Here is a 230,686-nt window from a genome sequence, read left to right on the forward strand (position 1 = left end):
TCTCCACGACCTCGGTGAGCGTGGATGGATCCCGTACGCGGACCGGGCTGGGGTGACGGCGTCGAACCGCGGTGTCGCCGCCAGGACGAGGGGCTGGGTGAGCGTGGAGGCCTGCGCGCCCATCAGGCGGGCGCCGAGGATGCACCCGTTGCCAGGATCGGCGCGCCGCGCCGGAGGGACGTTCTCGCCCGCCGAGTGGCGGACGTACCTGCTTGGCATCCCCTTACGGAAGGTGTGCTGAGCGGCGCCCGCGAGACCGGCCGGCGCGCCCGGCAGCGCGTCGAGCAGGCCGACGTCCGCGCCGGCGGGGAGGAGGACCGGCGCAGAACTCTTCGCGCCGGGGGACGAGGGTGTAATTCGTGTTCATGCCTGGCGTCCTTGGGGCCGCCGGTGTCTTGCGAGTCGCTCGGCGTCGGCCTGCTCGGTCCGGACGTAGGTCAGGGGCGGGGCGATGCCTTCGATCTCGCCGGGCCGCTGCTCGTTTCCGGTGGTGTGGCGGTGGCCCCGCTGGGATCCGCCGCGTTCTCCGCCGATGAGATGCGGACGCCGTCCCCTCCGGGCAGAGTGGGAAGGACCTGTTCGTACCGAGGTGGTCCCGTGTGGTCCCGCGTGCTGGAGACGGGACGGAGTGATGCGAGGATTGTCGTGACGTCGGAGTGATCGATGTTCCGCAGACGGCCGGCCGACAGCAGCGAGGACCTTCTGGTCCGGCTCGGGTCGCTGACCGCCAGGGCGCGGGAGTTGGCCGAGACGCAGCGTTCCCGTGTCGAGCTCGCCGTGGCCCTGCAGCGCGGCATGCTGCCCTCGCACCTGCCCAGTTTTCCGGGCGCCCGGCTGGCCGTCCGCTATGAGCCCGCCAACCACGGGCTCAACGTCGGCGGTGACTGGTACGACGCCTTCTCCCTGCCCGGCGGGCAGATCGGCATGTCCATCGGTGACGTGCAGGGACACAACATCGAGGCCGCCGCCTTCATGGGGCAGGTCCGTGTGGCACTGCGCGCGCTGGCCTCCGTCACCGGAGACCCTGGAGAGCTGCTCGGTCGCACCAACGACCTGCTCATCTCTCTGGACGCCGACCTCTTCGCCACCTGCACCTTCCTGCGGCTCGACCCCGCTGCCGGCACCCTGGAGTGCGCCCGGGCCGGCCACATCCCCCACATCTGGGCCACCACCGACGGCCGGTCCGGCATCGACGACAGCGAGGGCGGGCCTCCGCTCGGTGTGCTGCGCGGCGTCGACTACCCGGCCACGCGCCACCGGCTCACCGCCGACGGTGTCTTCGTCCTCCTGACCGACGGGGTGGTGGAGGGGCCCTCGCTCCACGTCGACGAGGGTCTGGACCGGGTGACGAGGCTCGCCGGGATCACCGCCGTCGCCGGGCTGGACGTCGACGCGCTCGCCACCGCCGTCATGAAGCTGGCGGCCACGGTGGGGCACGAGGACGACGCGGCCGTCCTGGTCGTCGGCCATGACGGCGGTCCGGCCCGCCCGGCGGCCGAGGAGTGAGGGGAGGGGGCTCGCCTCGGGCCGGGTCGGTCCTCGGACCCGCCCGGGCCCGTGCCCGACGGCGGCGCCCGACACGCAGGGGCCTTGCCCGGTCGTGGCGGCCCGGTCGGTGTCTGATGGCTGACGTGTTGGATACTCGGCAGTTCCGGTCCGCTACGGAGGCGGCTCTGATGTCGCTGGCCGTGGCGGTTTGCTACTTCGCGGCCGGACGACTCGGCCTGATGGGCCGCCTCGTCGTCGAAGGCGTGGTGGTCACCCCCATCTGGCCGCCCACCGGCGTCGCCGTCGCCGCCTTGCTGCTGCTCGGCGCGCGGGTCTGGCCTGGGATCGCCCTCGGCTCCTTCCTCGTCATCGCCTCCCTCACCACTCCGGGGCCCACCACAGCGGTCACCGTGGCCAGCAACACCGTCGCACCACTGTGCGCCTTCCTGCTGCTGCGACGGGCCGGCTTCCGGCTCGACATGGCGCGGCTGCGGGACGGACTCTCCCTGGTCTTCCTCGGCGGGTTCGGCGCCATGCTGATCAGCGCGACCGCGGGGGTCGGACTGCAGGTGGCGAAGAGCTCCCTGGACAAGAGCGAGTTCTGGCCCGTCTGGCTGGCCTGGTGGGTGGGCGACACCATGGGGGTACTGCTCGTCGCCCCGCTCCTCCTCGTCCTCGCGGGGCCGGCCGGACGGTTCCGGGTACGGCGCTGGAAAGAGGCGGCCCTTCTGGGGCTGACGACCCTGATCCTCATGCCCATGGCCGTGCTCAGCCCGACGAGCATGCTCTTCCTCGTCTTCCCCCTGCTGATCTGGGCAGCGCTCCGCTTCCAGCTCGCCGGAAGCATGCTGTGCGCGCTCTTCGCCTCCGTGCTCGCCACCTTCGAGGCGACCTCCGGACGGGGCGCGTTCCTCCACCTCACGGACGTCGAGATCATGGCCAAGCTCCAGGCGTTCAACGGTTGCGCCGCACTGACCGCCCTGCTTCTCGCCTCCGTCATCACCGAGCAGCGTGCGACCCGCCGGTCGGTGCGCCGCGCCTGCCAGGAACTCGCGGAGGTCCTGGAGCACCTCGCGGCGGGCGAGCCCTCACCGGGTCCACCTGACACCGCCGAGCGCCGGGCAGCCCCACCCGGCGGACACCGGAATCCGTGATCCCTGCGCCGGAGCCGGCGCAGGGATCAGGAGCCGCTGTGCCGGGCCTCTTCTCTGCCAGCGTGGACCTGCGGCAAAGCGATCCTGCGGAACCCGGCCCGGGGAGACCTGTAGGCCGCCCCTTCATCTGTGTCCCGACTCGCCGCCGCCACGGACCATCCGGTCAGGGGCCCACTCCAGGCCGACCAAGATCCGGGCCATACAAGGACCAGCCGCCAAGGGCGTGGTCGAATCATGGCCGTTTCCGCTGATCATCGACCGTGCGAGGCGTGTACCACCAGAAGACGAAAGACCTTCCTTGCACAGGGCAAGCGCCTCCAGGCCGGTCCATTCGTGAACGGTCGCCACGTGCCACTCCTTCCGATGCCATCGAAGCACGTGACGACCGCGCCGGGGGCGGTTGTGGCACAGAAGTGGGACGGACGTGGATCGTTGGCCTTGATATGGGGCGGGGTACGTGGAGTTGGATTGTTCCGGACGGGCTGTGGGAGATCGCGAGGCCGCTGATCCCGCCGTCCAGGGTGCGACCGCAGGGCGGCGGGACGCAGGACCTGCGGCCCCCTTTGACCCCGGGGCCGGGGCAGATCTGTGCGGGCCCCGGCGGCGTGCTGATGGGCGCGGACGCTGGTGGAGTCGACCGAGATGTCCCAGTCGATCTCGCCTGCGGCGTCGGCCGCGGCCTGGACCGCAGCCGTTCCCACTCGGCATCACTCAGATCGCCCCGCCGCATGCCCACAGGAACCTTGGGCACGGAATAGTCACATGATCGGCCGGACAAGTCCTAGCTGCCGGTGCTCGTGACGTTGCCGGGGTGGGTGCAGGGCCCTGCTTCTCACCAAGGCGCGATGTGAGGGCAGGGCATCGGGAGCCGGGCCGCCGGGGGGGGGACGGTGGTCTTCACCAGCTCCTGGTCCGTGTCGGCCTCCGCGTCCGTCTGGAGGCCTGCGTCGCGCTTCTTCACGAAGCCCGAGGAAGCTGTTCAGCTCGCGCTTGACGACGGGGGCGTGGAGGTAGAGGCCGATGATGTTGATGACGGCGAGCAAGAAGTGCACGGCGTCGGCCTTCGCGGTCATACTGCCGGTACGTTCGCGGCAACCCGCAGGGAGGGGACCGGCACCGGCGGCATCAGGGGCCGACTACCCGTCCTCCGGCCCCCGCGGCACCTGACGGCCACCGGTGAAGGGAAGCGTGTCGGCATCGGCTTCAGCCGCGTCGGCAAGCGCCTCGGCGGCGGCTTCCGCGGCCTTCGCCGCATCCTCGGCCGCCTGGGCGGCGGCCGTGTCCTCCGCGGACGTCTCCCGGGTGGCCGGAGACTGGGGCAGCACCTCGTTGAAAGCGCGGGACACCCCTTGAAGCGCGGAGGTGACCTCGCTGGGAATCACCCAGAAGGTGCTGCCGGCGCCTTGGGCGAGCTGGGGCAGCATCTGCATGTACTGGTAGGCGAGGAGCTTGGGGTCGGGGTCGTTGCGGTGCACGGCCTGGAACACCTCGTCGATGGCCCGGGACTGGCCCTCGGCCTTGAGGATCTCTGCGGTGCGGTTGCCCTCCGCTCGGAGCACGGCGGCCTGCTTGTCCCCCTCGGCGGTCAGGATCTGCGACTGCCGCTGTCCCTCGGCCCCGAGAATCGCCGCCCGCTTGTCGCGCTCGGCACGCATCTGCTTCTCCATCGCGTCCTTGATGGACTGCGGCGGGTCGATGGCCTTGATCTCCACGCGGTTGACCCTCAGCCCCCACTTGCCCGTCGCCTCGTCGAGCACACCACGGAGCTGGTTGTTGATGGTGTCACGGGAGGTCAGGGTCTTCTCCAGGTCCATCGAGCCCACAACGTTGCGCAGAGTGGTCACGGTGAGCTGTTCGACGCCCTGCAGGAAGTCGGCGATCTCGTAGGCGGCCGCTCGTGGATCGGTGACCTGGAAGTACAGCACGGTGTCGATCTCGACGACCAGGTTGTCCTCGGTGATGACCGGCTGTGGCCTGAACGAGACCACCTGTTCCCGCAGGTCGATCTCCGGATAGACGCGGTCGACATACGGGATGACGAGATTGAGCCCCGGCCGCAGCGTGCGCCGGTAGCGGCCGAGGCGCTCGACGTTGCGGGCGCGGGCCTGCGGCACGATGCGTACCGCCCGTACCACCGTGAACACCGCGAGCGCCGCGAGGATCAGACCGGCTATGAGCAATCCCGGCACGTCCATGACCTACTCCCGGGGGTAGACGACGGCGGTGGCGCCGTCGATCTCCATGACGTCGACGGTCGCCCCCGGAGGTATCACCAGCGTGTCGTCGTAGGCGCGGGCCGTCCATTCCTCGCCACCGATGCGGACCCTGCCGCCCAGTCCCGTCACTTCCGCTACGACGTATGCGGAGCGGCCCACCAGAGCGTCCACGCCGAACCTCTCGGCCTGAGGCTTGAGCAGATGACGCACGGCGACGGGGCGCACGAACAGCAGACTCACCACGGCCAGTACAGTGAAGACCACGAGCTGCAAGGGCGGCGGGAGCCCCAGGGCGGCGGTTCCCGCCGTGACCGCCGCGGCGACACCGAGGATCCCGAGCGCGGCCGTGAGAGTGAAGATCTCCGCCACCACCAGCACCCCTGCGGCGATCGACCAGACCAGCCAAAGGTCCATGGCACTCTCCCGGCAGGTGCGACTGTGCGAAGGCCCGAACAAGAAGTGCACCCTTTTGCCGTATCTACCCCGTTTCGCGAGCGAGCACGCTCAGGCGTCGGGAACGGCCACGTCGGCGGGATGTGCCGCGTGCCGCCCAACGGGGCGGGCGAAGAGATGGCGAGGGTCCGTCGCCCGGGTGATCACGGCTTCGACGGCGGGCTCCATGCCTGTCTGGAGGGCGGATCAAGACGTCTGCCGAGAATCCGTACGACGCCGTCGGCGCGTACGTCCTGCACTCCCTCCCCCCGCCGAGGGAGGCGGCTCACGAGAACCAGCTCGCGAGCTGCGCTGCATGCCGCCGCGAAGTCGACGAGGCGGACGGCAGCGCGGCTGGCCGGCGCCGTGAGTACCACCGCGTCCCCCGAACTACCGCGGCGGCGTCGCCCGCGGCGGCGTCGCCCTGTGGCAGCACCGCTGGGCCGAGGACGCCCGCACCAGGGCCGTCCAGGCAGAGGAGCGTCCAAGCCCTGGCGACTTTCTCTGTCGTGGCGCCATGGATCGCGGAGGGCCGTGGCGACCTGTCGGCCCACCCTTGGATTGTGTTCCAGCTTGCCGCCGCCACGGGCCATCGGTCAGGGGGCCCACTCCGCTCCGATCAAGATCCGGGCCATACGCGGACCAGCCGCCTGCACCCTGGCGGGATCTCGGCCATTTCCGCTGGTCAGCGGCCACGGGTGGGCGGGTACCACCCGCACTCGAAGCATCTGCTTCAAACACTGACATCCGCCAGCGTCGCCCCGATGTCGAAGAAGAGCACGGTCATCTCGGCGTCTCCGATGGTTGAACGGCACACATGGGATGACGCCCGGCCTGATGGCGCCCTGAGACGGTCCTCCCTGCGCGGTGACCCGCAGCCGTGCACGCTGCTCCGATCGCCCCACTGCATCCTCCGTCCGCGGTGGCCTTCCCTCATCACGGAATCAGAAGTGGTTCGGCAACTCTCCAGGCGATCAGGCCGATTTCGCCGTCCGCCGCGATGGCGGGCTCTGCCTGGACGGTTGGCCTGGTCCCCGCGTGCACCGGGGTGTCCCCATGCCCAGGGGTCGTGTGGGCGGGGCCGGCCGAGTCGTCCCCACCTATGCGGGAGGGATGACCTGCCGGGCTTCCGCGTGTGCGGCCCCGCCCAGGATCCGGTCCCGAGGTCGGTGTGGTGGTGGGCGAGGTGCGGGCCGGTCCACCGCCTCCCACACCTCCTGCGCGTCGAGTCAGCCTCATCTCCACTGTGCAGTACGCCGGTTGTTAGAGCTGATGCTCCAGCTGATGGGCCGTCCGAGGCCATCAGCGATGACCGACATACGAACTCGAAGATCGCCATCCAGGCCGGGCCACCGCGACGATCAGGAGTACCCCTTGATCACGCCGAGGACAGCGGCCCGGTACTGCTCGTTGGCACTGGCGAGCCGGAACTGAACTGGTTTCACGACGAGTTGTGGGCTGCCGGGAGGGCGGGAACGGTCACGGCCTGGGTGAGGGCGCCCCGGTCCTGGACCGATTCGCCGTACCCGATCGTCTTCCCGCCAGGTACTCGGCTGCTTCGCGGCGACCGGCCACCCGTACCACCCGCCCGGCCGCACCCCGCACTCGTCGGTGACCCCGCTGTTCGTAGGCGAGGGGAAGGTCAGATCGTGTTCTGTACAGGCGTGGTGCCCGTGCCGTTGTCCGTGATCGCGGGGGTACTGGAGCCGCGGGCGGTGAGGTCGTTGCCGACCAGCCAGGTACCGCTGGAGCCCGCCATCACGCCGATCGCGGCCCCCGAGGCGCCGCCGGTGACCGCACCTACGGTGGTGGCCTGGACGAAGGTGCCCACCGCGTTGCCGCCGACCCGGACGGCGTAGCCGGTGGCTCCTGTGATCCGGTTGCCTCGCAGGGTGGCGCCGTTCACGCCCGTGTTGATGCCGGGGCCGGTCGTGGCCAGGACCGTGTTGTCGGCGACGAGGGTACCGATGGAGCCGCTGTCGATGCCGATGCCGTCGCCCTGGATGTCCGTGAGGCTGTTCTGGGCGACGACGGCTTGAGGGGAGCTCTGGACGTGGATGCCCTGGCAGTTGCCGGTGGGGGTGAGGCGCAGGGTGGCGGTGACGGTGTTGCGGATGACGGTGAGGCCGTCGGTCTGCGCGACGTAGATACCTGCCTCGCCCTTCACCGACTCGACGGTGTTGTCGGAGACGGTGATGTCACGGTGGCGGGCGCCGCCTGCGGCGACGCTGGCGGAGATGCCGCCGCTGCCGTCGACGCCGCGGACCGTGTTGCCGCTGATGGTGATGCCGCTGATGCCATTGCCCTGGGGCGAGTTGAGGTAGATACCGTGGAGCGCGACATCGGTGACCGTGTTGTCGGCGATGACGGAGTCCTGCCAGTCGGCGGCACGGATGCCGAACGCGCCGCTCTTCTGGACCGTGTTGCCGATGACCCTGATTCGCCGGTGGAACACGCCCTTGGCGCCCCAGTGGTCCCCGCACAGGGCGCCGAACGGCCCGGTTGTGGTGCCGGCGCGCAGGGTGCAGCCGGTGATGAGGATGTCCTCGCAGCCAGTGGCGTCGTAGGCGGGGGCGGGAAGGTTCCCCTCGGTGGCGCAGGTGATCTGGACGGCTTCCTTGGTGGTGAGGCTCGCGCCGTCCCCGGGGTGGTGGCCGTCGAAGACGCAGTTCACGACAGCCGCGTTCCGGACCGCGTTCAACTCGACGGCATGCGCCGAGGGGGTATCGACGAAGGTGCAGTCCTTGACCAGGACGCCTTCGCAGTGGGCGAAGCCGACGGCGTCGCTCTGCTTGCTGAACTGTGCGCCTCGCATGTCCCAGGTGCCGCCGAGGACGGCGATGTTCCCCGCGCCCGCGTAGCCGTACACGGGGGTGACCGAGTCGAAGTTCTTGAGCAACGCGCCGCTGTCCTTGGTACGGACGATGCGGGCTCCGTACGCGGACACGGTGGTGTCGGCGGCGAGGACGAGGCTCGCGCCGACGGGGTAGGTGCCGGGTGGCACCAGCAGGGTGGCCGCGCCCGGTACGGCCTTCACCGCGGCGAGGGCGCTCTGGAAAGCGGCGGTGTCGTCGGTGACGCCGTCGCCCTTCGCTCCGTGGGCCGTGACGTCCACGACGACCCCGCCTGCGGCCGCGGCGGCCGGCGCGCCCAGCACGGACGCGCCGCCCCAGGCCCCTACGAATCCACCCATGGCCAGCATCAACGCGCGACGTTCCATGCGCCCTTCCCCGTTCTCTCGACGCTTGGCAGGAGCGTACGTCAGAGGCGTCAGGGCCTGTCACGGGAGGGGCACGCGGACGAAGGCAGGCGGACCCGGCGCCCTCGCGCCTGGAACACGGTGCCACCTCGGGGATCGACGTCACCAAGGCCCGTCGCGGCCAACTTCCTCCCGCTGTGGACCAGTTACTTCGAAGGCTCGCAGCATGAAGATCCGGGAAGAGCTATCGTCTGCGCTCGGGCCGGGGGGACACCGGGGAGGGGAGTGGCCACATGTGGGACCTGAGCAAGGACGACCCGAGGACGATCGGTTCGTTCCGGATCGTCGCGCGGCTCGGTAGCGGGGGGATGGGAACGGTCTACCTCGCCACGCAGGAGGACCGGGACAAGCATGTCGCCCTCAAGACGATCAAGAGTGAGTACGCGCAGGAGGAGGGTTTCCGGAGGCGGTTCACCCGGGAGGCGACGGCGGCGAGTTCGGTCCGGAGCCCGTACACGGTTCGCGTCGTCGGCTTCGACACCCAGGCGCGCGAGCCCTGGCTCGCCACGGAGTACGTCGAGGGCCTGTCGCTGCGCGAGCATGTACAGCAGCACGGCGCCCTGGACCTGCCCGCAGCAGTGGAACTCGCCCTCGGTCTCTCCTTCGGTCTGGCGTCCATCCACAAGGCGGGTCTGGTACACCGCGACCTCAAGCCCGGGAACGTGCTCCTCACGGACAACGGACCCAAGATCATCGACTTCGGCCTCGCCTACGCCACGGACTTCAGTCACGCCACCCGTACCGAGTCTGTTCTGGGCACCCCCGGCTACTTCTCCCCCGAACAGGTACAGGGACGGCAGGTCAGCGCAGCATCGGACGTTTTCGCTCTCGGCGCCGTCCTGACCTTCGCCTCGTCTGGAGATCACGCCTTCCCGGGCATCACCCCCCTCACCGCCCAGTACCACATCGTCCACGAGGAGCCACGCCTATCGGACGTACACGAAGAGCTGAGGGACCTCATCGCCGCGTGCATGCACAAGGACCCTCACGAGCGGCCACCCCTCAGTGACACACTCGCCCACCTGACCTCCTTGCGTTCCTACGGACACAAGAAGACCGCGGCGGCCTTTCGCCGGTCACGTCCCGCGGGCCCGAGGCCGACGGCGCCTCCTGACGAGTCTTCCACGGTCGTCCCCGCCCACGCTTCCCGGAGCCGTACGGGAAGATGGGCCGTTCTCGCCGTGTCCGGCGCGCTCCTGCTGGCCACCGGAGCGGCCGCCGGGCGACTGGTCTCTCCGCCGACCTCCTCGGCCATCGCGCTCAACGATGCACCAACCGTGGAACCGACGGTGGAGGAGCCGACGGAAGAGCCGACGGAAGAGCCGACGACGGAGGCAGACGTGTACAGGAGCCTGCCGGGCTCGCTCTCGTTCAGTCCTGCGGCGAAGAAGTGCGTCATCAGCGAGGGCCTGGGCCTGGACACGGCCAGCCAGGGCTTCAGTATCTCGGTGACTCCCGTGGCCTACCGCCGCGGCTGGCTCACCGAGGCCGTCATCAACATCACCAACGATCGTGCCCAGACAGTCGACGAACCGCCAGTGGTTCACGTGCAACTACCCAAGGGTGAGGACATCTCGCTCACGATGCCCCGGGGGAAGCGCACATGGTCCTTCCGATGGCCCGACATCTTGAAGACAGCGACAACGGACGAAATGCCACGCGCCTACGAGGTGATGGAACCGAGGGAACTGTTCGGCACATACACGATCATCATCGTCGACTACTCGATCATGGCGTGTAATGGCTTCGAAGGTGACCCCAGGGATGCCACTGCGGCCTTTTCCTGACGCGGGCGCACCTCCTACTGCCGGGCACGCTGAATGCAGACGAAGGCTCGGGCAGTCGCACCAGGGAAGGCCGCCGTCAGTCGGCACCACGCCGGAAGGTTGCGCGGTAGTCCCTTGGGCGTCGTCCGGTGTGCTTGGCGAAGAGAGCAGCGAAGGTTCCGGAGTCCTTGTACCCGACGGCGGTGGAGATGCTGGCGACGGTTCGGTCCGTGGTCTCAAGGAGGTGGCGGGCGCGACGGACGCGCGACGACTGTAGGTACTCGAGAGGACTCCGGCCGGTCGCGTCTGCGAAGCGCCGCAGCAGAGTCCGAGTGCTGACCTTGAGTGTGTCCGCCAACGCGGCGAGGTCGTATGGGGCGGCGAGGTTCTGGTCGAGGTGACGCATGACCTTGCGGGAGAACTCGTTTCCGGGCTGTGGAAGGAGTCGCGTGTCGACGTACGGGGTCTGGGACGACCGCGCATTGTCGAGGAGCGCCACCCGCGCGGTTGTGCGTGCCACGTCGGCACCGCTGTGCTGGCGGATGAGTTCCAGTGCGAAGTCGTACATGGCGCTGAAGGCCGCCGTCGTCGTCACCCCGTTGTCGGTGACGACGAGACGTTCCGGTCGGACATCAGTCTCCGGACAGCGTCGAGCCAATTCGTCGGCGAGGAACCATGCCGTCGTGGCCCGGCGTCGGTTGAGGAGCCCTGCCTCGGCGAGCAGGAACGCACCGACGCAGATCGAGACGACGACATCACCCGCAGCTGCGTGTGAGCGGATCGCCGCAATCTCAGGGGCGAGGGCTACGAGCTTCGCGTCCACGTCGAGGCCCGGCGCGAGGTCGAACCCTGGCACGACAAGAACGTCGACCTCGCGCAGCGGAGAGACGGCCAACGCCGCACCACCTGATGCGGCGACGCGACGACGAGGCGAAACAATCGACACCTCGTAGCCGGCGCGGTCCGGACCGGCAACGTGTGCGGCCATCGTCAACAGATCGGGTACACCGAACACCTCGGACGCGAAGCAGCCTGGATAGGCCAGGACACCAACCCGCAGCGCGCTCACGCTCGCCTCCTGAGCATCATGCCTATGGCGAGATCACCCCTTTACATGGCGATGCAGCCTATCGCCTTGGCGGGTAGATCAGTCCACGCTGTCGCCATGAGTGCTCCCAACGGACGTCTTGACGACGCGATCACGGACTTCTCCCGCCGACTGGTGGACGTGGACGGGGTGGTGAAGACGGTGTATGCCGCGGGTTCCGGGCCGGCCGTCGTGCTGATGCCAGAGATGCCCGGTATCAGTCCTGACGTCCTTCGGCTGGCGCGGTGGGTGCGTGATGCGGGCTTCACCGTCTACGTCCCCTCGCTCTTCGGGGTCGACGGCGCCTATCCCACGGTCGAGGGTAGTGAGGAGGTAGTCCGTCGCGCGTGCGTCAGTGCCGAGTTCCGTGCGTTCGCGGGAGGCGGCACCAGCCCCGTCGCGGCGTGGCTGCGCGGGCTGGCGCGCCAAGCCCACGCAGAGTGCGGCGGTCCGGGAGTCGGTGCGATCGGGCTGTGCTTCACCGGCAACTTCGCCCTCACCATGGCGATGGAGCTGGCCGTCATCGCGCCAGTGGTCAACCACCCGTCACTGCCGCTGGACGATCCCGGCGGACTCGAGATGAGCGAAGAGGACGCCCGCGCGGTCCAAGACCGCGTCGCGCGCGACGGACTGAAGATCCTCGCCTACCGCTTCGACGACGACCGCTGGTGCACCGGGCAGCGCTTCGCCGCGTACCAAGCACTCCTCGGCGACGCCTTCGACGGCCGCGTCCTTCCGGGCAGTTCTGCGAACACGAACCCGCCCCCGTTCTTCCGCAAGGTGGTCGGGTCCCCCCACAGCGTCGTCACCGCCCACCTCGTCGACGAGGACGGACATCCCACGCTGAAGGCCAGGGACGAGATCCTCGCCTTCCTGACCGAACGCTTGAGCCGGTCTGCACACTCGCTGGATCAGTGAACATCCACAGACGACCCTGTCGGATCTTCCGGACCGGTCGCGGCGGCCGAAACCCGATCCCGTTCCTCCATGGACTGCTCGACCAGACGGAGCGGCGGCCGCGGGGATGCGGAGTCTGCTTCATCTCGTTCGACACGGACCCACGGCCGTCCGACTCCCCGGGCCCTGGGGCAGCCCTCGGGCCCACGACCGACCGTCATCCCGCGTGCGCGTCTGGTCAGCCGCCGCCCAGCACACTGGGGAAGGGCCCCGCCCCCGGGGCGAACCGGGGTGGGGCCCTTCCTGTTCGTGCTGCTCGTTCGGGCTACTCCTGGACGGTGCGGCGGCGCCGCATCCACCACACCAGGGCCGCGCCGGTGGCGGCGATCGCCGCGGCGATGCCGGAGATCAGGCCGATCGGGGTGTCCGATCCGGTGTCGGCGAGGCCGCCGTCCGGGTCCGGCCGGTTCGCCGGAGGCGTCGCGCCCCCACTGCCGCCGGTGTCACCGTTGCCGGGCTTGGTCGGGTCCGGGCCCGGCGACGTGGGCGGATCGGTCGGGACGGTCGGCTTCGGCGTCGGCGTCGGCTTCGGGTCGGGCTTCCCGTCATCCGTCAGGGCGGCGCCGTTGCCACCCAGGAACGCGGTGTCGCTGTCGCGGGCGGAGGTCTCGGTGCGCACGGAGTCCTTCGTCGCGCGGGGCAGTTCACGGTGCTGGGCGGTGAACTCGGCGCCGGTGACGTTCCGCTTGGGGGCCTTGGCGAAGTCGATGCCGCCGACGAAGAACGTGTAGATCCGGCCGTCGCCGAGGGGCCATTCGTAGGTGAAGTCGCCCTCGGTGAAGGACTTCACCATCTCCTTCCACACGGTCCGCTTGTCCCAGTGGGCGTTCTCACCGCGCAGCGGCCACCGCTTCAGGTTGTTGCTGTTGATGAGGGGGCGGAAGTCGGTGGCCTTCTTCGCGTCCTGCTGGCGGATCCACTCGGCCGCGACGCGGGACTTGTAGACGCGGCGCAGGTCAGCGTACTTGGGGTCGGTGTTGATCTGCTTCTCGACGTGCGGGACGAGAAGCTGGGTGATCAGCCGGTGGCCGAGCTCCTTCTCCTCCTTGCTCAGCTTCTTCGAGCAGTCCTCTCCCGGTACGGGGGTGGAGAAGTCCATCGCCGCGTGGTTGACCTCCAGCGGGGCGTCGAGGATGTAGATCCCGCCGTCCTGCTCGCGGACCTTCGCCCGGCCGGGAACGATCCAGTTGCGTCCCGATCCCCAGCACGGCACCCCGTCGACCTTGGGGGCGGCGTCCATGAACTCCTTGCCCGGGGACTTCTTGGGGTCCATGGCACGGGAGAAGTCCCGCTTCATCTCCATGTCGGCCACGAGGAGGACACGGCCGGCGTCGGTTTCACCGAACGCCTTGTCCATGATGGTGTCGGGCTGGTCGGGGTTGAGGTTCACCCACTGCCGGTCCGGGGTGAGCGCCAGCCACGTGAAAAGGGCGTCGGAGGCCAGTTCGAGCTTCGCCTGTCCGCCCCAGCCCGGGTTGTTGTCCTCATCGGGCATGAGGTCGGCCTTCATGGAGTAGTCCAGAGCCTTGCCCTTGACCGGGTTCCCGACGTACTGGAGCTCCAGAGTGGAGAAGTCCACCCCGCCCGGGCCCCGGCCGAGCGCGGACCGGGCGTTGTCCGCCACGTACTGGTTCTGCAACTGCCGGGCCTGGGCCGGGTTCTGTCCCGACCCGTAGGCCATCGAGGCGCCCGGTCCCTGGGTGCCGCGGTTCGGCAGCGGGTTGAACACGTTGTACGTCTTCGTGTACTTCGTCTGCGGCCACTGGCCCTTCGCGGTCGCCCGGCGCTCCGCGATCCGAATCGGGTTGTTCCCCGTCCCCCGCTCCGCCCGCAGCTTGTCGTTCTCGGCCTTGTAGTCGCGGAGGGTGGCCCCGTTCGGCTTCTCCGACGTGAACATCGTCAGACGGTTCCGGGTGAAGTCGTACTTCGCGTCCTTGTGCCGCAGGATGATCCTGTCGGCCCGGAGCTGGGCCGGCTTGCGCTTCCCGTCGGACTTGAACTCTCCGAACTCACCGGTGCGCTGGTTGTAGGAGTCGTACCGCCGGGACGCGATCTTGTTGCCGTCCTTGTCGAAGATCTCGATCGTGACCTCGCACAGCCAGTCAGGGCCGACCATGTTGAAGTCCTGGACCGCCTTGACCTCGAACACGCCCCCCTTCTGCTTGCTGACCTGCGCGCTGATCAGGTTGACCTTCCACTTGCCGAACGGCTTGGGGTTGTTCGACTCGTTGCGATGCCGCTTGTAGCGGGAGTAGATCGCCTTGCGCATGTCCTCCGGGTCCTTGGAGGCCGCATACGCCTTGTCCCACTTGTCGATGTCCTCGCGGCTGCCGGTGACCTGCCCCAGCTCGGCCGCAGTGGGCGCCGGAACGTCCTCGAAACCCTTGAACGCGTTGTTGTAGTAGTACTCCTCGTCCGGCCCGGACTTCGTCCAGTGGTGCTGCCCCGTCGGCGCCCCCGAGTTGTTCGGCGTACGCGGGACGGTCCTCTTCAGGTGCATCTGATCGCACCGCTTGCCACCGGTGATCTTCGCGTAGTTCCCGGGCGCGGCCGAAGCCACGGACGGCAGGCCGACCAGCAGCACCGCCGCCGAGGAAACGACCGCCAGCGCGGCAGATAGGCGCCTTTTCAGGCGCTGTCGTATAGATGTGCTCACTTAGTGTCCCTGGTCGTGGGGGCCACGGGACTCAAGACTGCGAGGGCAGGCCGGACAAGGGCCCCCGTATCGTGCCCGCTCCTGCCTACCCACCACACTAGAGGCCGTCAACACCTCACGTACAAGCGGTTGTTGACGCGTCGTGTGATGACTCCGCGAAGATCCTGCGCGGGTGACAGCGCGGTTCGGTAGGTTCTGGCCATGACCACACCGCACGCCGACTACGACTCCACCCGCCACCCCGACCTCCTGGTCTGGCTCACCGAACGCCAGGCGGCCTTCGAGAGCTGGGCCCGGGAAGCCGGCGGCCTCGACCGGTTCGACTTCTCCGACGCCTCCCTCGATGCCCTGGAAGACCTGGTCAAGGAGACGTTCGCCGAGTCGGAGGAGATCACCGCACAGCGCCGCTCCCCCTTCGTCCAGGGTGCCGTGTGGTACATCGGCGAGACCCTGCGCCGACGGCGCGAGGGCTGGGTATGGAAGTTCGAGCCGGACGTGACCTTCGGTCTGCTCCCGGCGTTCTATCCGGCGGTCCCGGACCCTGCGTACCTGGACACCCCCTGCGTCGGCGCACCCGACGCCAAGCCCGGCGAACACTGGTACCCCCTGAACACGCTGCGCCGACTCCTCACCACCGAAGACGAGTTCGACAACCCGATCGACGAACGGCTCGTCGGCATGATCGAAGGCTGGTACGACGAGGACGAGGAAGACGACGAGGAGGACGACGAGTGACTGGTGCCCGCTGTGCGGGCGCCAGGCCGTGTCTGATGAAAGGTACGGCGACTGACTGGTGCTTCGGTGGCCTTCCCGAAGCCTCGCGATGCCTGCTGCGCGACGGCACGGGCCCACCAGGTGTAAGGGACTTTCAGTTGTCACTTCCCAGACCGCGATCGGGTGCGCTCATGTCTCCCGTGGCGGGCGTGCCGTCGATCAGCCCGTAGCGCAGGAACACGGTGCCCTTCGGGCTGGCTGCCGGAGGTGCGAGGAGTGTGAGGTTGCTGGGCACCGCGCCCGTGTCGAACACCGTCTTCCCGACTCCGAGCACGATGGGGTGCAGCCAGAGGTCGAGACGGTCGAACAACTTCTCGCGCAGGAGGGTCTGCACGAGGTTCAGGCTCCCGACGACCTTCACGTGCTCGTGCCGGTCGCGGATCTCGCGCACGGCGTCGGCGAGGTCCGGGCCGAGCTGCGAGGACCCGGCCCACGAGAGGTCGGGCCTGCCGCGCGAGGCCACGTACTTCGGCACCCTGTTGAAGAGCGTGGCGATCTCGTTGTCCTCGCCGCCCTCCTGGTGCGGCCAGTAGGCGGCGAAGATGTCGTACGTCCGCCGGCCGAGCAGGAGAGCGTCCGTGCCTTCGTACGCGGCCAGGATCTGCGCCCCGGCGACCTCGTCCAGCAGGGGCGCCTGCCAGCCTCCGAAGGGGAAGCCCGCTGGGTCCTCGTCCGGGCCTCCGGGCGCCTGCGCGACGAGGTCGAGGGTCGCGAACAGTTCCATGTGGATGAGGCCCATGGCTTACTCCCGATGAGTGACTTACTCCCGATGAGTCATTTGCGTCCGTCAAGAGATCGCCCCGTGGGCGGCCGCCTGGCGTCAGCCTCACGGAGACGTTGTCCAGATTCACCTCCGGCACGGTCATCAGTCGGGCAGAGGCTCGTCCGATCTCGCCCACCCCTGCCCAAGCCGGAACTGGTCGCCGGGTTCGCATCCCCATCGACAAGAGCCATGCGCGGGCGAACCCTCGCTCCAGGAACTGCGTGTCGCGCGGCCTCGGGCCGCCGCTGGGTCAGGACCGCTCGACGGCGGCCTTGATCCGGAGACCGAAGGCGGGAGCATCCTTGCGAGCCGCGCGAAGCGCCGGTCCCAGCAGGATGCGGCCAAGTCCGTGGCCTTCGAGGACGTTGAAGATCCGGACCCGGGTACGGCCGTCAGTCAGTGGTTCGAGGTCATAGCCGCCCTCGGCCGTGATGAGGTTCTTGCTCTGCTCACTCCAGCGGATCGTGCGTGGCACTACCAGGCTGGTGATGCGGAACTCGCGGGAGCTCTTCATCCCGGCGTCCTTCACGGTGCTGCGGAAGACCGTCCCGACGGCGGTCGGTCCGTCCGGAGTCTTCGTGATCTCCAGGACCCTGGGGCTGAACTCGGGATCGTTGCGGCCGTCGGCGAGGTAGGCGAAAACATCCTCCACCGGGCGGTCGACCTCGACGCTGGCCTCGAACTCTCCGGACATTGCGGCTCCTCGCTGTGTGCCCGGCGTACGCTTCACGGCCAGGATCCCAGAGACACCCGACTGCCGCCTCCTGGCCGCGGGGCAGCGGCGTGCCGCTCCCCCGTGCGCGACGCCAGTCTCCACGCTGCGCCGGTATCCGGCACCTCGTGACGAACCTGCGCGTCATTCGGCCCGACTGCCTCCGGTACCGGGTCACCGTCAGGGCGTCGCGGAGTCCCGCAGAGCACGGGCGCGCGCTCTCGCGCCAGCGGCTCAGTGACTCCCCGTACGCCGCCCGGAAGGCTTTGCTGGAGGCGGGGCCCGCTGGGCTTCCGGCAGTGTCAGGGCGAACGGGCGGCTCGCGTCGTGGAAGGCCAGGGTGCCCGGCGTCAGAGGCGCGGCCCGGCCGTCCCGGACGAGGAGCGCCGAGCCCTCCAGCTGCGTTCGCGCGAAGACGTACGTCCGACCGTCCGCCGTCACGCCCTCGGGCATGCGCCGGACCAGGGCCGGTCCTGACGCCTCGGCGGCGATCTGGCGGTGGGTTGGCCATCACCCTGGTGAACCCCCGTGGACTGCCGGAAGTCGACGCCTACCGGCAGGTGTCGATCGCAACCGGATCGAGGTCGGTCCACGTCGCCGGACAGGTCGCCTGGGACGTCAACGGCATCACGGTGGGCGAAGGCGACCTCGCCGCCCAGGTCGAACAGTGCTACCTGAACATCGACACCGCCCTGACCGAGGTCGGCGCGTCGTTCGACGACGTGGCGAGACTGACCATCCACGTCGTCGACCGGACGCCCGGCACGATGCCCCAGCTCATGGAAGGCATGCCCGGGCGGTCACGAAGCTCGGGGTCACAGCCGTACCGCCCGGAACACTGCTGGGCGTCGCCGCGCCGGACATCCCCGAGCACCTGGTCGAGAGCGAGGCCACCGCCGTCTTCGACTGAACAGGCGCACCCGTCCGTACCAGGTGGCCGGCGTCGGGCTGTCAGTACCGGGCCTCCACTCCGGCAGCTCACACGACGCCGGCCCGTCATTGACCACTGTGGAACGCGGGGTGGCCGATGTCGTCGAGGTCAGACGTGGGGCCTGCTGGCGCACCGAAGGCGGCCTCGACCTCGACACCGAGGCCCACCTCGGAGGCCTCGAGAAGGCCGCCCGCACCCATGCGGAGGTGGCGGGCAAGCACCTCCCCCGGGAGCACTGACAGGTCCCGCCGCCGTGCCGCAATCCGGCCCCGCGCAAGACGTCTACGTACCGCCAGGAGACAAAGAGCCGCACCCGACGGATCGTCTCACCCTCCGCTCGACCCGCCGCTGGTGGGCGGATTCCCGGGGCGGGCCGGGATCGGCGGGGCGGGCGGCGGGGGGAGGGAGGGCTCATGGAGCCAGGACGCGAGCAGGCCGTCCAGCGGCTCGGCCGCGTAGCGGGCCACATGGGCGGCGAAGCCCGCGGTGGTCACCACGCCGTGGCGGTTCACGCCGGCCCAGTCGCGCACCATGCGGAAGAACGCCCCGTCACCCAGCGCGCAGCGGATCGCGTGCAACGCCAGGCCCCCACGCTGGTACAGGCGGTCGTCGAACATCAGCTTGCGGCCGGGGTCGGCCAGCACCAGATCCTGCGGCTGCGCGGCCAGCAATCGGTGTGCGGCAAGGGCCAGTTCCTGCGCGGTGCGACCGCCGGAGCGCTCCGACCAGAGCCATTCGGCGTACTTGGCGAAGCCCTCGTTCAGCCAGATGTGCCGCCAGTCGGCAATGGTCACACTGTTGCCGAACCACTGGTGCGCGAGCTCGTGGGCGATGAGCCGCTCCGAACCCCGCACGCCATCCACGTGGTTGGCGCCGAACAGGGCCAGTCCCTGGGCCTCCACCGGCACGTCCAGGTCCTCGTCGGCGACGACGACCGAGTACTCGCCCAGGGGGTAGGGGCCGAACAGTTCCTCGAAGAGCCGCATCATCGCAGGCTGCCGGGCGAAGTCCCGGGAGAACTTCGGCAGCAGATGCGCCGGTACGTGGGCGCTCTGCGGAACACCGCCGAGTCCTGGGTCGCCGAGCAGCACCGTCTGGTACATGCCGATGGACAGGCCGACCAGGTAGCTGGAGGTCGGGGCGGTCTGCTCGTACACCCACGTGGTCGTCGAGGCCTTGGTCGTCCGCGTCAGGAGCCGGCCGCCGGCCACCACCGCGTACGGAGAAGGGGTGTTGACCGAGAGCAGGTAGGAGGCCTTGTCGGCGGGCCGGTCGTTGCACGGGTACCAGGAAGGCGCACCGACCGGCTGGCTCGCGACGAGCGCGCCGTCGGCCAGCTCCTCCCAGCCGAGGCCGCCCCAGGGGCTGCGTACCGGCTTGGGGTTTCCCGACCACTGCACCTCCACGGTGAAGGCGACGCCGGCGGAGAGGGGCTTGGCCGGCCGGATGCGCAGCTTGCCGCCCCGGTGGGTGTAGTGGGGCGCCCGGCCGTTCACCTGGATCCGGCCGACCTTGAACGCGGCCAGGTCGAGGGCGAACTCGGTGAGCTGCGCCCGGCCGACGATCGCGCTGAGCCGGGCCGTACCGGCCAGCCGGTTGGGGCCGGGACGGTAGTCCAGAGCGATTTCGTACCGGTGCACGCGGTACCGGGGATCGCCGCTGGCCGGAAAGTACGAGTCCGACGCCGTTGTCCTCTGGCCGCTCACTGCCGCTTCCGCTCCCTGCACTGTGCTCGTACGCCGTAGCCCCTTCAGGACCGCCACGCCTCGATCGGATTGCCCAGCCAGCGGGTGTCGGCGGGGACGGATTCCCCGGCCATCACGAGAGAGGCGGGTCCCAGTGTGCTGCGGGCCCCGACCGTGCTTCCGGGCAGGACGATTCCGTTCGGGCCCAGGGTGGCGCCCTCGCGGAGCACCACAGTATCCGTCCTCAAGATCCGGTCGTGGAAGAGATGCGTCTGCAACACACAGCCGCGGTTCACGGTGACTGCGTCGCCCAGCCGCACCAGGTCCGTCTCGGGCAGCCAGTAGCTCTCGCACCACACGCCCCGGCCGATCCTGGCCCCCAGACCACGGAGCCACAGGGTGAGGACCGGCGTCCCTGGCACCGAACCGGCGAGCCAGGGCACGGCCAGGACCTCGACGAACGTGTCGGACAGTTCGTTGCGCCACACGAAGCCGCTCCACAACGGGTGCTCCCCCGTTCGGTGTCGGCCCACCAGCAGCCATTTCCCGGCCACGGAGACCACCGCGGCGGTCGCCCCGGCGCCGAGCATGACCGCTCCGGACAGCGCCGCGGCCCCCACGGCCCCGACGCCACTCGTCGCGATCAGGGCGCACAAAGCGGCCGCGGTCAGGACGGAGAGCGCGGCCGAGCAGAAGACCGGGACGAGCCGGCACAGCTCCACCAGGCCCCGGGCCCACAGCAGGTGCGCGGGCGGGTCGTAGGTACGGCTCCGATCCGCGCCGGCCGCGGATCGCGGCAGCTTGACCGGCGGCAGGCCCAGGTAGGAACTGCCCTTCTTGGCCTTCTTCGGAGTGGCCGACAGGACGCCGACCAGCCCCTCGTCGGGCACGCTACGGCCCGGCGCCGTCATTCCGGAGTTGCCGAGAAACGCCCGGCGGCCGATCTCGGAATGTCCGATGCGGACCCAGCCTCCGCCCAGTTCGCAAGGAGCGGTCAGGGTGTCGTCGGCGAGGAACGCGCCGTCACCCACGGTCGTCAGGCTCGGGAGCGCGAGCACCGTGGACACCTCGGCGCCCCGGCCGATCTTCATGCCGAGCAGCCGTAGCCACACGGGTGTGATCAGCCCGGCGTACAACGGGAACAGGGTCTCCCGGGAGAGGTCCATCAACTGCATGACGGTCCAGGCCTGCCAGCCGACCCGGCTGTGCGTCGGATGGGTCCCGGTCCGCAGCCCGAGGCTGAGCAGACGCACCGAGACGAGCAGGAGCAGCGCGTACGCGAACCCGAAGGCGAGCGCTCCCGGCACCACGGCCGTCAGCGCGCTGCGCAGGGCCTCGGCGAGCCGGGCGTCCGCGGGTACGAACAGACTGACGACGAGCAGCGCCGGCAGGGCGGCGAGCACGGTCAGGAGGGGGAGACAGAAGCCGGTCGCTCCGTACACGGCGCGCCAGCGGAAGGCCCGCGGCGGGCGCTCCTCGGGCCAGTTCCGCTTGGACTTGCCGAGCTTGACGGCGGGTACTCCGGCCCAGCGCTGACCGGTCGGGATCTGCCCGGTCACGGCGGAACCCGGGGCCACCTCGGCCCGCTTGCCGACCCGCGCGCCCGGGAAGAGCACGCTGCGGGTGCCGACGACCGCGCCCGCGCCGACCTTGACCGGGCCGATCTCCAGCCGGTCCCCGTCCAGCCAGTGCCCGTTGAGATCCACCTCGGACTCCACGGCGCACCCGCGTCCGAGCTTGAGCATGCCGGTCACGGGAGGCAGGGAGTGCAGGTCGACCTCCGGGCCGACCTTGGCACCGAGGGCCCGTGCGTAGCGCTCCAGCCAGGCCCCGGTGAGGGAGGTCGCGCCGACGTGGTCGGCCAGTCGTTCGGCCGTCCAGAGCCGCAGGTGCACACTTCCGCCGCGCGGGTAGCTTCCCGGCTCGACCCCGCGCAGCAGGACGCGTGCGCCGCCGGCCGCGAGGGCCAGCCGGCCGGGCGGGCTGTAGAGCAGGGTGGCGCCGGCGGCGACGAGCCACCAGGAGGCGGTGGGCGCCCACGGGTAGGAACCGAACCGGTGCAGGACGTTGCCCAGGGCGAGGAGCGCCACCATCCAGCGCAGTCCGACCAGAGTGAACAGCGGGAGCAGGAGCAGCGACTGCGTCACCTGGAACCGGAGCGGGACGGGAGCGACGGTCCGGGCCGCGCTGTCGGCCTGTACGGACCGCTCGAGGTGGCGGGCGAGCTTGCGCAGGGTGGGTTGCTGGTAGATGTCGACCACGGCCGCGCTCGGGTAGCGGGCGCGCAGCCGGGTGGTGAGCTGGGCGGCGGCAAGGCTGCCGCCGCCGATCGCGAAGAAGTCGTCGTCGGCACGGGTGACCGTCACTCCGAGGGTCTCGCTCCACCGCTCGGCGAGCCAGGCCTCGGTGCCGTAGAGCTGCTCGTCGGAGCCGGTGGACTCCAGGTCGGGCACCGGCCAGGGCAGCGCGTTCCGGTCCACCTTCCCGGAGGTACGGGTCGGCAGGTCGTCGACCGGCGCGAGGAGCGGCACGAGGGCCGCCGGGAGTTCGGCGCGCAGCCGCTCGACCGCCGCGGCATGGTCCCATCCCTCCTTTGTGACGAGGTAGCCGACAAGGAGCTGGTTGCCGCTGCGCGCGGTGCGGACGGCGGCGGCCGCTCCGGCGACGCCGGGCAGGGCCTGGAGTGCCGCGTCCACCTCGCCCAGTTCGATGCGGCGTCCACCGAGTTTGATCTGCTCGTCGCCCCGGCCGAGGAAGACGAGCCCTTCCGGCTCCGCGCGGACGAGGTCGCCGCTGCGGTAGGCGCGGTGCCAGCCGAGGGAGGCGAGCGGGGCGTACTTCTCGGCGTCCTTCGCGGGGTCGAGGTAGCGGGCCAGGCCGACGCCGCCGATCACGAGCTGGCCGCTGCCGCCCATGGGCACCGGCTCGCCGGACTCGTCGACGACGGCCATGTCCCATCCGTTCAGCGGAAGACCGATGCGGATCGGTTCCTCACCGGTCAGGAGCGATGCGCAGGCGACGACGGTGGCCTCGGTGGGACCGTACGTGTTCCAGACCTCGCGCCCCTCGGTCACCAGGCGCTGGGTCAGTTCGGGCGGGCAGGCCTCCCCACCGAAGATCAGCAACCGGACCTCGCCCAGGTCCTCGGGCTCCCAGAGCGCGGCCAGGGTCGGCACGGTGGAGACCACCGTGATCTCCTGTTCCACCAGCCAGGGACCGAGGTCGGCGCCACTGCGTACCTGGGAGCGCGGGACGGGCACGAGGCAGGCCCCGTGGCGCCAGGCCAGCCACATCTCCTCGCAGGAGGCGTCGAACGCGACCGACAGTCCGGCCATGACCCGGTCGCCGGGTCCGATCGGTTCCTCGGTGAGGAAGAGCGCGGCCTCGGCGTCCACGAAGGCGGCGGCGCTGCGGTGGCCGACGGCGACGCCCTTGGGCATGCCGGTGGAGCCGGAGGTGAAGAAGATCCACGCGTCGTGCTCAGGCCCGGGGCGGGCCGCGGGGGCGTGGCCGGGTTCGGGGTCGCCGGTGACCTCGACGGACTGTCCGGCGCCGAGCACCGCGCGCACCCCGGCCTCGCCGAAGACCAGGTCGGCCCGCTCGTCCGGGTCCTCGGCGTCGACCGGCACGTAGGCGGCCCCCGCGGCGAGCACGGCGAGGATGGCCACGTACAGCTCGTTGGTCCCGGAGGGCACGCGTACGCCGACCCGGTCGCCGCGCCCGACCCCGGCCGCGGCGAGGGCGCGGCGCCGCCGCTCGACCTCGGCTGCCAGCTCGTGATAGGTCAGCTGGGCGGAGCCGTCGTCGAGGGCGAACTCGTCGGGGTACGCCAGGACGGTCGCGTCGAGGATGTCGACGAGCGTACGGGGCGGGGCGGCGGGTCCGGCGGAGAACCGGGCCGCTTTGCCGGGCTCTTCGCGCGTCTCCCCGTCGTCGAGCAGAGTGAGTTCACCGCGCTCAGGTGTGGCTGACATCGGCCCTCGCGTCTCGCTCCCGGAACGTCCGGGTCGCCGGTGGAGCCCGGGTCTGCCCGGGTTGTTCCGATCCGACGCCAAACAGCCCGCCAGTCTAGTGCGCCGACGGGGATTTCCTTGTCGAATCCCTTGCGCGTTGCCGAGGAAATCCGGTATTGCGACAGCTCTCCTTGGGTTCCGGCCAAAGCCCGGCAGCGTCGTGCCGTCGACGTCCGTGCCCGGTGACCCGGCGTCACCGCACGCGACGCTCGCGACGGGAGGCGACCTCGACCGCCGCCGTCAGCCCGGTCGCCGCAACGGACGGCGCGCCCACCCGGAGAAACCGGTCACGCCGGGAGGCCGGGGGCGTTCCCGGGGAACGGGCGCCGAAGTCGGTGCCGGTCGGCCGGTGGGCCTGTGCCATGGATGTGTCCTCCGTCTTCGTCCCACGGGCGCTTGTACCGCGGTTCATCCGACCACGGACGTCGCAGTCGGTGAGCCGGAACGCATCCGGACTCTCCCTCCGGATCTTGCGAGGCACCCCGACCGCGGCCGGCTTGCGAGGTGGCGGCGACGGTCGCATAGTCCGAGGTATGGACGCGCGCGAGGCAGCGCTCCGACAGGCGTACGACCATGCTGTCCGGTGGCTGGCGAGCCTGCCCGACCGCCGGATTCCCGCCCGCGCCTCGGTCGACGAGATCGTGGGTGCGCTCGGTGCCGAACTGCCTGCCGGCCCCAGCACGCCCGCGGACGTCGTCGACCTGCTGGCCACGGCCTGCGAGCCGGGGCTCACCGCGTTCCCCAGCGGCCGCTTCTACGGGTTCGTGGTGGGCGGCACCGAGCCGGCCGCGCTGGCTGCCGACTGGCTGGTCAGCGCCTGGGACCAGAACTGTGTGATGCGCACCGTCTCGCCCGCGTACGCGGCGGCGGAGGAGATCGCCGGTGCCTGGTTGCTCGATCTGCTCGGCCTGCCGAGGGACAGCTCCGTAGGCTTCACCACGGGTGCGACGATGGCGAACTTCACGTGCCTCGCCGCCGGGCGGGACACGGTGCTGCGGCGCACCGGATGGAACGTCGCCCGCGACGGCCTCACGGGTGGCCCGTCCGTGCGTGTCGTCGCCGGCGAGTCCCGGCACATGGCCATCGACCTGGCCTTGCGCTACCTCGGGCTCGGCCGGCCCGACCTGGTGGCGGCGGACGATCAAGGACGCATCGAGCCCGAGGCCCTGCGCAGGGCACTGACGGCCGGCGGACAGAGCCCCACGATCGTGATCCTCCAGGCCGGCGACATCCACTCCGGCGCCTTCGATCCCTTCGCCGCGAGCATCCGTGCGGCGCGCGAGGCGGACGCCTGGATCCACGTCGACGGCGCGTTCGGACTCTGGGCAGCCGCCTCGCCGCGCTGCGCCCACCTGACGGCGGGCTGCGCGGACGCGGACTCCTGGGCGACGGACGCCCACAAGACGTTGAACGTCCCCTACGACTGCGGACTCGCGATCGTGCGCGACGCGTCGGCGCTCCGGGCGGCCATGGGCCAGCGTGGCGACTACCTCATCCAGCACGAGCACGGCGACCCCATCGACAAGGTTCCCGAACTCTCGCGGCGCGGCAGAGCGTTCACCGTGTGGGCCGCCCTCAGGTCCCTCGGCCGATCAGGCGTCTCCGACCTCGTCGAGCGGCTGTGTCGCCACGCCTCCGCGTTCGCCGCCGGCATCGCCGAGATCGACGGCGCGACCGTTCTCAACGACGTCGCGTTCACACAGGTCTGCGCCGAGTTCGGCAGCGACGGGCGTACCGACCGGGTACTCGCCCGGCTCCTCGACGACGGCACGGCGTGGATCAGCGGCTCCACCTGGCACGGCAGGCGCGTCATGCGGATCTCGGTGAGCAACTGGTCGACCACCGACGACGATGTGGCGCGCACACTCGACGCGATCCGGCGCGCGTCCGCAGGGGCCTGACGACCCTCGGACCGCCCGTCGCGCGTTCCCGGCGGCGCCGCGATAGCCGTGGCCGGCGACACCGTCCGGCATTGCAGTGCCGGCCACGCGGTGGTCCGGATCGCGTCGGCGTAGCCGCCCGGGACGATCGAGCCACCGCCTGGCGTGAGTCCGATCATCGACCTTGCCCGCAAACTTTTTGAACGTGTACGTTCAACGAGCGGTCGCCGGGGTGGCTCTACTGGCCGCGATTCCACGGAAAGCGCCGTGTCCTAGGTCGAAGTCAGTCTCCAGAGGGGGTCGGGGGCATGTTCGTCCTCGCGTCGGCTCGTGCGCGCTTCAAGAGCATGCTGGTGGCTTTGGTCGTCACCTTGCCGGCGCTGGGGGTGGCGCCGCCCGGGTGGGTCACAGCGGGGCAACCGCAGGCGGGTGCCGAATCGGCGGTGAAGGGCCCCGAGCATCCCGAGGGCACGTCGTTCAACCCGAATCAGATCAAAGACATCAAGGCAGCCGACCCCGGCTCCGGGGTGAACCTGATCGGGGCGCCCTCGGCGAACAACAGCGGTGAAGCGCGGTTGTCGTACCCGCTGGAGGTACCGAAGGGCCGCGCGGGCCTGGAGCCGAAGCTGGCCGTCACGTACAACTCCTCGGGAACGAACGGGTGGCTCGGCGTCGGGTGGGACGTCACCACCCCGATGGTCACGGTCGACACCCGGTGGGGTGTGCCGCGCTACGACGCCGGGCTGGAAACAGAGACCTACCTGCTCAACGGCGAGCAGCTGACCCCGGTGGCGCACCGGAGCGAGTTGAAGGCGCGCACCGCGGAGAAGGTGTTCCACTCCCGCGTGGAGGGCCGCTTCGACCGGATCGTGCGCCACGGCGACAGCCCCACGAACTACTGGTGGGAGGTCACCGACAAGAAGGGCGTCCGCACGCTCTTCGGCGGCACGGCCGACAGCACGCTGGCCGACGGCAAGGGGCGCGTCGCCACCTGGGCGGCGCGGGAGGTCCGCGATGGCAACGACAACGTCCTGCGCTACCGGTACGCCGAGGTGGCCGACGGCGGCACGTCGGGCGCCGCGGTGCCGGGCAGCGACCTGTACCCGCAGAAGATCACCTACACCGGCCGCGGCGACACCGACGGCAGGTACTCGGTGACGTTCATCCGGGACCGTGAGCGCGGCGAGCCCCGCCGGGCGGATGTGCGGATCGATGCCAGGTACGGGTTCAAGAAGGTCACCGCCGACCTGCTGCGACGCGTCGAGGTCAGGCTGGACGACCAGCTGATCCGCGCCTACGAGCTGAACTACCGGACCGGCGCGTTCGCCAAGACGCTGCTCACCTCGGTGTCGCAGTTCGGCGAGAACAACAAGCTTTTCAACACCCACACGTTCGACTACTTCGACGACGTGCGCGACCCGTCGGGCACCTACAACGCCTTCGCCACCGCCGCGGGTTGGTCGGTCCCGGACGACGACCTGGGGGTGAACATCCGCGAGGGCGAAGCCAGTGCGATCTCGGCCAACACGTCGGCCGGCTTCGGCGCTCACCTGTTCGCGGGCTACAACGTGCAGGGGCTGCCGACCAAGGAGGGTTCCGTCGGGTTGAAGGTCGGGTTCAGCGCGGGCCAGTCCGACGGCCTGTCGACGCTGGTCGACGTGAACGGCGACAACCTGCCGGACAAGGTGTTCCGCAAGAACAAGGACGTGTTCTACCGGCCCAATCTGGCCACGCCAGGAGGTGAGCCGAAGTTCGGCGACACGCCGGTCAAGCTCACCGGCCTCCCGGGAATCTCCACCGAGCGCACGCTGTCCGGCACCATCGGCATCGAGTCGTACGTCCTCACCACCTCGGCCCAGCTGGACTTCGTGGGCACCACGACCACCTCGGACCGGTTCTTCAGCGACGTCAACGGCGACGGCATCACCGACCTGGTGAACAACGGCGGCGTGCTGTTCGGCTACCTGGACGCCGACGGGCAACCCGCCTACAGCGCGGACTCCACCCGCACCCCGGCACCGATCGGGGGCGGCGCGGTGACCGGCGAGATCGTCGGCGATCAGACCGCGCAGTTCAACCAGCAGGTGGACAACTCGCCGCTCCTTGACACGGTGCGCCGCTGGGTCGCGCCGTACGACGGCAACGTCCGCGTGGACGGCCGCGTGCAGCTGACCCAGGACCCCTCCCCGGCGCGGGCGGCCTACACCAAGGCCGACGGCGTGCGGGTCACCATCCAGCACAAGGACGCCGAACTCTGGGCACAGCGGATCGGGCCCGACGACCACACCGAGTTCACCCCGGGCAATGTGGCGTCGATCCCGGTGAAGAAGGGCGACGCGCTCTACTTCCGCACCCAGTCCATTCTCGACGGCAAGTACGACACCGTGGCGTGGGACCCGGCGATCACCTACACCGACCTGCCGGCCGGCACGGACGCGAACGGGCTGGCGAACACCGTGTTCCGCGCGTCGTCCGACTTCACCTACGGTGGCCGGCCGTCCCTGGTGACCGTGCCGGTGAACGGCACGCTGCGGCTGACCGGTGACGTGGTCAAGTCCAAGGCGACCTCGGACGACGTGACCGTCGTGATCGAGAAGGGCAACGGCGTCCACCCCGGCACGGAGGTGTTCCGCAAGGTCCTGCCCGCCGCGTCCACCGGCACCTCCGCGATCGACCTGAGCATTCCGGTCAGAACGTTCGAGAAGATGTCGTGGAAGCTGAAGACCGACTCCCCCATCGACGCCTCGGCGGTGAGCTGGGCGCCGAAGGCGCACTACACGGCCGCCCAGGGGGTCGAGTCGGTCGTCGACGCCAACGGCGACCCCACGCTGGTGATCAACCCGCCGTACGACCTGAACATGTTCCCTGCGGACACCCTCACCGCGCCGCAGCAGTCCTACAAGGCGACCAAGACGGGCCAGTTGAAGGTGCGGCCGAAGTTGTCCTTCGACTTCAACCTCCTCGGTGATGCCAAGATCGCGCTCACGGTGAAGAAGCGAGGCGGGCAGCTGCTCGGAAAGCGGGTCTTCCAAGCCAGGGACACCTCCCCCTTCGGTGGCCCGAACCTGGACCTGACCGTACCGGTCACCGCCGGCGACGAGCTCTACATCGACTACTCCACGACGGAGACCGGACTGCTCAGCCTGCTCGTCGATCAGTCCGCGTCGGTCACCTACGACGTGGCATCGAGCTGGCCGGCCTTCACTCCGGCGCCCAGCGCCATGCACGGTTCCGTCGGGCAGGGCGCCTTCGCCCAGCCCTACCGCGGCTGGGGTGTGATCGGCTACCAGGGCAACCGCGACCGCGCCACCCAACCGCTCAAGCAGGCCGAGCTCACGCTGGACCAGAGCTTCAAGGACGCGCTTCCCAAGGAGCCCAAGGAAGCGGACGTCGCGCCCTTCGCCGCGCATCCCAGGCTCAGCATGCCGCGCCTCGCGGTGTTCGCCCCCGTTCCCGCCCAGGGCGGCTGGGCCGCTCAGGACGAGTCCTCCTGGGTCACCGCCGCGATGGCGACCAGCTCCCGCCTCGGCGCGGACACCATCGACGTCGTCACCGACGCCGACGTGGCGGGCGACCGGGCGGTGATGCGCCGCGGTGTCACCGGCCAGGTGTCGGCCACCCTCGCGGCCGGCCCGTTCGGCGGCACCGTGGTCGGCGGGATCACCGCGGGTTCGGTCGACTACCTCGACCTCAACGGCGACGGCTACCCCGACGTCGTCGGCGCCAAGGAGATCCAGTTCTCCGACATGACCGGCGCGCTCGGCGCCACGCGCGGCACCCTCGGCGGCAACGTCCGCGAGGCGGACAACGTCTCCGGCAACGTGGCGCTCTCCGCGGGCAGTGAGACCGCCACCATCGCCAGCGCCCTGGGCATGGCCGCGCCCGACGCGGGCACCAGCGCCAACACCGCCAGCACCGGCGCGGTCCAGCCGTCGCTCGGCATCGGCGGCAGCATCGGCGGCGGCGAGTCCGACGCCCGCGTCGACCTGATCGACATCAACGGGGACGGGCTGCCGGACAAGGTGTTCGGCAACGGCGACGCCCAGCTGAACCTCGGCTACTCCTTCGCCGCCCGCGAACCCTGGTCGGCCGGACCGATCAACGACGCGTCCACCCGCAACGTCGGCGTCAACCTCGGGTTCAACATCGACCGCTACGGCTTCGCGGGAGGCGTCTCCGCCGAGCTGGGAACCTCGTTCACCAACGCGAGCATGATGGACGTCAACGGCGACGGCCTCACCGACCGGGTGTTCACCGACGGGGCCAACCCGATCAAGGTCGCGGTCAACACCGGCACCGGCTTCACCACACCCACCCCGTTCCGCGGCAGCTTCCCCGAGATCGCCGTCGACAAGAACGCCAGCCTCGGCGCGGGCGTCTACTTCACCGTCGGCCTGCCCACTCCCGTCGGCGTCTTCGTCTTCAACCCCGGCGCCAGCGCGTCCACCGGCATCAGCCGGGCCGAGACCATCCTGCGCGACGTCAACGGCGACGGCCTCGCCGACCACGTCAAGTCGACCCGCGACAACGAGATGCTGGTCGCCACCAACAAGACCGGGCGCACCAATCTCCTGCGCACGGTGTCGCGCCCGATGGGCGCGCGGATCGACCTGGACTACACCCGTACCGGCAACACCCAGGCGATGCCCGAGAGCCGCTGGGTCCTGTCCCGTACCGCGGTGTTCGACGGTCAGGCCGGCGACGGAGCCGACAGCCGACTCACGACCTACCGCTACGAGAACGGCACGTACGACCGGCTGGAGCGCGAGTTCCGCGGCTTCGGCAAGGTCGTCTCGGAGGTCCGCGATCCCGGTGCGGGCGATGCCCTCTACCGGTCGGTGACCGACGAGTACCGGACCGACAGCGTGTACACCAGGGGCCTGCTCGCCCGCACGCTCACCGCCGACGGCGCGGGCCGCCCGTTCACCGAGACCGTCCACACGTATCGGCTCCACGACGTCGCCACCGGCACGGCGGCCGATCCGGCGGGCACCACCGCGTCGGTGTTCCCCCAACTGACCCGTGTGGACAGGAAGTTCCACGAGGGCGCGCAGGAAGCCGCGAAGACCACGCACACCGCGATGACCTATGACGAGTACGGCAACCTGACGGGAGCGTTCGACGCCGGGGACGAGGGCGTCGAGGACGACGTCCAGACCGACTTCGGGTACTCCGCGTCGGACCAGGCGTGCCGGGATCGCCACCTGGTCGGGCTGGCCAGGTCCGTGTCCCAGCGCGCGGTCGCGACGGACGCCTCGCTCCGGCGTCGCGAGGCCACGGTGGACTGTGCGACGGGGGCGCTGCGGCAGATCCGGGAGTACGCGACCCCCACCGACATCGCGGTCACGGACCTGGAGTACCACCCGGACGGGAACCTGCGGTCGGTGACCCGTCCGGCGAACACGTCCGGTCAGCGGTTCAAGCTGGAGTACGGCTACGACACGGTCGTCGGCGTGCACGTCGAGTCCGTCGTGGACAGCTTCGGGTACCGGTCGGCCACGACGCACAACCTGAAGTACGGCCTGCCGGAGCGGAGCACCGACCAGAACGGCCAGCCCCTGACGATGGCGTACGACAGCGTCGGCCGGCTGGACTCGGTGACCGGCCCGTACGAGGCGGGCGGTGACCGGGTCACGGTCGACCTCGACTACCACCCCGAGGCGGCGGTCCCGTACGCCACGACGAAGAACCTGGACCGGGACGCCGGCGGCCTGCGCGCGGACACCATCGACACCGTCACCTTCAGCGACGGCCTGAAGCGGGTGCTGCAGACGAAGAAGGACGCGTCGGTGGCCGCGTCGCCGGGAGCGGCGCCGCAGCCGGTGATGACGGTGTCCGGGCGGCTGACGTTCGACTTCCTCGGCCGCACGACGGAGACGTACTACCCGGTGACCGAGCCCAAGGGCGCGGCGAACACGACGTTCAACGCCGCGTTCGACCCGGTGGCCCCGACGAAGGCGTCGTTCGACGTGCTGGACCGGTCGGTCCGGACGGTGCGGCCGGACGGGACCAGCACGTCCAACGGGTACGGATTCGGGCCGGACCGGGCGGGCGTGACGCGGTTCGAGAACACGGTGACCGACGCCAAGGGCAGGCAGCGCCGCGTCTACACCGGCGTCCGCGACACGACGGCGGCGGTGAAGGAGTTCAGCGGTTCGACGCCTGTCTGGACCAGCTACGCGTACGACCCGCTCGACCGGATCACGAGGGTCACCGACGACGAGGACAACGTCACCCGCGCCGAGTACGACGGCCTCGGGCGGCGCACGGTGTTCGACAGCCCGGACGCGGGCCGGACCGAGACGCGCTACGACCTCGCCGGCAACATCACGGCGAAGACCACCGCGAACCTGCGGGCCACGGACCAGGCCATCGAGTACGACTACGACTACTCCCGGCTGAAGGCCGTCCGGTACCCGAGGTTCCCGGCCAACGACGTCACGTACTCCTACGGCGCCCCGGGCGCGGCGGACAACGCCGCGTCGCGGATCACCGAGGTCCGGGACGCGGCCGGGACGGTCACCCGCGGCTACGGGCCGCTGGGCGAGCTGACCAGGGAGACGCGCGTGATCAGCGCCGTCGCCGGCTCACCCCGCACCTACACGACCGCGTGGCGCTACGACAGCTTCAACCGCGTGCTCCAGCTGACGTACCCCGACGGCGAGGTGCTCACCTACGGCTACGACTCCGGTGGCCAGGTCACGCGGGCGACCGGGGTCAAGAGCGGCACCGACTACACCTACCTGGAACGGCTGGACTACGACAAGTTCGGCCAGAAGACCCTCCAGGAGACAGGCAACGGGGTGCGCACGACCTACACGTACGACGCCGAGGACCGCAGGCCGGCCACGCTGAAGTCCACGGCGCCCGACGGGTCGGCGTTCCAGGACCTGGGCTACACCTACGACGACGCGGGCAACGTCACGGCGCTGGCGAACTCCGCGCCGCGGAACGGGGTGATCGGCGGTCCGAGCTCCCAGACCTACGGCTATGACGACCTGAACCGGCTGACGTCGGCGTCCGGGCAGTACACGGACAAGAACAACCAGGTCGACACGTACACCCTGACGCTGGGCTACGACTCCCTCCACAACATGACGAGCAAGTCCCAGCGCCACGAGATCACCGGCGGCGTCCCCGCCTTCCCGCCCGGCCCCGGGTCCCCCGGACCGATCGAACCGGTCGACGACCCGTCGAACCCGGCCGACGTGCAGGACCGGACGAGCTACGCCTACGCCTACACCTACGACGGTGGCAAGCCGCACGCGCCGAGCCGGGTCGGCCCGATCACCCAGGCCTACGACGCCGACGGCAACCTCACCGCCACGGTGAACACCGCCGCGGCGGGCAAGCGCCGGCAGTACGTGTGGGACGAGGAGAACCGCCTCGCCTGCAATCAGGACACCACGACCACGACGGTCGCACAGAGCCCCGCGGGCTGCGCGGACGCCACCGTGTCCTATGTGTACGACGCGGCGGGCGAGCGCGTGGTGAAGAAGGGCGAAAGCCTCTCGCTGTACCCGAACCGGAACTACAGCGAGCGGGACGGCACCGGCTACAAGCACGTCTTCATCGGCGAGAGCCGCCTGACGACCAAGACCGTCGCGGACGGAGTCGAGAACGCCCGGTCGTTCTTCCACACCGACCACCTCGGCTCGTCCGGATACGTCACGGACGGCACGGGCGCGGTGACCGAGCACCTGGAGTACTTCGCGTCCGGGGAGACCTGGGTGGAGGAACGGGCCGGGCAGGCGGACACGCCGTACCGGTTCACCGGCAAGGAACTCGACAGCGAGACGGGCCTCAGCTACCACGGCGCCCGCTACTACAACCCGCGCACCCAGCTGTGGGCGAGCGCCGATCCGGCCCTGCCGGAGTACCTCGACACCAAGCTGGCGGGCGGGATCTCCGAGCCCCGCAACCTCGCCGCCTACACGTACGCGCACAACAACCCCGTCAAGCTGGTCGATCCGACGGGGCGGGCACCCCAAACGCCCTACGAGGACATCAAGAACTACATGGCCCAGGAGATGTGGACCAACTCCCGGTCCGAGCAGGTACAGGAGATCAGGTCCCTCAACATGGACCCCAGCCGGGCACGCTGGCTCAAGCCGGGCTACTGGGGCAACAAGAAGGAAGCCGGCGACAAGTGGAAGGAACTCGTCAAGACCGGCGGCCCGTGGGACCACAAGGGCACGGTCAAGGAGAAGAACGGGGGCAACGAGTTCGCCTGGACCGACATCACCGGGAGCAAGGAGGCCACCGGGCTCGACCTCCAGATCCGGGACGACTTCTGGTCCAACGCCCACTACGGCTACGTGGGCACGGCGGCGGGGTTCGGCCGCCTGATCCTGCAAGGGGGCGCCGGCTACATCGATCTGCGGGAGAACGGGTCGCTTTCCAAGGAGGACATCGAGTCCATCGCGTTCGGTATCGACCTGTACAACCGATACGGGGCCGATGTGACCCCCGAGATCCTCCACGCCGCGATCTTGGCCAGGTGGGAGGGCATGAAACTCATGGGAGTGATCCGGGAGCGGCCGCAGTAGCTGTCACCGGGCGCGAGCCACGCCCAGGGGCGGCCGGCACTTCCCGGCCGCCCCTTCGCGCACCGCACCGGTGACGATCGACGCTTCGACATGCGCTTCACCACACGCGGGTGAACCATGGAGAGAGGTCGTGCGTGCGGCAGCCGCAGACGAGGGGGCGGTCAAGGCAGCTGTTCCGGCTCCGACTTTCCAGAGGTGGCGAGCGTGGACGTCTTCGATGCCGTCGTCGTCGGGTCAGGTTTCGGTGGATCCGTGACGGCGTATCGTCTGGCCGACGCCGGCCTCCGCGTATGTGTCCTCGAAAGAGGGAAGCCGTTCCCGCCCGGATCCTTTCCCCGCAGCCCCCATGAGGCGGCCAAGAACTTCTGGGACCCGGATTCCCGGTTGTACGGGATGTACGACATGTGGAGCTTCTCGAAGATGGACGCGCTCGTGTCCAGTGGGCTGGGCGGGGGGTCGTTGATCTACGCGAACGTGCTGATCCGCAAGCCGGAGAGCTGGTTCGTGCACGAGTCGTTCGACGGTGGCTACGAGAACTGGCCCGTCACCCGCGAGGACCTCGATCCGCACTACCGCACCGTCGAGGCCATGCTGGGCGCGCGGAAGTACCCCTTCGACGTGGAGCCCTACCGGAGCACGCCCAAGACCCTCGCGATGCGCCAGGCGGCCGAGCGACTGGGCCTGCCGTGGGAACTTCCGCTGCTGGCCGTCTCCTTCGGAGACCCTGCGGTGCCCGGCGCCCCCCTCGAAGGCGGCGAGGACAATCTGCACCACAGCCCGCGCTATGCGTGCAGGCTCGTCGGCGAATGCGACCTCGGCTGCAACTTCGGCAGCAAGAACAGTCTGGACTTCACCTACCTCAGCGCCGCGGACCGGCTCGGGGCGGACATCCGGCCCCTTTGCGAGGTCCGCTCGTTCGAACCGGTTCGCGAGGGATTCCAGGTCTCGTACATCGAGCACCGCGCCGCCGGGGACGAGGATCCGTCAGCTCCTCCCGTGCGGCGGACCATCAGGGCCAGGCGGCTGATCCTTTCCGCCGGCACGCTCGGCACGACGTATCTGCTGTTGCGGAACCGTAGTGCCTTCCCGGCGCTCAGCCCGGCGCTGGGTACACACTTCTCCGGGAACGGGGACTTCCTCGGGCTGGTGTTCAAGGCCCGGGAGAGGCGTCAGGACCGGCCCGGGGAAACCGTGCCGCGCCTGCTGGAGCCGAGTGTCGGGCCGGTCATCACGAGTGCGATGCGGGTGGACCGGAAGGGAAGCGGCGAGAGGGACCGGGGGTTCTACATCGAGGACGCCGGCTACCCCGAATTCCTCAACTGGCTGGTCGAGGACAACGTCCTCACCCTGTCCAGCAGGGTCGCGAGGTTCCTGCTGCGCCGAGGGTGGTCGCAGCTGACCGGGACCGCACGCAGCCGTGTGGGACGACAGCTCGGTGACGCCATGGGCAAGGGCCTGTTCACCGCGACGTCCCTGCCGCTGCTCGGCATGGGAAGGGACGTCCCCAACGGCCGGATGTTCCTCCGGGACGGTCATCTGGACCTCGACTGGAAACTGGCCGCCTCCGATCAGTACTTCGACCAGATGAACGAGACCATGGAGCGCGTGTCCCGCAGTCTCGGCGGACGCTACGCCGCGAACCCCCTGTGGTTGCTCAACCGCCTCATCACCGTCCATCCCGTGGGCGGCGCTCCGATGGGGCACACCCCGCGGGAAGGCGTGGTGGACTCCTTCGGCCGCGTGTACGGCTTTCCGGGACTGTCGATCGCCGACGGCTCGGTGCTGCCCGGCCCCGTCGGCCCGAACCCCTCGCTCACCATCGCGGCGCTGGCCGACCGGTCGGCCGACCGCATCATCGAGGACCACCGGCAGAACTCTGAGGGCCCCTCATGACGACCGGACAGGGCAGCGCGCCCCGCAGCGGATCTCCGCGCAGATCTCTCCTCCTCGCCGGCGGCGGGCTGAAGGTGGCCTACCAGGCAGGCGTCCTCCAGGTCCTGCTCGACGAGGCCGATCTGACGTTCGACCACGCCGATGGCGCCAGCGGGGGCGTGTTCAACCTCGCGATGTACTGCCAGGGGATGTCCGGGCGCGAGATCGCGGACAACTGGCGCAAGCTCTCGCCGCTGAAAGGCGTCACCCCGAACTGGCGCGAGCTGCCGAAGGGGCCCTACGCCCGTTCCCTCTTCACCCTGGACGGCTACCGGCGTCGCGTCTTCCCGGACTGGGGGCTGGACTGGGAGCGGATCCGGGCCACCGACCGTGAAGCCACCTTCAACCTCTACAACTTCAGCGCCAACGAACTGGAGCCGGTGACCGCCGACCGCATGGACGAGGACCGGTTCTGTGCCGGGGTGGCGCTGCCCATGTGGTTCCCTCCGGTCGTCATCGACGGCCAGACGTACATCGACCCGGTCTATCTGACCGACGCGAACGTCGAGGAGGCGATCCGTCGGGGCTGCGACGAACTGTGGATCATCTGGACGGTCAGCCGAAGGCACCGCTGGCGCAACGGCTTCGTGGCCAACTACTTCCACATCATCGAGACGACGGCGAACGGCCGGCTGCAGCACTGGCTGCGCCGGATAGAGACCAACAACGCCGCGATCGGCAGAGGAGAGGAGGGAGAGTTCGGGCGCCCGATCGAGGTCCGGCTGCTGAGCGGCGAGGTCCCCCTCAACTACCTCATCAACTTCGGCCGGGACCGATTCGCCCAGGCCGTGGAACTCGGAGTCCAGCATGCCCGCCGCTGGTGCACGGACCAGGGGATCCCCTGGAAGCCCGGTGAACCTCCTGGCCGCCCCGACGACCCGACCCGCATGCGCTTCACGGAACGCATGGTCGGCCGTGTCGCCTTCGGGGAGGACGACGCCCGGAAGGCGGCCTCGTCGGCGGGAGGAGCCACCGCTGACATCGCCCTGCACCTGACCGTCGACGTCCGGGGAATGGACCGCTTCCTCGCCGGCCCGGAGCACGAGGCCGAGCTGAGCGGAGAGGTCCTCTGCCAGGAGCTGGGCGGGCGCCTTCCGGTCGACCGCGGAACCTTCCAGCTGTTCGTGCAGCACTCCGACCCGCAGCACCTGCGGATGCGCTACCGCCTGTTCTTCACCGACCGGGCCGGTCACCCGCTCACCCTCAGCGGGTACAAGGACGTCAGCGAGGACTCCCGCCGGGGGATCTGGAAGGACACGTCCGTCCTCTACACGCACATCCTCCGCGGTCACGTCGATGCCGACGAGGAGTCCGGGGCCGAGTCGGTGGCCGCGGGAAGCGTTCACATCCGCCCCGCCGACTTCCTGAAGCAACTCACCACCTTCCGGGTCGAAGCGCCGACACTGACCGGCAGGGCGACCACCCTGGGACGGTTCGGACAGTTCTTCCTCGGCAAGCTGTGGGACGTGTACGCGCAGAACGTCCTGCCCTGGTCCCCGCTGTGACCGAGGAGGAGCCGACGTGGACTTCCAAGAACTGCGCAGACACGCGGATCGGCTCCGCTTCACACCCCAGGAGCCGGTGCGCTGGCTCGCGCCGAGGGAGCTGGCGCGTACGGCGGTCAAGGTCTGCCTGGCCGCCATGTTCGCCGACTACGCGGACAAGCGGGAGATCCAGGGCGCGCTGGAGGCCGGTGTCCTGCGGGCGCCGTTGGCGGATCCCGCCGCCGAGGAGATCTGGATCGACTTCGTCGCGGACCTCGGCGACGGATTCGAGGCGACGGCCTCCGTGGCATCCCTCGTGGGGAGGGACCGACTCACCGTCGAGGGGCCCGGCACGCTCCCCCGTGCCTCGCTGCTCGTCCTCGGCGGGGACCAGGTGTACCCGGTGGCATCGGCGACCGCGTACGAGGACCGGATGAAAGGGCCCTACCGCGCGGCGCTCCCGTCGGCGACGGACGAGCCGCTCATGGTCGCGCTGCCGGGCAACCACGACTGGTACGACGGGCTGACCGCGTTCCTGCGGATGTTCACCCAGGAAAGTGAGATCGGCGGCTGGCAGACCCGGCAGACCCGGAGCTACTTCGCCGTGGAGCTGCCGCAGCGCTGGTGGCTCGTCGGACTGGACAGCCAGCTCGGCACGTACTTCGACGATCCGCAGCGGCGCTACTTCGAGACCCACCTCTCGCCGCAGCTGCGCCCGGGTGACAGCGTGATCGTCTGCTCGGCCGAACCCACCTGGGTGAGGAGCGACGAGAGGCCCGACGCCTTCAACTCCCTGCACTGGTTCGACCGCAACATCGTGCGGTCCCGCTTCGACCGGACGACCCGGAGGCACGAGGAGACGGGCGCCTCGATCCGGTTGTGGCTGACCGGCGACAAGCACCACTACGCCCGCTACGCGGAGCGGCTGCCCGACGACGGGGCCGGGGCCGACGACGCCCTGCCCCCCGACCCCCGGCGGCGCCAGATGGTGACGTGCGGCCTGGGCGGGGCGTTCCTCTCGTCCACCCACAGGCTCCCCAAGACCCTGTCACTGCCGCCGGCCACCTCGCGCATGCAGAAGAAGGACCAGCCCCCGCCGGCGTTCGCCCTCGCCCAGCACACGTACCCGGACGCGGCGGAGTCCCGCTCGCTCGCCCGCGCGATCGCCAAGCCCTGGTCGCGGTACTGGCTCCCGCGGCGCAACCCCGGATTCGCCGTCCTGGCCGGAGCGGTGCAGATGGTGTTCGTCCTGTTCATGTGCGGCGCGTTCGCGCTGGCCGCGGGGCGGCACAATCCCGTCGAGGCCCTGCGGAACGCCCGTTTCGACGACCTGCTCGGCCTGCTCTGCACGAGCGCCGTCCTCTTCATCCTGCCCTTCGTGATCGGCTGGTGGAGCGGGCTGCTGCGCGAACGGCGGCCCAGGGCCCCGTCCGGTCCCGTCGTGGCCGTACTGTTCCAGGCGGCGGTCGCCGCCGCGGCCCTGACCGTCACCGTCGCCATCGCCCGGGCGGTCCCGCCCTCCTGGAACGGCTTCGCGTTCCTGGCGATCCTGCTGGTCGTCGCCGCCGTGACGGGCGCCTCCCTCGGCTCCCAGCTCTTCGCCCTGTGGGTGCTGTGGACGAACCGGGGCCTGGTCGCCGACTGGCAGATGTCCGGGCAGTCCATCGACGACCACAAGGGCTTCCTCCGGATGCACCTCGCCCAGGACGGCACGCTCACCCTCTACCCGCTTGCACTCGACAGGACCTGCCGGAACTGGGAGTTCGACGAGGTCACGGACAAGGAGGGCGTATGGAAGCGTCCGGTGCCCGAGCCGGCGCCGACCGTGCGCCTGATCGAGGATCCCGTCGTGATCGCGCGGCACGGTCAGGAATGACCGCCGACGGGCACTGGACCGGGCGGGGCGGAGCACGATCCCGGCGGTGACGAGCCCGTGCGGTCCTGACGGTGGACCATCGGATGCACCTCCGCGTCACAGGCGGAACCAGCGCTCCTGTCCTGGTGCGACAGTGAGGCGCCGGTCGCCAGGGAGCACGACGGCGAGCGGGCCCTCGGGCGAGGCCGGGACCCGGACGGCCAGCCGCCCGGGGAGTATCCGCAGGCGCACCCCTCGATGACGGCCGCAGCACAGGGTGAAGGTGAACCGCGGGATCTCCGCCAGTGCCACCGGGGCCACCCGCAGCCCTTCCGGTCCCGTCTCCAGACCGGTGATCCCCCGCTCGACGAGATCGATCGTGCCCGCCATCGCCCCGAGGTGGATGCCCTCGCCGGTCGTTCCCCCCTGTACGTCGGCCACGTCCGCGAGCAGGGCCTCCTCGCAGTACCGCCAGGCGTCTGCGCCCTTCTGGCGGGCCAGCACCCATCCGTGGACGAGACTGCTGAGCGTCGAGCCGTGGCAGGTACGCCGTAGGTAGTACGAGACGGTCGCACGCCACACCTCGTCGCTGAGCGCGTAGCCGAGCCGGCCGAAGAGGCCGTACAGCTCCTCGGGCCGGAAGAGGTAGCCGAGCATGAGGGTGTCGGCCTGCTTCGACGCCTGATAGCGGTTGGCCGTGTCGCCCTCGGCCTCAAGGATCCGATCGAGCCTGCGGATGTCGCCGTACCGGGTCCGGTAGGCCTCCCAGTCGAGCTCCGCCAGGTTTCCGTATCCCTCGAACTGGCTCACCACCCCCTGGTGGAACGGCACGTACAGACGTCGGGAGACGTCCTCCCACCGGGCGAGTTCGCCGTCGTCCAGCGACAGTCGCTCCGCCAGCTCCGAGCGGCGGGCCTCGGACAGTTCACCGAGAAGGTCGAGGCCACGGGCGAGCACCCATGCGGCGGTCGCGTTGGTGTAGGCGTTGTCGTCGATGCCCGGGGCCGCGGCGCCGGGGTAGGCGTCGTGGTACTCGTCCGGTCCCACGACCCCGCGGATGCGGTAGCGGCCGAGCTCCGGGTCGAACGTGGCGGCCCCGGCCCAGTAGCGGGCGACCTCAAGAACGATGTCGGCCCCGGCGGAGTGGAGGAATCCGCGGTCGCCGGTGGCCTGCGCGTACCGCCAGACGTTGTACGCGACGGCCGAGCCCACGTGGCGCTGGAGCCTGGAGTGGTCGGCCAGCCAGCGTCCCGACCGCGGGTTGAGGTGCAGGGCCTGGGTCTCCTCCCGGCCCGAACTCGCGCTCTGCCAGGGATACATGGCCCCTCGTCGACCGGTGAGGCGGGCAGCCGTGCGGGCAGCCGGCAGTCGACGGTGCCGGTACATGAGCAGCGCCCGGGCCACCTCGGGGAAGTGAAGGTCGAGGTAGGGAAGGACGAAGAGCTCGTCCCAGAAGACGTGCCCCCGGTACGCCTCACCGTGCAGTCCCCGCGCGGGCACGCCCACATCGAGGTCCACCGTGTGCGGGGAGAGCGTCTGCAGCAGGTGGAACACGTGCAGCCGCAGGATGCGCCCCGGCTCCCCCGGCACGTGCAACTCACCCTGCTCCCAGACACGCTGCCAGGCGGCCTTGTGCGTGGAGAGCAGCAGGGGGAACGCGGCAGCACGGGTGACCGCGTCGACGGCCGCGGAGAGGGGGTCGGCGGCGGGCCGGTCCTTCGAGGTGCGCAGCGCCAGAGTCTTCACGACCGTCACGGAGCGGCGGGGAACGACCGGGAGGCGGTACGTCTGTACGGTGCCGTCCGGCGTGGCCGTCTCCCGTGCGGCCCGTGCGGGGCGGGTGATCGTGCGCACGGCCAGGGCGATCCTGATGCCCGGATCGCGCGTACGGCAGGAGAGCCGGGCGACGCCGCCGGGCTCGAAGCCGGCACGGTGGTCCGTGAGGTGGCGTCCGTCCAGGTGCCGGTAGCGCTCGACTCCGGCGTTGGTGACGGCTCCGTCGAGAACGGACCGCACCTCGATCGAACCGCTCCAGCCGTAGGCGCGGAACACGGTGCGCTGGGCTGCCAGGCCGGGCTCTCCCATGTGCACGAGGCGGGTGTGGCTGACGCGCAGGCCCCGCCCGTGGGCGTCCTCGAAGAACAGGCGTCGGGTAAGCACGCCCGCGTGCAGGTCGAGCTGTACGTCGTAGTGGCGGAGGTCGGCGGCGTCCGGCGTCAGCCAGTCGCCGGGCGGCCCGTCGTCCGGCAGGCAGCGGTAGCGCAGCGGCGTCCAGTCCGGGAGGTTGACGAGATCCTCGTTCTCGACCGGCTCACCCCCGACGACCGAGGTGAGCCGGTCGTAGCAGCCGGCCAGATAGGTGCCCGGGTAGTGCGCCCCTCCGGCGGGGCACTCGGGAGTGGAGCCCCGGGTGGCGAACCGGCCGTTGCCGAGGGTGCAGAGGGCTTCGACCAGCGGCTCGCGTTCCGGCTCGTACCGGTCGTACCTCCACGTCCGGTCGGTGGTCATCCGGTCGCACCCCACGCGCTCCGTACCAGCGTCACGAGATCGGGAATCACCAGGTCGGCGCCCTCCTCCCGGAGAGGACCGGCCGCGCTCCCGAGCGGAGTGCGGTCGACACCGGCGACGAGCGCGAAGCCGCCGCGGCGCGCCGCCGCGACTCCGGCGAGCGCGTCCTCCGCGACCGCCGTCTCCTTCGGATGGCTGCCGAGGAGAGCGGCTGCCCGCAGGAAGAGCGCGGGATCCGGCTTGCCGGCCAGGCCGAGCCGGGCGGCGTCCTCGCCGTCCACGATCACCGCGAGGAGACCGGCGAGACCGGCGGCACGGATCAGTGCCCGGGCGTGCCGTGAGGCGGACACGGCGGCGCACGGCACGCCCACCGCGCCCAGGGCCGCGAGAGCGGGCCGTGCGTCGCCGAAGGCCCGGACGCCTTCGGTGCGCAGGAGATCCGTGAACGCCTGCTCCTTGCGGGCCGCGACCGCCCAGATCGTCGCGGAGCCGGCCGGGTCGTGGGGCGTTCCCGCCGGAAGCCCGAGGCCGCGGGCCGCCAGGAAGGTCGCCGCCCCGTCGTAGCGGGGTCTTCCGTCGACGAACCGGCGGTAGTCGGCGTCGGAGTCGAAGGGCGGCTGTTCCTCGCCCGCCACGGCCTTCAGGCAGGCGTCCAGCGCCGCCTTCCAGGCCGCCGCGTGCAGACCGGCCGAGTCGAGGAGCACGCCGTCCGTGTCCAGGACGAGCGCACGGAGCGGACGGGATCCGGGGCCTCGGAAGTCCACGGGAGCGCTCCGTTCCGGACGGTGGCGGGGGCCGGTCGTCGGCACGTCCTACGCTCCGCCGAGCACGACTTTGAGGGCGCCCGTCTCCTCCACCCGCCCGAAGACGTCGTAGGCCTCTTCCATCTGCCCCAGCTCGAAACGGTGGGTGATCAGGGACGAGGACGGCAGCCGTCCGGCGGCCATCATGCGCAGCAGCAAGGGTGTGGACGAGGTGTCCACCAGACCGGTGGTGATGGTGACGTCCTTGATCCACAGGTCTTCGAGATGCAGGGTCGCGGGCTTGCCGTGGACGCCGATGTTGGCGACCCGGCCACCGGGCCGGACCATCCGCGTGCACATCTCGAACGCCTCCGGAACACCCACGGCCTCCATGACGACGTCGGCGCCGAGGCCGTCGGTGAGATCGGCGACCAGCTGCTCCGGCTCCTCGCCGGCGTTCACGGTGGCGTCCGCGCCGAGGGAGCGGGCGGCAGCCAGCCGCGACTCGGCCAGATCGACGGCGATGACGCGGCCGGGACTGTAGAACCCGGCGGTGACGATCGCCGCCAGGCCGATGGGTCCCGCGCCCACGACCACGACCGTGTCGGCCGGGCGCACGGCGCCGTTCAGCACCCCCACCTCGTAGGCGGTGGGGAAGATGTCGGCGAGCAGGACGGCGTCGGCGCTGTCGATCGAGTCGGGCAGAGGGTGGACGGACAGGTCCGCGAAGGGCACCCGGACGTACTCGGCCTGGGTGCCGTCGACGGTGTGCCCGAGGATCCAGCCACCCCCGCCACGGCATTGTCCGTAGCGGCTCTCGCGGCAGAAGCGGCACCTGCCGCAGGCGGAGATGCAGGAGACCAGGACGCGGTCCCCCGGTCGCACCGTGCGGACGCCGCCAGCGGTCTCGACCACCGTGCCGACCGCCTCGTGTCCGAGGATCCGGCCGGCGGTCACATCCGGTACGTCCCCCTTCAGGATGTGCAGGTCCGTGCCGCAGATGGTCACGGCGTCGACCCGGACGATCGCGTCGGCAGGGTCCCCGACGACCGGGTCGGGTACCTCCTGCCAGGCGATCCGGCCCGGCTTCTGGAAGACGAGTGCCCTCATGGCGCCCACCCACTTCCTGTCGCGCGTCGGTGCGGTCCTCGTCCACCAGGTTCCGCGCGGCACCCCGGCGGCGCATGAGCCGGTCGGCCCCCGAAAGAGCCCTCTCGGACCCTCCGGACGGGAGCGGTCCGGATGCGAGGGTGGAGACCGGTACACGTTCCGAAGGAGGAACGGCCATGTCCGAGGCAGCACCGAACCCCGCTCCCCCGACCCCTCGACCGGCTCTGCTCAGCTTCCTGGGCGGGGTGGGTACGGTCACGGGCAGCAAGTTCCTGGTCGAGAGCGACCATGCGCGGATCCTCCTCGACTGCGGTCTCTTCCAGGGTTTCGCGCCCCTGCGGCGCCGCAACCGGGAGCGGTTCGCCCGCGACGCCGCGGACGTCGACGCCGTGGTCGTCACCCATGCCCATCTGGACCACTGCGGCTACCTGCCCCGCCTGGTCCACCAGGGCTTCCGGGGGCCGATCATCACCAGCGCCCACACGGCCCGGCTCGCCGGGATCGTGCTGCGCGACAGCGCACGCCTCCAGATGGAGGCCGCCCGGCACGCCAACGAGCACGGCTGGTCCAAGCACCGACCGGCCAAGCCGCCCTACGACGACTCGGACGTCGAGAAGACGCTGTCGTTCTTCGATCCTGTCCCGGTCGGCACCGAGGTGGAGATCATGGCCGGCACCGGGCTCAGGCTCCACCACGGCGGGCACATCCTCGGCTCGGCGTGGGCGCACCTGACCCTGGAGGACGGCCACACTCTGGCCGCCTCCGGAGACCTCGGCCGGCCCGGACACCCGCTGCTGCTGCCGCCGGAACCGTTCTCGGGCGCCGACGTGCTGCTCATGGAGTCCACGTACGGCGACCGTCGCCACGACCCGGAGTCCTCGCGGTCGGAGTTCGCCTCCGTCATCGCGCGGACCCTCGCCCGGGGCGGCACCGTCGTCATCCCCGCCTTCGCGATCGACCGCACCGAGGTCGTCCTGCACGAACTGGGCCGGCTGCGCGCGACGGACGCCCTGCCCCGATCGGTCCCGGTGTACGTGGACAGCCCGATGGCCCTGGCCGCTCTCGACGTGTACCGGGACGCGGTGCGGGAGCGGTCGGCCGAGCTGCGGCCGGAGATCCTCGCCCAGGGGGAGGAAGCGCTGAGCCCGGAGCCCTTCCTCGCCGCGCGTACCGTCCAGGAGTCCATCGAGATCAACGCGGTGAAGGGCCCCGCCGTCATCGTCTCCTCGGCCGGCATGGCCACCGGCGGCCGCGTCCTGCACCACCTGCGCCGCCTGCTCCCCGATCCGCGCAACGCCGTCGTGGTGGTCGGCTTCGCCGCGGCCGGCACGCGCGCGCGGGACCTGGTGGACGGGGTGCGCGCATTGAAGATGTTCGGCGAGTACGTTCCCGTACGGGCCGAAGTCGCAGACGTCCCTCACTTCTCGGCCCACGCCGACGCGGAACAGATCATCGGCTGGCTTCGCGACGCCCCTCCCCCTCACACCACCTACCTCGTCCACGGTGAACCGGCCGCATCAGCCGCTCTGCGCGACCGCATCGACCACGAGCTGGGCTGGACGGCCGTCGTCCCCCGCTCGGGCGAGGCCGTCCTGGTCCGCTGAGGCCGGGCCGTTCGCACCCCGCAATTCGACGCGCCCACGGACGCTGAGGAGATGGCCATGACCGCCCAGTCGTTCACCGTCGCCGACGTGATGACCAAGAAGGTCGTCGCCGTCCAGCCCGGTGCGGAGTTCAAGGAGATCGTCGCCGCCATGGAGCGGTGGAAGGTGACGGCCCTACCGGTCGTCGAGGGCGAGGGCCGCGTCGTGGGGGTGGTCTCCGAGGCCGACCTGCTCCTCAAGGAGGAGTTCCACGACCACCTTCTCGGTCTCGTCGAACAGATGCGACGGCTCGACGCCACGGCCAAGGCCGGTTCTCGGCGGGCCGAGGACCTGATGACCTCGCCCGCGGTCACCGTCGCTCCCGAGGCCTCCCTGCCCCAGGCCGCCCGCCTCATGGCCTCTCACCACGTCAAACGGCTGCCGGTCGTCGGCACGAGCGGAACGATCCAGGGCATCGTGAGCCGGTCCGACCTCCTCAAGGTCTTCCTCCGCCCGGACGAGGACCTCGCCGCCGAAGTGCGCCGCGACGTCGTCGAGCACCTCTTCCCGCTCTCTCGGCGCCAGGTCGACGTCCGTGTCGACGCCGGCGTGGTGACGCTGTCCGGCGAGGTCCGCGACAGGGCGCTCATCCCGCTCGCGGCCCGTCTGGCCCGCGCTGTCGAAGGCGTGGTGGACGTGCGGTGCGAGCTCACCGCCCAGGGCCGGACATAGGCCGTGTCCGGCCCTGGGCGGTGCAGGTCACGGTTCCGTCGCTCATGCTCGAAGTATGTCCCAGGTGACCAGCACCGACCTGTACGAGGTCACGATGGCGCTCTCGTACCTGCGGGAGGACATGCGGGCCCCGGCCACCTTCAGCCTCTTCGTCCGCGACCTCCCCCCGGGCCGCGGATTCCTCGTCTCGGCGGGGCTCGAACCGGCCCTCGACTTCCTTTCCCGGTTCCGGGTCGGCCGCTCCGACGTGCTGGAGTTCGCCGAGGCGCTGCGCCGGCCGGTCGAGGACCTGAAACCGCTGCACGGCCTGTCGTTCGACGGCCGGGTCCGCGCCGTGCCCGAGGGACGTCTGGTCCTCGCCGGTGAGCCGCTCCTGGAGGTCACCGCGCCCCTGCCGCAGGCCCAGCTCGTGGAGACCTACCTGCTGTCCCTCGTCTGCCACCAGACGGCGGTCGCCTCCAAAGCGGCGCGGTGTGTGCTGGCCGCCGCCGGGCGGCCGCTGGTGGACTTCTCCCTCCGCCGGACCCACGGACCGGAGGCCGGCCTGGAGGCGGCGCGCCTCTGCGCCCTGGTCGGGTTCAGCGGCACCAGCAACGTCGCCGCCGCGACCCGGTACGGCATTCCCGCATCCGGCACCATGGCGCACTCCTACGTCGAGACGTTCGCCTCGGAGGAGGACGCCTTCCGGGCCTTCGCGCGCACCCATCCGGGCCCGGTGACCTTCCTGGTCGACACGTACGACACCGACCGCGGGGTCGCGGCGGCCGCGCGGGTCCTCAGCGACCTGAGGCTCGGCCCGGGGTGCGGAATCCGCCTCGACAGCGGTGACCTGGGCGCGCTCGCCCGGCGCGCCCGTACCGCACTCGACGCGGCGGGGCTGAGAGACGTGCGGATCATCGCCGGCGGCGGCCTCGACGAGTACGCAGTGGCCGCTCTCGTTCGGGACGGGGTGCCCATCGACGTCTTCGCCGTGGGGACGAAGGTCGGCACGGCCGCCGACGCACCGTATCTGGACGCTGTGTACAAGCTGGTCGAGTACGACGGCCGGCCCGTCATGAAGCTCTCGTCGGCGAAGGTGACGACTCCCGCCCCGAAGCAGGTGTTCCGCGGCCCCGGCCTCGGCGACGTCATCGGCCTGGCGAACGAGGAGCCCCCCGAGGACTCGGAGCCACTGCTGCGGACCGTGATGCGCGGCGGGCTCCGCACGGAACCGCCCGACACCCTGGCAGCCGCCCGTGCCCGCTTCGAGGCCGACGTCGCCGTCCTGCCGGAGGCCGCGCGGCGCATCGAGGGCCCTGTGCCACCGGTACCGCTCGTGTCGACCCGGCTGTCGGCTCTGACGACCGTCGTACGACACCGGATCGAGGCGCGCACGCGAGCCGGACGGTAGCGCCGGGGACACGCGGCGGAGGCCATGCCCGACGGGGCGACGGGGGTCGGTGGATCCGCCGCACCGTCATGGTGTGGCGCTGAGTTCCGTTCCGATGTGGTGGGCCCATGCCCGGATGCGTTCCGGGTTGCGGAAGTCTCCGCCCTTGCCCCGGCTCGCCATGTGGCGGGCCACCGGGTCCGACGTCTCGGCGGTCATGGCGCCCCCGAAGGTCATGTGCTCGCGAGCGCCCAGCTTCTTCATCCGCCGGGCGACCCCTCGTACGGGCGGGATGTCGTGTTCGTCTGCGGAGGTGTCGACGGGACCGCTGCTGAAGAGCCACAGCGGCCGGTGTCTGAGCTGTTCGGCGTTGCGCCGGGCACAGCGTCGGGCCTTGCCGGTCCAGTGTCCGGCGTAGAGGGCTCCGCCGAGGACGACGCCGTCGTAGCCGCTCACGTCGGTGACGGTGTCGGCGGGCAGGACGACAGCGTCGTAGCCGTCGACCCGGAGCGCCTCACCGATCTCTTCGGCGATGCCGGCGGTCGCGCCGGCCTTGCTGCCGTAGGCCACGAGGACACGCTTGGCGTTCATGACGCCGCTCCCTCGGCCGTCTTGCCGGTCCGCTTCACCGGAATGGTCCGGACGGAGGCGATCCTCTCGTCAGGCATCGGGACGCGAATGGTGAGAATGCCGTCCGCGTACGACGCCTCGACGTCGTCGGTCGTGATCACGGCCGGGAGGCGCACGGTGCGGCGGAACGATCCGTAGCGGAACTCCGAGTGATCCTTGTCCTCCGTGCTCTCGCTGTGCTCCGCGCTCACGGTGATGAGGTCGTCGGCGGCGGTGATGGTGATGTCGTTGTCCGGGTCCATTCCCGGGAGCTCGGCCCGCAGCACGTACACGCCGTCTCCGCTGGTCACCTCCACGGGAATGGAGTGGGCGGCCGTCGCGGGTCGCCACCCGGGCAGCCCTGGGAACTCCCTGCTGAACCAGCTGTCGAAGTCGGGGAAGAGGCTGCGCCTGCGTTCCACCTTGCCTCCGGTCATGGTGCTGCTCCTCGAGTACGGGGCCCAGGCGGGTCGCCGTGGGCCCGAGCCGGTACGGACAGGCGGCGGATCGGGTTACGGATCCCGGTCCGGCTCCGTGACCCACTCTTCCTCGTGGAAGGTCGCGTGGAGCAGTGTCCGAGGGGGCTGTGCGGCGGGGCCGAACGGGGCGCTTCCAGAGGGGCCGACCAGACCCCGGCACCGTGACGCCGGTGCCGGCCCGCGGGGACGGCGGGGCTGATCCGGATACGCTTCCTGGCGCTCACGCCGACACTGCGGAGTCTCCGCGTGATGGGCCGTTCGGTCCCCGTCGCGACCTGCCCGGCCCTGCTGTCTGGAGCATCGGGGCATCAACCTGATGATCTGGACGTCCTCGTCGGTCCGGACTCCGGACGAAGCGGACTCGTGTGAGGAGGGGCGTGATGCCGGCACAGGTCACCGTCGGTGTGGACGGCTCGCAGGAAAGCCTCGCCGCAGCCGCATGGGCGGCAGGTGAAGCGGTACTGCGCGAAGTGCCCCTCCGGCTGGTGTACGTGGAGGAGTGGCCGAACACCCCGGAGCTGCCGCTTCCGTACGCCCGCACCCTCGACGAGCGAGTCGAGAGACTGCTGCGGGACCAGGCGGACCGCGCACGAAAGGACCATCCCGACCTCGAGGTGGTCATCGAACGCGCACGCGGCCTGGCGACCGAGGAACTGACGGCCGCCGCGAACGAAGCCGATCTGACGGTGCTCGGTTCGCGTGGGCTCGGGGGCGTCCTCGGCTTCGTGGTCGGCTCGGTGTCACTCGCCGTCGCCGGCTCGGCACGACAGCCGGTCGTCCTCGTGCGTGCGGAGGACGACCGAGTGGTTCCCGACGGCGGGATCGTGGTCGGTGTCGACATCTACCACCCGTGCGAAGCCCTGCTCGCGTTCTCGTTCAACGAAGCCGCCCGCCGGGGCCTGCCCCTGCGGTTCGTGCACAGCTGGACCCTTCTCGCCTCGTACGGCTACGCAGCTGTCGTGGACTCGGCGACCGACGAGGAGGAGGAACTGGGCAGCCGCCTTGTCGGGGGTCTCGAAGACCTGCTGGAACCGTGGCAGAAGACGTACCCGGGCGTGGACGTGACGGCCGGGGCGGTGCTGGGCTCGGCCGCGTACCAATTGGTCGAGGCGTCACGGACCGCGCAGCTCGTCGCCGTGGGACGCCGGTCCCGGAAGGTTCCCCTCGGCCCGCACCTCGGCCATGTCGCCCACGCGGTCATCCACCACAGCCCCGCGCCGGTCGCCGTCGTCCCCCTGGTGTGAGCGGCCCCCTGGTGTGAGCGGACGGCGGTGACGGACAAGGTCGCACAGCTCACCCTGGACGGCGGCCACTGAACTCGGGGGCGTCCCCGGTCGTCTCCTGCACCCGGGTCGGTCAGCCCATCGACCGGGTCCGGGCGGCCCTGGGCGATCCTTGCGACCGGAGAGAGGCTGGAGACGACCCACCCGTGTCCCCCGGTCGGGGCGGCCACGGCTGGAACGGTCCGGAACGAGGAGGTGGACGATCATGACACGGAGCATCGTGGTCGGCCTGGACGGCACGGAGCAGGCCGAAGCCGCCGCGGAATGGGCGGCGGAGGAGGCGCTGCTGCGCGGCACCGGAGTGCATCTGGTGCACGCGAAGGAACCGGTGTTCGGGGCCGTTCTGGCGTTGGTGGCCCGGGAGTCCGAGGAGGCATGGGCCGAGGAGATGGTGGCGCGCGTCGCCGCCGGCCTGTGCGAGCGCCATCCCGGACTGTCGGTGACCACTCGGATGCTGCCCGTGGGTCCCGTGCCGGGACTGGTCGCGGCGGCTCAGGAGAGCGATCTTCTGGTCCTCGGCTCACGTGCGCTCGGCAGCGTGGCCGGTTACCTGGTCGGCTCGGTCGGCCTGACGGTCGCCGGTACCGTCGAGCGGCCCGTCGTGCTGGTGCGGGCCGGCGGTGGGGCGACCGCGCCCCAGGGCCCCGTCCTGGTCGGCACCGATGTGCGGCAGCCCGTGGACTCCGTGCTGGGCTTCGCCTTCGAGGAAGCCGCGCGACGGCACTCCCGGCTCCACGTCGTGTACGTGGAGCAACTCCCGCTCTTCGCGGGACTGGGACCCGCCATGGTCCCGGACATCCGCGCTGCCGTGGCTCCGGAGATCAAGCGCTCGCTCGATGAACTGCTGGAACCCTGGCAGGCGAAGTACCCGGACATCGAGACCACCGCGAGTGTGGCGGTCGGATCGGCCGGACCAGAACTGGTGGTGACCGCGCGGGAGGCCTCCCTCGTGGTGGTGGGCCGGCGTACCCGCCGCTCGACGCTCGGCGCGCACATCGGCAGCGTGGCCCACGCCGTCCTGCACCACAGCCCGGCGCCCGTGGCACTCGTTCCCCACGACTGATCTATGCCGGTCAGCTCTCCGCCGCGCCGGGTCATGCTCCCGGAGTCGTCACGAGCCCATGGGCGCCCGGTGACGAGCACCACCGGATGGTCCAGGTCTCCTTCCGCATGGCCGTCGGCCTGGCACCGGGTCCGAGGGCCGTGGCGGCGAGACCGCTCATGCAGACTCCCCGGTGACCCGGGGATTGGGCCGTTCGGCCCGCTTTCCGGCCCTGGGTGGCCGTAGCCGACGAATCCTTCCGGAGGCTGGCATGGAAGACATGAACGCCGACCGCGCGCTCCTCGTCGCCACCGGGGTACGCAAGATCTACCGGACGGGATCCGTCGAGGTCACCGCCCTGCTCGACCTGGATCTCCTCGTGCACCACGGAGAGATGGTGGCGGTCATGGGACCGTCCGGTTCCGGAAAGACCACTCTGCTCAACTGTCTGTCGGGCCTCGACGACATCGACGGCGGCCGGGTGGAGGTCGACGGCCACGATCTGTTCGCGATGTCGGACGCGGCGCGCACGGAACATCGGGCGCACACCATGGGCTTCGTCTTCCAGGCGTTCAACCTCATCCCGGTCTTCTCCGCGGTGGAGAACGTCGAGCTGCCCCTGTTGCTCGTGGGCACCCGGCCACGAGAAGCGCGTGGCCGGGCATTGGACATGCTCGACCGGGTGGGCCTCGGCCACCGGGTCGAGCACCGGCCGAGCGAGATGTCCGGCGGTGAACAGCAGCGGGTGACCATCGCCCGCGCCCTGGCCGGACGCCCGGCCATCGTGTGGGCGGACGAACCCACCGGCAACCTCGACAGCGCGATGGCCGAGCAGGTCATGGACCTGCTGTGCGCGCTCAACCGGGACGAGGGCCAGACGATCGTCCTGGTCACCCATGACAGCGCCATCGGCGCCCGCGTCCCCCGACTGATCCGGATGCGCGACGGGCAGCTGGTCGACGACGTCCGCCAGGCCGTCACCGCCCCGGCCGCGATCCGCGACATCCCCACGGGCTGACCATGTACCCGAACCTCCTCGTCCCGCTGCTGACCGCCCTCGCGCTCGCCCTCGCGGCCCTGGTGCTGGTGGCCGTCCGGCAGCCGGTGTCACGGCGGCTGGCCTTCCGGCAGGTCGCCCGCCGGCGCACCGAGGCAGCACTGGTGATCGGCGGTTCGATGCTCGGAACGGCCATCGTCATCGGGGCCCTGGTCGTCGGCGACACACTGAACTTCTCCGTACGGCAGGAGGCCTACCGGACGCTGGGACCGGTGGACGAGCGCGTCGTCGCTCCCCCCGGGCCGACCGGGCAGGCCGTCACCGAGCGGCTGGCAGCCCTGGCGGGCGACCCCGACGTCGACGGCGTCCTGAACGCCCGGGCCACCCAGGCATCGGCCGTCAACACCACCGACGGCCGCACGGCCGCCGAGCCACGCGTCCTGGCCTGGCAGATGGACTTCGACAAGGCGGCGCGCTTCGGCGCACCCGGTGGCGACTCCGGTCTCGGCGGACCGAACCCGAAGCCCGGCCAGGTCGTGGTCAACGAGCCGCTGGCCCGGTCCCTGAGCGTGGGAGCCGGTGATCCCATCACGGTGTACCTGTTCGGGACACCGCAGGCGTACCGGGTCGAGCGCGTGGTCCCGGAACAGGGCCTTGCCGGTGTGGGCCTGGGCGGCCGGCTGAACCGCGACGTCTTCCTGTCACCGGGGACCCTGGACTCCGCCGCCCGGGCCGCCGGAGCGGAGCCGCGCTCGGTCACCTTCGTGTCCAATCGAGGCGGCGTCGAAGGCGGCGAAGCCCTGACCGACCGCGTGACCACCGACATCCGGCAGGCACTGGGCCCGCTCGCCGGTCAGACAGCGATCGACACGCCGAAGCACACGGTCCTGCGGGACGCCGAACAGGCCGGGGACTCCCTCGGCGCCCTCTTCCTCATGATCGGCAGCTTCAGCATCATCGCGGGCGCCCTGCTCCTGGTGAACATCTTCGTGATGCTCGGCGAGGAGCGGAAGTCCCAGATGGGCATGGTGCGGGCGGTGGGGATGAAGCGCTCACGCCTCGTCGGGTCCTTCACCCTCGAAGGCGCCACGTACGCGTTGCTGTCCGCGCTGCCGGGGGTGGCGCTCGGGGTCGCCGTCGGCTGGGGCGTCGCCGTGGTGGCGGCGCAGATCTTCCAGGGCTGGTCGGTCGGCGGAAGCAGCCTCCGCATCGCCTTCGCCATCACCCCCACCAGCGTCCTCAACGGACTGGCCATGGGCCTGCTCATCGCCTTCGCCGCCATCCTCGCGACCAGCGTGCGCATCAGCAGGTTCAACATCATCGCCGCGATCCGCGACCTCCCGACGACGCCGGGGCGGGGGCCGCGCCGCCGTCTGCTCGCGGTCTCCACCACTCTGGCGGTCCTCTGCGCGTTCGTGTCCGTGCCGGCCGTGGCACGCAGCCAACCGGACGCGACGTACCTCATGCCGGCGCTCGCCCTCGCCTTCGCCGCTCCGGCGCTGCTGCGAGTCCTCCCCCGTCACACCGTCACCACCCTGGTCGCGGGGGCGGTCCTCGCCTGGACGCTCCTGGCACCCGTCATACGTCCCCGGATCTTCGACACGCCGTCGATGTCCGTGTACGTCATCCAAGGCGCCCTGGCCGCCTTCTCCGCCGTGGTGCTCGTCAGCGACAACCAGAAGACGCTGCTCCGCCCCGTACGGGGGCTCCTCCAGCGCCCGACGGAGGGCGGCCTGGCGGCGCGGCTCGGCGTCGCGTACCCGCTGGCCAAGCGGTTCAGGACCGGCGCGACGCTGGTGATGTACACCCTGATCGTGTTCGTCCTCGTCCTCCTGACGGAGATCTCGGGCATCCTCCGCGCCGGAGTCGACGGAGTCGTCGCCGACGCCACCGCCGGATACTCCCTGCGGCTGGACTACAACCCTCAGGTCGCCGGCGACCGGCTCGTCGCCGATCTCCGCGGCGGCCCGTCGGCCGCCGGGATCGCCGCCGTGACACCGCTGCTCAACGCCACAGGCCGGGCCACCGACCCGGGGCACCGCAGCCCTCGACCGCTGGACACCGCCGTCGTCGGTGTCCCCGACGGAGCGATCACCGGCATCACGTTCCGGGAGCGGCTGCCCGGGCTGAACAACGACGCCGCCGTGTGGCAGGCCCTCGCCTCCGACCCCCGCTACGTCGTGCTCGACGCCTTCTTCGGCAGTACGGGCGGCCCGGCCGGCGACTACTACGACCCCGGGGACACCCTCTCCCTGACGGATCCGCGGACGGGACGCAGCGAGCAGAAGGTCATCGCCGGTGTGCTGAGCAACGGGCTGGTCTTCTACCCGGGCACCGGCGCCAGTTCGACCACCTACCCCGTCGTGCTGGGCGAGCGGGCGACGCGCGAGCTCTTCGGCGCCCAGGCACAGAACGCCTCCGCGCTGGTGCGCACCAGCCCCGGAACCTCCCCCGACGCCCTGGCGACCCGGCTGCAGGGCGAGCAGCTCTCGGCCAGCCTGGTCGCCACCCCCATCGAGTCGGACATCCGCCAACAGTTCGACTCCAGCACCGCCTTCTTCCGTCTCATGCAGGGCTTCCTCGCCCTGGGGCTCGGCGTGGGAATCACCGGCCTCGGCGTCGTCATGGTCCGAGCCGTACGCGAACGCCGCCGCACCATCGGCATCCTGCGGGCCCTCGGCTTCCGGGCACGGACCGTCCAACGGTCCTTCCTGTGGGAGAGCTCCTTCATCGCCGTGGAGGGAATCGTCCTCGGATCGCTGCTGGGCGTGCTCACCACCTGGCTCATGTACGCCAACAGTGCCGCGTTCGAGGGCCTCGAAGGAGGTTTCCCGGTCGAATGGACCAGCATCGTCGGCCTGGCCGCAGCCACCTTCGCCGCGTCGCTCCTGGCCACGATCGGACCGGCGCGCCGCGCGGCCGCCATCCGCCCCGCGCTCGCGGTCCGCGTCACCGAATGACGGGTCCTACTCAGGAGAGCCGTCGTCGCGGGCGTGGCGCCAGTCCCGGTACGCGGCCACCGCCGTGGGCAGTGTGGGGAAGATCAGATCGGCACCGACCGACTCGGTCAGCCCGTAGGCGTCGAGATCGTCGAGCAGGTCCTGCTTCACACGCGCCAGCGCGAACACGATGCCGCGCCCGGACAGTTCGCGGCGCAGCTCGTCGACGGAGTCCAGCGCGGTGATGTCCACCTCCACATTGGCCTCGGCATTGAGCACGAACCAGTGGACGGGCCCGGACTGCTCCGCGACGGCGGCGAGTGCACGGCTCCGGAAGTTCTCCGCGTTGGCGAAGAACAGCGGCGAGTCGTATCGGTAGACGAGCAGCCCAGGAATCGTACGGGCCTCCGGATAGTCGTCGATGTCGTGCATGCCGGCCACGCCGGGCACCAGCCCCTGGACGGCGTCGTGCGGGCGCGCCACCCGTGTCAGAAGCTCGGCCACCGACAGACCGACCGCCACCAGCACCCCGTACAGAATGTCCAGGGACAGCACGCCGCACAGGCAGCCGACGGCCAGCAGGAGCTCCCTGCGACGGAACGATGCCAGCCGCCGGAAGCCTGCCAGGTCGATCATCTTGACCGCGGCGTAGACGACGAGTGCGCCCAGCACGGCGACTGGGGTGAGGCTCAGCAGCGGGCTGAGGAACAGCAGGACAGCGAGAACGGCCGCCCCTGCGGTCAGCGAGTACACCTGACTTCGCGCACCGGTGGAGTCCGCCAGCGCGGTGCGGCTGGCACTGCTGCTCACCGGGAACCCGCTCAGGACGCCCGCGCCGAGGTTCGCGACGCCCAGGGCCAGCAACTCCTGGTTGGCGTCCAGGCGCCCGGCGTCGTCGCCGGAGGCGAAGGCACGCGCGGTGAGGATCACATCCGTGTAGCCCACGAGGAGGATGCCGAGCGCCGGAACCATCAGCCGGGACAGCTCGTCGACGTCCGGCAGAGCCGGACGGGGCAGCCCCGCCGGCACCGCTCCGATCACGGCGATGCCGTGCTCGTCCAGGCCGAACGCCGCCACTGCCACGGTTCCGAGTCCGACCACCACCAGCGGCCCGGGAACCGCACGCAGGAGGAGCGGAAGGGTGAAGAGCAGGACGAGGGCGGTGACAGCGACGGCGACGGTGGCGGGCTGGGCCTCGGGCAGGTTCTGTGCGAAGGACGACAGCTGCGGAAAGAACCCTGACCCGGTGGTGCTCACGCCCGTCATCTTCGGCAGCTGATCCACGATCATGATCAGCGCCACACCCGCGAGATAGCCGACCAGGACCGGCCGCGAGAGGAGATCGGCGACGAAGCCGAGTCTGGCCGCCCACGCCACCAGGCACAGCAGCCCGACCGCGACCGCCAGGGCGGCCGCCCATACGGCATACCGCCCAGGGTCCCCGGCTGCGAGCGGCGCGACGACGGTGGCGGTCATCAGCGCGGTCGTCGACTCCGGCCCGACCGACAACAGCCGCGACGAGCCGAGCAGCGCGTACACCACCAGTGCGGGCAGAATCGCCCACAGCCCGGCGACGGGCGGCAGCCCCGCCACGGTCGCGTATGCCATGACCTGCGGCACGAGATACGCCACGACGGTCACGCCCGCCAGCAGGTCGCCGCGCAGCCAGGAGCGCTCGTAGCGGGCGAGGACAGCGATTCCAGGCGCTCCGGGCACCAATCGGCGCCACCCCGGATCGCCGCGTCGGGCGTGCTGCGACATGAGGCTCCTCTCCCCCACCGCTTCAAGCTCTCACGGACTCTGCCACGGCCCCGAGAAGCGAAGGTCCCACCACGCCGCCACCCACTGCCTCCGGGCGTGACCGCTTGCCCGGGCCCGGTCCGGACGACTGAAGCGCTCCTCAGCCGCACCAAGATCCGGCCGAGGACCCTCACGCCTTGGTGGCCCGGTCATAGGCCTGCGTCGTCCTCTCCAGGAAGGCAGCCACGGTCTCCTGCTCCTCCGGCGTCATGGACGCGGTGATCTCGGCGATGCCGAGAACGAGGGGCTCGACGTGCTCGAAGGCGGCCGCCTCCCAGTGCTCGGCAGGGGTGACGATCACCTTGCGCCGGTCAGTCGGGTGCCGCTCCCTGGTGACGTGGCCGCCGTCCACGAGGCGGTCGATCACGAGGGTCATCGCCGCCGTCGACGTGCTGAGTTCACGTGCCAGCTCGCTCGGCGTCGCCGGACCGGCAGTGACCAGGTGGTCCATCACCGCGAGCCCGGCGGGATCGACGTGCAGCTGCCGGCCCAGATACCGCTCGAACCGCTGCTGCCGGCGCGTCAGCCGACGCAGGTGGTCGCGGATGGCGCTCTCGGGGGAAACCGCGGGCAGGGGCTTGGAGGGCTGGTTGGCGGTCATGAGCGCGAAGACACTCCCGGTATCGCTGAAGGCATGGGCAACCATGATGCCGTGAGGCCGGCGCGCAGGGGTGTCCGTCACCGCCCGGATGCGCGGGCCCCCTTCCGGGCGGCGGCGAAGGAGTGGCTTCCGTGTGTCGAGCACCAGGCGCGCTCGTCTCGGGTTTCACACGGTGAGGTCGTGCTTGGTGTCGGAGTCGACGGAAGCGGCCTCGGGGGTGATGCCGTGCTGCTCCTCGTCAGGGCGCCCCTTCTTGGGCAGCAGGAACGTGACAGCCAGGAAGGCCACCAGCAGACACGCCTGGACGATCAGGGCGCGGTGGAAGCCACCGGTGAAGTCACCGGTCTCGGCCCGGGCGAAGAACACCGACCCGAAGATCGCGACGCCGATCGAGCCACCGATGGCCTGCACGGCCGACAGGACGCCGGAGGCGGAACCGATCTCGTCGTCGTCGACCGCGGCCAGGATGAAGCTGAACAGGGCGGCGATCACCATGCCCGCTCCGACACCCGCCACCGCCACGCCGGGAACGATGTCCCAGATAGGGAACGAGGCGGCGTCGAGGCCGTCCAGCTCGAACCACAGCACAGCCGCACCGACCAGCTGCACCAGCGGTCCGATCTGCAGCACCTTGCGGCCGATCCTGTCCGCGAGGAACGCGCCGCTGACGGCTCCGCCGATCGCCGTGCCCACCGCGAGCGGCAGGTTGCCCAGGCCCGCTTCACCGGCGGTGAAGTGCCGGCCGATCTGCAGGAACAGGGTCAGCACGAGCTGGGTGCCGATCAGCCCGCCGAAGAACAGGGCGATGCCGCCGAGACCGACGGTGAAGGCGGGCTTGCGCAGCAATCCCGGGGTCACGAGCGGCTCACGGCCCGTGGCAGCCGTACGGCGCTGCTGCACGGCGAACAGGACGAAGCCGATGACCGAGGCCGTCATGCACAGCCACGTCCACAGCGGCCAGCCGTCATCCTGCCCCTGGTTCAGCGGCAGCACCAACAGGGCGCAGGACACCACGACCAGGGCGGCGCCGACCACGTCGACCCGCACCGTGCGGTCGCCCGCCTTCCTGGGCACGAACTTCGTCGCGACGATCGACGCCGCGATGCCGATGGGCAGGTTGATCACGAACACCGACCGCCAGCCCAGGCCGAAGAAGTCGCCCTCGATGAGGAACCCGCCCAGGACCGGGCCGATGATGCCACCCAGACCGAGGACGGGGCCGAAGATCGCGAAGACCTTGGTGAGCTCCGGTCCGGAGAAGTTCTCCCGCAGCAGGCCGAGGCCCTGCGGCAGCAGCATCGCCCCGGCGGTGCCCTGCAGCAGACGGAAGGCGATCAGCGACTCGACGTTCGGCGCCAGTGCGCACAGCAGCGAGCTCGCGGTGAAGGCCGCCAGGCCGATCAGGAACATCCGGCGCCGGCCGTAGCGGTCGCCGAGCCGGCCGCCCAGGACCAGGCCGGCCCCCAGGGTGAGGGCGTAGCCGCCGATCACCCACTGCAGGCCGACGGAACCGGCACCGAGGGACTCCTCCAGCGCGGGCCCGGCGACGTTGACGATCGACGCGTCCAGGAGGTCCATGATCTCCGCGACGACCATCACCACCAGGATCAGCCACCGCCACCGGTAGGGCTCGGGGGTCGTGTCGGCGCCCATAGTACCTCAGTTCATTGACTACCAATCTTCTTAGCAATATCGAGAGTAACTTGACCCGTGCAGATGTCAATCTCACGCCCGAGGCACGCGCCCTCGGGCCGCTCAGGCCGTTCCGGATGCGGCGGGGCGAGGTCGGCGGCGAAACGCCCCGGCAGGCGACCGCCGCCGCCTGCCGGGTGCCTTCCGCCCGGCCCGCCCACGGTCAGCGGGCGGAGAAGGAGTGCACCGTCGTCGAGCGGTAGGTCTGCCCCGGGCGGAGCACCGTCGACGGGAAGGTCGGCTGGTTGGGAGAGTCGGGGAAGTGCTGGGTCTCCAGGCAGAAGCCGTCGCCCTGGCGGTAGACCTTCCCCGACGTACCCGCCAGCGTGGCGTCGAGGAAGTTGCCGCTGTAGAACTGCACTCCCGGCTCGGTGGTCGCGATCTCCATCACACGCCCGTGGACGGGTTCCGTCACGGTCACGACATGCTGCGGGGTGTCGGTGAGTCCCTTGTCCAGCGCGAAGTTGTGGTCGTAGCCGCGGCCGAAGAGGACCTGCGGGTGCGCCTCGCGGATGTGCCGGCCGATGGGCTTGCCGTTGCGGAAGTCGAAGGGGCCGTGTGCGACCCGGGCCAGTTCGCCGGTCGGGATCAGGGTGGAGTCGACGGGGGTGTAGCGGGACGCGGCGATCCTCAGGGTGTGGTCGAGGATGCTGCCGCTGCCCTCTCCCGCGAGGTTGAAGTAGGTGTGGTTGGTGAGGTTCACGACGGTGGCCCTGTCCGTCGTGGCCTTGTAGTCGATACGGAAGTCGCCGCGGGGCGTGAGGACGTAGTCGACGCGGATGTGCAGGGTGCCGGGGTAGCCCATCTCGCCGTCCGCGCTGACGTAGCGCAGGGTGAGGCCGGTGTCCCGCCCTCGCGCATACGGCTCGACGTCCCACACCCGCTTGTCGAAGCCCTTGTCCCCGCCGTGCAGGCTGTTCGGGTCGTCGTTGACGGGGAGTCGGTAGGTGATGCCGTCGAGGGTGAAGGCGCCGCCCGCGATGCGGTTGCCGTAGCGGCCGATGAGGGCGCCGCAATACGGGCTGCCCGTCACGTAGTCCTCGAGGTTGTCGAAGCCCAGGGACACGTTCGCGTACCGCCCGCGCCGGTCAGGGATCTCGAGGGCCTGGACGATGCCGCCGTACGACAGCACCCGCAGCCGGGTACCTCCCGCCGCCACCGTCCAGCGGTGGACCCGTGTGCCGTCGGACAGGGTCCCGAACAGCTCCTTCCGCGGTCTTCCGCCCAGCCTTCCCGCGCCGCCCGCGGCGAACGCCGGGGCCGCCCCCGCGGCCGCTGCCGCCACTCCGGCGGCGCCCGCCGCCATCACCGTCCGCCTGTCGATGGTCATGCCGCTGGGACTCCTCACCGTAGAACGTTCGATATTTCGTCACTCGTTCGAAATCGTGGCGCGACCGTAGTGTCGCCGCGAGGAACATGTCAACGGTCCGCGCGTCGCACATCTCCCGGTCAACGTCCCTGCCATTCAAGGGAGATGGGCCCGATGCGCCGGCGCGCGTCGCTGTTTGTGCATGACCCGGGCGGGCTCGGCCTTCCTCCGAGCCCGCCACTCCGGCTCCCCTCCGGAGCCGGACCCACGTCATGCGGTCAGCGCTGAAGTGTCAGCAGACCCGGCCGATAGGGCAGGAGGCCGTAGTCGCCGGCCGAGTTGGGGCTACGCCCCTGGTAGAGCAACTGCAGACGGCACGGATCGACGGTCATGGTCTGATCGGGGCCGGTGCGGATCAGTTCGCCATGGCTGATGTCGTCGGTCCAGGTGGCGCCGCTGTTGGCCTTGCCCGCGAAGGGGTTGCTCTCGGTCGCGGCCTGAGGTGTCCATGAGCCGTTCAGGCTGGTGGCCGTGAAGGAGCGGAAGTACCGGCCCTGCGAGCCGATCGCTTCGACGATCATGAGGTAACGGTCCTGGCCCTGGAGCTTGTAGACCTGCGGGGCTTCGAACAGGTTGTTCGTCGTATCGCTCATGATCACTGTCGAGTTCGTGCCGAAACTGCCCGGGAAGTTCCCGATCGGCATACTGGCCCGGTAGATCTTGCCGTTGTCACCGGCGAAGAACAGGTACATGTTCGTCCCGTCACCGATGAGCGTCTGGTCGATGGGCCCCGTTCCGGAGCCGGTGATGCCTCCGGAGAACAGCACCTGCTCCGATGACCAGCCATTCGGGTTGGCGGGGTCGCTCGACGTCCGGTAGGAGAAGGACGTCCCACCCCACTGGTAGGCGAGCACCCAGATGTTCTTCGGCGCGAAGTAGAAGAGCGTGGGCGCGACGGTGGAACTCGACATCGCGTTCTGCCCGGCCGAGCCCATCTCCGACCAGTCGGTGAAGGGGCCGAAGTTCATCGACCCCCACCTCGTCCCCGTGTCGTGCGTCGTCGCGTAGACGAGTTGCCTGCCGTTGTAGGGGACGACGGTGAAGTCCTTGAGCGAGGCCCAACCCGGCTTGGGCTGTGCCAGCGCGCCCGTCGATGTCCAGCGGTACGTCGACGGCAGAGCGCACGCGCCGGGGTTACCGCCGCCGACCTTGACGAGCTGCCACTGCTGGTTGCCGCCGCCCCAGTCGTCGTACTGGACGATGTTCGCGTTGTCGTCAGTGGAGGCGCCCTGTACCTCCAGGGCCTTGTTGCTGTGACGCGCGACGAGCCTTACGTATCCGTCCGGGCTGTCGGCCAACCGCCACTGCTGGTTGGTGCCGTTCAGGTCGGCCCACTGGACGACCGGCCCGCCGTTGGCGGTGGACCCGTTGTGGACGTCCAGCACCTTGCCGGAGTGGCGGGACTTGATGCGGTAGTAGCCGCCGCCGGAGTCGACGAACTGCCACTGCTGCTGGCTCTGATCGTTCCTGGCCCACTGGGTGATGCGGGCGCCGTCGCCGGTCGCCAGGTTGTAGACGTCCAGGGCCTTGCGGCTGTTGCGGTTGACCAGCACGTACGAGGCATCGGGGTCGACGGTCGTGGCCGCGCCGGCGGGCTGGGCGCTGAAGAACGCGGCCAGGAGCAGTAAGGGCACGAGGGCGGCCGGCAGGCGTTTCAGGTGGACCGGGGACGGATGGCGAAACCACATCAGAAGAGCTCCTTCGGGGGTGGGGGTGAGGTGATCCCGAGGCACCGCGGGTGTGAAGGCGGCCGCACATGCCGAAGAACGGGTGCTCCGGGCGTTCCTGTCGTGACACTTCGCCGTGGCTGAGGTGAGAGAGGTCTCCGGCCTTCAGCCGTTCCGGGAGGCGGCCGGCATCGGTGGGGTGCCCGCCATGGGGCCTCCGGAGTGGGGAACGCCGGTTCGCGCCCGAAAATATTTCGAAATCCTCTCGAATTCCGTGCTGCCACAAACTAGGAACGCGGGGCTTCTCGGTCAAGACCTCGTCGCCAATCTCTTGGAGAGCAGCGGTTGTTGCCGGGCTTGACAAGCAGTCGCACCGCCCAGAAACTCTTCGAAAGTTTGCGATACCTGTCGCCGGCCCAAGACGTCCGGGCAGAGGAGAGAAGTTGAGCGAGCAGCGTCCGACCCTGGCCGTCATCGCCGCGGAGGCAGGGGTCTCCCAGGCCACCGTGTCCAAGGTGGTCAACGGCCGTTCCGATGTCTCACCCTCGACACGCGAACGGATCGAGGGCCTGCTGCGATCTCGCAACTACCTCCCGCCCGGCCGGCCGGGCAGGGCCCGCAGGTCGGGTCTCGTCGACCTGATCATCGGCGGTCTGGACAGCGCATGGGCGGTGGAGATACTGCGCGGTGTCGAGGCCGAGTGCGCCCGGCGGAGCGTCGGCACCGTCGTGTCGCTCGTCCCGCCGGGCGAGGCCACGCCGTCGAGCTGGGCCGCGCTGCCGGTCCTGCACCACAGTGACGGCGCCATCCTCGTCACCACCTCGGTCACCCACGCCCAGCGCGCCCAGGTCGAACGTGCCGGGGTGGCGCTGGTCGTCATCGACCCGATCGACCTGCCGGGCCATGGTGTGCCGAGCATCGGAGCGACCAACTGGGCGGGCGGCCTCGCCGCCACCGAGCACCTGCTGGAGCTGGGGCACCGCCGGATCGCCACGATCGGCGGACGCAAGGAGATGCTCTGCAGCCAGGCCCGCATCGACGGGTACAGGGCCGCGCTGGAGCGGGCTGGGATCGAGGTCGACCGCGACCTGATCCGGTTCGGCGACTTCCAGCACGAGGGCGGGTTCCGTTGTGCCCGGGAACTGCTCGCCCTCCCCGAGCCGCCGACCGCCGTCTTCGCCGGTAGCGACCAGCAGGCGATGGGCGTCTACGAGGCCGCCCGGCAGGGCGGCCTGAGCATCCCGCGGGACCTCAGTGTGGTCGGCTTCGACGACCTGCCGACGTGTGAATGGCTGTCACCGCCGCTGACGACGGTGCGCCAGCCGCTGGAGGAGATGGGTCGGCTCGCCGCCCGCACACTGTTCCAGCTTCTGGAGCACCAGCCCCTGGTCAGCTCTCGGATGGAGCTCTCGACCGAACTCAAGGTCCGGCTCTCCACGGCCCCGCCCCGCACCTAGAGAAGCCCCTTCCCCGGGCCCTGGCGCGCCCCTCCTGCCCGTGTGCGCGCGATGGACGTTCAGGACGTCATTCGATTTCACGTCGGCTTTCGACAGCGGAGACCGATCGAAGGCGTTCCTGGTCGAAAGGTTTTCGCTACTCAACACACAGCCCAAAGCCCACAACCGGCCCGCTCAGAGGATCAGACCTTCGAAATACTTTCGAAACTCTTGACTTGTTTCCGCGGGATTTCCACACTGAGTCCCGAGGCGATGACGCCCCTCTGCCCGAATTCCGGGCCGGCCTCGCACCTTTACGCCCTGGTGGTGCGCGTCCTTTCCCATGCGGGCGGGGGCGTCGTTCACGCAGATTCATTTCTGCCGCGCACATCCTTCCGTGATTTCCATCCTGGAGGCTCAGTCATGCGCTCACATGCCCTTCCCCCGTCCGCCCTCCGCCGGAGGACCGGCAGACTGTGTACGGCGCTGACCGTCGGCGTCCTCGGTCCGGCCGCCGTGCTGGTGGCGCCGCAGACCTCGCAGGCCGCCGAAAGCACACTCGGCAGCGCGGCGACGCAGAGCGGCCGGTACTTCGGCACCGCCGTCGCCTCGGGCAGGCTCAACGACCCGGCGTACACGACGATCGCGGCCCGCGAGTTCAACTCGGTGACGGCCGAGAACGAGATGAAGATCGACGCCACCGAACCACAGCAGGGCCAGTTCGACTTCACGGCAGGGGACCGCGTCTACAACTGGGCGGTGCAGAACGGCAAGCAGGTGCGCGGCCACACCCTGGCATGGCACTCCCAGCAGCCCGGCTGGATGCAGAGCCTCAGCGGCAGCGCGCTGCGCCGGGCGATGACCGGCCACATCAACGGCGTCATGGCCCATTACAAGGGCAAGATCACCCAATGGGACGTCGTGAACGAGGCTTTCGCCGACGGTAGTTCGGGCGCGCGGCGCGACTCCAACCTGCAGCGCACCGGCAACGACTGGATCGAGGTCGCCTTCCGCACCGCGCGCGCCGCCGACCCGGCCGCCAAGCTCTGCTACAACGACTACAACGTGGAGAACTGGACCTGGGCCAAGACCCAGGCCGTGTACTCCATGGTCCGAGACTTCAAGCAGCGCGGCGTGCCGATCGACTGTGTCGGCTTCCAGTCGCACTTCAACAGCGACAGCCCGTACCACAGCAACTTCCGCACCACCTTGCAGAGCTTCGCCGCCCTCGGCGTCGATGTGGCCGTCACCGAACTCGACATCCAGGGCGCCTCGGGCACGACGTACGCCAACGTGACCAACGACTGCCTGGCCGTCCCGCGCTGCCTCGGCATCACCGTCTGGGGTGTGCGCGACACCGACTCATGGCGAGCGGAGCACACGCCGCTGCTCTTCAACGGCGACGGCAGCAAGAAGCCCGCCCACACCTCCGTCCTCAACGCTCTCAACGCCGCCTCCCCCAACCCCGATCCGAATCCCTCGCCCGGTTCCGGACAGGTCAAGGGCGTCGGTTCAGGTCGCTGCCTGGACGTGCCCGGCGCCGGCACCGCCGACGGCACCCAACTCAACCTGTGGGACTGCAACAACCGCGCCAACCAGCAGTGGACGTACACCGCCGGAGGGGAGCTCAGGGTCTACGGCGACAAGTGCCTGGACGCCGCCGGCACCGGCAACGGCGCCAAGGTCCAGATCTACAGCTGCTGGGGTGGCGACAACCAGAAGTGGCGGCTCGAGTCCGACGGATCCATCGTCGGCGTCCAGTCCGGCCTCTGCCTCGACGCCGCCGGCAACGGCACCGCCAACGGCACCCTGATCCAGCTCTACTCCTGCTGGAACAGCGGCAACCAACGCTGGACCCGCACCTGACCCGCCCCGGCGAAGGGGTGAACCGACTCCGCGCGAGCCCGCGCCGGGCAGCCGGACGCACGACGGCTCCCCTGCCGAGAGCGGCGCCGCGACCTGGACCGAGGTAGGGATCCGGAGGTTCTTCGCACGGTCCCAGCGATACGCCCGTACCGGGGAGTGGAGCCAGGAGGGTCCTGGCTCCACTCCGTCGTCCACCTGGGGTCGAAGGGCCGGGCGTGACCGTCGCCGACTACGCCGAAGGCGGGGCGGTGCTCTTTCTGACCACGAGGCTGGTCGCCAGCTCCATGCGCGTCACCGAGGGCGCGCCGGCACGCAGGCGGAGCAGCATCTGGACGGCTTCCTCGCCCATTTCCCGCAGTGGCTGGTGGATCGTGGTGAGGGGTGGGCTCGACCATCGCGCGATCATCACGTCGTCGTAGCCGACGACGGACAGGTCCTCGGGCACCCGCAGCCCGAGCACCCGGGCCGCCTCCATGACGCCGAGCGCCTGCAGGTCGCTTCCGGCGAAGACGGCGGTGGGCCGGTCCGGCATCTGCAACAGGTCCATGGCACGCGCGTATCCGCCCTCGACGTGGAAGTCGCCGAAGCGGACGAGGGCGGCGTCGTGGTCCAGGCCGGCCATGTTCAGGGCGGAACGGTAGCCGTCGAGCCGGGCCAGGGAGCACAGCATGTCCTCGGGCCCGGTGATGATGCCGATGCGGCGGTGCCCGAGGTCGATCAGGTGGCGGGTCGCGGCGACGCCGCCGGACCAGTTCGCCGAGCCGACGGACGGTACGTCCGGTTCGGGGTCTCCCGCCGGGTCGACGATCACGAAGGGGATCGACCGCGCGTCGAGCTGCCGCTTGACGGCGTCGGGGAGGGAGGAGAACACCAGGACCACGCCGATCGGCCGGCGCTGCAGCACTCCTTCGATCCAGTCCGGCGCGGGGGCGTGCCGGGTGCCGCTCTCGGTGAGCACGACGCTCGCCTGGTGTGCCTTGGCGAGGTTCTCCACCCCGCGGATCAGCTCCATCGACCAGGCGCTGTCGAGCTCGTGGAAGACGAGTTCGATGAGGGGCGCCTCCCGAGCGACGCGGGTGGTCCGCCGGTACGAGTGCGCTTCGAGGAGCCGCTCCACCTTGACGCGCGTCCCGGCAGATACGTCCTGTCGGCCGTTGAGGACTTTCGAAACTGTCGAGAGCGACACCCCGGCCTGCTGCGCTACCTCCGCCAGCGTGATGCGCCTGCTCTCCTCGCCATCTCCCATCCGAGCAGCATAAAGCACCCCTCTGCGCCTGGACATGGTCACGCTTCGATAACTCCCCACCGGAGGGTTGACCCGTTCGTCACGCCAACTTTACCGTCCGACGGCAGTGAAGTTTCGACACAACGAGCGAAACTCTTTCGGAAGGTGAGACGATGAAGCGTCACGCACGGCTCCTCAGAACTGCTGTCGTCGGTGGAGCGTCGCTGGCCATGGCGCTGTCCCTGGCAGCGTGCGGCGGCTCGGGGGATTCCGCCGGAGGCGGCTCGGACGAGATCCACGTCCTGGTGTACGGCGATGCCACCAACAAGGTGGAGAAGCAGCTCGTCGACACCTTCAACAAGACGTCGAAGGTCAAGGCGGTCCTCGACACCATTCCCGGCGCCGACTACCAGTCCAAGCTGCAGACGATCATCAGCGGCAAGCAGGCACCGGACGTGTTCTTCAACTGGGGCGGCGGCAGCATCAAGCCCTACGTCGACGCGGGCCTCCTCATGCCGCTCGACGACTTCATCGCCAAGGACCCCGGCCTGAAGTCCCGCTTCCTGCCGTCGGTCTTCGACACCGCGGTCGTCGACGGCAAGCCTTACGGCATCCCCATGCGCGGCACCCAGCCCGTCCTGCTGTTCAGCAACAAGAAGGTCCTGGCGGACGCCGGCGTCACCGCACCGCGCAGCTGGGACGAACTCCTGACCACCGTCAAGGCCCTGAAGGCCAAGGGCGTCACCCCCATCGCCCTCGGCGGCGGAGACAAGTGGCCCACCCAGATGTGGTTCCAGTACATCTACGACCGGGTGGCAGGGCCCGAGCACTTCCAGAAGGCCGTGGACGGGGACAAGAGCGTCTGGGCGAGCGCCGACAGCAAGAAGGCCCTGGGCATGCTCAAGGAGCTGATCGACGCGGGCGGCTTCGGCACCAACTACGACTCGGTCAAGTTCACCGACGGCGGCTCCCCCGCCCTCCTCGCCACCGGCAAGGCCGCCTTCGAGCTCATGGGCTCCTGGGAGTACTCCACCCTCCAGGACGCCTACCCGGACTTCGTGAAGAACGACCTCGGCTACGGCACCTTCCCGACGGTCGAGGGCGGCAAGGGCGCCCCGGACAACCTCGCCGGCAACACCAACAACTACTACTCGGTCCTGAAGACGACCAAGCATCCCGAAGCCGTCGCCGCGTTCCTGAAGCTCATGTACTCGGACCAGTTCGTCAAGGGCCAGCTGGGCATCGGCAACCTGCCGACCACCACCAACACCCAGCAGTTCCTGGACGGCTCCGCCAGCCCGGCCTACTCGACGTACCAGTACGACCTGGTGAAGAAGGCCCCCCACTTCCAGCTCTCGTGGGACCAGGCCTTTCCCCCGGCGGCCACCACCACCATCTACCAGGCCGTCCAGCAGTTCTTCAACGGACAGACCGGTCCTGACGCCTTCATCGCCGCCATGCAGAACCTTCCCGCGGCCTGACCCGCGGCCCGACCTCCGGAACGCCTGACATGACCACTGCCGCAGTCCCCACCGTGGACAGCACCGACAAGAGCGTCCGGCGCGGGCGGTCCAGCCGCTCCTCCACCGGTGTGGGCCGCCCGGGCTTCGCCTGGGCGGCGCCCGCCGCCGCCTTCTTCGGCCTGTTCGCCCTCGTCCCGCTCGTCCTGGTCGTCGTGCTGTCCTTCACCCGCTGGAACGGCCTCGGCTCCCCGGAGTTCGTCGGCCTGGACAACTGGAGCCGGCTGCTCGACGACCCCGTGATGGTGAAGAGCCTCTGGCTGAGCCTGTTCCTCACCGTCCTCGGCGTCGTCGTCCAGACGCCGATCAGCATCCTGCTCGGTGTCTGGGCCGCCGGCCGGCAGCGCAACCGGGCCGTCCTCTCCGCCGTCTACTTCGTCCCGCTCCTGCTGTCCATCACCGCCGTCTCCGTCCTGTGGCGCGCCGTGCTCGACCCCAACTTCGGGGTCCCCTCCGAGGCGACGTGGCTCTTCGGCGACGGCAACCTCTTCGGCACGCAGGCCGGCGCCATCGGCGTCCTGGTCTTCGTCAGCACCTGGCAGTTCACACCCCTGCACACGCTGATCTACCAGGGCGCCGCGCGAGCGGTCCCCCAGGTCCTCTACCAGGCCGCCCAGATCGACGGTGCCGGCACGGTCCGCCAGTTCTTCCACATCACGCTGCCGCAGCTGCGCAACAGCATCGTGACCTCGATGGTCCTGATGGTGGTCGGCGGACTCACGACCTTCGACACCGTACTGATCCTCACCCAGGGCGGACCGGGCAACGACACCACGAACAGCGCCTACTACATGTACCAGAAGGCCTTCAAGAGCTTCGACTTCGGAGCCGCCTCCGCGATCGCGCTGCTCCTCGTCCTCGTCGCCACCCTCGTCTCCCTGGCGATGGTGCGGCTGACCGGCTACGACAAGATGCGCAGCACCATGGAGGGCGTGTGATGAGGGGCCGCCCCAACTACCTCGCAGGTTTCGGCTCGTTGATCTGGCTGTTCGTGGTCGGCCTGCCGCTCTACGTCCTGCTGGTCGCCACCTTCCAGTCCCGGGCGGACTACGCGGCGAACGGTCCCCTCGCGTTCCCCGAGCGCTTCACCCTCGACAACTACGTCAACGACCTCGACCAGGGCTTCGCGCAGTACTTCCTCAACACGGTCGTCGTCACGGTCGCGGTCGTCGGCATCGTCCTGCTCCTCGTGCCGCCTCTCTCGTACGCCATCGTGCGCAGCGACGGCAAGGCCACCGGCCGGGTCTTCCGGCTCTTTCTGCTCGGTCTGGCCATCCCGTCCCAGGCCGTGATCGTCCCGATGTTCTACCTGATCAACGAGGCCGGTCTCTACGACAACCTCCTCGGCGTCGTCCTGCCGACCGCCGCCTTCGCCATGCCCGTCTGCACCCTGATCCTCTCGGGCGTCATGCGGGACATCACGCCCGAGCTGTACGAGGCCATGACCGTCGACGGGGCCACGCCCTGGAGGATCTTCCTCCAGCTGGTGCTGCCCCTGTCGAAGAGCGGTCTGTCCACGGTCGTCGTGTTCTCCTCGCTCCAGGCCTGGAACGGCTTCCTCTTCCCGCTCGTCCTCACCCAGTCCTCGGAGAACAAGGTCATCACGATGGGCCTGTACGACTTCCAGACGGAACACGGCGTCGACATCCCCGGCCTGCTGGCGGCCGTCGTCCTGTCCATGCTCCCCATCCTGCTCGTCTATCTGTTCGCCCGTCGCGCCCTGGTCCAGGGGCTGATGGGAGTCGGAGGAAAGTGACCGACGACGTGGCCACACAGTCTCAAGCCCCGCACCTCGCCTGGCGCGACCCCGCGCTGAGCGCGGAAGCCCGGGTCGACGCTCTGATCCGCGAGATGACCCTGGAGGAGAAGACCGCCCAGCTCTACGGCGTGTGGGTCGGTGCCTCCGACGAGGGCGCCGAGGTCGCGCCGCACCAGCACGACATGGAGGCACCGGTCGACCTCGCCGGTCTGCTGCCCGACGGTCTCGGCCAGCTCACCCGGCCCTTCGGAACCGTCCCCGTCGACCCCGCGCTCGGCGCCCTCTCCCTGATGCGGACGCAAGAGCGGATCACCGCCGCCAACCGCTTCGGCATCCCGGCCGTCGCCCACGAGGAGTGCCTCGCGGGGTTCGCGGCCTGGGGCGCCACCGCCTATCCCGTACCCCTCTCCTGGGGAGCCACCTTCGACCCCGGGCTGGTACGGGAGATGGCCACCGCCATCGGCCGTGACATGCGCGCGGTCGGTGTGCACCAGGGGCTCGCCCCCGTCCTCGACGTCGTCCGCGACGCCCGCTGGGGCCGGGTCGAGGAGACCGTCGGCGAGGACCCGTACCTCGTCGGAACGATCGCCACCGCCTACGTCCAGGGCCTGGAGTCCGCCGGCATCGTCGCCACCCTCAAGCACTTCGCCGGCTACTCCGCCTCCCGCGCAGGCCGCAACCTCGCCCCGGTCGGCATGGGCGCCCGGGAGCTGGCCGACGTGATCCTGCCGCCGTTCGAGATGGCGATCCGGGAGAGCGACGTCCGCTCCGTGATGCACGCCTACACCGACACCGACGGCATTCCCTCGGCCGTCGACGACCGACTGCTCACCGGACTCCTCCGGGACACATGGGGCTTCACCGGCACCGTCGTGGCCGACTACTTCGGCATCGCGTTCCTGAAGACCCTGCACGGTGTCGCCGGTACGTTCGGCGAGGCGGCCGGGGCGGCACTCGCCGCCGGCGTCGACGTGGAACTGCCGACGGTGAAGACCTTCGGTGCCCCGCTCCTGGACGCGGTCCGACAGGGACTCGTGTCCGAAGAGCTCGTGGACGGCGCGGTCCGCCGGGTCCTCCTGCAGAAGACCGGCCTCGGGCTGCTCGACCCCGACTGGAGCCCGATCCCGCCTGTGCTGCGCGGTGCCGACACCACGGCCGGCCCCGACACCCTCCGGGGCACGGTCGACCTGGACCCGCCCGGCAACCGCGACCTGGCCCGCCGCGTCGCCGAACGCGCCGTCGTCCTGCTCCGCAACGACGGCACCCTGCCGCTCGACGCGCGAACTCCCCGCCGGATCGCCCTGATCGGCCCCAACTCCGCGGTCCCCACGGCGGTCCTCGGCTGCTACTCCTTCCCTGTCCATGTCGGTGGGCAACACCCCGACACCTCCCCCGGCATCGACCTGCCCACCCTGCACGAGGCCCTCGTGGCGGAGTTCCCCAGCGCCGAGATCCTCGTGGCGCGGGGAACCGGCATCGACGACGCCGGGACCGAGGGCTTCGCCGAGGCCCTCGCACTCGCCCGCCGCGCCGACGTCGTCGTGGCGGCCCTCGGTGACCGCGCCGGCCTCTTCGGGCGGGGCACCAGCGGCGAGGGCTGCGACGCCGGGTCGCTTGTCCTCCCCGGGGCGCAGCAGCAGCTGCTCGACGCCCTCCTCGACACCGGGACGCCGGTCGTGACGACCCTGCTGGCCGGCCGGCCCTACGCGCTCGGTCGTGGCGCCGACGAGTCCGCCGCGATCCTGCAGGCCTTCTTCCCCGGCGAGGCCGGGACCGCGGCCATCGCCTCGGTCCTCAGCGGGCGGACCGGCCCCAGCGGCAGGCTGCCCGTCACCGTGCCACGCCATCCCGGCGCTCAGCCGTCCACCTACCTCGCCTCCCGTCTGGGCCACGCCAGCGAGGTCTCCAGCATCGACCCGACGCCTGCCTTCGGCTTCGGACACGGCCTCACCTACACGACCTTCGACTGGACCGACCTCGCCGTGGAGGACACCGAGGTTCCCACGGACGGGGAAGTACGGCTCGCCCTCACCGTCACGAACACCGGTGACCGCGCCGGCACCGAACTCGTACAGCTGTACCTCCACGATCCGGTCGCCTCCGTGGTCCAGCCCGTGCAGAGACTCATCGGATACGTACGCGTCGACCTCGCCCCCGGCGAGAGGAAGCGGATCCACGCCGGCGTCCCCACGGACCTCGCGTCCTTCACCGGCAGGACGGGAACGCGCACCGTGGAGCCCGGCGAACTGGAGCTGAGGCTCAGTGCCTCCAGCACGGAGCCACGGCTGATCGCCCAGGTGGTCCTCACCGGCCCGGTACGGCACGTGGACCATCACCGGCGCCTGCACGCCGACTTCGCGATCCACCCGCAGGCCCGCGGGTGACCCGCCGGCCCCGCCGCGCGTGTCGGCGGCGGGGCCGACTCGGCACGCGTACCGTCTGCTCCGACCGCTCCACCGAAACTTTCGGCGCCTTTCGCAGGGCGGTCGGGCGGTTCTCGCGGGTGGCACGCGTCAGGCGCTGGCGCGGGTGACCAGGCGCGTGGGCAGGATCAGCGGGGTGGGGTCCTGCCCGTCGACGAGCGCGACGAGCATGCGCGCCATCTCCCGTCCGAGACCCTCTATGGGCTGGTGAACCGTGGTCAGCGGCGGGTCGGCGACCCCGGCCACGGCCAGGTCGTCGAAGCCGACCACGGCGACGTCACCGGGGACGGACCGGCCGGCCTCGCGCAGTGTGCGCAGCGCGCCGACTCCCATGTTGTCGTTGGCGGCGAACACCCCTTCCACATCGGGGTGGTTCGCCAGCAGGGCGGCCATGGCGTGGGCTCCGCTGCGCTCGGTGAAGTCACCCGCTTCCGGCGGGTACGGTTCGAGGCCCGCCGCCAGCATGGCATCCCGGTAACCGCGGTACCGGGCGCGCCCGACCTCGGTGTCCGGACGTCCGCAGATCGTGGCCACGCGGGTCCGGCCGGCCGAGATCAGGTGCTCGGTCGCCGCGCGGGCTCCGCCGACGTTGTCGACGTCCACGTACCACCGGGGGACAAGACCGACCGGGCGCCCGCCGAACACGACCGGCATCTCCGCCTCCTGGGCCAGGATGGCCAGCGGATCGTCCTCGCGCAGCGCCATCAGCATCACTCCGTCGGCCCCCCTGGACAGCAGAAGCTTCTCCACTCGCCTGCGTCCCCGGTCGGAGGCGGCCAGGCACAGCATCAGGTGCAGGTCGGCGTCGTCCAGGGCGGCCGAGGCCCCCACGATCACCTGGGCGAAGAACGGATCCGCGAAGATCGACGGGTCCTCTCCCGACACGACCAGGGCGGCCGCACCGGTCTGGCGGGTCGCCAGTGCCCGTGCGGTCGGGTTCGGTACGTAGCCGAGTCGGTGGACGGCCCGTTCGACGGCCTCGCGTTTGGCGCGGCTGACGTGCGGGGCGTTGTTGAGCACCCGCGAGGCGACCGACCGCGAGACGCCGGCCAGCTCGGCCACCTCGTCGAGTGTCGACGGCCGGCGTGGCACACCTTCAGCCATGAGCTGCCCTCCTGTCGCGGCCTGAACGCACGGAAGGCTGGGAGCGCTTCCGGATTCAGGACTGTAGAACCTTCTCTCCGCCGTGTGAAGTGCGAGTTGAACGGGGCCACTTGACAGGCCCGACAGTGCGTCACACGATACCCGCCACAACCTCAGGCGTACGGAGCGAGACTTGGGACCGCTTCCAGTGGGAGCGCTTCCACACCTCCACCCACTCGCCTGGTTCGAGGTTCCCGTGCACCGCCCGCTCCGGACGAGAGCGTGCGGCGCGTCCGCCGTCAGGAAGCCGAGGTACCTTCATGCGCCGCAGCATCCGCACCCTCGTGGCAGCTCTTTCCGCGCTGCCGCTGGCCTTGGCCGTCGCGCCGTCCGCCCACGCGGCGGACCCGACGACCATGACCAGCGGGTTCTACGTGGACCCGGACTCCAGCGCGAGGCGGTGGGTCGCCGCCAACCCCGGTGACGGCCGGGCTCCCGCGATCAACGCGTCCCTCGCCAACACCCCCATGGCCCGCTGGTTCGGCGCCTGGAGCGGCACCATCGGCACTGCCACCGGCGCGTACGTGGGGGCGGCCGACCACTCGGACAAGCTGCCCGTCCTCGTCGCGTACAACATCTACAACCGAGACACCTGCGGCGGGCACTCCGGAGGCGGCGCCGCCTCCCCGTCCGCCTACGCGACCTGGATCGCGCAGTTCGCCGGCGGGATCGCGGGCCGCCCGGCCGCCGTCATCCTCGAACCGGACTCCCTCGCGGACTACGGCTGCATGAACGAGGCGCAGATCCGCGAACGCCAGGGCATGATCAGCGGAGCCCTCGCCGAGTTCAACCGCCAGGCGCCCAACACCTGGGTCTACCTCGACGCCGGCAACCCCGGCTGGGTGAGCCCGGCGGCAATGGCCCAACGCCTCCACGAAGCCGGCCTCCGGCAGGCCCACGGCTTCTCCCTCAACATCTCCAACTACTTCGCCACCGCGCAGAACACCGCGTACGGCAACTCCGTCAACAGCGAACTGGCCGCCCGCTACGGCTACACCAAGCCGTTCGTCGTCGACACCAGCCGGAACGGCAACGGCTCCGACGGCGAGTGGTGCAATCCGTCGGGCCGCCGCATCGGCACCCCCACCCAGATGGGAGGCGGCGCCGAGATGCTGCTGTGGATCAAGGCCCCCGGTGAGTCCGACGGCAACTGCGGCGTCGGAACGGGATCATCCGCCGGACAGTTCCTCCCCGAGGTCGCCTACAAGATGATCTACGGCTACTGACCTCGACTCCTGCGGTCCGGTACCTCCCGCCCCGCGACCGACCGGGTCACAGGAACCACCGCCCCGCCTCTCCCCCGCCCTTCGACCAGGAGCCACCATGAAGCCACGCAGCCCACGGCGCCGCGCGACCGCCGCCCTCGCGGCGCTCGCGGCCTGCGCCGCCCTCACCGCGGCGCAGGGGCAGGCGCAGGCCGCCCCCACCGGGGACGGGATCACTCCGACCACACGGTTCTACGTGGACCCGCACAGCAAGGCCGCCCAGCAGGCGATCGTCGATCTCGGGAACGGCGACTTCACGAACGCCGTGAACATGGCCAAGCTCGCGAGCCGGCCACAGGCCCAATGGTTCACCGCGGGCACGCCCGACGAAGTACGGGCCGAGGTCAAGGGTCTCGTCCGCAAGGCCCGGGCGGTGAACCGGACCCCCGTCCTGGTCGCCTACAACGTGCCGGGCCGGGACTGCTCGCAGTACTCCAGCGGCGGAGCCCCCTCCTCAGCCGCCTACCGGCAGTGGATCGACGCCTTCGCCGCCGGCATCGGCGACAGCAGGGCGGTCGTCGTGGTCGAGCCCGACGGCCTGGCCCTCCTCCCCAGGGACTGCGGGCCGGCCGTGGACCCGACCGGCGAACTCACGGCGACCCGCATCGCCGATCTCGCCTACGCGGTCAGGACCATCAAGTCCAAGGCCGGCACCGCGGTCTACCTCGACGCGGGGAACGTCCTGTGGCGGCCCGTCGGCGACATGGCGCGACGGCTCCTCGACGCCGGCGTAGGGTACGGCGACGGCTTCTCCCTCAACGTGTCCAACACCCACCCCACCGAGCACAACGCCAGGTACGGCACGTGGATAGCCAAGTGCATGTGGTTCGCCACCGAGGGGCCCGCGTACGCACGCGACCACACCGACTGGTGCGCCACCCAGTACTACTCGTCCGCCGCGCCCGACGACGGCGTCCCCGGCAACGCCGTCGACTCCGCCGACCCCGCCACCTGGCGCTGGACCGACGCCTGGTTCGACCGGAACGCGGGCACCCCGCCGAGCGATGCGCTGCACCACTTCGTCATCGACACCAGCCGCAACGGCCGGGGCGCCTGGACCCCGGAGCCCGGCAAGTACAGCGGGGACCCGGAGATCTGGTGCAACGCGCCCGGCCGCGGTCTCGGCCCGCGCCCCACCGCCACCACCGGCGTCCCGCTCGTCGACGCCTACCTGTGGATCAAGATCCCCGGCGAGTCCGACGGCAGCTGCACACGCAACACCGGTGGCACGATCGATCCCGAGTACGGCATCGTCGACCCGCCCGCCGGCGCCTGGTGGCCGGACCAGGCCCACTCGCTGGCCCGCAACGCGGCACCGCGGCTGACGTTCGAGCGCTGAGCTGCACCCCTGCCCCAGATCGCGTCCGGCCACGAGAAGGCACCCCCCTCGCGGCCGGGCGCTGCCGGTCGTTCCTCCCCTCCGCGTTCAGAGTTCCGGCGCGAACCCGCGCTCGCGCAGCCAGGACAGTTGGACCGGCGGGTGGGAGCCGCAGCCACCGCCGTGGTCGCCGAACGGCCAGACGGTCATGGTGCGGTCCAGCCCCTGGTAGCGGTTGAAGGCGGCGTAGACCGTCGAAGGCGGGCAGATCGGGTCCATCAGACCGACGCTGAACAGCGCCGGAGCGGTGGCTCGCTGGGCGAAGTGGACGCCGTCGAAGTGGTCGAGGGTGGCGAAGGTCCGCTCCACGCGGTCGCGGCTGTGCCGGCGCGAGTACTCGACGATCTCCGGGTACGGCCCCTCCCCGGTGATCTGCGCGGCCCGGCGGAAGTGGCACAGGAACGGGACGTCCGGCAGCGCCGCCGCCACGCGGTCCCCGGCGAGACCGGCGACGGCGAGGGCCAGGCCGCCGCCCTGGCTGCCTCCGGCCACGACGACCCTCCGGGTGTCGAGCCCGGACAGTTCCGCGACGGCGTCCACCGCGCGCACGCAGTCCGTGATCAGGCGCCGGTAGTAGTAGTTCTCGGGGGAGTCGATGCCGCGGGTCATGAACCCCCCGGCCCACTGCGTGCCGTCGCCCTCGGTGCGGTCCGGCGTGTCGTGGCCCTGGCCCCGGCTGTCGACGACGAGCTGGGCGTAGCCGGCGGCGGACCAGAACAGGTGGTCGGTGGGCAGACCACGACCGCCGCTGTAGCCGATGTACGTGACGACGACCGGCAGGGGACCGTCCGCGCCGCGCGGACGCAGCAGCCAGGCGGCGACCGGCTCGCCGTTCCAGCCCGGGAAGCGCACGTCGTCGACCTCGACGGTGTGCAGCAGGTGCACGGACGTGACTCGTTCGGACTTGACGGTCCCGTCGTAGGACCTGGCTTCGGCGAGGGTGCGCGACCAGAACGCGTCGAAGTCCCGCGGGGCGGGCAACTATGGCCGGTAGGCGACGAGTTCGTCGATCCCGAAGTCGGTGAGCGGCATGGGGCTTCCTCCGGTCGGAGTGTGGACGAGGTGACGGGTCGGCGGGGTTCACGCGACACCGAGGCCTCACGCCTGGCGGGTTGGGGACACAGGCGATCAGCCGGGTCCGGTCAGTCCACCGCCGACTGCACGTCGAAGCGCTTCGACAGTCCCATTCACCTCAACGGCCTGTCAACGGAAGACCGAAGGAAAATTGCTCCGCCGGGATCCTTCACTTCACTCGAATCAAGCCCTGCACCGCCCCCAGACGAAGCAAGCGCTTCGATGCACAGCCGCAGATGCCTCGCCGCACGCCCGTGAGACCGGACCCACCCTCCGCGTCTCAGGTGTGGTGATGATCCGGAGGCTGCGGCATGGTGGGGAGCCCCGGCGGCGCCTCGGGCCAGACGAGCAGCACCGGGCAGGGGGCGTGGTCGACGACGAAGCGTGCGGCGGGGCCCAGGCTGTGCGGTCCGAGGTGGGTGCGGTCGCCGTCCCGGGCCAGAACCAGCAGATCGCATCCCTCGGCCGCGGCGACGACCTCGCGCTCGACACGCCCGGTGCGCTCGGTACGTGCGCAGGGGCGGCCGAGTCGGTCCGCGGCATCCTCGAGCAGTCGCCGCGCGGAGGCGGCCGCGAGGTGCTCCAGGCGCGTGCCCGGGTCCCTCCCCCAGCCTTCGGCCGGGCGGCTCCCCGAGGGGTGGCCGCGGCCGAGCAGGCCGGCGAAGGCGCCGTGTGCCGCGCCGGGAACGTCGGCGGGGGTGACGTGCAGCAGGACCACGTCGGCGTCCGCCGGGGTGTGCGCGCGGGCGGCGTCCACGCAGGCGTGCCAGGTGCCCTCGACGATCCAGACGACCACGGCCATGGGGTCAGCCTCCTCCGATGACGGTCAGCGACAGCCACAGTGCCAGGACTGCGGCGAGGAGGCTGGCGGGTACCGCGTACACGCCGAGACGGGTGAACTCCTTCAGCTCCACCTCACCGTCGTGTGCGTGGACGATGCGCCGCCACAGCAGGGTGGCCAGCGACCCGGCGTAGGTGAGGTTGGGGCCGATGTTGACCCCGAGCAGGACGGCGAGGACGGCGCCGGGTCCCGACGGGGCGGTCAGCGGCAGCAGCACCAGGACCGCGGGCAGGTTGTTGATGACGTTCGCGAGGACGGCGGCCAGAGCGGCGAGGGCGAGCAGTGCCGGCAGGCCGGTGCCCTCGGGGATCAGGTGGCCCAACGCGTCGTCGAGTCCGTTGTCCACCACGGCCAGGACCACGATCCCGAGGGCCAGTACGAAGGCGAGGAAGGGCAAGGAGGCGGCGCGGACCAGCGCCCGGGGAGTGGTGCGGCGCCGGATCAGGGCCCGGACGGCGAGGGCCAGCGCGCCCGCCAGGGCGGCCCACGCCGGGTCGATGCCGATCACGGAGGTGAGCACGAAGCCGGCGAGCGTACACCCCACGGTCACGAGGGCGAACAGCGGCAGCTGCGGCGGCTCGGTCTCCGAGGGGGCCTGCGCTCCGGCGTCCAGGTCGGTGGCGAAGAAGCGCCGGAAGACCAGGTACTCGACGCCGATCGCCGCCACCCACGGCAGGGCCATGAGTGCGGCGAACCGGGTGAAGGTCAGCCCGCTGGCAGCGAACGCCAGCAGGTTGGTGAGGTTGGAGACGGGCAGCAGCAGGGAGGCCGTGTTCGACAGGTGGGTGCAGGCGTAGACGTGCGGTTTGGGGCGTGCGCCGATACGGGCGGCGGTGGCGAACACCACCGGAGTGAGCAGCACCACGGTGGCGTCCAGGCTGAGCACGGCCGTGATCGCCGACGCGGCCAGGAACACCTGGGCCAGCAGACGGCGTGGCCGGCCCGCCGCCGTACGCGCCATCCACGCCCCGCACGCCTGGAACAGCCCCTCGTCGTCACAGAGCTGAGCCAGCACCAGGACGGCCGCGAGGAAGCCGATCACCGGTCCGAGTCGTTCCGCCTCGGCCAGCGCGTCGTCGAAGGAGACGGCTCCGGTGGCGATCACCAGTGCCGCCGCCGGGACGGCCACGACCGCCTCCGGCCACCCGAAGGGGCGGATGACCGCACAGGCAAGCACGAGGACGAGCAGGGCCGCGGACAGCGTCTCCGCGAGCTGGGGGTTCAGGGTCGGTCCTTCCGTAGCGGCGGTCGGGCCGCCCGCACCGTCCCGCCGCACGCTACCGCTCCGGACATCGCCGCCCGCGAATTGACCGGGCGGCCGACTTCGCGTCACTGCTGTTGAGGCCGTTGACGGTGATGACGGTCGTCACTAATCTCCGCTCCAGATCTCCGACCTGTCGACCATTGTTCGGCATTTCGTGTTTGGGAGCGCTCCCAAACACCAGTCGCGAACTCCCTCACCCGGACCGACCCCCCTGCTGATCCACCACGACGACACAGGAGCCGCTCATGCCCCGCATCACTCCGACGTTACGCCGTCCGATCCGCCTCTCCACCGCCCTGCTCGCAGGGACCCTCCTCCTCGGTGGTCTCACGGCCGCACCGGCGGCCCTGGGCGTCACCGCCTCCGCGGCGGCGACCACGGCCGTACGGGTCAACCAGGTGGGCTATCTGCCGGACGGCCCCAAGCGCGCCACCGTCGTCACCACGGCGACGGGCGCGCTCGCCTGGCAGCTGCGCAACGCGTCCGGGACGGTGGTCGCCTCGGGCTCGACCGTTCCGTACGGCGCCGACACCCCCTCCGGGCAGTCCGTCCAGATCGCCGACTTCTCCTCGTACCGGAGCACGGGCGCGGGATACGTCCTGGCGGTGGACGGCAGCAGCAGCGTCCCCTTCGACATCCGCGCGGACCTCTACGACACGCTGCGCTCCGACTCGATGGCGTTCTTCCACCACCAGCGCAGCGGCATCTCCATCGACGCCTCCCTGGTGGGCTCCGCCTACGCGCGCCCGGCCGGACACCTCGGCGTCGCGCCCAACAAGGGTGACACCGCCGTCCCGTGCCAGGCCACCGTGTGCGACTACGTCCAGGACGTCAGGGGCGGCTGGTACGACGCGGGCGACCACGGAAAGTACGTGGTGAACGGCGGCATATCCACGTGGCTGGTCGTCAACTCCTTCGAGCGGGCCGAGCGCGCGGGGAAGGAAGCGGCGCTGGGCGACTCCACCCTGCGCGTACCCGAGCGCGGCAACGGCGTACCGGACGTCCTGGACGAGGCCCGCTGGGAGCTCGACTTCCTGATGCGGATGCAGGTGCCCGAGGGGAAGCCGTACGCGGGCATGGCGTTCCACAAGATCCATGACGCGGCCTGGACCGGCATGCCGATGCGCCCCGACCAGGACGCCCAGCCGCGCGAGCTGCACCGCCCGTCCACGGCGGCGACCCTCAACCTCGCGGCGGCGGCCGCGCAGTGCGCCCGGGTCTTCCGGCCGTACGACTCCGCGTACGCCGACCGATGCCTGTCGGCCGCACGCCGTGCCTGGACCGCGGCGCAGGCGAACCCTGCCCAGTACGCGCCTGATTCGGACAGTACGGGCGGAGGTGCCTACGGGGACGCGCAGGTCACCGACGAGTTCTACTGGGCGGCCGCCGAGCTGTACGCGACGACCGGCGAGAGCGCCTACCGGGACGCGGTCACCTCCTCGTCCTGGCACACCTCCGCCACCGCCTTCACCGCCTACGGCTTCGGCTGGGCGGACACGGCCGCGCTCGGCCGACTCGCCCTGGCCACGGTCCCCAACGGGCTGCCGGCCGCCGACGTCGCCCGGGTCCGCTCTTCGGTGACCGCGGCCGCCGACGGCTATCTCTCCAGGATGACCGCCCAGGGGTACGCGGTTCCCGTCCCGTCGGACGGGTACTTCTGGGGCTCCAACGGCGAGGTCGCCGACGACGCGGTCGTCATGGCCGTCGCCGGGGAGCTGACCGGCGACGGGCGCTACCGCACCGGCGCGCTGGAGGCGATGGACTACCTGCTCGGCCGCAACGCCCTCGGGCAGTCCTACGTGACCGGCTACGGCGAGACGGCCTCGCAGAACCAGCACCACCGCGTCTGGGCACACCAGCTGGACCCCTCGCTCCCCCATCCGCCGGCCGGGTCGCTCGCCGGCGGCCCCAACAGCGCGCTCCAGGGCCCCGTGGCGGAGGAGAAGCTGACCGGCTGTGCCCCGGCCGCCTGCTACGTCGACGACATCGGCTCGTACTCGACCAACGAGGTGGCGGTCAACTGGAACGCCCCGCTGGCCTGGCTCGCCGCCTACGCCGCCGAGCGGACGTCCGGCGGCGGCGAACCGCCCACCGCCGCCTGCGCGGTGACGTACACGGTGAACAACGTCTGGAGCAACGGCTTCACCACGACCGTCACCGTGAAGAACACCGGCCCGACGCCCGTGGACGGATGGCAGCTGACCTGGGCCTACCCGGGCGGCCAGCGCGTCACCGGCGCATGGAACGCGACCGTCACCCAGAACGGCACCGCCGTCGGCGCCCGCAACGCCGACTGGAACCGGGCGATCGCGCCCGGCGCGACAGCGAGCTTCGGAGTCCAGGGAACGCACGGCGGGACCAACCCCTCCCCCACGGCCTTCGCGCTCAACGGGACCGCGTGCTCCTGATCCACTGCCGGTCGGGCCCGGGCGGACGATTCCGCCCGGGCCCGACCGGCGCCGTACCACCACACGGCCGTGAAACTCTCCTTCGGTGTTTCGCATGACCTACTGACAGCGGGTGGCCCCTGTCAGTAGCCTCTGTTCGTCATTCCGATCGGCTGTTGATATCTCGAACGCAAGGAAGGGGGCAGCCATGGGACGCCTCGTACCGGCCGTGGCGCGGGCCCTGGACATCCTGGAGCTCTTCCTCGACGGAGACGGAACGCTCTCGGCCCCCGACATCGTGCGTCGGCTCCAGCTGCCGCGCACCACGGTCCACGAGCTGGTGACCACGCTGGCCGCCCGCTCGTACCTGATGCCGGTCCCGGAGCAGCCCGGGCGCTACCGGCTCGGCGTGCGGCCGTACCAGCTCGGCAGCCGGTACGCCGAACAGCTCGACCTGGCCGCCGAGGGCGGGCAGGTGGCCCGCGCCGTCGCCGAGACCTGCGACGAGACCGTGCACGTCGCCATCCTGGAGGACACGGACGTCATCTACATCGCCAAGGTGGATTCGACGCACGCCGTGCGCATGGTCTCCGCCGCCGGCCGCCGCCTCCCCGCGCACTGCACCTCCGTCGGCAAGATGCTGCTCGCCTCGCTGCCCGAGAAGGAGCTGGCGGACCGCGTCCCCGACGGGGCCGAGCTGGTCGCGATGACCCCGAACAGCGTCACCGACCCTGCCGCGCTGCGCGCGGCGCTGGCCGAGGTGCGGCGGCGCGGCATCGCCCTGGAGAGCCGCGAGTCCAATCCGGACGTGAGCTGCGTGGCCGCGCCCGTGCGGGACCGCTCCGGCCGGGTGGTCGCCGCCCTGTCGATCTCCGTGCCGATGATCCGCTGGAGCGAGGCGCGCCGCGCCGAGCTGGAGGAGCTGGCCGTCAAGGGGGCCACGGATCTCTCCGAGCGGCTCGGCCACCGGAGCCCCGCGTGATCGAGGTGGCGGTACGGGAGTACGCGGAGCTCGGCGAGGGGCCCACCTGGGATCCGGCCCTCGGGCGGCTGATCTGGGTCGACATCCTGGGCTCCCGGGTGCACACGTACGACCCTGCCTCCGGGCGCCGCACCGTCCTCGCCACCGAGCAGCACGTGGGCGCGGCCAAGCCGCGCGCGAACGGCGGTCTCGTCGTCAACCTCCGCGACGGCGTGGGGGTCTACGACGCTCAAGGGGCGTTCAGGTGGCTGCACCGCGAGCCGGTACCCGGTCGTCGGGGCAACGACGCCGCCGTCGCCCCCGACGGGGCGTTGTGGGCGGGCACCATGGGCTACGACGAGGCTCCCGGCGGCGGCACTCTGTCCCGGGTGGCGCCGGACGGCACGGTCCGCGCGGTCCTCGGCGATGTCGCCGTCAGCAACGGCACCGGCTGGAGTCCCGACGGCCGGCGGATGTACTACATCGACTCGCCCACCCGCCGCGTCGACGTCTTCTGCGTCGATCCCGACACCCAGGACCCGGTGAACCGCCGCCCGTTGGCCGTCGTCGAGGACGGCGCGGGATTCCCCGACGGACTGACCGTCGACGCCGACGGCTGTGTGTGGGTGGCGCTGTGGGACGGCGGGGCGGTCCGCCGCTACACGCCTTCCGGGGCGCTCGACCGGATCCTGCCGCTGCCCGTGCGCCGGCCCACGGCCTGCGCGTTCGGCGGGCCGGACCTCACCGATCTGTACGTGACGACGGCGCGGACCGGCCTGGACCGCCCGCACCCGCTGTCCGGCTCCGTGCTCGTGGTGCCCGGCGCGGGACGGGGTCTGCCCCAGCCGGCCTTCGCCGGCTAGGTCGGACCCCGGGCCCGGAGGAGACGCCTCAGGCGCCGACCCGCCGCTTGTTCCACACGTCGAAGCCGACCGCGGCCAGCAGCACCAGACCCTTGATGACCTGCTGCCAGTCGGTGCCGATGCCCACCAGGTTCATGCCGTTGTTGAGCACACCGAGCACCAGGCCGCCGATGATGGCGCCGAGCACCGTGCCGACGCCGCCGCTCATCGAGGCACCCCCGATGAACGAGGCGGCGATGGCCTCCAGTTCGAAGTTCAGCCCGGCCTTCGGGGAGGCCGCGTTGAAGCGGGCCGCGAAGACCAGACCGGCGAGCGCCGCCAGCATGCCCATGTTGAGGAAGACCAGGAAGGTGACCTTCCGGTCCCGTACGCCGGACAGCTTGGCCGCGGGCAGGTTGCCGCCGATGGCGTACACGTGGCGGCCGATGACCGCGTTGCGCATCAGGTAGCCGAAGCCGACGAGGAGCGCCGCCAGGATCAGCAGCACCACCGGCGCGCCCTTGTAGCTGGCGAGCAGCAGCGTGAAGACCAGGACTGCCGCTGTCAGCGCGGCGAGCTTCACCGCGAACAGCCCGGTCGGCAGCACCTCGAGCGCGTACGCGCTCTGCCGGCGCCGGTCGCGGACCTCCTGGCGGATCACCACGGCGATCAGCACGAGGCCGAGCACCAGGGTCAGGTTGTGGTAGTTCGTGGTGGGGCCGACCTCCGGCAGGAAGCCGTTGGCCAGCTTCTGCAGGCTGTCGGGGAACGGGCCGAGGGTCTGCCCCTTGAGGAAGACCTCGGTCAGGCCCCTGAAGACGAGCATCCCGGCGAGTGTGACGATGAACGACGGCATCCCGGCGTAGGCGATGAGCAGTCCCTGGGCGGCGCCCGCGACGGCGCCGATGGCCAGGCAGAGCAGCGCCGCGACCGGCCATGGCAGGTCGTGCTGGACCATCAGCACGGCCCCCACACCGCCGACGAACGCGGTGATCGAGCCGACCGACAGGTCGATGTGCCCGGCCACGATGACGATCATCATGCCGATGGCGAGGATCAGAATGTAGCTGTTCTGCAGCACCAGGTTGGACACGTTGCGCGGCAGCAGCAGGTCGCCGCCGGTCCACACGGCGAACAGCGCCACGATGACACCGAGGGCGATCAGCATGCCGTACTGGCGCATGTTGCGGCGCATGCCGTCCAGCAGCGGCCGGGCGGCGCCCCCGGCCGGGCGGGACGCCGGCTTCTCGACCGTGACGTCAGCGCTCATCGTCGTTCTCCCTCGTGTCTTCCTTGGTCATGTGGCGCATCAGGACGTCCTGCGTCGCCTCCGAGCGGGGCACCTCGCCGGTGAGCCGGCCCGCGGCCATGGTGTAGATCCGGTCGCACATGCCGAGCAGTTCGGGCAGTTCGGAGGAGATGACGATCACCGCCTTGCCCTCGGCCGCCAGCCGGTCGATCACCGTGTAGATCTCGTACTTGGCGCCGACGTCGATCCCCCGCGTCGGCTCGTCCAGGATCAGCACGTCCGGTCCGGCGAAGATCCATTTGCTGAGGACGACCTTCTGCTGGTTGCCGCCGGACAGCCGGCCCACCGGTTCGAAGACGGTGGGCGCCTTGATGTTCATGGAGGTACGGAATCCCTCGGCGACCCGGCGCTCCTCGTGGGCGTCGACCACGCCCCGCCGGGCGACCCTGTGGAGGGCGCTGAGCGAGATGTTCCGCCCGATGGTGTCGATGAGGTTCAGCCCGTAGTGCTTGCGGTCCTCGGTGACGTACGCGATGCCGTGGGCGACCGCCTCCGGGACGCTGCGGGTGCGGATCGCCTCGCCGTCCTTGAGGACCGTGCCGCCGCCGAACCGTCCGTACGAGCGGCCGAAGACGCTCATCGCGAGCTCGGTGCGGCCCGCGCCCATGAGACCCGCGATGCCCACGATCTCGCCGCGCCGGACCGACAGCGAGACCCCGTCGACGACCCTGCGCTGCCGGTCGATCGGGTGGAAGACGGTCCAGTCGCGGATCTCCAGGGCCGGGGCGGTGCCCGGCTCGCCGGCGAAAGGCGTGCGGTCCGGGAAGCGGTGGTCGAGGTCCCGACCGATCATGCCGCTGATGATCCGGTCCTCGCTGGTGGCCGGGTCCGTCACGTCGAGGGTCTCGATGCTCCGGCCGTCGCGCAGGATCGTCACCGTGTCGGCGACCCGCCGGATCTCGCCCAGCTTGTGCGAGATGACGATCGAGGTGATCCCCTGCTGTTTCAACTCCGATATCAGGCGCAGCAGTTGAGCACTGTCCTCGTCGTTGAGCGCGGCGGTCGGCTCGTCCAGGACGAGCAGCTTCACCTCCTTCGAGAGCGCCTTGGCGATCTCCACGAGCTGCTGCTTGCCGACGCCGATGTCCGCGACCCGGGTCTGCGGGTGCTCGTCGAGGCCGACCCTGCGCATGAGCCGGGCCGCCTCCTTCAGCGTCTCGTTCCAGCCGACGATCCCCCGCGAGGCGCGTTCGTTGCCGAGGAAGATGTTCTCGGCGATGGACAGGTACGGCACCAGAGCCAGCTCCTGGTGGATGATCACGATGCCGAGCCGCTCGCTCGCCCGGATGTCCCGGAAGCGGCAGGCAGCGCCCTCGAAGAGGATCTGCCCCTCGTAACTGCCGTGCGGGTGGACGCCGGAGAGGACCTTCATCAGGGTCGACTTGCCGGCGCCGTTCTCGCCGCAGAGGGCGTGGACCTCGCCCCGGCGGACCGTCAGTGTGACGTCCGACAGCGCCCGGACTCCGGGGAAGGTCTTGCCGATCGAACGCATCTCCAGGACGAGTCCGTTCATGTTCGCCCCCGACTACTTCAGGTCCGTGGCGGTGTAGTAGCCGCCGCCGACCAACACCTGCGCGTAGTTGGTCTTGTCGACGCTCACCGGGTCGAGCAGGTAGGCGGGGACGACCTTGCTGCCGTTGTCGTACGTCTTGTCGTCGTTGACCTCGGGCTTCTTGTCGTGCAGTACCGCGTCCACCATGTTCGCGGCGACCTTGGCGAGTTCCCGGGTGTCCTTGTAGACGGTCTGCGTCTGCTCGCCCGCGATGATCGACTTCACCGAGGCGAGCTCGGCGTCCTGGCCGGTGACCACCGGCAGCGGCTTGGTCTTCGAGCCGTAGTCGTCGGACTTGAGCGCGGACAGGATGCCGATGGAGATGCCGTCGTACGGCGAGAGCACCGCGTCGACCCGCTCGGTCTTGTACGCGGAGGTGAGGATGTCGTCCATCCGCTTCTGCGCGGTGCCGCCGTCCCAGCGCAGGGTGGTGACCTGGTTGAGCGCCGTCTGGCCCGAGCCGACCACCAGCTGCTTCTTCTCGATGTACGGGTTCAGGACGCTCATCGCGCCGCCGAAGAAGTACTTGGTGTTGTTGTCGTCGTTGGAACCGGCGAACAGCTCGATGCGGAACGGACCCTTCTTCGAGCCGTCCTTCAGGCCGAGCTTCTCGACGATGTACGTGGCCTGGAGCTCGCCGACCTTCGCGTTGTCGAAGGAGGCGTAGTAGTCGACGTTCTTCGAGCCGAGGATCAGCCGGTCGTAGGCGATGACCGGGATGTGCGCGTCGGCGGCCTGCTGGAGCACGTTGTTCAGGGACTTGTTGTCGATCGCGGCGACCACCAGGGCCTTCACGCCCTGGGTGATCAGGTTCTCGATCTGGGCCACCTGCTGGTCCGGGTCGTCCTCGCCGAAGACCAGCCTGGTCTTGTACCCCTTCGCCTCCAGGTTCTTGACGACGTTCCTGCCGTCGGCGATCCACCGCTCGGACGACTGGGTCGGCATCGCGATGCCGATGGTGGCACCCTCGGCACCACCCGAGGCGTTCTTGCCTCCGCCTTCGGCGCTCTGCCCGCAGGCGGCGAGCGCGAGGGAGGCGGTCACGGCCAGGGCGCCGGTCACGGCGGCTCTGCGGTTGCGCATGGTCATCAGTCCTCGTTCTTCTCGTCGTTGAGATCGAAGCGATTCAGGAGCCCCGGCAGCCGGGAGCCGAGCGGCGCCATCGCGCCGTCCGCGCCGTGCCGGGAGAGCAGGTCGAGGGCGAGCCGGCCGCGCCGCACCCGCTCCCGGGCGGTGTCCAGGGCGAGGGTCCGCAGGTGCGTGCCGTACGGATAGATCCCGGGCGCCTTGGACAGGCCGAACTTCAGGTAGAGCGGTGCGCCGCGCCGGATCAGCTCGGCCACCTCGTACATCCGCACATATCCGCCGAGGTCGTCGGGGGCCTCGATGTACATGTCCATGGGGGCGGCGGACACCCTTCGGATACCGGTGAGATGATCGAGCGTCAGATCGCTCGGTACGTTGATCGAGTCGGCGCCGAGCCGTTCGTACACCGCGTACGAGGCGGGGTTGACCGGACCGATCAGCGCGGAGACCTTGAGCGTCGTCTCGGCAGGGATGATGCCCCGGGTCCGGGCACGGTGCAGGGTCCACAGCACGCCCTCGTCCGCGACGAGCAGGCACTTCACGCCCAACTCCGTGGCACGTACGGCGTCTTCGACGCATCCGGCGACGGCGTCGTGGCCGCGCGCCCGCAGCCCGGCCCCCCGCGAGTCGGTGCGCGCGGAGCCGCCGATGTCCCAGGTGCCGCGCGGGCCGGTGAACAGGCAGAGTTCGATGGCGCGTTCGTCGGTCGCGGCGACCATCTCGGCGATCTCGGCATCGGTCAGCATCCACACGCCACTGCCCTGACTGATCCGGTGCACGGGCACGTCGAGCCGGTCGGCCTCTCCCAGGACCACGGCCAGCGCCTCGGGGCCCTCGCAGGACGGAATCTCGGTGCGCCAGCGACCCCCGCCGGGGAAGGCGTGCGGCGAGGCGTCGGCGGGGTCCGGGGCGGGCATCCCCAGGCCGAGTGCGGCGAGCGCCTGCTCGGCGGGCCGGCGGGCGGGCGGGGCGGAGGCGTCGTTCACAGTCTGTCCTTCGTGTTCGAAATATCGGACATGGTTCGGGGCTGTGGGGAGGGGCTGCCCTCACCCGTACCGGGCCGAGGTCTGCCCGGCCTCAGGGCGCGCCAGTCGGACAGACCCTGAGGCCTACGGCCGCAGCAGTACCTTGCCGACCTTCGGGTCGCCGGCCCCCACGAGCGCCATGGCCTGCCCGAATTCGGACAGCGGCAGCTCGTGCGTGACCAGCGGCAGCGGGTCGAGCAGCCCGGCCGCGAACAGGCGCGTGGCGTGCGCCCAGGCCGCCGGCGGGGCACCGAAGACGGTGTGCACCGTCAGCTGCCGGACGACCAGGCCGGTGGGATCGAGCCCCTCGGCGCCAGGGGCCGGGATGCCGGTCAGGACCAGGCGACCGCCGCGCCGCAGCAGGCCGGCGGCGGTGCGGGCGGCGTCGGCGGAGCCGCCTGCCTCGACCACCACGTCGAAGTCGTCCGGGAGGCCCTGGTCGCGGATACGGAAATCGGTGGCGCCGAGCCGCCGGGCGAGCTGCTCCCGCTCGGGCTCCACACCGACGACCAGCAGCCGCGCCGGGGAGGCCGCCGCGAGGATCCGCACCGCGAGCAGGCCGAGGGCGCCGGTGCCGACCACCGCGACCCGCTCTCCGGGCCGGGCGCCCGCCTTGAGCGCCGCCGCCGCCGCGCAGGCCGCGGGCTCCAGAAGGGCGGCCGCGGTCAGGTCGGCGTCGTCGGGCAGGACGTGCAGCAGCCGGGCCGGGAGGGTGAGGGTGGGGGCCATGGCGCCGGGCCGCGTGAAGCCGGTCTCCTCGTACCCGGCGGTGCACAGGGTCGTCTCGCCCGCGTGGCAGCGCTCACAGACCTGGCAGTTGCGGAAGCCCTCCCCCACCACCTTGCGGCCGGTCAGTGCGCCGGGCACGCCGGGGCCGACCCGCTCGACTGTCCCGGACCACTCGTGACCGGGGATGAGCGGGTAGCGGACGTACCCCTGGGGCCGGCTGCCCTGATAGACCTCGCGGTCACTGCCGCAGACACCGACCGCGTGCACGGCCACCAGCGCCTCGCCCGGCCCGGGCTCGCGCGGCTCGTGCGCGACGAGCCGGAACGTCCCCGGTGCGTCGACGACGAGGGCCTCGCCGCTCACCGGGCCCCCCGGGGCCGGCGCCGTTCCCAGCCCTCGGACCACAGGTCGAACCGGGCCTGCTGCTGCGGGAACTCGGCCGCCGCGTCCACGTCGAGTTCGACGCCGAGGCCGGGCGCCTCGGAGAGGTGGAAGCAACCCGTCTCCGGGTCCACCTGCGGAGCACCCTTGACCACCTTCTTGATCTCGGCGTCCGCGAAGTCGTTGAAGTGCTCCAGGACCTTGAAGTTCGGGGTGGTGAAGCCCACTTGGAGGGAGGCTGCGGTGAGGACCGGGCCGCCCACGTTGTGCGGGGCGACCATCATGTAGTGGGCCTCGGCGGTGGCGGCCAGCTTGCGGGTCTCCCAGATGCCGCCGATGTGGCCGACGTCCGGCTGGAGGATGTCCGCGGCCTGGTTCTCGAACAGTTCGCGGAACTCGATGCGGTCGTGGATCCGCTCGCCGGTGGCGATCGGCATGTCCACCTTGTCGGCCACCTTCTTGAGTGCCGCCAGGTTCTCCGGCGGCACCGGCTCCTCCAGCCAGGCCGGCCGGAACGGCGCGAGGTCGTGGGCCAGGCGCACCGCGGTGGAGGGGGAGAAGCGGCCGTGCATCTCCAGCATCAGCTCGGTGTCGGGTCCGATGGCGTCGCGCACCGCCTCGACGAGGGAGACGGCGTACCGGCTCCGCTCGTGGTCGAGCTCGAAGTGACCGTTCCCGAAGGGGTCGATCTTGAGGGCCCGGTAGCCGCGCTCGACCACGCCCCGGGCGGCCTTGTGGTAGGCCTCCGGGGTGCGCTCGGTGGTGTACCACCCGTTCGCGTAGGCCTTGACCCGGTCGGTCACCTTCCCGCCGAGCAGCTGCCAGACGGGCACGCCGAGTGCCTTGCCCTTGATGTCCCAGCAGGCCATCTCCACGACCGCGATTCCGGACATCACGATCTCCCCGGCCCGGCCGTAGTCCCCGTACTTCATGCGCCGCACGAGATCCTCGACGGCGAACGGATCGGATCCGCGGACGTGGTTGACCTCGGCCTCGCGCAGATAGCCGAGGAGCGCGTCGGTGTGACCCAGCATCCGGGTCTCGCCGATCCCGGTGATCCCCTCGTCGGTGTGGACCTGGACGTAGGTCAGGTTGCGCCAGGGTGTTCCGACGACGTGCGTGCTGATTCCCGTGATCCGCACAGTGACTGGCTCCCTGCTGTTCGAAATTTCGTCATGCGTTCGAAATTCTGGCGTGACAGTAGGGAGGCCACACGGGAGGCGTCAAGAGGTCGGACCGGACCGGCGCCCACGGCGTCACCGGCGGGCCGCCCGGGCGGCGTTCAGTTTCCGCGGGGTCCGCTACGGCTGGGCCCGCACGTCGACGAGCCGCTCGAAGAAGAACTCGTGCTTGAGGAAGGAGACGTCGTACTCGTGACCCGGGTACGGCGGGATCAGCTGGGCGGCCTGGAACAGCCGCCAGCCGTCCCGGAGCGCGGCCACCCCCGAGTCGTACGGCGGCTCGTCGCTGTCGCCCGTGGTGGGTGAGGTACGGCCGGTGCCGTCGTAGCGCGACCAGCCGACGACATGGGAGTCCAGCGCCGAGTCCGCCAGGTACAACACGAGCACCTGCTGCCGCAGTACCGGAGCGGTGGCGTCTCCGGTGTCCGCCCGCGCGGGAAGAGTCGCTTCGGTCGTCATGCCACGGTCCCCTTCGGGCGGTTGGCGACCCTGGTCACCCAGTGGTCGAGGTCGAAGCCGTCGTCGCCGGTCAGCTCCCGCCACAGCAGGATGCGGTTGTACCGCTCCAGCCGGCCGGTCGCGCCCTCGTACCACGGGAACATCGCGTCCAGCTCCGCGGTCACCTGCGGGTCGTGGAGATCCGAGGTGTCCCACAGCCGCCGTTGACGCACCCGGGGATTGAAGCGGATCTTGAACATGTAGCGGAGCGTGTCGCTGTCGTTGCGCCGGCCTCCGTGCCAGATGCCGTGGTGCAGAAACACCACCGTGCCGGCCGGACAGACCAACCGGTCCTGGCCGCGCAGGTTCTGGTAGCGGCCGGTGTCCGATTCGTTGGTCCGCCGCAGATGACTGCCCGGGACGCTGAGCGTTCCGCCCATCTCCAGCGTCACGGCCTGCGGGTAGTACATCAACTGGACGTCGAAGGCGTCCGGCCGGACGTCGATGATGGCGTCCCCGTGCAACGCCTGCGCGGTGCCCCCGTGGGGCTCGCGGGTGTGGACGAAGTGGTGGTCCACCCACGGCTCCGGGCCGACCAGACTGCGCAGAGCCCCTGCCACCTGCGGCAGTTCCAGCAGCCGGCGGACGAAGGAGCCTTGCGCGTACGCGTCGGACAGCGGCGTCCCGTACGGCACCGGCGGCACCCCGTCCGCCAGTACCGCCAAGCCCTCGGCGTTCATCTCCGCCGGAACCACCGCGTCCAGCCGTAGCGACCCGGACGCCACGAAGCGCGCCATCTGCACCGAGTTCAGCAGTTCCTGCCTGTTCTCCATGACGGCCACGCTAGGTCCCGCCGCCGCGCCACCGCGTGGGCCGTGTTCACCCTCCACTGGTCGATTCTCACCATGCCGTCCGTCACGCATGTCGAGAACCCCGCCCGAGCCGCAGGCAGCGGACCCCGTGGTAGAACACGTGACCATGCAGACGGTCCTCGCCCCTCTCGACGAACCTCCCACTCTCGTCGCCCTCGGCATCGGCGTGCACGGTCCGGCCGGCCAGGTCGAGGTGTTCTCGCTCCCGGACCTCTGGCAGTTCCATCTGTACGGCTACGACGCCGACCTGACGGTCGACGGCACCGCGCATGCGATCCGCCCCGGACGGGTCAGCCTCGTGCCGCCCGGAACCGAGGTGCGTTACCGCTACCGGGGCCGATCCGAACACGTCTACGCCCACCTCCGGCTGGGCACGGCGGGAGCACCCTGCAGCATTCCGGTGATCCAGCCCGCGGGCCACGCACTCGACCTGCTCACGGCACAGTTGCACCAGGCCTTGGCCGCTTGGCCGAACACCCCGGCCTGGGCCACCGCCGAGGTGTGGGCCGCCCTGTGGCGGATCGCGCGGCTCACCCCACCGCGGGAGCAGAGCACCCGGGCCGTTCATCCGGCGGTGGCAGCCGCGACGGCCCTGATCGAGGCGAGGCTGACGGAACCCGTGACGGTTCCGGAGATCGCGAAGGCGGCCGGCGTCTCCCACAACCATCTGACCCGGCTCTTCCGCGCCGCCACCGGGGAGACGGTCGTCGGCTACATCCGGACCCGCCGGATGGAACGCGCGCGCCATTTCCTGCAGGCCACCACGCTCTCCATCCCCGCCGTCGCCGCCTCGGTCGGCATCCCCGACCTCCAGGCGTTCAACAAGGCCTGCCGCCGCGAACTCGGTGCGTCACCCCGCGGCATCCGCACCGCCGGTCCGGCCCCGCACCACGGCGTGGCCCAGTAGATACAGCGGAACAGGGCTGATCTCCGGCCGATGCCCTCACCAACCTGTCGGCAGACCTGAGAGGAACGGGACGAGCCGGTCGGCGATGAGTCGGTCGTCATGGGCGGGTCGTCATGGGCGGAGCGGTGCCAGTCGCAGCCGGCGAAGTCCAGGCCCGAGTCGTCGAGGAACCAGGAGCGGACCCCGCTGCCGCCGGCGTCGTGGCGTGCCTCGACCACCTGCTGGACATGGCCGGCGTACCGGCCGGCGCCGACTGCCTCCGCACGATGCTGGACGCGGAGAGGTTGAAGCGCTTCGATGGTGCTACTCGTCCCGACGTGCTGTCAATTGACCACCGGAGAAGGGTGACCAACGGTAGAGGCTCTTGTTTCGCACGAAACATGTCCGTTAACTTGCGTCTGGAAGTGAAGCGCTTCGACAGCAGCCGGTCGCACCGACCGCCGCTGTCCGGCCTAAACGGCGGTGGCCCGGTGTCCGGAGCAGCTCGCCGAGGAACACACTCCCGCCTTCACCACCGTCTCCGGCCCCTACAGGTCCGTCAGAGCACCACGTGACTCTCCGTCCCCGAGGAACCGTCATGACGACTCGCAGCATCACCGACCGCCTCGGCGGACCGGCTTTCGGCGGGGACGACAACCCGAGCAGTGGGATGAACCGGTCTGGAACGGCCGCAGCCGGCGGATCCCGCTCAACCACACCCCCGAGGCCGTGCCCTTGCCGGACCCCGACCACCGCGCCGGCCGCCGCCCTGCTCCGCATCACCCCCACGGACCCCGGCGCTCCCTGAACGTCCCCACGCCCCCTCACGATTCGACAGAAGGACCTCTCACGTGCCCTCTCTGCGCCACCCGGACGAACGACCCGCCAACCCGGTGATCCCCGGCTTCCACCCCGATCCCAGCGTCTGCCGCGTCGGCGACGACTACTACCTGGTGTGCTCCAGCTTCGAGGACTTCCCCGGCATCCCCGTCTTCCACAGCCGTGACCTGGTGCACTGGACGCAGATCGGCAATGTCCTGGACCGGCCCGAGCAGTTGTGCCTGCCGGCGGACATGGCGGGATCTACGCCCCCACCCTGCGCCACCACGACGGCCGCTTCTGGCTGATCGTCACCAACTGCAGCGAGGGCGGCGGCAACTTCATCGTCACGGCCACCGACCCCGCCGGACCGTGGTCGGACCCGGTCCGGGCCCCGGTGTCCCCGGCATCGATCCCGACCTGGTCTGGGACGAGGACGGCACCTGCTGGTGCACGGTCGCCGGGGTCTCGCAGGTCCGCATCGACCCGTCCACCGGAGAGACGTACGGGACACCTCACAAGCTCTGGTCCGGCGGGCCCGGCGCGAAGGCCCCGGAGACGCCGCACCTGTACCGGATCGGTGACTACTGGTACCTGCTCATCGCCGAGGGCGGCACCGAGCGCGGCCACGGTGTCTCGATCGCCCGCGGCCTCAGTCCTGCCGGCCCGTTCGAGCCGTGCCCGGCCAACCCGATCCTCACCCACCGCGGCACCGACCACCCCGTACAGAACACCGGGCACGCCGACCTGGTCCAAGGCCCCGACGGCTCCTGGTGGATGGTGCTGCTCGGTGTCCGGCCGGACGGCGGCACCCCGGGCTGGCACGTGCTCGGCCGGGAGACCTTCCTGGCCCCCGTGACCTGGGTGGACGACTGGCCTGTCGTGGGCGAGGTCGCCCTGGACCTGCCCGAGCTCCCGTGGCCGCTCTCCCCCGGCCCCGTCGAGGAGCGGCGGGACGACTTCGAGCTCGCCGGACTGCGACCGTCCTGGATCTCCCTGCGCGACCGGGCCTCCGAGCACTGCACCACCGAGGAGCGCCCCGGCTGGCTGACCCTGCGCGCGCGGGCAAGCTCCCTGGACCAGCCGGACGTGGTGTTCACCGGCCGGCGCCAGCAGCACCTCGCGTGCCGGGCGCGCACGCTGGTCGATCCCTCCGAGGGGCGGGGCGGCCTCGCGGTGCGGCTGGACGAGCAGCACCACTACGCGATCGAGGTGTCCGGCACCAAGGTGCGGGTCATCGCGCACGTCGGCTCCCTGCGTACGGTCGTGGCCGCGCGGTCCGTGCCGGCAGGTCCGGTGGTCCTCGCCGTCACGATCACCGCACCGCCGTCTCCGCCCGGACCGTGCACCGGACCCGATGTCGTCTCCCTCGGCGTCGAGCGGCCCGACGGCACGTACACCGGGCTCGCGACCCTCGACGGCCGCTACCTGTCGACCGAGGTGGCCGGCGGCTTCACGGGCCGGGTCATCGGCATGTACGCCGCGACAGGCGCCGTCCACTTCGACTGGTTCGACTACGAGCCCCTCGACGGCTGAACCACGCCCCCCCGAACGGCACGACACACCTCACCCGACGAACCTGCGGCAGCAGCTGTGGCCGACGGTGGCGCCCTGCCGCTGCCCGACCACGGACCGGATGACCCGTACGACCCACCGAAAGGCATGACACATGAAGGACACACGGCCACCCGCGCATCACCGCGACCGCGGTCCCGGACGTCTGGCCGGCCTCCTGATGGCGCTGCTCGTCGTCCTGGGGCTGTCCGGCAGCACCGCGCTCGCCGCGCCCGGCGGCACGGCACAGCCGGCCCGCGCCACCGTCAAGGTGCCGGCCCGCGCCATGGACGCCGTCGCCGCGATGCGGCCCAGCTGGAACCTGGGCAACACCCTGGACGCGATTCCGGACGAGACGTCCTGGGGCAATCCCAAGGCCACCAGGGAACTGTTCAGGACCGTCCGGGCCCAGGGATTCCGGAGCGTGCGCATCCCGGTGACCTGGAACGACCACCAGTCCGCCACCGCGCCCTACACCGTCGACGCCGCGTACATGAGCCGCGTCAAGCAGGTGGTCGACTGGGCGCTCGCCGAGAACCTCTACGTCGTGGTCAACGTCCACCACGACTCCTGGCAGTGGATCTGGAAGATCCCCACGGACCACGACACCGTGCTCGCCCGCTACGACGCCCTGTGAACCCAGATCTCGGCGGCGTTCCGGGACGAGCCGCGGAGCCTGCTCTTCGAGAGCGTCAACGAACCGAGCTTCGGCGACGCCACGGCTGCGCAGAAGACCCGGTCCATGGACGAGCTGAACACCACGTTCCACAAGATCGTCCGCGCCTCGGGCGGCGCGAACAAGAGCCGCCTGCTCGTCCTGACCACACAGGGCGGCACCCCCTCCCAGGACCTCATGGACGACCTCTACACCACGATCAGCGGGCTGCGCGACGGCAACCTCGTCGCCACCGTGCACTACTACAGCTACTTCCCGTTCAGCGTGAACATCGCGGGCGGCACCCGGTACGACGACACCGCCCGCAACGACGCGGACGACGCCTTCGCCCGCATGCACCACACCTTCGTCGCCAGGGGCATCCCCGTCTATCTCGGCGAGTACGGTCTGCTCGCGTACCCGGACGACAACCACCCCTCCCCCATCGAGCGGGGCGAGGCGCTGAAGTACTACGAGCACGTCGGACACGCGGCACGCGTCGCCGGTGTCACCACAGCCCTGTGGGACCCCGGCTTCGCCTACCTGAACCGGGAGACCCTGAAGTGGCGCGACCCCGCCCTCTTCGCCTGGATCAGGTCGAGCTGGACCACCCGCTCGGGGACCGCCTCCTTCGACAAGGTCTTCCTGGCGAAGTCGAGCCGGATCACGCCCCAGTCGCTCACCCTGCACGCGAACGGCACCGAGTTCCAAGGGCTGTGGCACGGCGAGGCCAAGCTGGCCGAGGGCCGGGACTACACCGTCTTCGAGAATCGGCTCACCCTCACGGCACCGGCCCTGACCCGGCTGGCCGGCGATCGCGCCCACGGGGTCAACTCGACGCTCCAGGCCCGGTTCTCGCAGGGGCTGCCCTGGCGGATCGACGTGGTCACCCACGACACCCCGGTGCTGTCGAACGCCACGGGCACGGGTGAGAAGTTCACCGTTCCCACGCAGTACCGGGGAGACGAGCTGGCGACCATGGAGTCCACGTACGCCGACGGCACCCACGCCGGCCCGACCAGCTGGACTCCGTACCAGGAGTTCAACAAGGCCTTCTCGCCGGACTACCCGAACGGTTCGATCATCCTGACCACCGCATTCCTCGCGTCGCTGCGTGACGGCGATCCGGCGACGCTGACCTTCCACTTCCACAGCGGCGCCAAGGTGAGGTACAAGGTCGCGAAGTCCGGAGAGTCGGTCACCGGTACGGCCCTCAAGGAATCCTGACCGTCCGCCCCGGACCCGCCCTGGTTGCCCACCTCCCCGGGCGACCAGGGCGCTGCCGTCTCTGCCTTCCGCCTCACAGAAGATCATCGAAGCGCATCGACCTACCATGGACACCCACCCAGGATGACGCTAGGGTCGTCGTGATTTCACTGGGTAAATGGCACGCACACACGGTCAAAGCGCTTCCGATCCATCGTCGAAGCGCTTCACTGAGCTGGGAGAGCTGGATGGTCACCCTCGCCGAGGTCGCCCGGCACGCCGGAGTGTCGGCGAGCACGGTGAGCTATGTCCTCAGCGGCAAGCGGTCCATCTCCACGAGCACCCGGCTGCGGGTCGAGCAGAGCATCCACGAGCTGGGATACCACCCGAACGCGGGCGCACGGGCCCTGGCCAGCAGCAGGTCGAACATCATCGCACTGATGATTCCGCTGCGCACCGACATGTACGTGCCGGTGATGATGGAGATCGCTGTCGCGGTCGCCACGACGGCCCGGACACACGGGTACGACGTACTGCTGCTGACCGGCGAAGAGGGTCCCGATGCCGTCCGCCGCGTCGCCGGCAGTGGGCTCGCCGACGCGATGATCCTCATGGACGTCGAGCTCGACGACGAGCGGCTGCCCTTGCTGCGCGACACCGCCCAACCCTCCGTGCTGATCGGGCTGCCCGCCGACACCAGCGGGCTGACCTGCGTCGACCTCGACTTCAGGGCGACCGGCGCGTTGTGCGTCGAGCACCTGGCGACGCTCGGCCACCGCGACATCGCCGTCATCGGCGAGGCCCCCGCGGTCTACGAACGGCACACCGGCTTCGCCGAGCGCACCCTCGACGGAATTCGCTCCCGGGCACGGGAGTCGGGCATCGGGCTGTTGCACCGGCCGTGCGGGGGCGGCTACGACGCGACGGCCGCCACCCTCGCCCGCATCCTCGACGAGCGCCCCGGTACCACGGGCTTCGTCGTACAGAACGAGCAGGCGGTCGAGCCGCTGCTCGCCCTGCTGCGCCAGCAGGGCCGCGCCGTGCCCGAGGACGTGTCGGTGATCGCGGTCTGCCCGGACCAGGTGGCCGTCCAGGCCTCGTTGCGGCTGACGTCGGTCTCCATCCCCGCCCAGGACATGGGCCGGCAGGCGGTGGAGCGTCTGGTCGCCAAGCTGGACGGCACCGGTACCGACGAAGTCGTGCTCATCGCACCCGAGTTGACGGTGCGCACGAGTACGGGGCCGGCACCCTCCACCGCCGTCTGACCCCGAAGGGCCGGTGTCCGGCATCCTGATGAACGGGCGGACCGGCCGAACACGCCGCGGGCCGAGGCCGACCGCGCCCGGGGAAAGACGCGGACCGACCTCGGCCCTGGGTTCGGATCAGCCGCCGTCGACCGTCAGGTTGTCGGTGTGGAAGTCGAGTCCGCCGGCCGAGGACGTGATCTCGTAGCCGAACTGGACGTCACCGATGGTCTCGTTGCCGGGCATCCAGCCCTTGGTGAGGCACTGGCTGCCCGCGCCGGAACCAGGATGATGGTCAGCAGGATCCGCAGGTCACTGGCCCCGTCGATGCGGGCGGACTCGGTGAGCTCGGGCGAGATGCCCATGAAGAAGGCCCGCAGGACGAGGATGTTGAAGACACTGACGGCGCTCGGCAGGACCAGCGACAGATAGCTGTCGGTGAGGCCCAGCGACTGCACCAGAAGGTACGTCGGAATGAGTCCGGCCCCGAAGAACATGGTCGCCATCATGATCATCAGGAAGAACCGATGCCCCAGGCTGCCCGGCCGGGACAACCCGTAGGCCGCGAGCACCGACACCGTCATCGAGAACAGCGTGCCGAAGAGCGTGACACCGACCGAGACCATGATCGCCCGGCTGACCTGGCCACCACCGAGCAGTTCGGTGTAGTTGACGAAGGTGATGCCCTCGGGGATCACGACGAGGCCGCCGGCCCGGTCGATCACCGGTTTGGGCGAGAGCTGGTGACGATCACGATCCACAGCGGACCGAGCACCCCCAGGCAGCAGAGCAGGAGGAAGCCGCTCTTGGCGGTGAGCCCGACCTTGCTCGGCGGCTCCTCCCACACAGGGCGGGCGGGAGCCTTGAGGCTGCGGATGAGCTGCGTGTTGAGACTCACTTCCTGTACACCCCCTGCTCGCCCAGGAGGTGGGCGAACTTGTTCGCACCCAGGACGAGGCACACTCCGATGAGTCCCTTGGCCAGGCCGACCGCGGCCGCGTAGCTGAAGTCGCCGTTCTGAATGCCCATGTTCCACACGTACGTGTCGAGGACCTCGCTGGCCCCCGCACCGACCGCGTGCCGCTGGAGCAGGAACTGCTCGAAGCCGACGCTCAGCGCGTCGCCCACCCTGAGGACAAGGAGCAGGGCGATCACCGGGCGCAGCGCGGGCAGCGTCACGTGCCACATGCGTCGCCGGCGCCCCGCACCGTCCATGGCGGCGGCCTCGTACAGATCGGTGCTGACGGAGGACAGGGCCGCGAGGAAGACGATGATCCCCCCAGCCGGCGTCCTTCCACACGGCCTGCGCGGTGGCCAGGTACTTGAAGAGGTCCGCGTCGGTCATCAGGTCGAAGCCGCTCCACCCGTGCGCCTCCAGGGTCTGCGCGATGATGCCCGCGCCGCCGAGGATCTGCTGGAAGACGGTGACCACGAGGACCCAGGAGAAGAAGTGGGGCAGATACATGATCGCCTGCGCCACGGCACGGACCCGGGGCCGGATCACACTGTTGATGACCAGCGCGAGGGCGATGGGGACCGGGAAGAACAGCACCAGCTGGAGCGCGAAGAGGACGAGGGTGTTCTTCGTGGCGCTCCAGAACAACGGGTCGTCGAGCGTCCGGGAGAACTGCTCGAGGCCGACCCAGGGACTCTGGAAGATCGCCGCGATGCCGTTGTCGGAGGCGTACGGGTCGTAGTCCTGGAAGGCGATGACGTTGCCGAGCAGCGGGACGTAGTTGAAGAGGAGGAGCAGGGCGATGACGGGTGCGACCATCAGGATGAGGGCGCGGTCACGGCGCAGCCGGATCCGCAAGGGGACCTTGCCGGCCTTGCTCGTCCCACGCGGTGGCCGGGGCTTCGGCTCGGTGGCGGCGGCGACCACAGCCCTCGGCTCCTCGACGGTCCCGTCGGGCCGGCTCCCGGCCGTGAGCGACATCAGTTGCCGCTTCCGTTCTTGTCGAGGAGCTCCTGGTACCAGGCGCGCAGTTCGTCGCCGCCGGAGGACTTCCAGGTGGAGATGGCGGCCTGCACGTCGGACAGCTTCTTGTTGCCCCGCACGTAGTCGATCTCCAGCTGCTCGAACTGGCTCTCGAGGGTGGCGTAGCGGGCAGGCTCGACGACGTTCATGCCGTAGAGGGACGTCTTCTTCATGAAGACCCCCATCCGCTGCTGCCACTCGACCTGCTTGCGGGCGATCTCGGGGAGGTCCGGGTGGGCGAGGTAGGGAGCCGGGGCGGCCACCATGACCCAGGCGTTGATCACCTCGGAGTTGCCCTGTTCGGTCTTGACCGGGACGCCGCCCTCGACCGTGTAGTGGGTGCCCTCGACGCCGTAGTCGACGAGCATGCGCTCCTTGGTGCCGTAGGGCGCTGCCGCGAAGTCGGCGGCGGCCAGCGCGTTCTCGACGGTCTCCTTCGAGGCGCCCTTCCGGATCATCGACCAGATGTTGGACGGCGAGGTCGCCCACAGCGTCGGGTCGCCGCCGTCGGCACCGAAGATGTCCATGGCCTCGATCCGGAAGTCCGGGTTGGCCTGCGCCTGTTCGGCGGCCTTGACGTACCAGGCGGACAGGTCGCTGTTGAAGACCAGGATCTGTCCGGCGGTGAAGCGCTGACCGGCGTCGCCGGAGAGCGCCTTGTCGTCGGGGTGGACCACGCCGGCGTCGAACAGCTTGCGGGTCCACTCCAGGGATTCGAGGTATTCGGGCCGCTCCTTCGTGTACCTCAGCTTGCCGTCGTCGTCGATGTTCCACTCGGGAGCGTTGCCGAAGACGCTCCCCGCGAACCAGCTCATGTCACCGCAGGCCCACACCTTGGCCTTGGCACTGGTGGCGTCCTTGGCCCAGCTGAGGAACTCGTCGGGCGACTTGGGTACGGTGTAGCCCTTCTTGTCGAAGATGTCCTTGCGGTAGTAGGGCACGATGAAGCTCGCGGGGGCGGCGGGCATCGGGATGCCGCGCAGCGCGCCGCCGAAGATGCCCATGCGCCAGGCATCGGACGGAATCGCGGCCAGGTTCGGGTACTTCTTGACCTTGTCACCCGCCAGGTAGGGGCCGAGGTCCATGAACTTCGCGGTGACCGCGTTCGCGATCTTGCCGACCAGCTCCCAGCTCGGCACGACCACCATGTCGGGTACGGAGCTGGAGGCGAGGACGGCGCCGAGTTTCTGGCCGTAGGTGGTGCCGTCCTGGTTCTGCCAGGTGACCTTGGTGCCCGCCGCCGCGTCGACCGCGGTGTAGTACGCGCATCCGGCCTTCGGCGGGGTGCCCCAGAACGGGGACATGATCTTGACGGGAGCGCCCGTGCCGAGCTTCTTCGGAACCGACGTGGCCAGGGCGGCGAGATCGACCTTGCCGGTGTAGCCGTCTGCCGAACCGTTCTTCGACGGAAGGTCAGGCTTGGCGACCGTGCTGGCGACGTACGTCGGGAGCAGCTTGTCGGCGGCCTTCCCCGACGTGGCGCCCTCTCGCGACTCGCCGTCCGAACCGCTGCAGGCGGTCAGCAGCGGCAATCCCCCGGCCACCGCTGCGGTGGCGACCGCCGTGGAGGCGAGAAAGCTTCTCCGGCTCGGTCCGGAGGAGGCGGCGCGGCCGGCGTGGACGTACGCGGCTATGACGTGTGGTCGCTGCTGGACAACTTCGAGTGGGCGCGCGGCTATGGACAGCGCTTCGGTCTCGTCCACGTCGACCACTGCACTCTGACCCGAACGCCCAAGGACAGCGACGACTGGTACCGGGGCCTGATCACCGCGCACCGAGCGCGGACGGAGGAATCCACCCGATGAAGTTCACCGACGGCTACTGGCTGATGCGTCCGGGCGTCACCGCCCGCTACGCCACCGAGGTCGCCGACGTCCGGGCCGACGAGCACCGGATGACCCTCCACGCACCGGTGAAGCACGTGCGCGGCCGCGGCGGCATGCTCAACAGTCCGCTGCTGACGGTCGAGTGCTGGTCGCCGGCCGAGGGCGTGATCGGGGTACGTGCCACCCACCACGCCGGTTCGGTGCGCCGGGGGCCGGAGTTCGAGCTGCCCGGCGGGCGACCTGATGCCGGAAAGGTGCACCGGGACGGCACGGTGGTCGAGCTCAGTGCTGGTGAACTGTCGCTGCGCGTGGACACCTCCCAGCCGTGGCGCCTGGAGTTCACCGCCGGTGGCCGGACGCTGACCTCCGTGGGTGAGCGCGGGACCGGCTTCGCCACGGACGCCGACGGCCGCCACTTCATGCTCGGGCAACTCTCCCTGGGAGTCGGCGAGCTGGTCTACGGGCTGGGGGAGCGGTTCACCCCGTTCGTCAGGAACGGGCAGGTGGTGGACATCTGGCAGGCGGACGGCGGCACCAGCAGCGAACAGGCATACAAGAACATCCCCTTCCACCTGACCAACCGCGGCTACGGCGTCTTCGTCAACCACCCCGGCAAGGTCAGTTACGAGGTCGGCTCCGAGGCGGTCGGCCAGGTCCAGTTCAGCGTCGAGGACCAGTCGCTGGAGTTCTTCGGCGTCCACGGCCCCACCCCGAAGCAGATCCTTCAGCGCTACACCGAACTCACCGGCCGGCCCGCCCTGCCCCCGGCCTGGGCGCTCGGCCTGTGGCTCACCACCTCCTTCACCACCGACTACGACGAGGCCACCGTCAACCGTTTCGTCGACGGCATGGCCGAACGCGGCATCCCGCTGAGCGTCTTCCACTTCGACTGCTTCTGGATGCGCGGCTACCAGTGGAGCGACTTCGTCTGGGACTCCGACACCTTCCCCGACCCGGCCGGCATGCTGGCGCGCCTCAAGGAGCGGGGGCTGCGGGTCTCCGCCTGGATCAACCCGTACATCGCGCAGAAGTCGGCGCTGTTCGAGGAGGGTATGCGGGGCGGCCACCTGGTGCGGCGCCCTGACGGCAGCGTCTGGCAGTGGGACCTCTGGCAGCCCGGCATGGCCCTGGTGGACTTCACCGACCCCGCCGCCCGCGACTGGTACACCGGCAAACTGAGGACACTGCTCGACCAGGGCGTGGACTGCTTCAAGACCGACTTCGGCGAGCGCATCCCCACCGACGTCGTCTGGCACGACGGCTCCGACCCGGAACGGATGCACAACTACTACACCCACCTCTACAACCGGGCCGTCTTCGACCTCCTGCGCGCCGAGCGCGGTGAGGGTGAGGCGCTGCTCTTCGCCCGCTCCGCCACCGCCGGAGGCCAGCAGTACCCGGTCCACTGGGGCGGCGACTGCGAGTCCCACTTCAACGCCATGGCCGAGTCGCTGCGCGGCGGGCTCTCCCTCGGCCTGTCCGGCTTCGGCTTCTGGAGCCATGACATCGGCGGTTTCGAGGGCACCCCGACCCCCACCGTCTTCAAGCGCTGGGTGCAGTTCGGGCTGCTCTCCTCGCACAGCCGCCTGCACGGCAGCACGTCGTACCGCGTGCCGTGGGACTACGGCGAGGAGGCCGTCGAGGTCACTCGCGCGTTCACCCTGCTCAAGCACCGCCTCGCCCCGTACCTCCAGCGCGCCGCCCAGCAGGCGCACGCCACCGGCGTCCCGGTGATACGCGCCATGCTGCTCGAGTTCCCCGACGATCCGGCCGCCGCCACGGTCGACCGGCAGTACATGCTCGGGGACGACCTGCTCGTCGCCCCGGTCTTCACGGACGACGGAACCGTCGAGTACTACGTACCGGAAGGCATATGGACCAACGTGCTGACAGGCGCTCGGGTCACCGGGCCGCGCTGGGCCCGTGAGCAGCACGGCTTCCACACCCTGCCGCTGCTGGCCCGCCCGGACTCGGTCATCGCGCTGGCCGCCGACGACCAGCAGCCGGTCTCGGCCTGGGCGGACGGCGTCGAACTGCGGGTCCACGCCTTCGCCGACGGAGCCGAGCGCACCGTCGTGATCCCGAGCACCGAGGGCACCGGTGAGACCGCCCGCTTCCACCTGCGCCGCCGGGGTGACCGCCTGCACGTGACCACCGACAGCCCGCACCCGTGGCAGCTGCGGATCGGCAGCCCGGACGCAACCGCGCACACCCGCCCGGCCGGCACCTCGGAGGCCGAGCTGCCGTACCCGGCCTGAACCCGGCAGTCAGGACGGGCCGTCCGGGTCGCCCCGGCCGCCGCACTCCTCTCGTGCGCCTTCGGCGGCGACACCGGCCCGGACAGCGACAGGGCCGGCTCCCGGCTGCCCCCGTCCGGCTGCCCGCGGTGCCCCGCCGACTGAGGCGCACCGGGCAGCGAACTCGTGCGGCCGCCGATCACGACACCCCCGCGTGACGTGAACCCCTGTCCCGGGTCGGTCACCCACAAGGACGGACCGCGTCACTCCTTGGTGGCAGCGATGATCACTCCGGGGGCCGGACCTCCTACGGTCGGAACAAGTCCAACCGAAGGAGCACCCCATGCGACTGGTTCCCACCCTCCGGCCTCTCCTGGCCGCCGCCGTTCTCGTCGGCGCCACGGTCATGGTCACCGCCACCCCCGCCAACGCCGCCACCTGCCCCCACCGCGACTCCCCCAAGATCGCCGCCGGGGAGGCCAGCTGGACCCTGACGTGCCGCCAGGTCGAAGGCCAGACCGCTCTCTACGTCGACGGATGGGTGGAGGACACCCGGCGCGACTCCCTGTGCGCGGTCGTCCGCATCACCCCGGAAGGGCAGAACTACGCGAACGAGGTACGGGCCTGCGGCTACGGCGAGCGCGTACAGATCCACGAGTTCTACCAGGGCCGCAGCGCCATCGTGAGGCTCGCCAGCAGCCGGTGACGCCGAGCGCGTCGGCCGGCCAGGTGCTTCGCGCACCTTGCCGGCCGACTCGCTCCACGCCACCTGCCTCCGATCCTCCCGCTCCTGACCGGCTCCCCCGGTCCGCGCCGGCCCAGGCGAGCGCCAGGAGCAGGGGCGCCCCACCGCGGAGGCGCGCGCTCGGGAGGCGATCAGCCGGTCGGCAGGCCGAGCCCGTAGTAGGTGACGTGGTAGCCGTCCACGTAGCCCGCCTCGCCGCCGATGATCAGGTCGGTGGGGTCGCTCGCGCCCGCCGCCCTGGCCGTGGCCACGAGCATCTCGGCGAGTGCGCGGCCCTTCGGCTCGCCGGGGCCGCCCGCGTCCACACGCCACACCGGATCGTCGTCGCCGAAGACCGACGCCGTGTGCGGGAATTCGGCGACGGTGCCCCAGCCGAGTGCGGCCGCATCGACCTCGTCCGGGGCGAAGCAGGCGATCGAGAGCCGGTCGCCGCACACCACGTCGAAAAGGAGGGGCGCGCTGCGGCCGTTGCGCCCGTAGAGCGGCATCCCGATCCGGATCCCCAGGGCGGTGGTCTCGGCGGGCAGCGCTCCCAGGAAGTCTCCCAGCGACCGGGTGACGGTCTCCCAGCTGCGGGCGGTCCAACCACCCGGGAAACCGAGGCCGACGTTGGCCTGATCACGGTTGCTGCCGAAGAAGCCGCTGATCGAGTGCTCCTCGCCGACGCCTTGGCGCCAGAACCAGTTCTCCGCGGGATCGGTGGGCTGCAGGACCAGCTCCGGCCCCGACTTCCCGGCACGCAGTTCGAGCGTGTCGGGCCTGCCGCGCCAGCGCAGGAACGGAGCGCCCCAGAGCGGCTCGCTGTCGTAGAACGGGCCCATCTCACCGTGCGAGCCCATGATCGACGGCTTGCCCAGTACGGCCGTCACTTCCTCCATCGCGGCGCGGAAGGCCGCCGCCTGTGCTGCGGCGTCCGGTGCGGGAACCGCCACGGGGACCGCGAGCTCCACGTACGACTCGCCGTCGACGTAGCGCTTCTCGTAATCGCCGACCGGGCGCAGGCGCGCATCGCCCGAGGACCGGCCGGTCGTCAACACAGGAGCGTCCGACGTGCCGTCCCAAGCCCACCCCAGCTCGGCCGCCAGAGCCCTCATACCCTCCGGCGTCCAGCCATCGGTGTCTGCCGCGACGAGTCGCCGGGCGATCCCCCCGATGGATTCCTGTGCCGCGCTTCCCTGTTGTGCGTTCATCAGGCCATCGTGCCGTATCCCAGGCCGGGTCCCTGCGGGGTGCGCACCGGCAGCCAACGGTTCCCCTCCATGATCGCCACGTCGATCCCTCACCAAGATCCGGACATTCCGGTGAGCGCAACCGCGTGGGCCCGGGGCGGGTATCCCCGTCCGCAGCCGGCCGGCAGATCGTAGGAAGCACCAGGTCACACCCGGAGGACGGCCCCCGGAACTGGTGGTACATCCACTGAACTCTCCCGGCGCTGCGGTGTTGACTGCATCTGACTCTCCCTCACACCACCGCAGGTCGATTCCTCCCGTCGGCGTGCCGCGACACCTCAAGGGGCAGGTACGTTGAAGACTTCCACACCACGCAGAGCCGGGCTCGTGCTCGGCTCCGCAGCCGCGCTCGTAGCCGGGATGTGTCTGGCGCCGGCCGCCCAGGCCGCACCGGATCCCGGCGTCTCCTTCGGCGGGGCGACCGCTGTCCCGCTGCCCGCGGGCTCCGGGAAGGGCACCGCCCCGGCGCTGGGCGACCTGAACGGCGACGGCAAGGCCGACCTCGTCACCCCGGTCAAGGGATCGAACACCCTGGTGGCCGCGCTCGGCGACGGCAAGGGCGGTTTCGGCCCCGGTGTCTCCTTCGGGCTCGACACCGGCACCTTCCCGACGGCGGTCGCCCTCGCGGACCTCAACGGTGACGGCCGGCTGGACGCGGTGGTCGCCGCGGCCCTGACCAAGCAGCCCACGCAGCACGGCACGGAAAGCATGGGCAGCATCGTCGAGCTGCTCGGTGACGGCAAGGGCGGCTTCGCCCCGGCCACCTCCTACTTCGCGCCGACGCTGGTCAACCAGTCGACGAACGCCTTGTTCCCCGCAGACATCACGGTCGCCGACATGAACGGTGACGCCAAGCCCGACGTGCTGACCTCCAACACCAACGGCGACAACGTCTCGGTGTGGACCAACGACGGCACCGGCGCGCTGGGCACCGCGAGCAACTACTACGTCGGCGGCGGCCGGCCCAGCAGCTACTCCGCCGGGCAGCTGCGCCCCGCCGGCTTGAAGGCCGGGGATGTGAACGGCGACGGCAAGCCCGATGTCATCACCGTGAACATGGGTACGTCCGACATCTCCGTCCGCCTCGGTGACGGCAAGGGCAGACTCGGCCCGGCCACCCGCTTCGCCGACGGCGTCTTCCTCGGACGGGCCATCGCCCTCGGCGACGTGAGCGGCGACGGCAGGCCGGACGTGGCCGTCGCGCACATCGACCGGACGGTCACCGTCTTCCTCGGCGACGGCGCCGGAGCCTTCGGCGCCCCGGTCACCTACCCGGTCGGCGGCAGCGCTCTTGAGGGCGTGGCCATCACCGACGTCAACACGGACGGCAAGCCGGACCTGGTCACCGACAACGGCCCCGACAACCAGCCCACCGTCCTCCTCGGCGACGGCACCGGCACCTTCCGCAACGCCGGCCCGCTGTACGACACGAAGGCCGGCGCGAACGGCTCGTACGCTGTCGGAGACCTGAACGCCGACGGTCGGCCCGACTTGGCTGCCGCCTCCACTGTCGCCGGCGTCGCGGCGCAGGTGCTGCTGAACACCTCGAAGGCGAACCGTACGGCCCAGTCGATGTCGATGCGGGTCGCCAAGGCGCCCGGTGTGCTGTCGATGGAGGTGAACCTGCCGGCCGTCAACTTCGGCACGCTGACACCCGGCACCGTCAGCACCCCGGCAGGACTCGGCTCGTTCACGTACACCGACACCCTCTCCACCACCGCCCCCTGGTCGGTGACCGTCGCCACCACCGACCTGGTCAGCGGCACGGACACCATCGGGTGGAGCAATCTGAGGGTCACGACCGGTGGACACCTCAACGGGACCGGCGGCCGCTGGACGGGCATCGCCGAGCCCGGCCCGGGCGGCCACTTCCCCGAGGGCGCCGACCCGCAGCCGGGCACCAGCCTCTCCCCCGCCGTGACGATGGCGACCGGCGACGGCGGCACCCGCGGTGTCTTCACACACGACGGGTCGACGGCACAGTGGAACATCCCCACGGAGACGGCCCCCGGCTCGTACAGCGGCACCCTCCAGTACACGATCACCGGCTGATCCCATGAACAGCTGTCTGCGCGCCCGGGGTGGCGCCACCGCCGCCCACCGGGCACGGTTCACCGCCCTGTGGAGCCTCCTCCTCACGGGCCTTGTGCTCGCCCTGGCGCCGGGCGCGCAGGCAGCGCCGGCCCCCGTGCCGTCGCCCACTCCACCGGAATCCGCTGCGGGCGCACCCTTCGGCGTGCAGGCCGGGCTCTACGGTCTGACCACACTGACCGGCGGGCACTTCGGGTACGCGCTGAAGGCCGGCGCCCGGATCGAGGATTCCGCGGTCATCTACAACGAGAGCGACGAGGCCCGGACCTTCCATGTCTACGGCGCCGACGTCACCAACGCGGCCGGCGGCGGCCTGGCCCCCGCGCAGGAAGGCCAGAAGATGGCCGCGGTCGGGGCCTGGCTGAAACTGGACTCCGAGGCCACCGTCACCGTGCGGCCGAAGAGCAGGGCCACGGTCCGCTTCTCCCTCGCGGTCCCCGACGGCACCCCGCCCGGCAGCTACCTCGGCAGCCTGGTCACCGCGCTGCGCACCCCCGCGGTCAGCGGATCGGTGAACACCGAGACCCGTATCGCCCGGCTCGTCGAGCTCACCGTCCCCGGCACCGCCGACCTCCAGGTCTCCCTCACGGAACTGGAACACCGGCCCGCGGGCGGCGGCGAGGAGTTCACCGTGACCGTACGCAACACGGGCAACGTCCTCTACACCTTCGCCGGAACGCTGAACATCACCGGCGGCAGCTCCGCGCGTACCGTCCCGCTCACCCCCACGGGGATCTACGTGATCCCCGGCGGCAGCGCCACCCTCACCGGCCGCGTGGCCGACCTCCCCGCTCTCGGCCGCCGCGCGGTCACCGCCACGGTTCCCGGCGGCGGCGCGAAGACCGTGGACAGCAACACGGTCCGGCTGTCCTTCTTCCCCTGGCTCATCGCCGTCCTCACCGTCGGCGGCCTGCTCGCCCTGGGCCTGATCCTCTTCATCACGCGCAAGCGACGGCGCGCCTGGCTGCGGCGTCGCGCGGAGGAACGTGTCGCGCTGCGCGCACTGCGGCGGAAGCTGCGGGCCGAGAATCCGCCTGCCGACGACCCCCATGCTCGGTAGCGTCCTGCGACGGCGGCCGGCGCGACCGGTGCGTGGGTCTTGTTCCGGACACGCTACGCCCCGGGCGTTTGGCGCGAGCGGGGAGGGGGATGGGGTTGTGCGGTGTGGTGACGGAAGGTCAGGGATCTGATCGCACGGGGGGACCATGCAGGCCGGCGCTGTCAAGAGCACGCACGAGTACTGGGATCCCGCGCATCCCGTCCTGGAGATCCTGCGCGCCCGCCGGGAGTCCGGGAGCTTACCGGGGCAGCGCACGGACGGCGCGACCGTCGCCCTCGCCGTCGAGGGCGGCGGCATGCGCGGAGTGATCTCCGCGGCGATGCTGTCCCAGCTGGAGGACCACGGCTTCAAGAACGCCTTCGACGTGGTCTACGGGTGCTCCGCCGGAGGGATCAACGGTGCCTACTTCCTCGCGGGCGAGACCTGGTACCCGCTGTCGATCTACTACGACGACCTGACGAACAAGCAGTTCGTCGACTTCTCCCGGGCTCTGCGCGGGCAACCGATCCTGAACCTGGCCTACTCGTTCGACCACATCATGGAGCGGGTCAAGCCCCTGGACTACGAGGCCGTCCTCCGCTCGCCGATCGCCCTGGCGGTCCCGATCACCGACGTCGACGCCCTGCGGACCGTGGTGCTGCGGGAGTTCGCCTCCCGGCACGACCTCAAGGCCGCGTTACGCGCCTCCGCCTGGCTCCCCATCGCCGTCCCCGGCACCTTCGCCACACCCGACGGGAGACGCGCCGTCGACGGCGGCGTCCTCACCGCCCTGCCCTTCCGGCTCGCCGTCGGGGACGGCTGCACGCACGTCCTGTCGCTCAGTACCCGGCCGATGGGACCGGCCGGCGCCGGGCTCAACCTGATGCACCGCTACACCTTTCTGCACCTGGAGCGGATGCGCCGCGGCCTCGGCGCCGGCTACCTGGCGGCGATCCGCCAGAAGCACCACGACCAGGACTGGCTTCGCCGGATGAGAACGGATCCCGCAGCCGGCGCGCCGTACGTCCTCGATCTGGCGCCGCTGCCGTGGATGCCGGAGCTCAAGCGGCACGAGCTGAACCAGGGCCGGCTTCTCCACCACGCGCGGATGGCCTACGGAATCGCGTTCTGCGCCACCGAGGGAAGACCGGCCGAGCTGATGCGCCAGGGCGGAATCCGTGCCATGCCGAGACTGAGGGTGGTTGACAGCGCGAATGGAGCACCGGGGCGCGACGCTGGATCTGCTGCTCGCAGCACTGTCCGATGTGACGGGATATGACGACGGGCACCTGGCACGGTTGCAGGACCTGCTCGACCTGCCCGCCGACGGCCGGCCGGAAGCCGCCCGACAGCGGACCCGCCGGCTCGACCTGTGGCGGCGCCTGCTGCAGGACATCCCTCTCGACGAGCGGTCGTTCGAGGACCGCTTCGGGCTTGCGGGCAGGCGAGCCGCCATCGCGCACCTCGAAGCCTGGTGCCTCGGATACCGAGACCAGAACGGCGGACGCCCGGCGGGCCCGGACGAGCTGTTCGGGTTCGTCAGCCTGTTCCTGCTGACCCTGCTCGGCCTCGCCGACTCCGAGGCGCAGCGCTCGCTCCCCCAGCCGGGGGCCGTCACCGGCCGGAGCGGCCAAGCCCTGACCCATGACTGCGACGGCGTCTGCGGTGTGCTCGTGGCCGAGGTCGCGGTCGCGGAGGTCATCGCCGACGTCTACAGCCCGCAGCGGCGACCCGCGGGGCGCGGCGCGGCCGAGACCGTGGAACCCGCCCGGCGCGAATGGGACGCCATGCAGCGCAAGCTGCGGTTCCATCGACACGGCAGCACCTCGATGATCCTGCGCGGTGCCACGGCGGACGCCGTGCACGGCACCCGTCCGGAGTTCGCCCTCAAACTGATCCTCTACCCGTTCACCCGGATCGGGACCCTCGCGCAGGCCACCCGCAGCTACGCGGAGACGTACGGCACGTCGAGCACCGGGTCACGGCACCTGGTGCGGGTCTGGGCCAGCTGGGACAGCTGGATCCTCATGGACTTCATCGAGGGCAGGACGCTCGCCGAGCTCGTCCGCGAGGAGTGGGGGCCGGAGGCGGCCGGCGCGGGCCAGGCCGCCTCCCTTCGCCTGGACCGGCTCCGGGAGAAGGGGCTGCTGCTCTTCGAAGCCCTGGAGGACCTTCAGCGCGTCGCGCGCGACGACCCGGTCCACGGCCGGCTCAAGAGCGTGCACGCGGACCTCGCACCCTCCAACATCATCGTGTCCGCGTCCGACGGCGCCTTCAGGCTCATCGACCTCGGCCGGAACTACCTGTACACCCACACCGTCACCGGGGCGGCAGGGGCCGAGGCCGCCTACATCGCCCCGGAGGTGAAGGCCGGCGAGACCGAGATAGCCCAGGCCGACCTCTACTCGCTCGGGCAGCTGCTGATTCTCTTCGGCACCGGACGGGCGAGCGCCGACGGCGTCGTACCCGACATCTTCTACATGCGCGCCGCGCTGCTCGCGCGGTTCGTCGAGGACCTGGTCGACGCCGACCCGAGCCGGCGGCTGCTCATCTTCTCCGCCGGAGCCGGGCCCGCGCTCTCGTACGCGCGACTGAAGGAGAGCTTTCTGGCGGAGCTCGACATGGTGCAGGCCGCCGAGCAGGGCGAGTCCGACCTGCGGGTCGAGACCGGGTGGCGGGCCCTGCGCGAGCTGATGCGGCCGCTGGCCGGCGACCCGGGCCGCGAGTGGCGGCTGTGGCGGATGCGGAGACGACTCGACGAGCGTCCGGAGTCCGACCGCGGGCAGTTCACGGACTGGCTCCTCGCCTGGTCTCTCCTCTCGGCGCTGATCTGGGCGGTGACGAACACCGTCGTCGTCACCTGGTTCCTGCGAGACCTGGACCTGGACTGGGGGAACAAGCTCGTGGAGCTGGTGCAGCACGCCAGTCGCACCCCCGAGGGCCTCCCGATCGTCGACGCGTGGCGGCGCGAGGGCTACGAGGTGCCGGACCTGCGGACCAATCTCCCGGCCCGGATGGTCGGGCTCTCCTACGCGATCGCCGCACCAAAGTACTACCAGATGCTGTTCTCCGGCCTGACGCCCCTCGTCATCGGCTGGCGGGCCGGCTCGATGACCCGGCTGGCCCTGGCGACAGAGGCGACCATGCGGATCATGGCGGTCGCTCCGTGTCTGCTCGTGCTGGCCATCACCCTGGTCGAGCCTCGCTGGTGGCCGATCAACTCCGCGATCGGGCAGATCCTGACCCTGCTCGCGAACGTACTGACCCTCGCCTACGTCCGCGCGGTCATCGTCCGTTCACGACAGCTCGGCCTCAGCACGGTCCCCGGCGACGACACCAAGATCACGGGGCTGTCCTCGTTCACCCAGTGGGTGCCGACCTCGCTCTTCTACGCCACGGCCGTACTGACCATCGGCACCGCGCTCTACCTGGGACTCCTCCACGACGTCTACGTGTACGCGCTGGCCGTCACCTCGACCAACATCATCCTCTTCTACGCCATCAAATGCGGCATCGGCGGCCCCACGATCCGCGTCACGATCGTCCGGATCTGCCTGGCCGCCGAACGCGTCGGCCGATGCCGGTGACCACCGCGGGTGTTTTCTGAGGCCGACGTGACCGTTCAGTCGTCGGTTTCGGACGCCTGCCGAGGGTGGGTGGGGTAGACCTCGTGCCAGTGCCGGGCCGAGCGGACCAGGTCGTCGATGACGTGGAGGAGGAACTGGCTCGTGTTCTCCAGTCGGGCGCCGGCAGGGGTGGTGGTGCCGAGTTTCTCGGCTGCGCCCTTGCAGGCCTCGGCAATCCGGGTTTGGTTGCGCGCGCCGGCCACGATGGACTGGAACGCCACGTCGTCGTCGACGGCGTAGCGTTCGGCGCGGCTGTGGGGGTCGCGTCCGCGTGTGATGAGCGCCTGGTTCTCCAGATAGCCGACGGCCTTGGAGATGGAGGCGGGACTGACGTGCAGGCGTCGCACGAGTTCCGCGGAGGTGAGGCTGCCGCTGTCGGTGGTGAACAGTGCGGCGAGCACTCTGGCCATCATCGGCGGGAGCCCGGCCTGAATCATCAGTTCCGCGCTCTGCGCCTCCACCTCGTCCACGAGCCGTGGATCGCGCCCGTCAGGGTCGACCCGCCCTCGTGACGGCGCCGACGCAGTGGTCCTGCGCTGGTAGCCGGGTCGCGTGCCGGCCCGGTTGGCCGCCTCGGCGTGGTAGCCGCGCGGCCCGCCGTTGCGCATCACCTCGCGCGTGACGGTGGAGGTCGGCCGCCCGATGCGACGGCCGATGGCGGCGTAGGTCAGGTCCTCGCGCAGGCCCGCGGCGATCTGCTGCCGGTCCTGAAGGGTGAGTCTGTCACCAGGCATCGGGGGTCCTCCGCTGTCGGCGTCGAGGCCAGCTTAATGCAACGCAACACCGTTGCATTAGCTGACAGGGGTCACGCAATGATTCACCCCAACTGACCTGCATTTATGCTGTTGCTTCACATAGGTGTGATTGACAGTCTCATGCATGCAACGTAACTTTCGCTTGGCTGTAAAAGCGCTCGTGCGGCGCCGGATCTCACCCAACGGGAGTGGAACCCATGACTACCGATCTCGGTCCATCCGCAGTCACGGCGACTGCGGTCCGCAAGGTGTACGGCGACCACGTGGTGCTCGACGGCATCGACCTCGATATCCCCGCGGGGTCTGTCTTCGCGTTGCTCGGCCCGAACGGTGCGGGCAAGACCACCGTGGTGCAGATCCTGTCCACGCTCATCCGTGCCGACGCCGGCGACATGCGGGTCGCGGGCCACGACGTGGTCCGGGATCCGGACGCGGTCCGTGCCACGATCGGTGTCACCGGTCAGTTCTCCGCGGTGGACAGCTTCCTCACCGGAGAGGAGAACCTGCTGTTGATGGCCGACCTGAACCGCCTGCCCCGCAGGGAACGGCGGCCGTCTGCCGCGGAACTGCTGGCGCGGTTCGATCTGGTGGACGCGGCCCGGAAACCCGCGGCGACCTACTCCGGCGGAATGCGCCGCCGCCTGGACCTCGCGATGACGCTGGTCGGCCGTCCTCGGGTGATCTTCCTCGACGAGCCGACCACCGGGCTGGACCCGCGCAGCAGGCGGACCATGTGGGAGATCATCCGCAGACTGGTGAACGACGAGGGCGTCACCGTCTTCCTCACCACCCAATACCTGGAGGAGGCCGACCGACTCGCCGACCGGATCGCAGTCCTGCACCGGGGAAAGGTGGTGGCGGAGGGCCCGCCGGAGGAGCTCAAACGGCAGGTCGGCGGCGGCCATGTCACCCTGCGGTTCGCCGACCCACGCGGTTACGACCACGCCGCCCGGACACTGGACGTGATGTCCCGCAACGACGAGACACGCACCCTGCAGATCCCCAGCCAGGGCGACCTCCGGTCCTTGCGCGCACTACTGGACCGGCTCGACCATGCCTCGCTCACCGTGGACGAACTGCAGGTCCACACCCCCGACCTCGATGACGTCTTCTTCGCCCTGACGGGCAACCCGGTCACGGAACAGGAGCCCGCCCGATGAGCAGCGTCTCCCGTACCGTCGCCGTCGCATTCGCCGACTCGGCGACCATGCTGTGCCGTCAGTTGCGGCACATGCTGCGATACCCGACGCTCATCCTGACGGCCGCCGGGGTCCCGGTGGTCTTCCTGCTGCTGTTCGTCTACGTGCTCGGCGGCATCCTCGGCACCGGCCTTGACGGGCCGTCGGGCGGCCGCGATGCCTACGTGAACTACGTCGTCCCCGGCGTCATCCTGATGACAGTGGCGACCGCGGCCCAGGGCACGGCGATCTCGGTGGCCATCGACATGACCGAGGGGATCGTCGCCCGGTTCCGCACCATGGCCATCGCCCGGGTCTCGGTGCTCACCGGCCATGTGCTGGGCAGCCTGATCCAGACCCTCCTGAGTATCACTGCCGTCATCGGGGTCGCGCTGCTGGTGGGATTCGAGCCGACCGCGGACTTCGGCCGATGGCTCGGCGCGGTCGGTGCGCTCGTCATGATCATCCTCGCGCTCACCTGGCTGTCGGTCGCACTGGCCATGGTCGCCAAGAGCGTCGCCACCGCGAGCAACATGCTGACGCCGCTGATGATCCTGCCCATGATGGGCAGTGGGTTCGTCCCCACCGACTCGATGCCGGCCGGGCTGAAATGGTTCGCCGATTACCAGCCGTTCACCCCGTTCATCGAAACCCTGCGCGGTCTGCTGATGGGCACCCCACTCGACAACAGTGCAATCCTGACCATCGGTTGGTGCGCCCTCATCGCTCTGGGTGGCTACCTCTGGGCCAAGAAGCTCTACAACCGCGAGCCCACCAAGTGAGTGCTTGCGTCGCGTCAGCCCGTGAGTCCCTCTGAGCGCATCTCCGCTGAAAAGAGCCGCGACATCGTCTCCGAGCAGATGCCGTGCCCGCCGCCGCACCGGCGGCGGGCACGTGTGTGTCGAGTGTCTTCACCCGTTCTCCGGTCAGGCTCTCCCGGCCCGGGTCCCTCCCTCGGCGCACGAGCCGTAGCCCTCGTCGCCATAGCCCTCGTCGCCGTAGCCCGTGTCCTCACAGGGCTTCTCACCGCGGCTGTTGTCCAGCCGGGCGATCACGACCTCCTGGTCACCGCTGATGACGTACGGGCCGGCGACCGGGTCGGCGGGCAGGACGTATCCGTCCGGCACACCGGTCTCCCGCAGGTAGTACGTGCCGTGGTCCAGATCCCCGAAGGAACAGAGGCCGGCGATGTTCGTCGTGCACGGCGTCCCGATCCGGGTGTCGGGGTCAGCGCCGTCGGTCTGCAGCCCGCCCCGCCCGTTGGTCTCCTCCCACAGCTCGAACGTCGCCCCGCGCAGCGGCAGGTGGGTGTCGGCGTCGGACTTGAGGAGCATGACGGATCCGGTGCCCGGAGGGGCCGGCGTACGGCTGTTGGAGGCGGCGACGGACACGCCCGTGGTCGCGTTCTCCTCGGTCAGGACGAGCGGCCCGAACACCGGCTGCAACGGAAGGTCGTACCCGTCGGGAGCATCGGTCTCCTGCCAGTAGTACGTCCCCGGCTCCACCGTCCGCGAACACACCCCGTCCGTACCCGTCACACACGCCGCGCCCACCTGCGTGTCAGGGTCCGCACCCGAGGTCTGCAGATCGGGGATGCCGTTCGTCTCCTCCCACAGCCGGAACGTCGCGCCGGGCAGCACCGCACCCGTCTCCTCGTCCGTCTTCACCACCTTCACCGCACCGGTGGTGGGAACGGGGTTGTCGTCGCAGTCGGGCAGGTCTCCGTCGAAGGGGTACGCGTGGAACTCCTGGCCGCCGCCTCCCGTCGCGGCGCTGGTGTGCGTGACCGAACCGGTGGTGAAGAAACGGCCGTTGATGCCGGGCAGGGTCACGGTCGTCATCGACGACTGCTCCCCCATCAGGAAGCTGCCCTGGAACTGTCCGGTGCCCGCCAGTTCGACGGTCGTGGCGTCGGGGAAGTTCCACAGCAGCCGCTCGCGGTAGGCGTTGAGCGGGTCGGTGGTGTCGTCGATGCCGCCGCTGTAGGTGCTGAGGGTCCGGTCCGCGCCGGTGACGTTGACCAGGATGGTGGCTCCGGCGGGGATGCCGGCGAAGACGATGCCCTGCTGTGCGCCGGTGGCGGTGGTCATGTCGAAGTCCACGTTGAAGACCTGGAGCAGGGAGGCGCCGTCACCCGTGAAGAGGGTCTGGGTGCCCTGGTTGACGGCCGTGCCGGTGGCGGTACGGGGCTGACCGTCGACGCGGGCGTAGCAGCGGCTCGCGGCGGTGAGCCGGTCGCGCAGTCCCGCGTACCGGGCGACGGCGTTCTCGTCCTCGACGAGGGTGCCGGTCACGTTCCCCGTGACGGTTCCCGCGTGACGTACGGTCCCGATCTCGTTCTGGAGGCCGCCGGTCGTCTCCAGGCGTTGGTTCGTGGCGATCGTGATGTCGCCGCCGGTGGTGAGGAAGTCCGCGTCCCTGGGCGGGACGACGCGGGAACCGACGCCGACGATGCCGAGGTTGTAGAGGCCGCCTGCGGTCAGGTCCTTGTTCTGGTCGAAGTCGTCCAGGACCACGACGCGCCCCTCGGCCTCGGCCGCCCGGCCGCGGACGAGGAAGTCGTCCCCCACGAAGATGTTGATGCCGGCGTCGCGGCCCGCGATGTCCCGGTTGTTGATGCCGGGGAACGGGTCGGGACAGTCCCCCGGCACGCAGGGCCCGAGCCCTCCGGGCAGCGGCGCCGCGAGCGCGGCCGGGACTCCCGGGCCGAGGATCAGGGCGGGAACGGCCGCGAGGGTCACGGCGCAGGACAGCCCGGCCGAGACGGTCCGACGCCGGGCGCGCCCCTGTCTCCGGGAAGTGTGGTGTCTCATGCCCGGAGTCTCGACGCGCCCCTTCCGGCGCACCATCCAGGCGGGCCGGGGGTTGGGCCGGTCAGGGACCTCGCTCACCGACGAGTGTGAAGTCTGACTGCCATGAGGAGTATCGCCCGAAGGGTGGAGCCACCACCGGGGTGTGCCCCGCCCCGAGGCGGCTGACCTGCTCCCGGACGCCGTCCAGGAGCCTGGCGTGGTGACGGAAGCGGCACTCGATGCTCTGAGCCGTGCGCATTCCCTCGCGTCCGCATGACCTGGCGCTCGATGACACCGTGCGTGACCTTCCGGTTCCTACGAGTCAGTGACGCATCCCGCGGTCGCGCCCTCGCGAGCCCGCGGAGCCCACTCGTCACGTCGCTGAGCGGGCCCCCCGCGGATACTCTGGGATTCATGATCGAGTCCGGACGGACGCAGCTCCGTCGGAGCTACGGCTACGGCAGGCTCGTGCGGCTGTCGCCGGTGATTCTGACCGTCGTGATCGCGGGCCTGGCCTACGCCACTCCGCCGGAGATGGCCTTCAGCCGCCTCCTGCCCGCGGCGCCGGCTCTGGCCGCCTCCATGTGGCCGGTCCTCCCGACCGTCCTCCTCGGGACCGTCTGCCTCCTTCTGATGATCGGCCTCAGTCTCGTCTTCCCCGATCTCGGGACGTGGTGGACGTGCGGGGGGATCATCGCGGTCACCGTGGCCGCCGCGTACGGTAGCCATGTCCGGCTACAAAGGGAGCGCACACTCTTTCAGGTACGGCTCGTCGCCGACGCGGCCCAGCAGGTGGTGCTGCGGCCCCTGCCGCACCGTTTCCGGAACGTCGAGATCGAATCGCTGTACCTCGCGGCCGCGGCAGAAGCCCGCATCGGCGGGGACTTCTACGAGGTGGTCGACACTCCCTACGGGGTACGACTGCTCATCGGAGACGTGCGGGGCAAGGGCCTGCCGGCTGTAGGGGCGGCCGCGGCGATCGTCAACGCCTTCCGGGAGGCGGCACACGGCGAGGCCTCCATGGCCGACGTCGCCCGCAGGCTCGACGCCAGCTGCGCCCGGCACAACGCCGCCCATCCCCCCGAGGCACCGATGGAACGCTTCGCCACCGCGCTGCTCGTCGAGATCCCGCATCAAGGCAGCCACATCACCATCGTCAACTGCGGACACCCCCCGCCCTTGATCCACAGCTTCAAGAACGTGCGGATCCTCGAGCCGTCCGTCCCCTCGCCTCTGCTCAGCCTCGCGGAACTGCTCGGTGACCAGTACCGTGCGGACGCCTTCGACTTCGCTCCCGGCGAGCTTCTCCTCCTCTACACGGACGGAATCGCCGAAACCCGTGCCCGGGACGGTGAGTTCTTCCCGTTGACGGCATGGATGCGCCGGCAGCCCCCCACGCCTCCCCGTGATCTGCTCACGGCCCTGCACCACGACCTCCTCCGTCACAGCAGAGGCAGCCTCGACGACGACATCGCCGCCCTGGCCGTACGCCTGAGGACGCCGTGAGGCCTCGAACTCCTCCACCCACGACGCCGGCGCGTGGCCGTCACGGCACGGGCAAGGTCTGTTCCGCCCAGATCGTCTTGCCCGTCGGCAGGTAACGCGTACCCCAGTGCTCGGTGAGCTGGGCGACCATGAACAGTCCACGTCCGCCCTCCTCGTCGTTGCCGGCGTACCGGGCATGCGGTGAGGTGTGCTGCGAGTCGGAGACCTCACAGATGAGAGAGCGGTCCCGGATCAGGCGCAGACCGATCGGGCCGGAGGCGTGACGGATCGCGTTGGTGACCAGTTCACTGACCACCAGTTCCGTGGTGAAGGCCAGATCGTCCAGTCCCCACCGCCCCAGCTGTTCCGCGGCCATCGACCGTGCGCGGGCGACGAGCGCGGGGTCCGAGGGCAGCTCCCAGGCCGCCACCTGGCGTGCGTCCAGCGCACGGGTGCGCACGACGAGGAGCGTCGCGTCGTCCCGCACATGGTCCGACACCAGCTCCGCGACGATCTGGGCGCACAACAGGTCGGACGACGATCCTCGCTGCTCTCCCAGTACGGCCGCCAGGCGGCCAAGACCCACGTCGGTGCCTTGCCCCCGGGCCTCCACGAGGCCGTCGGTGAACAGGACGAGCAGGCTTCCCGGGGCGAGCGCCACTTCCGCGCCCTCGTACGGAAGCCGTCCCACGCCCAGAGGAGGCCCCGGTGGCAGTCGGAGGAAGCCGACGGGGCCGTGCGGCTGCACCACGGCCGGCGGCGGGTGTCCCGCCGCCGCCCAGGTGCTCGTCCGGGAAGCCGGATCGTAGATGCCGTAGACGCACGTAGCTCCGACGGCGCCACTGCCGTCCGGTCCTGTCACGTGCTGGTCCGACGCGTCCTTGCCGACCTGATCGTTCAGCCGGGCCAGGAGTTCGTCGGGCGCGAGGTCCAGCTCGGCCAGGGTGCGCACCATCGCGCGCAGGCGCCCCATGGTGGCGGCGGCTCCCAGCCCGTGGCCGACGACGTCCCCCACGACGAGTCCGACCCGTGCGCCGGACAGCGGAATGACGTCGAACCAGTCGCCGCCGGCGCCGAGGTGGCTGTCGGCGGGCAGGTAGCGGCTCGCCGCCTCGACCGCGCTCAGCTCGGGCAGCGAGCGTGGCAGCAGACTGCGCTGGAGCATGAACGCGGCGGTGCGCTCCCGGCGGTACCGCCGGGCGTTGTCGATGCACACAGCGGTCCGCGACGCCAGCTCCTCCGCCACCGCCCTATCCCCGTCGTCGAAGGGTTCCGCGTCGTCGCCCCGGACGAAGGTGACCAGGCCCAAGGGCGTCCCCCGCACGATCAGCGGGACGTACAGTCGTGTCGGCGCGGCCGCGGCGTCCGCGGTCGCGCGGCTCCCGGCCAGGCTCTCGGCCTGCGACGTTCCGGCGGCGTACGCGACCCGGTCGCCCACGCGGGAGGGTTCTCCGTCGGAATCGGCCACGCGTACCAGGTCCCACGCCGTGACGGGCTTCGGTTCCTCTCCCTCGAGCACCTCTGCCGCCACGTCGACCAGCACGGCGTCGGCGTACTGCGGCACGGCGACCTTGGCGAGCTCCGCCGCCGTTCCGGACGGGTCGAGCGTCGCCCCGATCCGTGCACCGGCCTCCGCGAGGAGCGCGAGGCGCTGCTGCGCACGGTAGTGGTCGGTGACGTCGATGGACTGTTCGCACACGCCCACCGGCTCTCCCCGGCCGTCCAGCAGGCGGAAATAGGACGAGGACCAGACGCGCTCACGCCGTGGGTCGGCCGGGGCGCGCCCCCGGAAATGCACGTCGATGACCGGCTCACCGGTGTCGAGGATCTGTTGGACGAAGTCCTCGGGCGGCCCCAGGTGCTCGGTGGTGAGGACATCGCCGGGAAAGAGTTCGGTCATGGAGCGGCCCAGCGATGCCGTGAGGTCGCCGAGCTCCCGGACACTGGACGCGTTGGCCCACAGGAGGCGCGCGCCGGGGCCGTAGATGGTCAGTGCCACGGGCGACTGGGTCACGAGCCCCTGCAGCATCGCCTGTCGGGTCTCCCACCAGCGAAGCCCCTCCAGCTCGGCCGCCATGAGGACGGCGGAGGGGGCCCGGCCCGTGGAGTCCCCGTCGGGGGCGGGGGTCAGGGGACTCAGAGTCACCGCTACCCGTACGGTGTGTCCGCCACGGTGGCGCACGTCCACCACGGCACTGCGTGTCCCACCGAACCGCAGCCGCTGATCCGGTCGCCCCTCTTCCGATCGGTCGCGATCGGCGTGCGGGGTGACGAGCAGGTCCGCCGCCCGCCGTCCCAGCACCTGCGAAGCGGGATATCCCAGGAGGGCCTCGGCCTCACGACTCCACGCGACGAGCACGCCGTCCGCGGCGATCAGGGCGAAAGCGGCCGGGGGCGGAGCGAGGTGCCCGCCTTCGTCCGCCCCGGCAGGAGGAGTGAAAGGTAGCCCTTCCATGCTCCTATCATCCTTCCGAGCGGTCACGACCGCAGTGCGCTCGCCCCGGTCCGGGGTCAGGGCTTGCGCTCCCCGAATTCGAGCACGAACTCCGCGCGCTGATCCTCCTCGAACCACTGCCGGTAGTTGGTGCCCCACACGTTGTTGTGCAGGCAGAAGCCGAACCCCTCGCCGGGGTCGCCGAACGTGTTGTCGTGGCTGAACATCCGGGGCCCGCCCACGGCCAGGACCGGCGTGTCCAGCGGCGTGATCCGCACCGAGCTCTGGGAGTCGGCGTACTCCAGCTCATGCGCCGCGTGCAACGCCCGCCCGCCGTCGCGCACCACATCGAGCGGGTTCACCAGCACACCCGACTTCCGGAGCCGCCAGCGGGACGGTGTCGCCACGATCGGCCGCAGGTGCAGCCAGGATGCCTCGGGTCCGTAGAACGCGTCCTTGTCGCACAGGAACGCGGTCACTCCCAGCCGCGGTACGTCCCCCCGCGACACCCGGTACTCCAGCGTGACGGTGCGTGGCGCCCCGAACTCTTCGGTGGCCCGCAGGGGCAGGCCCGCCGTGACGCGGAGCACCGCCGAGCCGTCGGCGTCGGTCCAGCTGTGTGCCGTCCGCGCATACGGCCGGAACACCTCGGTCACGCGCTCGGGGCGCACCAGTTCCAGCCCCGGTTTCCCCAGGTCGGGGAAGGCCCAGTCCCCGTGGCGCTCCGGGTCCCGCACGTACTCGCGCAGCCAGCGCTGCTCGTCGCCCGAGCCGTACGCGATGTACGAGTACGCGCCCAACTCGCCGTGACTGCGCGGATCACCGGTGGTCGGTCGCGCCGCGAGAATGCGGCGCCCGGCGACCGTCAGGCCGATGAGCGCACCGTGGGCGTCGATCTCCAGCTCCACGTCGTCGTGGACCGCACTGCCGTGCACCTCGGCGGCGTCGGCCGGCAGTGCGGCCGGTGCCACCACGAGTTCGGCGTCCGCCTCGGCGCGCAGGTCGGCCGGGAGGATGTCAAGCGCGGTCTGCGTGTGTGCGCGCTTCTCCTCGAAGGAGGCAAGGGTCGCGCCGTACCCGCCCGGCCCGAGCGACCAGTCCACCGAACGGCGCAGAGAGGACAGGCTGGGCGGGATGCTCCGGTCGAGGTCGATCGCGTCGCGCTGGCGGGCCGCCCGGAACTCGGGCTTGGTGTAGACCGTGTAGTCCGGCAGATACCGCTTCACGTCGTAGCCCCAGGTGTGCTCGGCGGTGAGGGCGAGCTCGTCGGCGAGCACCCAGTCCACCTCGCCGTGAGGCTCCAGTCGGCCGTCCGCGAGCCATCGGTCGCGCAGCCGCTGGAGCCGGGTCAACCGGGAGGTGAGGACCGGGTCGGCCGAGCCGCCGTGGATCCAGCTGTCGCCGATCTCCTGGTCCACCACCGGCAGGTGCTCGCGGGCGGCCCAGGCCGTCCGGCCGAAGGCGTCCATGGTCGACCCGCCGACCTGGGCATCGGGGTACTGCTCGCGCAGCACCGACAGCAGGCGCTGCACGCTCTCCCGGGTGGGCGGACCGTGATTGTCGTTCGTGAACGCGAGGAACAGCGCCTCGTTCGATCCGCGCAGTCGGCGCACGTGCGCCGTCTCCGGGTCCGAGCCGTACACGGGGTCGTACGAGACCACGATCTCGTTGCCGTCCGGCGCACGCCATACGAAGTGGTCCGGCACGTCCGGCATGGGCGAGGCCGGATTCCCCCCGATGTGGAGGTACCGCACCCCCGCTTCCGCCATGGGCGGCACGATGCCGATGGTGTGACCCGGGACATCGGTCATCTTGCCGGCGCGCGTCTCGCGGCCGTACCGGGCGTCGAGCCGCTTCGACACCTCGAGGCCGTGCTCGATCGTGGCCCGGCTCATGAGTTCGGTCTGCGACGTGAACGGCAGGGCGTGCCAGGCCACGATCCCGTCTCGGACGGCCGCGTCGAGGTCGGCGCGCTGGGCCGCGGTGCCGTGCTCCAGCGCGTGCGCGATGAGCCAGGACCCGGTGGTCCAGACGAACTCGCGCCTTCCGGTCTCGTCGAGCAGGTCACGTCCGAGGCGGATGGCCGCGGGGATGAACTCGTCCCGGTACCGGCTGAGGACGTTGACGGCGAGGTCGGTGAAGCCGAGGTCGAGATGGGTCTTGTAGACCACGTGAACCCGGTTCAGCCCGACAGCGGCGGCGGCGCGGGCAACGGGATCGGAGGCGTGGGGCACGCGGCGTTCTCGGAGCATGAGGGTCCTTCGTCGAGTGCGGTCTGGGTCATCGCGTCACGCGAGTGCGCTCAGAGGTCACTGGTGAGGTGTCGGAGCGTCCCGCGGCCCCCGAGCGCCTTCGGTCGTGGCACGGAAGGCGGTGCCGTGTCCGGTGAGGGCTGCCTCCGCGCCCGCGGGCAGGTAGACGGAGTGTCCGGGCCCGATGTGCGCGGTCCGGCCCGCGGAGGTGACCGAGAGCTCGCCCGCGGTGCACAGGACGATCTGCGGGGCGTCGAGGGTCAGCCTCCGCGGTGGCACTCCGGGACGGGGCCGGAGTCTGGACAGCCGGAAGTCGTCGACCGGCGTCCGGTACACCTCCTCGCCTCCTTCGTCGCGCGGGGTGAGCACTCCGGCCTGCTGCGAGCGGAAACGGACGACCCGCAGGAGCCCGGCCGGGTCGACGTGCTTGGAGGTGAGTCCGCAGCGCAGGACGTTGTCCGAGCCGGCCATGATCTCCACGCCGAGCCCGGACAGATAGGCGTGCGGGACACCGGGCCCCAGGAACAGGGCTTGGCCCGGCTCCAGTTCGACGTACCGGAGCATGAGGGCGGGGAGCAGTCCGGCATCGTCCGGACGGGCGCGGGCGATGCCCGCGTAGGCGGCGAGGTCGGTCTCGTACGGCCCGCCGCCCGCTGTCAGGGCTTCGGTGACGGCGGCGAGCAGTCCGGCAGGCGGGCTGAGGAAGGCCCGGAACACCTCCGTGAGTGCCAGGGTCTCGGGGGCGAAGCGCAGGGTCTGGGCGTAGGCGTGCAGACCCGGCACCTTCAGGGAGTCGAGCAGGGCGGCGCACTCCTCGGGCTCCCGGAAGCCGCAGAGGCCCCGGAAGGGAGTGAGGGCGACGATCAGCTCGGGCTTGTGCTGGGCGTCGCGATAGGTGCGGTGGGGCGCGTCCAGAGGGATGCCGAGCGCGTTGTCCCGCTCGAATCCGGCCCGGGCCTGGGCGAGGTCGGGGTGGACCTGGACGGACAGGGGTGCGTCGGCCGCGAGCAGTTTCAGCAGGAACGGAAGCCGTGGGCCGAACCGCCGCAGAGTCGCCGCCCCGAGTTCGCCCGCCGGGTCCAGGTCGATGACCCGGTCCAGCGGGACGGCCTCCTCGCCCCGCTGGACCCGCGACGGCGCGGCGGGGTGTGCGCCCATCCACAGCTCCGCCTGGGGCGCGCCGCTGGGCGGCAGGCCCATGAGGCGGGGCAGGAGCGTGGTGGAGCCCCAGTCGTAGGGCTGCACGGTGTTCAGGAGAAGGTCCATCTGAGGGCTTCCGGTCGACATGAGGGCTTCCGGTCGAGGGGACGGGCGAGGGCGAGGACGTCGGGCTCCGGTTCGGACCGCCGACCGGGGCCCGCGCACCTCGGCAGCCGCCGGAGCCCCCGGCCGCCTCGGTGCGGACGGGTCCCGTCACCCGCGCACGGGCGGGTGCGTCACCGTTCGGCAGGGACCGTGGGCGCGGAGCGCAGCCGGAGGGTGAGGATCTGGAACGGGCGCAGGGTCAGGGACACCTGTCCGGCGGTGGTCTGCCGGGCGGCACCGGCGTCCTCGCCGGGGGCGAGCGGGCGTTCCAGGAGGTCGGTCACGGTGGCCGACTCCAGCGGGAAGCCGGTGGTCAGCAGGGCCGTGGCCCGTCCTCCGTGGGCCTCGTAGAGGCGTACGACGACGTCGCCGGAGCGGTCGTCGGCGAGCTTGACCGTGTCGATGACGACGGCGTCGTCGTCCGTGGCCACCAGGGGTACGACCTCCGCCGCCGAACCGGGCACGGAGCGCTCGGGCAGGTTGAGGCCGTACCCCTCGCGCACCGCGTCCGCGATGTCGGCGCCGATCACGAACCCGTACCGCAGGTGGTGCCGGCCCTGGTCGGAGTCCGGGTCGGGGTAGCGCGGGGCGCGGAGCAGCGAGAGCCGGACCGTCGTGGTGGTGCCGCCGTCGGGGCGGACGTCACGCGTGACCTCGTGGCCGTACGTGGAGTCGTTGACCAGGGCCGCGCCCCAGCCCCGTTCGCCGACGTGGAGGAAGCGGTGGGCGCAGAACTCGAACTTGGCGGCGTCCCAGCTGGTGTTGGTGTGGGTGGGGCGCTGGACGTGCCCGAAGGGGATCTCCGCGCTGGAGTGGTCCGCGCGGACGTCCAGCGGGAAGGCGGCCTTGAGGAGCTTCTCCTTCTCGTTCCAGTCGATCTCGGTGTCGATGTCGAGGCGCCGGGATCCCTCCCCGAGGGACAGGAACTGCTCGATCCGGGAGCCGCCGACCGTCCGCACGACCCGCACACCGTCCGCCTCCGCGCGCACGGACGCGGCGTCGCGGAGGTCGTGCACGGTGTTCCGGTAGAAGGCGTCGATGTCCCAGGCGTCGTATTCGTTGGGGAAGTCCTGGTGGAGCTGGAGGAGGTTGGCCGCCGTGCCGGGGGCCAGGGCCTCGCGGGCCGCGGTGATGTCGTACGCGGAGGTCACCAGGCCCTGGTCGTCGATCCGGACGCGGACGAGTCCGTTGTCGAGGAGGTGGCCGCCCTCGACCGGGACGGGCGCCACGGGGCGGGCCAGCGAGCCCGTGGACGGCGACGCGCCGAAGGCGGGGATGCCGTCGCGGGCGAACGGGGAGGCGTTGAACACCATCCGCTCCTCGCCCTTCCCGGCCAGGGCGCGCTGGGCGGCGTCGACGAGGCCGTGCAGCTCGGCCGTGACCGTCGCGTAGGTCGCCTCGGCCTCGCGGTGCACCCAGCCGATGGAGGAGCCGGGCAGGATGTCGTGGAACTGGTGCAGCAGGACCGTCTTCCAGAGCCGGTCGAGGGCCTCGTGGGGATAGGCGGACCCGGTGCGGACGGCCGCGGTCGCCGACCACAGCTCGGCCTCCCGGAGCAGGTGCTCGCCGCGCCGGTTGCCCTGCTTGGTGCGCAGCTGGCTGGTGAGCGTGCCGCGGTGGAACTCCAGGTAGAGCTCGCCGAGCCAGACCGGGGCGTCGGGGTACTCCGCGTGCGCCCGCTCGAAGAAGTCGGCGGGGCTCTCGATGGTGACCCGGGGCGAGCCCTCCAGGTCCTCCACCCGGGACGCGCGGGCCAGCATCTCGCGGGTGGGGCCGCCGCCGCCGTCTCCGTAGCCGAACGGGAGGAGGGAGGTTCCGGCCGCCTCCTTGTCCTGGAAGTTCCTCACGGCGTGGGCGAGTTCGGCGCCGGTGATCTCGGCGTTGTACGTGTCGACGGGCGGGAAGTGGCTGAAGATGCGGGTGCCGTCGATGCCCTCCCACCAGAAGGTGTGGTGCGGGAACTTGTTGGTGGTGTTCCAGGAGATCTTCTGGGTGAGGAACCAGCGCACGCCGGCCAGCTTCATCAGCTGCGGCATGGCCGCGTTGTAGCCGAAGGTGTCGGGCAGCCACATCTCGGTCGTCTCGACGCCGAACTCGTCGAGGTAGAAGCGCTTGCCGTGGATCAGCTGCCGGGCGAGGGACTCGCCGCCGATGATGTTGGTGTCGGGTTCCACCCACAGGCTGCCGACGGGGAGGAACTGTCCGGTCTTCGCCTTCTCCTGGACGCGGCCGTAGACCTCGGGGCGGTGCTCCTTGAGCCAGGCGAGCTGCTGGGCCTGGGACATGGCGAAGCGGAAGCCGGGGTGGTCGTCCATGAGGTGGGTGACGTTGGAGAGCGTCCGGGCGACCTTGCGTACGGTCTCGCGCAGCGGCCAGAGCCATGCGGTGTCGATGTGGGCGTGTCCGACGGCGGACATGCGATGGGCGCTGGGGACGGCAGGAGCCGCGAGCGCGGGGCGGAGCGCCTCGCGGGCGGCGGCGGCGCTGCCGGACACGTCCTGCAGGTCGATGGTGTCCAGGGCCCGCTCGATGGTCTGCAGCAGCTGCCAGCGGCGCGGTTCGGCCTCGGGGAGTTCGCGCATGAGCTCGCCGAGGACGTCCAGGTCCTGGGCGAGTTCCCACACCTCGCTGTCGAAGACCGCCAGGTCGAACCGGAGCAGCTGGTAGATCGGGGCGTCGGTGACGCCGGTGCCGGTCAGCCAGGAGGGACGGTCACCGGTGCGGGTGGGTTCGTGGCTGTCGTTCAGGTTCGGATTGGCGGCGGCCTCGACGTAGTACGTGAACTCCTCGCCGCCGACCGCCGGGTCGGCGACCGGGATGTAGGCGTTGCGGGGGTTGAGGGCCTTCACGACGGTGCCGTCCACGCGGTAGACCAGGCCCTCGCTGGAGAAGCCCGCACCGGTGAAGTTGAAGCCGATGTCGACGACGGCCTCCACGCGGCGGCCGGCCCACTCCTCCGGCACCCTCCCGCTGATCCGGAACCAGCTGGTGGTCCACGCGGGTCCCCAGCGGTGGCCGAGCGTCACCGGCTCGTACGGTGCGGCCAGGCCGTCGACGACGGGCACGGGTTCGCCCGGGACGTTCCAGATCGCGATGTCGAGCGGGGTCGTCAGGGCATGGACGGCCGGCCTGATGCGCTGGTCGAGGACGCGGGCGAGCCGCTGCTCGGTGAGGCGTTGCCTGCTGTGCATGGATGTCTCCGGAGTCGTACGGGAAATGAGGTCAGAGGCCGTGATGCGTCACGCCGTCCACCACAACGTGGTGTGCGCGGGCAGGGCGAAGGCCGCGCCGGGCGGGCCTTCGACGGCACGGGCTCGACGGCCCGGTGGTCGGCGACGTCGTAGCCCGCGTCCGCCTGGGGAGAGGCGTAGAAGGGGTTCAGCCACAGCGCGTCGACGCCGAGTTCCCTCAGGTACGGCAGTCTGCCGCGGATGCCGGGGAGGTCGCCCGTGCCGTCACCGTTCCCGTCGGCATAACTGCGCGGGTACACCTGGTGGACGACGGCCTCCCGCCGCCCTCCCGGTGGGGATCCCGCCGGAGCGACGGTGTCGGGAACATCGGAGGCGTACGGGGACATCGTCGCTCTCTGTCGGCCGATGGTGGTGGCGCGTCGAGGGGTCGGCGGCGGGCTCAGTCCTCGACGGGTCCCAGGTCCGGTGTCCCGCGGAGCTCCACCGCCCGGGTCGTGGAGCCGTGCAGTTCGAGGACGGTGATCTCGTTCCGCCCCGCACGCAGGACCGGGGCGGGCACGTAGAGCGTGGTCTGCGGGCCCCGGGACCAGTAGCGGCCGAGTGCGAAGCCGTTGATCCACACCAGGCCCTTGGTCCAGCCGTCCAGGGCGATGAAGCCGTCGGCCGGGCGGGCGATGTCCACGTGTCCGCGGTGGAAGGCCGGCCCGACCGGCGGCGCGGACGGGTCGAGGGCCGTGTAGGACGGCGCGCTCGGGTCGTCCATCGGCAGCGAGCGGCTGTACCAGTCCACGAGGACCAGGTCGTTGGCGGTGACGGCGCCGAGCAGTCCCTTGCGGTCGTGCATCGCGCGCCCGTAGTTCACACGGCCCTGGTTCTCCACGAGCACGGCCAGGTGGGCGCCCGGCCGGGGGGCGAGGAAGGTGAGCGCGTGCTCGTGGTTCTCCCGCTCCAGGACGCCGACGGGCTGGCCGTCGACGAAGACCTGGGCCCGGTCGCGCACCTCCTCGACGCGGAGCACGGTGCGTCCGGCGTCCGGCAGGGTCGTCTCGTACAGGACGAATCCGAAGGACTGGCCGAGCTGTTCCATGGTGACCGGCCGGTCGGCGTGCACCGCGGGACCGCCGAGCGCCTCGATCTGGTCCAGGAGGCCGGCGCAGGAGGTGAGTTCGGCGACGGTCTCGGTCAGCTTGGGTACGGGCGCGGGGAGCGGTTCGTCGGGGACGGGGGCGTACCGGGCGATGACCTCGCGGAACGCCCTGTACTTGGGGCCGGGGTCGCCGGCCTCGTCCAGCGGGGCGTCGTAGTCGTAGGAGGTGACGGTGGGCCGGTAGGTGCCCTTGTCGTTGGCGCCGTTGGTGAAACCGAAGTTGGTGCCGCCGTGGAACATGTAGAGGTTGACCGAGGCACCGGCCGCGAGGAGCCGGTCGAGGTCGGCCGCCGCGTCCTCCGCGCTGCGGGTGACGTGGGTGCCGCCCCAGCGGTCGAACCAGCCGATCCAGAACTCGGAGCACATCAGCGGGCCTTCGGGCTGCTGGGCGCGGAGTGCGGCGAGCCCCGCGTCCACGCGGCTGCCGAAGTTGACCGTGCGCAGCACTCCGTCGAGTCCGCCGCGCTTCAGGTCGGAGGGCTGGTCGCAGGTGAAGAGCGGGACGTCCACGCCGTGCCGGTGCAGCAGTTCGGCCAGGTCGGCGAGGTAGCCGGAGTCGTCTCCGTAGGCTCCGTACTCGTTCTCCAGCTGTACGGCGATGACGGGGCCGCCGCGGGAAGCGAGGTACGGGCCCACGGCCGCCAGGAGGGATTCGAGGTAGTCGTCCACCGCCTTCAGGTAGCGGGGATCGCGGCTGCGCAGCTCGATGTCCTCGTCCGCGAGCAGCCACGAGGGCAGGCCTCCGCCCTCCCATTCGGCGCAGATGTACGGGCCGGGCCGGAGCAGGACGTGCAGCCCTTCGGCGGCGGCGAGGTCGAGGAAGCGGGGCAGGTCGAGACCTCCGTCCACGCGGAACTCGCCGCGCCGGGGCGCGTGCAGGTTCCACGGGACGTAGGTCTCGACGGTGTTGAGCCCCAGCAGTCGCGCCTTGTGGAGCCGGTCGGCCCACTGCTCCGGGTGGACGCGGAAGTAGTGCAGTCCGCCGGAGATGATGCGGAACGGTCGGTCGTCGAGACGGAAGCCGTCTGCGGCGATCTCCAGTCGAGGCATGGCTGTGGTGCTCCTAGGGGGTCAGGCTGTCGGTCGGGTCAGGACGTCAGCTGAGGGGGCGGCAGAGGAGGGCGTCCGGGGCCCCGCCGTGCTGCCATTTCCAGGTGTAGGCGACGCCGGCGAGGTACTCGTCGTCCCTGCACTGGCCCTTGTAGGCGCCGGGGGCCCAGTCGCTCTTCACCGAGCCGCCGGTGGCAGGCCGGTTGTCGCCGTGGTCGAACCAGAGCAGACGGTTCGTGGTGGGCAGCGACCTGCCGGAGGGTGCGCAGAGCAGGGCGGCCATCGCGTTGCCGTTGACGCTGTAGCCGACGGCGAAGGTGTTCTTGGGGCACTCGAGCTTGTTGTAGCCGCTCGCCCAGTCGCCGCTCTTGACGTAGCGCTCGTCGATGACGGTGATCCACATGCTGTCGGCCTTGGCGAGCTCGCCGCCCGCGTCGGTGCACAGACCGCGGTTGTTGCTCCGGGCGAGGGCGACGAGCCGCTGGCTGTCGGGGCAGTTGCCCTTGCGGTTGCCGACGCTCCAGTCCGCCTGCTGCCGCATGGTGGCGGAGAGGTTCTGGTCGGCGAAGTCGAGGTCGACCATGTTCCAGTGGTCGACCTGGGCGACCTGACCGGTCTTGCCGGAGGCGTTGACCAGCTTGTTCCAGTGGGTGGCGCGCCAGTCGCCGGGGTCGTTGACCGCCTGCCGGTTGCCGGCGTCGTCGTAGGAGATCAGCGCCCAGTTGTCGTTGATCTTGCCGTTGGTGCTCCAGCCGACCAGCGGCCACTGGGCGAAGTCGGTGTCGTTGGCCACCAGGATGTCGGTGAAGCGGGCGAACCAGTCGATCTCCTTCTGGTCCGTCTGGCCGCGTCCGCCGGTGCCGAACTCGCTGACCCACACGGGAGCGGTGAAGTGCTGGCCCGACTCGGTGACGAAGAGGGCCTGGTCGTGGATGACCCGGATGAGGTCCTCGGGCGAGAGGTCGCGGTAGCGCGGGTCGTTGGTCTCACCGTTCTGCCACCCACCGCTCGCGCCGGTGTGGTTGGGGCCGGTGAAGCCGTAGAAGTGGGCCGCGTAGACCAGCTTGCCGGAGTTGATCAGCGTGTTGGAGAGGTTGCGGACCGGTGTAAGCGTCGGCCGGCCGTGGGAGAACATGCCCTGGGGGATGCCCTGCCAGTTGATGCCCTCCATGATGACGAGCATGTCCGGGTCGGCTTCGAGGATCCTGTTGCCGGCCAGCTGGAAGGCGTTGTACAGGTCGTGCTCGTTGCCCCAGCCCCAGTTCGGGTCGTCGTTCCAGTCCCGGCGGACCTCGTTGCGCAGGTCGGCGCCGGCCACCCGCTTGTTCGCCTTGTAGCGGTTGACCAGGAACAGCCAGTTGTCGATCCACTGCTGGGTGGTCTGGCTGGTGTTCCAGCGCTCGTTGCCGTCGAGGCCGCAGCACCAGCGGTAGGTGGTGGTGTGGTTGTTGAGGATGACGGCGAAGCCGTCGTCCGTCAGGGCCTTGACGACCGCGTCGAACACCTCGAGCGGGGTCTTGTCCTCCAGCTGCGGGTTGGCCGCGACGGCGTGGTTCGGCACCAGGGTGTCGTCGTTGATCATCGCGTCGGAGTAGGGCAGCCGGATGCTGTTGAGACCGAGCGCGTGGAAGTCGGCGAGGATCCGGCTGATCGGGGTGCGGTCCAGGCCGAGCGGGATGTTGTTCGACTTCTGGTCGGCCTGGTGGTTGGCGACGTCGCTCTCGCTGCCGCTGCCCTCCCAGGTGCCCTGGGCACCGGCCCAGTTGCTCGCCTTGAGCTTGAAGCGGTTGCCGTCGGCGTCGACGATGTACCGGCCGCGCGTGCTCAGCGGTCCTCGCCAGGACGCGGCGAGCTGCTCCCCCGTGAGCACGTTCGACACCGTGGTGGTGTCGGGGGAGGTGGCGGCCGACGTCGTGCCGGGTGTCAGGCCGACGAGCAGTGCCGCCGTGGCCAGGGCGGCGGGCAGCGCCCGCCCGATGCCCCTGCGGCCGGCGGAACTGCGACTGATCGATCTCATGGTGCTGCCCTCCGAGGCGTGGAATGTGAAGGAGGTGCTGCCATACCGGACCCGCGGTCCGGAATCGGGGTGCCGAAGGGGCCCTCAGCCCTTGAGGCCGCTGTGGGCGATGCCTTCGACGATGTGGCGCTGGGCGACCAGGAACATGACCACCAGGGGGGTGATGGTCACGACGGCGCCCGCGAAGAGACCGGGCAGGTTGATGGTCTGTGCCGTGAGGAAGCTGGACAGAGCGATCTGCGCCGTCCAGGAGGACGGGTCCTGGCCGATGACCAGCGGCCACAGGAAGGCGTTCCAGCTGTCGATGAAGGCGAGTGCGCCGAGGGAGGCGAGCATGGCTCCGGACGACGGCAGGGCGATCCGGCGGTAGAGCCCGAGCCAGCCGAGCCCGTCGAGGCGGCCGGCCTCCTCGATCTCGCGGGGGAACTGCAGGTAGAAGTTGCGGAACAGCAGGACCGCGAAGGGGTTGAACAGACCGGGGACGATGATGCCCCACAGGGTGTTGACGCCGCCGAGCGAGCCCACGACGACGAAGGTGGGCACGAAGGTCGCCGAGCCGGGGATCATGAGCGTGGCCAGGACGAGGCCGAGGATGACGCCACGTCCGGGCACCGGGATGCGGGCGAGTGCGAATCCGGCGGCCGAGGCCAGCAGGGTCGACACCGGGGCCGTGATCGCGGCGATCAGCAGGGAGTTGCCCAGGGACCGCCCCATGTCCAGGGTGGGGTCGTCGAACAGGTCGGTGAAGTTCTCCCAGTGCATCGTCGAGGGCCACCAGGTCCACTCCGGCGACGTCAGGGTCTGCGAGTCCATCAGCGCATTGCGCAGCATCAGGTAGAAGGGGGCGAGGAACACCACCATCAGAGCCCCGGCCAGCAGGCCGCGCATGGGGCGCCGCAGGGCGCGCGCTCCCTCTCGTACGGTCGTCACCGCGCTCACTCCTCGCTCTTTCCGAAGCCCGTGATCCGCCCCTGGATCAGCGTCACTCCGACGATCAGGGCCGTGAGGACGAAGGAGCCGGCCGATCCGAGACCGTAGTTCTGGGCGCCCATCGCGGTGTCGTGGAGGTACATCATCGGGGTCTTCACCGGCGCGGTGCCCGATCCGGACATGCCGCCGCCGAACAGGTTGTAGAACTCGTCGAACGCCTGGAAGGCCGCGATGAACATCAGCATCAGGACGGCCACCGAGGTGTTGCGCAGCATCGGCAGGGTGATCCGGCGCAGCAGACGCAGCCCGGTGGCTCCGTCCAGGGCCGCGGCCTCGTAGACCTCCTTCGGGATCGCCTGCAGGCCGGCGAGGAAGAGCACCATGTAGAAGCCGACCTGGAGCCACAGGCGCAGGGTCACCAGGGCGATCCAGTACAGCGGGGGATCACCGGCCTGCAGCCAGGGGACGGCCTCCATCCCGAACCAGCCGCCGATCATGTTGGCGATGCCCGCCGGCATTCCGCTGAACAGGGACATCTTCCACACCAGCGAGGCCGCGACGTAGGAGACGGCGGCCGGGATCAGGAACGCGGTCCGCAGGACGGCCCGGCCCCGTCGGATCCGGTTCACGAGGAGGGCGAGACCGAGGGAGGCGGCGAACGTGATCGGCACGATGAAGAGGGTGAACAGCAGGATCTTGCTCAGCGAGTTCCGGAAGACGGCGTCGCCGAGCAGCTGTCGGTAGTTGTCGAGCCCCACCCAGTGGCCGAGCGCGATGGTGCCCTGGGCGTCGCTGAGGCTGAGGAGGAAGCTCCAGCCGATGGCGATGTACTTGAACACTCCGAGGCCGATCAGCATCGGAGCCGTGAGCAGGGCGAACGCGCCCCAGGAGCGCAGGTCGGCGCGGCGACGGCGGGCCCGGGCGGGGCCCCGCGGTGTGTCCGCGGGGCGCCCTGCTCGCTCGGAGCGTGGAGCGGTGTGCGTGGTGGCGTTCATCAGGACAGCTGCTTGTCCACGGCCAGCTGGGCCTGCTTGGCCGCGTCGGCCAGCAGTGCGGCGGCGTCTCCCTGACCGGTGACGATCTTCGCGGCGGCGGCGCTGAACGGGGTGCCGGATGCGGAGTCCCAGGTGTTGGGGTTGATCCTGCCGTACTTGGCGGCCAGCTCGACGGCCTCCTTGGCGGTGCCCTTGCTGAGCTTGGCGGCCGTGGCGGCGACGGACTTGCGCGGCGGGACGTGGAAGCCGTAGCTCTCGGACCAGTCCTGCTGGAGCTTGGTCTGATCGATCCAGAGCCACTTGACGAACTTCTTGGCCGCGTCGACGTTCTTGCCCTTGGCGTTGACGCAGCTAGTCCAGCCGCCGACCCGCACGACCGGGGTGCCGCCGGCCTTGAAGGCGGGCCACGGCAGGATGCCGAAGTCGTCGCCGAGCGCGTCCTCTATGGCGGGCATGGCCCAGAGCCCGGACCACTGGATCGGCGCGACACCCTGGACGAAGGCCGAGGGGTCCCACCAGTCGGTGGTGAAGCCGAGCAGCAGGGACTTGTCGTCGTGGAAGCGCTTGAGGGCCGAGACGGCCTCGACGGCCTGGGGGGTGGCGAAGCCGATCTTGCCGTCGGCGACCAGCTCGCCGCCGTTGGAGAGCAGCGAGAGGGCTGGCATCTCGCCGACACCGTCGTTGCCGACGAACAGGCCCTTGGTCTTCTTGGTGGTCAGCGCCCTGGCGGCGGCGACGAGGGCGTCGAAGGTGGTGGGCGGCGCGATCCCCGCCTTGGCGAGGACGCTCTTGCGGTAGTACATCATCATGACGTCGTCGATCATCTTGACGCCGTAGAGCTTCCCGTCGACGGTCACCCCGTCGCGGCCGGTCTGGTTGAAGTCGTTCTTGACGCTGCCGTACTCCGCGTCCAGGGCGGCGACCTGGCCGCGGCGGGCGAGCCCCTGGGTGAAGTCGCCGTGCTCGAAGACGTCGGGCGCCGCGTCGGTGAGCAGCGACGCGTTGAGCTTGGCCGTGTAGTCGCCGGGCACCCAGGTGACCTTGACGGCGATGTCCGGGTTCGCCTTGGTGAACTCGGTGGCGTAGCGGGTCAGGGCCTGCTGGGTGCCGGCCTCGCCGTAGGCGTGGGACCAGACGTTCAGGGTGGTCTTCGCCCCGGAGGACCCGCCGGTCGGGCTGCTGGTACAGCCGATCGCCGTACCGGCGACGAAGAGGAGGGATCCGCCGAGGAATCCTCTACGGCTAAGCTGGGCTCTCTGTCCGCTCATGTCGCTTCCTTGCGTGGTGATGTGGGCGTGCGGGTTGTGTTGTCCGGCGGGGCCGGTGTCCGACGTTCACGGCTGGCAGGCAGTGACGGACATCGGTCACGTCGGTGACGTGGGCCGGTGACCGGGAATCCGGTCACGCGGCGTTCATGGGGTGACCTTCGTCGCGGTCCGCGGTGCCCTCACGGGAAGAGCGCCTGGATGCTGACGACGGCCGCCGCTCGGGACCATTCCTCCCAGGGGAGGGGCCGCAGGGTCAGCGGGCACTTCGCGGCCGCCTTGAAGCAGTGCGCGGCGTACGCCTCCCTGATGTGCACTCCGAAGAGGTCGTAGGTGTCGAGTCCTTCGCCGGTGACGACGACGCGTTCGGGCCCCAGGAGGCTCACGAGATTGGCGATGCCGACACCGATGGCCTTGCCGGCCCGGGCGAAGGCCTCCCGCGCGGCGGGGTCTCCTTCGCGGGCGAGGCGGACCGTGCCGTCGAAGTCGAGGTCGGTGCTGCCGGTGGCCCGGCGGACCGTGCCGAGGATGGCGTCGCTGGACGCGATGGCCTCGACACAGCCGATCGAGCCGCAGTGGCAGCGCGGTCCCGCCGGATCGACACTGATGTGGCCCATCTCGCCGGCCACTCCGTAGGCGCCCTCGACCAGGCGGCCGTTGACGACGATCCCGGAGCCGATGCCCGCGCCGATGGTGACGAGCGCGAAGTACTCGGTCCCGATGCCGTCGCCGAACCAGTGCTCCGCGACGGTCAGGGCTTTGACGTCGTTGGCGATCGTGACGCTCAGCCCGGTGGCACGGGCCACGGTCTCGGCCAGCGGCACGTCGCGCCAGCCGGGGAGCACCGAGTAGCGCACGCGCCCACCGGGGCGGTCGACGTCACCGGAGACGGCGATGCCCACGTGTCGCGTTCGGGAACGGAACTCGGGCTGTGCGTCGAGGAGTTCGTCGACGAGGTCGGCGATCAGGGCGCACACGGCCGTCGGGCCGCGGTCGTCCAGCGGGCGGCTCGCGTGGACACGGGGTCGGGACCGCAGGTCGCAGACCGTGCCGTACAGGGTGTCGGCACTGATCTTCACTCCGACGAAGAATTCCCGGTCGGGGGTGACCGACAGCGGGTTCACCGGGCGTCCGGCTCCTGGCGCGGTGCGCTCGGGTGGGAGTTCGTGCAGGTAGCCGTCGTCGATCAGGGGCCTGGCGGCCTTGGTCACCGCGGTCGACGACAGCCCGGTGCGGCGGGCCAGTTCGACCCGGCTGAGCGGGCTCTCGGCCAACAGCAGGCTCAGGATGGCGGTTTCGGCCGGAGCGGTGACCAACGGCCGTGTCTGGTTCGGAAACACGGCGGCAACGTACCGGTAAATAAATAAGTTCGTCCAGTATTGATTTTCGCGAACCGCCACCCCTACCCTCGGGTCACTTCCGCGTCTCCGGACGCCTGGACGACGGCCGCCCACCCTTCGCGCCGATCCTCACCGCCCTGACACCTTGCTGGGATCACTCGTGCCTCGAACGTCTTCGACCGTCTCGTTCGACCGCGCCCTCGGGCTCGCGGTCCTCCGGACCCCCCACAGCATGTACGCCGTACGCCTCGGCGCCGACGGCAGCCCCCGGCATCTGCACTGGGGGCCCGCGCTCGACGCCGCAGACCTCGCGGCCCTGCCCGACGCGACCACACCCGCGGACAGCAGCTTCGAGGCCGACGCCGCCCCGGACGAACTCGCCCCGCAGACCGGAGCCCGCTTCGGGCCCGCGGGCCTCCAGGTCCGCTTCGCCGACGGCACGCGGGGCGCCCAGTGGCACTTCGCCGGCCACCACGTCGAGGGCGGCGAGCTGCGCCTTCGCCTCGCCGACCGCCATTACCCGCTGGCCGCCGAGCTCTGCTACCGGGTCCACCCCGACAGCGACGTCATCGAACGCTGGACGGAACTCACGCACACGGGGACGGCGGACTCCGGTCCGATCGCGGTCGACCGGCTGGACTCCGCCTCCTGGACGGCGCCGTCCCTGCCCGACCACCGGCTCAGCCATCTCGTCGGCGGCTGGAACAGCGAGTTCCAGCTGCACCGCGACCGGCTCCCGGTCGCCGAGACCGTCCTCACCAGCCGCCGCGGCGTCACCAGCCACCACGCCAACCCCTGGCTCGCCCTCGACGACGGCACCGCCGGCGAGGAGGACGGCGAGGTCTGGAGCACCGCCCTGGCCTGGAGCGGAAGCTGGCGCATCACCGTGCACCGGGACCCGGTCGGCCGCACCACCTGGACCGGCGGCTTCGGCCACGAGGGGGTCGGCTGGACGCTCGGCCCGGGCGACACCCTGCGCACCCCGGTCTTCGCGGGCCTGTACACCGACGGCGGCTTCGGTGCCGCGAGCCGCACCTGGCACACGTACCTCCGCGCCCACGTGCTCCCCTCCCCCGAGCGGGACCGGCCCGTCCTCTACAACTCGTGGGAAGCCACCGGCTTCGGCATCGACCACCCCGGACAGCTGCACCTGGCCCGCCTCGCCGCCCGCCTGGGAGCGGAGCTCTTCGTGGTGGACGACGGATGGTTCGGCGCGCGCACCAGCGACCGGGCGGGCCTCGGCGACTGGACGCCCCGGCCCTCCGCCTTCCCCGACGGCCTGCGGCCGCTCGCCGACGAGGTGCACCGACTGGGCATGGACTTCGGGCTGTGGGTCGAGCCGGAGATGGTCAACCGCGACAGCGACCTCTACCGCGCCCATCCGGACTGGGTCGTCCACACACCGACCCGGGACGCCACCGAGCTCCGCAATCAGCTCATGCTGAACTTCGGCCGTCCCGAGGTCGAGGCGTGGGCGCTGCGGACCCTCGACCGGCTGGTCCGCGACCATGCCGTCGACTGGCTCAAGTGGGACGCCAACCGAGTGGTCACCGAGGCGGGTTGGCCGGGACATCCCGACCCCGACCGGCTGTGGATCGACCACACCCGCGCCGTCTACCGCATCATGGACCGCCTCCGCGCCGACCACCCCGGCCTGCGGATCGAGGCCTGCGCGGGCGGCGGCGGCCGGGTCGACCTCGGCATCCTCGCCCGCACCGACCAGGCCTGGACCTCCGACAACACCGACCCCGTCGACCGGATCGGCATCCAGCACGGCTTCAGCCAGCTCTTCCCCGCGCAGGCCATGGCCGCCTGGGTCACCGACAGCCCCAACGTCACCACCGGCCGTGCCACTCCCCTGCGCTTCCGCTTCCACGTGGCGATGGCCGGGGCGCTCGGCCTCGGCGGAGACCTCACCCACTGGTCCGAGGAGGAACTCGACGAGGCGGCGGAGCTCGTCGCCCGCTACAAGGACATCCGCCCCCTCGTCCAGCACGGGCGGCAGCACCGCCTGAGCGGCCCCGGCGGCGTGACGGGCGTGCACTACGCCTCCGAGGACGGCGCCGAACACGCCGTTCTCGCCTGGCGCCCCACGACCCGCTTCGGCCACCCGCCCACGGCACTCGCCCTGCCGGCCCTGGACCCCGCGGCCCGGTACCTCGACCTGGACACCGGCACTCCGCACAGCGGAGCCGCCCTGGTACGGCACGGCATCGACCTCGCCCTGCCCGAGGGCGACTACGCCAGCCGGCTGATCCGTCTTCGCCGGACCGCCTGAGCATCAGAGGTGCGGCGCCCCATGGGGCGAACGCGGGCGAGGACGCCGGCCGGCTCGTCGGACGTGCGACGGCCCACGAGACCACCTCCGGGTCGCCCCGGAGGTGGTCTCGGCTGATCCCGGTCGCGGACCGCCGCCAGAACCGCCTCCCTGCCTGCCGGTCCTGGCGTCCGGCGGGCGAGAGGGTGGTGGCGGCCCACCACCCCCTGTGAGGAGATCCCGTGCTCGAAGGCTTCGGCGAAGCGCTCGCGGACCGGGAGTACTACCTGCCGCTGCCCAGCGTGGCCGACCCCGGTCCGCGTTTCGCTCCCGGCGACGTGCCGTCAGGTCTGCGCGGTTCCGCCCAGGGCATCTGGACGGTCTGGGGCGGTCCGCGGACCGGGCTCGCCGAGCAGGGCTGGAAGATCCACGTGTCGGCGCGCCTGGACCGCGCGCAGCACGTGCTCGACACGGTCGCCGCGATCTGCTTCTCCGAAGGCGTGCCCTTCAAGCACCTGAGCGCCCGGCTCTTCTTCCTGTTCCTCCATCACAAGCACGCCGCGCGTGCCCAGGCGGGCAAGTTCTGCGCCGTCTACCCGCCGGACACGGCGACCGCCCGACGGCTGCTCGAGCGCCTGCGCGCCGCGCTCGACGGGGAGGAGGGGCCGTACGTCCTCACCGACCGGCGCTTTCGCGACTCGCGGACGGTTCACTACCGCTACGGCTCCTTCGACGGCGCCCGCAGCCGGCTCCGGGCCGACGGCACCCGGGAGGGCCTGATCCGCGACGGCTCCGGCAGCGAGGTCGTGGACTCGCGGCTGCCCGCCTTCCACCTGCCCGCGGGGATCACGGACCCCTTCGTCGAGCAGGAGGTGCAGCCGCACGCGGGCCCGATCCTGATCCGCGACTACGAGGTGACCCGCGCGGTGCGTCTGAGCAACGCCGGTGGCGCCTACCGGGCCCGCGACCGGCGGACCGGCCGCACCGTCTTCCTCAAGGAGGCCCGCGCCCACAACGGCCTGGTCTTCGACGGGACCGACGCGCGGCAGCGGCTGCGGCACGAGTACGACGTGCTGCGCGAGGTGCACGCGGCCGCCCCCGGGGTGGGTCCGGAGCCGCTGGACCACTTCACGGAGTGGGAGCACGACTTCCTCGTCACCGAGTACGTCGAGGGCATGCCTCTGGTGGGCTGGCTGAGCCGGTCCTCCCCGCTGGCCCGCGCCGACCGCACGGCCGAGTCCGTCGCCGCGTACTACGAGGCGTGCCGGCGGCTGCTGGCCGCGCTGGACTCCTCCCTCGAGCGGCTGCACGCCGCCGGATACCGGTTCGGTGACCTCAGCCTGGGCAATGTCCTGGTCACGCCGGAGGGCGGGGTCCGTCTCGTGGACTTCGAGGCGGCATCGGCGCTGTCCGCCGCCCCGTCCAGGATGGGCACTCCGGGGTTCACGCCGCCGCCCGGCCTGCGCCGGGCCGACACCGATCCGCTGCTCCAGGACCGGTACGGCACGTCGGCGGTCGCCCTCGCCTTCCTGGCACCGTTCCACGAGATCGCCGAGCACGCGCCCGCCAACCTCTCACTCCTGCGCCGCGATCTGGCGGACGTGGCTCCGCCGCAGGACCTGTGGCAGCGGGCGACCGCCTTCCACCTGGCGGAGGACCGGGCGCGGGAGCAGAACGGTCCCGACGGCCCGTCCTCCCCCGTCGAGCCGGACACCGATCCGCGGGGCCGCCTCACCCGGCTGGCCGACGAGGTGGCCGCGGGTCTCCTTGAGATGGCTGACGCCGACCGGCCGGACTGGGCCTTCCCGCCGTCGCCCGAGGCGTTCCGGACCAACAACGTGTGCCTGGCCTACGGCACGGCCGGGGTGGTGCACGCCCTGCACCGCGCCGGGTTCGAGGTGCCGGAGGAGATCCGCGAACGGCTGCGCCGCGACACGCTGGCGCTGCGCGACGCACTGCCCCCCGGACTGTTCGTCGGCTCGGCCGGCATCGCCCGGGTGCTGGCCGGCCTCGGCCGGCTGGACGAGGCCGTCGACCTGCTCCGGGACGCCGACGGCCACCCGCTCACCGCCTCCTGCGGCACGCTGGCCGGCGGGCGGGCCGGGGTCGGCGTGGGCTGGCTCGCGCTGCACCGGCTGACCGGGGAGAGCAGCCACCTGGAGCGGGCCGCCGCGGCGGGGGAAGCCCTGCTGCGCACCCCCGACCTGCCGGCGACCCTCGGCGAGCACGACGCCCGCGGCCTGCTGCACGGCCGCTCCGGGCTCGCCCTCTTCCTCCACCGCCTGGCCCGCGACACCGGCGAGGACCGCTTCCTGGAGGCGGGCCGCCTGCTGCTCCACCAGGAGCTGGACCGGACCTTTCCGCTGGACGACGGCGCCCTGTCCGTCTCCGACGACGCGCGGCTCACCCGTGCCATGCCGTACCTGGCCACGGGCGCGGCAGGCGTCGCGGCGGTGCTCACCCGCTACGTGGCCACCGCGCCGGACGAGCGCTGCGCCGCGGCACTGCCGCGGCTGGTCGCCGGCATCCGGGTCTCCTGCGCCACGAAGGAGGCAGGTCTGTACCGGGGGCTGGCCGGTCTGGCCTGGTGCCTGACCGAGCACGCCGAGCGCACCGGCACGGACGCCGCCCGCAGGGACGCCGTGCGCGCCGCGACCGGCCTGCTGAAGTACGCCGTCCCGTATCGGCGTGGTGTGCGCTTCCTCGGAGCGGGTTCGCAGCGGTTCACGGCCGACCTCTCCAGCGGCGGGGCCGGTGTCCTGCTGGCCCTGCACCGTCTGCTGTCCGGCCCGCTCCTGACGGAGCCCCACCACGCACGTCCCCGGCTGCCGGCAGCCGCCTGACGTCGCCGGACGGGCCTCCCATGAACCCCTCGGCACACGGTGTACACCTCCGTGCCGAGGTATGCAGTGACCGACCGACACGCCCCCGACAGGAAAGAGGAGATCTTCCATGGACCAGATCCTCGCGCTCCAGACCCTGGACACCGAGCACGAGACCCACGCTCTCCCTCCGTGCTTCAGCGTCGCCTGGAGCATCAGCGACATCTTCCCCGAGCCGATGTAGCAGGTGTCGGTCCCCGCAAGGGCCGGAACCGGCGGTCCTGCCACCGGTCCCGGCCCGCCGCGTTCTGGAGGGATCGTCCGCGTTGCTCGTGTGGGCGCAGGGGCGCAGAGTTGTATGTGTGCGTCGAAGCACCGGTTGGCGTCTGTCGATCACTGCCGCCTCGGGATATGGGCGACTCCTGACGGGGGTGGGGATGACCTGGGAATCTGACCGCCCCACCCGCTTCGCCTCGAGTAGCGGAAAGGGGCGGTGTGAAGCCCGTGGGACAGAGCATGGACTACAAGGCGTTGTTCGCGGCCACGCCCAGTCCCTACCTGGTGCTGGGACCGGACCTGGTGATCGTCGACGTCAACGACGCCTACCTGCGCGCCACCGGTCGGACCAGAGAGGACCTGGTCGGTCAGTACATCTTCGACGCCTTCCCGGACAATCCGGCGGATGCGAACGCGGACGGGGTGCGGAATCTCGGCACCTCGCTGCACCGGGCCCTGCGGTCGAAGCAGCCGGACACGATGGCGGTGCAGAAGTACGACATCCCCGTCGCTTCCCGGCCCGGGGTGTTCGAGGAGCGGTGGTGGTCGCCGATCAACACCCCCGTGCTCGGGCCGGACGGTCAGGTGGCGTGGATCATCCACCGGGTGGAGGACGTGACCGAGTTCGTCCGCTCCCGACCGGCCCACCCGACGGGCGGACCACTGAGCAAGCGGGTGGCGATGGAGGCCGAGCTGTACGCGCGGGCGCGGGAACTGCAGCGGCTGAACGAGGAACTGCGCCAAGCGCACGCCCGGGAACGCCAGGTCGCCGTCACCCTGCAGGAAGCCATGCTGCACTCGCCCGACCTGGACCGGCACCGGAATGTCGAAGTGCGCTACCTCCCCGCGGTCGGGTCGCTGAACGTGTGCGGCGACTGGTACGACGTCGTGGATCTGCCCGACGACTCCTTCGCTGTCGCGGTCGGTGACGTCGTCGGCCACGGCCTGGAGGCCGCCGCCGTCATGGGCATGCTCCGCAGCGCGCTGAGCGCCGCTGTCAGGGCCCTGCACGAGCCCGCGAAATCGCTGGAGGTCCTCGGCCTGTACGCCCGGTCGGTCGAAGGGGCACTGGCGACGACCGCCGTCAAGGCGGTGATCGACACCCACCAGCAGCGGATCACCTACAGCAGCGCCGGTCACCCCCCGCCCGTCCTGGTACACCCCGACGGCACCAGCCACCTGTTGGACCAGGCCACCGACCCGCCGCTGGGCGCCCGCCCCGAACACGTCCCCCGCCCGCAGGCCACCCTGCCGTACACCCCCGGTGACACCCTCGTCCTGTACACCGACGGCCTCATCGAGCGCCGCGGCGAGGACATCGACGCCGGCCTGCGACGGCTCACCGACGCCCTGGCCCTCCATGCCCGGACGAGCCCCGACCGCATCGCCGACGCCCTGCTGACCCACCTCGGCGTGGCCGGCGGCGCCCACGACGACATCGCCCTGATCGTCGTGCGCCTGTAGGAGCGCGCCGAGGCCGCCAGGTCACTCCCGCTGGTCCCGGCGCACCCGTGGCCGCGGCTGTGACCGGGAAGTCGCTGGCAGCGAGCCCGGAGTGTCTTGTATCGTTCCTCGCGAATCATCCAGAGGGGTGGAGGGACCGGCCCTACGAAGCCCCGGCAACTCCCCGTTCGACTCGGCGTTCCCTGTTCGCGCCGCGTTGCCGGGATCAGTGCCAACTCCGGCTCGCGCCAACGTGGCGCGGGAAAAGATGAGGAGACACGGTGCTCTCTACGCTGCCCTTCCCCCAGGTTCTCTCCGCTCCGGGCTTTCCGCGTACCCATCTCGTGATCGTCGCGGCATATCGGCCGACCGTTTCGGCCCCTTCCCGCTGACCATCCCCGCCCCCTGGGTGAGGCTCCGTGCGCCATGGCGCGCGGACCGAGACTGGAGTACCCCCTTTTCATGAACAATCCGGAAATTTCCAGTGGTGTCGGCGTCCTCGACAAGGCCGCGGTGATCCTCGGCGCGCTGGCGGCAGGCCCGGCCACGCTGGCGGGACTGGTCGCCTCCACCGGCCTCGCGCGGCCCACGGCCCACCGACTCGCCCTCGCGCTCGAACGCCACCGCATGGTCGGCAGGGACGTGCAGGGGCGCTTCGTCCTCGGCCCCCGGCTCGCCGAGCTCTCGGCCGTCGTCGGCGAGGACTCCCTGCTGGCCGCGGCCGGCCCGGTCCTCACCTCCCTTCGGGACGCCACCGGCGAAAGCACGCAGCTGTACCGCCGCCAGGGTGAGGTGCGCGTCTGCGTCGCCGCCGCCGAACGGACCTCCGGACTGCGCGACATCGTGCCCGTCGGCTCCGCCCTCCCCATGAAGGTCGGGTCCGCCGCCCAGGTCCTGCTGGCCTGGGAGGAACCCGAGCGCTACTACCACGGTCTGCGGGGCGCGCGCTTCACCGCCACGGCCCTCAGCGGGGTGCGCCGCAGGGGCTGGGCCCAGTCGATCGGTGAGCGTGAACCCGGCATGGCCTCCGTCTCGGCGCCCGTGCGCGACCCGCAGCAGCGGGTCGTGGCCGCCCTCACGGTCACCGGGCCGATCCAACGCCTCACCCGCCATCCCGGCGCCCGGCTCGCGAGGGCCGCCGTCGACGCGGCCGACCGCCTCACCGAGGTCATGCACCACTCCTGACGTGGCGACCCCCCGGGACCCCTGACGCCACCCGAAAATCCGTCGACAGCATCCCGCGGCACCCGGCAGAGTGGCCGGCCGTGACAAGCAGTGAGCTGTGGACCCGTATGACCGCTGACCGCTACGACGCCGAGGAGACCGAGATGTCCTCGGCCGCCGTCCTCGGACCGACCCTCGCCTTCCTCGCCGACCTCGCCGGAGACGGCCGCGCCCTGGAGTTCGCCATCGGAACCGGACGCGTGGGCGTCCCGCTCCGGGAACGCGGCGTGCCGGTGGCGGGCATCGAGCTCTCCGAACACATGGCAGCCGTACTGCGGCGCAAGGCCGACGCCGACACCCTCCCGGTGGCCATCGGGGACATGGCCACCACCGTCGTCCCCGGGGAGTTCTCCCTGGTCTATCTCGTCTACAACACCATCTCGAACCTGCTCACGCAGGACGAGCAGGTCGAGTGCTTCCGCAACGCCGCGCGTCACCTGGCACCCGGCGGCCGTTTCGTCATCGAACTGGGCGTGCCGCCCCTGCGCTTCCTTCCGCCCGGCCAGGTCGCGGTGCCGTTCGACGTCTCCGAGCGGCACCTCGGCTTCGACACCTTCGACCTGGTCGAGCAGATCCTCGTCTCGCACCACTTCACCCGCGACGGCACCGACGGCCGCTACCGCCGGGAGAACTCCCGGCACCGGTACGCCTGGCCGGCGGAGCTCGATCTGATGGCGCGGATCGCCGGGCTGGAGCTGGAGCGTCGGGTCGCGGACTGGGACGGGACGCCGTTCACCCAGGACTCCTCGAAGCACATCTCCGTATGGCGTAAGCCCGCCTGAGGGATCCCAGCGGTGGCGGCCTGCCCTCAGGCCGCCGCCCGGATGCGCGGACCGGGGCCTCGCCGCCCTCCGTCCGCCCGCTCACGGACTGCGCGGGCGGCGAGGGTGCGGGCCGCCGCTGCGCATGCACGTCCCGGTCGGTCTCCCTACGATGAAGGCAGAGGTCAGGCCGTACTGCCCGGCCCGACGGGAGCGAGGGAACATGGCCGCCGAGGATGCCGCGCCCGCCGGGCGCCCCGTGGGTCTCAAGGCGAACGCGATCGGGTTCGTCGACGCGCTCGTCATCGGGCTCAACGCCACCTCCCCCGCCTATTCCCTCGCGGCCGTGATCGGCCCCGTCGTCGCGCTGGTCGGGATCTACGCACCCGGCGTCATGGTCGCTTCCTTCGTGCCGATGCTGTTCATCGCGTCGGCGTTCTACTACCTGAACAAGGTCGACCAGGACTGCGGCACGACCTTCTCCTGGGTCACGCGCGCCATGGGCCCGTGGGCCGGCTGGCTCGGTGGCTGGGCCATCACGATGACGGGCGTCCTGGTCGTCGGCTCGCTCGCCGACGTGGCCGTCAGCTTCGCCCTGCTCGCCTTCGGCCTCGACAGCTGGGTGGACAACACCTTCGTCCGCCAGCTGCTCACCGTGCTGCTCATCCTCGTCATGACGGCCGTGTGCGTCATCGGCACCGAGCTCTCGGCCCATGTGCAGAACGTCCTCATCCTGGCCCAGGTCGCCTGCCTGCTGATCTTCGTCGGCGTGGCGCTCTACAGCGTCTACGGAGGCACGAGCAAGTACGACGCGGTCGAGCCGTCCCTCAGCTGGCTCAATCCGTTCGGCGCCGGTGGCGCGGCGCTCACCAGCGGGCTGCTCCTCGGCGTCTTCATCTACTGGGGCTGGGAGTCGGCGGTCAACCTCACCGAGGAGGTCAAGGACTCCGCGAGCGCCCCCGGCAAGGCGGGGCTCTGGTCGACCGTCATCCTGCTGGTGACCTACGTGTCCGTGGGGTTCGCCGTCGTGGCGTACGCCGGTCCGACGTTCCTGGCCGAGAACGCGGACGAGGAGGAGTTCGTCTTCGCCCAGCTCGCCACGGACGTCCTCGGCGGCTGGGACTGGATCCTGCTGCTGGCCGTCTCCACCTCGGCGATCGCGTCCACCCAGACGACGATCATCCCGGCGTCGCGCACCGCGCTGTCCATGGCCCGCCGCCGGGCGCTGCCCGCCCCGTACGGCCACATCAGCCCGCGCTTCCGCACCCCCGACGTGAGTACGTGGTGGGTCGCCGCCATCGCCATCGCCTGGTACCTCGCGGTGAGCCAGATCAGCTCGAACGCCCTCTTCGACTCGCTCACCGCGCTCTCGCTGCTCATCTCCTTCTACTACGCGCTCACCGGCCTCGCCTGCGTGGTCTACTACCGTCGCCACATCTTCGAGAGCGTCCACAACTTCCTGTTCATCGGGCTGGGCCCTCTGGTGGGTGCCGGACTGCTCGCGTGGCTCCTGGTGCGGTCGGTCTCCGACATGTCCGATCCGGAGAACTCCTACAGCGGCACGTCGTGGTTCGGTCTCGGACCGCCGCTCGTGATCGGTATCGGCATCGCCCTCGCCGGCGTGATCATCATGCTCGTGTGGCGTCTGCGGGCCCCCGCGTTCTGGCGGGAGCGCCCGGGTGTGGCCGACCCCGATCTGGTGCACGCCCACGGCCCTCGCGAGGAGTCCTGAGATGTCGGTCGTCCTGGGCTACGACGAATCCCCCGGCGCCGCCCGGGCGCTGCGCATCGCCGTCGAGGTGGCCGCGGCCTTCGACGAGCGACTCGTCCTGGTCTACGGGGCCGCGGCCCCCGGGCCCGTGGGCGAGGAGTACTCGTCCCACTACGAGGCCATCCGCCAGGCCGGCCGCACCGGTCTGGAGCACGCGGTCACCGAGGCCGACCGGGCGGGTGTGCCGACCGTCGTCGAGGTCATCGACGACAAGCCCGCCCAGGCCCTGATCGACGCGGCCACCCGTCACGCCGCACGCGTCATCGTGGTCGGCAGCTGGGGCGAGAGCCCGATGCGGGGCGCGCTCCTGGGTTCGACCCCTCACAAGCTTCTGCATCTGTCCACCGTCCCCGTTCTGTGCGTGCCTCCCGAGGAAGTGGAGTGACGGCGCGGCACGTGTGATCCGCCGCGCGAGGGCTCGCTCGGCGGCCTCTCCAAGAACAACGCATCGGTCCTGCGCCGGATCACGGACCGCTGGGACTACGACCTCCTCGGTGACCAACTCCCCTGGCGGGCCTGGGAGAACGGGGAGGAGACGCGTACCGGGCTGACCGCCTGGCTCGTGGGCCACGCGTCCGCCCGCCTCCGCGCCCACAGCGCACCGGAGGACCTCCTCCACCGGATACGGCTGCTCGGTGTCACCGGACCCGATCGCTGGGAAGACCCGCACCGGCCTCCGTACCGCTACTGACGCACCGAGGGTTCAACACCCTTTTCCCGTCGCGCCGTTGATGTGGTCTATACGCGTAGACACGTCATGCCCCATCATGGTCGCGCTCCACCCCGGCACCATCACGCCGGCCGCACACCCGCGGCCGGTGTCTCAGGCGTGCCCCCGACACCCCGGGGCGCCGCCCGACTTCCGCTGGAGGATGTCTTGTCCGTCAGAAAGCAGCTCCGCACCGCCCTGTGCGGCCTCGCCCTCGCCGGCGTCGTGGTCACCACCACCCAGGGCCCCGCCGCCGCGGCGCCCACGGTGGACGGCGGGGCGAAGGTGTCGCCGGTGGCCGCCGCCGAGGACGCGGCCGCCCGCTCGCTGGCCCGATCGCTCGGCGACGCCGGCTGGCGGGCCGAGGTCGGCAGGGCGGTCGCGGGCGGGACCGGGACGGGGCTGAAGGCCCTCGCCGACACGTCCCGTACGAGGGCGGCGACATCGCTCGCCGTCGACGTCGCCGCCGCGGACCGTTCCGTACGCGCGGCCAAGGGGCTGGCCGCCGACGCGGGCGGGCTGCTCACCGTGACGCTGACCGGGGCCGTCGGCTCCCACCGTGCCCCGCTGGTCGCCGTCGCCCCGTCCGACGACGAGGCCACCGCCATCACCGCCTACGACACGAACGGGCGGGCCCACACGCTGGACGCGGCCAGAACCCCCGACGTGCCGGTGTACGTCGTCGGCATCGACGGGGAGAAGGCGGTCGAGGCCGGCGTGAAGGTCCTGGAGCGCGAGCTCGCCGCCGCCGGGGTCGCCACGGCAGCGCCCTCGGCCCCTGCCGCCCCTGCCGCGACCGCCGCCACCGGCTACTGGACCTCCCGCATCACCTCGGTCCGCCTCAATGACGACATGGAGACCTGGATCAAGGGCGACGCCGAGATCTTCAGCATCGTCAGCGGCTTCGGGCTCGACGGCAAGGTCCGCGTCGACACGGTGACCCACCCGTACCTGAACGACGCGGGGACCACCTACTACCCGAACCAGATCCTGGTGAACTGGTCGCAGTACAAGTACAACCTGGCCGACGTCGTGATGATGGAGGACGACGGCGACACCAACTACTCGGCGCTGGCCAAGGCCATCGCCGCCGCGCTGCTCACCATCGCCGACCTCGGCGCGTACATCCCGCTGGTCGACCCGGTCGTCGACGCGATCCCGTCCTCGTTCTGGACCGACGACGCCGACTTCGTGGACGCCTGGTACACCCTGGCCCGGGAGACCACGGGCACCCGCGACGGAGCCGGCGCGAACGGCCGGTTCACCTTCGACCGCTACTGGGTCTCCGCCCTCTGACGGAGCCCCGGGCGCCGAACACCCTGATCCCCGCCGGCCGAGCGGGGGTCGGGGCCTCGCCCTGAGGTCCGACAGGGTCAACTCTTCACGAATCGACCCCCGTTGGCGACAGGCGCACGGGGGCCTTCGGCAGGGCTTCTCGGAGGCGGTGCAGGAGTGCCTGGGCCGCGGGGCTCGTGGGGCCGGTGGACGGCCAGGCGAGGACGATGCGGGCACGGATCCGGGGTTCGACGATCGGCAGGGTGGTCAGCGGTCCGCCGAGGTCCGGACCCTCCTCCCCGAAGGGCAGTACGGCGACGCCCAGGCCTCGGGCGGCGAGCTGCGCGAGCACGTGGGGGGCTGCCGCCTCGAAGGCGACGCGGGGCCGGAATCCGGCCTGTGCACAGGCGCGTTCGAGGGCGGCGCGCACGCCGGTTCCGCGGGGCAGGCAGATCAGCGGGCGGTCCCGCAGGTCCGCCAGCGGGACGCTGGTGCGGTCGGGGCCGAGGAGGGGGTCGCCGGGCGCGACGGCCGCGGCGAGCGCCGCATCGATGACCGTGCGATAGGAGAGGCCCTGCGGGGCCTCTCCCGTGGGTCCGAGGAGGGCGATGTCGATCTCTCCGGAGAGGAGTGCGGCCTGCATCCGCTCCGAGCTGTCCTCGGTGAGCGCGATCTCCAGTGCGGGGAACGAAGCGTGGAAGTCCGCGAGGAACGAGGCGACGTCGAAGGCATGACCCGTGGCACCGGAGACCGTTCCGAGAGTGACCCGCCCGCGCAGGAGTCCGGTGTGCTCGTCGACGGTCTGCCGTACCGCGTCCGCGGCGGCGAGGGCGGCGCGCGCGTACGGCAGGACGGCCCGGCCGACCTCGGTCGGCGTCACCGACCGGTTGGACCGGTCGGCCCTCAGGCTGGACCGCATGGGTATCGCGACATCACGCAAGGACGCCCGCGCCGAGGTCAGGCAGCTGATCGCGGCGGAGCGCCGGGAGTTGGCCGATCTGCTGGACGGCCTGCGGGCCGAGCAGTGGGAGAGTCCGAGCCTCTGCGGGGGATGGCGGGTCCGTGAGGTCGCGGCCCATATGTCGATGGGGTTCCGGCTCTCCCTGCCGGCGACGCTGGGGGAACTGGCCAAGGCACGGGGGAACCTGAACCGGATGACCGACCGCGTCGCACGGAGGGACGCGGCCGCACACTCCGGCTCCGAGCTCGCCGCGTTTCTGCGGGAGGGTGCGTACCATCCGTGGACGCCACCGGTCGGCGGGTTCCCGGCGGCCCTCGGTCACGACGTGGTGCACGGACTGGACATCACCGTCGCCCTCGGCCTGGACCGGCGGGTCCCCGAGGACCGGTTGCGCGTACTGCTCGACGGAGTCCGGCCCAGCGGTCTGAGGTTCTTCGGTGTCGATCTCTCCGGAGTCCGGCTGTGCGCGGAGGATCTGGACTGGTCGTACGGATCCGGTTCGGCCGTGTACGGCACGGGCCAGGACCTCCTCCTGCTCGCGTTCGGCCGCAGGCTGCCGAGCGGCCGGCTCCGTGGGGAGACGAGCGGCCGCTTCACCCTGTGAATGCGTCCTCCCTCGGACGGCGGGCTGCCCAACCTTCACGAGTGCCGGGCAGCATGATCGACGGCACGGCAGGATGTGCCGGGGGGTGGAAGTCGTTGAGAATGTGGATCGAGGCGAACCCGGAGGCCTTCGCGGCCCTGGTGGCGGTGCTCGCGATCGTCGGTGGTCTCGCGGGGAGCCTGATCGGGGCGAAGATCCAGGCGAACGGGGGAAGGGACCAGGCCGCAGCGGCCCGCGAGGCCGCGCAGATCGCCGGCGAATCCCAGCGGGCGGCGGCACTGTGGACCGTCCGGCAGGTGCAGACCGCCGCGTACATCCAGCAGGCCCGGGAGGTCATGCGCATCGGTGAGCCGATGTTCACGCACGACGACGCGGCCGGGGGCCTGTCCGAACAGGTCCACGCGGCGACCCAGGACTTGGGCCACCGGAGGGCGGAGCTGGAGCTGGTGGCGACCCGGGCGGTGGTCGCCGCCGCCCAGGCCACGGACGGAGCCGTCCTTCGCTTCGCCGACCTCGCCCTCAGGGCCGGGCCGGGTGTGTACGCGTACCGCTCGTTGCCGCCGGGCGCGATGGACGCCGACCTCGCGGACGCCATGGTCGAGCACTGGCGTGCCTCGCACTCGGGCAGCCACTCGCTGCACGACCTCGACGAGCAGCGGAACGCCCGCGATCGCGCCGAGCAGCGACTCCGCGCGATCACGCCTCCGCTCCCGCCCGCGCACATCTCCGCGATCCTCGATCTCTACGCCCGCACGGAGGACGCCCTCCTGGAGCGCCACATGCTCAGGCAAGAGGTGTCCCGCTCGCTGGAACTGCTGATCGAAGCCGCACGCTCGATGCTGCACTCCGATCACGAAGGCGGAACCGGGCTCGTCTCTCGCCCGTGACATCCGACCGGTGCCCCCGTCGGCCCGGCACCGGCGGGGGGCGCTCGTCACGCGGGTGACTGCCTGTCGGGCAGTGCGTGCGCGAGGAGGAACTCGGTCGCTCCCGCGATGGCTTCGGCGTAGGAGCCGTGGTCGGGCCCGGACTCCATCTCCTGCTGGTCCGCTCCGGTGGCGGTGTACCACCAGGCGTCGGCGTCGGCATCGTGGTGCACGACGGCGGTGCCGCCCGCGTAGTTCAGGGGGATCGATTCCTTGGTGGAGTTCCTGACGACGGCGTGGGGCCACTTGAGACGGGCGGACTGACGCTTGATGCCGCCCCACGCCGCGCCGAGCTGGGCGTAGTTCGCTCCGCTGCGGCCGGCGACGGTGGCGGCGCTCTCCGCCAGCCGGTCGACGGACAGCTTGGCTTCGTACAGGGCCCGCAGAAGCGCCAGTTGCACATCGGGCGCCGCCATGAGCACGGGGTCGAAGTACGTGCCGGCGGAGCTGTAGGCCAGCGCGCGGGTCGAGATCCCCTCAGCGAGCGCACGGACCGCGTCGAGGACCTTCTCGTCCATGGCGAACGCGTCGTCCACGGTCGGCTCGTTCCAGGGAGGCTCGACCAGGTTCGAGAAGGCGTTCCAGAAGTTCTCGTCACTCTTGTCGGGAGTCGGGATCCCCGTCATATCGTTCATTCGACAAGCATACCTGTCATCCATGGATTGCGACAGTTTTCTCTGTCATCGTGCCGGGGTTGTGTCACCCGGCTGCCCCACCCCGGCGCCGACCCGCCGCCCGCGTCGGGGTGAGGAACCCTGACGCGGGCGACGGCACGTCAGGGGCGGGCGGCGACGGCTTCGACCTCGAACAGCACGTCAGGCGTGGCGAGGCTCGCGACACCGATCAGGGTCTGCGTGGGCGGCTTCTCTCCCCAGACCTCCTGCACGGCCCCGGCGATCGGCCCGAGCTTGGTGACGTCATGGTTCACCACGTACGTCCTGAGCTGGACGACGTGGCCGAGGTCGAGCCCATGGGCGGCGAGGGCGACGCCGATGTTGCGGAACGTCTGCTTCACCTGTTCGGCGAAGTCGGCCGAGACGACCGCGCCGTCCGGGCCCGATCCGTACTGGCCCGCGATGAGGACCAGTTCCTGACCTGCGGGGACGGTGACGGTGTGGCTGTATCCGAACGGGACCGGGTCGTGCAGGCCGTCCGGATTGACGATGGTGTGTGCCATGGGAGGACACCTCTCGTGGGTGGTGGGGTGTGTCGTGCTGAAGCCTCCCAACGAATACGCGACACCCTCTGTCATGTATGTCGGTAGAGTTTTCGGATGCGCGCCGATCGACTCGTCTCGCTGGTGCTCCTCCTGCGGCAGCACGGTCGGCTGTCCGCGACCGCACTGGCCCGCGAGCTGGAGGTGTCCACCCGCACCGTGCTCCGCGACATCGAGTCGCTGTCCGCGGCCGGTGTCAAGGTCTACGCCGAGCGCGGCCGGAACGGCGGCTTCGCCCTGCTGCCCGGCTTCCAGACCGAGCTCACCGGACTGAACCACGACGAGGCACTCGCCCTGCTGGTCGCCGGATCGCGGCGCGGCGCGCAGACGTTCGGCCTCGGCACGGCCCTCGCCTCGGCGATGCGCAAGGTGGTCGACGCGCTGCCCGAGAGCTATCGGGTGACCGCGGCCGGCGCGGCTCAGCGCCTGCTCGTCGACCCCGAGACGGATCTGCTCGCGCGTCGGCAGGTGGCCGAGGAGATACCGGACGTCGTCGTGGCCGAGGTCCGCCGGGCGGTGTTCGCCGGACACAAGCTGCGCATCCACTACGCGGCCGTGGGCCAGGCGGCGACGTGGCGCACGGTGGACCCGATCGGTCTGGTCACCGTGCGCGGCCAGGGCTATCTGCTCGCCACGAGGTCCGGCGCGGACCGCACGTACCGACTGTCACGCGTCGAGGCCGCAGAGGAACTGGACGAACCGGCACAGCGTCCGGACCGGGTCGACCTGGACCGGGCCTGGCAGGAGCGCAGCGCACGGTTCCGTACCGGTGGCGACCAGGTCGCCGTGCTCGTACGGATGAACCCCGCGCGACGCCAGGAACTGGTCGGCACCGCGCTGGCCGTACTCGCCGAGGAGACCGAGGCGGACGGCCGGCTGCGGCTCGAGGTGACCTTCCAGGATCCGCGGCACGCCGAATGGGCACTGTGGCAGCTGGGCACGGACGCGGAAGCCCTCGCCCCGCAGTGGTTGCGGGCATCGCTGCGCGACCGCGCCGCCGCGATCGCCGCTCGCTACGGCGCGTCGTCCGGATAGTGGTCGGCGCCGCCGTGTCTCGCCGGCGGGAGCCCGGCCGACGCGTCGGGCGCACGCAGGCGCCGATCACGGCGGAAGCGGTACCGGTCAGCGCGCATGCACGCGCAGCAGGGTGTGGCCGGCCACGTCCTCGGTCACGCCCCAGAGCGTGGGGTGGGTGGTCAGGTGGGCGGCGAGGGCGTCGCGCAGGACGTCGGCGGAGCCCCAGGTCCCGTACAGCTTGCTCTCGGTGAGCACGACGGGCTTGAGGCCGGTGGTGAGGACCGCCTCCCAGGTGGCCGCCGCGACACCGGGCGTGTGGGGGCTGCGGAAGTCGTCGAGGGAGACCACGCCGTCCTCGGTCAGCAGCTCGCGGGCGGCGGCGATGTCGGCGCGGACGTGGTGGTACAGGTGCGAGGCGTCGATGTGGACGAAACGGCAGCTGCGAGCGGGCACATGGCTGGTGATCTCCGAGGAGGACCCTTGGATCACGGTGGGCAGCCGGCGGTGGAAGCGCAGATAGTTGGACTCGAACACCTGGCGGGTCAGGGTCGGGTAGTACACCCGCATCTCGGTGGCCGTGGAGTCGTCGGGGGCCTCGTCGGCGTCGAACAGGTCGCAGACGGTGAACCGCTCGCCGTCTGCGGCGTGGTAGCCCATGAGGATGGCGCTCTTGCCCTTGTAGACGCCGAGTTCCAGCAGGTCGCCACGGGTTCCCTGGTCACGCTGGCGGGTCAGGAGCCAGCCGAAGACGAACCGGTCGGCGTCGAAGAACCATCCTTCGACCTCGTCGAGCCGGTCGGGCGTGAGGAGGGGTGGGGCGGTGTCCTGTGCGGTCATGGCGGATCCTCGTCTGTGAGCGGGGGCGGGCGTCCACTCCCCGGCGGGGGTGGCCCGTGGCGGGCATCCACCCGGGGTGGGCGAGCGCGGTGAGGGCGGCCCGACCTTACGATCGCCGCCCGCGTCCCCCCTCGTACCGCTCCCCCGGCACGCGCAACGTCCACACGACAGGCGTAATCAACATGGCGAGACATCGCGGTGACAGGATTCAACAGCTGTCGCAGAATGGCGCCCAAGGTGCCCACGAGCCGATACCGCCTCGCGGACGCCGACGAGCGAGCCGCCCGTGCGGCGGCCGGGGAGGGGAAACCGCTCAGGTGGGCATTGCCATCATCGACGCGATCGGACTGGCCGGCAGGAACCAGCGGCGCCACAAGGAACTGATCCAGCGCCAGGAACGCTTCGCCGAGCGTCTCACAGCCGAGGCCGAGGCTCAGGAGCGCGCCCGCCGCCGGGCGTACGACAAGGCACTCGTGCCGTTCCGTGACGTGTTCTCCCGCCTGAAGAACGTCAGCCTGGCCGAACTGCAGGACATTTCCGCGCCTCCGGAGACGGACGTGACGGACGTGGAGGTGCGCCGTATCCAGCTCGACGCGGTGAACGCCGTGGCCACGCTCGCGGGCGGTGTCGCGGTCGGAGCCGGCGCGGGGGCGGCCACGTTCGCCACGGTGGGGGCGTTCGCCGCCGCATCCACGGGTACGGCCATTTCCAGCCTTTCCGGAGCGGCCGCGACGAGCGCCACCCTTGCCTGGCTCGGCGGCGGCTCACTGGCGGCGGGCGGGGGCGGGATGGCCGCGGGCACGATGGTGCTCACGGGCATCGTGGCCGCGCCCGTACTGCTGGCCCTGGGCGGCTTCATCGAGTGGAAGGGCCGCAAGGACCGGCGCGAGCAGATCGCCTTCGCCGCCGAACTCAAGAAGCTCGCCGCCGAGATCCGCGTCCACGAGGCGCGCGTCGCGGCCTCGTGCAGGCGCAGCCGTCAGGTCCGGCAGCTGGTCGACGGTCTCCGCAAGGAGATGCGGCGCAGACTCCCCTCGGTACGGACCCTGGTGGACGCTCAGGACGACTACTCCGTCCACACCCCCGAGCAGCGCGCGGAGGTGGCCGTGCTCGTCGGTCTGGCCAGTGCCACGGTCGCCGTCCTGGGGACCCCGCTCACCGGCGAGGACGGTCACGTCACCGACCTGTCGGAGCGCGTGGTGAAGGACACCCGTACGCGGCTCAGGGATCTGAAGAGCGCCCGGTGAGCGACCCGCAGGCCGGGCCGCCGCACGCGGGCGCGCCGCCGAGCGGCACGGGCAGGTCGAGCGACCCGGGTACGTCGGGCCGCATCGGCACATGGTCCGGCGGCATCGACGCCGCCGTCTGGGCGCTCGCCGACAGCGCGACCCGACGCCTGGCCCTCGCCACCCTGGAGACCCTCCGGGCCAGGGAGACCGCGACGGCGCTCGCCACCCGCTACGTGAACATCGGCAACGCACAGCGTGCGGGCCACCTCTTCGAGGTGATGCAGGCCCTGTCCTTCAACCTGTCCGCCGTCGAGAAGGGATCCTCGGTGCGCGCCGTCGTCACCGAGTGGGCCGAGGGCGGTTCGCGCACCGCCCCGGCCGACCTCCATCTCCTCCGGGGCGGCCGGCTCGTGGGTCGGGCACAGGCGAAGCTCGTCGAGAGCGCCTCGACCACCGCGGACCAGCTCGCCCGGCCGCACTACGGCGGCATGCGACGGCTGGTGGCCTCCGACCGGCTGCAAGCCGTCGAGGACCTCCTGGACAAGCGGCTCACCATGCCGCCGGAGGGGCTCCGGTACGCGAACTACCAGGACGCGCGAGCCCACGTGACCGATCGGCTCGCCCACGGTGGCGTGAGCGGTGAGGGCATCTCCCTCGACGAGGCGCACCGGGCGGCTCGCGACCCCGGGCGCTGGGCGGACCGGCAGGTCGCGCGGGCGGGGACGCGGCAGATGGCGGGTGCCGCCGGGGTGGCGGCCGGGCTGGGCGGGATCGCCGCCGGGGTGACCGAGGCCGCCCGGCAGGCGGCTCGTGTCCGGGCGGGCGAGACCTCGGCGTCCGTCGCGGCCTTCACCGCGGTCGGCTCCGCCGTACGCCAGGCCGCGCTCTCGGGCGGAACGGCCGCGTTCGGCGAAGCCGTCCGGATCGGCGCCGCCGCAGGCGTCCTGCCCAGAGCCCTGGGCGGGGGGACACTGCCCGGCGCCACCGCGCAGGCCGCGTTCGCCGTCGCGGAGGCCGGGCTCGACCTCGCGCGGGGCGACGGCGACGTGGGACAGTTCGCCGCACGCGCGACGACCGCCGTCGTCGCGACCGGCCTCGCCCGGGGGTGCGGTGCCGTCGGCCAGACGCTCCTGCCCGTTCCCGTCGTCGGGGCGCTGGTCGGTGGGGTGGTGGGCCAGGCCGCTGCCGCCGTCATCGTCCAGGGCCTCCAGATCGCTCTCGTCGCGGCCCGCGCGGACGCCGCGGCCGAAGCACGGATCCAGCTTCTCGAACGGGAGGTCGCCACGGCCGTTGTCATGGCCGACGCCTTGCGCCGCGCGACCGAGCAGCTCGGCGAGGAACGGAACTCCTGCGTCGCCCGGGAGGTCCTCCCCCGCTTCCGTGTCGTGCGGGACGCGCTGGCCGGCGACCGCCCCGACCTCGCTCTCGCGGAACTCGCGGAGCTCACGCGGCGGTTCGGCGGCCGGCCGGTCTACGGAACGCAGCAGGAGTTCGACGCGTGGATGCTCGACGAGTCGGCCACGCTCGTCCTGGACCCCGACTGGTGACGCATCGCCGGCCGGCACGGCGGTCGGCGATGCGTCAGGCGTTCCGGGGGCTGGTGCCGTCCGGTCCGCGTTGGGGAGGATCTCCGGTATGGGGACAGGGCACGTGATCAAGCGCCGCCTGCTGTGGTACGGGGCCGGTGCCGTCGCCGTATGGCTCCTGGCCCTCGGGATCTGGGGCGGCTGGGACGTCGCCGATCCCGTCGCCAGTGTCGTGGGGGCCCTGGCGGGCGTAGCGGCCCTGGCCTACGCACTGGTCGGTCCCCTGGACACGGAGCACATGGCGGATCGGCTGGCGCGCGAAGTCGTACGGCGGGAGCAGGAGGAGTACGTGCGGTGGCTGGACGGGAGCGTCGGCGGGCGCATCGACCTCGCCTACACGGTTCGTGTCCACGGGCAGGTCGACGGTGCCCCGGCCGAAGGGCGGCTGAGCGATCTGACCGCGCTGCACGGGCGGCTGTCGCCGCCGCGCATGGTCATCACCGGCGGGGACGGAGCAGACGACGCCGGGACCGGAAAGTCTCTGGCGGCCCTGTCGATGGTCCTCGACCTCGCCCGTGACAGGGAGGCCGGACAGGCCGTCCCCCTGCGCATGGCCGCCACCTCATGGACCGGCCAGGAGCTGGAGGCATGGCTCGCCGGGCACCTGGCGACGGCGTTCGGCGTGGGCGGCGCGCTCGCACGGCGGCTGGTGGAGGCGCGCCTCGTGCTTCCCGTCGTCGACGGCCTGGACGAACTGGACCCGCCTGGCGCGGCCCCCTACTCCAGCCGGGCCGCCCAGCTGCTGCGCCTGCTCAACGGCTGGCAGCACGGTACGCAGCCGGCCGCCGTGCTCGTCACCTGTCGACGTGGCTTCTACGACGGCCTCATGCGGGTGGAGGCGCACCTGAGGGCCGCCGCCGTGGTGCGGCTCGCCCCCGTGGACGGGGAGCAGGGCCGTGCCTTCCTGCGGCGGAGTGTGGCCGACACCGAGGCGGGACTGCGCCGTTGGCAGCCCGTGATCGACGCGCTGGCCACCGGCCCGCGGGAGGACCGCTTTCCGCCGGCGCCGGCCGTCGTACGGCTGCGCCGGGTGCTGGCGACGCCGTGGCGCCTGTCGCTGGCGACGGCGGTCTACCAGGAGCGGAGCGCCGAAGGCCATTACCTCCGCGATCCCGCGACCCTCCTGCGTCTCGCCGAATCCAGCACGCTCCACGGGCACCTGCTCGACCTCTACGTCCCGGCCCTGCTGGCCACGCGGGGCGACGGAACCGTTCCCCCCGAGGGCCCGGCCCGGCGCTGGCTGGCCGTCCTGGCCTCGTACCTCGACGACAACCGCAACGGCCGCCAGGCGGAGGGGCGTACGCTCTCCGCCACCGACCTCGTCCTGCCCGAGCTGTGGCCGCTGGTCGGCGCGGAGCCCACCAGGCGCGCGATCCGGTGGGCCGGACTCGCCCGGGCCGGAGCGCTGGAGCTCGTGGTGGTGGTCCGGGCGGCGGTCATGGGCTCCTGGGATCAACTCGGTTTCTCCATGCTGCCGTTGTTCACCCTCCTGTTCGCCTTCAGGCCGGATCTCTGGGAGGGGGACGACCGCATGGTGCTGCGCCCGGGCCGGTTCGTCGTGGGATGCGCTCTGGGTTTCGCCCCTCCGATGCTCATCGCGTTGTCCGTTCCCACGACGGGTTCGCCGACCGACTGGGTGATGGGTTCGGCAGCCTTCGGGCTGATGGCGGGTGGCGCCATGGGCATCTCCGTCGTGCCCGACGAACGACGGCACGGGCCGCACTCCCTGGTGCGCGGCGACACGATCACCTGGGCCCTGTTCATGGCCGACCTCGTGGCGCTCGCCGCACTGCTGGGCTACGTGATAGCCGGTTGGCGAGGTCTGTCCGGGGTCTTCCTGCCGATCGCGGTGTTCGGTGCGTTGCTCTTCCACACGATGACCTTCCGCTATCTGGTCTTCCTGGTGCTGGCCCGCCGGATCCTGCCGTGGCGGCTGGGCCGCTTCCTGCGCGCGTGCCACCGGGCGGGCATACTGCGCACCTCCGGAGCCGCCTACCAGTTCCGGCACCTCGAACTCCAGGACCACTTGGCGGGCCGGCGGGACCGTCCGGGCGGGTGAGCGAGGCGGACGCGGCCCCGGCCACGATCCGCCGGACAGGCCCTAGGCAGGCGCCGGCTCCGTCGTCGTGCGCCGTCGGTGGTAGTGCACGGTGACCGCGGCCAGGAGCGGGCCCCAGAGGAGCAGCGGCGCGTACAGGACGTTCATCAGCCATATGCCCCAGGTGGAGCCTTCCATCTCGGCGTGGAACGTCGTGTAGACGTACAGGACGCCGTACGTCGTCGTCGCGAGGGCGCCGAACGCGGCGGCCGTGGTCGCAGCCAGGACCGGGACGCGTCGGCCTCGGAGGTACGGGATCCAGCGCGGCCAGATCTCGCCCCAGCCCCGCACGAGGCCGAGGGTGAGGAAGGCAAGCACTTCGGAGGCGACGCTGAGTCCGAGCAGGGCGAGCGACCCCCAGCCCGGGGCGTCCATCACCTCGTACTCGGACCGCGCCAGCCCGACCGGGATGCCGACGGCGATGGCTAGCCGCCACAGAGCCGACGGCACGTTGGTCAGGGGTCCTCCCGGCGCGGGTACCAGCCGGACGCCGCCGAACAGGCGCGTTACGACGCCGCCGTGCGCACCCAGTCGCGACGGCCCGCGCCGTCACCCGACGAGGAGGTCCTCCTCGGCGGTTCGGACCTGCCCGCGAGCGCCCGGGAACAGGCGGGCCCGGAGGTCCGGGGCGGCTCCTTCAACGGCAGGAAGATCCCCGCAGGGGGCTGCTTCGGCCAGGCCCGGACGACTCTCGGCAGCCAGTCGCGGGGCGTCTCCCCACTCGTGGAGCAGCTCAACTTCGCCTCCTACGAGGCCTCCCTGTCCGACCCCGCCGTCACCGAGGTCTTCGGCCTGTGGTCCAGGTGCATGCGGGAGAAGGGATACTCCTACGCCGCGCCGATGGACGCCGACGCTGACCCCCGATTCCGCCCCGATCCCCGGCGGCGGGTGTCGGAACGGGAGATCGCGACGGCCGTCGCGGACATCTCCTGCCGGCGCCGCCACCGCGTCGCCGAGATCTGGCACGGCGTCGAAGTCCGCGTCCAGAACGGGTACGTCCGCGAGAACGCCGCCCGACTGGCCGCCGACCGGAGCACCCTGGACACGGTGATCCGCAACTCCACGAACATCAACGGGCGTTCATGAGGCGGAGGTGAAGGCACGCACGTAGCGGCGCTGCCAGGGTGTCTCGACGGCGTGCCGGTCGTAGTGGCGGCGGACGTAGGCCACAGCCTCGTCCGGCGGGACGCCGTCGAGGACGGCGAGACAGGCGAGCGCGGTGCCGGTGCGGCCCCGCCCGCCGCCGCAGGCGACCTCGACCCGCTCGGCGGCCGCCCGCTCCCAGGCCTCGGCGAGGACGCTGCGGGCTGCGTCACGGTCGGCGGGGAGCCGGAAGTCGGGCCACCGCAGCCAGACCGACGGCCACGGGGTCTCGGGCGGCTGCCGGCCGAGCAGGTGGACGGCGAAGGCGGGCACGGGCCCCTCGGGCAGGGGACGGCGCAGAGCACGCCCGCGCACCAGCCGCCCGGAGGGCAACCGCAGCACACCGGGGGCGTCGATCGGCCAGGGGTCGGTCATCGCGCCACCGTACAGGCCTGCGGACGGTCTCAGGAAAGCGTTCCCTGGTGGATGTGCCCCGAGAAGCACGCTCCGCGTCAACCGCGGCGCTCCCTGACGAAACGGAGCGTCTCGGCCGTCCGCCGGTCCCAGTGCGGTGCCTGGAGCGGGCGGATACGTTCCGCGCACTGCCGCATCTCCTGGACGATCGCTTCCGCTCCGGCATCGTCCCCTTCCGCGGTGCGCGCGGCCGCCCATCCCACGTAGGCCTCGAGCCAGGGTTCGGCGAACTCGTCTCGCTTGCGTTCCCACCGCAGGATGCGAAAACTGTCCACCGCCGTGCGGAATCCCCGCTCCGCGGCCCCTCCACGGCCGCATCGAAGGGAATACAGGCCAAGGAGATGACCACTCCTTCCCTTGAGCCACTCGACTTCGTCGCCGGGGAACTTCCGTGCCAGCCAGGCGACTTCGCCGCCGTTCATCTCCAACAGAACGCTGGCCTCCATCGGATGGCCGGCGCCGGCGAGCTCTGCTGCCGTGGAGTGGACGGATTCGTGCCAGGCCAGGTGGCCCTTCATGTCGTCGGGGCCGGAATCGAGCGTTCTCCGCAGGTCCGCGAGCTGGTCGGAGCAGAGACGGACGAATCGGTCCCTCCATTGCGCGCCGGTGGGTTGCTCACCGGAGGCGTCTTCCCCCACGATCCCGAAGGAGGAATCAGCCTCTTCCCGAGCGGCGACCTCCAATGCCACGTCCGTGTCGGGGAGTTCTCGATAGGCCCGTATCGCCTTCTCCGACTGGAGCGCCGCGTCCTCAAGTGCGCCGATCCGCGTCAGGGCGGAGACCCACGCCATCCTCGCCCTGATCGCCTCCAGTCTGAGCTCGGTACGGCCTCGGGCAATGAGCTGCTCGTACTGGATCACGGACATGCGCGCGGCCTCGGCACCCTCGTCGGCGAGACCGTAGCGAATCCGGGCCGCGGCCACCCGGTGGAACCCGTCCGCCAGGTCCGGAGCGCCGAGCACTCCTCTCCACACGTAGTGCTCGATCACAGCCGATGTGGCCTCACGCACCTCCAACACTGAGCGGTAGGCGTCCCGGTCCGCGTGGATGTTTCCGATGGTCTGCAGGGTGAGGATGCGCATCCGCACCTCGGGACGTCCCTCCGAATCGGGCAATGCGTCGAGGGCGCCCCGACACCAGCGGAGTGCCTCGTCGAGCCGGCCGCGCCGTCGGAGCAGCACCGCTCGGTTCCGGTAGAGGCCGGCCTTGGTCACGCCGCCACCACCCCCCGCCGGGTACCGGGGATCGTCGACGATGCGGAGGCCCTCCTCCGTCCATGAGTCGGCCTCGTCAAGACGTCCCAGGTCCTTGAGAATCTGAGCGAGGGTGCGCAGCGCCTCGGCAAGGGCTTGACCGCGCACTCGCACTCCGTCCCTCTCGACGGCCAGGCGCCACATGTCGACCGCTCGCTGCGCCGGGCGAAGAGCGAGCTCCGAGCCTTCGAGCGTCCCGATCAGGTGCGCTTCATGGCTGTACGCCTGAGCGAGCTGCGAGGTCAGTTCGGACCGACCGTCGCGCAGCACTGCCCCCGCCAGGAACCCGGATGCCTGGTGGTAGCACGACAGGGCATCGTGGATCCGTCCCTTGCGTTCCGTGCACCACCCCAGCAGGAAGAACGCACGCCCCAGTTCCCCTGCGCAGGAATGCAGTCCGGCACGGATGAGGGGGGTCAACAGCTTCGCCGCCCTCAGGGCGTACGTACACCCCGTATCAGAGTCGGACGGGCGGCGTTCGGCCCGCTCGAGCCAGAGCGAGGCACGCACTGCCTGCAGATCCGGACGCTCCGCTGTGTCGAATGTCGCCAACAGACGATCGGCACGGACCCACAGCTCCGCGGCCCGATCGCCGGCACCTTGCGCCTCCAGACGGCCGGCGAGGCTCGCGACGACCTTGGCCTCGTGCTCCTCGTTGCCCGCCCCGTGGCAGACCCTGAGGGACGCCACGTACAGCGACTCGGCCTCCTCGATGTCGCCCACCGTGTTCGCCTTGGTCAGCAGAGCCATGCCGAGCACGCTGTTCGCCCCGGTCCCGTCGTTCAGGGCCTTCGAGGCCTCGATGGCCTGGTCAGCCACCCGCAGAGACTCCTCGACCTCTCCATCGCGACGCAGCAGGATCGCAAGGCCGTTCAGCATTCTGGGCAGGTCCTCACGGACCTCCTCCTCCGGAAGACCCTCCAGGACGCGAACCGAGGTGCGAAGGAACGCGATGGCACCGGCCAGATCCCCCAGCTCGGACTGGATCTCGCTCATGCCCGCCGCACACCTGGCGCGCATGATCCCGAGGTCCGGTCGGGCTCCGTCGGGTATCTCCGCCATGACCCGCCACGCCTCGGACAGCCCCCGCAGGTCCTCGAGGAGTCGGGCTTTGTGGGATCCCGAGCCACTGGGCCAGTGGGCGACGGCCGCGTTCTCGTCCAACCCGGCCGTGGTGTAGGCGTAGCGGAGGAACTCCTCGGGATGGGGAAGCCTCGCTCCGGTCTCAGAGTGGCGTGTGCCCCTCTGCCCCTGGTGCGAGGACATCAGCGACGGCCGGGGCGGCGCGTCGCCCGCGGGCCATGGCCCCGTCTCCTGCTCCGCGATGTCACGTATGAGTGCGGCCAACTGGCGCAGCGACGCGGGTCGGGCCTGCGGCTCCTCGTGGAAACAGGTCGCCAGCAGCTCGGCCAGACTCACCGGTATGGGCAAGGAGTTGGCGGTCATGCGTGCGCGGCAGGCCTCCTTCAGGACCAGTGGAGCGACGGCCCCGTGCGGCCACGTCCGCTCTCCCACGAGCATTTCGAGCAGGGTGAGCGCCCAGCTCCACACGTCCGCCGCCGGTCCTGCCGGCAGTCCGTCGCACTGTTCGGGCGACGCGTAGGCGGGGCTGTGGCCCTGTGGCCGCGGTGTCGTCAGACCGGGCAGATGCTCGTACTCGGGCATCAACTCCCTACTGAGCGCGACCTTCATCGCTCGGAGCTGCTTCGGGTCCACGCGTGGGTCGTCGACGATGTAGTCGACGACCTTCCGCAGCTCGGTTCTCAGCCGCATGCTCTCCTGTGGGATGTCCGCGAGGCCGAAGTCGGTGAGCTTCGCGGCGTCGTCCGCGTCGAACAGGATGTTGTCCGGCTTGACGTCGAGGTGCAGGAGCCCGGTCGCGTGGGCGGCGTCGAGCCCGTAGGCCACCTGGGCCGCCACGACGAGGATCCTGCGCAGGGTGGCCACGGCATCGTCGTCGTACAGTCGTCCGGAGCGGATCCGTTCCGCCAGGGAGCCGCCGGGCACGAACTCGCTGAAGACGACCAGTTGGTCTCCCACGGTCCGTGTGAAGCGGCATGCGGTGATGTGCGGGTGGGTGGGCAACTGGATCCAGCGCTGCGCTTCCGCGATCAGGTGTCCCTGCTGTTCGAGATCGTCGCTGTGCAGTCGCTTGGCCGCATACCGCTCCCCCGACCTCTGGCTCCGTACCAGCGCCACGTGGCCGAAGCCTCCCGCCCCCAGGACACGTTCGACGGTGAACTCCCTCAGCACCGTGGTGCCGGGTTCCCAGTCAGCGCGCATGACCGGACCTGCTCTTCCGGGCGGGCAGGGCCCTCAACTCGACGGCCAGTTGCTCGGCCGTGGAGAACATCCTGTCCGGCTCGTCCGTGAGGGCCCGGTCCAGCAGGGCGCCGAGGTCCTCCGGCAGCGCAACGCCTCGGTCGCGCGCCGGGACCGCCAAGGCTGTGGTGACGGTCAGCCAGGGGTTGCGACCGGGGGTGAAATCGCGCGGTGTGTGACCGGTGACGACGAAGTAGAGGGATGCGGCGGCCGACCAGACGTCGACGGGCGGCTTGGCGTACTTGTAGTTGACGACCTGCACGCGTGGCATGAACGCCGGTGTTCCCGCGACCGCGCCGGTCTGCGTGAGGCCGCTCGTTCCGGCGGCCTGGTAGGCCTTGGCCAGTCCGAAGTCGGCGACTTTGGCCACAGGTCCGCCGTCGGGGCCGCGGGTCAGCAGGATGTTCTGCGGCTTGATGTCACGGTGCACGGTCGCGCCCCAGGCATGGGCGTACGTGAGGGCGTCGAGCACCTGCAGGAAGAGCGGTACCGCTTCCTCGACGGGCATCGGTCCGTCCGCCGCGACGCGGTCCATAAGGGAGCCGCCGTCGCACAGTTCCATGACGAAGTAGGACAAGGAGCTCGTCCGGCCGATGTCGTCCACCCGGACGATGTGGGGATGGCGCAGCCGTCCGCACATCCGGATCTCGCGCTCGAACAGCGCGGTGACGTCCGGGGAGGGAGCGGGCATCGGGATGTGGACGGCCTTGAGTGCGCGGCGCCGGCCCGTCGTGGGTTCCACGGCCTCGTACACGACGCCCATCCCGCCCCGGCCCAGCTCCTTCCGGAGCACCCACCCGGGGATGTCGGGAAGCCGGCTCTCCTCGTCCATGACACCACCGTCCCGGCCCCGGTCGACGTGCGGGTCGTTCCCCTGACTCCGCTCCGCCCCCTCCCTCCATGCTCCTCCGGCGACGCCTCGACCGCATCGGAGGAGCACGAGCTGAAGACGTTCACACGTTCTAAAATGGTGGTTGTGGGGCGTGGTGCGCCGCGCGCGGGTGCGCGGGTGGCGACAGGCCTGGTGGTGGAGGACGCTCATGACGCACTTCCTCGACACGCTTCCCTTCGACTGGACGCGCCCGGCAGCCCGCGAGCTGAGGGACTATCTGAGCGACACGTACTTTCGCGAGGACAGTGTCATCATCCTGGTGACGCAGGCCGGGATACCGCCGGGGACGATCGGCTGGGGAAGGCCGATGTCCCTGGTGTGGCACGACCTGATCGAGACGGCCCGGAAGCAGGACAGGCTGCGAGCGCTCCTCGCTCAGATCTCGGCCGGTGCCGACAGCGCGGTGGCGATCCGTCTGCAGGAGCTCATGCAGGCGGAACCGGTCGTGGAGGCGCCGACACCGTCGGCGGCGGCGGGCGTCTGGAAGGACTTCAGCGACCCGGATTCCCGGGAGCGCCAGATGTTCGCGGAGTACTCCCTGCTCGACGTGGCGTTCCTCCGGCGCGGGGTGGAACTCGCACCGTCCGTGGCGAGGCTGCTGGTGACCCTTCCCAGCGGGCGCTACTACGGCACGGCGTTCCGCATCGGAACGGACGTGCTGCTCACCAACCACCACGTGCTCTTCGACGACTACCACGGGGGCGAACCGGCCACTCGGGTCGAGGGCTGGTTCGGATACGAGCGGGACCTCGCCGGGCGCGACCTGACCCACACGGTGGTGATGGGGAGGCCCGAGACCATCCAGGGGGTGCGAGCGTACGACTGGGCCGTCATCAGGACCGACTCCCCCATCCCCGGAGACCCTCCGGCGATCCCGCTCGACGCCGCCGCCGAGGTCTCCGCCGGGGACCGGGTCTACATCATCCAGCACCCCAGCGGAGGGCAGAAGAAGATCGGCGTGCACCACAACGTCGTGCGGCACGCGGACGACGACGTCGTCCAGTACTGGACCGATACGGAGAGCGGTTCCTCGGGTTCCCCCGTGTTCGACGAGAACTGGCGCCTCGTCGCACTCCACCACCGCTGGGTGCGTTGTGGCGCCGCCGGGGCGCGGGAGTACCGCAACCAGGGCGTCCGGATCGAGCGCGTGCGCGACGGACTGACGGCCGCCGGGGTGCTGTGAGGGCGGCGATGAACATTCTGGACCAGCGGGTGTTCCCGTTCGGCGACGACGACGGGCGAGAGCTGCTGGCCGGCCTGCTCAACCTCTACTGGAGGGCGGACGGCGCGGTCGTCGTGGTCCAAGGGGCGGGGCTGGATCCCGCCGACTACGCGTGGGCCGCCAGCATGGCGGACACGTGGCCCCGGATCCTGGAACGCGCCGCCACGAAGGGCCGCCTGCGGGCGCTCGTCACCTACGTGGAAAGCGATCCGAACAGCGCCGCCTTCCCCGTCTTCGGGAGACTCCTGAGGGTTCCTCCGCAGTCCACTACGGATGCGTTCAGCCTCAGCCTGTTCGGGAGAACGGGATCGAGGGCCCTGTTCGACCGAGCCACCCTCCGTGCCCACCTCAAGGAGCTCACCCGCGAGGAGGGAGGGGGTGTGCTGATCCTCACCGGCGACGACGGATGCGGAAAGAGCTACTCCTGGTACTTCATCTCCCATGTGCTCCAGGGACTCGGCGTCTCGCCCGTCCTGGTCGACTGCGAACGGTGGGCCGGGACGCCGGCCACACCGGCCGATGTCATGCGGGACATCTGCTACCAGCTCGACTGGCCGATGCGGGATCCCGTCGTCGACGAGCCGGAGGACACCCAGGCCCGCGTGCAGCTCGCGTGGTTCAAGGGCCGGGTACGTGCGCAGGGCGACGGACTCTGGATCTTCTTCGACCGCCCGCGGGAGAAGCACCTCACCCCGGCCGCGGTGAGCTTCGTCAAGGAGATCGCCGTCGTGGCCGAACGTCACGAGGTGGGAGCAGGTCTGCGCGTGGTGCTCGCGGACTTCCACGGGCCGCTCCGGCCCGAGGTCGAGCCGTCCGTGCTGCGCGAACCCATAGCTCCCATCGAGACGTGCCATCTGAGGGCATTCCTCGAGCGCGTATCGGCAGCCGCCGGTCAGTCGGTCGACGAGGAAGCGGTGACTCTTCTGGTGGAGGAACTACTGGAGCACCGGCCGCTCCCCTCACCCCCGCCTCTGGGGCAGCTCTCCTCCTATGCCGTGAAGATCGCCCGGGAGACCTTCGGACTTCCGGAGGGTTTCAATGGCTGAGCTCAGGCCTGTGTCCGCCCAGGAGGTGGCCGAGCGTCTCAAGACGGCACACGACAGCGGCGCCCTCACTGCCGCACCCCCGCCACCGACGGTCTCTCCCGACCGGTGGAGGCTGCGAGAAGCAGCCGCGCTCCTCGGCTCCTTCCACGCCGGCTCACTGACGTCCCCGAGCGACTCCGCCGACGCCGAGGATCTCCGGACGTTCGTCGTCCAGGACTGCGAGCGGGTGAGTACGGCCGCGGGCAGCAGGTGGAGGCTGACCTCCGGCGTACGCACCACGGTCCTGGACCGGCTCCAGGACCGGCACCGGCTGCTCGACACCCTCGCCGCCGTCGAACCCGACCCGCTCGACATCGACCGAGTCATGGCGGAGGCCTACCTGCGTGGAGCGGCGCCCCCTCTGGACGAGCAGACCATGGACGAGCTGACGGGCACCCTGCACGTCGTCCAATGGCTGCTGCCCGCCCGTCGCGCCGCAGAGGCGCTGGCGCGGAAGGGAGTCCTCCTTCCCACGGCGGAAGAGGTCGGCAACACGGTCGATCTGGCGGCCGTGTTCCAGCCGCTCCGCCTCCTCGCCGGCGAGCACTTCGTCGGCCGGCGGAAAGAGCTGAGAGAGCTCGCCGATTACGTGGAAGGGGCGGCCTGGGCCGAGCCCGGCGCGCCCGGCCGGCCGCCGCTCCTCGTCCACGGTCCCGGTGGCGTCGGGAAGTCCACATTGGTGGCCCGCTATCTGCTCGACCATGCCGGGACGGCCGTTCGACGGGAATTCCCCTTCGCCTACCTGACGTTCGACCGCGCCGATCTGCTGCCGCAGCAGCCGCTCACGCTGCTCGCCGAGGCTACACGCCAGCTGGGACTGCTCTACCCGTCCTGCGCGGAACAGGCGAACCGGCTGGAGCATGCCGTCCGCTCGACGGTCGCGGCCCAGACGGCGGTGATCCTCGAAGGGATCGAGGGTCTCCTGCCCACGGTCATGGGCGCCGACGACGAGGTCCTGATGCACCGCTTCGCGCAGTTGGTACGGGAGGTGTCGGCGTACCGGACGCTGCCCCTCCTCCTCGTGCTCGACACCTTGGAGCAGGCCCAGCGTCACGGCACGGACGTCGTCGACCGGCTCTGGTTCTTCCTCGAAGCCCTGCAGCGCATCTGTCCGGTGACGCGCGTGGTGTTCGCGGGACGGGCTCCCGTTCACCGGACGACGTGCGAGATCCCCCTCGTCGGACTCGAACCCCACCTGGCACTGGACTTCCTTCGGATGAGGCTGGCCCAGGCGGGCATCACCCCGGACGACGCCTACCTGGTCTCCGTCACGCGCAAGGTCGGTGCGAGCCCCCTCAGCCTCAAGCTGGCCGCCGAACTGATCCGGCGCGAGGGCAAGGAGGGACTGCGCGACCCGGAGAAGCTCCGCGACATCCTGTTCCGTCTCGGTGACGCCGAAGTCCAGGCCGTGCTGTACGAGCGCATCCTGGACGACCTGGAGGACCCCGATCTGCAGCGCATCGCCGGCCCGGGGCTGACGCTCCGCCGCATCACCCCCCGGCTGATCCAGGAGGCGCTCGCGGTTCCGTGCGGCCTGGGCGAGATATCGGAGGACAGAGCGCTGCGGCTCTTCCACCTCCTCGCCACGGAGGCGACGCTCGTCGACGTGGCACAGGGCGAGGACGTGCTGGTGCACCGAGCGGACGTCAGGCAGGCGACGCTGCCCCTGATCCACCGCAAGCATCTCGAGACCTCGCGCCGCATCCACCGTCGCGCCGTCCGTCACTACGCCGCGTCGGACGGCCCTCAGGCCAGGGGCGAGGAGCTCTACCACCGGCTCTCCCTCGGACAGGCCACGGACGTCCTGGATCGGCACTGGGTGCCTGAGGCAAGTCTCTTCCTCGAGTCGGCGTTGGAGGAGCTGCCGCCGGCCGGCCAGGCCTACCTCGCCGACCGGCTGGGCATCGCGATCGACCCCGCGGTCCTTGCCGAGGCGGACGGCGAGGCGTGGGCCCGGCAGGTGGTCCGCCAGGCCCGCGCGCTGCTCGACGCCGGGCAGGCCGGCGCGGCGCTGGACCTGATCAGGGAACGTCCCGCGAGACCCCGCCCGTCCAGGGTGAGCGTGCTGGAGATCGAGGCGCTGGCCGCGCAGGGGCGCATGCCGGAGGCCCGGCGCCTCGTGACCGAGACGCTGGAGCGCGCCGGTGAACGGGGAGACGCCGAGGCCTTCGCGGACGTGGCCGTGCTGGGGGCGCGGATAGCCGAGGACCTCGGCGCGTACGGTGAGGCGCTCGACCTGCTGGACCAGGCCCGGAAGGCCGCCGCAACGACGCCCGGCCGGGTGGCGTGGCTGCAGGCGAGCGTCGCTCAGCTGAGGATCTACCGCAGGTCCGGTGCGGAGGAGCCGGTCCACGTCCAGGAGCTGCGCACCGCTGTCGTCGCGGCGACCGACCGGCTGAGACGTCGGGATCGTCGGGGGCACCCTTCCCTCGTACGGGAACTGGCCGCCGAGGTCGGCGACATGGTTCCGGGCCTGCTCTCGGAGGCCGCCCGGACCACGGGCATCGACAACAGCGGCGGTTCGGGTGGCGCGCTCGAGTGGACCCTCACCGAGGCCGACGTCACGGACTTCGTCCACACGGCCAAGGGGTCGGCGGATGTCGTCGAGGAGCCTCCGGGTGCACCGGAGCGTGGAGCGCTTTCTCGCGGCAAGACGAGTCAGGAGTGGGGTGAACAGGTCTCCGAGTATCTCGACAGTGCCCCCGCGATGGGCGCGACGTGGTCCCACGCGCTCATGGAGGCCTACCGCGCCGAGGTCGACCGGCCCAGGTTCGGCCGTGGTCGCACGGGACACGACGACTGACCCACCGCGCTCGCCGACCGCGCCGGCCCCGGGACCGACGCACGCCGACGGTCCGGCGCGGCGGCGGCGCTCATCGCCCAGGCGCCACCAGGCCCGACTCGTACGCGATGATGACCAGTTGGGCCCGGTCCCGGACCGTCAGTTTTCCCATGATGCGGCTGACGTGGGTCTTCGCCGTGAGGGGGGACAGGCCGAGGCTCTCCGCGATCTCCGTGTTGTTCAGGCCCCGGGCCACCAGCGTCAGGACCTGGCGCTCGCGGTCGGACAGTGCGTCCGGGCCACCCGTGGCCGGGGTGTCCGGGAGTGCGAGTGCCCGGGCGATCAGCCGGGACGTGGGGCCCGGTGAGAGCAGGGCCTCCCCCGCCGCCACCGTGCGGATCGCGGCGAGGAGTTCGGCCGGGCGTATGTCCTTCACCACGAAGCCCGACGCACCCGCCCGCAGGGCTTCCACGACGTGCTCGTCCGTGTCGTACGTCGTGAGCACCAGCACCTTGACCCCGGCCAGGTCCTCGTCGGCGGCGATCAGCCGGGTGGCACCGATCCCGTCGAGCTCGGGCATCCGGACGTCCATGACCACCACGTCCGCCCGCGCCGAACGGGCCAGCTCCACCGCCTCCTTGCCGTTCGCCGCCTGGCCGACGACCTCCATGTCGGGAGCCGATGCGACGAGCATCGCGAACGACTCCCGGACGAGCATCTGATCGTCCGCGAGCAGGACCCGGATCACGCCGTCACCTCTCTCTCCGCGAGCGGCAGTGCCGCCGTGACCTCGAAGCCCCCGCCGTCGCGCGGGCCCGCGCTCAGTGTGCCGCCCACGCTCCTGGCCCGCTCGCGCATCCCGAGGATCCCGTACCCGGAACCGCCGGGTCCACCAGGGGTGCCGGCTCCGGCGGTGGTCCCGCTGTTGGTCACCCGTACCGTCAACTCCGACTCCACCAGGCCGACATCGACCCGCATCCTCGTGTCCGGACCACCGTGCCGTACGGCATTGGTCAGCGACTCCTGGACGATGCGGTACGCCGCCGCGCCCACCGCCGCCGGGACCTTCGTGTCCCCCGTCCGTACCGTCAGGTCCGCTCCCGAGGACCGTACGAGATCGGGCAGCGAGGCCAGGTCCGGCAGAGGGCCATCGGGGTCGGCCCGCAGCACGCGCAAGGTCGTGCGCACCTCGGCGCGGGCCTCCCGGCACGTCTCGGATATCCCTTCGAGCGCCCCGGCGAGCGCCTCCCGGTCGAGTCGCTCCGGGTCGGCGACCAGGACGTGCGCCGCGACCGAGGCCTGCACGCCGATGAGGGTGATCGAGTGCGCGAGGAGGTCGTGCAGGTCCCTCGCGATGCGCAGCCGCTCCTCGGCGACCTTCCGCTCCGCCTCGCGCTCCGACCGCTCGATCACACCCGCCACCAGCTGTCGGTAGAGCCGGATGCTCGCGCCGAAGACGAGCATCGCGATCACCCAGCCGGAGACCCTCAGCAACTCCACGATCTCGTGCGGGTTGACGAGGACCTGGATGGTGAGCGTGACGGAGATGACCGAGAGCCCCACGATCAGTGTGCGCTGCGGCCGGCCGGTGGACGCGACCGTGTAGAGCGCGGTCATCGAGGCGGGGATCGGCGCCAGATGCATGAAGTCCAGTGCGTGGTAGGGGGCCACGCAGGCCACCACCGCCAGCAGCACCGGGAGGGGCGCCTTGCGCCGCCAGGCCAGTGGGACGTGCGCGGCGAGCAGCAGGACCCAGCCGACGGCGTCCGGCCGGCGGCCGTCGTCGACGGTGAGCGCGAGGGCGGCCGCGAGAACGGCGAAGCCCGCGGCGGCCGTGGCGTCGCGCCGCACCGGGTGCGGCGCCGCCTGCGGGTCACGGGTGAAGGCCGCTGCGATGTCCATGGTGTACATCCTCCCCAGGGGCGGGGGCTCCCGGTAGTCCGGGGAGCCCCCACCCGTCCCTGATCAGACCCGTACGGGCGTCGACTCGCGTGCGGGCTCCGAACCAGGGGTCGCCGCGGGCTTCCTGGCCAGCGGGCCCGGCCACCACACCGTGCGGCCGAGCAGCACGCTCGCGCTGGTGACGAGGTACGTGCGGACCAGGAAGGTGTCGAGCAGGACGCCGACCGCGATCACGAAGCCGAGCTCGGCCAGTTGCGCCATCGGCATGTTGACGAGGACCGCGAAGGTGGCGGCCAGGACGAGCCCCGCCGAGGCGATCACCCCGCCGGTGGTGCGCAGCGCGGTCAGGGCGGCGGCGCCGGGCTCCGTCCCGTTCAGGCACTCCTCCCGCATCCGGTGCATCAGGAAGATGCCGTAGTCGACGCCGAGCGCGACGAGGAAGACGAAGGAGAGCAGGGCCAGGCCCGGGTCGGTGCCCTCGAAGCCGAAGAGGGACTCGAAGACGAGGCCGCCGATACCGAGGGCGGCACCCCAGACGGCGACGACCGCGGCGACCAGGATCAGCGGTGCGACGAGGCTGCGCAGCAGGGCGATCAGCACGATCGTCACGACGACGAGGACGAGCGGGACGACGATGTTCCGGTCGCGGGCGTTGGTCTCGGTCATGTCGAGCTGTTCGGCGCTGGGTCCGCCGACGTACACGCCGTCGCCGAGCGCGGACCGCAGCTCCTTGATGGTCGCGGTCTCCTCGGCGGACTGCGGCGGGTGCGCGGCGATGACGGAGATCTCCGTCCAGCCGTCGCCGCTGCGGCCTCGCTCCGCCTTCGCGACGCCTTCCGTCGCGCGAGCGGTCTCCAGGGCGCCGGAGGAGCCGGCGGTCGGGGCGACGAGGGTGATCGGCTGGGTTCCCATCTCCGGGTACGCGGCGGCCAGCGTCTTCATCGCGGCGACCGCTTCCGGGGTGGAGGTGAAGGAGTCCTCCTGCTTGAGGGCTCCGGGCAGGTTCAGCGCGCCGAGCGCGAGGGCGGCGAGGGCGGCGGCGCCCGCGAGGAGGACGGCGAGGGGGCGTCGCCCCGCCGAGGAGCCCATGGCCGCGAAGAGGGACCGGCGCGCGGCCTTCGGTTCGCTTCCGTACGCCGGGATCAGCGGCCAGAACACGCGTCGGCCGAGGACCACGAGCAGAGCGGGGAGCAGCGTCATCATCGCGAGCAGGGCGCACAGCACTCCGACGGCGGCCGTGGGCCCCATGCCCCGGCTGCTGTTCATGTCGGCGGCGAGCAGGCAGAGCATGCCGAGGGCGACGGTCCCGGAGGACGCGAGGACGGCGGGACCGCAGCCGCGCAGGGCGGCCGTCATGGCGTCGTACGGGCGTGGGACACGGCGGAGTTCCTCGCGGTAGCGGGAGACGAGGAGAAGCGCGTAGTCGGTGCCCGCGCCGAAGACGAGGATCGTCATGACGCCCGTGCTCTGGCCGGAGACGCTGATGTCGAAGCCCTGGTGGAGGGCGTAGGTCACGGCCATGGAGAGGTAGTCGGCGACTCCGGCGACGACCAGGGGGACGAGCCACAGAAAGGGGCTGCGGTAGATGACGATCAGGAGGATGGCGACGACGGCGACGGTCGTGTAGAGGAGCGGGCCGTCGAGGGATTCGTACACCTCGCTCGCGTCCGTGGCGAGGGCGCCGGGGCCTCCGACCTCTCCGCTCACCGTCTCGCGGATGTCGTTGACGAAGGCGTCCCTGGCCTTCTCGTCCGAACCGGGCTCGGTGCTGGTGACCGCGTACAGGAGGGTGGTGCCGTCCTCGGAGGGTACGGGGCGCGGGGTCGAGGTGAGCGGGTGCTCGGCGGCGACCCTCTCCACCTCTCGGGCGGCGGTGGCGCGGTCGGCGGGGGTCAGTCCGCCCTCGCGGTGGTAGACGAGCACCAGGTCGGTGGAGTCTCCGCCGGGCAGCTGTTCGGTGATCTTCGCGACCTGGGTCGAGTCGGCGCTCGCGGGCAGGTAGTCGACGGCGCGGTCGCGCTGCACGTCGGCGAGCTTTCCGGCGAGGGGTGCGGCGAGGGCGATCACGATCACCCACAGCGCCAGCACCCCCCAGCCGACGGTCCTCTTACGGCCCTCCATCGTGGGCCTCCCTCCATCGTTCCTCTTCGGTTCGATCCCAGATTTCCGTGGCCGGGAGGTGGATTCGTCGCGCTGACGGCCGAGTTGGGGGCTACTGCCGGGGGTGGCATGCGGCCGCGACTACTCCCCGGGGAGTACGGGGGTGATCGCGGGCGCGCGGGGCGGGTGCGGGTGAGTCCCGCACAGCGGGCCCGCTTCCCTGAGCCGGCACCGGCGGGTGTGGGGATAACCCCCGGAGGGATCCACCGGGCAGCAGGCAGGTCACGCGCCGTGCCCGACCGGGAGTATCGGGACGTCGGAACGGCCCTCCTGATCCCCCGTCGAGAATCGAGAACCGCCATGTCGCACGTCGCGCAGCACTCCCCGTCCGGGCACACCGCGTCCCCGGCCCGTACCCGCTCCCGTCAGTCCGGCAGCCTGGCGCCGTGTGCGCCGGTGCGTGGTGCGTTCGCGTTATGGGTCACGGCGGTGGCAGCAGGCGTGTTCGAGACCGTGCTGGCCGTCGCCAGGATGGTGGGGGACGGCTCGGGCTCCGGTGGCGAGATCGCGATCGGTCTCGCGATACGGCTCCCGGTGTTCGCGGCCGCGCTGCTGATCGCGCTCCGGATGCGCAGCGGGCGCGCCTGGGCGCGGATCACGCTCACACTCGCCCTGGGCGTCGCGGGCACGGCGTCGATGGTGGTCCAGCCGATCCGTGCCCTGGTCCAGGGACGCTCCCTCGGTGCGGCGTTCGAGGAAGCCGGCGCGATGGACATCGCGTTCGGTGCCAGCCGCGCGCTGCATGTGGCCGCCGTGCTCACGGCCGTGGTCCTGATGTTCCTCCCCGCCGCCAATGCCTACTTCCGCGCCCACCGGGCCGACCGGGCTTCCGCGGCCACCCGTGGGACCGGCCCGGGCCGCGCACACGTCGGCTGACCCCCGGTGCGCGTCGGGCGGTCCCGGTCGCCTCCACGGCCGGGTTCTCTCCGCTAGGCGGGCCGCTTCGCCGCGCCGACGGGATCGGAGGCGCCGAACGCCCGTCGGTAGGCGGCGGGCGAGACGCCGAAGGCCGTCCGCATGTGCGCCCGCAGGGAGTTCCCGGAGCCGATGCCGGCCCGGTGCGCCACCAGGTCGATGGGGAGGTCGGTGGTCTCCAGGAGCTGTTTGGCCAGTTCCAGGCGCTGTGCCGTGAGCCACTGCACGGGTGTCATCCCGACCTCGTCCCGGAACCTCCGGGTGAACGACCGCAGGCTCATCCGGGCGTGCTCGGCGAGCATGCCGAGGGTGAGCGGCTCCCCGAGGTGTTCGAGGGCCCAGGCGCGCGTCGCGGTCGTGCCGGCCGCCTTCGGCTCGGGCACGGGCCGGTCGATGAACTGGGCCTGCCCTCCGTCCCGCCACGGCGGTACGACGCACATGCGGGCCGCCCGGTTGGCCACCGCGGCCCCGTGATCACGTCGGATCATGTGCAGGCACAGATCGACCCCGGCGGCCACCCCGGCCGAGGTGAGCACATCGCCGTCGTCGACGAAGAGCACCTCCTCATCGAGCTTGACCTGGGGATACGCCTGCCGGAACTCCGGGGCCAGATTCCAGTGGGTGGTGGCCGGACGCCCGTCGAGCAGACCGGCGGCGGCGAGCACGTACGACCCGGTGCAGATGGACACCAGCCGGGCGCCCGGCCGGATCCCGGCGATGGCAGCGGCGACCTCGGGCGGCAGGGGGCCGCCGCGTCCGAGTTCCGGCATGGCGTGCGTCGGCGGGACGACGACCGTGTCGGCGGCGGCGAGCGCCTCGGGGCCCGCCGCGGGCTGGACGACGAATCCGGCGTCGCTGAGGACGGGCCCGCCGTCGGCGGTGCAGACCGTGACCTCGTACAGGGGGCGGCCGTCGGCGTCCTGGACGCTGCCGAAGACGCGCGAGGGGATGCCGAGCTCGAAGGGCGGCACTCCGGGAAGCGCGAGCACCGCGATCCGGTGAACGCGGGGAACCGTCTCGTTCCGGGTCGCGGGAACCGTCTCATTCCGGTCGGTTTCATCCATGGCCAAATCCTGTCACATAGTGGCCCGACGGCCAACACCAGGAGGAGCCGGGAGGCGGGATCGTGAACGTGTCGCCGCCGGAGCGGTTCCGGCGGACACCGATCGAGAAGGAACGAGGCGAAGAGCATGCGTGCGGTGGTCGTGGAGCAGTGGGGCGGTCCGGAGCAGCTCGTCGAGCGCGAGGTGGAGCGCCCGGAGCCGGGCCTGAACGAGGTGCTGGTACGGGTCCACGCCGCCGGGGTGAACCCGGTGGACTGGAAGACCCGCGCGAGCGGCGGCCTCATCGAGTGGGGTGCTCTGCCTGCCGTCGGCTGGGACGTCTCCGGCACGGTCGAGGCCGTGGGGCCGGGCGTCGGGATCCTCCGCCCGGGCGACGAGGTCTTCGGGATGCCGCTGTTTCCCCGGCAGGCGGGCGGATACGCCGAGTACGTCGTCGCGCCGGCCCGCCACCTCGCGCCGAAGCCGGCGTCGCTCACGCACGTGGAGGCCGCGGCTCTGCCGCTCGCCGCGCTGACCGCCTGGCAGGCCCTGGTCGACGCGGCGGACGTACGACCCGGTGAGCGCGTGCTGGTGCACGCCGCGGCCGGCGGCGTGGGCCACCTCGCCGTCCAGATCGCCAAGGCACGCGGCGCGTACGTCGTCGGCACGGCCAGCACCGCCAAGCACGAGCTGCTCCGGGAGCTCGGTGCGGACGAGGTGCTCGACTACCGCGAGACCCGGTTCGAGGACGCCGTCTCCGACATCGACGTCGTCCTCGACGCGCTCGGCGGCGAGACGGCCGAGCGTTCCCTGAGGGTGCTGCGGGCCGGAGGCCGGCTCATCACCCTGCCCGGCCCCGACGACGTGCCCGTCGCCCCCGACGGCGTGCGGGCCGCCTGGGTCCTGGTCGAGCCCGACCACCTCGGCCTGCGCGAGATCGCCGCCCTGGTGGAGAGCGGCGCGCTGCGCCCGGTCGTCGACACCGTCCTGCCGCTGTCCGAGGCCGCGAAGGCCCACGAGCTCGGCGAGCGGGGCCGTACGACCGGCAAGATCGTCCTGTCGGTCGTCTGACGTCCGGCCCGAAGGCCCGGACGAGGCAGCACCGGCCGGCCAGGACGAGACAGCCCCGGCCGGCCCGGACGAGGCAGCTTCGGCCGGCCCGGACGAGGCAGCTTCGGCCGGTCCGGACGAGGCAGCTTCGGCCGGTCCGGACGAGGCAGCCCCGGCAACAGGACAGGTCCCTTCGGCTGAGGTATGCCTTTCCCATGGATGTCCGTCGGCGAGCCTTCGTCCCCCGCGCTTCCCGGGCCGGCGGACGGCTGCTGCTCGCGGTGCCCTTCGCGCTGATCGCGGCGGTCACGGTCGTGGACGTCCTGTCGCCGCCCGATGTCCATCTGGGACCGTTCCTGATCGCCGCGCCCGCTGTGACCGCGTCGTTCGCCGGGCCTCGCATGACGGCCTTCGTGGGTGCGGTCGCGGTCCTGGCCCAGTCGGTGGTGGCCGTCGCACGGACGAGCATCACGGATCTCAACCACACGTACCAGATCGTCGCCCTGGTCCTGATCTCTGTCATCGCGACCTTCTTCGCCCATCTGCGCGAGCGGGACGAGAAGCGGGTGACCCGGCTGCGCTTCATCGCACAGGCCGCCCAGAGCGTCGTCCTCCGCCCGCTCCCCCACCGGGCGGGGCCGCTGCACATCGCCTCCGTCTACCTGGCGGCCGAGGAGGAGGCCCAGATGGGCGGCGACCTGTACGCGGCCGCCCGCACCGGGACGGGGACCCGGCTGCTGATCGGCGACGCCAGGGGCAAGGGCCTCGACGCGATCAGCGAGGCGTCGCTCGTCCTGGGCGCCTTCCGGGTGACCGCCCACCGCGAGCAGGCGCTCCCGGAGCTGGTCGGGCACCTGGAGGAGGGCGTCGGTTCGGCCGAGGACACCGAGGTGGCGCCAGGGGCGGAGTCCGAAGCCGACGACACGGACGAGGCCTTCGTCACCGCACTGGTCCTCGACCTCCCGGACCACGAGCCGGTGGTGCGGCTCGTGAACTGCGGACATCCCCCACCGCTGCTCCTGAGGCGGGGACAGGTGATTCCCCTGGACGCGGCCGACGCGCGACCTCCGCTGGGCCTGTCGGACCTCCTCTCCTCCGACGCGACGGTGGAGACCTTCCCCTTCGACGTCGGAGACGTCCTCCTGCTCTACACGGACGGCGTCGTCGAGGCCCGCGACCAGGCGCGAGCCTTCTATCCCCTGGCCGAGCGGCTCACCGCCTGGGCCGGGGACGACCCGCCGACCCTGCTCGACCATCTCCGGGCCGACCTTCAGGCCTACGCGGGCGGCCATCTCGGCGACGATGCCGCACTTGTCGCGGTCGAGCGGCTCGCACCGCGTCCGTGACCGCTCGGGGGAAGAGACCGATCGCCCCTGAAGTCGCGAGGCCATGCGCGCGCCCGCTCGTCTCCCGAACGACAGGTCGACCGGGCGCCAGTCCTGTGAGGGAGCGCCCGCCGTCGTGATCAAGCCGTTCTGGGGGCGCTGGGCATGCGCCGAGCGGTGCCGGGGCACCGATGCCCGCGTGCCCATCACGGACGAGACACAGCGATTCACCGCCCTGTCGGCGCGACTGACCGGCTTCGACCCGGGGGACCTGGCCGCCACCGGGCTCGTCGAGGTGTACCGGGCGGTGGCGGCGGAACGGCTCGGCTCGGAGCGGTACGAGCGGCTGCTGCGGGAGCTCCGGGACCCCGGCGAGCTGCCGGCGGCGAGTGGCGAGCTCCGTGCGGGGGCCCGGGCCGTCACGTACCTCTGGTACACGGGCAGCTGGCCGGGCCCGCCACCGAGGCTGGTCTCCCCGCGCGCCTACGCCGAGGGCCTCGTGTGGAAGGCGGCCGGTGTCCCGGCTCCCGCCACCGACCCCGGAGGGTACGGAAGCTGGGCCGAAGGGGGCCGGCAGTGACGCGGTACGACGTGATCGTCGTGGGTGCGGGCGTCGCCGGCTCCCTCGTCGCGCACCACCTCGGGAAGCACGGGCGAAGGGTCCTCGTCCTGGAGGCGGGCGCCGCCCGGCCCGGCGGCGGCGCACCGGCCACCGACCCGCTCACCGACTACCTGGCGGCCTCCGCCAGACTGCCGGGATCCCCCTATCTCCCCCGTCCGGCAGCCCCGGCACCCGAGATGACGGACCTCGCCGGCACGGACGGAACCCCGGGCTTCCGGTCATCCGGCCATCTGCGCCAGGACGGCCCGCTCCCGTACGCCAGCGGCTACGTCCGCGCCAACGGCGGCACCGGCAACGTCTGGACCGGCCTCGTGCCGCGCATGCTGCCGGAGGACTTCGACACCGAGCCCTTCGGGTACGGGCGGAGATGGCCGCTCACCTACGACGACCTGGAGCCTCACTACCGGTCGGCCGAGGAGCAGCTGGGCGTGGCCGCCGACGCCGAGGAGCAGCGCGCCCACCTCGGCCTGCCCTTCCCCGACGGCTACGTCTACCCCATGCGGCCCCTGCCGCCCGCACGCCTGGACCGCCTCTTCTCGGCCCGTCTCGACGGGCGGCGCGTCAAGGACCCCGTCGCCCTGAGCGAGGTGGAGCTGAGGGTCGTGGGCACCCCGCACGCGCGCAACGGCGTCCCCGATCCTCGGTACGACGGCGGCCGGGGCTACGTTCCGCGTGGGCGGGACGGGCGGCGGGATCCGGACAGCCGGTGCGTGGGCAACGCGAGCTGCATCCCGCACTGCCCGTCGTACGCGAAGTACACCCCGCTCAAGACCCAGGGGCGGTGGAGCACGTCCGTGACGCTCCGGGACCGGTCCGTGGTGAGCCGTGTCCTCGTCGACGGGCGGGGACGGGCCACGGGCGTGGAGTACCTCTCGTACGGAGGTGAGGCGACCGTCGCGCACGCCGATGTCGTCGTGCTCGCCGCGCATGCGGTGGAGAACGCCCGGCTGCTGCTCCTGTCGGGGCTCGCGGGCCGCAGCGGGCAGGTCGGCCGCAATCTGATGGATCATCCGGTGCTGCTGACCTGGGGGCTGTTGCCCGACGCGGAGCACGCGGGATCGTATCGGGGGCCCGGCTCCGTCTCGGGTTTCGAGGGGTTCCGCTCGGGCCCGGCCCGTCGGCTGCGGGCGCCGTTCCGCGTCGAGTTCGGGACGTGGGGATGGATCTGGGCCAAGGGCCCCGTCGACACGGACGTGGACCACTTCCTCACCGAACGGGGCTTGTTCGGCGCGGAGTTGAGGACGGCCGTCAGGGACAGGGTCCGCCGCCAGTTCACCCTGCAGTTCGAGATGGAGCAGGCTGCCGACCCCGCCAACCGGGTCACCCTCCACCCGACCGAGCGCGATGCCCTCGGCCTGCCCCGGCCCCTGGTCACCTACGACCTCGACGAGCACGTCAAGGAGGGGATGGCCGCCGCCCGGGCCGTGTCGGACCAGATCTTCGCGCTGCTCGGCGCGGAGGACCACACGGACTACACGCCGTCGGCGGCCTGGCCCGGCCGCTTCGAACACCGCGGGCGCACGTACGGCTACCGCGGGGCCGGCCATGCCGCCGGCACCCACGTCATGGGCGACTCCCCCGCCACGTCCGTGGTGGACGCCTGGCAGCGCTGCTGGGACCACCCCGGTCTGTACGCCGTCGGCTGCGGCAGCATGCCCTCGGTGGCCACGTCCAACCCGACACTGACGATGGCCGCGCTGGCCCTGCGCAGCGCCGAGCGCATCGAGGCGGACCTGACGGCCCGCGACCGCCCCCTCTCCCTCGCCCCGACCGCCCCTGGAGCCTCCGCATGAGCGCGCTGCCTCTGCCGCCCGTACCCGAACCCTTCCGACTCCCCTTCCATTACGGCGCGTTGCACCAGCTCGGTGTCGACTGGCTGGTCGACCCGCGTCCGGTCCACGAGCTGCTCTCCAAGCACCACCCGGACCTGACGGCGGCCACGTTCGACGACGGGCGTGCTCTGGTCTCCCTCAACTACCAGCTGTACTTCGCGCAGTACGCGTTCGGCGGAGGCGTCACCCAGGAGATCGAGTTCAACGTCATCGCCTTCCCGACGGCCGACGCACACCGTCTGCCGCAACTGACCTATGCCGAGTACGCGCAGGGCTGGGACCAGACCAAGCTGCTCGGCATCGCCCGGCTGCACGTCGTGTGCGACAACCCGTTCGCGATCAGGGCCGGGCGGGAGCTCTACGCGGAACCGAAGTACCCGGGCTGGTTCGAGGTCGGACTGCCGTCCCTCAACGGTCCCGCGGGCGAGACGTGGACCGTGCGGTGCAAGGCGGCCGAGGTCGGCCCGGACGACACCCTGGAGAAGGATCCGGCCCCGCTGCTCGACCTCACGGCCAAGCTGGACGGCCTCACCGCCGTCACCGCCTGTGCCGCTCCGGTCACCGGCTACGGCACCGACCGCGAGGGGCGTCTGCTGGCCGGCCCGATGAACGTCTACCAGCCCTACGGCTGGTACGACCTGAGCGCACCCGACCACTCCGGGCGCGCCCACCTCGTCGTGCACGCCCCGGACAGCGACCTGGGGTGCGACCTGCGCGCCCTCCTCCCGGACGGCACGCCGGCCACCGGTGCCTGGACCTACCAGTCACCGCCGGTCGCCGCCCACAACCGCCCGTACTACCTGCCGACGGGGCCGCGCCTCTGATGCCCGGACCAGGCCGGGCCGCCAGACACGACTGTTCACACTGTGGACAGGTGCTTGAGACGCTCTCCCCTCGTGCTAGCGTCCCGCCCATGCAGCACACCCTCGCCCTCGCCATGATGCGAATGATGCCCCGGCCCCCGGAGGCGCTTCGCTAGCGAAGCCGTGTGCGCACAGGATGCGACGGACCCTCCGGAAACGGAGGGTCCGTTTTTTGTTGCGCCGGCCCGGTCACCGACGGTCACCGGGCCCGGGTGCCACCCGACCTCATCGCCACCCCACCCCCGCTCTCACCACTCGACAGAAGGCGAAGTACCTGCCATGACCCTTCTACCGGTCGTCTCCCTCACCGACTGTGCCGACCCCAACGCGCTGGCGCGCCAGTCCACCCGGATCGCCACGCTCTTCGGCGCCACCCCGACCGTCCTTCCGCTGGGGGGACCGGACCCGGAGGGCGCCGCCGCCCTCACCCTGCTCGACCTGCTCCGCTCCACCGATCTCATCGGCGGGCCGACGCAGCCGGTGGTGATCCTGGTCAACATCGCTCCGAGGGACGGACACTGGCCCAACGGCGTGCCGTTCTGCTACTTCCGCCACGGGGACCACCTGGTCATCAGCACGCTGAACCACCGGGTGCTCGACCCGCTGGTCACCTATCTGGGCCTGACGGAGGTTCAGGTCACCGACGTCCGCGCGGTGTTGGAGGCCGCTGCCGCCGGATGGGCCGAGCTGACGCCGGCCGAGATCGAGGAGATGGTGCGGACGCAGTTCCGGAGCCTGTGGTACGTGCCGCTGCTGGCGCGCTGGCTGGCGGACGGCCGCCCCGTCCCCGCACGGCCGACGGCGGTGCAGCAGTCCGTCGCGCAGGACGTGCGGGTCGCCGTCGTGGACAACTTCGGCAACTGCAAGCTGGACCGGCCCGCCGCCGAACTCCCCGGTTTCGACGGCACGAAGAGCCTTCTCGTGCACAACCGGCAGGAAGGCCGCGACGTCCGGGTGCGCTGTTACGACCGTCTGCCCGACGTCCCGCTCGGCGAGCCCGGAATCACGGTCGGAAGCTCCGGGATCGGCTTCGCCGAACTGGTGGTCCGCGGCGGTTCCGCGGCCGAGGTATTCGGCCTGAACCAGGGCGACCAGGTATTCCGTCTCACCAGCTGACATGTTATCAACGCGCTACCCCGACCTTTCTTCCGTGCCTTTTCCCGGACTCTCTTGCGAAGGACCACTGATGTCCCGTATCCGTATATCCCTCGCGGCTTCCGCCGCCGTCGTCGCGCTCGCGGCATCCGCCTGCGCACCCCAGCCGCAGAGCGACGCCGCGGCACCCGGCTCCAAGGCTTCCAAGGGCTCCGACTGCACGATCGACAGTCCGAGTCTCCATGAGCGCGGCCGGCTGACCATCGCCACCGATTCCCCGGCGTACGAGCCGTGGTTCGACAGCAACACCCCTTCCAACGGCAAGGGCTTCGAAAGCGCGGTGGCCTACGCGGTGGCCGGCAAGCTGGGTTTCGCCCGGGACCAGGTGAAATGGGTCGTCGAGCCCTTCTCCCATTCCTATGCCCCGGGAGCGAAGGCCTTCGACTTCGACATCAACCAGATCTCCATCACTCCGCAGCGCGCGAAGGCCGTCGATTTCTCCACGAGTTACTACACGGCCAATCAGGCCGTCCTGACGCTGGACGGATCGAAGTTCGCGAAGGCCACGTCGCTGAGTGCGCTCAAGGACGCCAGGATCGGCGTGCAGGTGGCGACGACCAGCTATCAGGCCGTGCTCGACCAGCTCAAGCCCACGCACAAGCCGAGCGTCTTCAACACCACCAAGGACGAGGTCACCGCGCTGACGAACGGTCAGATCGACGCGATCGTCACCGACCTCCCCACCGTCTTCTACCTGGCCGGAGCGGAGCTGGACAACGGCAGGATCGTCGGCCAGTTCGGCTACGCGGGCGGCACCCCCGAGGAGTTCGGTCTGCTCCTGCCGAAGAACAGCGGCTACACCTCCTGCGTGAACCAGGCCCTGAGCGCCCTCAAGGCCGACGGCACGCTCGCCGCGCTCACCAAGCAGTGGCTGTCCGCCTCGGCGAACGTCCCCGAGCTCAAGCAGTAGCGGGCCGACCGTGGACCTCACGAAAACGGCCGAGTCGCCCGCGCCGGACGACACCTACCGGCCCAGCGAGCACGAGCTGGAGCGGCAGCGCTTCCGCCGCTCCCGCAGGCGCCGTCACACCTGGATCTCCGCCCTGTGCACCGTTGTCGCCCTGGTGGCCCTGGGGGCGGCGGCGGTCGCCTCGCCGGGCTGGGAGCGGGTCGACAGCCTGTTCCTCGACGGCGCCGAGCTCCGGGCCGCGTTCCCCGAACTCCTGCGAGGCTTCTGGCTCAACATCCAGATGTTCCTCGTCGCCGAGGTGCTGATCCTCGTCCTGGGACTGCTGATCGCCCTGGTGCGCGTGACCCGCGCACCGGGTCTGCAGCCGTTGAGGCTCGCCGCGACCGTCTACGTGGACGTCTTCCGCGGCGTGCCGACGCTGCTGCTGGTCTTCCTCGTCGGATTCGGACTGCCGGCGCTGCAGCTGCAGGGGACCCCCTCCGAGCCCTGGGTGCTCGGAGTGATCGCCCTGGTGCTCTCGTACGCCGCCTACGTCGCGGAGGTGTTCCGGGCGGGGCTCAACTCGGTGCACCCCGCGCAGCGGAACGCCGCGCGGGCCCTCGGCCTCAACGAACGGCAGACGCTGCGGCACGTGGTGCTGCCGCAGGCGGTGCGCAATGTGGTTCCCCCGCTGCTCAACGACTTCATCGCGCTGCAGAAGGACACCGCGCTGGTCGCCGTCCTCGGCCCGCTGGAGGCGCTCCGGGCCGCGCAGATCAAGGCGGACTACGACTTCAACTACACCCCGTACCTGGGAGCGGCTCTCTTGTTCATCGCGGTGACCATTCCGTTGACCCGCTTCGCCGACCGTCTCCAGCGGCGAGCGGCGCGGCGCACCTGGGCGGAGACGGGCCGATGAGCCGGCCGCTGCTGCGCATCCGCGGTCTCCGCAAGCAGTACGGGTCGCGCCTCGTCCTCACGTCGATCGACCTGGACGTCGCCGAGCACGAGGTCGTCTGCCTCATCGGCGGTTCGGGCTCGGGCAAGTCGACCCTGCTGCGGTGTGTGGACCTGCTGGAGGTCGTCGACGACGGCACCGTCCACCTGGGCGAGAGCGAGCTGACCGATCCCCGCCTGGACCCCGACGTCGCCCGCAGGCGGATCGGCATCGTCTTCCAGTCGTACAACCTGTTCCCGCACCTCAGCGTGCTGGACAACATCACGCTCGCGCCCCGCCAGGTCCACGGCGTCCCGCGCAGGCGGGCCGAGGCGTCGGCCCGCGAGCTGCTGGCCCGCCTCGGGCTCGCGGACAAGGCGGACGAACACCCCGACCGGTTGTCCGGAGGACAGCAGCAGCGCGCCGCGATCGCCCGCGCACTCGCCACCGAGCCGGAGCTGCTGCTCTTCGACGAGATCACCTCGGCCCTCGACCCCGAGCTGGTGGGCGAGGTCCTGGAGGTCGTCGCGGACCTCAAGCAGCGCGGCCTGACCATCCTGATGGCCACGCACGAGATGGACTTCGCCCGACGCGTGGCGGACCGGGTCTGCTTCCTGGAGGACGGCGTGATCGTGGAGCAGGGGACGGCGGAGCAAGTGCTCACCGCTCCACGGGAGCGGGCGACGCGGCGATTCCTGGCGCGGGCGCTGGACCGGTCCTAGGCCGAGGGCTCTTCGGCACGACGGTGGGCCGGCCGGTGGCGCGGGCCGGCCCTGGGCGAGTGGGGGCGACGGGCCTTACGTCAACACCGTTGACCCCCACGGCGGGTGACGGTTCCATGCTGGCATCGAGGCGGTCGTCCGCCCGACTGCTCCGTCGCCTCAGGAAGGGACCAGCCCACCCATGACCGACCTCACCGACCTCGCCCATCTGCCGGCCACCGAAGCCCTGAGCCGCTTCCGGGACCGCTCGTTGTCACCGGTCGAGCTGATGAGCGCTGTCATCGCCCGCGCCGAAGCCGTCGAGTCCAAGGTCAACGCCCTTGCCGAGCGCACCTTCGAGGAGGCGCTCGCCGGCGCGCGCGAGGCCGAGGCGCGGTACGGGGGCAAGGGGCCGGCGCCCCGCGCGCTGGAGGGGCTCCCGGTCGCGACCAAGGAGGAGCAGCCCCTCGCGGGCCGCCGCAGCACCGACGGGTCGCTCGCGTTCCGGGACGAGATCGCCGACGAGACGCACCCGGTCGTCGAGCGGGTCCAGTCCGCAGGCGGCATCGTGCACGCCCGTACCACCACGCCGGAGTTCAGCTGCGCGGCCTTCACGCAGTCCCGGCTGTGGGGCGTGACGCGCAACCCGTGGAACCTGGAGTTCAGCCCGGGCGGTTCGTCGGGCGGCGCCGGCGCCGCGCTAGCGGCCGGGTTGACGACGCTCGCGACCGGCTCCGACATCGGCGGCTCGATCCGCATTCCCGCCTCGTTCACGGGCACGGTCGGATACAAGCCGCCGTACGGCCGCGTGCCCGCGATGGCGCCGTTCAACCTCGACACGTACTGTCACGACGGCCCGATGGCGAGGACCGTCGCCGACTGCGCCCTCCTGCAGAACGTCATCGCCGGGCCGCACCCGCTCGACGCCGTCTCCCTGCGCCCCAAGGTGACGCTGCCCGAACGCTTCGACGGCGTCGAGGGCGTGAGGGTGGCGCTGTCGGTCAGCCTCGGCGACTGGCCGGTCGATCCCGAGGTCGAGGCCAACACCCGTGCGGTCGCGGAGGCGCTGCGCGCGGCCGGAGCGGTCGTGGACGAGGTCGAGGTCCCGATCACGCGGGCGGAGGTGATGGAGGCGGCGCTGATCCACTTCGGTTCCGTCTTCGGCCCGTACGTCACGTCGGTCGCCGCGGAGCACGGCGATCTGCTCACCGCGTACGCGCTCGACTTCGCCGAGCGGACGGCCGAGGCCGTCCGCGAGCCCGGAAGCATCATGCGCGGTCTGGAGCTGGAGGCGGCGGTGCAGAGGAAGCTCGGCACGCTGCTCGACCGGTACGACGTCCTGCTCTGCCCGACGACCGCCATCCCGGCCCTGAGGGCGGACGACGACTACCTGTCGACCAAGGTCGTGATCGGCGGCGTCGAGCTGGACTCCTATCTGGAGGCCGCGATGACCACGGTCTTCAACATCGCCAGCCGCTGCCCGGTCCTGAGCGTGCCGTCCGGGTTCGCCTCGACCGGCGTCCCGACGGGAGTGCAGGTCGTCGGGCGCACCTACGACGACGCCACCGTGTTCCGTGTGGCCTCGGCGATCGAGGCGGTACGCCCGTGGAGCGGCCGTCCGGCACTCTGAGAATTCGGGCGCGTATACGACGAGCCCGGGTCTCGGAGGCGAGACCCGGGCTCGTCGTTCGTTCAGCGGTTGGGCTCCTGCATGGTGACGCAGTGGGCGCCACCGCCGCCGTTGCCGTAGAGGTTGTCGAGGTTGAGCTGGACGACGGGGCGGCCGTAGGCGGCGGAGATTGCCGTCCTGGCCGCCGCGTCCTTGGCGGTGTCGCCGAACTGGGTGGTGATGATCGCCTGGTTCGTCACCGTCCAGTTCATGTAGGAACTGAGGAAGTCCGCCCGCTGGCCCGACGGGATACGGGGCAGGGTGTCGGGCCCCTGGATGGTGAGGACCTGGAGCCGGCGGCCCCTCGCGTCGGTGGCGTTGACCAGGACGTCGCGGATGGCCTGGGCGTTGGCGGTCCAGACGTCGGGACGCACGGCGCCGGCCAGCTGCACCATGACCACGCCGGGCCTGATGTAGCGGGCGGTCCCGTCGATGTGGCCGTCGGTGACGTCCTGCCCCTTGACGCCGGGCAGCCAGATCATCTTCGAGGCACCGAAGCGGGACAGCAGCTCGGCCTCGATCTGGGCACGCGACTTGCCGGGGTTGCGGTTGCTGTTCAGCCAGCAGCTCTCGGTGGCCATCAGGGTGCCGTCGCCGTCGTACTCCACGCCGCCGCCCTCGCCGACGACGGACGCGTTCGCGAAGGAGACGCCGTTGTAGGCGGCGACCTTCGGCGCCACCGTGCGGTCCTTCGAGTAGGCGGAGTAGGGCAGGCCGTAGAAGGTCGTGGCGTTCTCGCCCCAGGCGTTGAAGTTCAGTCCGAAGGCGTCGAGCCCGCCGGCCCCGTCGACCCGGAACAGCGGGCCGGTGTCCCGCATCCAGCAGTCCGAGACGGGGATGGAGCTGATGACCGTGACGGTCGACCCGCACGCGGCCCTCGCCTGCGAGGCGGCCGACGAGCCGTCCGCGCACATGATGACCGGTTCGTACTTGGCGACCTCCTTGGCGAGCTTGGCGATGTCCGCCTGGATCTTGGACAGCAGGTTGCCCCAGATCGTGGAGCTGGACGGCCAGGCCATCCAGGTCCGCCTGTGCGGGGCCTCTTCACCGGGGACCCGCCAGGAGGCGGCCATGGCGGGCTGGACGCCGCCGAGGACGGGCCCCGCCGCCAGGGCGGCCGCGGCCGCTCCGGTCCGGGCCAGGAGGGTTCTCCGGCTGATGCCGGGACGTTCGCCGTCGTGCTCTGTCTTCACGTGGTGCTCCTTCTCTCAAAGGTTCTGTACGTGCGGGCGCGCGGTGCTCAGTGGAGCGGGTCCAGCAGTCCCTCCTCCCGGACCATCCGGCGTTCGGTGGTCAGATCGAGGCTTCGGGCGAAGGCCCAGTAGAGGCCTCCGGCCACCGGCAGGCCGACGAAGACGGAGCAGTCGACACCGCCGAGGAACTCCGCGACGGGCCCCACGAAGAGCCCGGTGATGACCATGAACGGGGCCATGCAGGCGAGCCCGATCACGTAGGCGAGGTTTCCGCGCCAGCCCCACCGGCCGTAGATCCCGTGCGGGTTGAAGATCTCCTTCACGACGTACTGACCACGCCGGACGAAGAAGAAGTCGACCAGGTTGATGGCCGTCCACGGGATGAACAGGTAGGTCAGGACGACCACCACGTTGGCGAAGAACCAGTTGAACTGGTCGATGCCGACGAGGGTGGAGACCGTCCCGACGGCGGCCAGCATGATCCCGATCGTCGCGATCCGGATGGTCCGGGTCGGCTTGACCGGCCGGAACGAGTCCACGATCGAGATCATCGTGAGGCTGCCGCCGTACTGGTTGATCGCCATGATGGACAGCAGCCCGACCAGCAGGACGACCACCGCGACCGTCCCGAACCCGTGGAACAGCCGGTCGGCCGACAGTTTCAGGGCGGTGACCGGGTCCGTGCCCTCGGGAGCGCCGGCCGAGACCACCGCACCGAGGACGAAGACCCAGATCCCGGAGACCGCGCTGGGCAGATAGGTCCACCAGAAGGTGCTGCGCACGGAGACGTCGGGTCTCAGGTAGCGCGAGTAGTCCGACACGTACGGTGCCCAGCCCAGCTGGAAGCCGGCGACGAAGACGAACACGAGCATGAACGGGGCGAGTTCGAACGGGCCCGGGTTCCAGACGCCGTCCGGCAGCCCGCCGCCGAACAGGGCGGACGCGGTGACGGCCGCGGTGATCACGACGAAGGGCCAGGTGAGCCACTTGTTGAGCCGGTGGATCCACTCGTAGCCGAAGAGCGCGATCACCGTCGCCACCGCGGCGGCCAGCAGATAGCCGAGGCTGTTGGGCATCCCGGTGAGCAGGTTCATGGCCTGGCCGGAGAGCAGGGCGTCGGACGTGTTGAAGGCCACGTAGTTGACCAGGGCGAACACCCAGACCGTGAGCGCGGCCCCCAGGTAGCCGAACTGCGGCCGGGACTGCACGAGTTGGGGCAGGCCGAGCTGCGGCCCCTGGGCCGAGTGGAACGCCATGAAGAACGTGCCGAAGAGCGAGCCGAGAACGGTGGCGATCACCGTCCACACGAGCGAGGCCCCCATGGACAGCGTCACGACACCGGTCGCCAGGCCGGTGAGGTTGAGGCTGCCGACGAACCAGATGGCCCCGACGTTCGACGGTTTGCCATGCCGTTCCGAGAGGGGCACCCAGTCGATCGAGTGCTGTTCGATGCCCGCGAGAGGGGCGGGGTCATTCGTGTGCGAGGCAACTGGCCCCATGCGGGCTCCTGTTCACGGGTGCGTCCCTGAGTCCGCGCGGCGCCCCTGACATCCGGCGCCGTGCGGGTGCGCCCACCGTAGGGACTGACTCAAATTTCAGTCAATGGCTGGGACAGCGTGATTGACGGAACTTTCAGGGAGGAGTGGCGGGCCGCCACAGGAGCATCGGCAGACGGAACTACGCGGCAGCGCTCACGCGACGGGCTGCTGCTGGGTGACGCAGTGGATGCCGCCGCCGCCCGTGCCGAGGCGGTCGATGTCGAGCTGCTCGATGTACCGGTCGGGGTAGAGGCGCTGGAGCGTCGCACGGGCGGCCTCGTCCGCGCGCTTGTCGCCGAACTGGGCCGAGATGACCGCGTCGTTGCAGAGGTAGAAGTTGGCGTAGGAGGCGAGGAAGTCCCGGTTGGTGGAGCGGATCTTGTTGTAGTCCGGGCCCTGGAGGCGCATCACGTCCATCGCGCGGCCCGAGGCGGTCGTCGAGGCGGACAGGGCGCTGTACTGCCGGCGGGCGTCGCGGGCATAGGCGTCGGTGTCGGCGGCGACGGGCATCTGGACCAGGGCCTCGCCGTGGGCGAGGAAGCGGGAGGTCGCGTCGACGTGGTCGTCGGTGATGTCCTGGCCGTAGACGCCGTCGAACCAGATGACCTTGGACGCGCCGTACGCGTCGCACATCGCCTTCTCCAGCTGACGCTCCGACACCCCGGGGTTGCGGTTGCGGTTCACCAGGCTGCTGCGGGTCGCCATCAGGGTGCCGGCGCCGTCCTGCTCGATGGCGCCGCCCTCGCCGACCAGGTCGGCGTAGGTGAACGGCACGCCGACGTGGGCGGCGATCCGTTCGGCGACGAGGGCGTCCCTGGCGTGGGTCTGCTTGTTGCCCCAGCCGTTGAAGTTGAGGCCGACGGTGTCGAGGCCGCCGTAGCCGTCGCTGCGGAAGACGGGCCCGGTGTCACGCATCCAGCAGTCGTCGACGGGGATGGAGCTGATGACGGTGACGGTGGGGCCGCACATCGAGCGGGCCTTGGCGGCGCTCGCGGAGTTCGCGCACAGGACGACGGGCTCGTACTTGGCGATCGTACGGGCGATCAGCGCGATGTCCGCCTGCACGCCGCTCAGCTTGTTGCCCCAGATCGCGCTGCTGTCCGGGAAGGCCATCCAGGTACGGGTGTGGCGGACGTCCTCGACCGGCACCCGGAAGGTGCCCGCGGCGGCCGTGGCCCTGTCGGGGAGGGCCGTCGTGGCGAGCGCGGCGCCCGCCGCGGTCAGGCCGGCCGCCGCGAGGAACCGGCGCCGGTTGAGGCCGGGGCCCGCGTGTCGGGCGACAGCGTGGTTGTTCATGGGTGACCTCCTGTGTGGGGGCCGGCGAGGGAAGGTGGGCGTGCTGAACGCCGCGCGGTCCCTCGACGACGCGTTCGGTGCGGTGGGGTGTGCTGCGGTGGGGTGTGCGGTCAGAGCGCCCGGCGGGCCGCGGCGATCGCCTCGGGGTCCCAGCCGGGGCGGGGCACGGACTCCAGCAGGAGCCGCGTGTAGGGGTGCCGGGGTGCCGCGAGCACCTCGGCGGTGGGGCCCGCCTCGACGACGCGGCCCCGGCGCATGACGATGACGTCGTCGGTGACGCAGCGGACCACGCCGAGGTCGTGGGTGATGAACAGATAGCCGATCCGGGTCTCCTCCCGGATGTCGGCGAGCAGGTTGAGGATCTGCGCCTGCACGGAGACGTCGAGGGCGGCGACCGCCTCGTCCAGGACGAGGACGGCCGGTTCCACGGCGAGGGCACGGGCGATGGCGACGCGCTGCCGCTGGCCGCCGGAGAGCTGCCGGGGCCGGGCGTCGGCGGCGCGGGTGCCCAGGCCGACCTGGTCGAGGAGTTCCCGGACGCGCCGGTCGTGATCCGTGCCGGGGAAGTGCAGGCGCAGGGTCTCGCGCAGGACCTGGTCGACGCTGGTCCTCGGGTCGAGGGAGAGGTACGGGTCCTGGAAGACCATCTGGACCTCGCGCGCCCGGGCCAGGCGCCGGGCGCGGCCGCGCTGTCGTGCGGCGCGGGCCTGTCCTCGTACGAGGATCTCGCCGGCGTCGGCCTGTTCCAGACCGACGACGATCCGGGCGGTGGTGGTCTTGCCGGAGCCGGATTCGCCGACGATGCCCAGGGATCCGCCCTCGGGGAGGGCGAAGGACACGTCGTCGACGGCGCGGACGCTCCCGTAGGTGCGGTGGAGTCCGACGGCCTCCAGGACGTTCTCAGGCATCGACGGGGCTCCCTTCGAGACGGTCGCTGTGGTGGCAGGCGGCCTGGTGGTGCGGTCGGCCGGGTGCGGTGCGGGGCTCGGGGGCCTGCTGGTCGCAGACCTCGGTGGCCAGGTGGCACCGGGCGGCGAACGGGCAGCCGACGAGCTCCTGCCGGAGGTCCGGGGGCTGGCCGTCGATGGCGGTGAGCCGCCCCTGAGGGGCTTCGAGCCGGGGGGTGGAGGCGAGCAGCGCCGAGGTGTAGGGGTGCCGGGGCCGGGCGAAGAGGGCTTCGGCTGGGCCGCTCTCCGCGATCCGTCCGGCGTACATGACGTAGACGCGGTCGCTGATGGCGGCGGCGAGGTCGAGGTCGTGGGTGACGAAGAGCAGGCCGGTGCCGAAGCGTGCGCGGAGTTCGGCCAGGAGGGCGATGACCTCCGCCTGGGTGGTGACGTCCAGCGCGGTGGTGGGCTCGTCGGCGAGCACGAGGGCGGGGTCGCCCATCAGGGCGGCCGCGATCATGACGCGTTGCAGCATGCCGCCGGAGACCTGACCGGGGTACTTGCGGAGGGCGGAGTCGTCGAGACCGACGGCCCGGAGGAGTTCGGTGGCGCGGGCGGTGGCGTCCGCCCTGCTCATGCTCCCGGTGAGGGTCACGCTCTCGATGAGGAAGTCGCCGATGCGGCGCAGGGGGTTGAGGGCGGCGCGCGGGTCCTGGAAGATCATGGACACCGTGCCGGTGCGCAGGGCGCGCAGCTGGTCGGTGTTCATGGTGAGCACGTCCTCGCCGCGTACCCGGACGGCGCCTTCGACGACGGCGCCGGGCGGCAGCAGGTTCAGGGCGCTGCGCGAGGTGAGGGTCTTGCCCGATCCGGACTCGCCGACGAGGGCGACGGTCTCGCCGGCTCCGACGTGGAGGTCGACGCCGTCGAGGACGGGGCGGGCGGTGCCGGGCAGGGTGATGCGGAGCCCTTGGACGTCGAGCGTGTGCGGGGATGTCTTGGAGGTCATCGGTCTCTCCTGGCGACGCGGTCGGCCCAGCGCTCTCCGACCACGTTGAAGGCGACGACGGTGAGCACGATGAAGGCGCTGGGCAGGATCGCGGACAGCGGGTAGCCGTGCTGGATGGCGGTCTGGCCGTCGAAGACCATGCGGCCCCAGTCGGGGGTGAGCGCGGGTACGCCCAGGCCGAGGAAGGACAGGCCGGCGAGGTCCATCAGTGCGTAGCCGAAGTTGATGGTGGACTGGGCGAGGACGACGGGGGCGATGTTGGGGAGGATGTGGCGCAGCGAGATCTGGAGGGCCGAGTGGCCCTGGACCTGGTAGGCGCTGACGTAGGGGCGTCTGCGTTCGGTCAGGACGAGGGAGCGGGTGAGCCGGCTGACGTACGGCAGGTAGGCGATCGAGAGGGCGATGACGGGGGCGAGCAGGCCTTCGCCGTAGACCGAGATGATCAGGATCGCGAGGAGCATGCCGGGGAACGCGAAGACCAGTTCGGTGCTGCGCGACAGGACGGAGTCGAGCCAGCCGCCCCGCCATCCCGCGGCCATGCCGACGGCGACTCCGGCGACGGTGGAGAAGACCACGACGCCGAGCGGCCCCAGGAGCGAGGTGCGGGCGCCGAGGAGCAGCCGGGAGAGGGTGTCGCGTCCGGCGGCGTCGACACCGAGCAGGTGCTCCGGGGAGGGTCCTGCCAGGGCGTTGCCGAGGTCGATGGCGTTGGGGTCGTACGGCACGAGCCATGGCGCGAGGAGCGCGGCGGCCGTGACGAGGGCGACGAAGCCGAGGCAGACCAGGTGGAGCGGGGACCGGGCGGTGCGGATCTTCGCGAGGCCGGGCCGGCGGGTCAGGACGGCGGTCATACGGAGGAACTCCTCGATCCGAGGGTGATCCGCGGGTCGACCAGTGGCAGCAGGAGGTCGACGACCAGGTTCACGGTCATGAAGAGAGCGACGATGATCAAGGAGATTGCCTGGACGGTCGGGAAGTCCTTGGTCGTGGTGGACAGCTCCAGGAGCTGGCCGACGCCGCCGATGCTGAACGCGGTCTCCACGAGGATGGTGCAGACCAGGAGGGTGGAGACGATGAGTCCGCCGGTGGTGAGGACGGTGCCCAGCGAGTTGCGGAACACATGGCGGCGGATGACCTGGCTCTCGGGGACGCCGCGGCTGCGGGCGACGGTGACGTGCTCGCTGTCGAGGGCTTCGACCATGGCGGAGCGGGTGACCCGGGCGAGCATGCCGATCAGATAGAGCGCGAGGGCGATCGCCGGCAGGGTGAGGTGCCAGACCTTGTCGACGAAGCCCTCGCCGGATCCGCTGCTGGGGAACCAGCCGAGGTTGACGGCGAAGAGGCCCTGGAGGAGGACGGCGGCGACGAAGGACGGGGTGCCGACGGCGAAGGTGGTGCCGACCAGGATGGCCGAGTCGGTGCCGCCGCCGCGTACGGCGGCGATCCATCCCAGCACCAGGCCGATCACCGCGACGACGGCCAGCGCCATCACGACGAGCAGCAGCGTGGTGGGGAGGCGGTCGGCCAGGAGCCGGGAGACGTCGGTGCGGTAGGTGATGGACCGTCCGAAGTCCCCTTGGACGATGTCGCCGAGCCAGCTGAGGTAGCGGACGAAGAAGGGGTCGTCCAGGTGGTACTGGGCGTTGATCGCGGCGAGGGCCTCCGGCGACGCGGAGCGTCCGGAGAGCAGGAAGCTGGCGGGGTTGCCCGGGGCCAGGTACATGGCCCCGAAGACCACGAACGACGCACCGAGCAGGGTGGCGGCCATCTCCGCCACCCGGCGTACGGCGAATCTCACGAAGTTCACTTCGCGGCTCCCGCGTCCGCCGCGCCGACGTCCGCGGCCCACGGGTAGTACATGTACGCGATGGTGGTGGGGGCGCCGGTGATCCTCTTGTTGAGGAAGACGGCGGTGGGCCACTCGGCGACGGGGATCCACGGGAGCTGCTCGGCCACCCGCTTCTGCAGCTCGGCCTCGATCTTCATCCGCTGCTCCGGCTCGTAGACGGAGGTGGCCTGGTCGACGAGCGCGTCGTAGCCCTTGTCGCTGTAGTCGGCGAAGTTCAGGTAGGCGCCGGTCTTGAAGTTCGTCAGCAGGTCCAGCGGGTCGGTGATCGAGTCGTAGTAGGTGAGCGGGAACATGTCGATGCCCTCGCGCGCCTCGGGGTCGGTGAAGAGCGCCGTGAAGGCGTTGGGCGCGATCGTCTTGAGGTTGATCTTCAGCCCGATCTGCGTGCCCGCGGCCTGGATCGCGGTGGCGAGCAGGGAGACGTCCTGGCCGATGGAGCTGGTGGCGACGGTGAGGGTCTTGCCCGTGGCGCCGGCCTCCTTGATCAGCGCCTTGGCCTTCTCGAGGTCCGGGGTGGCCGGCGGCAGCGCGCCGAAGGCGGCCTGCCGGGTCTGCTCCGAGGCTCCGGCCCAGGCGGCACGGGTGGTGAGCGAGGTGGTGACGGTGCCCGCGCCGCCGAGCCCGGCCTTGACGAACCCGGCCCGGTCGAGGGCGAGGGAGAGTGCCTTGCGGACGCGGAGGTCGCCGAGCGGGCCGTGCATGTTGGTGACGTTGACGTTGACCGTGCTCAGGCCCTCGCCGAAGTACAGGGTGCCGAGGCCGCTGTCGCGCAGCCGGCCGTAGCTCTCGGTGGGGATGAGGTAGCCGCCGTCGACCTCGCCGCTGAGCATGGCGTTGGTGCGCGCCGAGGGGTCGGTCAGGAAGCGGAAGACGGCCTTCTTCGCCTTGGCCTTGGTGCCCCAGTAGCCGTCGAAGCGCTCGAGCTCGATGGACTGGCCCTTGCTCCATGTGCCGAGCTTGAAGGGGCCGGTGCAGGCGAGGTCGCCGGTGGTGCCGTAGTCCTTGCCCGCCGCCTGGACGCCGGCCTTGGAGGCGACGACGCCCGCGGCGGTCGCCATGTACTGGGGGAACTGGGAGTCCGGCTTCTTGAGCTTGACGGTGACCTGGAGCGGGCCGGTCTTCGTTATGGACGTGACGTTCTGGAAGTTCTGGGCCCAGGCGGCGGCGTTGTTCGGGTCCCGCTGCCGGCCGAGGCTGTAGACCACGTCGTCGGCGGTCATCACCTTGCCGTCGTGGAAGCGCACGCCGGCGCGCAGGTCGTAGACCCAGGTGGTGGGGTCCGGGTTGGAGGCCTTGCGCGCGAGGCCGGGCTGCAGGGTGAGCCCCGGTGTCCAGCGCATGAGGCTCTCGCACACGTTGGACAGGACGGTGTTCTGCGGGTAGTCGAACGCGAGCGTGTAGTCGAGCGTCGGCGGCTCGGCGTAGACGGCCCAGGTGAAGGAGTCGATCTCCCCGCGGGCGGGGGGCGTCGAGGCGGAGAGCTCGGCCTCGGATCCGCCGATGCCGGCGTCCTTCGGCGGGCCCGAGCAGGCCGCGAGGGCCACGAGGGAGGTCAGGGCGGCCGTCGTCACGGCGATCCGTCCGCGCCTGCCGCGCGGGCGTCTGCTGCCGGGAGGCAGGGGTGTGGTCATCGTCGCGCTCTCTTTCCGTGAGGGGTGCGGGGGCCGGAGGGCCGCTGGAGCGGCCCTCCGGGAGCGGTCCGTACTCGGTCAGGCGGTCGCGGGCACGGCGGGGACCTGCTGCGTGATGCAGTGGACCCCGCCGCCGCCGTAGGCGATCGCGGGCGCCCGCACCCCGACGACCTTGCGGCCGGGGTACGCCTCGGCGATGACCGCGAGCGCTTCGTCGTCCTGGGGCACACCGGCCACCGGGACGACGACGCCGCCGTTGGCCACGTAGTAGTTCAGGTAGGACACCTCGACCTCGCCGCCGGCGATGTCGACGAATGCCACCTGCGGGACGTCGATGATCTCGAACGGCCGTCCCTTGGCATCGGTCGTGGCCTCGAGCACCGCGCGGTTGGCACGCATCCGGGCGTAGTCGGGGTGAGAGGGGTCGTCGGGCAGGGAGACGACGACCTTGCCGGGAGCGGCGAAGGCGCAGACGCCGTCGACGTGCCCGTCGGTCTCCGTGTCCAGTAGACCGCCGTACGGAAGCCAGACAACCTTGTCGGCCCCGAGCTGGGATTTCAGTTCCGTCTCGATCTCGTCCCTGTTCATCCCGGGGTTCCGGTTGGGGTGGAGCAGGCACTGCTCGGTGGTGATCAGGGTGCCTTCGCCGTCGACCGTGATCGCCCCGCCCTCGAGGATCATGTCGGAGGGGATGCGCTCGACGCCCAGGTGCTCCAGGAGGAGGCCGCTGATCCGGTCGTCGGAGTCGTACGGGCTGTGCTTGCGGCCCCAGGCGTTGAAGCGGAAGTCCACTCCCGCGCGGTTGCCGTCGCCGTCGAGCACGAAGATCGGGGCGGAGTCCCGGAACCACGAGTCGTCCTGCGGGATCTCCACGACGGTGATCCCGTCACCGCACTTCGTCCGGGCCTCGTCGCCGTGGCCGGGCGGCGCGACCATGGTCACGGGCTCGAACGCGGCGATGGCGCGGGCGACGTTCGCGTACTCCTCCTTGACGTCGTTCAGCACGCTGCCCCACAGGTCCTCCCGGACCGGCCAGGCCATGAGGCACCCCTCGTGTGCGGACCACTCGGCAGGCATACGGAATGCAGTCATCACGGGTCTCTCTTCGTTTCGCCAGAAGTACCCGTCGGCGGTGGCCGGCTCAGCCTGGCGGAAGCGCGGGACGGGTACGCGGTGTGAACAGCATCCTCCTCTCGACTGAAAATTCAGTCAAGAGGAGGGGCAGGGTTTTGAAAATTCGGTCAACCGGTGGTTCCGGTCAGCCGCTGCGGGTCACAGGAAGTACAGACGGCTCAGCGAGACCTGCTGCGCCGGCTCGGAGCGCATCGGGTCGCCGTCGAGGGTCACGAGGCCGCTGCGAGGATCGACGTCCACCTCTCCGAGGCGGGCGTTGTGCAGCATGTCGGCCGGACCGATGCCACGGGTGCCCCGAACGGCCACCCGGCGGCGACGGGTCGACATCGCGTCGAGGCCGAGGTCGGCGGCGGCGCGGCTGACGAAGGCGACGGACAGCTCGGCCGGAGCGGCACCGTGGGCGCCGAACAGGGGGCCCAGGACCAGGGGCTCACAAGTGTCGGTGGCGGCGTTCGGATCGCCCGTGACGCCGTAGGCCGGGAAGCCCGATTTCAGGACCGTCTGTGGCTTGGCGCCGAAGAACGGCGGGCGCCAGAGCACGATGTCGGCGAGCTTGCCGATCTCGATCGAGCCGACCTCGTGGGCGAGGCCGTGGGCGATCGCCGGGTTGATGGTGAGCTTGGCGATGTAGCGGAGCACGCGCGCGTTGTCGTCGTGCGCGCCGTCGCCCTCCAGGGGGCCCAGCTCGGCCTTCATCTTCCCGGCCATCGCGAACGTGCGCCGGACGGTCTCCCCCGCCCGGCCCATGCCCTGCGCGTCGGACGAGGTGATCCCGATCGCGCCGAGGTCGTGCAGGACGTCCTCCGCGCCCATCGTTCCGGCCCTGATCCGGTCGCGGGCCATGGCGGCGTCGCCCGGGAGGTCCGTCTTGAGCGCGTGGACGGAGACGATCATCCCGTAGTGCTCGGCGACCGCGTCGCGGCCGAAGGGCAGGGTGGGGTTGGTGGAGGAGCCGATGACGTTCGGCACGCCCGCCATCTTCAGGACGTCGGGGACGTGACCGCCGCCGCAGCCCTCGATGTGGAAGGCGTGGATCGTACGGCCTTCGAGCACCTTCAGGGTGTCCTCGACCGAGAGGCACTCGTTCAGGCCGTCCGAGTGCAGGGCGACCTGGACGTCGTGCTCCTCGGCGACCCGCAGGGCCGTGTCGAGGGCCCGGGTGTGGGCGCCCATGTCCTCGTGGACCTTGAAGCCGCAGGCGCCGCCCTCGGCGAGCGCCTCGACCAGCGGAGCCTCCTCGGAGGCGGAGCCGCGGGCCAGGAAGCCGATGTTGACCGGCCACGCGTCGAAGGCGTCGAACCCGAGCCTCAGCGCCCACGGCGAGTTCACGCCGACGCCCCAGCTCGGCCCGATCTCCTGGCCGATGATCGTGGTGACCCCGGAGGCGAGGGACGCCTCCATGATCCGCGGGGAGAGCAGATGGACATGTGTGTCGATCGCGCCCGCGGTGGCGATCAGCCCCTCCCCCGGGATCATCGTGGTGCCGGTGCCCACGACGACGTCGACGCCGTCGAGGGTGTCGGGGTTTCCGGCCCGCCCGATGGCGTGGATCCGGCCCTCGCGGATGCCGACGGACACCTTGCGGATCCCGAGCACGGCGTCGATCACCAGAACGTTGGTGATCACGACGTCGCAGGTCTCCCGGACGGCCGCCGCCTTGAGGTGCATGCCGTCACGGGCGGTCTTGCCGAAACCGGCCAGGAACTCGTCGCCGTACGCCTGCGCGTCCGACTCCACGCGGACGACGAGTCCGGAGTCCCCGAGCCTGACCCTGTCCCCCGCGCGGGGGCCGTGCACGGTCGCGTACTCCTGCGGATCGATGTGCCGGCCGGTGCCGGGCTCGCAGTGGTCGCCGTGCCTGGTGGGCCTGCTCATCGCCCCACCCCTTCCGCTCCCAGGTACCCGCAGGCGGCGGCGCGCTTCAGCGCCTCGGCCTTCGCGCCGGGCGCGTCCAGCGGCCCGTCGACCAGGCCCGCGAAGCCGATGGCGATCCGGTCTCCGCCCATCGGTACGAGTCCGACTTCGACGACGGCACCGGGGTCGAACCGGGTGGACGACCCGGCCGGAGCGGCGAGCCTCATGCCGTAGGCGGCGGACCGGTCGAAGTCGAGACGCGGGTTCGCCTCGAAGAAGTGGAAGTGCGAGGTCACGCTGACCGGGACCGCGGCCGCGTTGCGGACCCACAGGGTGGTCACCGCTTGCGGTTCCGGCAGGGCGTCCGTGTGGGGCAGGACGGCTCCGGGGGCGCCGTCGTCGTGCTCCACGTCGCCGAAGGGGGCGCTGATGACGGCGAGCCGGGTGCCGTCGTCGAACACCGCCTCGACCTGGATCTCCGTCACGACGTCGGTGACGCCGGGGAGCACGTCGTCCGGGCGGAGGACGTTCCGGCCGCGGTCGAGGGCCTCGGCGAGGTGGAGCCCGTCGCGCGCGGCCTCGCAGACCGTGTCGGCGATCAGGGCGGTCGCCTCGGGCACATTGAGCCGCAGCCCGCGCTCCAGGCGGGTCCGGGCGAGCTGGGAGGGGTCTACGCGCCGCGGTCAGGGGCCCGCGAGGGCACGGATGGTCACCGGCCGAGCCGTTCGAGCTCGGCGTCGATGGCGTCGCTCATCAGGGTCCTGGCGTGGGCGATCTGGAGCGTGCCGCTGAGCCAGCGCATGCTGAGGCCCTCCAGGAGGGCGGTGAGCCGTTCGGCGGAGGCCGTGAGGGCGACGGCCGGGGCCATCGGCCTGACCTGGCCGAGCAGCGCCGCCACCTCCTGGACCCAGACCAGAGTGGCTCTCGCCAGGTCCTCACGGAGGAGGTCGTCGAAGACGGCGCTCGCCCTCAGCTCGCCCCAGGCGCTGCTGTTCTCCCTGACCTCGGTCGAGTCCTGGAGTTCGAGGAGGAGCGTCTGGTCCAGTTCCTCGCGCGGGCTGAGCGGCTCGGCGTCCGGATCGCGGTGGGTCGTGTAGCGCTCGGCTCGGTCGTTGATGAACTCCAGCGTCTTGCTCAGGATCCCGGCGCGGTCCTTGAAGTGGTAGTAGATGAGCGCCGTGGACACCCCCGCCTCGGCCGCGAGCTCCTCCACGCGCAGGCCGCGGACCCCGCGCCGGGCGATCACCCGGGCGGCGGCTTCCAGGATCTGAGTGCTTCGAGACGCCATGGCCCGAACCCTACCGGGCGTCTCCCGCGCCCGGAATCACGGAGCCGGTCCCTGGTCGGAAGAGACGTGACCGGCCGCCGCACGGACAACTTTCGTTGCCACGGTGTGGCCGATCGGTACTACTGGACGGCCGCTCCCCCGTTCAAGGCTGTCCCCATGCAAGACCTCCTGAAGTACGAAGAGAGTACGGACAGCGGAGAACGGTCGGCCGGCGCCCACCGCGGAGGGCGCAAGAGGGTGCCCGTGTCCGTGAAGGTGCTGGCGGCCGCGGCCGGTCTGGGTCTCCTGCTGCTGGCGGTGCTCGGCTCCCCGGACAGACCCCTGAGCTCGTCGCCCGAGGTCATCGGCGAACGGGAGATGGTGCGCATCACCGGTCCGAGCGGGCGAAGTGCCGAGGTTCTCGCCCTGATCGACACCGGTGCGTCGGCGTCGTCGGTGGACACGGCGCTGGCGAAGGAGCTCGGTTTCGACCTCGACTCGGCCCCCAGGATCACCGTGGGCTCGGCACTCGGCCGCGAGAAGCGCCCGGTGGTCGACACCACCGTGCGGCTGGCCGGCCGGTCGTTCGTCGCCAAGCTCAGCGTCAACAACCGCTCCAGGCGTGAGACCCCCGTCCTGCTCGGCCGGCAGGAGGTCCAGGGCCTCCACGTGGCGGTGGGCAAGCGGCTGCTCACGCAGCCCGACTCGACCGCCGCGCCCTCGGCCCTGCGGATCCTGTTCGCGAAGGCACCGGCGATCGACCCCGTGTCGATGATGGCGCTGCTTCCTCTGGCGGCCCTGCTGATCGTGGTGCTCCGGGTGGTCGTCGGACTGAACACGCTGGGCACCTTCAGCCCCGTACTCCTTGCGCTGGCCTACGCACAGGCCGGCCTGCCCCTGGGCGTCCCCCTGACGCTCGTGATGTTCGCGCTCGGGTTCGCCATGCAGCCCCTGCTGCGCCGTCTGCACCTTCCACGGGTCGCCCGGCTCGGCGTCCTGATCGCGGTGGTCACGTCGGGCCTTATCGCCGCCCAGCTCGGCCTGGGCAGTTTCGGGCTCTCCGACTCGTGGGGGATGTCGCTGCCGGTCGTCGTCACGGCCATCGTCACCGAGCGCCTGTGGGAGGCCTGGGATCTCGACGGCGTGCGGGCCGCGGCCACCGGAGCCGCCCTGACCATGGGCACGGCCGTCCTGGTGGCCCTGCTCCTCCTGACGCCGTACGTGCGCGAGGTCGCGGAGGCGGTGCCGCTGCAGCTCGCCGTCGTGTGCGCCGTGTGGACCTCGATCGCGGGTACGTACCAGGGACTCCGGCTGAGCGAGCTCTTCCGGTTCGCGCCCGCGGCCAAGAGGCAGGAGGCGAAGGCGTGATACGGCTTCGCGGCTGGGACCCGGTCATGGGCATGAACCTGCGCAACGCCCGGATATCCCGGCACAACTCCTCGGCGGCCATCCGGCTCGTCAACGACAAGTACGCCACCAAGAAGGCACTGGCCGAGGTCGGCGCACCGACCTCCCCCACCCTGGCCCTGCTGCGCTCGCGCCGGGAGATCGCCGCCCTGGACTGGGAGGGCCTGCCCGACTGCTGGGCTCTCAAGCCGAACCAGAGCCTGGGGGGCAACGGCATCCTGCTCGCCTTCGGCCGGCGCCGGCAGAACTGGACCTCCTCCTCCGGCCGGCGGATCTCCAGGGACCTGGTCGCCGACCAGCTGCGTCGCATCCTGGACGGGGACTTCTCCCCGCGCCCCACCGACTGGGCCCTGTTCGAACCGCTGATCCGGGCTCACCCGGAGCTGGCCCGGCTGTCCCACCAGGGGCTGCCGGACATCCGGGTGATCTGCGACCGGGACCGGCCCCGGCTGGCGATGCTCCGGCTGCCCACCCGGTTCAGCGGCGGGCGCGCCAACCTGCACCAGAAGGCCATCGGCGCCGCCGTCGACCTCTCCACCGGGCGGATCACCCACGCCCTGGTCGGGAAGGAGCCGACGGAGACCCATCCCGACACCGGCGCGCGTCTGATCGGCGCGACCGTTCCGCACTGGCCGGAGGTCCTCGACGCGGCGCGGCGGTGCGCGGCGGCGACCGGCCTGCACTACCTGGGCGCCGACATCGTCGTCGACGCCGACCGAGGGCCGCTGATCCTGGAGGTCAACGCGCGGCCGGGCCTCCAGATCCAGAACGTCACCGGTCACGGCCTCATGTCCGCCACCACCCACCCCTGGAGTCCCTGATGCGCTGGACCGCGCTCATTTCCAAGATCGTCGTCGCCGGGGCGGCGGGAGCGTTCCTCGCGGTCAGCGCCGCGGGGGTGGAGCCACCGCGGCAGGCCTCCGACGCGGACCCCGGCAGGGAGGTGCCGGCGGAACAGCGCCGCAGCGATCCCGAGCCGGGTGCGGAGAAGAGCCCTACCGACCCCGGTACGGATACGGAGAAGGGCCCTACCGCCCCCGGGGCAGGCGCGGAGGAGAACCCCACCGACCCCGCTCCCGAGCGCGGCGGGGCGACCCGGGGGGCCGCCGGTGCCGTGCCGGGTCCGTCGCGGACGGCGGGTCAGCTCTCGCCCTGAAGGAGCCGGGCGTCGTGGGCCAGGATGGCCGCCTGGACGCGGTTGGCGCAGCTCAGCTTCGCCAGCATGCGGCTCACGTACGCCTTGACCGTGCCCTCCCCCAGGTGCAGCCGTTTGCCGATCTCCGCGTTGGACGCGCCGGTCCCGACCATCGCGAGGACCTCGCGCTCCCTGCTCGTGAGGTCGGCGATGCGGCTCACGCGCGGGTCGGCCGGCTCCTCGCCGCTGTCGAGGTACCGGTCGATGAGGTGCCGGGTGATCTGCGGGGACACGACCGGGACTCCGGACGCGACCCTGCGCACCGCCTGGATGAGTTCCTGCGGGGTGCTGTCCTTGAGGAGGAACCCCGCGGCGCCCGCCTTCAGCGCACGGTCCACGTAGGCGTGTTCGCCGAACGTGGTGAGCATGACCACACGGACCGACGGGGCCCGCGCGGCGATCCGTTCCGCCGCGTGGAGCCCGTCGGTGCCCTGCATCTGGATGTCGAGCATCGCGACGTCCACCTCGTGCCGGACGGCCAGCACCGACGCCTCGTGGCCGTCCGACGCCTCGGCCACCACCTCGATGTCGTCGGCGTGCTTGAGCACCAGCCGGATGCCGGCGCGGACCAGTTCCTGGTCGTCGGCGAGGAGAACACGTATCACAGCAAGGGCCTCAGAAGGTGGGGTGGAGGAGGGGCGAGGAGACCGCGGTCTCCTCGACGTCGGACGGTTCGTCCACCTCGGGATAGGGGACGAACGCGAGGGTGACGAACTGCAGGGCGACGACGCCGACCACGGCGAGCGCCATGGCGGCGCCGCTCACGAGCTGGTGCCAGCACGACCGCGCCGCCGACACGGCCTGCGGGCCGGGCGGTGCGGGCGTGCTCGCCAGTGCGGGGCCGGTGCCCAGGGGGATGCGGGCGTCGACCGCGTACCCGCCGCCGTCCGCGGGTTCCGCGCGCAGGGTTCCGCCGAGCAGCCGGATCCGCTCGTGGAGACCGACGAGGCCGAGGTCACCGCCGGGAAGCCGGACGGCTCGGGCGCTCGCGCTCTCGGGTCCGTTGCGGACGTCGACGCGTACCTCCCGGGACTCCCTGCGGACGACGACCCGCACCTCCGACGCGGCCGCGTGCTTGTGCACGTTGGTCAGGGCCTCGCGGATCACCCTGTCGACGGCGCGCCGGGCGGTGGGGCTCTCCCCCGTCAGGTCCTCGCCCGACCAGTCGAGGCGCACCGCGATCCCTGCCGTACGGGACTGGGCCACCAGCGCGGCGACCTGCGCGCGGGTGCCCGTCCGCGCGGTCAGCGGCTCCGGCGTGCCCGACAGCGGATCCTCCGCGCGCAGAACGCCCAGGACGTCGCGCAGTTCGGTCATCGCCTGGCGCACCGTGCTGTGCACCAGCAGGGCGCTGCGCCGGACCTCGGGATCCCCCGTCCCCGCGGCCATCTCCAGGCCGCCGGAGTGCAGCGCGATGAGGCTCAGCCGGTGGCCGAGCAGGTCGTGCATCTCGCCCGCGATCCTGGATCGTTCCCGTGATCGGGCCTGTTCCTCCGCCGAGCGGTGGGCCCGCTCCAGGAAGGCGTTGCGCTCCTCCAGGGCCTGGACCAGCCGCTCGCGCTGACCGGCCAGAGCCCCGGCGAGGCCGGGCAGGACCCCGCACACGATGCCGGTGACGAGGACGACCATCACGTCGTACTCGAGGATCGGCGCCGGCTCCACGGCCGAGTTGGCGACGGTGACCGCCAGGGGCACCGTCAGGGACACGGTCAGGACGGCAACGCGGTGGTGGAGGCGGGCCCAGTGCAGGCCCGCCGTGTAGGCCACGGCCGTCAGGGCCCCGCCGGTCAGCGGTTCGAACGCCATGAGCGTGGCCGCGGCGACCAGTGCCGTCGCGGGCCACCGGCGGCGGGCGAGTACCGCCGTGATCGCCCCTCCGGCGGTGGCCAGCTGGCCCTCCGTGCCGAACAGCGCCCCCTGCTCGGAGCTCCAGCTGTCCCAGTCCAGCAGGGCGACCACGGTCGCCCCGGTCACGGCGATCAGTACGAGATCGGCCAACAAGGGATACACCCGGCGCCGCATACCACTCTCCTGAAAGGGCCGGTCGCCGCCGAGCGGCGGCGGCCGGCGTGTCGTCCGGTGTCGTCCGGTCAGAGGACCGGCGGGACAGCCGGCTGCGACTGGGTGGCGCAGTGGATGCCGCCACCGCCCCACGCGATGGTGTCGATGTCGAGCTGGACGACGGTGCGGCCGGGGTACGCGGCCTGGAGGATCGCGCGGGCCGCGTTGTCGGCGTCGCCGTGGCCGAACTGGGGGACGAGGACGGCGCCGTTCGGCGTGTAGTAGTTGGTGTAGCTGGACAGGAAGGAGGTGCCCTTGCCGCGGATGCGGTCGCGGTCCGGGGCGGGGAGCTCGGTGACGGTCAGCCGGCGGCCCTGCGCGTCGGTCGCTTCGAGCAGGATCTGCCTGGTCTCGTGGTAGACGGCGACCCACCTGTCGGCGGTGCCGGGCCCGGGCCTGTCCAGGATGACGTGCCCCGGTCCGACGAAGCGGGCCAGGCAGTCGATGTGGCAGTCGGTGATGTCCTGGCCGGCGAGTCCCGGGACCCAGATGACCTTGTCGATGCCGAGCGCCGACTTCATGGCCTGCTCGACCTGGTCCTGGCTCATGCCCGGGTTGCGGTTGCCGTTGACGAGCGAGCTGACCGTGGCGAGCAGGGTGCCCTGGCCGTCGGTCTCCAGTGAGCCGCCCTCGCCGACGAATCCGGCCTGCACGCGCGGGACGCCGTACCGGCAGAGGAGGGTCGCGGCCGCGGCGGCGTCGTTCGCGTAGGGCTGCGCGTACGTCGTGCCGGTCTTGCCCCAGCCGTTGAAGTGGGTGTCCACGCCGGCGACGGCGCCGGGGGCGACCACGAAGGTGGGGCCGAAGTCCCGGATCCAGAAGTCGTCGTCGGGTATCTCGACGACGTCGATGCCGAACTGGGCGCCGGCTCCGCAGGTGCTCCGGGCGTCGGCCGCCTGCTCGGGGCGGGCGAGCATCACGACCGGCTCGAAGCGGGAGATCGCGGCGGCCACGCGCGCGATGTCGCGGCGGGCGCCGTCGAGCCGGGTGGTCCAGATCGACGACAGCGCGGGCCAGGCCATGAAGGTCCGGACGTGACGGTCGGTCTCCGCGGGCATCCGCAGCGTCGCACCGGACGGGCTCGTGGCGGCGCGGGCGACCGCGGGCAGCGCCGACCCGAGGGCCGCGAGCGGCAGAGCCGCCGCGCCGAGCTGGACCAGTCGGCGTCGAGACGTCGTGGGCGTGTCCATGGGACTCCTGTCCGGAGGAAGGCGGTCTGGAGGAAGGCGGTCTGACCGTTCCCGCATGGTGTCGCAGACTGAAAATTCAGTCAATAGTGTCCTCCGGACCGTGACCGAAGACGCCCCTCCGGCCAACATCAGGCGACTATCCGCCACGGGCACCCAAGAACGGTAACTAAAGATTCAGTCAATATGTGACACTGATGGTTCAGACCACTCACAAGGGGGATCACGTGGCGACGGACCGCAGAAGGGCCATCCTGGAAGGCGCGGCGCGCGTCATCGCGCGGCGAGGGGTCCGCGGGCTGCGCATGGAGGAGCTCGCGGCCGAAGCCGGGGTGTCGACCGCGCTGATCTACTACCACTTCAAGGACCGCGCCGGCATCCTGCGCCACACCCTTGAGTTCATCAGCGACCGGGCCGACCGGTACACGTCCGACGTCGAGGACGCCGCCGGACCGTCCGACGCGCGGGAGGAGCTGGAGCAGTCCCTCCTCCTGGAGTTCCAGGACGTCCCCGAGGTCCGCGAGAACAGCACGGCATGGGGCGAGCTGCGCGCCAGCGCGATCTTCGAGCCCGAGTTGCGCGGAGATCTGGCCAGGGCCACGCTGGCCTGGATCCACGATGTCGCGGACCTCCTGAGCTGCGTCCGGCCGACGACTCCCGCCCCGGCCCTCACGGCATCCGCAGAGAGGCTCACCGGCCTCCTGGAGGGACTCAGCACCCGCTGGCTCAGCGGCGCCCTGCCCCTGACCCACGCCCGCGAACTGGTGAGGGAGGCGATCTCCGTCGAGATCGAGACGCTGAGCGACTGACGGCGACCACGCCGAGGGCAGCCGCTCCACCGCACACTCCCTTCAAGCAGTGGGGTAGGCACAAATTTGACTGAATTTTCAGTCAGTGCCAGAGTGTGAGACACGAAGCAGTGGTCCCGCACCCTCACGATCGGAGACCCCGATGTCCGACCTCCGCCCCTCCCGCCGCTCGGCTCTGCGCGTGCTCGCCGGGATCGGCGCACTCGCCTTCGGCGCCTCGGCCTGCGGCCCCGCCGACCCCGGACCCTCGGGTGCCGCGGCCGCCAGCGGCCCGACCGGCGGAACCGACCGTGCCCGGCGCCTGGGTGCCGAGTGGGAGAGCCACGCCCGTACCTTCATGTCGTGGCCCGCGCTGGAGTCCGTCTGGGAGGAGGACCTCCCCTACGTCCGGCAGGACATCGCGCGTGTCGCCCGGGCCATAGCCGAGTACGAGTACGTCGTGATGATGGCCCGGCCCGACCAGCGGGCCGCGGCGCAGCGGGCCTGCGGCTCCGGTGTCGAGGTCGTCCCCCTCGCCGTCGACGACCTGTGGGCCCGTGACACCGTCCCCGTGTTCGTCGAGGAGGGCGGAAAGGTCACGGGGGTCGACTTCAACTTCAACGGCTGGGGCAACAAGCAGGTCCACACCAACGACGGCCGCGTCGGCCGGAACCTGCTGTCGAAGTACGGGACGCCCCGCGTCCAGGCACCGCTCGTCGCCGAGGGCGGCTCCTTCGAGACCGACGGCGAGGGCACTCTCCTGATCACCGAGAGCTCGATCGTCAACGACAACCGGAACCGCGGGAAGAGCCGCGACCGGATCGAGGCCGAGCTCAAGGAACTGCTGGGCATGAAGAAGGTGATCTGGCTGAAGGGCGTGCGCGGTGAGGACATCACCGACGCCCACGTCGACAGCCTCGTACGGTTCACCGCACCCGGAGTGATCCTCCTGGACCGGGCCTTCCCCGGAATGCCCGCCGACTCCTGGTCACGCTCCTCCGACCAGGCCATGTCCGTACTGAGCGAGGCGACCGACGCGCAGGGCCGCAGCTTCGAGGTCATCGACCTGCCGCAGCCCGACCCCGACCGGATCACGGGCTACAGCGACGACTTCCTCTCCACGTACGCGAACTTCTACATCGGCAACGACGCGGTGTACATGCCCCGCTTCGGCGACCGGAAGGCCGACGACCGGGCCCGGGGAATCCTGCAGGAGCACTTCCCCAAGCGGGACATCGTCCCGGTGAAGATCGACACCATCGCCACCGGAGGCGGCGGCATCCACTGCGCCACCCACGACCAGCCCGGCAAGCCGGTCGACTGAAGCATCGCGAACCAAGGAGCCTCCGTGTCCCACCCCCGACGCCACCGACCGAGCAGGGCCGGAATCCTCCCCGCCGCGCTGGCCTGCGTCTCGGTCCTGGCAGCCATCGCCCTCGGCACGTGGCTCCAGTTCGGCGAGCGCCAGGCCCTCGACACCGTGTACACCGCGGGCGGTCCGGCTCCCGACCGCGTGGACGTCGAGGCCTCGATCCAGCGTGTCGACGCCGCCGGCCGGGAGCTGGTCCTGCGCGTCCTGGTCACCCCCCGAGGGGAACTGGCCGAGGCCGGCGGGGTCTCCCCCACCGAGGACCTCACGCTCCAGACCTCCACCTCCACCCGGGGCGACCTGTCCTTCAAGGCGCACAGTCGCATCGCGACCATGGACCTGCCCGTCTCCCTGACGGGCGGCGCGATCACCGACTATCCCTTCGACGCCTATGACGCGGCCATCGAGTTCAGCGCCGCCCAAGGAGGAGAGAAGGTCCCCGTCCGGATGACGCTGTCCAACAACGACGCCCTCTTCACGGCGGAGGTGGACGGCTCGGAGGACAACGGGACCGCGGTCTTCGACGTCGGCCTGGCACGTTCCCACAGCGTGCTCGTGTTCGCCGTCTTCATGATGACCGCCATGTGGGCCCTGGCCGCCGCCGTGCTCACCGGAGCGTGGTTCCTCGTCACCCGGCGGAAGGGACTGACCTGGCCGGCCCTCGGCTGGATGGCCGCCACGCTCTTCGCCCTGGCGGCCTTCCGCAACACCGCCCCGGGCACGCCACCGATCGGCAGCCTCATGGACTACCTCGCCTTCCTCTGGGCCGAGACCGTCATCGCCTTCTGCCTCGTCACCGTGGTCGTCACGGGATTCAGGGCCGAGCGCCGAGCGCCGGCTCCCGAGTAGCCGCCACGTCCGCCCCGGCGCGCGAGAAGACGCGCAGACGCGGCTCGCGTGGACCGAGCGAGGCGGCCGGGGTCGGAGGGACGTCCGGCTGTCCGCGCGCGGAAACGTCACCCGAACGAGCCGTCACCTGCCCGTCGTTGTCGCGTTGATCATCGCGACGGCACGACGCCGTACGGCTCCCTCACGACCAGCGCGATCGTGGCCCCCGACCACGACGCGCCGGTGGCGTCCGCGGCCGTCCGGGGCGCCGCCGCAACGCAAGAAAGATCATGGTCCTCACCGTGCATCCATAGGGCCCTCTCGTGCGTCTTCCATGCGCCGGGTCCGTGTCCGGCGCCGTCGCGGGACCCGGCACCACCCGCGCCGGCCCGCGCGCGACCCACGTCGGGCCCCTGCGGACCCGGAAGACATCGATCACTACCAAGGGCAGAAAACTTTGCTGACTCCGACACTCGGCTTGCGCAGCGCCGTGACCGTCTCGCTCACGGCCTCGGCCGTACTGGCCGGCGGTCTCTTCGCCGGCCAGGCGCAGGCCGCACCTGCCGTCCCGTCGATCACCGCCCCGGGCGGCTTCGTCATGAACAACGGGACGGGCACGACGCTGTTCGGGAAGGCCGCGGACACCCGCCGGTCGACCGGTTCCACCACCAAGATCATGACCGCGAAGGTGGTGCTGTCCCAGCGGGGCCTCAACCTCGACTCCAAGGTCACGATCCAGAAGGCCTACAGCGACTACATCGTTTCCAAGAACGCCTCCTCGGCCCGGCTCATCGTCGGCGACAAGGTGACCGTCCGCCAGCTCCTCTACGGCCTGATGCTGCCGTCGGGCTGTGACGCCGCCTACGCGCTGGCCGACAAGTTCGGTACCGGCACCACGCGGGCTGCGCGCGTCAAGTCGTTCATCGGGAAGATGAACGACGAGGCGAGGAAGCTCGGTCTGCGCAACACCCACTTCGACTCGTTCGACGGCATAAGCAGTGGGCAGAACTACTCGACTCCGCGCGACCTGACGAAGATCGCGAGCAGTGCGATGAAGGACTCCACGTTCCGCAGCATCGTCAAGACGAAGTCGACGAAGCAGAAGGTCACCACGAAGACCGGTGGCTACCGGTACATGTCGTGGACCAACACGAACAAGCTCCTGAGCACGTACAGCGGCGCGATCGGCGTGAAGACCGGTTCGGGTCCGCAGGCCAAGTACTGCCTCGTCTTCGCGGCCACCCGTGGCAGCAAGACGGTCATCGGCACGGTGCTCGCCTCGCCGTCCGAGGCGAACAGGGCGGCTGACGTCAAGAAGCTGCTGGACTACGGCTTCGCGAGGTAACACCGGCGCACACCCGCGCCGGTCGGCCCCCGGCTGCCTCCCGTTCCACGGGGGCAGCCGGGGGCTTCTTGGTCGAGGAGGCAGCGACTCCCCCTCACCACTCCGTCGGATCCGGTCAACGCCCCTGTCGGCGCGCCGCGTCGAACCGGCGCAGCACCCGCACGACACGCCACACCGCGGCGAAGCCGGCCAGTACGCCACCCGCCACGAGCAGACCCTTGCCGACGGGCCCGGACTCACCGACGACGAGCGCCGGCACCAGGAACGCGCCGAACACGAGCGCTCCCAGGAACGCGGCCGTCACCAGGGCGAACATGATCTCCACCGTCATCGCGTCCTTCTCCCAGCGCGACTCTCGCCCCATGTCCATGCCCCGAGTGTCACACGGCGCTCGGACGGTCGGGTTCTCGAACGCGCCATCGGGGCGACTCTCCTGAGTGAATAGGTGGGCAAATTGTGACAAATCGTCACGTCGGGGGTTAGATTCCCTTCCGGTCCCCGGCCGACCGGCCGTCACCGCCGGAACGGCACGATCCCGTCGACGAGGTACGCCCATGACCCCTGCGGACACCAGCACCGAGGCCTCCTCCGGCGGGTCCCCGCCCACCGCCAAGTTGACGCTTCTGACCCTCACCGCCATGGTCGTGGGCTCCATGGTGGGAGCCGGCGTGTTCTCCCTGCCGCGGCGGTTCGCCCAGGAGACCGGCGTCGCGGGTGCGCTCATCGCCTGGGCGGTCGCGGGCCTCGGCATGCTGATGCTCGCCTTCGTCTTCCAGACCCTCGCGGTCCGGCGCCCCGACCTGGACGCCGGCGTCTACGCGTACGCCAAGGCCGGTTTCGGCGAGTACCTCGGCTTCTTCTCCGCCTTCGGCTACTGGGCCAGCGCCTGCGTCGGCAACGTGACCTACTGGGTCCTGATCATGTCGACGATCGGTGCCATCGCCCCGGCACTCGGCGACGGCGACACCGCCCTCGCCATCATCCTGTCCTCCGTCGGACTCTGGTGCTTCTTCTTCCTCATCCGCCGCGGGGTGAAGGAGGCGACCGCGATCAACCGGATCGTGACCGTCGCCAAGATCGTCCCCATCCTCGTCTTCATCATCCTGGCGCTCTTCTACCTCGACCCGTCCGTCTTCGCCGACAACTGGGGCGGCGCCGACTACGCGGGCTCGCTGTTCAACCAGGTCCGCGGCACGATGCTCGCCACCGTCTTCGTCTTCCTCGGGGTCGAGGGCGCGAGCGTCTACTCGCGGCACGCCAAGCGCCGGGAGGACGTCGGACGGGCCACCGTCCTCGGCTTCCTCAGCGTCTTCGCGATCTTCGCCTCGGTGACCATCGTGTCGTACGGCATCCTGCCGATGAGCGAGATCGCCGAGCTCCGGCAGCCCTCCATGGCAGGCGTCCTGGAGGCCGCCGTCGGCACCTGGGGCAACGCCTTCGTCAGCGTCGGCCTCATCATCTCCGTCCTCGGCGCCTACCTCGCCTGGACACTGATGGCCGCCGAGGTGCTGTTCGTCGCGGCCAAGGACAAGGACATGCCCCGCTTCCTCGGGCGCTCCATCGGCGACGACGTCCCGGCCCCCGCGCTGCTGATGACGACGTCCCTCAGCCAGATCGTCCTGGTCGTCACGGCCTTCTCCGACGACGCGTTCAACTTCGCCCTCGACCTGACGAGTGCCCTGAGCCTCATCCCCTTCCTCCTGGCCGCCGCCTTCGCCGTGAAGCTCGCGCTGCGCCCGCGGGAGGAGCGGTCGGTCGGGCGCGGCACCCGGCGGGAGCTGGTCGTCGCCGTCATCGCCACCCTCTACACGGCGTTCCTCCTCTACGCCGCCGGACTCAAGTTCGTCCTCGTCTCCTTCATCCTCTACGCCCCCGCCACCTTCCTGTTCGTCAAGGCCAGGCGGGAGCAGAACCGGCGCCTGTTCTCCCCGGCCGAGGCCGTCCTCTGCGCGGTCTCCGTCGTCGGTGCCGCCATCGGTCTCGTCGCCCTCGCCGCCGGCTGGATCGAGCTCTGACCCGTACCTCACACCTCCTGCCCCGCGCCTCGCACCCGACGCTTCCCCGGAAAGGCTGACCATGACAAGCACCGAGACCGGCTCCGCCCCGTCTGCGCTCGGCGTCCACTCCGAGGTCGGCCGGCTGCGCAAGGTCCTGGTCTGCGCACCCGGCCTCGCGCACCGGCGGCTGACCCCGACCAACTCCGACGACCTGCTCTTCGACGACGTCATGTGGGTGGAGAACGCCCAGCGCGACCACGCGGACTTCGTCAACAAGCTCACCCAGCGCGGTGTCGAGGTCGTCGAGCTGCATCAGCTGCTCGCCGAGACCATGGCGATCCCCGCGGCGAAGACCTGGCTCCTGGACCGGAAGATCGTGCCCAACGAGGTCGGCCTCGGGCTCGTCGACGACACGCGCGCGTTCCTCGAATCCCTGGCCCCGCGCGAACTGGCCGAGTTCCTCATCGGCGGGCTGTCGACGGCCGACCTGCCCGAGGACTTCCGCTCCGGGTACGTGTCCCTGGCCAGGGAAGGCGTCGGGGCGAGGGAGTACCTCATGCCGCCGCTGCCGAACACGCTCTACACCCGTGACACCACCTGCTGGCTCTACGGCGGCGTCACCCTCAACCCGCTGTACTGGCCCGCCCGTCACGGCGAGACCCTGCTGATGAAGGCCGTCTACGCCTTCCACCCCGATTTCATGGCGTCGACCGTGTGGTGGGGCGACCCCGAGCAGGACTGGGGCCAGGCCACCTTCGAGGGAGGCGACATCATGCCGGTCGGCAACGGGGTCGTCCTCATGGGCATGAGCGAGCGCACCTCGCGCCAGGCCATCACCCAGGTGGCCCAGGCCCTGTTCAGGAACGGCGCCGCGGAGCACGTGATCGTGGCGGGCATGCCGAAGCTGCGCTCCGCCATGCACCTCGACACCGTGTTCACCTTCGCCGACCGCGACATCGTCACGCTCTACCCGACGATCATGGATGCCGTCCACACCTTCTCGCTGCGGCCCACCGACGGAGCTCCGGGCATCGAGATCACCGACGAGGGCTCCACGCCGTTCGTCGACGTCGTCGCCAAGGGCCTCGGTCTCCCCGGGCTCCGGGTGATCGAGACCGGCGGAGACGTCTACGCCTCCGAGCGCCAGCAGTGGGACAGCGGGAACAACGCCGTCGCGGTCGAGCCCGGTGTCGTCTTCACGTACGACCGGAACACCCAGACCAACACCCTCCTGCGCAAGGCGGGGGTGGAGGTCGTCACCATCGTCGGCGCCGAACTCGGCCGCGGTCGCGGTGGCGGCCACTGCATGACCTGCCCGCTGATCCGCGACGCCGTCGACTTCTGAGCGCCCGAGGTCCGCGCCCGCTCCGGGACGCCCGGCGAGCGTCCCGGCGGGAGGCCTTCAGGACCGGGTCGCGGCGCCGTCGTGAGCGTCGTGCGGCTCGGGTGGTGCGGGCGCTGCCACGGTGCTGAGGTGTTCGGCGTACTCGTCCAGGGCCGCCTGGGCCTGGACGTCGTCACGGTCGATCAGCCAGTTCAGGGTGAGTCCGTCCATGACGCTCAGGCCGTACCGCGCCAGGGCCGGGAGCGGCACGGTCCAGCGGAAGCCCGCGAGGCGGGCGATGGCTTCGAGGTGGTCGCTGTAGACCTTGAGGTAGTGCTGGTACTGGCGGCGGGCCACGTCCGCCAGGCCGGGCTGGCGCAGGGCGTACTGGGTGAGCTCGTAGGTGACCATGTGCTCGGCGGGCCGCTCGCGGACCTGGTCCCAGTAGGCGTGCAGGGTCCGGAAGATGAGCTCGCGCGTGGAGACCTCCCCCGCCGGCGGAGCGGTGGCGGGGGCGAGACTCCTCAGGGTGATGCGTTCGATCACGCTGTGCAGGAGCTCCTCCTTGGAGCGGAAGCAGTAGTGGAAGGCTCCGAGGGGAAGTCCCGCCTCGCTGACGACGGCGCGTGTCGTGGTCCTGGCGACGCCGTCGCGGATCATGACGCGGATCGCCGCCTCGACCAGCTGCTCGCGGCGCTCGTCGGCTGAGCGGCGGGTCATGGCGTCTCCATCGACGGGGTGGGGCGGTGGACCGGATCAACGTATCCCAGCGGCGGCTCCGGCCGGTGAGCAGGGAGGTCTCCCGGGCGGGCGGTCACAGGAAGGCCCGGCCCTCGCCCCGGTAGGTCGGGACGACGTCGACGATCCGGTCGCCGTCGACGAGGTGGAGCTCGTTGACCCTCTCGCACAGTTCGCCCGCCTTGGCGTGGCGGAACCAGACGCGGTCGCCCGCCCGCAGGCCGCTCGCTCCGTCGCCGGTGAGGGGGGTCTGGACCTCGCCCGCGCCCTCCTGCGGGAGGAGTCGCAGGCCGGTCGGCCACACGGGCACGGGCAGGCGGTCGGCGCCGGGGGCTCCGGAGGCGATCCAGCCGCCACCGAGGACGGTGGCGTGGCGCGGACCGGGGCGGCGCACGACGGAGAGGACGAAGTGGGCTGCGGGCCGGGGGCTGAAGCCGCGGTAGTGGTCGAAGAGGGTCGGGGCGTAGAGGCCCGAGCCCGCGCCGAGTTCGGTCACGGCCGGTTCGGCCGAGGTGTTCTCCAGGCTGCCGGTGCCTCCGCCGTTGACGAATTCCAGGGGGGCCACGGACCGTACGGCCCGGACGGCGGCGGCCCGCCGCTCGCGCAGTTCGCGGGTGGAGAGCTTCTGCATGAGCCGGACGGCGGTGCGGCCGGCCCGCGAGCCGGGCCGGTCGTCGGCGATGCCGGCGATCTGCCCCTCGTACGACATGACGCCGACGAGCCGGAGGCGTCGGCGGGCGGTGACGGCCAGGGCCAGGTCGCGGGCCTGGCGCGGTGAGTGCAGGGGCGAGCGGCGCATGCCGAGGTGGAGGCGGCCGCCGGCCAGGCGCAGGGAGGCGTCGAGGTCGAGGCAGACACGGACCGGGGGGCCGGTCGGGCCGACGGCGGCGGTCACGAGGTCGAGGTGCTCGGGCGAGTCGATCATGAGGGTGACGCGGGCGGCGAGCCGCTCGTCCGCTCCCAGCCGGCCGAGTGCGTGGGTGTCGGCGGTGGGGTATCCGACGAGGACGTCGTCGTGCTCCTCGGCGAGCCAGAGGGCTTCGGGCAGGGTGAAGGCGAGGATTCCTGTGAACCCGGGGAGCCGGAGGGTGTCGCCGATGAGGGCGCGGCAGCGCAGCGACTTGCTGGCGAGGCGGATCGGCTTGCCGCCGGCGCGCCGGGTCATCTGCGCGGCGTTGGCGCGCAGTGCGCCGAGGTCGACGACGGCGAACGGCGGCTGGAGGCCGGCCGTCGCCTTCTGGAGGGCCGGCGGCCCGGCCGGTGACGGCGGGTTCCCGGGAGGGTGCGGAGCGGGTGTCGTACGCGTGACGGACGGCTGGTGTGCCATGACCTTGTGGCCTCTCTTCCGACCTGCTCGGCGACCACGCAACGGTCTCTTGGTCACCTGTCCAAGTCAAGCGTCCCCGACTCTTGACTTGGACAGATGACCAAGAGCACTCTGCCGGGAACCGCGCCCGGACTGGGGCCGCGGCCGCTGTCGATCCATCCGAGAGGACTCCGGTCATGACCAGCGCGTGGCGCAACTGGGCGGGCAATGAGCAGGCGCATCCCGTGCGCGTTCTGCATCCGGCGGACACCGCCGAGGTGGCCGAGGCCGTGAAGACCGCGGCCGGGGACGGGCATCGGGTGAAGGCGATCGGCGCGGGTCACTCCTTCAGCCCGGTCGCGGTCGCCACGGGCGTCCAGCTCCGCCTGGACCGCATGGCGGGCCTGCGGTCGGTGGACCGCGAGACGGGCCTCGTGACGGTCGACGCCGGCATGCCGCTGTGGCGGCTGAACCCCCTGCTCGCCGAGCACGGCCTGGCCATGGAGATCCTCGGCGACATCGACCGCCAGACCGTGTCAGGCGCCATCTCGACCGGCACGCACGGCTCCGGAACCCGCTTCGGGGGGATCGCCACCCAGGTGCGCGCGCTCGAACTCGTCCTCGCCGACGGGTCGGTGGTCACCTGCTCGCCCGACGTGCGGCCGGAGCTCTTCGCCGCGGCCCGGGTCGGGCTCGGCGCGCTCGGCGTCATCACCGCGGTGACCCTGCGCTGCGTACCGCTGTTCGCCCTGCACGCGCACGACGCCGCCATGCCGGTCGCGGAGACCCTCGACCGGATCCACGAACTCGCCGACACCAACGACCACTTCGAGTTCTTCTGGTTCCCGCACAGCACGACGACGCTCACCCGCCGCTTCCGGCGGATGCCGGCCGACGTGCCGCTGAAGCCCATCGGCGCCGTGTCGCGCCGCCTCGACGAGACCGTCAGCGGCGTCGGCTTCGAGGGGCTCAACCGGCTCGGCACCCGCTTCCCCGGACTCGTCCCGCCGATCACGCGCTTCGCGGCCCGGGCGATGTCCACCCGCGAGTGGTCGGACCTGTCGTACCGGATCTTCGCCTCCCCGCGCGACGTGCGCTTCCACGAGGGCGAGTTCGCCATCCCCCGGGAGCACGCCGTCGAGGCGCTGCGGGAGATCAAGCGGTGGATCGACACGCACGACGCGAAGGTGTCGTTCCCGCTGGAGGTCCGCTTCGCCGCCCCGGACGACGTCTGGCTCTCCACCGCGTACGGCCGCGACAGCTGCTACATCGCCTTCCACCAGTACCACCGCATGCCCTACGCCCCGTACTTCGAGGCGTGCGAGTCCATCCTCGGCACGTACGGCGGACGCCCGCACTGGGGAAAGATGCACGAGCTCGACGCCGAGCGCCTGCGCCCGCGCTACGCGCGCTTCGACGAGTTCACGGCCCTGCGCGACACCCTCGACCCCACCGGCCTCTTCGCCAACCCCTACCTCGACCGGGTGCTCGGCGTCGCGCCCGAGGCCGAGGCCCTGGCGTCCACCGCGAGGTGACCACCCGGACGAGCGCGCGGCCCTTGCCCGCCTCCGGGCCTCCGCGCGCCTGACGGAAACCTGCACATCGTGTGCGAGGGGAGGGGCGCGGCCTTCACCGTTCCCCGACACCGCCCGGACCCGGACGGCCCGGACGGCACCGTTCTGTCCCCTTAGGTTCCCCGCGCGAGGCGGCGCGGCCGAATCTGTTACTCGGTTCCGAGGAGAAGGTGTCGGCATTCGGTGAAATTGAATGCACGGCCGCTTCCCGAGGTGTAGAAACTCCTGCACCGAGGCGTCGACCGCATTTCTCCGGTCAGCCGTTCGCATGGTTGGATCAAGCCCGCTGCGGCCGCAGAAGACGGATTCCCCCCATGAACGAAGGGTGCGCATCATGCGTCACGACCTTGAGACCGCCGAAATCTCGGACGCCGACCTCGACGCCGTTTCCGGTGGTCTCGTCACGATCTCCGGCGGCCTCGTCGGCGGCCTGACCAACGACGTCACCAACATCCTCGGCACCGTCGGCTCCCTCCAGACGGTTCAGGGCGTCGAGGGCCTCGTCGGCGGCGTTCCGGGCCTGGCCTCCGGCATCACCGGCGTCTCGGTGAACACCGCGGGCGTCACCGGCATCGCCGGTATCTGAGCCGAGCGTCGGACGTGAACCCCGGAACCACCCCGGTTCCGGGGTTCACTCCCCCTGAATACCACCGCACGAGACAAGAGCGCGCAGAATCCGATCACGGAAAATGCGCGAGAATGCAGCCGAAGGAATAGTCCGTGCAGTTCCGCCGCAATGCGCTTTCCAAGCTGCAATCGCCCGAAGAACTCGACGTGCCCGTGCGATTCGCCCGCCCCCAGGGCCGCCTCGTGCTCGCCGTCACCGTCCTCGTCATGGCCGCCGCGGGCTTCTGGGCCGTCACCGGCACGGTGACGTCCCGAGTGAACGCCCCCGGTCTCCTCACCCACGCCGAGGGCACCTACCTGCTGCAGAGCCCCGTCGCCGGACAGGTCACCGAGGTCCTCGCCGAGGAGGGCCGGCCCGTCGCCGCCGGCGCGCCCCTCCTGACCGTCCGCACGGACCGGGGCGACCGGCCCGTCCGCGCCGTCGCCGGAGGTCGCGTCACCACGCTCCACGCCAGGCTGGGTTCGGTCGTCACCACCGGCGCGGATGTGGCGACCGTCGAGCGCGTGACCGACCCGGACGCCCCTCTGGTGGCCGTCCTGTACCTGCCGGGTGACACCGCCGCCACCCTCCGCGTGGGAGCCCAGGTCGACCTCGGCGTCCCGTCCGCCCCGCGCGACCGGTTCGGTGTGCTCCGCGGGCGGGTGAGCGCCGTCGGCACCACCCCGCAGACGCGGGCGCAGCTCGGTTCGTTCCTCGGGGATGCCGGACTCGCCGCGCGGTTCTCCCGCCAGGGCGATCCGGTCGCCGTGCTCGTCACCCTGGACCGCTCCGCCGCCACCGCCTCCGGATACGCCTGGTCCTCCTCGGACGGGCCCCCGCACGCCCCCGCCTCCGGCACGCCCGTCACCGGCGCCGTCCACCTCGCCGCGCAGCGCCCCGTCGACTGGCTGCTGCCGTGAGGGCGGCACGGAGCGCCTCCGGTGCGGCCACCCGGGCCGGGTCCCGGCGCCGTGCACCCGCGGTCAAGGGCCGGCGGCCACGGACGGTCCGCACCCCCACCGTGCTCCAGATGGAGGCGGTCGAGTGCGGCGCCGCCGCCCTCGCCATGGTGCTCGGCCACCACGGCCGCTTCGTCCCGCTGGAGGAGCTCCGGATCGCGTGCGGCGTGTCCCGCGACGGTTCCCGGGCGGGCAACATCCTCAAGGCGGCCCGCGGTTACGGGCTCCGGGCCAAGGGCATGCAGATGGACCTGGCCGCGCTCGCCGAGGTGGCCGCGCCGGCGGTCCTGTTCTGGGAGTTCAACCACTACGTCGTCTACGAGGGCACGGGCCGCCGCTTCGGCCGCCCCGGCGTGTACGTCAACGACCCCGGCAGCGGCCGCCGTTTCGTCCCCATGGACCAGTTCGACACCAGCTTCACCGGCATCGTCCTCACCTTCGAGCCGGGCCCCGGCTTCCGCCGGGGCGGAAGCCGTCCGGGTGTCCTCGCCGCCCTGCCGGCCCGGCTGCGCGGGACCTCGGGGACCATGGCCGCCGCGGTCGTCGCCAGCCTCCTCCTGGTGGCCGTCGGCGCGTGGGTGCCGGCCCTGAGCCGTACGTACATCGACATGTTCCTCATCGGGAACCAGACGTCCCTGCTCGGTGTGGTCTTCGCGGCGATGGCGACGGCCCTCGTCCTCACCGCGGTCCTGACCGCCCTCCAGCAGGCCAATCTGCTGCGCGGCCGCGTCATCGCCTCCACCCTGGGCAGCGCCCGCTTCCTGCGGCACCTGCTCCGGCTCCCGCTCGTCTTCTACGCCCAGCGCAGTCCGGCGGACCTCGTCCAGCGTCTCCAGTCCAACGACGCCGTCGCCGAGACCCTCGCCCGTGACCTGGCCGCGGCGGCCGTCGACGCCGTCGTCGTGGTCCTGTACGCGGTCCTGCTCTGGACGTACGACCCCCAGCTCACCGTCGTCGGCGTCCTGATCGCCCTCCTCAACGTTCTCGCCCTGCGCGTCGTCGTCCATCTGCGGGCCACCGGCACGCAGAAGCTGCGGGCCGAGAGCGCCCGGCTGACCAACACCGCGTACAGCGGGCTCCAGCTCATCGAGACGATGAAGGCCACCGGCGGCGAGGACGGCTTCTTCCGGCGCTGGGCCGGGCAGCACGCCACCACCCTCGACGTGCAGCAGCGGCTCGGCGTGCCCAGCGCCTGGCTGGCGATCGTCGCGCCGACCCTCGCCGCGCTCAACAGCGCGCTGATCCTCACGATCGGCGGTCTGCGGGCCGTGGAGGGCCACCTCACCGTCGGCCTGCTCGTCGCCTTCCAGGCACTGGTCACCGGCTTCACCGCACCGATCACCCGGCTCAACGGCGTGGCGGGCCGCGTGCAGGACTTCGCCGCCGACGTCGCCCGCCTCAGGGACGTCGAGGACTTCCCCGTCGACCCGGTCCACACCCGGCGCGCCCCGCGCACCGCCACCCGTCGCCTCACCGGCCACGTCGAACTGGAGGCCGTCACCTTCGGCTACAGCCCCCTCGACGCCCCCCTGCTCAAGGACTTCTCGCTGACCGTCGGCCCCGGGCAGCAGGTCGCGCTCGTCGGCGGCTCCGGAAGCGGCAAGTCCACGGTCTCGCGGTTGATGTCGGGCCTCTACACCCCCTGGGAGGGCGCGATCCGCATCGACGGCATGCGCCTGGAGGACATCCCGCGCAGCGCCCTCGCGGCCTCCGTCTCCTTCGTCGACCAGGACGTCTTCCTCTTCGAGGGCACCGTCCGCGACAACGTGGCGCTCTGGGACCCCTCCGTCCCGGACGAGGCCGTCGTCGCCGCCCTCCAGGACGCCGCGGTGTACGACGTGGTCGCCCGCCGCCCCGGCGGCATCCGCAGCCGCGTCGAGCAGGACGGCCGCAACTTCTCCGGCGGCCAGCGCCAGCGCCTGGAGATCGCCCGCGCCCTGGTGCGCCGCCCCAGCGTCCTGATCCTCGACGAGGTGACCAGTGCCCTCGACGCGGCGACCGAGCAGACCGTCATGGACAACCTGCGGCGGCGCGGCTGCGCCTGCGTGGTCATCGCCCACCGGCTCAGCACCGTGCGCGACAGCGACGAGATCGTCGTGCTCGACCGGGGCACGGTCGTGGAACGCGGCCGGCACGAACACCTCGTCGCGGCGCGCGGCGCGTACGCCGGCCTGGTCGAGGAGCACTGAGGTGAACGTCCCCCACTCTCCCGCAGGCCTCACCGGCGTACGGCACGGCGGCGGTTCCCCCGACCCGGTCGTCGCGGCGCTCGGCGCCCTCGGCACCGCGGTCGACTGCGCCGGCCTGGGCAGCCTCTCCCTCGAAGGGCCGCACGTGCTCTGGCTCGTCGTCGACGGCGCCATGGACCTCTTCGCCGTCGACGCGGCGCGGCGCGGCCCCTGGCACTTCCTGGGCCGCCTCGACGCGGGCACGCTGCTGCTCGGTCCGGTCGACGGCCCCGCGCACACCCTCATCGGCCGACCCGCGCAGGGCTGTCTGCTGCGCCGGATCGAGCTGCGCGACCTGCCGTACGCGGCGGGTGGGGCGTACGGCCACGCGGGGTACGGCCAGGAGGGGCCGGGAGGGCGGCCGTACGGGGAACACGGACTCGGCGGCCGCTGGTACGAGGGCCAGTGGTACGCGGACGAGTGGTACGAGGACCGGAGCCCGTACGGCGGCGTCCCGGCGGAGCCCGTCCTCACTCCTCTGGAGCACGCCTTCGCGCTCGGCATCGGGCGCGGGCTGCGCGTCCTCTACCAGGCGGCCCTCGACGGCAGCCCGGGGGACGCTCCCGGCGCGGCGGACGACGACGTCCTCTGGATGCGCCTCACCCCCGGCAGCATCGCGTACGGGGCGGCGTACGAGAGCCAGGGGAGCCAGGGCCACGCGGCCGGCACCCTCCTCGTCGACTCCGCGACCTGGCAGGGCATGGTCGACCAGCAGTACCGGCTCCTCCACGCCCTGGACGGCTGGATCGAGCAGCTCGAACGCGACCACGAGGACCGCGCGGCCGCCGGGATCGAAGCCGGGCACGCCGCACGCACACGGGCCGACCGCACCCTGCTCGACTCCATCGGCCGCCGCTCCCGGGACCGCTCCGGCCGCACCCCCGCGGCGGACCGCACCCACGACGAAGCGGCCTACGCGGTGTGCCGGGCCGTCGCCCACGAGGCCCGCATCGTGCTCGCGGAACCGGCCGACGCGGGCGCGGAGCCCGGGCTCCTCGACCCCGTCGAACGCATCGCGCTCGCCTCCCGGATCCGCACCCGGGGCGTCCGGCTCGGCGAGCGCTGGTGGCGCGAGAACAGCGGACCGCTCGTGGGCCGGCGCGCGGCGGACGGGTCACCGGTCGCCCTGCTGTGGCGGCGAGGCCGGTACGTGGCCCACGACCCCGCCACGGGCGGGCGGGAGCGCGTCGACCGGGCCGGCGCAGCGGCGTTCGCACCGCGCGCCGTCATGTTCTACCGGCCCCTGCCGGACCGGCCGCTCGGCCTGCTGCGCCTGCTCCGGTTCAGCGTGCGGGGCACCCGGGCGGAGCTCCGCGACCTGCTCCTCGGCGGGCTCGTCGCGGTCGGCCTCGGCGCGCTCGTGCCGGTCGCCACCGGCACGGTGCTCGGCACGTACGTCCCCGCCGCCGAGACCGGACTCATCGTCCAGGCCGGCCTCGCGATCATCGCCACCAGCGTCGTCTCGGCCGCCTTCATGCTGCTCCAGAACACCGCGATCCTCCGGATGGAGGGCCGGATCGAGGCCACCCTCCAGCCGGCCGTATGGGACCGGCTGCTGCGCCTGCCGACGACGTTCTTCACCGGCCGCTCGACGGGAGAACTGGCCGGTGCGGCGATGGGCATCAGCGCGATCCGGCGTGTCCTGTCCGGCATCGGCCCCGTGGTCGTCCAGGCGGGCACCGTCGGCACGGTCAACCTGGTGCTGCTCCTCGTCTACAGCGTGCCCCTGGCCCTCGCCGCGCTCGCGCTGCTGCTCGCCACGGCCGCGGTCTTCCTGGGGCTCGGCCTGTGGCAGCTGCGGTACCAGCGCCAGCTGATCCGGCTCGGCAACAAGCTCGACACCCAGGCCTTCCAGACCCTGCGCGGTCTGCCCAAACTGCGGGTCGCGGCGGCCGAGAGCTTCGCGTACGCCGCGTGGGCCGGGGAGTTCGCCCGCACCCGCGAGCTGCACCGGCGCATCGGGCGGATCAAGAACGTCCTCGCGGTCCTCGGCGCGGTCTGTCTGCCGCTGTGCACGCTCGTGATGTTCGCGCTCCTCGCCGGTCCGGCCCGCGGCACGCTGACCGCGAGCGAGTTCCTCACCTTCAGCACCGCCGTCACGATGATGCTGTCCTCGGTCACGCAGCTGACCGGCGCACTCCTCTCGGCCGCCGCCGTACAGCCCATGTTCGAACAGATACGGCCGGTGCTCAGGGAGACGCCCGAGGTCCGCGGTTCCAGTGCCCCGCCCGGCGAGCTGACCGGCGCGATCGAGGCCGAGAACCTGTCCTACCGCTACACCGAGGACGGCCCGCTGGTCCTCGACGGGGTCGGTCTGCGGGTGCGGCCGGGCGAGTTCGTCGCGATCGTCGGAGCCAGCGGCAGCGGCAAGTCCACGCTCCTGCGGCTGCTCATCGGCTTCGACCGGCCGGTCGCCGGGACCGTGCGGTACGACGGGCAGGACCTCGCGGCCCTGGACCGGGCGGCCGTGCGCCGTCAGTGCGGCGTCGTCCTCCAGAACGCCCAGCCGTTCTCCGGCTCCGTCCTCGACTGCATCCGCGGCGCGGGGACGTACCCCCTGGAGGACGCGTGGGCCGCCGCCGCGATGGCGGGCCTGGCGGAGGACATCAAGGCCATGCCCATGGGCATGCACACGATGCTGTCCGACGGCGGAGGCAGCATCTCGGGCGGCCAGCGCCAGCGCCTGATGATCGCCCAGGCGCTCATCCGCCGCCCCCGCGTCCTCTTCTTCGACGAGGCGACCAGCGCCCTGGACAACGAGGCCCAGCGGACCGTGATCGAGTCGACCCGGGCTCTCCACGCGACCCGTGTCGTGATCGCCCACCGCCTCTCCACGATCATGGACGCGGACCGGGTGATCACGCTGGCGGACGGCCGCGTCGTCCAGGAAGGCACCCCCGCCGAGCTCCTCGCCGACACGACCGGTCTCTTCCACGAGCTGGTCCGACGCCAACTGGGCTGATGCCGGGACGGCCGTCGCCGCGCCGGGCCCGCGTGGCTGATGGGGACGGCCCCTCGGAGCGTGTACACGTACGACAGTGATCGCAGCGCAGACGAAAGGGAACTCCATGCACGCCGACCGACCGGACCCCTCCCGCCGTACCGCGCTCGCCCTGGGCGGAGGCGCGGCACTCACGGCCGCGCTCGCCCTGGGCGGCGGCACCGCGCAGGCCCTGCCGCGGACGGGCGGCGGCGTCGCGCGGCTGAGGCGCCTGGAGCGGGAGCACGGCGCACGGCTGGGCGTCTTCGCCCGCGACATGCGCACGGGCAGGACCGTGGCCCACCGGGCCCACGAGCGCTTCCCGATGGCCTCCGTGTTCAAGACGCTCGCCGTCGCGGCCGTCCTGCGCGACCACGACCGCGCCGGGGAGTTCCTCGCCCGGCGCGTCCACTACACCGCGGTGTACGCCGCCAGGTCGGGCCACTCGCCGGTCACGGGGCTGGCCGCGAACGTCTCGGGAGGCATGACGATCTCCGAACTCTGCGACGCCGCCCTCCGCTTCAGTGACAACGCCGCCGCCAACCTGCTCCTCGAGGAGCTGGGCGGCCCCACCGCGATCACCCGCTTCTGCCGCTCCCTCGGGGACGGGGTCACCCGGCTCGACCGGTGGGAGCCCGAACTCAACTCGGCGGAGCCCACTCGGGTCACCGACACCACGACCCCGCACGCCATCGGCCTCGACCACGCCCGCCTGCTGCTCGGCGACGCGCTGGCGCCCCACGACCGGGAGCGGCTCGCCGGCTGGATGCTCCGCAACACCACCAGCGCCGAGCGGTTCCGCCGCGGCCTGCCGGCCGACTGGCGCCTCGCCGACAAGACCGGCTCCGCGCGCTTCGGCGGCGCCAACGACGTGGGCATCGCCTGGCGGCCGGACGGCACACCGGTCGTCCTGGCGGTCCTCACCACCCGGCCCGAGGAGGACGCGACGTCCGACAACGCGCTGGTGGCAAGGACGGCCGCCGTTCTGGCGCAGGAGCTCGCCTGAGCGGCGAAGGAGAGGACCTGATCAGTCGGGCCCGGTCCAGTCGAAGGTGATGTGCTTGCTGGACCGGCCCTCACGGCTCCAGAGGAAGCCGTGGGCATCGGCGCGGTCCGCCGTCGAACGGCCCCAGGTCGCGACCTGGCCCGGTCCGGTCTCCGCACCCGGCAGGTTGGTCGACTGGACCCGCGCACCCTCCGGGGTCGTGGGTCCCGTGAGCGCGACCGCGCTCGCCTCGACCCGGCCCGGCACCACGGCCCGCCAGCTCGCGAGGTCGTCGGCGACCTCGATCTCGATGGGCGCGAACTCCATGCCGCGCATCTCGGCGCCCATCATGCTCACCATCTGGGCGGGCCAACTGCCCGCCTGCCCACCGAAGATCATCTGAAGCGCCTCGCGCTGGGCTTCGTCGGCGCGCTCGTCGACGAAGACGGCGGCGTACGTGTCCGTGTGCTCGGCCCAGATGTTGCCGACGAACGCACCCAGCATCAGCACGTTCAGGCCGTCCAGCCGTACGTCACCGTAACGGCCCTCGCGGATGTGCCAGGCCAGGATGCCGTCGCAGTCGCCGTAGGTGGGCAGCTGCGCGAACGAGCACGGGCAGGGCACGTTGCACTTGCAGGTGTCGAACCAGTCGCCCGCCGCGTGCCACCGGGGAACCGTCGCCGTCGTCTCGGACATCTCCGTGCCTCCTCGTGACCGTGCCGGGACGTCGGTCTCGGGAGGACGGCAGAGCCCCCGGGAACCATCGCCGGCCCACGCCCGGGTGGTACGGGTATCCATGTCGATTGTCCCACCGCGGGGGTCACCCGGCGAAGGTATGTGCCGCGTACACGCGTTCCCTCGTACACGTTCCCTCGTACACGCTCCCTCGTGCACGCTCCCTCGTACACGCTCCCTCGTGCCCGCCGCTCCCGCGCGCACGCGCGGGTCCATCGTGATGTGCTGGAGGTGTGCGCCTCGACCGGAAGGCCCTCTCACCCCCTCTGCGTCCGGCGAATCTCCTGTCGGCCCGGCAGCTGGCGTTCGCCTGGTCCGTGATGGCGTCGATCGCCCTCCTCGCCTGGGTGCTGGTGGCCGACCAGGCCCGTGACATGGGGGTCGAGCCGGGAACCATGGGCATGGGCGTCCCGCTGTTCCTGCTGCTGTGGCTGGTCATGATGATCGCCATGATGTTCCCGTCGGTGGCCCCGGTGGCCCTCACCTGGGCGCGGGCCATCGGGCGCCAGTCACCCACGGGAGTCGTGCGGGTGGCCCGTACCGTCCAGTTCGTCGGCGGGTACCTGCTGGCCTGGACGGCCTTCGGCCTGCTCGCCTACGGGCTCCTCGCCGGGACCGGCGCCCTGGTGGACGAGCACCCGGGCGCCGGGCGCTGGATCGGCGCGGGGGCCTTCCTGGTCGCCGGGCTGTACCAGTTCGGGTCGTGGAAGGACCTCTGCCTGCGGCACTGCCGGAGCCCGATGGGTCAGCTCGTGCGCTACGCGGGCTTCCGGCCCCGGGCCCGCGATCTGCGGGTCGGGGCGCACCACGGGGCGTACTGCGTGGGCTGCTGCTGGGGGCTGATGGTCGTGCTCGTCCCGCTGGGCGTCATGAACGTCCTGGCGATGGCCGCGGTGGCCGTGGTGATCTTCGTGGAGAAGCTCTGGCGGCTGGGACCCGTCTTCTCGCAGGTCGTCGGGGCCGCCTTCCTCGCCCTCGCGGTACTGAGCCTCTTCCAGCCCTGGCTGCTGCCGGGCCTGATCCCGTCGCAGTCGCCCATGACGGAGATGCTCCACCGCTGACCTCGGGCTCCGCCTGCCGGGCCCGGGCGTCTGTCAGGTGCAGGCCCGGGCCGGCCGAGTCATCGAGACCGGCGACCGACGCGAGCGGCAGAGGTCTCGGGCACCTCGACCGGGCGCAGCACCGTGAGCGAGTCCTCCTGGCGCGCCACCATCGCGAAGGGGAACCTGTCGGTCTCCAGGCAGAGTTCGACATCGTCCGGGTGGTAGCCGCTGCGCAGCCCGGCGGCGAGGTCCGCCGCGGCGCCGGAGGTCCTCGCGCGATGGAGGTACGGGGCCGCTTCGACATCGCCTCCCGTCATGCGCTGTGCGATGTACTCGGCGCAGGCCAGATCCTCCTCGGCCCGGCCTCCCTCGCCGGTGACCACGAACGTCACCGGCCCGGCGTCCTCGGTCCGCAGAAAGCGCGCCGTCGGACCGGCCACCACGAAGCTCGCGCAAAGGACCAGAGGCGCGTCGGCGACGGCCAGCGCGCCCACGGTTCCCGCCGTCGTCTTCTGCACCAGCGTGCGGCCGGCGAAGTCGCGTGATCTGAGCAGCCCGGGCGAGTTCACCGCGTCGAACCCGGCCGCCGGAGCTCCGTCCTTCAGGGCCAGCCAACCCGAGTGGCTCTCCTTCAGGGCGAGCGCCTCGCTCTCCGTCGAGGCCAGGACGATCCTCTCGACGCCACGCGAGAAGGCCCAGGCGGCCACGGTGAAAGCGCGCATGACGTCGATGACGACCGCGACACGGGGGACGTCGGTCAACTCCGGTATGCCGACAAAGCGATGATCCATCGCACCATTCTGGCGCCCCCGACCGCCCGAGGGTTCCGAAATCTGCGACCACCGTCGATACGAAGGGACTCCACCGTCTCCACCTGCGGTTTCGGCCGCACGGCGGGGACAGGGGATGCCCGCCGCACGCACTTCGACCTCAGCGCAGGCGGCGCGCGCGGAGCACCACGTCGTCGGTGTGGTGCGCGCCGGCCCCGCCGTCGGGCACCACGCGGGGCCGTTCCTCGTCCACCTCGATCACCCAGTCGTCGTCGAGCAGAGCCGCGACCATCGAGGGCCAGACGTAGTCGGCGGGGTCGAAGCCGCTGTCGTTCGCCTCGCGGGTGTCCATTCCCGCGTGGTGCACGAGCAGCAGCACTCCACCGACCGCGACGGCGGAGAGCAGGGCGCGTTCGGCGCTGCCGTCGGCCGTGCGCAGCAGCGCCGGGTACTGGGCGGAGACCAGGTCGAAGGAGGCCGGCGGGAGTGCCGCCTCCGTCAGTGCGGCATGGACCCAGCGCACGTCGACGCCGGCGTCCCGCGCGTGCCCGGCCGCCCGCTCCAGCGCCACGCCGGAGACCTCGAGCGCGGTCACGTCCCAGCCGCCGCGCGCGAGCCAGACGGCGTCCGCGCCCTCGCCGCAGCCGACGTCGAGCACGCGGCCGGGCACGAGCCCGGCGACCTCGGCCACGAGTGCGCCGTTGGGCCGGCCGCTCCACAGTTGCTGCCGGTCGGCATAGAGGTCGTCCCACTTCGCCCGTACCTCGGGGTCTCCGACGTATGCGTCGGTGGGCGAAGGGATCGGAGATGCGGGCGATGCCGCAGCGATGTTGTCCGTCACGAGCCCACCGTCGTCCCTCGCGCCCGGCTCGGGCCACTCATGTTGCCGGTCCGGCAAAACCTCCGTCCCCGCGCGATGAGCGGGTGGCAGAGGTCCCGGCGGGGCACCTGCCTGCTGCCTGCCTGCCTGCCTGCCTGCCTGCCTGCCTGCCTGGAGAATACCCAGGGGGGTATTTGACTTTCCCCGAAGCACCCCCTTACCGTCGAGTACATAAATACCCAGGGGGGTA

General features: G+C 71.1%; 164 protein-coding genes, 12 pseudogenes and 1 riboswitch. Of the genes and pseudogenes, 91 read left to right on the forward strand and 85 right to left on the reverse strand.

Translation table 11 applies throughout. The features are described 5' to 3' along the window. Positions 1-663: 663 nt before the first annotated feature. The 3 genes and pseudogenes from IE237_RS08475 to IE237_RS08485 form a co-directional block, all read left to right on the forward strand. A complete protein-coding gene (locus IE237_RS08475) occupies positions 664-1,506 on the forward strand; it encodes a PP2C family protein-serine/threonine phosphatase (RefSeq protein ID WP_189801176.1) in 843 nt (280 codons plus the stop codon). Positions 1,507-1,676: 170 nt separating this feature from the next. After that, the gene (locus IE237_RS08480) at positions 1,677-2,642 is read left to right on the forward strand and encodes an MASE1 domain-containing protein (protein ID WP_229842455.1); all 966 of its coding nucleotides are present in this window, start codon (positions 1,677-1,679) and stop codon (positions 2,640-2,642) included. Positions 2,643-3,085: 443 nt separating this feature from the next. Next, positions 3,086-3,193, forward strand: a pseudogene (locus IE237_RS08485) (IS5/IS1182 family transposase); the annotation flags it as partial. A gap of 39 nt (positions 3,194-3,232) precedes the next feature. Here the strand turns inward: IE237_RS08485 and IE237_RS08490 are convergent. From IE237_RS08490 to IE237_RS08505, 5 genes and pseudogenes are all read right to left on the reverse strand, one after another. Next, positions 3,233-3,328: pseudogene (locus IE237_RS08490) on the reverse strand (transposase); the annotation flags it as partial. 146 nt (positions 3,329-3,474) lie between these two features. Further along, positions 3,475-3,703 (reverse strand): annotated as a pseudogene (locus tag IE237_RS40625) (hypothetical protein); the annotation flags it as partial. A gap of 75 nt (positions 3,704-3,778) precedes the next feature. After that, on the reverse strand, positions 3,779-4,837 hold the full coding sequence (locus IE237_RS08495) for an SPFH domain-containing protein (protein ID WP_189801178.1): 1,059 nt from the start codon (positions 4,835-4,837) through the stop codon (positions 3,779-3,781). Between the two features lie 3 nt (positions 4,838-4,840). Beyond that, positions 4,841-5,272, reverse strand: coding sequence for an NfeD family protein (locus IE237_RS08500; RefSeq protein WP_189801179.1), 432 nt, complete (start codon positions 5,270-5,272; stop codon positions 4,841-4,843). Between the two features lie 1,660 nt (positions 5,273-6,932). Next, positions 6,933-8,510 (reverse strand): right-handed parallel beta-helix repeat-containing protein, encoded by a 1,578-nt coding sequence (locus tag IE237_RS08505; RefSeq protein WP_189801180.1) that lies wholly within the window; start codon positions 8,508-8,510, stop codon positions 6,933-6,935. Between the two features lie 272 nt (positions 8,511-8,782). On the opposite strand from IE237_RS08505, the gene IE237_RS08510 reads away from it, so the two are divergent. After that, positions 8,783-10,336, forward strand: a complete 1,554-nt coding sequence (locus tag IE237_RS08510; RefSeq protein WP_189801181.1) for a serine/threonine-protein kinase — start codon at positions 8,783-8,785, stop codon at positions 10,334-10,336. A 76-nt stretch (positions 10,337-10,412) separates the two neighbouring features. Here the strand turns inward: IE237_RS08510 and IE237_RS08515 are convergent, their stop codons facing one another. Further along, positions 10,413-11,384, reverse strand: a complete 972-nt coding sequence (locus IE237_RS08515) for a GlxA family transcriptional regulator (protein WP_189801182.1) — start codon at positions 11,382-11,384, stop codon at positions 10,413-10,415. Between the two features lie 96 nt (positions 11,385-11,480). Here IE237_RS08515 and IE237_RS08520 point away from each other — a divergent pair, with 96 nt between their 5' ends. Then, positions 11,481-12,320, forward strand: coding sequence for a dienelactone hydrolase family protein (locus IE237_RS08520; RefSeq protein ID WP_189801183.1), 840 nt, complete (start codon positions 11,481-11,483; stop codon positions 12,318-12,320). A gap of 304 nt (positions 12,321-12,624) precedes the next feature. On the opposite strand, the gene IE237_RS08525 is transcribed toward IE237_RS08520, so the two are convergent. Continuing rightward, the gene (locus IE237_RS08525) at positions 12,625-14,943 is read right to left on the reverse strand and encodes a hypothetical protein (RefSeq protein ID WP_189801184.1); all 2,319 of its coding nucleotides are present in this window, start codon (positions 14,941-14,943) and stop codon (positions 12,625-12,627) included. A 273-nt stretch (positions 14,944-15,216) separates the two neighbouring features. Here IE237_RS08525 and IE237_RS08530 point away from each other — a divergent pair, with 273 nt between their 5' ends. After that, a complete protein-coding gene (locus tag IE237_RS08530; protein WP_189801185.1) occupies positions 15,217-15,750 on the forward strand; it encodes a hypothetical protein in 534 nt (177 codons plus the stop codon). A gap of 133 nt (positions 15,751-15,883) precedes the next feature. On the opposite strand, the gene IE237_RS08535 is transcribed toward IE237_RS08530, so the two are convergent. The 3 genes from IE237_RS08535 to IE237_RS08545 all read right to left on the reverse strand — a co-directional run bounded on the left by IE237_RS08535 (position 15,884) and on the right by IE237_RS08545 (position 17,717). Continuing rightward, the gene (locus tag IE237_RS08535; protein ID WP_189801186.1) at positions 15,884-16,528 is read right to left on the reverse strand and encodes a dihydrofolate reductase family protein; all 645 of its coding nucleotides are present in this window, start codon (positions 16,526-16,528) and stop codon (positions 15,884-15,886) included. 274 nt (positions 16,529-16,802) lie between these two features. Next, positions 16,803-17,246, reverse strand: coding sequence for an SRPBCC family protein (locus tag IE237_RS08540; protein WP_189801187.1), 444 nt, complete (start codon positions 17,244-17,246; stop codon positions 16,803-16,805). 252 nt (positions 17,247-17,498) lie between these two features. Then, entirely contained in the window at positions 17,499-17,717 is a 219-nt protein-coding gene (locus IE237_RS08545) for a hypothetical protein (protein ID WP_189801188.1), read from the reverse strand. 50 nt (positions 17,718-17,767) lie between these two features. Between IE237_RS08545 and IE237_RS08550 the strand changes: the two are divergent. Further along, positions 17,768-18,174, forward strand: a pseudogene (locus tag IE237_RS08550) (RidA family protein). Positions 18,175-18,284: 110 nt separating this feature from the next. Next, on the forward strand, positions 18,285-18,434 hold the full coding sequence (locus IE237_RS08555; RefSeq protein WP_189801189.1) for a hypothetical protein: 150 nt from the start codon (positions 18,285-18,287) through the stop codon (positions 18,432-18,434). Between the two features lie 87 nt (positions 18,435-18,521). On the opposite strand, the gene IE237_RS08560 is transcribed toward IE237_RS08555, so the two are convergent. Both IE237_RS08560 and IE237_RS08565 read right to left on the reverse strand, forming a co-directional pair. Continuing rightward, a complete protein-coding gene (locus tag IE237_RS08560) occupies positions 18,522-19,901 on the reverse strand; it encodes a M1 family metallopeptidase (protein WP_189801190.1) in 1,380 nt (459 codons plus the stop codon). A gap of 44 nt (positions 19,902-19,945) precedes the next feature. After that, positions 19,946-23,854, reverse strand: a complete 3,909-nt coding sequence (locus tag IE237_RS08565) for a Pls/PosA family non-ribosomal peptide synthetase (protein WP_189801191.1) — start codon at positions 23,852-23,854, stop codon at positions 19,946-19,948. A 572-nt stretch (positions 23,855-24,426) separates the two neighbouring features. On the opposite strand from IE237_RS08565, the gene IE237_RS08570 reads away from it, so the two are divergent. From IE237_RS08570 to IE237_RS08590, 6 genes and pseudogenes are all read left to right on the forward strand, one after another. Continuing rightward, entirely contained in the window at positions 24,427-25,794 is a 1,368-nt protein-coding gene (locus IE237_RS08570; RefSeq protein WP_189801192.1) for a pyridoxal phosphate-dependent decarboxylase family protein, read from the forward strand. A gap of 422 nt (positions 25,795-26,216) precedes the next feature. Further along, a complete protein-coding gene (locus IE237_RS08575) occupies positions 26,217-34,322 on the forward strand; it encodes a SpvB/TcaC N-terminal domain-containing protein (RefSeq protein WP_229842457.1) in 8,106 nt (2,701 codons plus the stop codon). Between the two features lie 117 nt (positions 34,323-34,439). Beyond that, a pseudogene (locus tag IE237_RS41605) lies at positions 34,440-34,628 on the forward strand (NAD(P)-binding protein); the annotation flags it as partial. 114 nt (positions 34,629-34,742) lie between these two features. Continuing rightward, on the forward strand, positions 34,743-36,215 hold the full coding sequence (locus IE237_RS08580; protein WP_368858564.1) for a GMC oxidoreductase: 1,473 nt from the start codon (positions 34,743-34,745) through the stop codon (positions 36,213-36,215). Continuing rightward, positions 36,212-37,759, forward strand: coding sequence for a patatin-like phospholipase family protein (locus IE237_RS08585; protein ID WP_189801195.1), 1,548 nt, complete (start codon positions 36,212-36,214; stop codon positions 37,757-37,759). Before IE237_RS08580 ends, IE237_RS08585 begins: the two co-directional genes overlap by 4 nt. 16 nt (positions 37,760-37,775) lie before the next feature. Next, positions 37,776-39,614 carry a hypothetical protein gene (locus tag IE237_RS08590; RefSeq protein ID WP_189801196.1) on the forward strand — a complete coding sequence of 613 codons (1,839 nt, stop codon included), beginning with the start codon at positions 37,776-37,778 and terminating at the stop codon, positions 39,612-39,614. Between the two features lie 96 nt (positions 39,615-39,710). Here IE237_RS08590 and IE237_RS08595 read toward each other — a convergent pair whose 3' ends face one another. Genes IE237_RS08595 through IE237_RS08605 form a run of 3 tightly spaced genes read right to left on the reverse strand, consistent with a single transcriptional unit; the run spans position 39,711 to position 43,954 of the window. Then, positions 39,711-42,101 carry a glycoside hydrolase family 65 protein gene (locus IE237_RS08595; RefSeq protein ID WP_189801197.1) on the reverse strand — a complete coding sequence of 797 codons (2,391 nt, stop codon included), beginning with the start codon at positions 42,099-42,101 and terminating at the stop codon, positions 39,711-39,713. After that, the gene (locus tag IE237_RS08600; RefSeq protein ID WP_189801198.1) at positions 42,098-42,865 is read right to left on the reverse strand and encodes an HAD family hydrolase; all 768 of its coding nucleotides are present in this window, start codon (positions 42,863-42,865) and stop codon (positions 42,098-42,100) included. Before IE237_RS08600 ends, IE237_RS08595 begins: the two co-directional genes overlap by 4 nt. A 48-nt stretch (positions 42,866-42,913) precedes the next feature. Next, on the reverse strand, positions 42,914-43,954 hold the full coding sequence (locus IE237_RS08605) for a zinc-dependent alcohol dehydrogenase family protein (RefSeq protein ID WP_189801199.1): 1,041 nt from the start codon (positions 43,952-43,954) through the stop codon (positions 42,914-42,916). 176 nt (positions 43,955-44,130) lie between these two features. Between IE237_RS08605 and IE237_RS08610 the strand changes: the two genes are divergently transcribed. The 3 genes from IE237_RS08610 to IE237_RS08620 are packed head-to-tail and all read left to right on the forward strand — an operon-like array spanning position 44,131 to position 47,659. After that, positions 44,131-45,558: an MBL fold metallo-hydrolase RNA specificity domain-containing protein gene (locus IE237_RS08610; RefSeq protein ID WP_189801200.1), complete on the forward strand. Its 1,428-nt coding sequence runs from the start codon at positions 44,131-44,133 to the stop codon at positions 45,556-45,558. Positions 45,559-45,615: 57 nt separating this feature from the next. Further along, the gene (locus IE237_RS08615) at positions 45,616-46,269 is read left to right on the forward strand and encodes a CBS domain-containing protein (protein ID WP_189801201.1); all 654 of its coding nucleotides are present in this window, start codon (positions 45,616-45,618) and stop codon (positions 46,267-46,269) included. 55 nt (positions 46,270-46,324) lie between these two features. After that, complete coding sequence (locus tag IE237_RS08620) at positions 46,325-47,659, forward strand: nicotinate phosphoribosyltransferase (RefSeq protein WP_189801202.1); 1,335 nt, start codon at positions 46,325-46,327, stop codon at positions 47,657-47,659. A 66-nt stretch (positions 47,660-47,725) separates the two neighbouring features. On the opposite strand, the gene IE237_RS08625 is transcribed toward IE237_RS08620, so the two are convergent. Next, the gene (locus IE237_RS08625) at positions 47,726-48,229 is read right to left on the reverse strand and encodes a flavodoxin domain-containing protein (protein WP_189801203.1); all 504 of its coding nucleotides are present in this window, start codon (positions 48,227-48,229) and stop codon (positions 47,726-47,728) included. Further along, positions 48,226-48,684 (reverse strand): Hsp20/alpha crystallin family protein, encoded by a 459-nt coding sequence (locus tag IE237_RS08630; RefSeq protein WP_189801204.1) that lies wholly within the window; start codon positions 48,682-48,684, stop codon positions 48,226-48,228. The genes IE237_RS08625 and IE237_RS08630 overlap by 4 nt, the downstream gene beginning before the upstream one ends. A gap of 422 nt (positions 48,685-49,106) precedes the next feature. Here IE237_RS08630 and IE237_RS08635 point away from each other — a divergent pair, with 422 nt between their 5' ends. From IE237_RS08635 to IE237_RS08650, 4 genes are all read left to right on the forward strand, one after another. After that, positions 49,107-49,970, forward strand: a complete 864-nt coding sequence (locus IE237_RS08635; protein ID WP_189801205.1) for a universal stress protein — start codon at positions 49,107-49,109, stop codon at positions 49,968-49,970. A gap of 244 nt (positions 49,971-50,214) precedes the next feature. Continuing rightward, the gene (locus IE237_RS08640; RefSeq protein ID WP_189801206.1) at positions 50,215-51,072 is read left to right on the forward strand and encodes a universal stress protein; all 858 of its coding nucleotides are present in this window, start codon (positions 50,215-50,217) and stop codon (positions 51,070-51,072) included. 250 nt (positions 51,073-51,322) lie between these two features. Beyond that, positions 51,323-52,069, forward strand: coding sequence for an ABC transporter ATP-binding protein (locus IE237_RS08645; RefSeq protein ID WP_229842458.1), 747 nt, complete (start codon positions 51,323-51,325; stop codon positions 52,067-52,069). A gap of 2 nt (positions 52,070-52,071) precedes the next feature. Continuing rightward, positions 52,072-55,008: an ABC transporter permease gene (locus tag IE237_RS08650; protein WP_189801207.1), complete on the forward strand. Its 2,937-nt coding sequence runs from the start codon at positions 52,072-52,074 to the stop codon at positions 55,006-55,008. Between the two features lie 6 nt (positions 55,009-55,014). Here the strand turns inward: IE237_RS08650 and IE237_RS08655 are convergent, their stop codons facing one another. The 5 genes from IE237_RS08655 to IE237_RS08675 form a co-directional block, all read right to left on the reverse strand. Beyond that, positions 55,015-56,748, reverse strand: coding sequence for a SulP family inorganic anion transporter (locus IE237_RS08655; protein WP_189801208.1), 1,734 nt, complete (start codon positions 56,746-56,748; stop codon positions 55,015-55,017). A gap of 169 nt (positions 56,749-56,917) precedes the next feature. Next, positions 56,918-57,388: a MarR family winged helix-turn-helix transcriptional regulator gene (locus IE237_RS08660; RefSeq protein ID WP_189801209.1), complete on the reverse strand. Its 471-nt coding sequence runs from the start codon at positions 57,386-57,388 to the stop codon at positions 56,918-56,920. Between the two features lie 165 nt (positions 57,389-57,553). Next, a complete protein-coding gene (locus IE237_RS08665) occupies positions 57,554-59,041 on the reverse strand; it encodes an MFS transporter (RefSeq protein WP_189801210.1) in 1,488 nt (495 codons plus the stop codon). Positions 59,042-59,243: 202 nt separating this feature from the next. Then, positions 59,244-60,410, reverse strand: coding sequence for an aldose epimerase family protein (locus tag IE237_RS08670; protein WP_189801211.1), 1,167 nt, complete (start codon positions 60,408-60,410; stop codon positions 59,244-59,246). 257 nt (positions 60,411-60,667) lie between these two features. Then, positions 60,668-62,137, reverse strand: coding sequence for a non-reducing end alpha-L-arabinofuranosidase family hydrolase (locus IE237_RS08675; protein WP_189801212.1), 1,470 nt, complete (start codon positions 62,135-62,137; stop codon positions 60,668-60,670). 422 nt (positions 62,138-62,559) lie between these two features. Here IE237_RS08675 and IE237_RS08680 point away from each other — a divergent pair, with 422 nt between their 5' ends. Together IE237_RS08680 and IE237_RS08685 are read left to right on the forward strand one after the other, a co-directional pair. Further along, positions 62,560-63,573, forward strand: coding sequence for a LacI family DNA-binding transcriptional regulator (locus IE237_RS08680; protein ID WP_189801213.1), 1,014 nt, complete (start codon positions 62,560-62,562; stop codon positions 63,571-63,573). A gap of 402 nt (positions 63,574-63,975) precedes the next feature. Then, positions 63,976-65,418, forward strand: a complete 1,443-nt coding sequence (locus tag IE237_RS08685) for an endo-1,4-beta-xylanase (protein ID WP_189801214.1) — start codon at positions 63,976-63,978, stop codon at positions 65,416-65,418. 229 nt (positions 65,419-65,647) lie between these two features. Here the strand turns inward: IE237_RS08685 and IE237_RS08690 are convergent, their stop codons facing one another. After that, positions 65,648-66,664, reverse strand: coding sequence for a LacI family DNA-binding transcriptional regulator (locus IE237_RS08690; protein WP_189801215.1), 1,017 nt, complete (start codon positions 66,662-66,664; stop codon positions 65,648-65,650). Positions 66,665-66,816: 152 nt separating this feature from the next. Here IE237_RS08690 and IE237_RS08695 point away from each other — a divergent pair, with 152 nt between their 5' ends. Genes IE237_RS08695 through IE237_RS08710 form a run of 4 tightly spaced genes read left to right on the forward strand, consistent with a single transcriptional unit; the run spans position 66,817 to position 72,306 of the window. Further along, positions 66,817-68,124, forward strand: a complete 1,308-nt coding sequence (locus IE237_RS08695) for an ABC transporter substrate-binding protein (RefSeq protein WP_189801216.1) — start codon at positions 66,817-66,819, stop codon at positions 68,122-68,124. Between the two features lie 29 nt (positions 68,125-68,153). Next, complete coding sequence (locus IE237_RS08700) at positions 68,154-69,101, forward strand: carbohydrate ABC transporter permease (protein WP_189801217.1); 948 nt, start codon at positions 68,154-68,156, stop codon at positions 69,099-69,101. Further along, a complete protein-coding gene (locus IE237_RS08705; RefSeq protein ID WP_189801218.1) occupies positions 69,101-69,919 on the forward strand; it encodes a carbohydrate ABC transporter permease in 819 nt (272 codons plus the stop codon). The genes IE237_RS08700 and IE237_RS08705 overlap by 1 nt, the downstream gene beginning before the upstream one ends. Continuing rightward, positions 69,916-72,306, forward strand: a complete 2,391-nt coding sequence (locus IE237_RS08710; RefSeq protein WP_370468156.1) for a beta-xylosidase/alpha-l-arabinosidase — start codon at positions 69,916-69,918, stop codon at positions 72,304-72,306. Before IE237_RS08705 ends, IE237_RS08710 begins: the two co-directional genes overlap by 4 nt. 129 nt (positions 72,307-72,435) lie before the next feature. Here the strand turns inward: IE237_RS08710 and IE237_RS08715 are convergent, their stop codons facing one another. Then, positions 72,436-73,449, reverse strand: coding sequence for a LacI family DNA-binding transcriptional regulator (locus tag IE237_RS08715; RefSeq protein WP_189801219.1), 1,014 nt, complete (start codon positions 73,447-73,449; stop codon positions 72,436-72,438). A 299-nt stretch (positions 73,450-73,748) separates the two neighbouring features. Between IE237_RS08715 and IE237_RS08720 the strand changes: the two genes are divergently transcribed. Further along, positions 73,749-74,714, forward strand: a complete 966-nt coding sequence (locus IE237_RS08720; RefSeq protein ID WP_189801220.1) for a glycoside hydrolase family 6 protein — start codon at positions 73,749-73,751, stop codon at positions 74,712-74,714. A gap of 97 nt (positions 74,715-74,811) precedes the next feature. Beyond that, positions 74,812-76,092 carry a glycoside hydrolase family 6 protein gene (locus IE237_RS08725; protein WP_189801221.1) on the forward strand — a complete coding sequence of 427 codons (1,281 nt, stop codon included), beginning with the start codon at positions 74,812-74,814 and terminating at the stop codon, positions 76,090-76,092. 87 nt (positions 76,093-76,179) lie between these two features. Here IE237_RS08725 and IE237_RS08730 read toward each other — a convergent pair whose 3' ends face one another. The 3 genes from IE237_RS08730 to IE237_RS08740 form a co-directional block, all read right to left on the reverse strand. After that, the gene (locus tag IE237_RS08730; protein WP_229842459.1) at positions 76,180-77,112 is read right to left on the reverse strand and encodes an acetylxylan esterase; all 933 of its coding nucleotides are present in this window, start codon (positions 77,110-77,112) and stop codon (positions 76,180-76,182) included. Between the two features lie 373 nt (positions 77,113-77,485). Next, positions 77,486-78,007 (reverse strand): universal stress protein, encoded by a 522-nt coding sequence (locus tag IE237_RS08735; RefSeq protein WP_189801222.1) that lies wholly within the window; start codon positions 78,005-78,007, stop codon positions 77,486-77,488. 4 nt (positions 78,008-78,011) lie between these two features. Continuing rightward, positions 78,012-79,271 carry an SLC13 family permease gene (locus IE237_RS08740; protein WP_189801624.1) on the reverse strand — a complete coding sequence of 420 codons (1,260 nt, stop codon included), beginning with the start codon at positions 79,269-79,271 and terminating at the stop codon, positions 78,012-78,014. 284 nt (positions 79,272-79,555) lie between these two features. On the opposite strand from IE237_RS08740, the gene IE237_RS08745 reads away from it, so the two are divergent. The 3 genes from IE237_RS08745 (at position 79,556) to IE237_RS08755 (ending at position 83,521) form a co-directional block, all read left to right on the forward strand. Beyond that, entirely contained in the window at positions 79,556-81,718 is a 2,163-nt protein-coding gene (locus IE237_RS08745) for a glycoside hydrolase family 9 protein (RefSeq protein WP_189801223.1), read from the forward strand. 187 nt (positions 81,719-81,905) lie between these two features. Then, positions 81,906-82,679 carry an IclR family transcriptional regulator gene (locus IE237_RS08750; RefSeq protein ID WP_189801224.1) on the forward strand — a complete coding sequence of 258 codons (774 nt, stop codon included), beginning with the start codon at positions 81,906-81,908 and terminating at the stop codon, positions 82,677-82,679. Further along, positions 82,676-83,521 carry an SMP-30/gluconolactonase/LRE family protein gene (locus IE237_RS08755; protein WP_189801225.1) on the forward strand — a complete coding sequence of 282 codons (846 nt, stop codon included), beginning with the start codon at positions 82,676-82,678 and terminating at the stop codon, positions 83,519-83,521. The genes IE237_RS08750 and IE237_RS08755 overlap by 4 nt, the downstream gene beginning before the upstream one ends. A gap of 28 nt (positions 83,522-83,549) precedes the next feature. On the opposite strand, the gene mmsB is transcribed toward IE237_RS08755, so the two are convergent. The 8 genes from mmsB to IE237_RS08795 form a co-directional block, all read right to left on the reverse strand. Beyond that, complete coding sequence (mmsB, locus tag IE237_RS08760) at positions 83,550-84,770, reverse strand: multiple monosaccharide ABC transporter permease (protein WP_189801226.1); 1,221 nt, start codon at positions 84,768-84,770, stop codon at positions 83,550-83,552. Continuing rightward, positions 84,760-86,322: a multiple monosaccharide ABC transporter ATP-binding protein gene (gene mmsA, locus IE237_RS08765; protein WP_189801227.1), complete on the reverse strand. Its 1,563-nt coding sequence runs from the start codon at positions 86,320-86,322 to the stop codon at positions 84,760-84,762. The genes mmsB and mmsA overlap by 11 nt, the downstream gene beginning before the upstream one ends. 12 nt (positions 86,323-86,334) lie before the next feature. Beyond that, the gene (gene chvE, locus IE237_RS08770) at positions 86,335-87,444 is read right to left on the reverse strand and encodes a multiple monosaccharide ABC transporter substrate-binding protein (RefSeq protein WP_189801228.1); all 1,110 of its coding nucleotides are present in this window, start codon (positions 87,442-87,444) and stop codon (positions 86,335-86,337) included. 5 nt (positions 87,445-87,449) lie between these two features. Beyond that, positions 87,450-88,433, reverse strand: a complete 984-nt coding sequence (locus tag IE237_RS08775) for a hypothetical protein (RefSeq protein ID WP_189801229.1) — start codon at positions 88,431-88,433, stop codon at positions 87,450-87,452. Positions 88,434-88,556: 123 nt separating this feature from the next. Continuing rightward, on the reverse strand, positions 88,557-89,564 hold the full coding sequence (locus IE237_RS08780) for a zinc-dependent alcohol dehydrogenase (protein WP_189801230.1): 1,008 nt from the start codon (positions 89,562-89,564) through the stop codon (positions 88,557-88,559). Next, positions 89,561-90,724 (reverse strand): mandelate racemase/muconate lactonizing enzyme family protein, encoded by a 1,164-nt coding sequence (locus IE237_RS08785; RefSeq protein WP_189801231.1) that lies wholly within the window; start codon positions 90,722-90,724, stop codon positions 89,561-89,563. The genes IE237_RS08780 and IE237_RS08785 overlap by 4 nt, the downstream gene beginning before the upstream one ends. A 159-nt stretch (positions 90,725-90,883) precedes the next feature. Further along, positions 90,884-91,222 (reverse strand): hypothetical protein, encoded by a 339-nt coding sequence (locus IE237_RS08790; protein ID WP_189801232.1) that lies wholly within the window; start codon positions 91,220-91,222, stop codon positions 90,884-90,886. Next, the gene (locus IE237_RS08795) at positions 91,219-92,034 is read right to left on the reverse strand and encodes a phytanoyl-CoA dioxygenase family protein (RefSeq protein ID WP_189801233.1); all 816 of its coding nucleotides are present in this window, start codon (positions 92,032-92,034) and stop codon (positions 91,219-91,221) included. The genes IE237_RS08790 and IE237_RS08795 overlap by 4 nt, the downstream gene beginning before the upstream one ends. Before the next feature lie 145 nt (positions 92,035-92,179). On the opposite strand from IE237_RS08795, the gene IE237_RS08800 reads away from it, so the two are divergent. The 4 genes and pseudogenes from IE237_RS08800 (at position 92,180) to IE237_RS08815 (ending at position 98,458) form a co-directional block, all read left to right on the forward strand. Beyond that, positions 92,180-92,980, forward strand: coding sequence for a helix-turn-helix domain-containing protein (locus tag IE237_RS08800; protein ID WP_189801625.1), 801 nt, complete (start codon positions 92,180-92,182; stop codon positions 92,978-92,980). An 830-nt stretch (positions 92,981-93,810) separates the two neighbouring features. Next, positions 93,811-95,314: pseudogene (locus tag IE237_RS08805) on the forward strand (glycoside hydrolase family 43 protein). A 133-nt stretch (positions 95,315-95,447) separates the two neighbouring features. Continuing rightward, positions 95,448-97,214 (forward strand): annotated as a pseudogene (locus IE237_RS08810) (cellulase family glycosylhydrolase). Positions 97,215-97,441: 227 nt separating this feature from the next. Further along, on the forward strand, positions 97,442-98,458 hold the full coding sequence (locus IE237_RS08815; protein WP_189801234.1) for a LacI family DNA-binding transcriptional regulator: 1,017 nt from the start codon (positions 97,442-97,444) through the stop codon (positions 98,456-98,458). Positions 98,459-98,697: 239 nt separating this feature from the next. Here the strand turns inward: IE237_RS08815 and IE237_RS08820 are convergent. The 3 genes and pseudogenes from IE237_RS08820 to IE237_RS08830 all read right to left on the reverse strand — a co-directional run. Then, a pseudogene (locus IE237_RS08820) lies at positions 98,698-99,335 on the reverse strand (carbohydrate ABC transporter permease); the annotation flags it as partial. Continuing rightward, positions 99,332-100,373: pseudogene (locus tag IE237_RS08825) on the reverse strand (ABC transporter permease). The pseudogenes IE237_RS08825 and IE237_RS08820, both read right to left, overlap by 4 nt. Continuing rightward, complete coding sequence (locus tag IE237_RS08830) at positions 100,373-102,049, reverse strand: extracellular solute-binding protein (RefSeq protein WP_189801626.1); 1,677 nt, start codon at positions 102,047-102,049, stop codon at positions 100,373-100,375. Before IE237_RS08830 ends, IE237_RS08825 begins: the two are co-directional and overlap by 1 nt. On the opposite strand from IE237_RS08830, the pseudogene IE237_RS08835 reads away from it, so the two are divergent. The 3 genes and pseudogenes from IE237_RS08835 to IE237_RS08845 form a co-directional block, all read left to right on the forward strand. Continuing rightward, positions 102,026-102,220 (forward strand): annotated as a pseudogene (locus IE237_RS08835) (family 1 glycosylhydrolase); the annotation flags it as partial. The gene IE237_RS08830 and the pseudogene IE237_RS08835 sit on opposite strands and share 24 nt — an antisense overlap. After that, positions 102,217-104,499 (forward strand): alpha-xylosidase, encoded by a 2,283-nt coding sequence (yicI, locus tag IE237_RS08840; RefSeq protein ID WP_189801235.1) that lies wholly within the window; start codon positions 102,217-102,219, stop codon positions 104,497-104,499. The pseudogene IE237_RS08835 and the gene yicI, both read left to right, overlap by 4 nt. 322 nt (positions 104,500-104,821) lie before the next feature. Beyond that, a complete protein-coding gene (locus IE237_RS08845; RefSeq protein WP_189801236.1) occupies positions 104,822-105,184 on the forward strand; it encodes a hypothetical protein in 363 nt (120 codons plus the stop codon). Between the two features lie 170 nt (positions 105,185-105,354). On the opposite strand, the gene IE237_RS08850 is transcribed toward IE237_RS08845, so the two are convergent. Further along, complete coding sequence (locus tag IE237_RS08850) at positions 105,355-106,260, reverse strand: hypothetical protein (RefSeq protein WP_229842461.1); 906 nt, start codon at positions 106,258-106,260, stop codon at positions 105,355-105,357. 486 nt (positions 106,261-106,746) lie between these two features. Between IE237_RS08850 and IE237_RS08855 the strand changes: the two genes are divergently transcribed. From IE237_RS08855 to IE237_RS08870, 4 genes are all read left to right on the forward strand, one after another. Next, positions 106,747-108,504: an FG-GAP repeat domain-containing protein gene (locus IE237_RS08855; RefSeq protein WP_189801238.1), complete on the forward strand. Its 1,758-nt coding sequence runs from the start codon at positions 106,747-106,749 to the stop codon at positions 108,502-108,504. Positions 108,505-108,508: 4 nt separating this feature from the next. Continuing rightward, entirely contained in the window at positions 108,509-109,603 is a 1,095-nt protein-coding gene (locus IE237_RS08860) for a hypothetical protein (protein ID WP_189801239.1), read from the forward strand. 145 nt (positions 109,604-109,748) lie between these two features. Next, on the forward strand, positions 109,749-110,861 hold the full coding sequence (locus IE237_RS08865; RefSeq protein WP_189801240.1) for a patatin-like phospholipase family protein: 1,113 nt from the start codon (positions 109,749-109,751) through the stop codon (positions 110,859-110,861). Further along, positions 110,785-113,169 (forward strand): protein kinase family protein, encoded by a 2,385-nt coding sequence (locus IE237_RS08870; protein WP_189801241.1) that lies wholly within the window; start codon positions 110,785-110,787, stop codon positions 113,167-113,169. The genes IE237_RS08865 and IE237_RS08870 overlap by 77 nt, the downstream gene beginning before the upstream one ends. Before the next feature lie 35 nt (positions 113,170-113,204). Here IE237_RS08870 and IE237_RS08875 read toward each other — a convergent pair whose 3' ends face one another. Then, the gene (locus tag IE237_RS08875) at positions 113,205-113,942 is read right to left on the reverse strand and encodes a GbsR/MarR family transcriptional regulator (RefSeq protein WP_189801242.1); all 738 of its coding nucleotides are present in this window, start codon (positions 113,940-113,942) and stop codon (positions 113,205-113,207) included. A 218-nt stretch (positions 113,943-114,160) separates the two neighbouring features. Here IE237_RS08875 and IE237_RS08880 point away from each other — a divergent pair, with 218 nt between their 5' ends. After that, entirely contained in the window at positions 114,161-115,123 is a 963-nt protein-coding gene (locus IE237_RS08880) for an ATP-binding cassette domain-containing protein (RefSeq protein WP_189801243.1), read from the forward strand. After that, positions 115,120-115,923, forward strand: a complete 804-nt coding sequence (locus tag IE237_RS08885; protein ID WP_189801244.1) for an ABC transporter permease — start codon at positions 115,120-115,122, stop codon at positions 115,921-115,923. Before IE237_RS08880 ends, IE237_RS08885 begins: the two co-directional genes overlap by 4 nt. A gap of 144 nt (positions 115,924-116,067) precedes the next feature. On the opposite strand, the gene IE237_RS08890 is transcribed toward IE237_RS08885, so the two are convergent. Beyond that, positions 116,068-117,954, reverse strand: coding sequence for a choice-of-anchor A family protein (locus tag IE237_RS08890; RefSeq protein ID WP_189801245.1), 1,887 nt, complete (start codon positions 117,952-117,954; stop codon positions 116,068-116,070). Between the two features lie 393 nt (positions 117,955-118,347). Between IE237_RS08890 and IE237_RS08895 the strand changes: the two genes are divergently transcribed. Further along, on the forward strand, positions 118,348-119,439 hold the full coding sequence (locus IE237_RS08895; RefSeq protein ID WP_189801246.1) for a PP2C family protein-serine/threonine phosphatase: 1,092 nt from the start codon (positions 118,348-118,350) through the stop codon (positions 119,437-119,439). Positions 119,440-119,479: 40 nt separating this feature from the next. Here the strand turns inward: IE237_RS08895 and IE237_RS08900 are convergent, their stop codons facing one another. The 11 genes and pseudogenes from IE237_RS08900 to IE237_RS08950 form a co-directional block, all read right to left on the reverse strand. Further along, positions 119,480-121,873 carry a SpoIIE family protein phosphatase gene (locus tag IE237_RS08900; protein WP_189801247.1) on the reverse strand — a complete coding sequence of 798 codons (2,394 nt, stop codon included), beginning with the start codon at positions 121,871-121,873 and terminating at the stop codon, positions 119,480-119,482. A gap of 56 nt (positions 121,874-121,929) precedes the next feature. Beyond that, complete coding sequence (locus IE237_RS08905; protein ID WP_189801248.1) at positions 121,930-124,104, reverse strand: DUF5054 domain-containing protein; 2,175 nt, start codon at positions 124,102-124,104, stop codon at positions 121,930-121,932. A gap of 57 nt (positions 124,105-124,161) precedes the next feature. Continuing rightward, on the reverse strand, positions 124,162-125,370 hold the full coding sequence (gene manA, locus IE237_RS08910) for a mannose-6-phosphate isomerase, class I (RefSeq protein WP_189801249.1): 1,209 nt from the start codon (positions 125,368-125,370) through the stop codon (positions 124,162-124,164). Between the two features lie 170 nt (positions 125,371-125,540). Further along, entirely contained in the window at positions 125,541-128,600 is a 3,060-nt protein-coding gene (locus tag IE237_RS08915; RefSeq protein WP_189801250.1) for an alpha-mannosidase, read from the reverse strand. A 116-nt stretch (positions 128,601-128,716) separates the two neighbouring features. Further along, positions 128,717-128,986, reverse strand: a pseudogene (locus IE237_RS08920) (alpha-amylase family glycosyl hydrolase); the annotation flags it as partial. A gap of 53 nt (positions 128,987-129,039) precedes the next feature. Further along, entirely contained in the window at positions 129,040-130,797 is a 1,758-nt protein-coding gene (locus IE237_RS08925; protein ID WP_189801251.1) for a glycoside hydrolase family 35 protein, read from the reverse strand. A gap of 46 nt (positions 130,798-130,843) precedes the next feature. Then, positions 130,844-132,814: a glycoside hydrolase family 5 protein gene (locus tag IE237_RS08930; protein WP_189801252.1), complete on the reverse strand. Its 1,971-nt coding sequence runs from the start codon at positions 132,812-132,814 to the stop codon at positions 130,844-130,846. 84 nt (positions 132,815-132,898) lie between these two features. Beyond that, complete coding sequence (locus IE237_RS08935) at positions 132,899-133,744, reverse strand: carbohydrate ABC transporter permease (protein WP_229842463.1); 846 nt, start codon at positions 133,742-133,744, stop codon at positions 132,899-132,901. Between the two features lie 5 nt (positions 133,745-133,749). Continuing rightward, on the reverse strand, positions 133,750-134,739 hold the full coding sequence (locus IE237_RS08940) for a carbohydrate ABC transporter permease (protein ID WP_189801253.1): 990 nt from the start codon (positions 134,737-134,739) through the stop codon (positions 133,750-133,752). After that, the gene (locus tag IE237_RS08945) at positions 134,739-136,007 is read right to left on the reverse strand and encodes an ABC transporter substrate-binding protein (protein WP_189801254.1); all 1,269 of its coding nucleotides are present in this window, start codon (positions 136,005-136,007) and stop codon (positions 134,739-134,741) included. The genes IE237_RS08940 and IE237_RS08945 overlap by 1 nt, the downstream gene beginning before the upstream one ends. 179 nt (positions 136,008-136,186) lie before the next feature. After that, positions 136,187-137,344 (reverse strand): ROK family transcriptional regulator, encoded by a 1,158-nt coding sequence (locus IE237_RS08950; RefSeq protein WP_229842465.1) that lies wholly within the window; start codon positions 137,342-137,344, stop codon positions 136,187-136,189. A gap of 232 nt (positions 137,345-137,576) precedes the next feature. Between IE237_RS08950 and IE237_RS08955 the strand changes: the two genes are divergently transcribed. From IE237_RS08955 to IE237_RS08990, 8 genes are all read left to right on the forward strand, one after another. Beyond that, entirely contained in the window at positions 137,577-139,622 is a 2,046-nt protein-coding gene (locus IE237_RS08955) for an alpha-galactosidase (RefSeq protein ID WP_189801629.1), read from the forward strand. Positions 139,623-139,843: 221 nt separating this feature from the next. Continuing rightward, positions 139,844-142,444, forward strand: coding sequence for a class III lanthionine synthetase LanKC (gene lanKC, locus IE237_RS08960; RefSeq protein WP_189801255.1), 2,601 nt, complete (start codon positions 139,844-139,846; stop codon positions 142,442-142,444). A 495-nt stretch (positions 142,445-142,939) separates the two neighbouring features. Beyond that, positions 142,940-144,163, forward strand: a complete 1,224-nt coding sequence (locus IE237_RS08965; RefSeq protein ID WP_370468168.1) for a PP2C family protein-serine/threonine phosphatase — start codon at positions 142,940-142,942, stop codon at positions 144,161-144,163. Positions 144,164-144,275: 112 nt separating this feature from the next. Continuing rightward, a riboswitch (SAM riboswitch) is annotated at positions 144,276-144,417 on the forward strand. A 187-nt stretch (positions 144,418-144,604) separates the two neighbouring features. After that, a complete protein-coding gene (locus IE237_RS08970; protein WP_189801257.1) occupies positions 144,605-145,327 on the forward strand; it encodes an IclR family transcriptional regulator in 723 nt (240 codons plus the stop codon). 80 nt (positions 145,328-145,407) lie between these two features. Continuing rightward, complete coding sequence (locus IE237_RS08975) at positions 145,408-146,148, forward strand: class I SAM-dependent DNA methyltransferase (RefSeq protein WP_189801258.1); 741 nt, start codon at positions 145,408-145,410, stop codon at positions 146,146-146,148. A 202-nt stretch (positions 146,149-146,350) separates the two neighbouring features. Further along, positions 146,351-147,859: an APC family permease gene (locus IE237_RS08980; RefSeq protein ID WP_189801259.1), complete on the forward strand. Its 1,509-nt coding sequence runs from the start codon at positions 146,351-146,353 to the stop codon at positions 147,857-147,859. 1 nt (position 147,860) lies between these two features. Beyond that, positions 147,861-148,283 carry a universal stress protein gene (locus IE237_RS08985; protein ID WP_189801260.1) on the forward strand — a complete coding sequence of 141 codons (423 nt, stop codon included), beginning with the start codon at positions 147,861-147,863 and terminating at the stop codon, positions 148,281-148,283. Positions 148,284-148,775: 492 nt separating this feature from the next. Further along, entirely contained in the window at positions 148,776-149,903 is a 1,128-nt protein-coding gene (locus tag IE237_RS08990) for a DUF3103 family protein (RefSeq protein WP_229842467.1), read from the forward strand. An 85-nt stretch (positions 149,904-149,988) separates the two neighbouring features. Here IE237_RS08990 and IE237_RS08995 read toward each other — a convergent pair whose 3' ends face one another. Next, a complete protein-coding gene (locus IE237_RS08995; protein WP_189801262.1) occupies positions 149,989-150,801 on the reverse strand; it encodes a LysR substrate-binding domain-containing protein in 813 nt (270 codons plus the stop codon). Here IE237_RS08995 and IE237_RS09000 point away from each other — a divergent pair. Together IE237_RS09000 and IE237_RS09005 are read left to right on the forward strand one after the other, a co-directional pair. After that, positions 150,800-151,447, forward strand: a complete 648-nt coding sequence (locus tag IE237_RS09000) for a maleylpyruvate isomerase family mycothiol-dependent enzyme (RefSeq protein WP_189801263.1) — start codon at positions 150,800-150,802, stop codon at positions 151,445-151,447. The two genes, IE237_RS08995 and IE237_RS09000, sit on opposite strands and share 2 nt — an antisense overlap. 101 nt (positions 151,448-151,548) lie before the next feature. Then, complete coding sequence (locus tag IE237_RS09005; RefSeq protein ID WP_189801264.1) at positions 151,549-152,334, forward strand: hypothetical protein; 786 nt, start codon at positions 151,549-151,551, stop codon at positions 152,332-152,334. A 47-nt stretch (positions 152,335-152,381) separates the two neighbouring features. On the opposite strand, the gene IE237_RS09010 is transcribed toward IE237_RS09005, so the two are convergent. Beyond that, positions 152,382-153,008, reverse strand: coding sequence for a hypothetical protein (locus tag IE237_RS09010; RefSeq protein ID WP_189801265.1), 627 nt, complete (start codon positions 153,006-153,008; stop codon positions 152,382-152,384). Between the two features lie 140 nt (positions 153,009-153,148). Then, positions 153,149-153,550: a RidA family protein gene (locus IE237_RS09015; RefSeq protein ID WP_189801266.1), complete on the reverse strand. Its 402-nt coding sequence runs from the start codon at positions 153,548-153,550 to the stop codon at positions 153,149-153,151. Between the two features lie 96 nt (positions 153,551-153,646). Between IE237_RS09015 and IE237_RS09020 the strand changes: the two genes are divergently transcribed. Beyond that, positions 153,647-154,624 carry a helix-turn-helix transcriptional regulator gene (locus IE237_RS09020; protein WP_189801267.1) on the forward strand — a complete coding sequence of 326 codons (978 nt, stop codon included), beginning with the start codon at positions 153,647-153,649 and terminating at the stop codon, positions 154,622-154,624. Positions 154,625-154,711: 87 nt separating this feature from the next. Here IE237_RS09020 and IE237_RS09025 read toward each other — a convergent pair whose 3' ends face one another. Next, positions 154,712-155,443: a class I SAM-dependent methyltransferase gene (locus IE237_RS09025; RefSeq protein ID WP_189801268.1), complete on the reverse strand. Its 732-nt coding sequence runs from the start codon at positions 155,441-155,443 to the stop codon at positions 154,712-154,714. Positions 155,444-155,760: 317 nt separating this feature from the next. Between IE237_RS09025 and IE237_RS09030 the strand changes: the two genes are divergently transcribed. From IE237_RS09030 to IE237_RS09040, 3 genes are all read left to right on the forward strand, one after another. Continuing rightward, on the forward strand, positions 155,761-156,690 hold the full coding sequence (locus IE237_RS09030; RefSeq protein WP_189801269.1) for a hypothetical protein: 930 nt from the start codon (positions 155,761-155,763) through the stop codon (positions 156,688-156,690). After that, positions 156,687-158,219, forward strand: coding sequence for a hypothetical protein (locus IE237_RS09035; protein ID WP_189801270.1), 1,533 nt, complete (start codon positions 156,687-156,689; stop codon positions 158,217-158,219). Before IE237_RS09030 ends, IE237_RS09035 begins: the two co-directional genes overlap by 4 nt. An 88-nt stretch (positions 158,220-158,307) precedes the next feature. Next, a complete protein-coding gene (locus tag IE237_RS09040; RefSeq protein WP_189801271.1) occupies positions 158,308-160,317 on the forward strand; it encodes an NACHT domain-containing protein in 2,010 nt (669 codons plus the stop codon). A 42-nt stretch (positions 160,318-160,359) separates the two neighbouring features. Here IE237_RS09040 and IE237_RS09045 read toward each other — a convergent pair whose 3' ends face one another. Then, positions 160,360-160,806 (reverse strand): hypothetical protein, encoded by a 447-nt coding sequence (locus tag IE237_RS09045; protein WP_229842469.1) that lies wholly within the window; start codon positions 160,804-160,806, stop codon positions 160,360-160,362. Positions 160,807-160,875: 69 nt separating this feature from the next. Between IE237_RS09045 and IE237_RS09050 the strand changes: the two genes are divergently transcribed. Continuing rightward, positions 160,876-161,442: a hypothetical protein gene (locus tag IE237_RS09050; protein ID WP_189801272.1), complete on the forward strand. Its 567-nt coding sequence runs from the start codon at positions 160,876-160,878 to the stop codon at positions 161,440-161,442. Here IE237_RS09050 and IE237_RS09055 read toward each other — a convergent pair. The 3 genes from IE237_RS09055 to IE237_RS09065 form a co-directional block, all read right to left on the reverse strand. Continuing rightward, positions 161,437-161,874 (reverse strand): phosphatase domain-containing protein, encoded by a 438-nt coding sequence (locus IE237_RS09055; protein WP_189801273.1) that lies wholly within the window; start codon positions 161,872-161,874, stop codon positions 161,437-161,439. The two genes, IE237_RS09050 and IE237_RS09055, sit on opposite strands and share 6 nt — an antisense overlap. 77 nt (positions 161,875-161,951) lie before the next feature. After that, positions 161,952-165,449 carry a serine/threonine-protein kinase gene (locus IE237_RS09060; RefSeq protein ID WP_189801274.1) on the reverse strand — a complete coding sequence of 1,166 codons (3,498 nt, stop codon included), beginning with the start codon at positions 165,447-165,449 and terminating at the stop codon, positions 161,952-161,954. Further along, on the reverse strand, positions 165,439-166,320 hold the full coding sequence (locus IE237_RS09065) for a serine/threonine-protein kinase (RefSeq protein WP_189801275.1): 882 nt from the start codon (positions 166,318-166,320) through the stop codon (positions 165,439-165,441). Before IE237_RS09065 ends, IE237_RS09060 begins: the two co-directional genes overlap by 11 nt. Positions 166,321-166,528: 208 nt before the next feature. On the opposite strand from IE237_RS09065, the gene IE237_RS09070 reads away from it, so the two are divergent. From IE237_RS09070 to IE237_RS41305, 3 genes are read left to right on the forward strand one after another with little or no spacing between them, the layout of a single operon-like run. Further along, the gene (locus IE237_RS09070) at positions 166,529-167,563 is read left to right on the forward strand and encodes a trypsin-like peptidase domain-containing protein (protein ID WP_189801276.1); all 1,035 of its coding nucleotides are present in this window, start codon (positions 166,529-166,531) and stop codon (positions 167,561-167,563) included. A gap of 8 nt (positions 167,564-167,571) precedes the next feature. Next, the gene (locus IE237_RS09075; protein ID WP_189801277.1) at positions 167,572-168,648 is read left to right on the forward strand and encodes a P-loop NTPase family protein; all 1,077 of its coding nucleotides are present in this window, start codon (positions 167,572-167,574) and stop codon (positions 168,646-168,648) included. Next, positions 168,641-171,490 (forward strand): tetratricopeptide repeat protein, encoded by a 2,850-nt coding sequence (locus tag IE237_RS41305; protein ID WP_189801278.1) that lies wholly within the window; start codon positions 168,641-168,643, stop codon positions 171,488-171,490. The genes IE237_RS09075 and IE237_RS41305 overlap by 8 nt, the downstream gene beginning before the upstream one ends. A gap of 70 nt (positions 171,491-171,560) precedes the next feature. On the opposite strand, the gene IE237_RS09085 is transcribed toward IE237_RS41305, so the two are convergent. The 3 genes from IE237_RS09085 to IE237_RS09095 all read right to left on the reverse strand — a co-directional run bounded on the left by IE237_RS09085 (position 171,561) and on the right by IE237_RS09095 (position 175,492). Further along, complete coding sequence (locus IE237_RS09085) at positions 171,561-172,217, reverse strand: response regulator (RefSeq protein ID WP_189801279.1); 657 nt, start codon at positions 172,215-172,217, stop codon at positions 171,561-171,563. Further along, positions 172,214-173,371 carry a sensor histidine kinase gene (locus IE237_RS09090; RefSeq protein ID WP_189801280.1) on the reverse strand — a complete coding sequence of 386 codons (1,158 nt, stop codon included), beginning with the start codon at positions 173,369-173,371 and terminating at the stop codon, positions 172,214-172,216. Before IE237_RS09090 ends, IE237_RS09085 begins: the two co-directional genes overlap by 4 nt. A 63-nt stretch (positions 173,372-173,434) precedes the next feature. After that, the gene (locus IE237_RS09095; RefSeq protein WP_189801281.1) at positions 173,435-175,492 is read right to left on the reverse strand and encodes an MMPL family transporter; all 2,058 of its coding nucleotides are present in this window, start codon (positions 175,490-175,492) and stop codon (positions 173,435-173,437) included. A 468-nt stretch (positions 175,493-175,960) separates the two neighbouring features. Here IE237_RS09095 and IE237_RS09100 point away from each other — a divergent pair, with 468 nt between their 5' ends. After that, positions 175,961-176,407 (forward strand): hypothetical protein, encoded by a 447-nt coding sequence (locus IE237_RS09100; protein WP_189801282.1) that lies wholly within the window; start codon positions 175,961-175,963, stop codon positions 176,405-176,407. Positions 176,408-176,460: 53 nt separating this feature from the next. Here the strand turns inward: IE237_RS09100 and IE237_RS09105 are convergent, their stop codons facing one another. After that, positions 176,461-177,510 carry a GlxA family transcriptional regulator gene (locus IE237_RS09105; RefSeq protein ID WP_189801283.1) on the reverse strand — a complete coding sequence of 350 codons (1,050 nt, stop codon included), beginning with the start codon at positions 177,508-177,510 and terminating at the stop codon, positions 176,461-176,463. 126 nt (positions 177,511-177,636) lie between these two features. Between IE237_RS09105 and IE237_RS09110 the strand changes: the two genes are divergently transcribed. The 10 genes from IE237_RS09110 (at position 177,637) to IE237_RS09155 (ending at position 188,493) form a co-directional block, all read left to right on the forward strand. Continuing rightward, a complete protein-coding gene (locus IE237_RS09110; RefSeq protein ID WP_189801284.1) occupies positions 177,637-178,560 on the forward strand; it encodes an NADP-dependent oxidoreductase in 924 nt (307 codons plus the stop codon). A 194-nt stretch (positions 178,561-178,754) separates the two neighbouring features. Beyond that, the gene (locus IE237_RS09115) at positions 178,755-179,885 is read left to right on the forward strand and encodes a PP2C family protein-serine/threonine phosphatase (RefSeq protein ID WP_189801285.1); all 1,131 of its coding nucleotides are present in this window, start codon (positions 178,755-178,757) and stop codon (positions 179,883-179,885) included. Between the two features lie 115 nt (positions 179,886-180,000). After that, positions 180,001-180,444, forward strand: coding sequence for a hypothetical protein (locus IE237_RS09120; RefSeq protein ID WP_229842470.1), 444 nt, complete (start codon positions 180,001-180,003; stop codon positions 180,442-180,444). Then, positions 180,441-182,279 carry a GMC family oxidoreductase gene (locus IE237_RS09125; RefSeq protein WP_189801286.1) on the forward strand — a complete coding sequence of 613 codons (1,839 nt, stop codon included), beginning with the start codon at positions 180,441-180,443 and terminating at the stop codon, positions 182,277-182,279. Before IE237_RS09120 ends, IE237_RS09125 begins: the two co-directional genes overlap by 4 nt. Next, positions 182,276-183,142: a hypothetical protein gene (locus tag IE237_RS09130; RefSeq protein ID WP_189801287.1), complete on the forward strand. Its 867-nt coding sequence runs from the start codon at positions 182,276-182,278 to the stop codon at positions 183,140-183,142. Before IE237_RS09125 ends, IE237_RS09130 begins: the two co-directional genes overlap by 4 nt. A gap of 318 nt (positions 183,143-183,460) precedes the next feature. Next, complete coding sequence (locus IE237_RS09135; protein ID WP_229842471.1) at positions 183,461-184,297, forward strand: SAM hydroxide adenosyltransferase; 837 nt, start codon at positions 183,461-183,463, stop codon at positions 184,295-184,297. A gap of 70 nt (positions 184,298-184,367) precedes the next feature. Next, positions 184,368-185,246 carry an ABC transporter substrate-binding protein gene (locus IE237_RS09140; RefSeq protein ID WP_189801289.1) on the forward strand — a complete coding sequence of 293 codons (879 nt, stop codon included), beginning with the start codon at positions 184,368-184,370 and terminating at the stop codon, positions 185,244-185,246. 10 nt (positions 185,247-185,256) lie between these two features. Then, positions 185,257-186,144, forward strand: a complete 888-nt coding sequence (locus IE237_RS09145; RefSeq protein ID WP_189801290.1) for an amino acid ABC transporter permease — start codon at positions 185,257-185,259, stop codon at positions 186,142-186,144. Next, positions 186,141-186,884: an amino acid ABC transporter ATP-binding protein gene (locus IE237_RS09150; RefSeq protein WP_189801291.1), complete on the forward strand. Its 744-nt coding sequence runs from the start codon at positions 186,141-186,143 to the stop codon at positions 186,882-186,884. The genes IE237_RS09145 and IE237_RS09150 overlap by 4 nt, the downstream gene beginning before the upstream one ends. Before the next feature lie 181 nt (positions 186,885-187,065). Then, positions 187,066-188,493 carry an amidase gene (locus tag IE237_RS09155; RefSeq protein WP_189801292.1) on the forward strand — a complete coding sequence of 476 codons (1,428 nt, stop codon included), beginning with the start codon at positions 187,066-187,068 and terminating at the stop codon, positions 188,491-188,493. Between the two features lie 62 nt (positions 188,494-188,555). On the opposite strand, the gene IE237_RS09160 is transcribed toward IE237_RS09155, so the two are convergent. From IE237_RS09160 to IE237_RS09215, 12 genes and pseudogenes are all read right to left on the reverse strand, one after another. Next, a complete protein-coding gene (locus IE237_RS09160) occupies positions 188,556-189,725 on the reverse strand; it encodes an agmatine deiminase family protein (protein ID WP_189801293.1) in 1,170 nt (389 codons plus the stop codon). 47 nt (positions 189,726-189,772) lie between these two features. Continuing rightward, positions 189,773-191,224 carry a purine-cytosine permease family protein gene (locus IE237_RS09165; protein ID WP_189801294.1) on the reverse strand — a complete coding sequence of 484 codons (1,452 nt, stop codon included), beginning with the start codon at positions 191,222-191,224 and terminating at the stop codon, positions 189,773-189,775. A gap of 192 nt (positions 191,225-191,416) precedes the next feature. After that, positions 191,417-192,559 (reverse strand): agmatine deiminase family protein, encoded by a 1,143-nt coding sequence (locus IE237_RS09170; protein WP_189801295.1) that lies wholly within the window; start codon positions 192,557-192,559, stop codon positions 191,417-191,419. 110 nt (positions 192,560-192,669) lie between these two features. Then, on the reverse strand, positions 192,670-193,467 hold the full coding sequence (locus IE237_RS09175) for an ABC transporter ATP-binding protein (protein WP_189801296.1): 798 nt from the start codon (positions 193,465-193,467) through the stop codon (positions 192,670-192,672). Continuing rightward, positions 193,460-194,455 carry an ABC transporter ATP-binding protein gene (locus IE237_RS09180; protein ID WP_189801297.1) on the reverse strand — a complete coding sequence of 332 codons (996 nt, stop codon included), beginning with the start codon at positions 194,453-194,455 and terminating at the stop codon, positions 193,460-193,462. Before IE237_RS09180 ends, IE237_RS09175 begins: the two co-directional genes overlap by 8 nt. Further along, the gene (locus tag IE237_RS09185; RefSeq protein ID WP_189801298.1) at positions 194,452-195,306 is read right to left on the reverse strand and encodes an ABC transporter permease; all 855 of its coding nucleotides are present in this window, start codon (positions 195,304-195,306) and stop codon (positions 194,452-194,454) included. The genes IE237_RS09180 and IE237_RS09185 overlap by 4 nt, the downstream gene beginning before the upstream one ends. Next, on the reverse strand, positions 195,303-196,262 hold the full coding sequence (locus IE237_RS09190) for an ABC transporter permease (protein ID WP_189801299.1): 960 nt from the start codon (positions 196,260-196,262) through the stop codon (positions 195,303-195,305). The genes IE237_RS09185 and IE237_RS09190 overlap by 4 nt, the downstream gene beginning before the upstream one ends. After that, positions 196,259-197,935 carry an ABC transporter substrate-binding protein gene (locus tag IE237_RS09195; protein ID WP_189801300.1) on the reverse strand — a complete coding sequence of 559 codons (1,677 nt, stop codon included), beginning with the start codon at positions 197,933-197,935 and terminating at the stop codon, positions 196,259-196,261. The genes IE237_RS09190 and IE237_RS09195 overlap by 4 nt, the downstream gene beginning before the upstream one ends. Before the next feature lie 78 nt (positions 197,936-198,013). Beyond that, the gene (locus IE237_RS09200) at positions 198,014-199,027 is read right to left on the reverse strand and encodes an agmatine deiminase family protein (protein ID WP_189801301.1); all 1,014 of its coding nucleotides are present in this window, start codon (positions 199,025-199,027) and stop codon (positions 198,014-198,016) included. A gap of 180 nt (positions 199,028-199,207) precedes the next feature. Then, a complete protein-coding gene (locus IE237_RS09205) occupies positions 199,208-200,944 on the reverse strand; it encodes an urease subunit alpha (RefSeq protein ID WP_189801302.1) in 1,737 nt (578 codons plus the stop codon). Continuing rightward, positions 200,941-201,588 (reverse strand): annotated as a pseudogene (locus tag IE237_RS09210) (urease subunit beta); the annotation flags it as partial. The gene IE237_RS09205 and the pseudogene IE237_RS09210, both read right to left, overlap by 4 nt. Before the next feature lie 44 nt (positions 201,589-201,632). Then, complete coding sequence (locus tag IE237_RS09215) at positions 201,633-202,211, reverse strand: TetR/AcrR family transcriptional regulator (RefSeq protein WP_189801303.1); 579 nt, start codon at positions 202,209-202,211, stop codon at positions 201,633-201,635. A gap of 243 nt (positions 202,212-202,454) precedes the next feature. Here IE237_RS09215 and IE237_RS09220 point away from each other — a divergent pair, with 243 nt between their 5' ends. The 3 genes from IE237_RS09220 to IE237_RS09230 are packed head-to-tail and all read left to right on the forward strand — an operon-like array spanning position 202,455 to position 204,753. Next, complete coding sequence (locus IE237_RS09220) at positions 202,455-203,558, forward strand: 7TM domain-containing protein (RefSeq protein ID WP_189801304.1); 1,104 nt, start codon at positions 202,455-202,457, stop codon at positions 203,556-203,558. Next, complete coding sequence (locus IE237_RS09225) at positions 203,555-204,418, forward strand: sugar-transfer associated ATP-grasp domain-containing protein (RefSeq protein ID WP_189801305.1); 864 nt, start codon at positions 203,555-203,557, stop codon at positions 204,416-204,418. Before IE237_RS09220 ends, IE237_RS09225 begins: the two co-directional genes overlap by 4 nt. Then, positions 204,418-204,753, forward strand: coding sequence for a hypothetical protein (locus IE237_RS09230; protein ID WP_189801306.1), 336 nt, complete (start codon positions 204,418-204,420; stop codon positions 204,751-204,753). The genes IE237_RS09225 and IE237_RS09230 overlap by 1 nt, the downstream gene beginning before the upstream one ends. On the opposite strand, the gene IE237_RS09235 is transcribed toward IE237_RS09230, so the two are convergent. The 3 genes from IE237_RS09235 to IE237_RS09245 form a co-directional block, all read right to left on the reverse strand. After that, complete coding sequence (locus IE237_RS09235; protein ID WP_189801307.1) at positions 204,738-205,397, reverse strand: response regulator; 660 nt, start codon at positions 205,395-205,397, stop codon at positions 204,738-204,740. The two genes, IE237_RS09230 and IE237_RS09235, sit on opposite strands and share 16 nt — an antisense overlap. A gap of 10 nt (positions 205,398-205,407) precedes the next feature. Next, entirely contained in the window at positions 205,408-206,814 is a 1,407-nt protein-coding gene (locus tag IE237_RS09240) for a sensor histidine kinase (RefSeq protein ID WP_189801308.1), read from the reverse strand. 68 nt (positions 206,815-206,882) lie between these two features. Beyond that, positions 206,883-208,043, reverse strand: coding sequence for an agmatine deiminase family protein (locus tag IE237_RS09245; RefSeq protein WP_189801309.1), 1,161 nt, complete (start codon positions 208,041-208,043; stop codon positions 206,883-206,885). Between the two features lie 224 nt (positions 208,044-208,267). Here IE237_RS09245 and IE237_RS09250 point away from each other — a divergent pair, with 224 nt between their 5' ends. The 4 genes from IE237_RS09250 to IE237_RS09265 all read left to right on the forward strand — a co-directional run bounded on the left by IE237_RS09250 (position 208,268) and on the right by IE237_RS09265 (position 212,370). Continuing rightward, positions 208,268-208,849, forward strand: coding sequence for a TetR/AcrR family transcriptional regulator (locus tag IE237_RS09250; RefSeq protein ID WP_229842476.1), 582 nt, complete (start codon positions 208,268-208,270; stop codon positions 208,847-208,849). 142 nt (positions 208,850-208,991) lie between these two features. After that, complete coding sequence (locus IE237_RS09255) at positions 208,992-210,152, forward strand: agmatine deiminase family protein (protein ID WP_189801311.1); 1,161 nt, start codon at positions 208,992-208,994, stop codon at positions 210,150-210,152. A 24-nt stretch (positions 210,153-210,176) separates the two neighbouring features. Continuing rightward, the gene (locus IE237_RS09260; RefSeq protein WP_189801312.1) at positions 210,177-211,046 is read left to right on the forward strand and encodes a DUF4436 domain-containing protein; all 870 of its coding nucleotides are present in this window, start codon (positions 210,177-210,179) and stop codon (positions 211,044-211,046) included. Positions 211,047-211,503: 457 nt separating this feature from the next. Continuing rightward, positions 211,504-212,370 (forward strand): D-alanyl-D-alanine carboxypeptidase family protein, encoded by an 867-nt coding sequence (locus tag IE237_RS09265; RefSeq protein ID WP_189801313.1) that lies wholly within the window; start codon positions 211,504-211,506, stop codon positions 212,368-212,370. Between the two features lie 115 nt (positions 212,371-212,485). Here IE237_RS09265 and IE237_RS09270 read toward each other — a convergent pair whose 3' ends face one another. Then, complete coding sequence (locus IE237_RS09270) at positions 212,486-212,740, reverse strand: DUF6332 family protein (RefSeq protein ID WP_189801314.1); 255 nt, start codon at positions 212,738-212,740, stop codon at positions 212,486-212,488. 184 nt (positions 212,741-212,924) lie between these two features. Here IE237_RS09270 and IE237_RS09275 point away from each other — a divergent pair, with 184 nt between their 5' ends. Beyond that, positions 212,925-214,385, forward strand: coding sequence for a basic amino acid/polyamine antiporter (locus IE237_RS09275; protein WP_189801315.1), 1,461 nt, complete (start codon positions 212,925-212,927; stop codon positions 214,383-214,385). 61 nt (positions 214,386-214,446) lie between these two features. Continuing rightward, on the forward strand, positions 214,447-215,712 hold the full coding sequence (locus IE237_RS09280; protein ID WP_189801316.1) for an arginine deiminase: 1,266 nt from the start codon (positions 214,447-214,449) through the stop codon (positions 215,710-215,712). A 57-nt stretch (positions 215,713-215,769) separates the two neighbouring features. Here IE237_RS09280 and IE237_RS09285 read toward each other — a convergent pair whose 3' ends face one another. Both IE237_RS09285 and IE237_RS09290 read right to left on the reverse strand, forming a co-directional pair. After that, the gene (locus IE237_RS09285; protein ID WP_189801317.1) at positions 215,770-216,411 is read right to left on the reverse strand and encodes a TetR/AcrR family transcriptional regulator; all 642 of its coding nucleotides are present in this window, start codon (positions 216,409-216,411) and stop codon (positions 215,770-215,772) included. A gap of 94 nt (positions 216,412-216,505) precedes the next feature. Continuing rightward, positions 216,506-217,756, reverse strand: coding sequence for an amino acid deaminase/aldolase (locus tag IE237_RS09290; protein ID WP_189801318.1), 1,251 nt, complete (start codon positions 217,754-217,756; stop codon positions 216,506-216,508). Between the two features lie 176 nt (positions 217,757-217,932). Here IE237_RS09290 and IE237_RS09295 point away from each other — a divergent pair, with 176 nt between their 5' ends. The 6 genes from IE237_RS09295 (at position 217,933) to bla (ending at position 227,089) form a co-directional block, all read left to right on the forward strand. Further along, entirely contained in the window at positions 217,933-219,270 is a 1,338-nt protein-coding gene (locus IE237_RS09295) for a D-arabinono-1,4-lactone oxidase (protein ID WP_189801319.1), read from the forward strand. A gap of 373 nt (positions 219,271-219,643) precedes the next feature. Then, the gene (locus tag IE237_RS09300) at positions 219,644-219,895 is read left to right on the forward strand and encodes a hypothetical protein (protein ID WP_189801320.1); all 252 of its coding nucleotides are present in this window, start codon (positions 219,644-219,646) and stop codon (positions 219,893-219,895) included. Between the two features lie 134 nt (positions 219,896-220,029). Beyond that, positions 220,030-220,836 (forward strand): biotin/lipoyl-containing protein, encoded by an 807-nt coding sequence (locus tag IE237_RS09305; RefSeq protein WP_189801321.1) that lies wholly within the window; start codon positions 220,030-220,032, stop codon positions 220,834-220,836. 110 nt (positions 220,837-220,946) lie between these two features. Further along, positions 220,947-223,064 carry an NHLP family bacteriocin export ABC transporter peptidase/permease/ATPase subunit gene (locus tag IE237_RS09310; RefSeq protein ID WP_190105786.1) on the forward strand — a complete coding sequence of 706 codons (2,118 nt, stop codon included), beginning with the start codon at positions 220,947-220,949 and terminating at the stop codon, positions 223,062-223,064. Between the two features lies 1 nt (position 223,065). Further along, entirely contained in the window at positions 223,066-226,065 is a 3,000-nt protein-coding gene (locus IE237_RS09315; protein WP_189801322.1) for an NHLP bacteriocin export ABC transporter permease/ATPase subunit, read from the forward strand. 106 nt (positions 226,066-226,171) lie between these two features. Then, positions 226,172-227,089, forward strand: a complete 918-nt coding sequence (gene bla, locus IE237_RS09320; protein ID WP_189801323.1) for a class A beta-lactamase — start codon at positions 226,172-226,174, stop codon at positions 227,087-227,089. A gap of 21 nt (positions 227,090-227,110) precedes the next feature. Here bla and IE237_RS09325 read toward each other — a convergent pair whose 3' ends face one another. Next, positions 227,111-227,764, reverse strand: a complete 654-nt coding sequence (locus tag IE237_RS09325; protein ID WP_189801324.1) for a DUF1326 domain-containing protein — start codon at positions 227,762-227,764, stop codon at positions 227,111-227,113. A gap of 272 nt (positions 227,765-228,036) precedes the next feature. Here IE237_RS09325 and IE237_RS09330 point away from each other — a divergent pair, with 272 nt between their 5' ends. Continuing rightward, complete coding sequence (locus IE237_RS09330) at positions 228,037-228,864, forward strand: DUF2182 domain-containing protein (RefSeq protein ID WP_189801325.1); 828 nt, start codon at positions 228,037-228,039, stop codon at positions 228,862-228,864. Positions 228,865-228,923: 59 nt separating this feature from the next. Here the strand turns inward: IE237_RS09330 and IE237_RS09335 are convergent, their stop codons facing one another. Both IE237_RS09335 and IE237_RS09340 read right to left on the reverse strand, forming a co-directional pair. Next, positions 228,924-229,637, reverse strand: a complete 714-nt coding sequence (locus tag IE237_RS09335) for a 2-phosphosulfolactate phosphatase (RefSeq protein ID WP_189801326.1) — start codon at positions 229,635-229,637, stop codon at positions 228,924-228,926. Between the two features lie 139 nt (positions 229,638-229,776). Beyond that, positions 229,777-230,457, reverse strand: a complete 681-nt coding sequence (locus IE237_RS09340; protein WP_189801327.1) for a class I SAM-dependent methyltransferase — start codon at positions 230,455-230,457, stop codon at positions 229,777-229,779. Positions 230,458-230,686: the final 229 nt, after the last annotated feature.

This window comes from Streptomyces tanashiensis (genome assembly GCF_014648895.1).
GTDB classification, from domain to species: domain Bacteria; phylum Actinomycetota; class Actinomycetes; order Streptomycetales; family Streptomycetaceae; genus Streptomyces; species Streptomyces tanashiensis.

What these genes read in the sequence shown, in the direction of transcription:
- IE237_RS09215 (WP_189801303.1), bottom strand. Translation starts at nt 202,211, where the DNA reads ATGGCGTCTCGAAGCACTCAGATCCTGGAAGCCGCCGCCCGGGTGATC.
- IE237_RS09245 (WP_189801309.1), bottom strand. Translation starts at nt 208,043, where the DNA reads ATGGACACGCCCACGACGTCTCGACGCCGACTGGTCCAGCTCGGCGCG.
- IE237_RS08750 (WP_189801224.1), top strand. Translation starts at nt 81,906, where the DNA reads ATGGGACGCCTCGTACCGGCCGTGGCGCGGGCCCTGGACATCCTGGAG.
- IE237_RS09040 (WP_189801271.1), top strand. Translation starts at nt 158,308, where the DNA reads ATGGGGACAGGGCACGTGATCAAGCGCCGCCTGCTGTGGTACGGGGCC.
- IE237_RS08625 (WP_189801203.1), bottom strand. Translation starts at nt 48,229, where the DNA reads ATGAACGCCAAGCGTGTCCTCGTGGCCTACGGCAGCAAGGCCGGCGCG.
- IE237_RS08635 (WP_189801205.1), top strand. Translation starts at nt 49,107, where the DNA reads ATGCCGGCACAGGTCACCGTCGGTGTGGACGGCTCGCAGGAAAGCCTC.
- IE237_RS08495 (WP_189801178.1), bottom strand. Translation starts at nt 4,837, where the DNA reads ATGGACGTGCCGGGATTGCTCATAGCCGGTCTGATCCTCGCGGCGCTC.
- IE237_RS08790 (WP_189801232.1), bottom strand. Translation starts at nt 91,222, where the DNA reads ATGACGACCGAAGCGACTCTTCCCGCGCGGGCGGACACCGGAGACGCC.
- IE237_RS08520 (WP_189801183.1), top strand. Translation starts at nt 11,481, where the DNA reads ATGAGTGCTCCCAACGGACGTCTTGACGACGCGATCACGGACTTCTCC.
- IE237_RS09065 (WP_189801275.1), bottom strand. Translation starts at nt 166,320, where the DNA reads ATGGACGAGGAGAGCCGGCTTCCCGACATCCCCGGGTGGGTGCTCCGG.
- IE237_RS08565 (WP_189801191.1), bottom strand. Translation starts at nt 23,854, where the DNA reads ATGTCAGCCACACCTGAGCGCGGTGAACTCACTCTGCTCGACGACGGG.
- IE237_RS08675 (WP_189801212.1), bottom strand. Translation starts at nt 62,137, where the DNA reads ATGTGGTTTCGCCATCCGTCCCCGGTCCACCTGAAACGCCTGCCGGCC.
- IE237_RS09275 (WP_189801315.1), top strand. Translation starts at nt 212,925, where the DNA reads ATGACCCCTGCGGACACCAGCACCGAGGCCTCCTCCGGCGGGTCCCCG.
- IE237_RS08510 (WP_189801181.1), top strand. Translation starts at nt 8,783, where the DNA reads ATGTGGGACCTGAGCAAGGACGACCCGAGGACGATCGGTTCGTTCCGG.
- IE237_RS09060 (WP_189801274.1), bottom strand. Translation starts at nt 165,449, where the DNA reads ATGCGCGCTGACTGGGAACCCGGCACCACGGTGCTGAGGGAGTTCACC.
- IE237_RS08895 (WP_189801246.1), top strand. Translation starts at nt 118,348, where the DNA reads ATGATCGAGTCCGGACGGACGCAGCTCCGTCGGAGCTACGGCTACGGC.
- IE237_RS08685 (WP_189801214.1), top strand. Translation starts at nt 63,976, where the DNA reads ATGCGCTCACATGCCCTTCCCCCGTCCGCCCTCCGCCGGAGGACCGGC.
- bla (WP_189801323.1), top strand. Translation starts at nt 226,172, where the DNA reads ATGCACGCCGACCGACCGGACCCCTCCCGCCGTACCGCGCTCGCCCTG.
- IE237_RS08610 (WP_189801200.1), top strand. Translation starts at nt 44,131, where the DNA reads ATGTCCGAGGCAGCACCGAACCCCGCTCCCCCGACCCCTCGACCGGCT.
- IE237_RS08620 (WP_189801202.1), top strand. Translation starts at nt 46,325, where the DNA reads ATGTCCCAGGTGACCAGCACCGACCTGTACGAGGTCACGATGGCGCTC.
- IE237_RS08665 (WP_189801210.1), bottom strand. Translation starts at nt 59,041, where the DNA reads ATGGGCGCCGACACGACCCCCGAGCCCTACCGGTGGCGGTGGCTGATC.
- IE237_RS09285 (WP_189801317.1), bottom strand. Translation starts at nt 216,411, where the DNA reads ATGACCCGCCGCTCAGCCGACGAGCGCCGCGAGCAGCTGGTCGAGGCG.
- IE237_RS09240 (WP_189801308.1), bottom strand. Translation starts at nt 206,814, where the DNA reads ATGCGGCGCCGGGTGTATCCCTTGTTGGCCGATCTCGTACTGATCGCC.
- IE237_RS09140 (WP_189801289.1), top strand. Translation starts at nt 184,368, where the DNA reads ATGTCCCGTATCCGTATATCCCTCGCGGCTTCCGCCGCCGTCGTCGCG.
- IE237_RS08505 (WP_189801180.1), bottom strand. Translation starts at nt 8,510, where the DNA reads ATGGAACGTCGCGCGTTGATGCTGGCCATGGGTGGATTCGTAGGGGCC.
- IE237_RS08845 (WP_189801236.1), top strand. Translation starts at nt 104,822, where the DNA reads ATGCGACTGGTTCCCACCCTCCGGCCTCTCCTGGCCGCCGCCGTTCTC.
- IE237_RS08725 (WP_189801221.1), top strand. Translation starts at nt 74,812, where the DNA reads ATGAAGCCACGCAGCCCACGGCGCCGCGCGACCGCCGCCCTCGCGGCG.
- IE237_RS08580 (WP_368858564.1), top strand. Translation starts at nt 34,743, where the DNA reads ATGGACGCGCTCGTGTCCAGTGGGCTGGGCGGGGGGTCGTTGATCTAC.
- IE237_RS08860 (WP_189801239.1), top strand. Translation starts at nt 108,509, where the DNA reads ATGAACAGCTGTCTGCGCGCCCGGGGTGGCGCCACCGCCGCCCACCGG.
- IE237_RS09205 (WP_189801302.1), bottom strand. Translation starts at nt 200,944, where the DNA reads ATGAGCAGGCCCACCAGGCACGGCGACCACTGCGAGCCCGGCACCGGC.
- IE237_RS09135 (WP_229842471.1), top strand. Translation starts at nt 183,461, where the DNA reads ATGACCCTTCTACCGGTCGTCTCCCTCACCGACTGTGCCGACCCCAAC.
- IE237_RS08890 (WP_189801245.1), bottom strand. Translation starts at nt 117,954, where the DNA reads ATGAGACACCACACTTCCCGGAGACAGGGGCGCGCCCGGCGTCGGACC.
- IE237_RS08705 (WP_189801218.1), top strand. Translation starts at nt 69,101, where the DNA reads ATGAGGGGCCGCCCCAACTACCTCGCAGGTTTCGGCTCGTTGATCTGG.
- IE237_RS09325 (WP_189801324.1), bottom strand. Translation starts at nt 227,764, where the DNA reads ATGTCCGAGACGACGGCGACGGTTCCCCGGTGGCACGCGGCGGGCGAC.
- IE237_RS09075 (WP_189801277.1), top strand. Translation starts at nt 167,572, where the DNA reads ATGAACATTCTGGACCAGCGGGTGTTCCCGTTCGGCGACGACGACGGG.
- IE237_RS08965 (WP_370468168.1), top strand. Translation starts at nt 142,940, where the DNA reads ATGGACTACAAGGCGTTGTTCGCGGCCACGCCCAGTCCCTACCTGGTG.
- IE237_RS09095 (WP_189801281.1), bottom strand. Translation starts at nt 175,492, where the DNA reads ATGGAGGGCCGTAAGAGGACCGTCGGCTGGGGGGTGCTGGCGCTGTGG.
- IE237_RS08995 (WP_189801262.1), bottom strand. Translation starts at nt 150,801, where the DNA reads ATGCGGTCCAGCCTGAGGGCCGACCGGTCCAACCGGTCGGTGACGCCG.
- IE237_RS08570 (WP_189801192.1), top strand. Translation starts at nt 24,427, where the DNA reads ATGGACGCGCGCGAGGCAGCGCTCCGACAGGCGTACGACCATGCTGTC.
- IE237_RS09195 (WP_189801300.1), bottom strand. Translation starts at nt 197,935, where the DNA reads ATGACCACACCCCTGCCTCCCGGCAGCAGACGCCCGCGCGGCAGGCGC.
- yicI (WP_189801235.1), top strand. Translation starts at nt 102,217, where the DNA reads ATGAAGTTCACCGACGGCTACTGGCTGATGCGTCCGGGCGTCACCGCC.
- IE237_RS08530 (WP_189801185.1), top strand. Translation starts at nt 15,217, where the DNA reads ATGACCACACCGCACGCCGACTACGACTCCACCCGCCACCCCGACCTC.
- IE237_RS08595 (WP_189801197.1), bottom strand. Translation starts at nt 42,101, where the DNA reads ATGACCACCGACCGGACGTGGAGGTACGACCGGTACGAGCCGGAACGC.
- IE237_RS08800 (WP_189801625.1), top strand. Translation starts at nt 92,180, where the DNA reads ATGCAGACGGTCCTCGCCCCTCTCGACGAACCTCCCACTCTCGTCGCC.
- mmsA (WP_189801227.1), bottom strand. Translation starts at nt 86,322, where the DNA reads ATGAACGGACTCGTCCTGGAGATGCGTTCGATCGGCAAGACCTTCCCC.
- IE237_RS09230 (WP_189801306.1), top strand. Translation starts at nt 204,418, where the DNA reads ATGCGCTGGACCGCGCTCATTTCCAAGATCGTCGTCGCCGGGGCGGCG.
- chvE (WP_189801228.1), bottom strand. Translation starts at nt 87,444, where the DNA reads ATGCGCAACCGCAGAGCCGCCGTGACCGGCGCCCTGGCCGTGACCGCC.
- IE237_RS09055 (WP_189801273.1), bottom strand. Translation starts at nt 161,874, where the DNA reads ATGACCGACCCCTGGCCGATCGACGCCCCCGGTGTGCTGCGGTTGCCC.
- IE237_RS08940 (WP_189801253.1), bottom strand. Translation starts at nt 134,739, where the DNA reads ATGAACGCCACCACGCACACCGCTCCACGCTCCGAGCGAGCAGGGCGC.
- IE237_RS09290 (WP_189801318.1), bottom strand. Translation starts at nt 217,756, where the DNA reads ATGGCACACCAGCCGTCCGTCACGCGTACGACACCCGCTCCGCACCCT.
- IE237_RS09295 (WP_189801319.1), top strand. Translation starts at nt 217,933, where the DNA reads ATGACCAGCGCGTGGCGCAACTGGGCGGGCAATGAGCAGGCGCATCCC.
- IE237_RS08745 (WP_189801223.1), top strand. Translation starts at nt 79,556, where the DNA reads ATGCCCCGCATCACTCCGACGTTACGCCGTCCGATCCGCCTCTCCACC.
- IE237_RS09090 (WP_189801280.1), bottom strand. Translation starts at nt 173,371, where the DNA reads ATGGACATCGCAGCGGCCTTCACCCGTGACCCGCAGGCGGCGCCGCAC.
- IE237_RS09105 (WP_189801283.1), bottom strand. Translation starts at nt 177,510, where the DNA reads ATGGATGAAACCGACCGGAATGAGACGGTTCCCGCGACCCGGAACGAG.
- IE237_RS08605 (WP_189801199.1), bottom strand. Translation starts at nt 43,954, where the DNA reads ATGAGGGCACTCGTCTTCCAGAAGCCGGGCCGGATCGCCTGGCAGGAG.
- IE237_RS08915 (WP_189801250.1), bottom strand. Translation starts at nt 128,600, where the DNA reads ATGCACAGCAGGCAACGCCTCACCGAGCAGCGGCTCGCCCGCGTCCTC.
- IE237_RS09110 (WP_189801284.1), top strand. Translation starts at nt 177,637, where the DNA reads ATGCGTGCGGTGGTCGTGGAGCAGTGGGGCGGTCCGGAGCAGCTCGTC.
- IE237_RS09185 (WP_189801298.1), bottom strand. Translation starts at nt 195,306, where the DNA reads ATGACCGCCGTCCTGACCCGCCGGCCCGGCCTCGCGAAGATCCGCACC.
- IE237_RS08670 (WP_189801211.1), bottom strand. Translation starts at nt 60,410, where the DNA reads ATGACCATCGACAGGCGGACGGTGATGGCGGCGGGCGCCGCCGGAGTG.
- IE237_RS08865 (WP_189801240.1), top strand. Translation starts at nt 109,749, where the DNA reads ATGCAGGCCGGCGCTGTCAAGAGCACGCACGAGTACTGGGATCCCGCG.
- IE237_RS09170 (WP_189801295.1), bottom strand. Translation starts at nt 192,559, where the DNA reads ATGAACAACCACGCTGTCGCCCGACACGCGGGCCCCGGCCTCAACCGG.
- IE237_RS09010 (WP_189801265.1), bottom strand. Translation starts at nt 153,008, where the DNA reads ATGAACGATATGACGGGGATCCCGACTCCCGACAAGAGTGACGAGAAC.
- IE237_RS08970 (WP_189801257.1), top strand. Translation starts at nt 144,605, where the DNA reads ATGAACAATCCGGAAATTTCCAGTGGTGTCGGCGTCCTCGACAAGGCC.
- IE237_RS08690 (WP_189801215.1), bottom strand. Translation starts at nt 66,664, where the DNA reads ATGGGAGATGGCGAGGAGAGCAGGCGCATCACGCTGGCGGAGGTAGCG.
- IE237_RS08535 (WP_189801186.1), bottom strand. Translation starts at nt 16,528, where the DNA reads ATGGGCCTCATCCACATGGAACTGTTCGCGACCCTCGACCTCGTCGCG.
- IE237_RS08720 (WP_189801220.1), top strand. Translation starts at nt 73,749, where the DNA reads ATGCGCCGCAGCATCCGCACCCTCGTGGCAGCTCTTTCCGCGCTGCCG.
- IE237_RS41305 (WP_189801278.1), top strand. Translation starts at nt 168,641, where the DNA reads ATGGCTGAGCTCAGGCCTGTGTCCGCCCAGGAGGTGGCCGAGCGTCTC.
- IE237_RS08585 (WP_189801195.1), top strand. Translation starts at nt 36,212, where the DNA reads ATGACGACCGGACAGGGCAGCGCGCCCCGCAGCGGATCTCCGCGCAGA.
- IE237_RS08900 (WP_189801247.1), bottom strand. Translation starts at nt 121,873, where the DNA reads ATGGAAGGGCTACCTTTCACTCCTCCTGCCGGGGCGGACGAAGGCGGG.
- IE237_RS08985 (WP_189801260.1), top strand. Translation starts at nt 147,861, where the DNA reads ATGTCGGTCGTCCTGGGCTACGACGAATCCCCCGGCGCCGCCCGGGCG.
- IE237_RS09150 (WP_189801291.1), top strand. Translation starts at nt 186,141, where the DNA reads ATGAGCCGGCCGCTGCTGCGCATCCGCGGTCTCCGCAAGCAGTACGGG.
- IE237_RS09200 (WP_189801301.1), bottom strand. Translation starts at nt 199,027, where the DNA reads ATGACTGCATTCCGTATGCCTGCCGAGTGGTCCGCACACGAGGGGTGC.
- IE237_RS09165 (WP_189801294.1), bottom strand. Translation starts at nt 191,224, where the DNA reads ATGGGGCCAGTTGCCTCGCACACGAATGACCCCGCCCCTCTCGCGGGC.
- IE237_RS08630 (WP_189801204.1), bottom strand. Translation starts at nt 48,684, where the DNA reads ATGACCGGAGGCAAGGTGGAACGCAGGCGCAGCCTCTTCCCCGACTTC.
- IE237_RS08880 (WP_189801243.1), top strand. Translation starts at nt 114,161, where the DNA reads ATGACTACCGATCTCGGTCCATCCGCAGTCACGGCGACTGCGGTCCGC.
- IE237_RS08540 (WP_189801187.1), bottom strand. Translation starts at nt 17,246, where the DNA reads ATGTCCGGAGAGTTCGAGGCCAGCGTCGAGGTCGACCGCCCGGTGGAG.
- IE237_RS08655 (WP_189801208.1), bottom strand. Translation starts at nt 56,748, where the DNA reads ATGTCGCAGCACGCCCGACGCGGCGATCCGGGGTGGCGCCGATTGGTG.
- IE237_RS08715 (WP_189801219.1), bottom strand. Translation starts at nt 73,449, where the DNA reads ATGGCTGAAGGTGTGCCACGCCGGCCGTCGACACTCGACGAGGTGGCC.
- IE237_RS09015 (WP_189801266.1), bottom strand. Translation starts at nt 153,550, where the DNA reads ATGGCACACACCATCGTCAATCCGGACGGCCTGCACGACCCGGTCCCG.
- IE237_RS08500 (WP_189801179.1), bottom strand. Translation starts at nt 5,272, where the DNA reads ATGGACCTTTGGCTGGTCTGGTCGATCGCCGCAGGGGTGCTGGTGGTG.
- IE237_RS09270 (WP_189801314.1), bottom strand. Translation starts at nt 212,740, where the DNA reads ATGGACATGGGGCGAGAGTCGCGCTGGGAGAAGGACGCGATGACGGTG.
- IE237_RS09155 (WP_189801292.1), top strand. Translation starts at nt 187,066, where the DNA reads ATGACCGACCTCACCGACCTCGCCCATCTGCCGGCCACCGAAGCCCTG.
- mmsB (WP_189801226.1), bottom strand. Translation starts at nt 84,770, where the DNA reads ATGAGCGCTGACGTCACGGTCGAGAAGCCGGCGTCCCGCCCGGCCGGG.
- IE237_RS08930 (WP_189801252.1), bottom strand. Translation starts at nt 132,814, where the DNA reads ATGAGATCGATCAGTCGCAGTTCCGCCGGCCGCAGGGGCATCGGGCGG.
- IE237_RS09300 (WP_189801320.1), top strand. Translation starts at nt 219,644, where the DNA reads ATGCGTCACGACCTTGAGACCGCCGAAATCTCGGACGCCGACCTCGAC.
- IE237_RS08795 (WP_189801233.1), bottom strand. Translation starts at nt 92,034, where the DNA reads ATGGAGAACAGGCAGGAACTGCTGAACTCGGTGCAGATGGCGCGCTTC.
- IE237_RS09020 (WP_189801267.1), top strand. Translation starts at nt 153,647, where the DNA reads ATGCGCGCCGATCGACTCGTCTCGCTGGTGCTCCTCCTGCGGCAGCAC.
- IE237_RS09180 (WP_189801297.1), bottom strand. Translation starts at nt 194,455, where the DNA reads ATGACCTCCAAGACATCCCCGCACACGCTCGACGTCCAAGGGCTCCGC.
- IE237_RS08545 (WP_189801188.1), bottom strand. Translation starts at nt 17,717, where the DNA reads ATGCCCGAGGGCGTGACGGCGGACGGTCGGACGTACGTCTTCGCGCGA.
- IE237_RS09000 (WP_189801263.1), top strand. Translation starts at nt 150,800, where the DNA reads ATGGGTATCGCGACATCACGCAAGGACGCCCGCGCCGAGGTCAGGCAG.
- IE237_RS08815 (WP_189801234.1), top strand. Translation starts at nt 97,442, where the DNA reads ATGGTCACCCTCGCCGAGGTCGCCCGGCACGCCGGAGTGTCGGCGAGC.
- IE237_RS09005 (WP_189801264.1), top strand. Translation starts at nt 151,549, where the DNA reads ATGTGGATCGAGGCGAACCCGGAGGCCTTCGCGGCCCTGGTGGCGGTG.
- IE237_RS08475 (WP_189801176.1), top strand. Translation starts at nt 664, where the DNA reads ATGTTCCGCAGACGGCCGGCCGACAGCAGCGAGGACCTTCTGGTCCGG.
- IE237_RS09070 (WP_189801276.1), top strand. Translation starts at nt 166,529, where the DNA reads ATGACGCACTTCCTCGACACGCTTCCCTTCGACTGGACGCGCCCGGCA.
- IE237_RS09280 (WP_189801316.1), top strand. Translation starts at nt 214,447, where the DNA reads ATGACAAGCACCGAGACCGGCTCCGCCCCGTCTGCGCTCGGCGTCCAC.
- IE237_RS08885 (WP_189801244.1), top strand. Translation starts at nt 115,120, where the DNA reads ATGAGCAGCGTCTCCCGTACCGTCGCCGTCGCATTCGCCGACTCGGCG.
- IE237_RS08905 (WP_189801248.1), bottom strand. Translation starts at nt 124,104, where the DNA reads ATGCTCCGAGAACGCCGCGTGCCCCACGCCTCCGATCCCGTTGCCCGC.
- IE237_RS08945 (WP_189801254.1), bottom strand. Translation starts at nt 136,007, where the DNA reads ATGAGCGGACAGAGAGCCCAGCTTAGCCGTAGAGGATTCCTCGGCGGA.
- IE237_RS08645 (WP_229842458.1), top strand. Translation starts at nt 51,323, where the DNA reads ATGGAAGACATGAACGCCGACCGCGCGCTCCTCGTCGCCACCGGGGTA.
- IE237_RS08955 (WP_189801629.1), top strand. Translation starts at nt 137,577, where the DNA reads ATGTACGCCGTACGCCTCGGCGCCGACGGCAGCCCCCGGCATCTGCAC.
- IE237_RS08695 (WP_189801216.1), top strand. Translation starts at nt 66,817, where the DNA reads ATGAAGCGTCACGCACGGCTCCTCAGAACTGCTGTCGTCGGTGGAGCG.
- IE237_RS09025 (WP_189801268.1), bottom strand. Translation starts at nt 155,443, where the DNA reads ATGACCGCACAGGACACCGCCCCACCCCTCCTCACGCCCGACCGGCTC.
- IE237_RS09310 (WP_190105786.1), top strand. Translation starts at nt 220,947, where the DNA reads ATGGAGGCGGTCGAGTGCGGCGCCGCCGCCCTCGCCATGGTGCTCGGC.
- IE237_RS08615 (WP_189801201.1), top strand. Translation starts at nt 45,616, where the DNA reads ATGACCGCCCAGTCGTTCACCGTCGCCGACGTGATGACCAAGAAGGTC.
- IE237_RS09130 (WP_189801287.1), top strand. Translation starts at nt 182,276, where the DNA reads ATGAGCGCGCTGCCTCTGCCGCCCGTACCCGAACCCTTCCGACTCCCC.
- IE237_RS08735 (WP_189801222.1), bottom strand. Translation starts at nt 78,007, where the DNA reads ATGGCCGTGGTCGTCTGGATCGTCGAGGGCACCTGGCACGCCTGCGTG.
- IE237_RS08875 (WP_189801242.1), bottom strand. Translation starts at nt 113,942, where the DNA reads ATGCCTGGTGACAGACTCACCCTTCAGGACCGGCAGCAGATCGCCGCG.
- IE237_RS09115 (WP_189801285.1), top strand. Translation starts at nt 178,755, where the DNA reads ATGGATGTCCGTCGGCGAGCCTTCGTCCCCCGCGCTTCCCGGGCCGGC.
- IE237_RS09255 (WP_189801311.1), top strand. Translation starts at nt 208,992, where the DNA reads ATGTCCGACCTCCGCCCCTCCCGCCGCTCGGCTCTGCGCGTGCTCGCC.
- IE237_RS09335 (WP_189801326.1), bottom strand. Translation starts at nt 229,637, where the DNA reads ATGGATCATCGCTTTGTCGGCATACCGGAGTTGACCGACGTCCCCCGT.
- manA (WP_189801249.1), bottom strand. Translation starts at nt 125,370, where the DNA reads ATGGACCTTCTCCTGAACACCGTGCAGCCCTACGACTGGGGCTCCACC.
- IE237_RS09175 (WP_189801296.1), bottom strand. Translation starts at nt 193,467, where the DNA reads ATGCCTGAGAACGTCCTGGAGGCCGTCGGACTCCACCGCACCTACGGG.
- IE237_RS08925 (WP_189801251.1), bottom strand. Translation starts at nt 130,797, where the DNA reads ATGCCTCGACTGGAGATCGCCGCAGACGGCTTCCGTCTCGACGACCGA.
- IE237_RS08660 (WP_189801209.1), bottom strand. Translation starts at nt 57,388, where the DNA reads ATGACCGCCAACCAGCCCTCCAAGCCCCTGCCCGCGGTTTCCCCCGAG.
- IE237_RS08480 (WP_229842455.1), top strand. Translation starts at nt 1,677, where the DNA reads ATGTCGCTGGCCGTGGCGGTTTGCTACTTCGCGGCCGGACGACTCGGC.
- IE237_RS08650 (WP_189801207.1), top strand. Translation starts at nt 52,072, where the DNA reads ATGTACCCGAACCTCCTCGTCCCGCTGCTGACCGCCCTCGCGCTCGCC.
- IE237_RS08640 (WP_189801206.1), top strand. Translation starts at nt 50,215, where the DNA reads ATGACACGGAGCATCGTGGTCGGCCTGGACGGCACGGAGCAGGCCGAA.
- IE237_RS08700 (WP_189801217.1), top strand. Translation starts at nt 68,154, where the DNA reads ATGACCACTGCCGCAGTCCCCACCGTGGACAGCACCGACAAGAGCGTC.
- IE237_RS08980 (WP_189801259.1), top strand. Translation starts at nt 146,351, where the DNA reads ATGGCCGCCGAGGATGCCGCGCCCGCCGGGCGCCCCGTGGGTCTCAAG.